Source organism: Sinorhizobium prairiense (assembly GCF_029201645.2).
In the GTDB taxonomy this organism is placed as follows: Bacteria; Pseudomonadota; Alphaproteobacteria; order Rhizobiales; family Rhizobiaceae; genus Sinorhizobium; species Sinorhizobium meliloti_A.
Window position 1 is genome coordinate 2,411,030 of the sequence record NZ_CP104131.1, and the last position, 227,125, is coordinate 2,638,154.

The 227,125-nt window shown below is 62.7% G+C and carries 199 protein-coding genes, 4 tRNA genes, 19 pseudogenes and 1 riboswitch (2 of these 223 cut by a window edge); of the genes and pseudogenes, 71 read left to right on the forward strand and 151 right to left on the reverse strand.

Features of this window, described 5'->3' with window-relative positions:
- From N0Q91_RS14315 to rirA, 6 genes are all read right to left on the reverse strand, one after another.
- Positions 1 to 223, reverse strand: partial view of a dipeptide ABC transporter ATP-binding protein gene (locus tag N0Q91_RS14315; RefSeq protein WP_018094285.1) — the beginning only. Its footprint begins 605 nt before the window's first position; 223 of the gene's 828 nt are visible here — the first part of the coding sequence; it begins with the start codon at positions 221 to 223; the stop codon falls past the left edge of the window.
- Positions 220 to 1,074 carry an ABC transporter ATP-binding protein gene (locus tag N0Q91_RS14320; protein WP_018094284.1) on the reverse strand — a complete coding sequence of 285 codons (855 nt, stop codon included), beginning with the start codon at positions 1,072 to 1,074 and terminating at the stop codon, positions 220 to 222. Before N0Q91_RS14320 ends, N0Q91_RS14315 begins: the two co-directional genes overlap by 4 nt.
- Position 1,075: 1 nt before the next feature.
- The gene (locus tag N0Q91_RS14325; RefSeq protein ID WP_018094283.1) at positions 1,076 to 1,984 is read right to left on the reverse strand and encodes an ABC transporter permease subunit; all 909 of its coding nucleotides are present in this window, start codon (positions 1,982 to 1,984) and stop codon (positions 1,076 to 1,078) included.
- A 10-nt stretch (positions 1,985 to 1,994) separates the two neighbouring features.
- Positions 1,995 to 2,999: an ABC transporter permease subunit gene (locus N0Q91_RS14330; RefSeq protein ID WP_018094282.1), complete on the reverse strand. Its 1,005-nt coding sequence runs from the start codon at positions 2,997 to 2,999 to the stop codon at positions 1,995 to 1,997.
- Positions 3,000 to 3,102: 103 nt separating this feature from the next.
- Positions 3,103 to 4,698, reverse strand: coding sequence for an ABC transporter substrate-binding protein (locus N0Q91_RS14335; RefSeq protein WP_018094281.1), 1,596 nt, complete (start codon positions 4,696 to 4,698; stop codon positions 3,103 to 3,105).
- Positions 4,699 to 5,166: 468 nt separating this feature from the next.
- The gene (gene rirA, locus N0Q91_RS14340; protein ID WP_018094280.1) at positions 5,167 to 5,631 is read right to left on the reverse strand and encodes an iron-responsive transcriptional regulator RirA; all 465 of its coding nucleotides are present in this window, start codon (positions 5,629 to 5,631) and stop codon (positions 5,167 to 5,169) included.
- Positions 5,632 to 5,820: 189 nt separating this feature from the next.
- On the opposite strand from rirA, the gene N0Q91_RS14345 reads away from it, so the two are divergent.
- Positions 5,821 to 6,861, forward strand: coding sequence for a Fe(3+) ABC transporter substrate-binding protein (locus N0Q91_RS14345; RefSeq protein ID WP_275596731.1), 1,041 nt, complete (start codon positions 5,821 to 5,823; stop codon positions 6,859 to 6,861).
- 154 nt (positions 6,862 to 7,015) lie between these two features.
- Here N0Q91_RS14345 and N0Q91_RS14350 read toward each other — a convergent pair whose 3' ends face one another.
- The gene (locus N0Q91_RS14350; RefSeq protein WP_100669491.1) at positions 7,016 to 8,512 is read right to left on the reverse strand and encodes a CoA-acylating methylmalonate-semialdehyde dehydrogenase; all 1,497 of its coding nucleotides are present in this window, start codon (positions 8,510 to 8,512) and stop codon (positions 7,016 to 7,018) included.
- Positions 8,513 to 8,627: 115 nt separating this feature from the next.
- Between N0Q91_RS14350 and N0Q91_RS14355 the strand changes: the two genes are divergently transcribed.
- Positions 8,628 to 9,509, forward strand: a complete 882-nt coding sequence (locus N0Q91_RS14355) for a LysR family transcriptional regulator (protein ID WP_100669493.1) — start codon at positions 8,628 to 8,630, stop codon at positions 9,507 to 9,509.
- Between the two features lie 71 nt (positions 9,510 to 9,580).
- Here the strand turns inward: N0Q91_RS14355 and N0Q91_RS14360 are convergent, their stop codons facing one another.
- Positions 9,581 to 10,819: an FAD-linked oxidoreductase, L-gulonolactone oxidase family gene (locus tag N0Q91_RS14360; RefSeq protein WP_275596732.1), complete on the reverse strand. Its 1,239-nt coding sequence runs from the start codon at positions 10,817 to 10,819 to the stop codon at positions 9,581 to 9,583.
- Between the two features lie 10 nt (positions 10,820 to 10,829).
- Positions 10,830 to 11,596 (reverse strand): annotated as a pseudogene (locus N0Q91_RS14365) (SDR family NAD(P)-dependent oxidoreductase).
- A 194-nt stretch (positions 11,597 to 11,790) separates the two neighbouring features.
- Here N0Q91_RS14365 and N0Q91_RS14370 point away from each other — a divergent pair.
- Positions 11,791 to 12,276, forward strand: coding sequence for a hypothetical protein (locus N0Q91_RS14370; RefSeq protein ID WP_275596733.1), 486 nt, complete (start codon positions 11,791 to 11,793; stop codon positions 12,274 to 12,276).
- A gap of 89 nt (positions 12,277 to 12,365) precedes the next feature.
- Entirely contained in the window at positions 12,366 to 12,608 is a 243-nt protein-coding gene (locus N0Q91_RS14375; protein ID WP_275596734.1) for a response regulator transcription factor, read from the forward strand.
- Between the two features lie 93 nt (positions 12,609 to 12,701).
- Here the strand turns inward: N0Q91_RS14375 and N0Q91_RS14380 are convergent.
- Positions 12,702 to 12,778: transfer RNA gene (locus N0Q91_RS14380), tRNA-His, on the reverse strand.
- 161 nt (positions 12,779 to 12,939) lie between these two features.
- Positions 12,940 to 13,386, reverse strand: coding sequence for a phasin PhaP1 (gene phaP1 / locus N0Q91_RS14385; protein ID WP_003527110.1), 447 nt, complete (start codon positions 13,384 to 13,386; stop codon positions 12,940 to 12,942).
- Positions 13,387 to 13,724: 338 nt separating this feature from the next.
- On the opposite strand from phaP1, the gene N0Q91_RS14390 reads away from it, so the two are divergent.
- Together N0Q91_RS14390 and N0Q91_RS14395 are read left to right on the forward strand one after the other, a co-directional pair.
- Positions 13,725 to 17,012, forward strand: a complete 3,288-nt coding sequence (locus N0Q91_RS14390; protein ID WP_375341880.1) for a PAS domain S-box protein — start codon at positions 13,725 to 13,727, stop codon at positions 17,010 to 17,012.
- A gap of 122 nt (positions 17,013 to 17,134) precedes the next feature.
- Entirely contained in the window at positions 17,135 to 18,817 is a 1,683-nt protein-coding gene (locus tag N0Q91_RS14395) for an ABC transporter permease (protein WP_275596735.1), read from the forward strand.
- Between the two features lie 6 nt (positions 18,818 to 18,823).
- Here the strand turns inward: N0Q91_RS14395 and N0Q91_RS14400 are convergent, their stop codons facing one another.
- Complete coding sequence (locus tag N0Q91_RS14400; RefSeq protein ID WP_275596736.1) at positions 18,824 to 20,776, reverse strand: acetoacetate--CoA ligase; 1,953 nt, start codon at positions 20,774 to 20,776, stop codon at positions 18,824 to 18,826.
- A gap of 172 nt (positions 20,777 to 20,948) precedes the next feature.
- On the opposite strand from N0Q91_RS14400, the gene N0Q91_RS14405 reads away from it, so the two are divergent.
- The gene (locus N0Q91_RS14405; RefSeq protein ID WP_275596737.1) at positions 20,949 to 22,775 is read left to right on the forward strand and encodes an AsmA family protein; all 1,827 of its coding nucleotides are present in this window, start codon (positions 20,949 to 20,951) and stop codon (positions 22,773 to 22,775) included.
- A gap of 203 nt (positions 22,776 to 22,978) precedes the next feature.
- Here N0Q91_RS14405 and N0Q91_RS14410 read toward each other — a convergent pair whose 3' ends face one another.
- From N0Q91_RS14410 to N0Q91_RS14430, 5 genes are all read right to left on the reverse strand, one after another.
- Positions 22,979 to 23,800 carry an ABC transporter permease subunit gene (locus N0Q91_RS14410; RefSeq protein WP_100669509.1) on the reverse strand — a complete coding sequence of 274 codons (822 nt, stop codon included), beginning with the start codon at positions 23,798 to 23,800 and terminating at the stop codon, positions 22,979 to 22,981.
- 3 nt (positions 23,801 to 23,803) lie between these two features.
- Positions 23,804 to 24,715, reverse strand: coding sequence for an ABC transporter permease subunit (locus N0Q91_RS14415; RefSeq protein ID WP_275596738.1), 912 nt, complete (start codon positions 24,713 to 24,715; stop codon positions 23,804 to 23,806).
- 4 nt (positions 24,716 to 24,719) lie between these two features.
- Complete coding sequence (locus N0Q91_RS14420; protein WP_275596739.1) at positions 24,720 to 25,862, reverse strand: ABC transporter ATP-binding protein; 1,143 nt, start codon at positions 25,860 to 25,862, stop codon at positions 24,720 to 24,722.
- 115 nt (positions 25,863 to 25,977) lie between these two features.
- Positions 25,978 to 27,072, reverse strand: coding sequence for a polyamine ABC transporter substrate-binding protein (locus N0Q91_RS14425; protein WP_018094267.1), 1,095 nt, complete (start codon positions 27,070 to 27,072; stop codon positions 25,978 to 25,980).
- 277 nt (positions 27,073 to 27,349) lie between these two features.
- Positions 27,350 to 28,762 (reverse strand): helix-turn-helix domain-containing protein, encoded by a 1,413-nt coding sequence (locus tag N0Q91_RS14430; RefSeq protein ID WP_275596740.1) that lies wholly within the window; start codon positions 28,760 to 28,762, stop codon positions 27,350 to 27,352.
- 227 nt (positions 28,763 to 28,989) lie between these two features.
- On the opposite strand from N0Q91_RS14430, the gene aceA reads away from it, so the two are divergent.
- A complete protein-coding gene (gene aceA / locus N0Q91_RS14435; protein WP_100669517.1) occupies positions 28,990 to 30,279 on the forward strand; it encodes an isocitrate lyase in 1,290 nt (429 codons plus the stop codon).
- 108 nt (positions 30,280 to 30,387) lie between these two features.
- The gene (locus tag N0Q91_RS14440) at positions 30,388 to 30,627 is read left to right on the forward strand and encodes an SMc00767 family acetate metabolism repressor (RefSeq protein ID WP_003527087.1); all 240 of its coding nucleotides are present in this window, start codon (positions 30,388 to 30,390) and stop codon (positions 30,625 to 30,627) included.
- A gap of 352 nt (positions 30,628 to 30,979) precedes the next feature.
- On the opposite strand, the gene N0Q91_RS14445 is transcribed toward N0Q91_RS14440, so the two are convergent.
- Together N0Q91_RS14445 and N0Q91_RS14450 are read right to left on the reverse strand one after the other, a co-directional pair.
- Positions 30,980 to 31,711, reverse strand: a complete 732-nt coding sequence (locus N0Q91_RS14445) for a hypothetical protein (RefSeq protein ID WP_275596741.1) — start codon at positions 31,709 to 31,711, stop codon at positions 30,980 to 30,982.
- A gap of 218 nt (positions 31,712 to 31,929) precedes the next feature.
- A pseudogene (locus tag N0Q91_RS14450) lies at positions 31,930 to 32,148 on the reverse strand (cytidine/deoxycytidylate deaminase family protein); the annotation flags it as partial.
- Between N0Q91_RS14450 and N0Q91_RS14455 the strand changes: the two are divergent.
- The 5 genes and pseudogenes from N0Q91_RS14455 (at position 32,074) to N0Q91_RS14475 (ending at position 35,497) form a co-directional block, all read left to right on the forward strand.
- Complete coding sequence (locus tag N0Q91_RS14455; protein ID WP_275596742.1) at positions 32,074 to 32,418, forward strand: hypothetical protein; 345 nt, start codon at positions 32,074 to 32,076, stop codon at positions 32,416 to 32,418. The pseudogene N0Q91_RS14450 and the gene N0Q91_RS14455 sit on opposite strands and share 75 nt — an antisense overlap.
- Positions 32,419 to 32,631: 213 nt before the next feature.
- Positions 32,632 to 32,904: pseudogene (locus N0Q91_RS14460) on the forward strand (BMP family ABC transporter substrate-binding protein); the annotation flags it as partial.
- A 17-nt stretch (positions 32,905 to 32,921) separates the two neighbouring features.
- Positions 32,922 to 33,236, forward strand: coding sequence for a phosphorylase family protein (locus N0Q91_RS14465; protein WP_410177257.1), 315 nt, complete (start codon positions 32,922 to 32,924; stop codon positions 33,234 to 33,236).
- 48 nt (positions 33,237 to 33,284) lie between these two features.
- Positions 33,285 to 34,256 (forward strand): sugar-binding transcriptional regulator, encoded by a 972-nt coding sequence (locus tag N0Q91_RS14470; protein ID WP_275596743.1) that lies wholly within the window; start codon positions 33,285 to 33,287, stop codon positions 34,254 to 34,256.
- A 5-nt stretch (positions 34,257 to 34,261) separates the two neighbouring features.
- Positions 34,262 to 35,497: a phosphopentomutase gene (locus N0Q91_RS14475; RefSeq protein WP_275596744.1), complete on the forward strand. Its 1,236-nt coding sequence runs from the start codon at positions 34,262 to 34,264 to the stop codon at positions 35,495 to 35,497.
- Between the two features lie 204 nt (positions 35,498 to 35,701).
- Here the strand turns inward: N0Q91_RS14475 and N0Q91_RS14480 are convergent, their stop codons facing one another.
- Entirely contained in the window at positions 35,702 to 36,577 is an 876-nt protein-coding gene (locus tag N0Q91_RS14480) for a LysR family transcriptional regulator (protein ID WP_018094264.1), read from the reverse strand.
- 89 nt (positions 36,578 to 36,666) lie between these two features.
- On the opposite strand from N0Q91_RS14480, the gene N0Q91_RS14485 reads away from it, so the two are divergent.
- Positions 36,667 to 36,873: a hypothetical protein gene (locus tag N0Q91_RS14485; RefSeq protein WP_100669521.1), complete on the forward strand. Its 207-nt coding sequence runs from the start codon at positions 36,667 to 36,669 to the stop codon at positions 36,871 to 36,873.
- A 51-nt stretch (positions 36,874 to 36,924) separates the two neighbouring features.
- On the opposite strand, the gene N0Q91_RS14490 is transcribed toward N0Q91_RS14485, so the two are convergent.
- Both N0Q91_RS14490 and N0Q91_RS14495 read right to left on the reverse strand, forming a co-directional pair.
- Positions 36,925 to 39,450: a methyl-accepting chemotaxis protein gene (locus tag N0Q91_RS14490; protein ID WP_275596745.1), complete on the reverse strand. Its 2,526-nt coding sequence runs from the start codon at positions 39,448 to 39,450 to the stop codon at positions 36,925 to 36,927.
- A gap of 747 nt (positions 39,451 to 40,197) precedes the next feature.
- Positions 40,198 to 41,382 (reverse strand): BaiN/RdsA family NAD(P)/FAD-dependent oxidoreductase, encoded by a 1,185-nt coding sequence (locus tag N0Q91_RS14495; RefSeq protein ID WP_275596746.1) that lies wholly within the window; start codon positions 41,380 to 41,382, stop codon positions 40,198 to 40,200.
- A gap of 124 nt (positions 41,383 to 41,506) precedes the next feature.
- On the opposite strand from N0Q91_RS14495, the pseudogene N0Q91_RS14500 reads away from it, so the two are divergent.
- The 5 genes and pseudogenes from N0Q91_RS14500 to edd all read left to right on the forward strand — a co-directional run bounded on the left by N0Q91_RS14500 (position 41,507) and on the right by edd (position 48,550).
- Positions 41,507 to 42,944 (forward strand): annotated as a pseudogene (locus N0Q91_RS14500) (glutamine synthetase family protein).
- A gap of 16 nt (positions 42,945 to 42,960) precedes the next feature.
- The gene (locus tag N0Q91_RS14505) at positions 42,961 to 44,247 is read left to right on the forward strand and encodes an NAD(P)/FAD-dependent oxidoreductase (protein ID WP_275596747.1); all 1,287 of its coding nucleotides are present in this window, start codon (positions 42,961 to 42,963) and stop codon (positions 44,245 to 44,247) included.
- Between the two features lie 197 nt (positions 44,248 to 44,444).
- Complete coding sequence (gene zwf, locus N0Q91_RS14510; protein WP_018094259.1) at positions 44,445 to 45,920, forward strand: glucose-6-phosphate dehydrogenase; 1,476 nt, start codon at positions 44,445 to 44,447, stop codon at positions 45,918 to 45,920.
- 8 nt (positions 45,921 to 45,928) lie between these two features.
- Positions 45,929 to 46,627 carry a 6-phosphogluconolactonase gene (gene pgl, locus N0Q91_RS14515; protein WP_275596748.1) on the forward strand — a complete coding sequence of 233 codons (699 nt, stop codon included), beginning with the start codon at positions 45,929 to 45,931 and terminating at the stop codon, positions 46,625 to 46,627.
- Positions 46,628 to 46,729: 102 nt separating this feature from the next.
- A complete protein-coding gene (gene edd, locus N0Q91_RS14520) occupies positions 46,730 to 48,550 on the forward strand; it encodes a phosphogluconate dehydratase (RefSeq protein ID WP_275596749.1) in 1,821 nt (606 codons plus the stop codon).
- A 764-nt stretch (positions 48,551 to 49,314) separates the two neighbouring features.
- On the opposite strand, the gene N0Q91_RS14525 is transcribed toward edd, so the two are convergent.
- The 6 genes and pseudogenes from N0Q91_RS14525 to N0Q91_RS14550 form a co-directional block, all read right to left on the reverse strand.
- Positions 49,315 to 49,725: a hypothetical protein gene (locus N0Q91_RS14525; RefSeq protein ID WP_275596750.1), complete on the reverse strand. Its 411-nt coding sequence runs from the start codon at positions 49,723 to 49,725 to the stop codon at positions 49,315 to 49,317.
- Between the two features lie 102 nt (positions 49,726 to 49,827).
- Complete coding sequence (locus N0Q91_RS14530) at positions 49,828 to 50,916, reverse strand: ABC transporter ATP-binding protein (protein WP_275596751.1); 1,089 nt, start codon at positions 50,914 to 50,916, stop codon at positions 49,828 to 49,830.
- A gap of 18 nt (positions 50,917 to 50,934) precedes the next feature.
- The gene (gene bglA, locus N0Q91_RS14535; protein ID WP_275598139.1) at positions 50,935 to 52,584 is read right to left on the reverse strand and encodes a beta-galactosidase BglA; all 1,650 of its coding nucleotides are present in this window, start codon (positions 52,582 to 52,584) and stop codon (positions 50,935 to 50,937) included.
- A gap of 35 nt (positions 52,585 to 52,619) precedes the next feature.
- On the reverse strand, positions 52,620 to 53,762 hold the full coding sequence (locus N0Q91_RS14540; RefSeq protein WP_275596752.1) for a carbohydrate ABC transporter permease: 1,143 nt from the start codon (positions 53,760 to 53,762) through the stop codon (positions 52,620 to 52,622).
- Between the two features lies 1 nt (position 53,763).
- Positions 53,764 to 54,774 (reverse strand): carbohydrate ABC transporter permease, encoded by a 1,011-nt coding sequence (locus N0Q91_RS14545; protein WP_003529835.1) that lies wholly within the window; start codon positions 54,772 to 54,774, stop codon positions 53,764 to 53,766.
- Positions 54,775 to 54,936: 162 nt separating this feature from the next.
- Positions 54,937 to 56,292, reverse strand: a pseudogene (locus tag N0Q91_RS14550) (ABC transporter substrate-binding protein); the annotation flags it as partial.
- 317 nt (positions 56,293 to 56,609) lie between these two features.
- Between N0Q91_RS14550 and N0Q91_RS14555 the strand changes: the two are divergent.
- Positions 56,610 to 57,641, forward strand: coding sequence for a substrate-binding domain-containing protein (locus N0Q91_RS14555; protein WP_100670009.1), 1,032 nt, complete (start codon positions 56,610 to 56,612; stop codon positions 57,639 to 57,641).
- A 95-nt stretch (positions 57,642 to 57,736) separates the two neighbouring features.
- Here the strand turns inward: N0Q91_RS14555 and folD are convergent, their stop codons facing one another.
- Entirely contained in the window at positions 57,737 to 58,636 is a 900-nt protein-coding gene (folD, locus tag N0Q91_RS14560) for a bifunctional methylenetetrahydrofolate dehydrogenase/methenyltetrahydrofolate cyclohydrolase FolD (RefSeq protein WP_275596753.1), read from the reverse strand.
- 318 nt (positions 58,637 to 58,954) lie between these two features.
- Between folD and N0Q91_RS14565 the strand changes: the two genes are divergently transcribed.
- A complete protein-coding gene (locus N0Q91_RS14565) occupies positions 58,955 to 59,944 on the forward strand; it encodes a glycosyltransferase family 2 protein (protein ID WP_275596754.1) in 990 nt (329 codons plus the stop codon).
- A gap of 34 nt (positions 59,945 to 59,978) precedes the next feature.
- On the opposite strand, the gene N0Q91_RS14570 is transcribed toward N0Q91_RS14565, so the two are convergent.
- From N0Q91_RS14570 to N0Q91_RS14750, 37 genes and pseudogenes are all read right to left on the reverse strand, one after another.
- Complete coding sequence (locus N0Q91_RS14570; RefSeq protein WP_275596755.1) at positions 59,979 to 60,545, reverse strand: hypothetical protein; 567 nt, start codon at positions 60,543 to 60,545, stop codon at positions 59,979 to 59,981.
- Positions 60,545 to 60,913, reverse strand: a complete 369-nt coding sequence (locus N0Q91_RS14575) for a hypothetical protein (protein WP_003529850.1) — start codon at positions 60,911 to 60,913, stop codon at positions 60,545 to 60,547. Before N0Q91_RS14575 ends, N0Q91_RS14570 begins: the two co-directional genes overlap by 1 nt.
- Before the next feature lie 124 nt (positions 60,914 to 61,037).
- Positions 61,038 to 61,592: a rod-binding protein gene (locus tag N0Q91_RS14580; RefSeq protein WP_018094248.1), complete on the reverse strand. Its 555-nt coding sequence runs from the start codon at positions 61,590 to 61,592 to the stop codon at positions 61,038 to 61,040.
- 101 nt (positions 61,593 to 61,693) lie between these two features.
- A pseudogene (locus N0Q91_RS14585) lies at positions 61,694 to 62,102 on the reverse strand (hypothetical protein).
- Between the two features lie 4 nt (positions 62,103 to 62,106).
- Positions 62,107 to 62,859, reverse strand: coding sequence for a flagellar biosynthetic protein FliR (gene fliR, locus N0Q91_RS14590; protein ID WP_275596756.1), 753 nt, complete (start codon positions 62,857 to 62,859; stop codon positions 62,107 to 62,109).
- Positions 62,856 to 64,943 (reverse strand): flagellar biosynthesis protein FlhA, encoded by a 2,088-nt coding sequence (gene flhA / locus N0Q91_RS14595; protein WP_275596757.1) that lies wholly within the window; start codon positions 64,941 to 64,943, stop codon positions 62,856 to 62,858. The genes fliR and flhA overlap by 4 nt, the downstream gene beginning before the upstream one ends.
- A gap of 149 nt (positions 64,944 to 65,092) precedes the next feature.
- Entirely contained in the window at positions 65,093 to 65,359 is a 267-nt protein-coding gene (fliQ, locus tag N0Q91_RS14600; protein WP_018094245.1) for a flagellar biosynthesis protein FliQ, read from the reverse strand.
- Between the two features lie 6 nt (positions 65,360 to 65,365).
- Positions 65,366 to 65,782, reverse strand: a complete 417-nt coding sequence (flgD, locus tag N0Q91_RS14605) for a flagellar hook assembly protein FlgD (protein ID WP_003529859.1) — start codon at positions 65,780 to 65,782, stop codon at positions 65,366 to 65,368.
- A complete protein-coding gene (flbT, locus tag N0Q91_RS14610; RefSeq protein WP_003529861.1) occupies positions 65,773 to 66,222 on the reverse strand; it encodes a flagellar biosynthesis repressor FlbT in 450 nt (149 codons plus the stop codon). The genes flgD and flbT overlap by 10 nt, the downstream gene beginning before the upstream one ends.
- Entirely contained in the window at positions 66,219 to 66,566 is a 348-nt protein-coding gene (gene flaF, locus N0Q91_RS14615) for a flagellar biosynthesis regulator FlaF (RefSeq protein ID WP_003529863.1), read from the reverse strand. The genes flbT and flaF overlap by 4 nt, the downstream gene beginning before the upstream one ends.
- Positions 66,567 to 66,603: 37 nt before the next feature.
- Positions 66,604 to 67,647 (reverse strand): flagellar hook-associated family protein, encoded by a 1,044-nt coding sequence (locus tag N0Q91_RS14620; protein WP_275596758.1) that lies wholly within the window; start codon positions 67,645 to 67,647, stop codon positions 66,604 to 66,606.
- A gap of 2 nt (positions 67,648 to 67,649) precedes the next feature.
- A complete protein-coding gene (flgK, locus tag N0Q91_RS14625; protein ID WP_275596759.1) occupies positions 67,650 to 69,068 on the reverse strand; it encodes a flagellar hook-associated protein FlgK in 1,419 nt (472 codons plus the stop codon).
- 84 nt (positions 69,069 to 69,152) lie between these two features.
- A complete protein-coding gene (locus N0Q91_RS14630) occupies positions 69,153 to 70,370 on the reverse strand; it encodes a flagellar hook protein FlgE (RefSeq protein WP_275596760.1) in 1,218 nt (405 codons plus the stop codon).
- A 90-nt stretch (positions 70,371 to 70,460) separates the two neighbouring features.
- Positions 70,461 to 71,132 (reverse strand): transcriptional activator Rem, encoded by a 672-nt coding sequence (rem, locus tag N0Q91_RS14635; RefSeq protein ID WP_018094240.1) that lies wholly within the window; start codon positions 71,130 to 71,132, stop codon positions 70,461 to 70,463.
- Between the two features lie 272 nt (positions 71,133 to 71,404).
- Positions 71,405 to 71,968 carry a transglycosylase SLT domain-containing protein gene (locus tag N0Q91_RS14640; RefSeq protein WP_033047239.1) on the reverse strand — a complete coding sequence of 188 codons (564 nt, stop codon included), beginning with the start codon at positions 71,966 to 71,968 and terminating at the stop codon, positions 71,405 to 71,407.
- Entirely contained in the window at positions 71,907 to 73,346 is a 1,440-nt protein-coding gene (locus tag N0Q91_RS14645; RefSeq protein WP_275596761.1) for a flagellar hook-length control protein FliK, read from the reverse strand. Before N0Q91_RS14645 ends, N0Q91_RS14640 begins: the two co-directional genes overlap by 62 nt.
- On the reverse strand, positions 73,343 to 74,662 hold the full coding sequence (gene motC, locus N0Q91_RS14650; protein WP_275596762.1) for a chemotaxis protein MotC: 1,320 nt from the start codon (positions 74,660 to 74,662) through the stop codon (positions 73,343 to 73,345). The genes N0Q91_RS14645 and motC overlap by 4 nt, the downstream gene beginning before the upstream one ends.
- Before the next feature lie 3 nt (positions 74,663 to 74,665).
- Complete coding sequence (locus tag N0Q91_RS14655) at positions 74,666 to 75,844, reverse strand: flagellar motor protein MotB (RefSeq protein ID WP_275596763.1); 1,179 nt, start codon at positions 75,842 to 75,844, stop codon at positions 74,666 to 74,668.
- Positions 75,841 to 76,488 (reverse strand): hypothetical protein, encoded by a 648-nt coding sequence (locus tag N0Q91_RS14660; RefSeq protein ID WP_275596764.1) that lies wholly within the window; start codon positions 76,486 to 76,488, stop codon positions 75,841 to 75,843. Before N0Q91_RS14660 ends, N0Q91_RS14655 begins: the two co-directional genes overlap by 4 nt.
- Positions 76,489 to 76,842: 354 nt before the next feature.
- On the reverse strand, positions 76,843 to 77,808 hold the full coding sequence (locus N0Q91_RS14665) for a flagellin N-terminal helical domain-containing protein (protein WP_275596765.1): 966 nt from the start codon (positions 77,806 to 77,808) through the stop codon (positions 76,843 to 76,845).
- 317 nt (positions 77,809 to 78,125) lie between these two features.
- Positions 78,126 to 79,313, reverse strand: a complete 1,188-nt coding sequence (locus N0Q91_RS14670) for a flagellin N-terminal helical domain-containing protein (RefSeq protein ID WP_100669577.1) — start codon at positions 79,311 to 79,313, stop codon at positions 78,126 to 78,128.
- A gap of 266 nt (positions 79,314 to 79,579) precedes the next feature.
- Complete coding sequence (locus tag N0Q91_RS14675; protein ID WP_100669579.1) at positions 79,580 to 80,794, reverse strand: flagellin N-terminal helical domain-containing protein; 1,215 nt, start codon at positions 80,792 to 80,794, stop codon at positions 79,580 to 79,582.
- A 337-nt stretch (positions 80,795 to 81,131) separates the two neighbouring features.
- Positions 81,132 to 82,346 carry a flagellin N-terminal helical domain-containing protein gene (locus N0Q91_RS14680; protein ID WP_275596766.1) on the reverse strand — a complete coding sequence of 405 codons (1,215 nt, stop codon included), beginning with the start codon at positions 82,344 to 82,346 and terminating at the stop codon, positions 81,132 to 81,134.
- 281 nt (positions 82,347 to 82,627) lie between these two features.
- A complete protein-coding gene (gene fliP, locus N0Q91_RS14685) occupies positions 82,628 to 83,365 on the reverse strand; it encodes a flagellar type III secretion system pore protein FliP (RefSeq protein WP_018094231.1) in 738 nt (245 codons plus the stop codon).
- 7 nt (positions 83,366 to 83,372) lie between these two features.
- Positions 83,373 to 83,864 carry a flagellar basal body-associated FliL family protein gene (locus tag N0Q91_RS14690; RefSeq protein WP_275596767.1) on the reverse strand — a complete coding sequence of 164 codons (492 nt, stop codon included), beginning with the start codon at positions 83,862 to 83,864 and terminating at the stop codon, positions 83,373 to 83,375.
- A 16-nt stretch (positions 83,865 to 83,880) separates the two neighbouring features.
- Positions 83,881 to 84,591 carry a flagellar basal body L-ring protein FlgH gene (gene flgH, locus N0Q91_RS14695; protein WP_003529888.1) on the reverse strand — a complete coding sequence of 237 codons (711 nt, stop codon included), beginning with the start codon at positions 84,589 to 84,591 and terminating at the stop codon, positions 83,881 to 83,883.
- A complete protein-coding gene (locus N0Q91_RS14700; protein WP_275596768.1) occupies positions 84,588 to 85,127 on the reverse strand; it encodes a MotE family protein in 540 nt (179 codons plus the stop codon). Before N0Q91_RS14700 ends, flgH begins: the two co-directional genes overlap by 4 nt.
- Positions 85,124 to 86,239 carry a flagellar basal body P-ring protein FlgI gene (locus tag N0Q91_RS14705; protein ID WP_100669587.1) on the reverse strand — a complete coding sequence of 372 codons (1,116 nt, stop codon included), beginning with the start codon at positions 86,237 to 86,239 and terminating at the stop codon, positions 85,124 to 85,126. The genes N0Q91_RS14700 and N0Q91_RS14705 overlap by 4 nt, the downstream gene beginning before the upstream one ends.
- Positions 86,236 to 86,745: a flagellar basal body P-ring formation chaperone FlgA gene (flgA, locus tag N0Q91_RS14710; protein ID WP_275596769.1), complete on the reverse strand. Its 510-nt coding sequence runs from the start codon at positions 86,743 to 86,745 to the stop codon at positions 86,236 to 86,238. Before flgA ends, N0Q91_RS14705 begins: the two co-directional genes overlap by 4 nt.
- 18 nt (positions 86,746 to 86,763) lie before the next feature.
- Positions 86,764 to 87,552, reverse strand: coding sequence for a flagellar basal-body rod protein FlgG (gene flgG, locus N0Q91_RS14715; RefSeq protein ID WP_018094226.1), 789 nt, complete (start codon positions 87,550 to 87,552; stop codon positions 86,764 to 86,766).
- Positions 87,553 to 87,563: 11 nt separating this feature from the next.
- Positions 87,564 to 87,899, reverse strand: coding sequence for a flagellar hook-basal body complex protein FliE (gene fliE, locus N0Q91_RS14720; protein ID WP_100669589.1), 336 nt, complete (start codon positions 87,897 to 87,899; stop codon positions 87,564 to 87,566).
- Complete coding sequence (flgC, locus tag N0Q91_RS14725) at positions 87,899 to 88,318, reverse strand: flagellar basal body rod protein FlgC (protein WP_003529902.1); 420 nt, start codon at positions 88,316 to 88,318, stop codon at positions 87,899 to 87,901. Before flgC ends, fliE begins: the two co-directional genes overlap by 1 nt.
- A 6-nt stretch (positions 88,319 to 88,324) precedes the next feature.
- On the reverse strand, positions 88,325 to 88,705 hold the full coding sequence (gene flgB, locus N0Q91_RS14730) for a flagellar basal body rod protein FlgB (protein ID WP_003529904.1): 381 nt from the start codon (positions 88,703 to 88,705) through the stop codon (positions 88,325 to 88,327).
- A 218-nt stretch (positions 88,706 to 88,923) separates the two neighbouring features.
- Complete coding sequence (locus N0Q91_RS14735; protein WP_275596770.1) at positions 88,924 to 89,475, reverse strand: flagellar protein; 552 nt, start codon at positions 89,473 to 89,475, stop codon at positions 88,924 to 88,926.
- Positions 89,472 to 90,875 carry a flagellar protein export ATPase FliI gene (gene fliI / locus N0Q91_RS14740; RefSeq protein WP_275596771.1) on the reverse strand — a complete coding sequence of 468 codons (1,404 nt, stop codon included), beginning with the start codon at positions 90,873 to 90,875 and terminating at the stop codon, positions 89,472 to 89,474. The genes N0Q91_RS14735 and fliI overlap by 4 nt, the downstream gene beginning before the upstream one ends.
- Before the next feature lie 45 nt (positions 90,876 to 90,920).
- Positions 90,921 to 91,646, reverse strand: coding sequence for a flagellar basal-body rod protein FlgF (flgF, locus tag N0Q91_RS14745; protein ID WP_275596772.1), 726 nt, complete (start codon positions 91,644 to 91,646; stop codon positions 90,921 to 90,923).
- Position 91,647: 1 nt separating this feature from the next.
- A complete protein-coding gene (locus tag N0Q91_RS14750) occupies positions 91,648 to 92,427 on the reverse strand; it encodes a DUF1217 domain-containing protein (RefSeq protein ID WP_275596773.1) in 780 nt (259 codons plus the stop codon).
- Between the two features lie 223 nt (positions 92,428 to 92,650).
- Between N0Q91_RS14750 and motA the strand changes: the two genes are divergently transcribed.
- The 6 genes from motA to N0Q91_RS14780 all read left to right on the forward strand — a co-directional run bounded on the left by motA (position 92,651) and on the right by N0Q91_RS14780 (position 97,967).
- On the forward strand, positions 92,651 to 93,529 hold the full coding sequence (motA, locus tag N0Q91_RS14755; protein ID WP_018094219.1) for a flagellar motor stator protein MotA: 879 nt from the start codon (positions 92,651 to 92,653) through the stop codon (positions 93,527 to 93,529).
- 1 nt (position 93,530) lies between these two features.
- Positions 93,531 to 94,478 (forward strand): FliM/FliN family flagellar motor switch protein, encoded by a 948-nt coding sequence (locus N0Q91_RS14760; protein WP_275596774.1) that lies wholly within the window; start codon positions 93,531 to 93,533, stop codon positions 94,476 to 94,478.
- A gap of 55 nt (positions 94,479 to 94,533) precedes the next feature.
- On the forward strand, positions 94,534 to 95,106 hold the full coding sequence (gene fliN, locus N0Q91_RS14765) for a flagellar motor switch protein FliN (RefSeq protein WP_275596775.1): 573 nt from the start codon (positions 94,534 to 94,536) through the stop codon (positions 95,104 to 95,106).
- An 87-nt stretch (positions 95,107 to 95,193) separates the two neighbouring features.
- Complete coding sequence (gene fliG / locus N0Q91_RS14770) at positions 95,194 to 96,231, forward strand: flagellar motor switch protein FliG (protein WP_275596776.1); 1,038 nt, start codon at positions 95,194 to 95,196, stop codon at positions 96,229 to 96,231.
- 210 nt (positions 96,232 to 96,441) lie between these two features.
- A complete protein-coding gene (gene flhB / locus N0Q91_RS14775; RefSeq protein ID WP_100669601.1) occupies positions 96,442 to 97,524 on the forward strand; it encodes a flagellar biosynthesis protein FlhB in 1,083 nt (360 codons plus the stop codon).
- A 2-nt stretch (positions 97,525 to 97,526) separates the two neighbouring features.
- A complete protein-coding gene (locus N0Q91_RS14780; protein WP_512557049.1) occupies positions 97,527 to 97,967 on the forward strand; it encodes a BspJ family T4SS effector nucleomodulin in 441 nt (146 codons plus the stop codon).
- 55 nt (positions 97,968 to 98,022) lie between these two features.
- Here the strand turns inward: N0Q91_RS14780 and visR are convergent, their stop codons facing one another.
- From visR to N0Q91_RS14880, 20 genes are all read right to left on the reverse strand, one after another.
- On the reverse strand, positions 98,023 to 98,763 hold the full coding sequence (visR, locus tag N0Q91_RS14785; protein WP_275596777.1) for a transcriptional regulator VisR: 741 nt from the start codon (positions 98,761 to 98,763) through the stop codon (positions 98,023 to 98,025).
- Positions 98,764 to 98,774: 11 nt separating this feature from the next.
- Complete coding sequence (visN, locus tag N0Q91_RS14790; RefSeq protein WP_100669607.1) at positions 98,775 to 99,512, reverse strand: transcriptional regulator VisN; 738 nt, start codon at positions 99,510 to 99,512, stop codon at positions 98,775 to 98,777.
- Positions 99,513 to 100,337: 825 nt separating this feature from the next.
- Entirely contained in the window at positions 100,338 to 102,011 is a 1,674-nt protein-coding gene (gene fliF, locus N0Q91_RS14795; protein WP_275596778.1) for a flagellar basal-body MS-ring/collar protein FliF, read from the reverse strand.
- 310 nt (positions 102,012 to 102,321) lie between these two features.
- On the reverse strand, positions 102,322 to 102,696 hold the full coding sequence (gene cheT / locus N0Q91_RS14800; protein ID WP_127598117.1) for a chemotaxis protein CheT: 375 nt from the start codon (positions 102,694 to 102,696) through the stop codon (positions 102,322 to 102,324).
- Positions 102,697 to 102,726: 30 nt separating this feature from the next.
- Positions 102,727 to 103,278, reverse strand: coding sequence for a chemoreceptor glutamine deamidase CheD (gene cheD, locus N0Q91_RS14805; RefSeq protein ID WP_018094208.1), 552 nt, complete (start codon positions 103,276 to 103,278; stop codon positions 102,727 to 102,729).
- Positions 103,275 to 103,664, reverse strand: coding sequence for a response regulator (locus N0Q91_RS14810; protein WP_003529938.1), 390 nt, complete (start codon positions 103,662 to 103,664; stop codon positions 103,275 to 103,277). Before N0Q91_RS14810 ends, cheD begins: the two co-directional genes overlap by 4 nt.
- Positions 103,664 to 104,713 carry a protein-glutamate methylesterase/protein-glutamine glutaminase gene (cheB, locus tag N0Q91_RS14815; protein ID WP_275596779.1) on the reverse strand — a complete coding sequence of 350 codons (1,050 nt, stop codon included), beginning with the start codon at positions 104,711 to 104,713 and terminating at the stop codon, positions 103,664 to 103,666. Before cheB ends, N0Q91_RS14810 begins: the two co-directional genes overlap by 1 nt.
- Positions 104,710 to 105,618: a protein-glutamate O-methyltransferase CheR gene (gene cheR, locus N0Q91_RS14820; protein ID WP_275596780.1), complete on the reverse strand. Its 909-nt coding sequence runs from the start codon at positions 105,616 to 105,618 to the stop codon at positions 104,710 to 104,712. The genes cheB and cheR overlap by 4 nt, the downstream gene beginning before the upstream one ends.
- The gene (locus N0Q91_RS14825) at positions 105,615 to 106,082 is read right to left on the reverse strand and encodes a chemotaxis protein CheW (RefSeq protein WP_275596781.1); all 468 of its coding nucleotides are present in this window, start codon (positions 106,080 to 106,082) and stop codon (positions 105,615 to 105,617) included. Before N0Q91_RS14825 ends, cheR begins: the two co-directional genes overlap by 4 nt.
- A 5-nt stretch (positions 106,083 to 106,087) precedes the next feature.
- Positions 106,088 to 108,361, reverse strand: coding sequence for a chemotaxis protein CheA (locus tag N0Q91_RS14830; RefSeq protein WP_275596782.1), 2,274 nt, complete (start codon positions 108,359 to 108,361; stop codon positions 106,088 to 106,090).
- Positions 108,362 to 108,381: 20 nt separating this feature from the next.
- Positions 108,382 to 108,747: a response regulator gene (locus N0Q91_RS14835; RefSeq protein WP_275596783.1), complete on the reverse strand. Its 366-nt coding sequence runs from the start codon at positions 108,745 to 108,747 to the stop codon at positions 108,382 to 108,384.
- A gap of 3 nt (positions 108,748 to 108,750) precedes the next feature.
- Entirely contained in the window at positions 108,751 to 109,044 is a 294-nt protein-coding gene (locus N0Q91_RS14840; RefSeq protein ID WP_100669617.1) for an STAS domain-containing protein, read from the reverse strand.
- A 24-nt stretch (positions 109,045 to 109,068) separates the two neighbouring features.
- The gene (locus N0Q91_RS14845) at positions 109,069 to 110,670 is read right to left on the reverse strand and encodes a globin-coupled sensor protein (protein WP_275596784.1); all 1,602 of its coding nucleotides are present in this window, start codon (positions 110,668 to 110,670) and stop codon (positions 109,069 to 109,071) included.
- A gap of 704 nt (positions 110,671 to 111,374) precedes the next feature.
- Complete coding sequence (locus N0Q91_RS14850; protein WP_275596785.1) at positions 111,375 to 112,763, reverse strand: FGGY-family carbohydrate kinase; 1,389 nt, start codon at positions 112,761 to 112,763, stop codon at positions 111,375 to 111,377.
- The gene (gene rhaM, locus N0Q91_RS14855; protein WP_018094198.1) at positions 112,760 to 113,074 is read right to left on the reverse strand and encodes an L-rhamnose mutarotase; all 315 of its coding nucleotides are present in this window, start codon (positions 113,072 to 113,074) and stop codon (positions 112,760 to 112,762) included. Before rhaM ends, N0Q91_RS14850 begins: the two co-directional genes overlap by 4 nt.
- A 10-nt stretch (positions 113,075 to 113,084) precedes the next feature.
- Entirely contained in the window at positions 113,085 to 114,089 is a 1,005-nt protein-coding gene (locus tag N0Q91_RS14860; RefSeq protein WP_018094197.1) for an ABC transporter permease, read from the reverse strand.
- Positions 114,089 to 115,069 (reverse strand): ABC transporter permease, encoded by a 981-nt coding sequence (locus N0Q91_RS14865; protein WP_100669621.1) that lies wholly within the window; start codon positions 115,067 to 115,069, stop codon positions 114,089 to 114,091. The genes N0Q91_RS14860 and N0Q91_RS14865 overlap by 1 nt, the downstream gene beginning before the upstream one ends.
- Positions 115,066 to 116,577 (reverse strand): sugar ABC transporter ATP-binding protein, encoded by a 1,512-nt coding sequence (locus N0Q91_RS14870; protein WP_275596786.1) that lies wholly within the window; start codon positions 116,575 to 116,577, stop codon positions 115,066 to 115,068. Before N0Q91_RS14870 ends, N0Q91_RS14865 begins: the two co-directional genes overlap by 4 nt.
- 229 nt (positions 116,578 to 116,806) lie before the next feature.
- Entirely contained in the window at positions 116,807 to 117,796 is a 990-nt protein-coding gene (gene rhaS, locus N0Q91_RS14875) for a rhamnose ABC transporter substrate-binding protein (protein ID WP_275596787.1), read from the reverse strand.
- Between the two features lie 114 nt (positions 117,797 to 117,910).
- Entirely contained in the window at positions 117,911 to 118,723 is an 813-nt protein-coding gene (locus N0Q91_RS14880) for a DeoR/GlpR family DNA-binding transcription regulator (RefSeq protein ID WP_018094194.1), read from the reverse strand.
- A gap of 201 nt (positions 118,724 to 118,924) precedes the next feature.
- Between N0Q91_RS14880 and N0Q91_RS14885 the strand changes: the two are divergent.
- The 6 genes and pseudogenes from N0Q91_RS14885 to N0Q91_RS14910 all read left to right on the forward strand — a co-directional run bounded on the left by N0Q91_RS14885 (position 118,925) and on the right by N0Q91_RS14910 (position 124,086).
- Positions 118,925 to 121,023, forward strand: a pseudogene (locus tag N0Q91_RS14885) (bifunctional rhamnulose-1-phosphate aldolase/short-chain dehydrogenase).
- A 13-nt stretch (positions 121,024 to 121,036) separates the two neighbouring features.
- Positions 121,037 to 122,329 (forward strand): L-rhamnose catabolism isomerase, encoded by a 1,293-nt coding sequence (gene rhaI, locus N0Q91_RS14890; RefSeq protein ID WP_275596788.1) that lies wholly within the window; start codon positions 121,037 to 121,039, stop codon positions 122,327 to 122,329.
- Positions 122,330 to 122,481: 152 nt separating this feature from the next.
- A complete protein-coding gene (locus N0Q91_RS14895; protein WP_004435988.1) occupies positions 122,482 to 122,736 on the forward strand; it encodes a GlsB/YeaQ/YmgE family stress response membrane protein in 255 nt (84 codons plus the stop codon).
- Between the two features lie 70 nt (positions 122,737 to 122,806).
- A complete protein-coding gene (locus tag N0Q91_RS14900; protein ID WP_018094191.1) occupies positions 122,807 to 122,995 on the forward strand; it encodes a hypothetical protein in 189 nt (62 codons plus the stop codon).
- 78 nt (positions 122,996 to 123,073) lie between these two features.
- Positions 123,074 to 123,535, forward strand: a complete 462-nt coding sequence (locus N0Q91_RS14905) for a YbaK/EbsC family protein (RefSeq protein WP_275596789.1) — start codon at positions 123,074 to 123,076, stop codon at positions 123,533 to 123,535.
- 161 nt (positions 123,536 to 123,696) lie between these two features.
- Positions 123,697 to 124,086 carry a DUF930 domain-containing protein gene (locus N0Q91_RS14910; protein WP_018094189.1) on the forward strand — a complete coding sequence of 130 codons (390 nt, stop codon included), beginning with the start codon at positions 123,697 to 123,699 and terminating at the stop codon, positions 124,084 to 124,086.
- A gap of 283 nt (positions 124,087 to 124,369) precedes the next feature.
- Here the strand turns inward: N0Q91_RS14910 and N0Q91_RS14915 are convergent, their stop codons facing one another.
- The 5 genes and pseudogenes from N0Q91_RS14915 to N0Q91_RS14935 form a co-directional block, all read right to left on the reverse strand.
- Positions 124,370 to 124,681: a hypothetical protein gene (locus N0Q91_RS14915; RefSeq protein WP_100669626.1), complete on the reverse strand. Its 312-nt coding sequence runs from the start codon at positions 124,679 to 124,681 to the stop codon at positions 124,370 to 124,372.
- A gap of 204 nt (positions 124,682 to 124,885) precedes the next feature.
- Positions 124,886 to 125,968 (reverse strand): nucleotidyltransferase family protein, encoded by a 1,083-nt coding sequence (locus N0Q91_RS14920; protein WP_275596790.1) that lies wholly within the window; start codon positions 125,966 to 125,968, stop codon positions 124,886 to 124,888.
- Positions 125,955 to 127,054, reverse strand: a pseudogene (locus tag N0Q91_RS14925) (serine kinase). Before N0Q91_RS14925 ends, N0Q91_RS14920 begins: the two are co-directional and overlap by 14 nt.
- A 583-nt stretch (positions 127,055 to 127,637) precedes the next feature.
- On the reverse strand, positions 127,638 to 127,955 hold the full coding sequence (locus tag N0Q91_RS14930) for a BrnA antitoxin family protein (protein ID WP_275596791.1): 318 nt from the start codon (positions 127,953 to 127,955) through the stop codon (positions 127,638 to 127,640).
- Positions 127,931 to 128,215 (reverse strand): BrnT family toxin, encoded by a 285-nt coding sequence (locus N0Q91_RS14935; RefSeq protein ID WP_275596792.1) that lies wholly within the window; start codon positions 128,213 to 128,215, stop codon positions 127,931 to 127,933. The genes N0Q91_RS14930 and N0Q91_RS14935 overlap by 25 nt, the downstream gene beginning before the upstream one ends.
- A 132-nt stretch (positions 128,216 to 128,347) precedes the next feature.
- Between N0Q91_RS14935 and N0Q91_RS14940 the strand changes: the two are divergent.
- Positions 128,348 to 128,512 (forward strand): annotated as a pseudogene (locus N0Q91_RS14940) (transposase); the annotation flags it as partial.
- Between the two features lie 64 nt (positions 128,513 to 128,576).
- Here the strand turns inward: N0Q91_RS14940 and N0Q91_RS14945 are convergent.
- The 10 genes and pseudogenes from N0Q91_RS14945 to N0Q91_RS14990 form a co-directional block, all read right to left on the reverse strand.
- A tRNA-Phe gene (locus tag N0Q91_RS14945) sits at positions 128,577 to 128,652 on the reverse strand.
- Between the two features lie 240 nt (positions 128,653 to 128,892).
- Complete coding sequence (yacG, locus tag N0Q91_RS14950) at positions 128,893 to 129,105, reverse strand: DNA gyrase inhibitor YacG (RefSeq protein ID WP_018094182.1); 213 nt, start codon at positions 129,103 to 129,105, stop codon at positions 128,893 to 128,895.
- A gap of 4 nt (positions 129,106 to 129,109) precedes the next feature.
- Positions 129,110 to 129,729: pseudogene (locus N0Q91_RS14955) on the reverse strand (Maf-like protein).
- Between the two features lie 97 nt (positions 129,730 to 129,826).
- Entirely contained in the window at positions 129,827 to 130,045 is a 219-nt protein-coding gene (gene infA, locus N0Q91_RS14960) for a translation initiation factor IF-1 (RefSeq protein WP_004435948.1), read from the reverse strand.
- A gap of 157 nt (positions 130,046 to 130,202) precedes the next feature.
- Positions 130,203 to 130,682 (reverse strand): arsenate-mycothiol transferase ArsC, encoded by a 480-nt coding sequence (locus tag N0Q91_RS14965; protein WP_275596793.1) that lies wholly within the window; start codon positions 130,680 to 130,682, stop codon positions 130,203 to 130,205.
- Positions 130,683 to 130,695: 13 nt separating this feature from the next.
- Complete coding sequence (locus tag N0Q91_RS14970) at positions 130,696 to 131,172, reverse strand: UPF0262 family protein (RefSeq protein ID WP_018094178.1); 477 nt, start codon at positions 131,170 to 131,172, stop codon at positions 130,696 to 130,698.
- Positions 131,169 to 132,473, reverse strand: coding sequence for a histidinol dehydrogenase (gene hisD, locus N0Q91_RS14975; protein WP_275596794.1), 1,305 nt, complete (start codon positions 132,471 to 132,473; stop codon positions 131,169 to 131,171). The genes N0Q91_RS14970 and hisD overlap by 4 nt, the downstream gene beginning before the upstream one ends.
- 64 nt (positions 132,474 to 132,537) lie before the next feature.
- Complete coding sequence (locus N0Q91_RS14980; protein ID WP_018094176.1) at positions 132,538 to 132,978, reverse strand: DUF2948 family protein; 441 nt, start codon at positions 132,976 to 132,978, stop codon at positions 132,538 to 132,540.
- A gap of 154 nt (positions 132,979 to 133,132) precedes the next feature.
- Positions 133,133 to 134,425 (reverse strand): UDP-N-acetylglucosamine 1-carboxyvinyltransferase, encoded by a 1,293-nt coding sequence (murA, locus tag N0Q91_RS14985; protein WP_275596795.1) that lies wholly within the window; start codon positions 134,423 to 134,425, stop codon positions 133,133 to 133,135.
- A 169-nt stretch (positions 134,426 to 134,594) separates the two neighbouring features.
- Positions 134,595 to 134,810, reverse strand: coding sequence for a hypothetical protein (locus N0Q91_RS14990; RefSeq protein WP_018094174.1), 216 nt, complete (start codon positions 134,808 to 134,810; stop codon positions 134,595 to 134,597).
- A 261-nt stretch (positions 134,811 to 135,071) separates the two neighbouring features.
- Here N0Q91_RS14990 and N0Q91_RS14995 point away from each other — a divergent pair.
- Positions 135,072 to 135,146 (forward strand) — tRNA-Thr (locus N0Q91_RS14995).
- 90 nt (positions 135,147 to 135,236) lie between these two features.
- On the opposite strand, the gene N0Q91_RS15000 is transcribed toward N0Q91_RS14995, so the two are convergent.
- Positions 135,237 to 135,662, reverse strand: a complete 426-nt coding sequence (locus N0Q91_RS15000; protein WP_275596796.1) for a hypothetical protein — start codon at positions 135,660 to 135,662, stop codon at positions 135,237 to 135,239.
- 59 nt (positions 135,663 to 135,721) lie between these two features.
- On the opposite strand from N0Q91_RS15000, the gene N0Q91_RS15005 reads away from it, so the two are divergent.
- Genes N0Q91_RS15005 through N0Q91_RS15015 form a run of 3 tightly spaced genes read left to right on the forward strand, consistent with a single transcriptional unit; the run spans position 135,722 to position 137,020 of the window.
- Positions 135,722 to 136,465, forward strand: coding sequence for a hypothetical protein (locus N0Q91_RS15005; protein ID WP_275596797.1), 744 nt, complete (start codon positions 135,722 to 135,724; stop codon positions 136,463 to 136,465).
- Positions 136,462 to 136,725, forward strand: coding sequence for a hypothetical protein (locus N0Q91_RS15010; RefSeq protein ID WP_275596798.1), 264 nt, complete (start codon positions 136,462 to 136,464; stop codon positions 136,723 to 136,725). Before N0Q91_RS15005 ends, N0Q91_RS15010 begins: the two co-directional genes overlap by 4 nt.
- Positions 136,726 to 136,753: 28 nt before the next feature.
- Positions 136,754 to 137,020 (forward strand): hypothetical protein, encoded by a 267-nt coding sequence (locus tag N0Q91_RS15015; RefSeq protein WP_275596799.1) that lies wholly within the window; start codon positions 136,754 to 136,756, stop codon positions 137,018 to 137,020.
- A gap of 268 nt (positions 137,021 to 137,288) precedes the next feature.
- Here the strand turns inward: N0Q91_RS15015 and N0Q91_RS15020 are convergent.
- The 7 genes and pseudogenes from N0Q91_RS15020 to N0Q91_RS15050 all read right to left on the reverse strand — a co-directional run.
- Positions 137,289 to 137,472: pseudogene (locus N0Q91_RS15020) on the reverse strand (adenylate/guanylate cyclase domain-containing protein); the annotation flags it as partial.
- 36 nt (positions 137,473 to 137,508) lie between these two features.
- On the reverse strand, positions 137,509 to 137,793 hold the full coding sequence (locus N0Q91_RS15025; protein ID WP_275596800.1) for a copper-binding protein: 285 nt from the start codon (positions 137,791 to 137,793) through the stop codon (positions 137,509 to 137,511).
- Positions 137,794 to 137,814: 21 nt separating this feature from the next.
- Positions 137,815 to 137,931, reverse strand: a pseudogene (locus N0Q91_RS15030) (cupredoxin domain-containing protein); the annotation flags it as partial.
- A 44-nt stretch (positions 137,932 to 137,975) separates the two neighbouring features.
- A complete protein-coding gene (locus N0Q91_RS15035) occupies positions 137,976 to 139,325 on the reverse strand; it encodes a multicopper oxidase family protein (RefSeq protein WP_275596801.1) in 1,350 nt (449 codons plus the stop codon).
- A 14-nt stretch (positions 139,326 to 139,339) separates the two neighbouring features.
- On the reverse strand, positions 139,340 to 140,788 hold the full coding sequence (locus N0Q91_RS15040; RefSeq protein ID WP_275596802.1) for a TolC family protein: 1,449 nt from the start codon (positions 140,786 to 140,788) through the stop codon (positions 139,340 to 139,342).
- Positions 140,785 to 141,012 (reverse strand): hypothetical protein, encoded by a 228-nt coding sequence (locus tag N0Q91_RS15045; RefSeq protein WP_198516582.1) that lies wholly within the window; start codon positions 141,010 to 141,012, stop codon positions 140,785 to 140,787. The genes N0Q91_RS15040 and N0Q91_RS15045 overlap by 4 nt, the downstream gene beginning before the upstream one ends.
- 94 nt (positions 141,013 to 141,106) lie before the next feature.
- Positions 141,107 to 141,484, reverse strand: a complete 378-nt coding sequence (locus N0Q91_RS15050; RefSeq protein WP_275596803.1) for a hypothetical protein — start codon at positions 141,482 to 141,484, stop codon at positions 141,107 to 141,109.
- 334 nt (positions 141,485 to 141,818) lie between these two features.
- On the opposite strand from N0Q91_RS15050, the gene N0Q91_RS15055 reads away from it, so the two are divergent.
- Entirely contained in the window at positions 141,819 to 141,965 is a 147-nt protein-coding gene (locus tag N0Q91_RS15055; RefSeq protein WP_013843957.1) for a hypothetical protein, read from the forward strand.
- Positions 141,966 to 142,011: 46 nt separating this feature from the next.
- Here N0Q91_RS15055 and N0Q91_RS15060 read toward each other — a convergent pair whose 3' ends face one another.
- The 4 genes and pseudogenes from N0Q91_RS15060 to N0Q91_RS15075 form a co-directional block, all read right to left on the reverse strand.
- Positions 142,012 to 142,224: a hypothetical protein gene (locus tag N0Q91_RS15060; protein WP_004435886.1), complete on the reverse strand. Its 213-nt coding sequence runs from the start codon at positions 142,222 to 142,224 to the stop codon at positions 142,012 to 142,014.
- A gap of 132 nt (positions 142,225 to 142,356) precedes the next feature.
- Positions 142,357 to 143,660: pseudogene (pncB, locus tag N0Q91_RS15065) on the reverse strand (nicotinate phosphoribosyltransferase).
- A 116-nt stretch (positions 143,661 to 143,776) separates the two neighbouring features.
- Entirely contained in the window at positions 143,777 to 144,376 is a 600-nt protein-coding gene (gene pncA / locus N0Q91_RS15070) for a bifunctional nicotinamidase/pyrazinamidase (RefSeq protein WP_100669637.1), read from the reverse strand.
- 399 nt (positions 144,377 to 144,775) lie between these two features.
- Positions 144,776 to 145,963 (reverse strand): polysaccharide biosynthesis/export family protein, encoded by a 1,188-nt coding sequence (locus tag N0Q91_RS15075; protein ID WP_018094165.1) that lies wholly within the window; start codon positions 145,961 to 145,963, stop codon positions 144,776 to 144,778.
- Positions 145,964 to 146,366: 403 nt separating this feature from the next.
- On the opposite strand from N0Q91_RS15075, the gene N0Q91_RS15080 reads away from it, so the two are divergent.
- From N0Q91_RS15080 to N0Q91_RS15100, 5 genes are all read left to right on the forward strand, one after another.
- Positions 146,367 to 153,875, forward strand: a complete 7,509-nt coding sequence (locus N0Q91_RS15080; RefSeq protein ID WP_275596804.1) for a type I polyketide synthase — start codon at positions 146,367 to 146,369, stop codon at positions 153,873 to 153,875.
- Complete coding sequence (locus N0Q91_RS15085) at positions 153,872 to 155,287, forward strand: aminotransferase class I/II-fold pyridoxal phosphate-dependent enzyme (RefSeq protein WP_275596805.1); 1,416 nt, start codon at positions 153,872 to 153,874, stop codon at positions 155,285 to 155,287. The genes N0Q91_RS15080 and N0Q91_RS15085 overlap by 4 nt, the downstream gene beginning before the upstream one ends.
- A gap of 39 nt (positions 155,288 to 155,326) precedes the next feature.
- The gene (locus N0Q91_RS15090) at positions 155,327 to 156,130 is read left to right on the forward strand and encodes an SDR family oxidoreductase (RefSeq protein WP_275596806.1); all 804 of its coding nucleotides are present in this window, start codon (positions 155,327 to 155,329) and stop codon (positions 156,128 to 156,130) included.
- An 81-nt stretch (positions 156,131 to 156,211) separates the two neighbouring features.
- A complete protein-coding gene (locus tag N0Q91_RS15095) occupies positions 156,212 to 157,828 on the forward strand; it encodes an LTA synthase family protein (protein ID WP_275596807.1) in 1,617 nt (538 codons plus the stop codon).
- A 24-nt stretch (positions 157,829 to 157,852) separates the two neighbouring features.
- Entirely contained in the window at positions 157,853 to 159,178 is a 1,326-nt protein-coding gene (locus N0Q91_RS15100) for a capsule polysaccharide biogenesis protein (RefSeq protein WP_275596808.1), read from the forward strand.
- On the opposite strand, the gene N0Q91_RS15105 is transcribed toward N0Q91_RS15100, so the two are convergent.
- The 8 genes and pseudogenes from N0Q91_RS15105 to N0Q91_RS15140 form a co-directional block, all read right to left on the reverse strand.
- Positions 159,148 to 160,161, reverse strand: coding sequence for a KpsF/GutQ family sugar-phosphate isomerase (locus N0Q91_RS15105; RefSeq protein WP_375341879.1), 1,014 nt, complete (start codon positions 160,159 to 160,161; stop codon positions 159,148 to 159,150). The genes N0Q91_RS15100 and N0Q91_RS15105 overlap by 31 nt on opposite strands.
- Before the next feature lie 246 nt (positions 160,162 to 160,407).
- Positions 160,408 to 160,800, reverse strand: a pseudogene (locus N0Q91_RS15110) (RrF2 family transcriptional regulator); the annotation flags it as partial.
- A 296-nt stretch (positions 160,801 to 161,096) separates the two neighbouring features.
- Positions 161,097 to 161,315, reverse strand: a complete 219-nt coding sequence (locus N0Q91_RS15115) for a hypothetical protein (RefSeq protein WP_018094157.1) — start codon at positions 161,313 to 161,315, stop codon at positions 161,097 to 161,099.
- Positions 161,316 to 161,862: 547 nt separating this feature from the next.
- Positions 161,863 to 164,397, reverse strand: a complete 2,535-nt coding sequence (secD, locus tag N0Q91_RS15120) for a protein translocase subunit SecD (RefSeq protein WP_100669645.1) — start codon at positions 164,395 to 164,397, stop codon at positions 161,863 to 161,865.
- 93 nt (positions 164,398 to 164,490) lie between these two features.
- Positions 164,491 to 164,913, reverse strand: a complete 423-nt coding sequence (locus tag N0Q91_RS15125; RefSeq protein ID WP_198516584.1) for a hypothetical protein — start codon at positions 164,911 to 164,913, stop codon at positions 164,491 to 164,493.
- Between the two features lie 158 nt (positions 164,914 to 165,071).
- Positions 165,072 to 166,685: a 5-guanidino-2-oxopentanoate decarboxylase gene (locus N0Q91_RS15130; protein ID WP_275596809.1), complete on the reverse strand. Its 1,614-nt coding sequence runs from the start codon at positions 166,683 to 166,685 to the stop codon at positions 165,072 to 165,074.
- Positions 166,682 to 167,872 carry a pyridoxal phosphate-dependent aminotransferase gene (locus N0Q91_RS15135; protein WP_275596810.1) on the reverse strand — a complete coding sequence of 397 codons (1,191 nt, stop codon included), beginning with the start codon at positions 167,870 to 167,872 and terminating at the stop codon, positions 166,682 to 166,684. The genes N0Q91_RS15130 and N0Q91_RS15135 overlap by 4 nt, the downstream gene beginning before the upstream one ends.
- Positions 167,873 to 167,895: 23 nt before the next feature.
- Positions 167,896 to 168,510: a TetR family transcriptional regulator C-terminal domain-containing protein gene (locus N0Q91_RS15140; RefSeq protein ID WP_027992654.1), complete on the reverse strand. Its 615-nt coding sequence runs from the start codon at positions 168,508 to 168,510 to the stop codon at positions 167,896 to 167,898.
- A gap of 269 nt (positions 168,511 to 168,779) precedes the next feature.
- Here N0Q91_RS15140 and N0Q91_RS15145 point away from each other — a divergent pair, with 269 nt between their 5' ends.
- The 8 genes and pseudogenes from N0Q91_RS15145 (at position 168,780) to N0Q91_RS15180 (ending at position 176,421) form a co-directional block, all read left to right on the forward strand.
- Complete coding sequence (locus N0Q91_RS15145; RefSeq protein ID WP_275596811.1) at positions 168,780 to 169,553, forward strand: ABC transporter ATP-binding protein; 774 nt, start codon at positions 168,780 to 168,782, stop codon at positions 169,551 to 169,553.
- A 35-nt stretch (positions 169,554 to 169,588) separates the two neighbouring features.
- Positions 169,589 to 170,371 carry a transporter substrate-binding domain-containing protein gene (locus N0Q91_RS15150; protein WP_100670015.1) on the forward strand — a complete coding sequence of 261 codons (783 nt, stop codon included), beginning with the start codon at positions 169,589 to 169,591 and terminating at the stop codon, positions 170,369 to 170,371.
- Between the two features lie 105 nt (positions 170,372 to 170,476).
- Positions 170,477 to 171,202, forward strand: coding sequence for an ABC transporter permease (locus N0Q91_RS15155; protein WP_018094149.1), 726 nt, complete (start codon positions 170,477 to 170,479; stop codon positions 171,200 to 171,202).
- Positions 171,199 to 172,023, forward strand: a complete 825-nt coding sequence (locus tag N0Q91_RS15160) for an ABC transporter permease (protein ID WP_013843943.1) — start codon at positions 171,199 to 171,201, stop codon at positions 172,021 to 172,023. The genes N0Q91_RS15155 and N0Q91_RS15160 overlap by 4 nt, the downstream gene beginning before the upstream one ends.
- Position 172,024: 1 nt before the next feature.
- Complete coding sequence (locus N0Q91_RS15165) at positions 172,025 to 173,194, forward strand: M20 aminoacylase family protein (protein ID WP_275596812.1); 1,170 nt, start codon at positions 172,025 to 172,027, stop codon at positions 173,192 to 173,194.
- A gap of 214 nt (positions 173,195 to 173,408) precedes the next feature.
- Positions 173,409 to 174,889 (forward strand): annotated as a pseudogene (locus tag N0Q91_RS15170) (cytochrome ubiquinol oxidase subunit I).
- Entirely contained in the window at positions 174,879 to 175,883 is a 1,005-nt protein-coding gene (gene cydB, locus N0Q91_RS15175) for a cytochrome d ubiquinol oxidase subunit II (RefSeq protein ID WP_018094145.1), read from the forward strand. The pseudogene N0Q91_RS15170 and the gene cydB overlap by 11 nt, the downstream one beginning before the upstream one ends.
- Positions 175,884 to 176,115: 232 nt before the next feature.
- On the forward strand, positions 176,116 to 176,421 hold the full coding sequence (locus N0Q91_RS15180) for a chorismate mutase family protein (RefSeq protein WP_275596813.1): 306 nt from the start codon (positions 176,116 to 176,118) through the stop codon (positions 176,419 to 176,421).
- A gap of 18 nt (positions 176,422 to 176,439) precedes the next feature.
- Here the strand turns inward: N0Q91_RS15180 and galE are convergent, their stop codons facing one another.
- The 3 genes from galE to mscL form a co-directional block, all read right to left on the reverse strand.
- Positions 176,440 to 177,468 carry a UDP-glucose 4-epimerase GalE gene (galE, locus tag N0Q91_RS15185; RefSeq protein ID WP_275596814.1) on the reverse strand — a complete coding sequence of 343 codons (1,029 nt, stop codon included), beginning with the start codon at positions 177,466 to 177,468 and terminating at the stop codon, positions 176,440 to 176,442.
- A 181-nt stretch (positions 177,469 to 177,649) separates the two neighbouring features.
- Positions 177,650 to 178,816: a pyridoxal phosphate-dependent aminotransferase gene (locus N0Q91_RS15190; protein ID WP_275596815.1), complete on the reverse strand. Its 1,167-nt coding sequence runs from the start codon at positions 178,814 to 178,816 to the stop codon at positions 177,650 to 177,652.
- A gap of 133 nt (positions 178,817 to 178,949) precedes the next feature.
- On the reverse strand, positions 178,950 to 179,378 hold the full coding sequence (mscL, locus tag N0Q91_RS15195; RefSeq protein ID WP_018094141.1) for a large conductance mechanosensitive channel protein MscL: 429 nt from the start codon (positions 179,376 to 179,378) through the stop codon (positions 178,950 to 178,952).
- A gap of 218 nt (positions 179,379 to 179,596) precedes the next feature.
- On the opposite strand from mscL, the pseudogene N0Q91_RS15200 reads away from it, so the two are divergent.
- A pseudogene (locus tag N0Q91_RS15200) lies at positions 179,597 to 183,104 on the forward strand (hybrid sensor histidine kinase/response regulator).
- A 179-nt stretch (positions 183,105 to 183,283) separates the two neighbouring features.
- Here the strand turns inward: N0Q91_RS15200 and N0Q91_RS15205 are convergent.
- Positions 183,284 to 183,931 (reverse strand): response regulator, encoded by a 648-nt coding sequence (locus N0Q91_RS15205; protein WP_029959395.1) that lies wholly within the window; start codon positions 183,929 to 183,931, stop codon positions 183,284 to 183,286.
- Positions 183,932 to 184,071: 140 nt separating this feature from the next.
- Positions 184,072 to 184,509, reverse strand: coding sequence for a hypothetical protein (locus N0Q91_RS15210; protein ID WP_100669655.1), 438 nt, complete (start codon positions 184,507 to 184,509; stop codon positions 184,072 to 184,074).
- 120 nt (positions 184,510 to 184,629) lie between these two features.
- Here N0Q91_RS15210 and N0Q91_RS15215 point away from each other — a divergent pair, with 120 nt between their 5' ends.
- Both N0Q91_RS15215 and N0Q91_RS15220 read left to right on the forward strand, forming a co-directional pair.
- Positions 184,630 to 184,977, forward strand: coding sequence for a DUF952 domain-containing protein (locus tag N0Q91_RS15215; protein WP_100670017.1), 348 nt, complete (start codon positions 184,630 to 184,632; stop codon positions 184,975 to 184,977).
- Positions 184,974 to 186,062: a quinone-dependent dihydroorotate dehydrogenase gene (locus tag N0Q91_RS15220; protein ID WP_100669656.1), complete on the forward strand. Its 1,089-nt coding sequence runs from the start codon at positions 184,974 to 184,976 to the stop codon at positions 186,060 to 186,062. Before N0Q91_RS15215 ends, N0Q91_RS15220 begins: the two co-directional genes overlap by 4 nt.
- Here the strand turns inward: N0Q91_RS15220 and N0Q91_RS15225 are convergent.
- From N0Q91_RS15225 to N0Q91_RS15235, 3 genes are read right to left on the reverse strand one after another with little or no spacing between them, the layout of a single operon-like run.
- On the reverse strand, positions 186,038 to 187,405 hold the full coding sequence (locus N0Q91_RS15225; protein ID WP_275596816.1) for an MATE family efflux transporter: 1,368 nt from the start codon (positions 187,403 to 187,405) through the stop codon (positions 186,038 to 186,040). The two genes, N0Q91_RS15220 and N0Q91_RS15225, sit on opposite strands and share 25 nt — an antisense overlap.
- A 46-nt stretch (positions 187,406 to 187,451) precedes the next feature.
- Positions 187,452 to 187,955: a CAP domain-containing protein gene (locus N0Q91_RS15230; protein WP_018094134.1), complete on the reverse strand. Its 504-nt coding sequence runs from the start codon at positions 187,953 to 187,955 to the stop codon at positions 187,452 to 187,454.
- A 2-nt stretch (positions 187,956 to 187,957) separates the two neighbouring features.
- Positions 187,958 to 188,224 (reverse strand): DUF6460 domain-containing protein, encoded by a 267-nt coding sequence (locus tag N0Q91_RS15235; protein WP_275596817.1) that lies wholly within the window; start codon positions 188,222 to 188,224, stop codon positions 187,958 to 187,960.
- Positions 188,225 to 188,371: 147 nt separating this feature from the next.
- On the opposite strand from N0Q91_RS15235, the gene N0Q91_RS15240 reads away from it, so the two are divergent.
- Together N0Q91_RS15240 and N0Q91_RS15245 are read left to right on the forward strand one after the other, a co-directional pair.
- A complete protein-coding gene (locus N0Q91_RS15240; protein ID WP_275596818.1) occupies positions 188,372 to 189,310 on the forward strand; it encodes a class I SAM-dependent methyltransferase in 939 nt (312 codons plus the stop codon).
- A gap of 112 nt (positions 189,311 to 189,422) precedes the next feature.
- Positions 189,423 to 190,058 (forward strand): YitT family protein, encoded by a 636-nt coding sequence (locus N0Q91_RS15245; protein WP_275596819.1) that lies wholly within the window; start codon positions 189,423 to 189,425, stop codon positions 190,056 to 190,058.
- Between the two features lie 91 nt (positions 190,059 to 190,149).
- Here N0Q91_RS15245 and N0Q91_RS15250 read toward each other — a convergent pair whose 3' ends face one another.
- Together N0Q91_RS15250 and N0Q91_RS15255 are read right to left on the reverse strand one after the other, a co-directional pair.
- Positions 190,150 to 190,611, reverse strand: a complete 462-nt coding sequence (locus tag N0Q91_RS15250; protein WP_100669660.1) for a carboxymuconolactone decarboxylase family protein — start codon at positions 190,609 to 190,611, stop codon at positions 190,150 to 190,152.
- Positions 190,612 to 190,649: 38 nt separating this feature from the next.
- On the reverse strand, positions 190,650 to 191,156 hold the full coding sequence (locus N0Q91_RS15255; RefSeq protein WP_100670018.1) for an Rrf2 family transcriptional regulator: 507 nt from the start codon (positions 191,154 to 191,156) through the stop codon (positions 190,650 to 190,652).
- Positions 191,157 to 191,263: 107 nt separating this feature from the next.
- On the opposite strand from N0Q91_RS15255, the pseudogene N0Q91_RS15260 reads away from it, so the two are divergent.
- Positions 191,264 to 193,812, forward strand: a pseudogene (locus tag N0Q91_RS15260) (ligase-associated DNA damage response DEXH box helicase).
- A 240-nt stretch (positions 193,813 to 194,052) separates the two neighbouring features.
- Positions 194,053 to 194,782 (forward strand): annotated as a pseudogene (pdeM, locus tag N0Q91_RS15265) (ligase-associated DNA damage response endonuclease PdeM).
- A 65-nt stretch (positions 194,783 to 194,847) separates the two neighbouring features.
- Here pdeM and N0Q91_RS15270 read toward each other — a convergent pair.
- The 4 genes and pseudogenes from N0Q91_RS15270 to N0Q91_RS15285 all read right to left on the reverse strand — a co-directional run bounded on the left by N0Q91_RS15270 (position 194,848) and on the right by N0Q91_RS15285 (position 200,911).
- On the reverse strand, positions 194,848 to 195,084 hold the full coding sequence (locus N0Q91_RS15270; RefSeq protein ID WP_018094127.1) for an Lrp/AsnC ligand binding domain-containing protein: 237 nt from the start codon (positions 195,082 to 195,084) through the stop codon (positions 194,848 to 194,850).
- A 98-nt stretch (positions 195,085 to 195,182) separates the two neighbouring features.
- A complete protein-coding gene (locus N0Q91_RS15275; protein ID WP_275596820.1) occupies positions 195,183 to 195,986 on the reverse strand; it encodes a TIGR02186 family protein in 804 nt (267 codons plus the stop codon).
- A complete protein-coding gene (locus N0Q91_RS15280; protein ID WP_018094125.1) occupies positions 195,986 to 196,912 on the reverse strand; it encodes a sulfite exporter TauE/SafE family protein in 927 nt (308 codons plus the stop codon). Before N0Q91_RS15280 ends, N0Q91_RS15275 begins: the two co-directional genes overlap by 1 nt.
- Positions 196,913 to 197,250: 338 nt before the next feature.
- A pseudogene (locus tag N0Q91_RS15285) lies at positions 197,251 to 200,911 on the reverse strand (peptidoglycan-binding protein).
- A gap of 446 nt (positions 200,912 to 201,357) precedes the next feature.
- Here N0Q91_RS15285 and N0Q91_RS15290 point away from each other — a divergent pair.
- The 3 genes from N0Q91_RS15290 (at position 201,358) to N0Q91_RS15300 (ending at position 206,704) form a co-directional block, all read left to right on the forward strand.
- Positions 201,358 to 203,154 (forward strand): acyl-CoA dehydrogenase C-terminal domain-containing protein, encoded by a 1,797-nt coding sequence (locus N0Q91_RS15290; RefSeq protein ID WP_275596823.1) that lies wholly within the window; start codon positions 201,358 to 201,360, stop codon positions 203,152 to 203,154.
- Between the two features lie 107 nt (positions 203,155 to 203,261).
- Entirely contained in the window at positions 203,262 to 204,470 is a 1,209-nt protein-coding gene (locus N0Q91_RS15295; protein WP_003530141.1) for an acetyl-CoA C-acetyltransferase, read from the forward strand.
- Positions 204,471 to 204,490: 20 nt separating this feature from the next.
- Positions 204,491 to 206,704, forward strand: coding sequence for a 3-hydroxyacyl-CoA dehydrogenase NAD-binding domain-containing protein (locus tag N0Q91_RS15300; protein ID WP_275596824.1), 2,214 nt, complete (start codon positions 204,491 to 204,493; stop codon positions 206,702 to 206,704).
- An 88-nt stretch (positions 206,705 to 206,792) separates the two neighbouring features.
- On the opposite strand, the gene N0Q91_RS15305 is transcribed toward N0Q91_RS15300, so the two are convergent.
- Entirely contained in the window at positions 206,793 to 207,266 is a 474-nt protein-coding gene (locus N0Q91_RS15305) for an SRPBCC family protein (protein ID WP_275596825.1), read from the reverse strand.
- 123 nt (positions 207,267 to 207,389) lie between these two features.
- On the opposite strand from N0Q91_RS15305, the gene N0Q91_RS15310 reads away from it, so the two are divergent.
- Positions 207,390 to 207,899 (forward strand): winged helix-turn-helix transcriptional regulator, encoded by a 510-nt coding sequence (locus N0Q91_RS15310; RefSeq protein WP_275596826.1) that lies wholly within the window; start codon positions 207,390 to 207,392, stop codon positions 207,897 to 207,899.
- A 235-nt stretch (positions 207,900 to 208,134) separates the two neighbouring features.
- Here the strand turns inward: N0Q91_RS15310 and N0Q91_RS15315 are convergent, their stop codons facing one another.
- Positions 208,135 to 209,220: a calcium:cation antiporter gene (locus N0Q91_RS15315; RefSeq protein ID WP_275596827.1), complete on the reverse strand. Its 1,086-nt coding sequence runs from the start codon at positions 209,218 to 209,220 to the stop codon at positions 208,135 to 208,137.
- Between the two features lie 225 nt (positions 209,221 to 209,445).
- Here N0Q91_RS15315 and N0Q91_RS15320 point away from each other — a divergent pair, with 225 nt between their 5' ends.
- The 4 genes from N0Q91_RS15320 to N0Q91_RS15335 all read left to right on the forward strand — a co-directional run bounded on the left by N0Q91_RS15320 (position 209,446) and on the right by N0Q91_RS15335 (position 212,325).
- Entirely contained in the window at positions 209,446 to 210,102 is a 657-nt protein-coding gene (locus tag N0Q91_RS15320; protein WP_275596828.1) for a S24 family peptidase, read from the forward strand.
- 9 nt (positions 210,103 to 210,111) lie between these two features.
- The gene (locus N0Q91_RS15325) at positions 210,112 to 210,918 is read left to right on the forward strand and encodes a thermonuclease family protein (protein WP_275596829.1); all 807 of its coding nucleotides are present in this window, start codon (positions 210,112 to 210,114) and stop codon (positions 210,916 to 210,918) included.
- Between the two features lie 112 nt (positions 210,919 to 211,030).
- Entirely contained in the window at positions 211,031 to 211,441 is a 411-nt protein-coding gene (locus N0Q91_RS15330) for a tellurite resistance TerB family protein (protein ID WP_100669672.1), read from the forward strand.
- A 71-nt stretch (positions 211,442 to 211,512) separates the two neighbouring features.
- The gene (locus N0Q91_RS15335; RefSeq protein ID WP_275596830.1) at positions 211,513 to 212,325 is read left to right on the forward strand and encodes a sterol desaturase family protein; all 813 of its coding nucleotides are present in this window, start codon (positions 211,513 to 211,515) and stop codon (positions 212,323 to 212,325) included.
- A gap of 24 nt (positions 212,326 to 212,349) precedes the next feature.
- Here N0Q91_RS15335 and N0Q91_RS15340 read toward each other — a convergent pair whose 3' ends face one another.
- The 3 genes from N0Q91_RS15340 to N0Q91_RS15350 form a co-directional block, all read right to left on the reverse strand.
- Entirely contained in the window at positions 212,350 to 213,135 is a 786-nt protein-coding gene (locus N0Q91_RS15340) for a transporter substrate-binding domain-containing protein (RefSeq protein WP_275598141.1), read from the reverse strand.
- Between the two features lie 77 nt (positions 213,136 to 213,212).
- Positions 213,213 to 213,287 (reverse strand) — tRNA-Gly (locus N0Q91_RS15345).
- 49 nt (positions 213,288 to 213,336) lie between these two features.
- Positions 213,337 to 214,434, reverse strand: a complete 1,098-nt coding sequence (locus N0Q91_RS15350; protein WP_018094113.1) for a 2'-deoxycytidine 5'-triphosphate deaminase — start codon at positions 214,432 to 214,434, stop codon at positions 213,337 to 213,339.
- Positions 214,435 to 214,509: 75 nt separating this feature from the next.
- A riboswitch (SAM riboswitch) is annotated at positions 214,510 to 214,588 on the forward strand.
- A gap of 43 nt (positions 214,589 to 214,631) precedes the next feature.
- On the opposite strand from N0Q91_RS15350, the gene N0Q91_RS15355 reads away from it, so the two are divergent.
- Positions 214,632 to 215,816 (forward strand): O-succinylhomoserine sulfhydrylase, encoded by a 1,185-nt coding sequence (locus tag N0Q91_RS15355; protein ID WP_100669676.1) that lies wholly within the window; start codon positions 214,632 to 214,634, stop codon positions 215,814 to 215,816.
- Positions 215,817 to 215,855: 39 nt separating this feature from the next.
- Here the strand turns inward: N0Q91_RS15355 and N0Q91_RS15360 are convergent, their stop codons facing one another.
- On the reverse strand, positions 215,856 to 216,467 hold the full coding sequence (locus N0Q91_RS15360; protein WP_100669677.1) for a CDP-alcohol phosphatidyltransferase family protein: 612 nt from the start codon (positions 216,465 to 216,467) through the stop codon (positions 215,856 to 215,858).
- 110 nt (positions 216,468 to 216,577) lie between these two features.
- Between N0Q91_RS15360 and apaG the strand changes: the two genes are divergently transcribed.
- On the forward strand, positions 216,578 to 216,970 hold the full coding sequence (gene apaG, locus N0Q91_RS15365) for a Co2+/Mg2+ efflux facilitator ApaG/CorD (protein WP_018094110.1): 393 nt from the start codon (positions 216,578 to 216,580) through the stop codon (positions 216,968 to 216,970).
- Positions 216,971 to 216,997: 27 nt separating this feature from the next.
- On the opposite strand, the gene N0Q91_RS15370 is transcribed toward apaG, so the two are convergent.
- The 4 genes from N0Q91_RS15370 to N0Q91_RS15385 form a co-directional block, all read right to left on the reverse strand.
- On the reverse strand, positions 216,998 to 217,990 hold the full coding sequence (locus tag N0Q91_RS15370; RefSeq protein WP_100669678.1) for an Hsp33 family molecular chaperone: 993 nt from the start codon (positions 217,988 to 217,990) through the stop codon (positions 216,998 to 217,000).
- A complete protein-coding gene (locus N0Q91_RS15375) occupies positions 217,987 to 218,202 on the reverse strand; it encodes a hypothetical protein (protein ID WP_100669680.1) in 216 nt (71 codons plus the stop codon). The genes N0Q91_RS15370 and N0Q91_RS15375 overlap by 4 nt, the downstream gene beginning before the upstream one ends.
- A gap of 144 nt (positions 218,203 to 218,346) precedes the next feature.
- Positions 218,347 to 219,258 (reverse strand): ornithine carbamoyltransferase, encoded by a 912-nt coding sequence (gene argF / locus N0Q91_RS15380; protein WP_018094107.1) that lies wholly within the window; start codon positions 219,256 to 219,258, stop codon positions 218,347 to 218,349.
- A gap of 74 nt (positions 219,259 to 219,332) precedes the next feature.
- Complete coding sequence (locus N0Q91_RS15385; protein ID WP_100669681.1) at positions 219,333 to 220,532, reverse strand: aspartate aminotransferase family protein; 1,200 nt, start codon at positions 220,530 to 220,532, stop codon at positions 219,333 to 219,335.
- A gap of 409 nt (positions 220,533 to 220,941) precedes the next feature.
- Here N0Q91_RS15385 and N0Q91_RS15390 point away from each other — a divergent pair, with 409 nt between their 5' ends.
- Positions 220,942 to 221,463: a GcrA family cell cycle regulator gene (locus N0Q91_RS15390; protein WP_275596831.1), complete on the forward strand. Its 522-nt coding sequence runs from the start codon at positions 220,942 to 220,944 to the stop codon at positions 221,461 to 221,463.
- 107 nt (positions 221,464 to 221,570) lie between these two features.
- Here the strand turns inward: N0Q91_RS15390 and phoB are convergent, their stop codons facing one another.
- From phoB to N0Q91_RS15420, 6 genes are all read right to left on the reverse strand, one after another.
- The gene (phoB, locus tag N0Q91_RS15395; RefSeq protein WP_003530178.1) at positions 221,571 to 222,254 is read right to left on the reverse strand and encodes a phosphate regulon transcriptional regulator PhoB; all 684 of its coding nucleotides are present in this window, start codon (positions 222,252 to 222,254) and stop codon (positions 221,571 to 221,573) included.
- 110 nt (positions 222,255 to 222,364) lie between these two features.
- Positions 222,365 to 223,078 (reverse strand): phosphate signaling complex protein PhoU, encoded by a 714-nt coding sequence (gene phoU, locus N0Q91_RS15400; protein ID WP_003530180.1) that lies wholly within the window; start codon positions 223,076 to 223,078, stop codon positions 222,365 to 222,367.
- A gap of 89 nt (positions 223,079 to 223,167) precedes the next feature.
- Entirely contained in the window at positions 223,168 to 223,983 is an 816-nt protein-coding gene (pstB, locus tag N0Q91_RS15405) for a phosphate ABC transporter ATP-binding protein PstB (RefSeq protein WP_100669683.1), read from the reverse strand.
- Between the two features lie 13 nt (positions 223,984 to 223,996).
- The gene (gene pstA / locus N0Q91_RS15410) at positions 223,997 to 225,319 is read right to left on the reverse strand and encodes a phosphate ABC transporter permease PstA (protein WP_275596832.1); all 1,323 of its coding nucleotides are present in this window, start codon (positions 225,317 to 225,319) and stop codon (positions 223,997 to 223,999) included.
- The gene (gene pstC / locus N0Q91_RS15415) at positions 225,316 to 226,800 is read right to left on the reverse strand and encodes a phosphate ABC transporter permease subunit PstC (protein WP_275596833.1); all 1,485 of its coding nucleotides are present in this window, start codon (positions 226,798 to 226,800) and stop codon (positions 225,316 to 225,318) included. Before pstC ends, pstA begins: the two co-directional genes overlap by 4 nt.
- 86 nt (positions 226,801 to 226,886) lie before the next feature.
- Positions 226,887 to 227,125, reverse strand: the end of a protein-coding gene (locus N0Q91_RS15420) for a substrate-binding domain-containing protein (RefSeq protein WP_275596834.1). 796 nt of this gene lie beyond the right edge of the window; only the last 239 of its 1,035 coding nucleotides appear in the window; the start codon falls outside the window, past its right edge; the stop codon is at positions 226,887 to 226,889.

The window sequence follows — 227,125 nt, forward strand, 5'->3', positions numbered from 1 at the left end:
CGTCGATCGACAGCTCGCCCGCCGTCGCCGGGTCGATGAGCGTGATGATGCGTCCGAGCGTAGACTTGCCGCAGCCGCTTTCGCCCACGATCGCGAGCGTCTTGCCCTCGTCGACCGTGAAGCTTACGCCCTTCAGCGCATGAACGGTGCGCGCCGCACGGAACAGGTTTCCGGGAATATGATAGTCGCGCACCAGGTTGCGGGCTTCGAGAACATGGGTCATCGAGCAGCTCCCTCGAGCATCTGTTGCTCATTGAAAAGTTCGGAAATCGTCGGCAACCGGTCTCCCGTCGCATTCTCCGGCAAGGCCGAGAGAAGCGCGCGGGTATAATTGCTCTTCGGCGACTCGAACAGCGAAAGGACATCCGCCTCTTCGATCTTCCGGCCCTTGTACTGCACGATGACGCGATCCGCCGTCTCCGCTACGACGCCCATGTTATGGGTGATCATGATAAGGCCCATGCGGTATTCCTGCTGCAGCTTCATCAGGAGATCGAGGATCTGCTTCTGAATCGTCACGTCCAGTGCGGTCGTCGGCTCGTCCGCGATGAGCAGTTTAGGGTTGCAGGCAAGCGCGATGGCGATCATCACGCGCTGGCACTGCCCGCCCGACATCTGGTGCGGAAAGTGCCCGAGGCGCTCGGCGGGGTCGGGAATGCCGACCGCATCGAACAGCTCGATCGCGCGCTTGCGCCGCGCTGCCCGGTCGAGACCCATATGTATGCGCAGCACTTCCTCGATCTGGAAACCGACCGTGAAGCACGGATTGAGGCTGGCGATGGGCTCCTGAAAGATCATCGCAATGTCCTTGCCGACGATCTTGCGCCGGTCGGAGGCCGGCATCTTCAATAGATCCCGTCCGTTGAAGGCGAGCTTGTCCGCGGTCACCTTGGCGGTCCAGGGCAGAAGCCCCATGGCGGCAAGCATGGACACGGATTTGCCGGAGCCCGATTCCCCGACGATCGCCAGGACCTCGCCCTCATGCACCTTGAGCGAGACGCCGTCGACGGCTCGGAACGGCCCGGACGCCGTCTGGAATTCGACGACGAGGTTTTCGATTTCGAGAAGCGCCATGTCAGGACCTCTTCAGCTTGGGGTCGAGTGCGTCGCGCAGGCCGTCGCCCATCAGATTGATTGCCAGAACGGTCACGAGGATAGCGAGGCCGGGAAGCGTCACGACCCACCAGGCACGGAGGATGAATTCGCGTGCTTCCGCCAGCATCGTTCCCCATTCCGGCGTCGGCGGCTGCGCACCCATACCCAGGAAGCCGAGTGCCGCCGCATCGAGGATCGCACTCGAAAACGAGAGCGTCGCCTGGACGATGAGCGGGGCCATGCAGTTCGGCAGGATGGTCTTGAACATCAGCCTCGCATGTCCGGCTCCGGCGACCTTCGCCGCCACGACGTAGTCGCGCGTTTTCTCCGTCATCACCGCCGCCCGCGTCAGGCGGACGAAATGCGGCTGGAAAACCAGCGCGATCGCGATCATCGCATTGGTGAGGCCCGGCCCCAGCACCGCCACCAGGACGAGCGCCAGCAGGAGCGACGGGAAGGCCAGGATGATGTCCATGATCCGCATGATGACCGTGTCGATCCACCCGCGGAAATAGCCGGCGATGACGCCGACGAGGATTCCGCCCGTCAGGGACAGAACCGTCACGATGACGCCCACGAAGAGCGAGAACCGTGTGCCGTAGATGAGACGGGAGAGCATATCGCGGCCCACGGCGTCGGTCCCGAGCAGGAAAGTCGCGCGGCCGCCTTCCTGCCAGACGGGCGGGAGCAGCACCGCCTCGCGGAACTGGATGGTCGGGTTATGGGGTGCCACCAGCGGAGCGAAGATGGCGAGCAGCACCAGGAACAGGAAGAAGAACAGGCCGATAACGGCGCCGCGGTTCTCCGAGAAATAGTACCAGAATTCGGCGAGACGCGCCCGGCGCGTCGGATCGGTCGATATGGCGGTTGTCGCGGTAACTTCGGTCATATCGCTCTCCTCAGTGCCGGATGCGGGGGTTGATCAGGCCGTAGAGCAGATCCACGGCGAGGTTCACCAGCATGATGACCGCGGCGATGATCAAAAGCCCGCCCTGTATGACGGCATAGTCGCGCCGGAAGACCGAATCGACCATCCATTTGCCTATCCCCGGCCAGGAGAAGATCGTCTCCGTCAGGATCGCGCCCGCCAGCATCACACCGACCTGCAGGCCGATGGTGGTGACGACAGGGATCATCGCATTGCGCAGCGCATGAATGCCGACCACACGGAAGGTGGAGAGCCCCTTGGCACGTGCCGTGCGCACATAGTCCTCGGAAAGCACTTCGAGCATTGCAGAGCGGGTCTGGCGCGCAATGACGGCGAGCGGAATGGTGCCGAGAACGATCGTCGGCAGGATGAGGTGATTGAAGGCCGACTGGAACGCCCCTTCCTGGCCGGACAATAGCGAGTCGATCAGCATGAAGCCGGTGACCGACGGGAAGAAGAACATCAACGAGATACGCCCGGACACCGGCGTCCACTGCAGAATGCCGGAGACGACGATGATCAGCAGCAGGCCCCACCAGAAGATCGGCATCGAGAAGCCGATGAGCGCGGTGCCCATGATGATCTGGTCGAAGATGGACCCGCGCTTGACTGCCGCGACGACACCAGCGGGGATGCCGACGACCACCGCGAAGATGATGGCGCAGAGCGACAGCTCGACGGTCGCCGGGAAGAGCTCCATGAACTGATCGATCACCGGCTTCTTGGTGACGATCGACGTTCCGAAGTCGCCCTGCAGAACGCCCCAGAGATAATCCAGGTACTGCATCACGATCGGGCGGTCGAAGCCCAGTTGGTGGGAGATCTCGGCGTGCCGCTCCGGCGACATCACCCGTTCGCCGGAAAGCAGCGCCACGGGATCGCCGGGAAGCAGGCGGATGAAGGAAAAGGCGATGATGGAAACCCCGATGAAAGTCGGGATCAGCACTGCCAAACGCCCCAGAAGGAATCGGAACATAGTCAAACCTCATGCCAACCGTGCCCGCATGAGTGGCGGCACTGGCAAAAGGAAGAGGGGCGCTCGCCAGCGGCAAACGCCCCCTTCGGATCTGTCGATAAGATTACTCTACAATATCAACGCCGTCGAAAGCAAAGTCGCCGAGCGGGCTCTGCACGAAGCCTTCGACATTCTTGCGCATCGGGACGATGGAGAGCGAGTGGTCGAGCGTTGCCCAGGGAGCTTCGCGCTTGAAGATGACCTGCGCTTCCTCGTAGAGCTTGGTGCGCTCTGCGACGTCGGATGCTTCCTTCGCCTTCGTGACGAGGTCGTCGAACTCCTTGTTGCACCACTGCGCGCGGTTGTTGCCGCCGACGGCATCGCAACCGAGCAGAGTGTCGAGGAAGTTGTCCGGGTCGCCATTGTCGCCCGTCCAGCCGAGGATGACCGCACCGTCGCGGTCCTTCGCCTTGGACTTCTCGAGATATTCCGCCCATTCGTAGGAAACGATTTCGACCTTGACGCCGACCTTTGCAAAGTCCGCCTGCATCAGTTCGGCGGCGCGACGGGCGTTCAGCATGTAGGGACGCGCGACAGGCATTGCCCAGACCTTCATCGAAAGGTCCTTGACGCCGGCATCCTCGAGCATCTTCTTGGCCGCTTCCGGATCGTAGGTGTCGTCTTCGATCTGTTCGTTATAGGACCACATCGTCGGCGGAATCGGGTTGACCGCCGGCTGCGCCTGTCCCTGGAAGACGGCATCGACGATCGCCTGCTTGTTGATCGCCTTGTTCAGGGCCTTGCGCACTTCGACCTTGTCGAAAGGCGCCTGCGTCGTGTTGTAGGCGAGATAGGCGACGTTGAGGCCGGCCTGCTCCATCACCTTGAGGTTCGGATCGGCCTTCATGGCTTCCACATCGGCCGCGTTCGGATAGGGCATCAGGTGGCATTCGCCGGCCTGCAGCTTCTGAAAGCGAACGGCCGCATCCGTGGTGATCGCGAAGACCAGATCATCGATCTTCTGTTTTCCGCCCCAGAAGTCCGGATGAGCCTTGTAGCGGATGACCGCGTCCTGCTGGTAGCCGACAAAGGCGAAAGGACCGGTGCCGAGCGGCATCTGGTTGAGCTGGTTCATCTTGCCTTCGGCCTGCAGCTTGTCGGCATATTCCTTCGACATGATCGAAGCGAAGGGCATGGCAAGATTGGCGAGGAACGGCGCTTCCTTGCGCTTCAGCTTGATCTTGACCGTCATGTCGTCGACTTTCTCGACCGACTCGAGCAGTTCCGGCAGGCCCATGCCGGCGAAATATTCCCAGGAACCGCCGGTTACGTAGCCGTGCCACGGATGGTCGGACTTCCACTGGCGCTCGATCGAGAAGATCACATCGTCGGCGTTCAGTTCGCGAGTGGGGGTGAAGAACTCGGTCGTCTGGAACTTGACGCCGGGACGCAGCTTGAAAGTATATTCAAGGCCGTCGTCGGAAATCGTCCAGCTTTCGGCGAGCCCGGGCTCGGTCTCCGTCGTGCCCTTCTTGAACTCGAGAAGACGGCTGTAGACGGTATGCGCGGCAGCGTCGAAGGTCGTGCCGGCCGTATAGAGGCCGGGATCAAAGCCCTCCGGCGACCCTTCCGAGCAGAAGACGAACGTTTTCGACCAGGCGGTGCCGGCCATCAGCGTGGCAATCGCCGTCGCTGCCAAGAGAGTAGTGAGCTTTTTCATGAGCTTGCTTCCCAGATTTGTTTTTGTTCTCGCAATTTATCTGACACGGCATGACGTTTACACCCGGTCAAGGGCGGATGGAACGACATTTGGCGTCGCAATGCAATAAGTCGCTTTGGAATTTTGTCTATGCGAAAAATTCTTCCGCAAACAGAGCATGCGGAACTATCCCCGACTTTCGCCGGCAGCCGCGGTTCCGGGGCAAGCAATGCGAGTCGCGAACTCTCAAGGGGAATGCAGATAAACTCTAAGCTGCGCTGTCGAAGGGAAACATTCGACCTCGAAAATGCTCGCTACCTTCAAGGTGCCGAGATCGCCCGCCGGAAGCGAGACCTGTCGACCGGACGAGCATTTCGCGGGTGAGTTGCCGCCAGCATACGTGCCGCGGCATGCGTGGGTTTTCCGTCCCGCTCTCACGCTGCTTCAGGGCAGAGCCTCTCGGCCGCAAGCTCGCAGACGCGAGTGAACTCAGGCGGCCGAGGTCTGCGGGCGCACCGGTTCTTCCAGGCCCAGGAGGAAGTTGATCTGCGGCCTGGCCTTGACCAGGTCGTCGATCGTGTACCCCTGAAGCACTTCGAAAAAGGCGTTCAGCGCCTTGCGCAGCGCGGCGTTGAGGCCGCAGCTGTCCACCAGCGGGCAGTCGATCTCGCCCGCCTCGAAGCATTCCGCCATGGCGAAACTGTCTTCCGTGACTTTGACGACGTCGAAAAGGGTGATCTCCGACGCCGGCTTCGGCAGGCGGACGCCGCCGTTGCGGCCGCGCACCGTCTCGACCAGGCCGGCTCTCGTGAGCGGCTGCAGAATCTTGAAGAGGAACAGCTCGGATACGCCGTAAGCCCTGGCAATCTCGGGAATGCGGCTGAGCTTCTCGCCGTTCGCAGCACAGTACATCAACATGCGTACCGCGTAGTTGGTTTGCTTCGTCAGACGCATTTTTTGCTCCGGATTCGATAAATTCGTGCCTCATCATATAGGACGGATCGCAGTTTGGAACAATTCCAAAAAGTGGAAATATTCACGAAGGTTATCTCTTTACCTTTTCGCTGTTGACTGACGCGCCGGCGGACGGCAGAAATATGATTGAGTTAGTTAAGTTTAAAACACGAAAAAGGAGAGAGCACCATGCAAATTTCAAAAGCGCTGATCGGAGCGCTGTCCGTAGCGGCGACGTTTCTTGCCTCTACGGCGGTCCGAGCCGACGGAGAGGTCAACATCTACTCTTACCGGCAGCCGGACCTCATTAAGCCGCTTTTGGACGCCTTCACCGAGAAGACGGGCATTGCGACCAACGTCCTCTTCCTCGACAAGGGTCTTGTCGAGCGCATCCAGGCGGAAGGCGCAAACTCTCCAGCCGACGTGATTCTGACCGTGGACATCAGCCGCCTGACCGAAGCGAAGGACGCGGGCGTGACGCAGCCGGTCGTCAACGAGACCATCAACAAGGACATTCCCGACCATTTCCGGGATCCGGACGGCAACTGGTTCGGCCTGACGACACGCGGCCGCGTCGTCTATGCCTCGAAGGAGCGCGTCGCGCAGGACGACATCACTTATGAGGAACTCGCCGACCCGAAGTGGAAGGGCAAGATCTGCACCCGCGACGGCCAGCACTCCTATAATGTCGGCCTGTTCGCCTCCATGATCGCGCACCACGGCGAAGCCGAAGCGGAAAAATGGCTGACCGGCCTCAGGAACAATCTCGCCAAGAAGCCGGACGGCGGCGATCGGGACCAGGCCAAGGCGATCTTCGCCGGCGAATGCGACATTGCGCTCGGCAACAGCTACTATGTCGGCCTTATGATCACCAACGAGAAGGAGCCCGAGCAGAAGGAATGGGCTTCGGCGATCAAGGTGCTGTTCCCGAACACCAAGGACCGGGGCACGCATGTGAACATCTCCGGCATGGCGCTCGCCAAGAACGCGCCGAACAAGGAAAATGCCCTCAAACTCATGGAATTCCTGTCGGAAGGCGAAGCGCAGAAAATCTATGCCGAACAGGTCTTCGAGTATCCGGTTCTGCCGGGCGCCGAACCATCGGAAGTCGTGAAGTCCTTCGGTGAGATCAAGCCGGACACGCTGCCGCTTGCGGAAATCGCGGCAAACCGCAAGAAGGCCTCGGAAATCGTCGACAAGATCGGCTACAACGACGGCCCGCAGGACTGAGACCGACGATCTAAGCAATACGAGGACGGCGGGCGCATGCCCGCCGTTTTCGTGACGGCTCCAGTGGGACGAACGGTTATTCGCGCCGCCTCCTCGATCCAATCGGAGGGCCTCCCGAAGGAGGCCCCGGTCGAAGCAGGCGTTCGCTGCCGCGTTATCGCATCGTCGGTATCGAGAACTCGGCTCCATCCTTGATGCCGGACGGCCAGCGGGATGTGATCGTCTTCGTCCGCGTCCAGAATTTGATCGAGTCCGGCCCATGCTGGTTGAGGTCGCCGAAGGACGAGGATTTCCAGCCGCCGAAGGAATGGTAGGCGAGCGGAACCGGGATCGGAACATTGACGCCGACCATGCCGATATTGATGCGGGAGGCGAAGTCGCGCGCCGCATCGCCGTCGCGGGTGTAGATGGCGACACCGTTGCCGTATTCGTGCTTCATCGGCAGCGACAGGGCCTCTTCGTAATTCCTGGCGCGGACGACCGACAGGACGGGTCCGAAGATTTCGGTCTTGTAGATGTCCATGTCGGGTGTGACGTCGTCGAAGAGGCAGCCGCCGATGAAGTGGCCGTTCTCATAGCCCTGCAGCTTGAAGTCGCGGCCGTCGACCACGAGCTTCGCACCCTGCTCGATGCCGCTGTCGATCAGGCTGCGGATGCGCTGCTCCGCCTCCTTGGTGACGACGGGGCCCATATCGGCCTTTTCGTCGGTATAGGGACCGATGCGCAGGCTTTCGACCATCGGAACAAGCTTGTCGATCAGCCGGTTTGCGGTTTCCTCGCCGACCGGAACGGCGACCGAGATCGCCATGCAGCGCTCGCCCGCGGAACCGTAGCCGGCGCCGATGAGGGCGTTGGCCGCCTGGTCAAGGTCGGCGTCCGGCATGATGATCATGTGGTTCTTTGCGCCGCCGAAGCATTGCGCACGCTTGCCGTTCATCGCCGCCGTGCCATAGACGTAGCGGGCGATCGGGGTCGAGCCGACGAAGGAAACGGCGGCGATATCGGGATGCGTCAGGATCGCATCCACCGCGCCCTTGTCACCGTTGACGACGTTGAGGATGCCCGCCGGCAGACCGGCTTCGATCATCAGTTCGGCAAGGCGGATCGGCACGGAGGGATCGCGTTCGGAAGGCTTGAGGATGAATGCATTGCCGCAGGCGATCGCCGGGGCGAACATCCACATCGGGATCATGCCGGGGAAGTTGAACGGGGTGATGCCGGCGCCGACGCCGACCGGCTGGCGGATCGAGTACATGTCGATGCCGGGACCGGCGCCTTCGGTGAATTCGCTCTTCTGCAGGTGTGGAATGCCGATGACGAATTCGCAGACTTCGAGGCCGCGCACGATGTCGCCCTTGGCGTCGTCGATGGTCTTGCCGTGCTCGCGGGAAAGCATCTCGGCCAGCTCGTTCATGTTGTCGTTCAGGAGCTGGACGAACTTCATGAAGACGCGGGCGCGGCGCTGCGGGTTGGTTGCGGCCCATTTGGGCTGGGCAGCCTTGGCGCTCTCGACGGCGGCGGCCAGGTCCGCGTCGCTCGCCAGCGCCACGGTGCCTTGAACTTCGCCCGTTGCCGGGTTGAAGATGTTGCTGACGCGACCGCTCGTGCCGGCAACGCGCTTGCCGTCGATGAAATGACCGAGTTCATACATGAGTGTTTCTCCTGACCCTTGATTGTGCCCTCATGATCGCACTACGATTTCAACAATTCAATTTCCGAATTTCAGGAACCGTTGTGCGCAAATTAAAGTCCATGAAAGCGCTCGCATGAACTGGGACGACGTCCGGGTATTTCTGGCCGTCGCGCGGACGGGCCAGATCCTCGCCGCCTCGAAAAGGCTCGGCATTAATCACGCGACGCTCAGCCGGCGGGTTACCGCACTCGAGGAAAAGCTGAAAGCGAAGCTCCTCATCCGGCGTCCCAACGGCTGCGAACTAACGGCCGAAGGCGAGGTCTTCTTTGCCGCGGCCGAGCGCATGGAAACCGAGATGCTCGCCGCCCAATCGCAGGTCGGGCGGATCGATACGGCGATCGCGGGCACGGTGCGCATCGGCGCCCCTGATGGTTTCGGCGTCTCGTTCCTGGCGCCGCGTCTCGGGCGGCTCACGGCACGTTACCCGGAATTGAAGCTCCAGCTCGTTCCTGTTCCGCGCTCCTTCTCGCTGTCGCAGCGCGAGGCCGATATCGCGATTACCATCGAACGGCCGGAACAGGGGCGGCTCGTCTCGTCCAAGCTTACCGATTATACACTGGGCCTCTACGCATCGGCAGAATATCTTGGCCGCTACGGCACACCCGGGACTGTCGACGATCTCAAGAACCATCGGCGGATCGGCTATGTGGAGGATCTGATCTTCACACCGTCGCTCAATTTCTCCAGCGAGGTCATGCGCAGCTGGAACGCCTCCTTCGAAATCTCAAGCGCCACCGGCCAGACCGAAGCCGCCCGCTCCAGCGCTGGCATCGGCATCCTGCATAACTACATCGCCCGGCAATATCCGGAGCTTGTACGCCTGCTCCCCCAAACGACGATCCGCCGCGCCTATTGGACGACCTATCACGAGAGCGCCCGCGACCTGGTGCGCGTGCGTACGGTCGCAGCGTTTCTGCAGGAACTGGTGACGGCGGAGCATCAGATATTCGTTTAGAGCGGGGTGAGGAAAACTGTATGCGGTTTCGCCCGCATCCCGCGTCTGAACTCGACCTGACATCATGAACGTCAGCCGAGCAGCATCTTCAGATGGTCGTTCAGGAAGCGCCCCTTCGGGTCCAGTTCCCTTCGTAGCGAACGGAAGTCCCCGGCGCGCGGATAGAGATGCGTCACATCGTCGGTGTCGAGGAAATGCATCTTCCCCCAATGCGGCCGCGAGTCGTATCCGCGCAGGATCTGGTCGACGTCCTTCAGAAACGCCCAGTAATCGATCCCCGGGCCCCCCGAGACGGAAAGCGTGATGCTGTCCTGGTGATGGAAGGGGCTCATCCACGCCGGATCGCCGGCGGTGAAGCGATATTCGATCGGATAGATGCAGTTCGTATGCTTGTTGAGCATGAGATCGCGCACGGCTCTGACCGCTGCCTTGCCGTGTTCGAGGGGCACCGCATATTCGAGTTCGACGAAGTTGGGGACGTATTCGATGGGATAGACTTCCGAACTGTAGGCGATCTTTTCGAACTCGCTCTCCATGGGCGCCGCGTCGGTGATATCCATCACCTTCATTTCGCAGACATCGGCCAATTTGTTCGTGGACGAGACGGCCGAGGTATCCGGCAGGCAGTAGAGGTGACGGCTTTCCGGCGTCGGGCACCAGAAAAATCCGAAATGCCGGTGATTTGCGGCCAGTTCGTCATGGCGCTCCATGCAGGTCTCGAAGTCGTCACGCCACAGCCGCTCGTGCAGGTTATAGGCGTCCATGACGTTGAGCGTCATGGAGGAGATGACGCCGAGCGTGCCGACCGAGACCTGGGCCGCGTGGAGCAGTTCTTCGTTGCTCCCATCGATGTCGAGAATTTCCCCGTTCGCCTTGACGATCCTCATCCCGGCGATCGAAGACGCCATGTTTCCGAGCTTGATCCCGGTCCCGTGGGTTCCGGTGGTAAAGGCGCCGGCCACCGCCTGGCTGTCGATATCGCCCTGATTGATCAGCGACAGTCCGTGCTGCTTCAGCGTCTTGCCCACCTCGTTGATGCGCGTTCCGCCTGCTACGGTAATTTGCTTGCGCGCCTTGTCGACGTTCTGAACGCCCCTGAGATTTGCCAGCGACAAAAGGAGACCGCTGGTCCCGACGACCGGCGTGAAGGAGTGGCCCGAACCCGAAACGCGCACTCCGAGATCCCGCCTGTCCGCCTCTGCGACCAGCTCGGCCAGTTCGGATTCGGTTTCGGGCGAGGCCTTGTATTGCGATACGCAGTACTGATTGCCTACCCAGTTCCGCCAGACTCCACCTTTCTCGAAAGCCATGTTTCTCCCCTCACACCGCTGTAAAACAATTGTCGACGAACAGATGGGCGCCGCTGACGAAGCTTGCGTCGTCGCTCGCAAGATAAAGTGCGGCCTTGGCGACCTCGTCCGGCCGGCACATCCGCCCCTGCTGGGCGGCGATCGCCGCCTCGGAGACATCGACCCCGTAGCGGGTCAACTCCTCGACTTCCCTTTGGCCGTGCGCCGTCTGGATGAAACCGGGGCAAACCGCATTGCACCGGATGTTCCGATCCCTGAACTCCACGGCGACGGATCGGGCGAACATGTGGCACGCCCCCTTGGTCGTATTGTAAAGGACCTCCATCGGCGTTGCGGCCACCGCCGATATGGAAGAGGTGCAGACGATCGATCCGCCTCCGGCGTCGATCATCTGGGGAAGGACGGCGCGGGTCATAAGGAACATGCTGCGCACGTTGACGGCCATCAGCCGGTCCCACTCGTCGACCGTGGTCTCCAGAAACGGCCGAATGACGATGGTGCCCGCGTGATTGAACAGGACCGTGATCGGTCCGAGTTCTCCCGAAACCCTCTCCACCGCTTGCGTTACCTGACGTTCGTCCGACACGTCGGCCGAGGCGAATGCCGCTCTGAAGCCCTCGCTGCGGAGGCGGGCGGCGATGGCCTCGCCATCGCTCTGCGGGAGATCCACGATCCCGACCGCTGCGCCCTCCCGAGCGAAAAGTTCGGTGGCGGCGAGACCACACCCCCTGCCCCGCCGCTGATAAGCGCAATTTTTCCGTCCAGTCGACCAGCCACGTGCTCCTCCAGCCGTCGTCGTGCTGCCTGCCGGCGCGGACTGGAGGACGGCTCTCTCGGCGTCTTGATGTCCCGGTCGGCTAAGGCAGCTATGATGCTTGTTCCACTTGGTCAGATTGCCGCAGCGTGACGAAGCAGTCTATATTCCAAAGGTGATAAGGTCGGGGCCACATCCCCGACGCAACGAGGATCGAGTGCAGAAGACCGAAGTGCCAGACCTATCGGCCATTGCCACTGTCGTGGGACAGATCGGCAGGCCGACATTGCCGGACGCGCTGGACGACATGCTCGCGAGAGTGGCACCGTTCGACCTGTCGGCGATCTTCGGCTTCCCCTTTGATTCAAGGCCGCTGCTCTTGCACGACGGCTATCGGCAGCATGCCGAGGCCTCGGCGCTCAAAGCCTATCTCGACGGCGCATATCTGTTCGACCCTTTCTACACTGCCTGCACAGAGAACCTTCAGCCGGGGATCTGGCGAATGCGGGAGCTCGCCCCGGACGAATTCTTCGATTCCGAATTCTACAGTTCCAGAGAGGTTCACCCCTGCATCTCCATGCAGGCCGGCTCACTCGTGGAGGAAATCGGCTTTCTCATCCCGCTGGAGGGAGGCTTCAATGCCGTGTATTCGCTCATGCGTTCGCAAGGCCTTCCCTTTTCAGCCGACGAGGGGAAAGACTGAAGCAGATCGAGCCCTTCGTTCGCGAAACGGTGCGCTCGCACTGGCGCGATGCGCGCGCGAATGACCGTCAGCTCCGTCTGGACGACCTCATGGAGACGGCCTTCGCTTCGTTTTGCGAGGATCGCCTTACTTACCAGCAGCGGCGAATCGTGCAGCTTATTCTGAGGGGGAACAGCAATTATGCGATTGGACAGATACTCTCCGTGACGGAAGGAACCGTCAAACTGCATAGGCAGAACATCTACAAGAGACTGAACATCTCGAGCCAGCGGGAACTTTTTGCGATGTTCGTGGAGCAGCTACTGCCCCCACTTCCTCCGGAAGCACGGTAATAACCTATCGGCTCTTTCGCCGCCTGGGCGTTCGACCACAAACACGAGCCTTGCGGATCGTGGACCGGCTGGAAGGGTATGTCTTGAAAGAAATGGTACGGTTGGGTGGTCTCGAACCACCGACCTCAGGTGCCACAAACCTGCGCTCTAACCAACTGAGCTACAACCGCACTCGACAGGCGACTCCAATGTTATTCGGGTCGTCGCTTGGCGGCTCACATACGGTCACTCACACCGATTTGCAAGCCTTAAGTTCAGATTATCCAGCAAAAAGACCGGATGGCAAGCCACCCGGTCTTTGCTTCGAATCCGATTGATACGGCGCGGCCGATCAGCCCTTCTTGAGGCTGGACATCGCCTTTTCCGCGGCATCCTTGCCGGGCTTGGCAACGTTCTCGGCGACCTTGCGCGTTGCTTCCTGCATCGTCTTCGCCTGCTCGACGGCAAGCTCTGCCTGCTTGCGGATGAAGGCGGTCTGCAGTTCGACGAGTTCGGAGAGCGACCTTACGCCGAGCAGAGCTTCCATGTGCGAGAGCGAGCTTTCGGCATTGGTGCGCAGCGCGTCGATGGCCTTGAGGCCGAGTTCGACGGTGCCCGATTGAGCGCTCTCGACCGTCGCTTCGACAGTCTTCGCTGCTTCCTCGGTCGCGGTCTTCATCTTGGCGTAGGCTTCCTTCGACTGCGCGGCGCCCTTTTCGGCGAACTCGCGGAAGCTGTCGGCAAACTTGGTCGGGTCGAAAGAGAGGGAAAATGCGTCTTCGGTCTTCCTGGTAGCCATTTCATGCGCTCCTTGGTGTGGCCCTCTTCAGAGGCGCCGTTTTGATTGATGACGGTTCTATAGCCGATTTTGTTGTGCGTTGCAATAAATTTGTGCATCGCACAATAAACCGTGCACATTAACCTTCCGCGCCGAAAGACGTGGCCGAGGCCGCACCGTTGCTGGACCCTCGCCGATGGGCTGGGTATTAATAGAGCGTTAACGCGCAAGCGATCCGTCAGTAGGTCTGCCGATGCCCGAAAGACAGTACCCCTTCATCGACATTGCCGTGCATGCACGGGTGCGGGAGCATTTTGCCCGGGGGATGCGTCCGTCCTTTTTCGAAGAGTGTCGCGCGGGTGCTATGGGCCAACGACCAGGGCGCAAAGCTGTTCGGGACGGCCTCGGTCTACGATTTCATCGATACCGACCTCGATCCGAGCGATCTTTCGCTTCGCCAGCTGCGCGCCGCCGCGGCGCAGCTCGCGGCCGTCGGGGACCGCCGGCAGCTTCTGATCCGTATGGCATCGGGCTTTCGCCGGCTTCCGCTCAACGCCGCCGTGGAGATGATCCGCATCGCGCCCGGGGAAGAGGCAATTTTGTTCACCGCGCCGAACAACGGCAAGGCGCTTTCGGCCGAGGCCCGCGCAGAGGCTATGATTGCCGGGCTCGACGGCCCGGACACGCACATGGCCGTGCTCGATAGCGACGGGTCCATCATTGCCGGCTCGCCCGGCTTCGAGAGTCTTGGCCTTTCGGCGGATATTCGCCGAACGCTCGTTGCAGCCGCTGCGAACGACAAGGATCGCCTGATCAAGCGTCCGGTCGCGACGGAAAAAGGGCGCCTGCCGGCTGCAGTCGGCAAGATTTCGGACCACCCGGCCCTCCACCTGCTCTTCGCGGTGGAGGCAATCCTCGAAAAACCGGAGACCGGAGAGGCCGTCGGCGAAACAGCGCAGGAGCAGGCGATCCCCGCCGCACCTGCGCCGTCGAGCGAAACACGAGAGGCGGTTCCTCCGTCCGCGACACCGGCGGAGACGGACCAGGCGGAGGCGCCCGTTGAGGAAGCCGAGGCCCCGGAGGCGGCTGCAGCGAGAGAACACGAAGTGCCTGTCGAGAACGGCACCGCGGAGGATGCGCAAGGGGAGCTCGCTCCGAAGGACGAGGCCGAGGCGGCCGATCTCGCCGAGCCTGAAACGCCGCTTGAAGCCGAACCGGCTTCCGGCGAACCGGCTGGCGATGCGAATCGTGGCGGCGAAACCGCCGACTTTGCGTTTGCGGCCGGCGGACGGGCGGTTCGGTTCGTCTGGAAGATCGACGCGGAGGGACGTTTCAGCGAAATCTCCGAAGAGTTCGCGTCAGCCGTCGGCCCGAAGGCCGCCGACGTGATCGGCGTGACCTTCACCGATCTCGCCGACCGCTACGATCTCGACCCCGACGACAAGATCAACGAGCTTCTGCACCGCCGCGATACCTGGTCCGGCAAAACGATCTTCTGGCCGGTCCAGGGAACCAATCTCAAGGTGCCGGTCGATCTCGCCGCCCTTCCCACCTATTCCCGTTCGCGCGAGTTCGACGGCTTCCGCGGCTTCGGCATTGTCAGGGTCGCCGACGCCGTGCCGGACGCGAAGGCGGCCGGGCTTTCGCTCGACCGGCCGGCACCGGCGCAGATCGCGCAGGCTTCAAGCGACATGTCGGCTGAGGGCGCCGATGCGCCGCAGGCTGAAGCTGGCTCCAGGACCGGCCCTGCCGCCGAGAGCGGGAAAGATGCGGCCGAGGTTGCACAGGACGTATCGGAAGACCCTTTCCGCGGCGAACAGCCCGCGCTGCGGGTCGTCGAAACGGCCGGACGGCAGGCCTCCGACAAGGTCATCGACCTCGACGAGCGCCGACCGGCGGGAGCCGGCGCGCTGACCCGCGGCGAGCAGGCGGCCTTCCGCGAGATTGCAAGGCAGCTCGGCGAGCATTTCGCCCCTCAACCGCTGCCGCAGGAGGGCAAATCCGAAGGCCGGCACGCAACGGACACCTCCCTGAGCACGCCGGCTGCCATGGAAGAAAGCCGACAGACGGAGGAAGCCGAGGCGCCAGGCGGACGGCACGATGCGACGCCGGCGGGCGAGACCCCTGCTGCGGCAACGGAGCCCGGCCTCGCCGCACGCAACGGCGCAGCCATGAGCAGCGAGATCCTCGACAGGCTGCCGGTCGCGTTGCTGGTTCACCATGGCGACGCCTTGCTGCATGCCAATGCGGAATTCCTGCGGCTGACCGGATATGAGGATCTCGAAGCCTTCGAGCAGGAGGGTGGCCTAGAGGCCCTGTTCGCTCTCGGAAACGAGGCAGGCGCGGCAAAGCCGAACGGAACCATGACGCTGGTCCGCAAGGATGGCAGGCTCGTTCCCGTCGGCGCCCACCTGCATTCGATCCGCTGGGAAGGAAAGAGCGCGCTGATGCTTGCGCTGACCCCGGCCGGCGCAAGCGAAGCCGAGAAGCAGGCGCTCGAAGACGAAGGAGCGGCAGAAGCAAGCCGGCTCCGGATGGAGATCGACGAGCTCCGATCGATTCTGGAAACCGCGACCGATGGGGTCGTGGTCCTCGGACGGGACGGCGACATCCGGACGATGAACCGCTCCGCAAGCGCGCTTTTCGACTATGACGAGGCCGATATGCGCGGAAAGCCGTTCGCCGCGCTCTTCGCCCATGAGAGCCAGAAGGCGGTGATCGACTATCTCCAGGGCCTTTCCGGCCACGGCGTCGCAAGCGTGCTCAACGATGGCCGGGAAGTGATCGGCCGCGAGGCCGCCGGCGGCTTCATTCCGCTGTTCATGACCATCGGCCGGCTCTCCTCCTCCAATGGTTATTGCGCCGTCATCCGCGACATCACCCAGTGGAAGCGGACCGAAGAGGAACTTCGCAACGCCAAGCGCGCCGCCGAGACGGCAAATGCTCACAAGACGGAATTCCTGGCCCGGGTCAGCCACGAGATCCGCACGCCGCTCAACGCCATTATCGGGTTTTCCGACATGATGGCCAGCGAGCATTTCGGCCCCATCGGCCATCCGCGCTATATCGAATATGCCGGCGACATCGGCCGGTCGGGACGGCATGTCCTCGACATCGTCAACGATCTGCTCGACATCTCGAAGATCGAGGCCGGCGAGATGGATCTCGACTTCGGCGCCGTTGATCTCAATGAGGCCGTTTCCGAGGCCGTGTCGCTGGTGCAGCCGCAGGCCAATAGCCAGCGCGTGATCATCCGCACCTCGCTGTCGGGCTCCGTGCCGGAAGTCGTCGCCGACGACCGTTCGATCAAGCAGATCGCCCTGAACATCCTCGCGAATGCCATCCGCTTTACGCCGTCGGGCGGCCAGATCGTCGTGTCGACGTCCTACGAGGCCAATGGCAGCGTCATGCTGAGAATCCGCGACACCGGCATCGGCATGACCCGCAACGAGCTCGACCAGGCGATGAAGCCCTTCCGTCAGGTCACGACCGGCGGCCGCAAGCGTGGCGATGGCACCGGCCTCGGCCTGCCGCTGACGAAGGCGATGGCGGAAGCGAACCGAGCGCAGTTTGCCATCACTTCGGCCCCGAACGAGGGCACACTGGTGGAAATATCCTTTCCCTCACAACGCGTCTTGGCCAATTGAAACCGAATGCTGTAAGGAAATGTTGACCTGAAGGAACCAGTTTGTCGGTTCTCGAAGGTTGAGGAAACTGCGGGCCGTTTCCTCACTCGTCATTTCGATCGGCATTGCTTCGGACGGATCGTTTGCACTTCACCGCCAAAAGCCTCAAGCGGCGCTACGCCAGCTCCGGCACCGGCCTTCACCATCCGCTGCTCACCGGCTGGGCCGGACTCGCCTCCGCCGTCGTGCTCATGCCGATTCTTGCCATTGCGTGGCTCGCCATTTCCGGCGGCACCGCAGACTGGCCGCATCTCATCGAAAACGTGATCCCGCGCGCAACCGGTCGCACGCTTCTCCTGGTCCTGTTCACCGGCACCGCCACCGCCGTGATCGGCATCGTCACCGCCTGGCTGGTGGCAACCTATGAATTTCCGTTACGCCGCTTCCTTTCCGCGGCCCTGGTGCTGCCGCTTGCCATACCGGCCTATCTTTCGGCCTATGCCTTCGGGGAGCTGCTCACCTTCACCGGCCCTGTGCAGGGTCTGATCCGAGCCCTCTTCGGATTTCAGACGAGCCGCGATTACTGGTTTCCCGACGTGCGCTCCCTCGGCGGGGCCGTGCTCGTGCTGAGCTCGGTGCTCTATCCCTATATCTATCTCGCCTGCCGCTCCATGTTCCTCATGCAGGGCCGCGCTGCCGCGGACGTAGCCCGGACGCTCGGCGCCGGACCGCTGAAGGTCTTCTTTCGCGTCCAGCTTCCGATGGCGCGGCCGGCGATCATGATCGGCCTCACGCTCGTTGCCATGGAAACGCTGAACGATATCGGGGCGGTCGAATTTCTTGGCGTGCAGACCCTGACCTTCTCCATCTTCGACACCTGGCTCAACCGCGGCAGCCTCGCCGGCGCGGCGCAGATCGCCTGCATCATGCTGGTTTTCGTCATCGCGCTGATGATGGTCGAGAGGGCGGCGCGCCGCAGACAGCGCTTTGCGAGCCAGAAGACCACGGCCGCAGTTCACGATGCCGCGCGGCTGAAACTTTCCGGCTGGAAGAAATGGGCAGCGACGGCCGCCTGCCTTCTGCCGACACTGTCGGGCTTTGCCGTTCCCTTCCTCGTTCTGGGCGACTATGCCCTGAAACGCCTCGACCAGTTCCTGGCGCCGCGCCTCCTGAGTGCGCTGCTGCACAGCATCCTCGTCTCCGGCCTGACGGCGTTTGCGACCGTGCTCCTGGGTTTCGTGCTCGCCTATGCCGCGCGCACCGGGCGTTCGCGCATCAGCGATATCGCCGGGCGGCTCGCCTCCTTCGGCTATGGCGTGCCCGGGACGGTCCTGGCAATCGGGGTGCTCTTTCCGCTCGCGGCCCTGGACAACGCCATCGACGCCGAGATGCGGGGGCTTTTCGGGATTTCCACCGGCCTGCTCATGAGCGGCACCGGCTTTGCCATCATCTATGCCTGCACGGTCCGGTTCCTGACCATGGCGGAAGGGACGCTCGAGGCCGGCTTCCAGAAACTGTCGCCGCATCTGGACATGGCCGCACGCGCGCTCGGACGCACGAGCGGCCAGACGCTGCGGGCGGTCCTCCTGCCCATGATGCGGCCCGCAGTGCTGACGGCCGCGCTCCTCGTCTTCATAGAGACGATGAAAGAGCTTTCCGCGACCATCATGCTGCGTCCGTTCAATTTCAATACGCTCGCGACGCTGGTCTACGAGGATGCCTCGCGGGCGAAGGTGGAAGACGCCTCCGTTGCGGCGATGATCATCGTCCTGGCCGGGATGGTCCCCGTCATCCTCGTGTCCCGGTCGCTCGAACGCAGGTCATAGACGAATTCAGCTCTTGAGTTCCTCCAGCCCCGCGAAGAGGTCGAGAGCGTCCGGGTTCGCCAGCGCTTCCTTGTTCTTGACCGGTCGGCCGTGCACCACGTCGCGCACAGCCAGTTCGACGATCTTGCCGGACTTGGTGCGAGGGATGTCGGCGACGGCGATGATCTTCGCCGGCACGTGCCGCGGCGAGGCGCCGGACCGGATGCGGTTCCTGATCTCCCTTGTCAGTCCTTCGGTCAGCTCGACTCCGGAGGCCAGCCGCACGAACAGGACGACGCGGACATCGTCCTCCCAGTCCTGGCCGATGCAGAGTGCTTCGGCGACTTCATCCATCTGTTCGACCTGGTTGTAGATTTCCGCCGTGCCGATGCGCACGCCGCCGGGATTCAATGTCGCGTCGGAGCGGCCGTGGATGACGATGCCGCCATGCGGCGTCCATTCGGCAAAATCGCCGTGGCACCAGACGTTGTCGAAGCGGTCGAAATAGGCGGCTCGATACTTCGCACCGTCCGGATCGTTCCAGAACATGACTGGCATCGACGGAAACGCCCTGGTGCAGACGAGTTCGCCCTTTTCGCCGCGCACCGGCTTGCCTTCGTCGTTCCAGACATCGACGGCGAGGCCGAGGCCGGGGCCCTGGATCTCTCCGCGCCACACGGGCTTCAGGGGATTGCCGAGCACGAAGCAGGAGACGATGTCGGTGCCGCCGGAAATCGAGGCGAGCTGGACATCGGCCTTGATGCCGTCATAGACGAAGGAGAAGCCCTCCGGCGAAAGCGGCGAGCCGGTGGACGTGATGAGCCGCAAGGACGACAAGTCGTGCGTCTTTGCCGGGGTGAATCCACCCTTGCGCACGGCGTCGATATATTTCGCCGACGTGCCGAACACGGCGAAGCGTTCGGCGGCGGCATAATCGAAGAGCACGTTGCCGTCGGGGCAAAAAGGTGAGCCGTCATAGAGGCACAGCGTGGCGCCTACGGCGAGGCCCGAGGCCAGCCAGTTCCACATCATCCAGCCGCAGGTGGTGAAATAGAACAGCCGCTCGCCGTCCCTCAGCCCGCAATGGAAGCGATGTTCCTTGAGGTGCTGCAGCAGCGTTCCGCCGGCAGAATGGACGATGCATTTGGGTACGCCGGTCGTGCCCGAGGAGAACAGTATATAGAGCGGGTGGCTGAACGGCAGGCGCTCGAAGGCAAGCGGTCCGGCCTGGAATTCGGCGATGAAATCGGCAAGCGTCACCCCGCCATCGACGGTCGGCGCAAGCGCGGCACTGTCTCCCGCATAGGGAACGATGACGGTCGGCGCCCCGAGCGCCTTGGCCACCGCACGCACCTTCGCGTCCACGTCCTGCCGCTTGCCGTTATACCAGTAGCCGTCGCAAACGACGAAGAGCTTGGGGGCGATCTGGCCGAAGCGATCGAGAACGCCCTGCTCGCCGAAATCGGGCGAACAGGACGACCAGATGGCGCCGACCGAAGCGGTCGCAAGCATGAGGGCGATCGTCTCCGGCATATTCGGCATCATAGCGGCGACGCGGTCGCCGACGCCGATCCCCTGCGCCTTCAGCGCCTGTTGCAGACGCGACACCAGGGCGCGCAGTTCGTCCCAGGTCAGCCGATAGCTCACCTGGTCCTCGCCGCGGAAGATCAGGGCATCGCCGGTCCCCGACTTGCGCAGCAGGTTTTCGGCGAAATTGAGCTTCGCTTCCGGAAAGAAGCGGGCGTCGAGCATCCGGTCGCCGTCGACGAGCGCCCTTTCTCCGCCTTCGCCGATCACCTTGCAATGCTCCCATACGGCGGTCCAGAAATCGCCGCGCTCGGTCACCGACCAGTCGTGAAAGGCATCATAGTCGGGGAAGCTGCGCCCGAAGCGCTCCCCGCACCAGGCGATGAACTCAGCCATCGGGCTGCGCTCGAGAATTTCCCTGTCCGGAATCCATAAAGGCCGTTCTGCTTGCATGCTTTCCTCCGCTCTTCGGACTTTTCTATATCATGCTGCAGCGCGGAACAAACAGTGCGGATGCGGCTCCGCATGATCGCGACGGCGACATTTCCATGTCAGTGGCATTTGCATTATGCAGGCCGAAGTCCTATCCAAGCGGCTTACCCGAGGCGATGGCAGTCCGACCGAAATGACGAGGAAGATGTTCCAGATATTGGGCGGTTCGCGCCTGTGGGCGCGGCTTCGCCGGCGCCACCTCGTTTGGTCGGCCGCCATAGGCATCGCCCTCGCCGCCGCATACAATGCTGCGCTGCCGCTCGTGGTTTCGACGACCGAGGCCCGCGCGGCGATGGAGCGGATGCTCGACGACTGGTCGGGCGGGAAAAGCAAGATCAGCGGCGAGCCGGAAGTCCGGTTCTGGCCGGAACCCGTGGTGACGCTCCCCGCAACGACGATCGTCTCCACCGGACCCGAACCGCGCCCGCTTGCAGAGATCGGCCGCATCACCGCTTCGTTCAGCCTGCTTTCCGCACTTCGTGGCGAACAGGCTCTTGACGAGATCACGCTCGTCGATCCGGTCCTCACGCTCGAGCGCGGGGCCGACGGCGCGTTCAACTGGCAAAAACCGGACTGGCTGGTGCCGCCGGGCAATACCGTGCCGCGTGACGAGGCTCCCTTCGGAGACATCACCATCGAGAATGGCCGCTTCCGCGTTGTCGACCACATGGCGCCAACCGGTGAGGGCATAGACGTCGCGGGGATTTCCGGTACCCTCAAATGGCCTTCCTTCGGAGGGCGGCTGAGCGCACAATTCTCCGCGCTCATCGGCGGCGAAGCGGTGGGCTGGGCCTTCGTATGCGAGGAGCCGCTCGCCCTCTTTGCCAGGCGCAACGCCGCTCTCAAGACATCGCTCACCTCGGCTCCGTTGACCTTTTCGTTCGAGGGTACCGGCAATTTCTCGACCCAGCCTTTCGCCTTCGGCCATCTGCAGATGTCCGCACCTTCACTGGCAGCCATTGCCGCCTGGTACCGCGGGGCTCCGGATGCGGGATTGCCTCCGGGCGGGTTCAGTATCGATACGAGGGTGACCACCGGTGAGACGGCGTTGAAGCTCGAGGACCTGCAGCTGGCGGTCGGCGAAGCCACGGCGACGGGCGTTCTGGATGTGCAATTGCCCTCCGGCAAGGAGCCGCGCGTGGAAGGCACGCTCGCCTTCGACCGGATCGACCTCAACGGCTTGCCCCTGACAACGCTGAAGCCGGCACAGGAGGACGGCCGCGGATGGCGGATGGCCCAGGCTCTTGTCGGGGGCTGGCGTCTGGATGTCCGGCTGTCGTCCCAGGAAGTCCTGGCCGGTCCGTTGCACCTGACCGATGTCGCTGCCGGAGTGATGATCGACGGAAGCCGGGTTTCGCTCGACATCGGCGACAGCACCTATGCGAATGGCAGGCTGAGCGGCCGCGCCGTGCTCTCGGAAAAAGGGGTGGGGCAAGGCGGCAAGCTGCAGATGAACCTGAAAGACGCCGACTTCGCTGCCGTCCTCGACAGCTTCGGCCTCAAGGGTCCCGTTCCGACCGGCCGGGGCGTTCTCAGCGTCGAACTTGCCACCGGCCGCCCCCTCTGGGAGACGGGGCTCGCCGATGTCTTCGGCCGTCTCGATTATTCGCTCACCAACGGCAGGCTCGCCGATTTCGACGTTCACGCCTTCACCGATCTCGTGCGCAAGGGGGAATTCTTCTCCCTGTCGCAGGCAAGCGACGGCACGCTCGAGTTCCAGACGGCGGACATCGAGGCGAGCTTCGGCAACGGCACCGCACGGCTGGACCGGGCCGCTTTCGTCGGCCCCGCCGGCAATATTTCGGTGACCGGCGTCGTCCCCTATCGAAGCGGCAGTCTGGCCCTGGCGGGAACGCTCGCGGGCCCCGATGCCGGCAAGGAACCGCTGCAATTCTTCATCGGCGGCTCCTGGCCGAACGCAGTAATCTCACCGCTGTCGGTTCTCCTCAGTCCACAGTAACATCTTTGAGACAATGCACTTCCGGACGGAAAACCGTTACACACTTTTCGTGGAAGTGCTTTGAAGCCTGTTGAGATTGGCGGTTTTCGCAGCGGCTTGTTTGATCTCCTCACCCCTGTGCTCGTGAGAGATGAGGAGGAAAAGAGATGGCACTCCTCCGAGCAGCCGTCACAAACGCGAGATGAACCTCAACATGCCCTCGCTCAACCAATCGCCGCGAAGGCTGCTCGCTCGTCCTTTTCGCGCTGGACTTCACGACGCTTCGTGACGATCGATGCGACGATCACACCCAAAGCGACGATACCGATCAGGATCGTGCAGATGGCATTGATTTCCGGCGTCACGCCCAGGCGGACCTGGCTGTAGATCTTCATCGGCAGCGTCGTGGCGCCCGGCCCGGTCGTGAAGCTTGCAATCACGAGATCGTCGAGCGAGAGCGTGAAAGCGAGAATCCAGCCGGAAAAGACGGCCGGCGCGATCACCGGCAGCGTGATCGCGAAGAAGGTCCTGACCGGGGTCGCGCCGAGATCGAGCGCCGCCTCCTCGATCGACTGGTCGAAGCTCAGAAGACGCGACTGGACCACGACCGCGACGAAGCACATGGTGAAGGTGATATGGGCGAGCGTGATCGTCCAGAAACCGCGGTCGAACCCGATCGCCACGAAGAGCAGCAGCAGCGACAGGCCGGTGATCACCTCCGGCATCACCAGAGGCGCATAGACCATGCCGGAAAAGAGAACACGGCCGCGAAATCGGGTGTAGCGCACCAGCGCGAGTGCCGCCAGAGTTCCGAGGACGGTCGCACAGGTCGCCGAAAGGAGCGCCACCCGAATCGTTACCCAGGCCGCGTCCAGAAGGCCCTGGTTATGCCAGAGCTGACTGTACCACTTGGTCGAGAAGCCCGCCCAGACGGTGACCAGTTTCGACTCGTTGAAGGAGAAGATCACCAGGAGCACGATCGGCAGATAGAGAAAGCCGAAGCCTAGAACGACCGAGGCGATGTTGAAACGGGACCACTTCTCCATAGCTCACCTCCCCTCGCCGTCGGTTCTGGCCTGAATGTTCTGGAAATAGACGATGGGTATCACCAGGATCATGAGCAGGATGATCGCCACGGCAGACGAAACCGGCCAGTCGCGATTGGAATTGAACTCGCTCCACAAGGTCTTGCCGATCATCAGCGTTTCCGAGCCGCCGAGGAGGTCGGGAATCACGAACTCGCCGACAGCCGGAATGAAAACGAGCAGGCAGCCGGCCACGACGCCGGGGAGCGACAGGGGAAAGGTCACGCGCCAGAAGGCGGCGGCAGGCGTGCAGCCGAGGTCCTGGGCGGCTTCGGTCAGCGAATGGTCCATCTTCTCAAGCGCCGAGTAGATCGGCAGCACCATGAAGGGCAGATAGGAATAGACGATGCCGATATAGATCGCCCAATTGGTGTTGAGGATGATGAGCGGCTGATCGATCAGGCCGACCGCCGACAGAAACTGGTTGAGCAGGCCCTCCGGCTTCAGGATGGCGATCCAGGCATAGACGCGGATCAGAAAGCTCGTCCAGAAGGGCAGGATCACCATCATCAGCAGCGTGGGTCGCAGCGAACGCGGCGCCTTCGCCATGCCATAGGCGATCGGATAGCCGATCAGGAGCGTCAGCAGGGTCGAGATGGCGGCGATGACGACGCTCGATATATAGGCGTTGAAATAGAGGACGTCCTCCGTCAGCCATATGTAATTGTCGAGCGAGAATTCGCCGAGCTTCTCCACGATGCCGGAAAGGCCGCCCGCCAGGTCGAAGACAGGCATATAGGGCGGCATAGCGACGGCCGTCTGCGACAGCGAGATGCGGAAGACGATGAAGAAGGGAATGAGGAAGAAGAACAGGAGCCAGGCATAGGGAATGATGATGACCAGGCGGCTGACGATGGCTGAGGCGAGTTTCGCCATGGCTTCAATCCTTCAAAACGACGCCCGCATCTTCACCGAAGGAGATCCAGACCTGCTGGTCGTAACCGAGCGGGTCCTCGACCGCCCGCGCCGCGTTCAGCGATGACGCCTTGACGACCTTGCCGTCCTTCAGCCGGATGTGAAAAACCGTCATGTCGCCGAGATAGCCGATGTCCCATATCTCGCCCTCGGCGGCGTTCACCGGCGCATGCGCCGGCGGCTGTCGGCCAATTCTGATCTTCTCGGGCCGGATGGCGACGGCCGCCTTTGCGCCGTTTCCCGGCGTTTCCGGCGACGCCATCCGGACCGGTATACCGCCCGTCGTCTCGACACGTATATAGCCGTCTTCGGCCGAGGTGACCTTGCCGTCGAATATGTTCACGTCGCCGATGAAATCGGCGACGAAGCGCGAATTCGGCGCTTCGTAGATCTCCGCCGGCGTCGCCACCTGGACGACCTTGCCGTGGCTCATGACGGCGATGCGATCCGCCATGGTCATCGCCTCTTCCTGATCGTGGGTGACGACGACGAAGGTGAGGCCGAGTTCCTGCTGGAGGTCCATGAGCTCGAATTGCGTTTCCTCGCGCAGCTTCTTGTCGAGCGCGCCGAGCGGTTCGTCGAGCAGCAGCACCTTCGGCCGCTTTGCCAGGGACCGAGCAAGGGCGACGCGCTGGCGCTGGCCGCCGGAAAGCTGATGCGGCTTGCGCCTGGCGAACTTCTCGAGCTTGACGAGCTTCAGCATCTGCGCGACGCGTTCGGAGATGTCCGCTTTCGGCATTCCGTCCTGCTTCAGGCCGAAGGCGACGTTGTTTTCGACCGTCATGTGCGGAAACAGCGCATAGGACTGGAACATCATATTGACGGGGCGGCGGTAGGGCGGGATGCCCGCCAGGCTCTGGCCGTCGAGGATGATTTCGCCCGATGTCGGCTGCTCGAAACCGGCCAGCATCCGCAGGAGGGTGGATTTGCCGCAGCCCGAAGCGCCGAGCAGGGCGAAGAATTCGCGCGTGTAGATGTTCAGCGAAAGATCGTCCACGGCGGTGAAGTCACCGAACTTCTTGGTGACGTTCTTGACGGAAATGAAAGGCTTGGAGGCGGGGTCCGCCCATGGCGCGAAAGAACGCCGGATACTTCCGAGAGACTTCATCATCTATCCTCGAATGGCGCAGCCCATACGCAATGGCCGGCGCCGACACGTCGAGAGTTGAGCGCAGAAACATGCAGAAAATTGCCCGGATTTGAGGTCCGGGCAATTCGTTTTCCTACTGACCAGTGACGATCTTGGTCCAGAGCCGGGTCAATACCCTCTGCTCCTTGGCCTCGAAGGGCGTCGTGGTGAAGAGTTTCTGCATCACGGCATCGGATGGATAGATGGCGGTGTCTTCGAGCACTTCCTTGTCGAGGAACTCCTGCGAGGCCTTGTTGCCGTTGGCGTAGAACACGTAGTTCGAGGCCTTGGCGATGACTTCCGGCTTCATCATGTAGTTGATGAACTCATGCGCCTCGGCGACATGCGGCGCATCGGCGGGGATAGCCAGCATGTCGAACCACATCTGCGCGCCCTGCTCCGGGATCGAGTAGTCGACGGTCACGCCGGCCTTGGCCTCGGCCGCCCGGTCGCGCGCCTGGAAGACGTCGCCGGAGAAGCCGACGGCGAGGCAGATGTCGCCGTTCGCGAGCGCGTTGATATATTCGGACGAATGGAACTTGCGGATATTGGGCCGGACCTTCATCAGCAGGTCGGCTGCCTTTTCGAGGTCCGCCTGGTCGTGGCTGTCGGGATTGAGCCCCAGATAGGCGAGCGCCGAAGGCATGATGTCGGTGGGGGAATCGAGGAGATGGATGCCGCAGTCCTTGAACTTCGCCGCAATCTCCGGGTCGAAAATGACATCCCAGTTCGGCTTCTCGTCCGTGCCGAGAATCTCCTTCATCTTCTCGACATTGTAGCCGATGCCGGTCGTGCCCCACATGTAGTCGACGGCGTATTCGTTGCCGGGATCGTACTGCGCGGTACGCTCCATGACCATGTCCCACATGTTGGAAATGTTCGGCAGTTTCGACTTGTCGAGCTTCTGAAACACCCCGGCAGCAATCTGGCGCTGCAGGAAATAGGCCGTCGGAACGACGACGTCGTAACCGGAACCGCCGGCGAGCAGCTTCGTTTCCAGAATCTCGTTCGAGTCGAACACGTCATAGACGACCTTGATGCCGGTCTCCTTGGTGAAATCCTCGAGGATACTGTCATCGATATAGTCCGACCAGTTATAGACGTTGACGACCCGCTCCTGGGCCGAAGCCAGCATGGTCGATCCCGCAAGCACCGCGGTGGTCAAGGTTGCGACGATGAGTTTGGACATGCAACTCCCCTCTTGATTATCGGCTCGGGACAGTAATTTCTTCTCCAGTGCCGTTACGCCCCGTCTTTTGATCGTGCCGATGCGGAGGTTAGGCATCTTTCTCGATAAGCTCAAGGAGTTAGAGCGGTTCCAGGAAAAAAGTGGTTCGCGGTTTTCCACCCGAAAATTCCCTCCTCTTACCGCACCCTGTCCTTGTCGCAGGGATGGGGAGCGCTTCGGGGAGTTGCTGGCGTCATGACGACATCAGCCTGCGGATTGCGTGCCATTTCGCGCGGCCTTACTGAAAGTCGAAGACGCTCAGCCCGGTGGCCATCTCGTCGAGACCGAGCGGTCGGGTGATCGGCGGTTCGGCGCGCGCCAGGCACCCCTGCCGCTCGCAAAGCCGGCAGGCCGGACCGATTGCGATCGCCGGCACGACCGCGGCGGCGCCATAGACCATCTCGCTCGCGAAGGCGGCCTCGCAACCGACGAGGATCGCCGTGCGCCGAACCCGTTCGTGGAAGGCGGCCTGCGGACCGTCAACGGTGCGTGCGACAGTGATGAATTCGGTGCCGTCAGGCATTCCGACGCGATCGACGAGAACCTGGCCGGGCACGGCAAAGGCAGCCTGGACGTTGAGCTTGGGACAGCCGCCGCCGAAGCGGGCATGGGGAAATCCCTGCGCTCCGGCGCGACGCAGCCTGTTGCCGGCGCTGTCGATCTCGATGAGAAAAAACGGAACCCCCGCCGCACCGGGCCGCTGCAGCATCGTCAGACGGTTGGCGACCTGCTCGTAGGAAACCTGGAAACGCGCCGCCAGGACAGCCACATCGTATTTCATCCGCTGCGCGGCGGCGAGAAATGCCGCATAGGGCATCATCAGCGCATGGGCAGCATAGCGCGCGAGTTCGAAGCGGCCGATGCGCCGCGCTTCCGCCGTGGTAAAGCGGAACTGCTCGAGCTCGGCGGCAATCGCCTCATGGCAGGCGATCGAAGCCACCTCGATCGCGATCTCGCGCAGCTGATCGAAGGGCGACAGGCGTTCGGAGACGAAGAGGCGCATCGAGTGGCGGTCGAAGCGGCGGCGCAGGGTGGGCATCACGTGCACCGGCAGCGTCCGCACCGCCAGGCCGTGCTCCCTTCTGAGCCAAGCCTTCATTGCGCCTGAAAGATCGTCTCCGGGCGAGAGGCTTGCATGCAGGGCCTCCGCCGCCTCCTCTATGCGGGCGAAGTGATTGGGCCGTGCCTCGAACGCCTCGCGGACTTCGTCCATCGGCAGGCGCGTATCGGCAAGTGCCGCCATGTGTCCCTCGCCCGCCAGCAGGGCGGCGAGATCCCTCAGTCGCGACGCCTGTTCGCGGTAGGCGCGATGAAGTTTGACGATGCCGCCGGAGACGTTCGGCGCCGCTTCGGCGACCTCCACCAGCTCCTGGTCCCCCGGCAGTTCGCCGGCAAGCAGCGGATCGGCAAAGACCTCGCGCAGCTGCGCAAGACCGCTGCCCGCCTCGCCCTGGAGCTCTTCGAGGTCGACCTTGTAGACGGAGGCCAGTTTCAAGAGCAGTTGCACCGTCAGCGGCCGCTGGTTGCGCTCGATGAGGTTCAGATAGGAAGGAGAGATGCCAAGCGCCTCGGCCATGGCCGTCTGCGTCAGCTGAAGACCGTTTCGGATTCGCCTGACCCGCGGCCCGGCAAAGATCTTGTTCTCGGCCATTTGTAATTCCCTTTACAAGTTCCGCAACGATCCGCTTTGACATCTTTTACAACTTTACTTCCGTATACTGTCAAAGACAAGACAAGCTAACCCGTTTCTGGCCGCTATCTGCGGGAATTCGGTAGCGGGTTTATGCAGCGCAATGTAAAAACTGTCACATGATCTTTCGGCTTAGAGGCGCCGAAATACGAAAGCCGAAGACGAAGCTATTTCACGAGGAGGCAAGTATGACTGATTTTTACAAGCTCGTTCCAAATGCGCCGGAGGGGCGCTTCGACGGAATCGAGCGGCCCTATTCCGCCGAGGACGTGAAGCGGCTCAGGGGCTCGGTGGAGATCCGTTATTCGCTTGCCGAAATGGGTGCGAACCGCCTCTGGAAGCTCATCCATGAGGAGGACTTCGTCAATGCACTCGGCGCGCTTTCCGGCAATCAGGCGATGCAGATGGTGCGCGCGGGCTTGAAGGCGATCTATCTCTCCGGCTGGCAGGTCGCAGCCGACGCCAACACCGCTTCCGCCATGTATCCGGACCAGTCGCTCTATCCGGCCAACGCGGCTCCGGAACTTGCCAAGCGCATCAACCGCACGCTTCAGCGCGCCGATCAGATCGAGACGGCGGAAGGCAAGGGTCTCTCCGTCGATACCTGGTTCGCTCCGATCGTCGCCGATGCGGAAGCCGGCTTCGGCGGACCGCTCAACGCCTTCGAGATCATGAAGGCCTTCATCGAAGCGGGTGCGGCGGGCGTCCACTACGAGGACCAGCTCGCGTCGGAAAAGAAGTGCGGCCATCTCGGCGGCAAGGTGCTGATCCCGACCGCGGCGCATATCCGCAATCTGAACGCGGCACGGCTTGCCGCCGACGTAATGGGTACGCCGACGCTGGTCATTGCCCGCACCGACGCGGAAGCGGCGAAGCTGCTCACCTCCGATATCGACGAGCGCGACCGCCCCTTCGTCGACTACGATGCCGGCCGCACCGTCGAGGGTTTTTACCAGGTGAAGAACGGCATCGAGCCCTGCATCGCCCGCGCGATCGCCTATGCGCCGCATTGCGACCTCATCTGGTGCGAGACCTCCAAGCCCGACCTGGAGCAGGCGCGCAAGTTCGCCGAAGGCGTGCACAGGGCGCATCCGGGCAAGCTGCTCGCCTATAATTGCTCGCCGTCCTTCAACTGGAAGAAGAACCTCGACGATGCGACGATCGCCAAGTTCCAGCGCGAATTGGGCGCCATGGGCTACAAGTTCCAGTTCATCACGCTCGCCGGTTTCCACCAGCTGAACTACGGCATGTTCGAACTGGCGCGAGGCTACAGGGACCGGCAGATGGCGGCCTATTCGGAACTGCAGGAAGCGGAATTCGCAGCCGAAGCCAACGGCTATACGGCGACCAAGCACCAGCGCGAAGTGGGGACCGGCTATTTCGATGCCGTGTCGGTCGCGATCACCGGCGGCCAGTCGTCGACCACTGCCATGAAGGAATCCACCGAGCACGATCAGTTCCGCCCGGCAGCAGAATGAACGAGCGGGACGCGCGGCCCCCCTGCCCCGCCGCGCGTCCCCAACCAGACCTCGAAACTGAAGCGGGTCGAAGAAGTCCCCGCACCCATCGCCCAAAGGAGCACTCCGATGACTGTACAGACACGCGTCAAGGAACGGGCCGAGGAACAATCGTCGGCCATGACACCGGAACAGCAGGCGGCGATCCGCATGGTCGCCAACGACCTGCACCGCCTCAACCAGGCCGTCATGAAGGCCGTGGACGCCGGCGTTTCCGTCGAACTGGTCCGTTCGGCCCGCCATCACGGCGGCGACGGCAACTGGGGCGATCTGCTGATCCCCGTCATCGTCACCCAGGGACGGCACTGATGGCTGTGCTGCAATGCCGCGCGTTCTGTCGGCCGCGCAACGGCCGCTGCAACGCTTTCGGCTTTTGCCGTCTTCTTCCTTCGATCGATTACGTTTGAAGGACACATGCAGCAGCCCGGCATCGCCGAGGCTGGGCGATCGAAAGATCGTCCTTCTGCCTGCGAGATCGCGACGACCGCTGAAGAACCATCGTGCCTCATGTTGATGATCTGAGCCAGCCGGGCGCAGAACGGTGAGAATGGCCTCCTTTTCATAAGGAGGCCATTCTGGGCGTCGACGGCCGGCCATCGACTCATTCAGCAACCGACCGTCGGCCTTGGACTTGTCGAAAACGCTCGTCTGCCGGATGCGTTCAGCCGGCAGGCGGGGGCACGATCGGGAACGCATCCCACAGGCTTGTATCGGTAACCTGTGTCAGAGAGACCTTTACAAGAGTGCTATAGAACGGCGGCAATCCGTCCAAGTAGGACTGAACGTCAGCAATGGTAGATGGCTGAATGAACTGGAAGTTGGGCCATCCCATGTCGGGAATTTCAGCCTCCATGGTGGAGCCATAGGCGCCAAGGTCGACGAGATCACGGAAGCTGTCATTCGGGCATCGAAGAAACAGGATTACCCCATATTTTGGGTGAAGCAGGTATTTTCGAGCATCCGCAACACCTGTCGTTATCATCGTGTGCTTCAGTTGCTGATATTCGCGCGTGACGCGCATCCACGGCGTCAGGATAGGGGAGAACGCCAGCTGGCCCGGCAGGCACAGTATCAGGTTTCCAAAGGCGTCGATCAGTGCCGCTACGTCACCATTTCCGCCATTTGCGATGTCTTCCTGTTGGGCAGCCTCTATAAATGGGATCAACCCCGAATCTGGTGTGCCTGGCACCGCCAGCGTGTAATCGAGTGCTTGCGGATAGATCGATTTGAGGCCGAGGACGATCGGGTTGTCCGGCGATAGCGTCGCAATGTTGAAGTCCGGGTCTGGAGGTTCGTCGCCGGAAATCGTTTCCTGAACCGAGGTAAGTGTCGCATCGAACAGGGCACGATTGATCGCCTGAGTATGTTCGTCGATGGACTGACCATCGAACAATGCCGGAAGCGGCGCCCCCGACTCTTCACGAGCGAAGCAGGTTGCGCCGGAGACGGCCGGATATGAGAACGTGTTTTGAAGTGTCTCTCAGGGTCCGTCACAGATGGAAAGGTTGCCGAAAGATCATAGTTGATCCCAGCGAACTCATCGTTGGCGGATATGACGGCCTTGAATCCCGCGCTCGCTAGTGAACCGGTGCACATGCAGCAAGGGTCGAGAGAGGTCACCACCATCAGATCCTCGGGCGATGGGAGCGTTGCCCCTCCATCTACCTGTTCGAAATACCAATCCACGAGTTGTCGTTCTCCGTGGGCGGTGGGGTCCTGCGTGACGCCGTCGACTACAACGTTGTTGTGGAGGGCATGAATGACTTCGCCGGTGCCGCATTGGATAAGGACGCCTCCCACGCTGAAGGTGCCCTGGCAGTAAGCGAGCATGGTCTGATCGGACGCCAGCAAGGCTGCTTCATCAAGCGTCGCAACAGAACTATAATTGTTTTTCATAGCATTGCTCCTTCCTTGAATCACATTCAGCAAGGAGCGCCCCTAGACGAACACGCAGTATCTACCAAATTATTCCATATACAAATTAAAATTCATCATAAGAGTCCCCTTACTTTCTACCGAGTTATTCATAATCCGCTTGCGGTCAATATGACTCTTGCATCCTTATATAATCAAATTGGTGTGAAGGCGCGCTTTCCCTGAAATAAACTTCCTGCTGACTGTAACTTCGGCATATTTGAGAAAACTTCACGTAATCTATCCATGGCGTTTCGAACGCATTGCATGCCATTCTCGTCACGTATCCTCGATCAAAATTTTTTAATCTTGAGGAATCGCTTGCATTTTCATTCTAGTGATGCATAGATATGCGAGAAGGGTGGGGACCCTGGGCTGGAGGACATCATGAAGCTTACGATTGCACTGATAGTAACGGGCACCATTCTCGGCACTGCGCCCGTGGCGTTGGCCGACGCCAGACCCGCCGTCATTTTTGATCTTGGCGGGAAGTACGACAAATCGTTCAACGAGGCTTCTTATGTAGGGGCCGAACGGTTTCGCGAGGAAACCGGGATTTCCTACCGGGAGTTCGAGCTGCAATCGGACGCGCAGCGGGAGCAATCTTTGCGCCGCTTCGCGCAGCAGGGACAAAACCCGATCGTCGTCACCGGTTTCTCATGGGGGCAGGCGCAGCCCGCGCGATATTGATGGAAGTCGCGACGAAGGAAGGCATCACTCTGAAGGAAGGAGTCTATGCCTGGTATTCCGGCCCGAACTTCGAGACGCCTGCGGAGATCCGCGCTCTGAAGATTCTGGGTGCAGACGCCGTCGGCATGTCGACGGTCCCTGAGGTCATTCTGGCCCGCTTCCTCGGAATGAAGGCCTGTGGAGTATCGGTCGTCACCAACATGGCTGCGGGTCTCGGCTATGAACAAATCAGCCACGAGCACACGAAAGCCATGGCACCGATCGGCGCAACGAAGCTCGAGAAGCTGATCCGTGGCTTTCTGCGTCGTTTGTAGTCCGGAGCTTCCTCGGCCGATATTGGCCTGGTCAGGGAGGCCGATAAGATGAAAGATGCATCTGGAGATTGGCACCATTACATCGTGGTAAAGGCGGCTTGGCTGTATTTCATCAGGGGGAGAAGCCAGTCGGAAATCGCCAAAACGCTGAAGATATCCCAACCCAGCGTAGCTCGATTGATCGCCGAGGCTCAGCGGGATCGCATCGTTCACGTCTCGATCAATAAGCGGCCAAGCGAGTGTATCGAACTTGAAGTGGAGCTAAGCGATGTGTTCGGGCTTGGCAACTGCATCGTCGTACCTGTCGATGCTTCCGCATCGCATCGCTTCGAGGACGTTCTTCCGCCAGTCAGCAAGATTGCGGCGGCTTACCTCGCATCGGTGTTGTCAGACGAGGCGATCAAACGGGTGGGAATCGGATTGGGCCGGACTCTGGCTGCCAGCTTTGCCGAGATGGCTAGTGTCGAGCGCCCGAATTTGGAAGCGGTGTCGATTACCGGATCTCTGACGCGTTCGCTGGCGGCGAATAGAATGGATCCAATCCAGTTGCTCACCAGGAAGATACGTGGCGACGTATACTTCCTCCCGGTGCCTTACCTGGCCAGCAGCGTCGAAGAAAAATCCGTTTTCCTGTCCCAGCCGAGCGTTCAGCAACTGATGGAAAAGGCACGGGCATCGGATCTGTTCGTCGTCGGCATAGGCTCGCTTGGGAGAGAGGACCATTTGTTCGCGAATCAAGTCATCACCGAGGCCGAGTACGACGAACTCGTGCGCACGGATGCGGTCGGCGATCTGATGGGCCGCTTCTTCAACATAGATGGACAATTGTCCGAACTTGAACTCGGCGACAAGGCCGTCGGGATCTCTCCGATCGAGGTTTCGGGCCGCCGGGTCATTGCCGTCGTGTGCGGGGAGACAAAGACCGAAGCGACACTCGGCGTACTGCGGAGCGGACACGTCAATGAGCTTATCATCGACGAGCATCTCGCGCGGCAGGTTCTCGTCGGCAATCGAGGCTGAGCTCAATGGGACAGCAAAGAGCAGTTCTGATCGTCCTGGATTCGCTGGGTATTGGTGGCGCAACTGACGCGGACCGTTACGGCGACGAAGGCTCCAACACGCTCGGCCACATCGTCGAGGAGGCGAGCCATGGCAGAGCCGATCTCGCCGGCATTCGTCAGGGCCCGCTTATGCTGCCCAATCTGGCCGGGTTAGGGCTGTTCAAAGCAATGCAACTTGCCACTTGCGGCGAAGTCTCGAGCGAGCCGGCTTGCGGAGCATGGGGCGTGGGCGTCGAGAGCTCGAAAGGCAAGGACACGACATCAGGTCATTGGGAGATTGCGGGAACTCCGGTCAACGGGGAGTTTCACTATTTTCCCGATCGGGTGCCTACGTTCCCCCCGGAGTTGATCGATGAGATTGCCAGGCGCTTCGGCCTGTCCGGCGTGATCGGAAACAGGCACGCATCAGGCACGCAGATCATCCAGGAGCTAGGAGCAGAGCATGTCGAGAGCGGTAAGCCAATATTCTACACTTCGGCCGACTCGGTGATTCAGATTGCTGCCCACGAAGCGACTTTCGGGCTGGACCGGCTGTACGATCTCTGCCGATTGACGCGGCGCTTGGTCGATCCGCTGATGGTGGGCCGGGTCATTGCCCGACCGTTCGTCGGGACGGAAGGTGCCTACATACGAAGCCCGAACCGTCGAGACTTTTCCATGCCGCCATTCGATGAAACGCTGCTCGACCGGCTTGTTCATGCGCGCCGGGCGGTGGTCGGTGTCGGAAAGATCAGCGACATTTTTGCAGGCCGTGGGATTTCGGAATCCCGAAAGGCGAATGGGATCGAAGGCACGGTGCTTGCAACGATACAGGCCTTCCGAGGGCTGCCGCCGGGAGGCCTGGTCTTCTCGAATATCGTCGAGTTCGACAGTGAATATGGGCATCGCCGGGACGTGGCGGGCTATGCACATGCTCTCGAAACGTTCGATGCCCTTGTCCCCGACCTCCTGAACGAACTCGGCGAAGGCGACCTGCTCATCTTGACCGCCGATCACGGCAACGATCCGACGTGGCGAGGGACGGACCATACCAGGGAACGAACGCCGATCCTCGTGGCCGGTCCGGCCCTGCGTCCCGGTTGCATCGGCATCAGGCGCTTCTCGGATATCGCGGCGACGATCGGGACCCACCTTGGAGTAACAGCGACCGCCCACGGCACGAGTTTTGATTGGAAAGGGGAAAGCGACCTCCGTGCGTGACACGAGACCTACTGCACGACCGGCTTCAACTTGAGCTTGTCGAGCACGTCCTTCGTGGTGAGCTCGGGAGGTGCAGCGTGACATTCCGGAGGTTGCCGGAGATCGAGCCAAATCAAAGGAATCAGAGCACAGTTATCCGGTTATATGCAGATAGGGGCTGCGTTTTTCGCATTGGCTCCATCGGCCAGGACGAGGAGCGGCATCTCATGCCGAATTGCGCGGCGGGCGCTTGCCGGCAAAAAGGTCCGTATGGCTGCGCAGGAAACGTGTCATCCGGTCTACGACGGTTCGGATGTCGCGCCTGTAGCGATCCTCGTTGTTCATGACGATCCACTGCCGGTGTCTGAGCGGCTCGATCTCGTCTCCCACCCGCTCGAGCAAGGGATCGAGATCGCCGACGAAACAGGGCAGCACCGCCCGTCCCGCCCCAGCTCGCGCGAGGTCCAGCAATGAGCGAGGCCGTGTGACGGTTGCAACGATCCGGCCCGGCGCATGCTCGTGCGGCCATCTCAGATAGGCCGATATTGCATCCTCTTCGGCGACTGCGACCCAGCGTTCCACTCCGCCCGGCGCGTTCTTCTGCCGGTAGGCGGCATAGGCGACTTCCCCCACCGGCCGCGCCGCAAGATAGCTTTCCTCCGGTTCGAAGGCGCGGATGCCGATATCGCTTTCGCGATAGGCCAGATTCGCTCGCGCCTCGCCGATCGTCAGAGAAAGGCCGAAAGCGTCCCTTTCCGTGCAGATGGCGGGAAAATTCTCGGCAATCAGCCAGGAGACCCATGTGCCGGCCGCGATGCGGACAACGGTCGCCCCCTCGCCCTCCTTCTGCCAGCTTTCGACCTTGCGGGCCGCCGCCTCCATTTCCTGCAGCTGTTCGAAGAGAAAGCGGCCGTCTCCCGTCAGCGTGTAGCCGGTCTGGCTGCGGATGAAGAGCGAGCGGCCGGTGCGCTCCTCGAGCTCCAGCATCCGGCGGCCGACCGTCGCGGGGCTGAGCCCCGTCGCCTGCGCCGCCCCGGTCAACCCGCCGGTACGCGCCACCGTGACGAAGCAGCGGTATATGTCCCAGTCGGTGTTTTTCATAGCTGAAAAACATATGGGGAAATCGGCTGTATGTAAAACAATTCCGGATGCATAAAAAAGGGGATGCCCAAGAATGAAGGAGCATCACCATGGATATGATGGCAATGGCACTGCTGTTCGATATGGCTTCGAGGAACCGTCCCTGGGACGAGAGGTTCGAACCCCCACCGCAGAGCCGTCGGCGGCCCTTCGCGAAACGCCTGCTTGCGGCAGTGTTCCGCAAGCGGCAACCGGCGGAGACAAGCGATGGTTGCGGCGGCAGCTTTACTGTTTCCTGCGCCGGCGGCGCCAAATGAAAGCGCCGCGCATGCGGGATGCGCGGCGCCATTCGATGCGTTTGAATCCGGCTATGCCGCCCGGTAGCTGTGGTCGGCTGCGGCCGCCGGCTCGAGCCGGAACTGCTCGACGAGCATCATCAGCGTATCCGCCTGATTGGCGAGCGCCCGGCTGGTGCCGGTCGCCTCCTCGACCATCGAGGCGTTCTGCTGCGTCATCTGGTCCATCTGGTTGACGGAACCGTTTACCTCGTTCAGGGCCGCAGCCTGATCGCGGCTGGCGGTGGCGATCATCTCGACATGCTGGCTGATCGTCACGATCTCGGCGCTGATCGAGGCGAGCACCGCGCCCGTTTCCTTGACGAGACGTGAGCCGGAACTCACCTCTTCGGTCGATTTGTCGATCAGCCCCTTGATCTCTCGCGCCGCCTCGGCCGAGCGCTGCGCCAGTTCGCGTACTTCCTGCGCGACGACGGCAAAGCCCTTGCCCGCCTCGCCGGCACGCGCCGCTTCGATACCGGCATTGAGCGCCAGAAGGTTGGTCTGGAAGGCGATATCGTCGATCACTTCGATGATCTGCTCGATCTGGCGGGAGGCCGCCTCGATGCGTCCCATGGCGGCGACGGCGCTGGTGACGACCGTTGCCGAACTGTCGGCGCTCCGCTTCGTATGAGACACGGCCTGGTTCGCCTCGTGCGCCCGCTCCGCCGAGGAGCGCACCGTCACGGTGATCTGGTCGACGGCCGCGGCCGTCTCCTCGAGCGAAGCGGCCTGAGCCTCCGTCCGTTTCGACAGCGCGTCGGCGGACCGATGCATGTCGGCGCCACCCTGCTGGATCGCCAGAGCATTGGCGCGAATCTGCGCCAGCGTGTCCTGAAGGCGGACGAGCGATCCGTTGAAGTCCAGCCGCAACTGTTCGAGGCGGCCGGCGAAGGGCACCTCGATCTGACGCGACAGGTCTCCCTGGGCCAGGCGTCCGAGTCCGGCTGCGAGCTCGCTCACCGCAAGATCGATCTGCCTGTCGAGCTCGCGCTTCTCCGCATCGTTGCGGCTGCGCTCGGCTTCCGCGCGGGCACGCTCTTCGGCGCTTTCCGCCTCGATGCGCACCTTGGAGAGCGCATTTTCCTTGAAGACGCCGAGAGCACGCGCCATGTCGCCGATCTCGTCGCGGCGCGTGCCGCCGTCGATCGACGTATCGAGCGCGCCGTCCGCCAACCGCCGCATGGCGGCCGTGATCTGGCCGATCGGCTTTTTCAGCGTGAGCGTGAGCGCGATGCCTGCCAGAAGCGCGATCACGACGCCGGTGATCGTCGCCGCAACGGAGATCTGATTGGCTTCCGCGCGTTCGCTGCCGGCGGCGACCTTCTGCTGCTCGGCAAAACCGGTGAGATCGCTCCAGATCTCGTTGATCGCGGCGCCCGCGGCCTCGAATTCCACAGTGCGCTTATCCGAGATCTCGACCAGCGCAAGGCCATCCTTCTTCATCCCCTCGATGATCGGCAGAAGTGCGCCGGCGGCCTGATCGAAGAAGGTCATGCCGCTCGCGATGCCGCGCAGAGTGGTGAGGTTGGACTGGACTGCAAGGAACTTGTCGAGGAGTTTTTTGCGGCTTTCCTCGCTCGTCGTTCCGAGAAATGCCGCGGCGGCGATCTGGATGTCCGTAAGCGATGTGGAGAGCCTGCGTGTCGCGGTCAGCACCGACTCGGTGCCCGCGATCTTGCCGTCGAGCTCGCTGAATATCTGCGTCGCCTCGCGCATCTTGCCGACCGAAGCTGCCTCCAATCGGAAACTGGCGGTGCGGAAACGGTCGACATATTTGGAGAGGCCGGCGAGCGTTTCGGGGCCGGGCGGCGTTTTGATAAGGGCGCCGATCGCCCCGGAAGCAGAATTGACGGTTTCGGCAAGAGATTTCTCGCCCTTCGGCAAAAGCACGAAGATATCCCGTTGCGTGCGGCCTATGGCCGGGTAGTGGCCCTCTGCGACCTTGAGCTTCTCCTCGACCGTTATCGCCCCGCTCACCTCGGTCGCGAATTCGGCATAGAAGCGGCTGGCGCGCATGAGTTTTTCGGCGTTGCGCAGCATCGTCTTCGCCGCATTCTCGTCCTTGCGCACCGCGTATTGCAGCCGGTTCGCCTCGTCGTTGATCTTCGCCTGTTCGGCCGCCAGACGCTCCAGACCGGATCTCGTGTCGGCCCGGAGCTTCTGCTCGCCTTCATGCAATGTCCAGAGCCCGTCGATGCGGGTCTCGATGTCGCTGGTCGCGGCAATGGCGGCAGCCAGCTCGTCTTGGCCGTTTCCGCCCGCAACCTGCGCCGCAGTTTCGGCCAGGACTTCCTTCTGCGTGACGATTGCATCCTTGAGCATCCGGCGACTTTCGTCGGTCGTCCCCTGCAGGAAGCTGTTCATCTGGGCATAGACGTCCTTGAAGCCGCTCAGCGTCTTGAGGACGCTGTTCGAAATCTCCATGCGGCCCTGCAGCAGTCCGGAGGCATAGAGTCCGGTTATCCCGACGGCCGAGATGCTGACGACGAAGGGCAGGATGAAGAACAGAACCTTCGTCTGAATCTTGAAGCGGGCAAGTATCCTGTCGATGAGCATGGAAAACACCTTGGCTACAGCGCGCGTTCGCCTCCCCGATGGCTCGAAGCGCTCCGGGGCGCGTCAGGTGAACGCACCAAAGGCGCTCGGGCGCCACCCGATGCGCAAACAGGCTGATGTTTTTCGGAAAGTCATGCGGCGCACGCCGCCAGCCCGCCAGCAGTCATTGCGGGACCGCGCAGCCGGCTTGGCGGCGAGGACCTGGCGGTGCTCATTTGCTCGCCATAATCGTTTCAAACGATTAAGAATTCCATAAGCGGAATTGGCCCCGTGCGGACGGAATACCGGTCCCCCGGCGTATCGACGGGGCTCGTCGGAAGCGACGCTTCAAAGCCAGGAAAAGAGAGCAACGGCCGTGACGGCAAACAGAGCGAGCGTCGCGAGGTAAGCCGTCAATTCGTTCTGCCCGCGGCTTTTCTCTGCGCGGGCTATGGCTATTGCACGGGGACGGCGGCGTTGCTGGTTCATGGCCTCTTGTCCTTGTCGCTGCAGCACCGAGCGTCTCGGGCGCGCAAAGGTCGCTGCAGCACTACGAGTTGCCGGCAAAGACGGTCTGCCTTTGCCATTAGATCATGGTGCATCCATCCTGCGGCTGAAGAAAGTCCCCGAAATGGAAACAATGTGGTTTCCGCTTGTTGACTTCCGCTGCCTTCGCGGCTGTCGCGCCATGATAAACAGGTTCAGTAATTTCCGTTATATTTCCCTTAAGAATGGCTGAAGAAGCAAATCACCAATTTTGCCGCACGGTTACACGTCTTGACCGGCGACGAAGCCCGACGCCCAGGCCCATTGGAAATTGTAGCCTCCGAGCCAGCCGGTCACGTCGACACACTCGCCGACGAAGTAGAGGCCGGGGATCTCGTTTGCCTGCATGGTCCGGGAGTCGAGCGCACGCGTATCGACGCCGCCGAGCGTGACCTCGGCCGTCCGGTAGCCTTCCGATCCCGCCGGCTTCACCGCCCAGGCCTGGATGGAGCTGGAAAGCGCGTCGATCGCCTTGTCGGAAAGGTCGGCAAGCATGCGCCCCGTCAGCTTCGCTTCGTCCGCGAAGAACTGCGCGAGCCGGCGCGGCAGGATGTCGGCAAGTGCCGTCTGGACTGCCTGGCGGCCGTTCGTCCGGCGCATTCCCTTGAGGATCGAGGCGATATCGATGTCCGGCATCAGCCGGAGGACGATCTCCTCACCCTCACGCCAATAGGATGAAATCTGCAGGATAGCCGGCCCGCTCAAGCCGCGATGGGTGATGAGGACAGCTTCGCGGAAGGCGGCCTTCCCGAACCGCGCCTCGGCATCGGCCGCGACGCCGGCAAGCACGCCGAGCTTGGTGAGCTGCGCCTGGTCGAGTGTCAGGGGAACCAGTGCCGGGCGGGTTTCGACAACTGGCAAGCCGAACTGCTCCGCGATGCGATAGGCAAGACCCGTCGCTCCCATTTTCGGGATGGACTTGCCGCCGCTTGCCACGACCATCGAGGCGGCGTCGACCGCGCCGGCGCTGGTCGTCACACGGAATCCGGAGGCGGTCCTCTCAACCTCCCCGATGCTGGTTTCGAGCCTCAGTTGCACTCCCGCCGCCCTCATCTCCGCCATCAGCATGCGGATGATGTCCTTGGCCGAATGATCGCAGAAGAGCTGGCCGAGCGTTTTCTCGTGCCAGTCGATGCCATGGCGCTCGACCAAAGCGACGAAATCCTGCGGCCGGTACCGGGCAAGCGCCGACTTGCAGAAATGCGGGTTGCCGGACAGGAAGTTCCTGGGGGACGCATGGATATTGGTGAAATTGCAGCGGCCCCCGCCGGAGATGCGGATCTTCTCGCCGGGCGCCCGGGCGTGGTCGATGACGAGCACCCGGCGCCCGCGCTTGCCCGCCTCGATGGCGCACATCATGCCGGCGGCGCCCGCCCCGATGATCACCACGTCCTGCATTTGCGCCACGGAAGCTCCCTTCTGTTTCCGTACCCTCCTTTCCGGTGAGCAGGGCGAAAGTCAATCGCGTGCATCTAGCTAATTGCCGAACTGCGGCTATGATTGCGCTATCCGAAGCCAAACCCGGTGATTTATGTCTTCCAAGAGAAGTGTTGCCCAAGAGACAGCAAAGGTCAGCAAGAGTTCGAAAATACCCCTCGCCCTGCATGCCGCCCGTGGCGTGAAGACCTGGACCGAAGCGGTCGACTGGCTCAAGATCCGCGGCATCGAAGATATCGAGTGCATCACGCCCGACCTTGCGGGCGTTGCGCGCGGCAAGATGATGCCGACGTCCAAGTTCACGTCCAATACCTCCCTCGCCTTGCCCTCGGCGATCTACCGGCACACGATTTCCGGCGAATATCCGGAAGAGACCGGGCAATTCCGCTATGATTCCCGCGACAGCGACATCAAGCTCGTTCCGGACCTGTCCACCCTTTCCATCGTTCCATGGGAAAGCGACCCGACAGCCCAGGTCATCTGCGACATCGTCGGCTCCCAGGGAGAGCAGATCAGCTATACGCCGCGCAACGTGCTGAAGCGCGTCATCGAGCTCTACCGGCAGAAGGGCTGGAAACCGGTGGTCGCACCGGAGATCGAATTCTATCTCGTCGCCCAGAACGACGATCCGGACTATCCGCTGCGGCCGCCGAAGGGCCGGTCCGGCCGCTCGATCCTCGGCGGCCAGGGCTATTCGATTGCCGGCATCAACGAGTTCGACGAGCTCATCGACGACATCTACCATTTCTCCGAAAAGCAAGGCCTCGAGATCGATACGCTGATCCACGAAGAGGGGCCGGCCCAGCTTGAGATCAACCTCAGGCACGGCGATCCGATCGAGCTTGCCGACCAGGTCTTCCTTTTCAAGCGGACCATCCGCGAAGCTGCGCTGAAGCACGGAATCTATGCGACGTTCATGGCGAAGCCGATGCAGGGCCAGCCCGGCTCCGCCATGCATATCCACCAATCGGTGATCGATATCGAGACCGGCCGCAATATCTTCTCCAATCCCGACGGCTCACCCTCCCAGGCGTTCTTTTCCTTCATAGGCGGCATGCAGCTTTACGTGCCTCGGACGTTGTCGATGATGGCGCCCTATGTGAATTCCTGATCGGCGCCTCACGCCGGACATGTCCGCGCCGGTCAACACCGCCTGGGGCTATGACAACCGGACCACGGCGTTCCGCATCCCTGTCTCGGATCCGGTCGCCCGGCGCATCGAGAACCGCCTGCCGAGCTCGGATGCCAACCCCTATCTGGCGCTCGCGGCCTCGCTCGGCTGCGGCTATCTCGGCATCATCGAGGGCCTGCAGGCGACACCGCCCACTGAACACACCGCCAATGAGGGCGAAATCGAACTGCCGCGAGGGCTGCTCGAGGCGGTTTCGCTGCTCGAATCGGCTCCCGCGCTGGCGGAGGTCTTCAGCGCCGAGTTCATCGCCATCTATGCCGGCGTGAAGCGCGGCGAGTTCGAAACCTTCATGCAGGTCATCAGCCCGTGGGAACGCGAGTTCCTGCTCCTGAATGTCTGATCCGGAATAGGTTTCCATGACCTGGCAAAGCCCGATTTCGCCCGGATATTCCTGGTACGAGGCGACGACTCCCGAGCGGCCCGCCTTCCCGGTCATGCCGGGCTCCCGCAAGGCCGACGTCGCCATTATCGGCGGCGGCTATACCGGCCTGCAGGCCGCCTGCAATCTCGCCCGGAGCGGGACGGACGTCACCCTGATCGACGCCTGCCGCTTCGGCGACGGCGCCTCGGGCCGCAATGGCGGGCAGTTCGGCACCGGGCAACGTGTCTGGGCCGACGAAACGGAGGAGGTGCTCGGCCGCGAATGGGCGCAGCGGCTCTTCGATATGGCCGAGAACGCCAAGCGCTATGTCCTGGGATTTGCCGAAGAGCACGCGATCGACATCGAATTCATGCCGGGCCAGCTCTCGGTCGGCCACAAGGCAAGCCTCGAAAGGGACTATCGCAACCACGTCGAGGCGATGACCGAGCGCTACGGCTATCCGCACCTTTCCTTCATGGATCGCGAGGAAACCGTGAGCCGGCTCGGCTCCAGCCATTACCACTTCGGTATCCGCGACACCGGGACCGGCCACATCCACCCGATGAAGCTGGTTGTGGGGCTCGTCAGACAGGCGGCGCTCGCCGGCGCCCATCTCTACGAGGGAACGAAGGCGCTCAAGATCGAGAAGAAGGGCGGCGCGGTCGTCATCGAGACGACGAGCGGCACGATCACGGCCGACCGGGCGCTGATCGCCTGCAACGGCTATATCGGCAATCTCGAGCCCGTGACCGCGAGCCACGTCATGCCGATCCGCTCCTTCATCGGCGCGACGACGGTGCTGCACGGCCATACTGGGATTCTGCCGGGGGGCGAATCGGTCGACGATTCGCGCTTCGTCGTACGCTATTTCCGAAAATCGAAAGACGGGCGGCTGCTCTTCGGCGGGCGCGAGGCCTACACTGCCGACAATCCGCGCGACATTTCGGCGCACATACGCCGGCAGATCTGCGAAATCTACCCGGATCTCGCCGATGTGGAGATCACTCACGCCTGGGGCGGCTCGGTCGGCATCACCATGCCGCGCCAACCCTTCTGCCGCGAGGTCATGCCGGGCGTCACCACGATCGGCGGTTACTCCGGCCATGGCGTCATGCTCGCCAATTATTGCGGCAAACTCTATGCCGAGCTCGCGCTCGGCAAATCTACCGAACTCGATCTGCTGAAGCAGCTCAAAATACCGGCCTTCCCCGGCGGAACGCGGTTCCGCTCGGCACTCCTGTTTCTGGCGCTCAGCTGGTACGCACTGCGCGACCGGTTCTAAAGGGAAGGCCCTCCGAGATTCCAGACGGTGGGCGCAAAGTCCTTGAAATGCTGCATATTTCTGTTCCCCGGGCGGTGATGATATAAGGAACGGCGTGTCGGCAGCCGTGCGGCCAGCCATTTTGTTGCGGTGCACCCTAGCCATTTTAAATCGATTAGATTATACCAGCCCAGACCTCAACGAGATCGAGACATCCCATGAGCAGCCAGATCATTCCCGTCGAACCGTTTGACTATGTGGTGTTCGGGGGCACCGGCGATCTTGCCGAGCGCAAGCTGCTGCCGGCACTCTACCACCGTCAGATGGAAGGCCAGTTCACGGAGCCGACGCGGATCATCGGCGCCTCGCGCGCGAGCCTTTCCCATGACGAATACCGCAAGTTCGCGAGCGACGCCCTGAAAGAACACCTGAAGGCCGGGGAGTTCAACGAGGCGGAAGTCGAGAAATTCACCTCGCGTCTCTACTACGTCTCCGTCGACGCCAAGTCCGAGCAGGGCTGGGACGATCTGAAGAAGCTCCTGGAAGAAGGCAAGGACCGTACCCGTGCCTTCTATCTCGCCGTCGGACCGGCGATCTTCAGCGACATTTCCGAAAAGATCCGCGATCACAAGCTCATCACCAGGAACACCCGCATCGTCGTCGAGAAGCCGATCGGCCGCGACCTCGCTTCCGCGACGGAACTCAACGACACGATCGGCAAGGTCTTCCGCGAAGAGCAGATTTTCCGCATCGACCACTATCTCGGCAAGGAGACGGTGCAGAATCTGATGGCGTTGCGCTTTGCAAACGCCCTGTACGAGCCATTGTGGAATTCCGCCCACATCGACCACGTGCAGATCACCGTTTCCGAAGCCGTCGGGCTCGAGAATCGCGCAGGTTACTACGACAAGGCGGGCGCGCTGCGCGACATGGTGCAGAACCACATCCTCCAGCTCCTCTGTTTCGTCGCCATGGAGGCGCCGACGTCGATGGACGCGGAGGCCGTGCGCGACGAGAAGCTCAAGGTGCTTCGCGCGCTGAAGCCGATCACCGCCTCCAATGTCGAGCAGGTGACGGTCCGGGGCCAGTACCGCGCGGGCGCATCGTCCGGAGGCCCGGTCAAGGGCTATCTCGAAGAGCTCGAAGGAGGCGTTTCCAATACGGAAACCTTCGTCGCGATCAAGGCCGAGATAAGCAATTGGCGCTGGGCAGGCGTGCCCTTCTATCTGCGTACCGGAAAGCGCATGGCGGGCCGCATGTCGGAGATCGTCATCACCTTCAAGCAGATTCCGCACTCGATCTTCGATCAGAGCGCCGGCCGCATTTCGGCCAACCAGCTGATGATCCGCCTGCAGCCGAATGAAGGCGTCAAGCAGTCGCTGATGATCAAGGATCCCGGACCGGGCGGCATGCGGCTGAGGAACGTGCCCCTGGACATGAGCTTCGCCGAGGCCTTTGCGGTTCGCAATGCGGACGCCTATGAACGCCTGCTGCTGGACGTCATCCGCAACAACCAGACCCTGTTCGTGCGCCGCGACGAAGTGGAAGCGGCCTGGCAATGGATCGACCCGATCCTCAAGGCCTGGGAAGCAACCGGACAGCAGGTGCAAGGCTATACCGCCGGAACCTGGGGTCCGAGCCAATCGATCGCGCTGATCGAGCGCGACGGCCGTACTTGGAACGATGCGATCTAGGGCCGATCATGAGCGCAAACATGCACATATTCGAAAATCCGTCCGCATTGGCCGAGGCCCTCGCGGACGACGTCGGTGCAAGGCTCGCCGCCGCGATCGCTACGAGAGGCACGGCGAGCTTCGCGGTATCGGGCGGCTCGACCCCGAAGGCCTTTTTCCGGTCGCTGTCGCGTCGCGAGCTCGATTGGTCGAAAGTGACGGTCACCCTCGTCGACGAGCGTTTCGTGCCACCCGAAAACGAGCGCTCCAACCATCGCTTGGTTGCCGATAACCTGCTCAAGGACGGGGCTGCGCAGGCGCGTTTCGTTCCGCTCTATCACGCGGCCGAGACTGCGGAAGCGGCCGCGGCGATCGCGAGCGACAGGACGGCAAGTCTCGGCGCACCCTTCGATGTCGTGGTGCTCGGCATGGGAACGGACGGGCATACGGCCTCGTTCTTTCCCGGGGGGACGCGCCTTGAAGAGGCGCTCGACCCCACGACGCCGCGCGGCGTGATCACCATGGAAGCGGAAGGCGCCGGCGAACCCCGCCTCACCTTCACCTTCTCCAGCCTGCAGGATGCCGGCTATCTGGTGCTGCATATCGAAGGCAGCGGCAAGAAAGAGGTGCTTGCCCAGGCCCAGGCGCCCGGCGACGAGGCAGAGATGCCCATCCGGGCCGTGCTTCGGCGGGCCACATCGCCGCTGCAGATATACTGGGCGCCCTGAGGCGACCCGGAAAGCGCCGCAACGCTCCCCGCACGCTGTGGCGCTCAAAGCCGATGATCGATGAAGAAAGGAGTCGCAAGACTCCGGAAGAGGGATGTGTCCATGTCCGCCGATTCCCGCATAGCCGCCATTACCGCCCGCATCGTCGAACGCTCGAAGCCGTACCGCGAGCCCTACCTCGATCGCGTCCGCAGCGCTGCGACGAACGGACCGCACCGGACCGTTCTCGGCTGCGGCAATCTTGCGCACGGATTTGCCGTCTGTTCCCCCGCCGAGAAGGTGGCGCTTGCGGGCGACCGCGTCCCCAACCTCGGCATCATCACCTCTTACAACGACATGCTTTCGGCGCATCAGCCGTTCGAAACCTATCCGGCACTGATCCGGGAGGCCGCGCACGAGGCGGGCGGCGTCGCTCAGGTCGCCGGCGGCGTTCCGGCAATGTGCGACGGCGTCACCCAAGGGCAGCCCGGCATGGAGCTGTCGCTCTTCTCGCGCGATGTCATCGCCATGGCGGCCGGCATCGGCCTGTCGCACAACATGTTCGACGCGGCCGTCTATCTCGGCGTCTGCGACAAGATCGTGCCCGGGCTCGCGATCGCGGCGCTCACCTTCGGCCATCTGCCCGCGGTCTTCATCCCCGCCGGACCGATGACCACGGGCCTGCCGAACGACGAGAAGGCCAGGGTTCGGCAACTCTTCGCCGAAGGCAAGGTCGGCCGCGACGAGCTCCTGGAGGCGGAGTCCAAATCCTATCACGGCCCCGGCACCTGCACCTTCTACGGCACCGCCAACTCCAACCAGATGCTGATGGAGATCATGGGCTTCCATCTGCCCGGCGCCTCCTTCATCAATCCCGGCACGCCGCTTCGCGACGCGCTGACCAGGGAAGCAACGAAGCGGGCGCTTGCGATCACCGCGCTCGGCAACGAATTCACGCCCGCCGGCGAGATGATCGACGAGCGGTCGATCGTCAACGGCGTCGTCGGCCTGCATGCGACCGGCGGCTCGACGAACCACACGATGCATCTCGTCGCGATGGCCCGCGCCGCGGGGATCGTGCTTACCTGGCAGGACATTTCGGAGCTTTCCGATCTCGTGCCGCTGCTCGCGCGCGTCTATCCGAACGGGCTGGCCGACGTGAACCATTTCCACGCCGCAGGCGGCATGGGCTTCCTGATCGCCCAGCTCCTCAGGAAAGGCTTGCTGCACGACGACGTCCGTACCGTCTACGGGCAGGGGCTCAGCGCCTATGCGATCGACGTGAAGCTCGGCGAAAACGGCAGCGTCAAGCGCGAGCCTGCGCCGGAGACGAGCGCCGACCCGAAGGTGCTCGCGACCGTCGAGCGCCCGTTCCAGCACACCGGCGGCCTCAAGATGCTGAGCGGAAATATCGGCAAGGCGGTCATCAAGATCTCCGCCGTCAAGCCGGAGAGCCACGTCATCGAAGCTCCGGCCAAGATCTTCAACGATCAGGCGGAACTGAACGCCGCCTTCAAGGCGGGAAGGCTCGAAGGCGATTTCGTAGCCGTCGTGCGCTTCCAGGGGCCGAAAGCCAACGGCATGCCGGAACTGCATAAGCTGACGACGGTGCTCGGCATCCTGCAGGATCGGGGCCAGAAAGTCGCGATCCTTACAGACGGGCGCATGTCAGGCGCCTCCGGGAAGGTTCCGGCAGCGATCCATGTGACCCCGGAAGCGAAGGAAGGCGGCCCGATCGCACGCATCCAGGAGGGCGACATCGTCCGCATCGACGCGATCAACGGCAAGGTCGAGGTGCTCGTCGAGGACATCGCGCTGAAAACGCGCGTGCCGGCGCATATCGACCTCTCCGACAACGAATTCGGAATGGGCCGCGAGCTCTTCGCTCCGTTCAGGCAGATCGCCGGCGCGGCCGACCGCGGCGGAAGCGTGCTGTTTCATTAGGGCCTGTTGCGATTCATTTCGAGTTTATGACGGCTGCTGCGAGATGGATAATGGCGTTGAAGCTCTGGTTGGTTTTGTCGGCACGCAGGGCGATGCGCGTCTTATAAGACGCGCGGCGCTGTAGGAAACTTTTTGGAGGACTGCGACGTCTCCTCCCCTCATCCCTGTGCTCGTCACAGGGATCCAGCAGCGCCGCGTCTGCGGCGCGGAAGAGCCTTTCCAGCCCAAGGACTTGGTCTGGCTGGATTCCTGTGACAAGCACAGGAATGAGGGACCGGGATGAGCGGTTGCTACAACCCTCACTTGCGAATATGCGAGGGAATGGTCAACCCGTCACGCAACGAAAAGTTACGTCTTTTCGAGACGCGCCGAGGGACCGCACCTCTCGACCCTCATCCCTGTGCTCGTCACAGGGATCCAGCAGCGCCGCGTCTGCGGCGCAGGAAGCGTTCTTTCAGCCCAAGGACTTGGTCTGACTGGATTCCTGACAAGCACAGGAATGAGGAGCCGGGGGATGTACGGCTCCTACAACATTCGCTTGCGAATATGCGAGGGGATGGTCAATCTGTGACGCAATGAAACGCGCCGAGGGCGGTGGCTACTCTGAACTGTCTGCGCCGGCGACAGCGCTCCTTGCATTCGCGATCTACGCCGTTGGCCTGATGTTTGCGCGACGCGAGTGGCTTTTTGCAGCCGAGTAACCTGCCGAGACCATCCGCGCAGCGGTTCCCCCGGTCCCTTGCGACCGGAGGGCCGCATCATTTTCAGCGATAGATGTCGAGCGTGCGGTTCCGATGGTTCGGATGGGTGCTGTAGACGAAGATCCGGTTGAGGTCCCGCTCGCTCAGGAGCCGCAGGAACCGCGCCTCGATGATGTTGTTGGCATGCACCCGCCTCAGGAGGCAGCCGATCAGGGGGATGCGGGCGCTCGGTATGTCCAGATAGAAATTCTGCGGCAGCTGGAACTGGGTCAGAATGCCGATCAGGGCGCTGCTCCTGGAGAGCTTGATGATCTCGCAGCGGCGCGACGAGAGATTCTGCATACCCTTTTCGGTGAATTCGATCCGCGCCTCGTTCCGCGTGTCCTCCATCGGGAAATTCGCCTCCCGATCGTACATGAATGACTCTTCCTTGTTGAGAAAGTGCCGGTTGATCACGGGGGCTGCACTGCTCATCGAACTCGCCTTTTCGCATTTCACTGCGACGACGCTAACCCATGAAATTTAACAGAGAGTTCAGGGCTGCAGGCCGAAAATGCCCCCGGCCCTGCAGCCGAACTACGCCCGATAGCTCTGTCCCTTGGTGTCGAAAAGATGCAGCTTCGCCTTGTCGGCCGTGAACCGCACCTTGTCGCCGCGGCCGACGCGGGCGATACCGGGCATCTTGGCGATGATCGGCTCGTTTTCGACCAGTCCTTCGATGTAGAGCAAGGTCACCTCGCCCAGCGCCTCGACGATCGAGACCGTGCCCTCGAACAGGAAATCGTCGGTCTCGGTCACCTGCAGGTCTTCCGGGCGCACGCCGAAGCTTGCCGTCTTACCGTTTTCGGAGGCATTCGTCGGAATGTCGAGCGTCACCGATTTTCCGCCCGCGAGCGTGACGGCGGTCTGTTGGCCGGTCGCGGTGATCGTCGCCGGGATGACGTTCATGGCCGGGGAGCCGATGAAGCGCGCAACGAAGAGATTTGCCGGCCGCTCGTAAAGTTCGAGGGGCGCCCCGACCTGCTCGATGTGACCGGCGGAGAGGACCACGATCCGGTCGGCCAGCGTCATCGCCTCCACCTGGTCATGGGTGACGTAGATCATGGTGGTGTCCGATAGCCGCTCGCTGAGCTTGGCGATCTCGATGCGGGTCGCCACCCGCAGCGCGGCGTCGAGGTTTGAGAGCGGCTCGTCGAAAAGGAAGACCTTGGGATTTCGGCAGATCGCCCGGCCGATCGCCACGCGCTGCCGCTGGCCGCCGGAAAGCGCCTTCGGAAGCCGGTCGAGATATGGGGTGAGCTGAAGCATGTCCGCGGCTCCACGCACACGGCGGTCGATCTCCTCCTTCGGTTCCCTGGCGATCCGCATGCCGAAGGCCATGTTGTCGTAAACGGTCATATGCGGATAGAGCGCATAGGACTGGAACACCATGGCGATGCCGCGCTTGGAAGGCGGCACGTCGTTGACCCGCTCGCCGTCGATGAACATGTCGCCGCCGGTTATTTCCTCGAGCCCGGCGATCATGCGCAGAAGCGTGGACTTTCCGCATCCGGACGGTCCGACGAAGACGACGAACTCACCTTCCTTGATGTCGAGATCGATGCCGTGAATTACGTCGACGGCCCCGTAGGACTTGCGGATATCTTTCAGCAGCAGGCCTGTCATGGCACCCTCCCTCGGTTCTCAGGCCAGGCGCGCGAAAAACGCGCCCCAGGCCGGCAGCTTGACCTCGTGATCCAGTATCCCCGTGACGAAGCCGTGGCCCTCGAGCGGCTCCAGCCGCTTCATCGGCAGTTCCTTCGTCGCAGCTTCGTCGCTCATGTTGAACAGGCAAAAGATTCTCTCATTGCCATGGCTGCGCAGGAAGCCGAGCAAGGAGCCCCTGGTCTCGACGAATTCGATCTCGCCCTTGGCCAAGGCCGGATGCGCCTTTCTGAAGGCGAGAAAGCGGCGGTAGTGATGCAGCACCGAGGCCGGGTCGCCCTCCTGCACGGCAACCGCCCGCGGAATGTGGCTCTCGGAAATCGGCAGCCACGGCCTCGCGCTGCTGAAGCCGCCATCGGGCAGGCTCTCCCATACCATCGGCGTGCGGCAGCCGTCCCGGCCCTTGAAGTCGGGCCAGAACTGAATCCCATAGGGATCCCGGAGATCCTCATAGGCGAGCTCCGCCTCGGCGAGCGCAAGTTCCTCGCCCTGATAGATGCAGACGGTACCGCGCAGCGACATCAACAGGCTGGCGAGCAACTTCGCATGCGCGTGATGATCGGTAACGCCATCGGCCCAGCGGCTGACGTGGCGGACCACATCATGGTTCGAGAAGGCCCAGCAGGCCCAGCCTTCGGGGGCGGCCCTCTGGAAGTCGCGCAGAACCTCGGCCACGCGCTGCGGCGTCAGCCGATCGGGCGCCAAAAACTCGAAGGCGTAGCACATGTGCACCTTGTCGCCGCCCGACGTGTATTCGCCTGCGATTTCGAGGCCGCGCTGGCTGTCGCCGACCTCGCCGACGGCGGCGATCGCCGGGAACTCGTCCATCACCGCCCGGAAGCGCTTCAGGAACTCCAGGTTCTCCGGCCGGTTCTTGTCGTAGATATGCTCCTGATAGTTATAGGGATTGACCGCCGGCGCAGTCGAGGCGTTCCGGCGCTCGGGAACGAGCGCGGGGTTGTCGCGCAGTTCGCGGTCATGGAAATAGAAGTTGATGGTGTCCAGCCGGAAACCGTCGACGCCCCGCTCCAGCCAGAAGCGCTCGACGGCAAGCAGGGCCTCCTGAACCTCGGCGTTATGCAGATTGAGGTCGGGCTGCGAGGTGAGAAAGTTGTGCAGATAATATTGCAGGCGGGTGGGATCCCACTGCCAGGCGGAACCGCCGAAAATCGACAGCCAATTGTTGGGCGGCGTGCCGTCCGGCTTCGAATCCGCCCAGACATACCAGTCCGCTTTCGCATTGCTGCGGCTGGAGCGGCTTTCGACGAACCAGGGATGCTGGTCGGAGGTATGTGACAGCACGAGGTCGATCATCACCCGGAGGCCGAGCCGGTGGGCCTCGGCGATCAGCGCATCGAAGTCTTCGAGCGCCCCGAAGATAGGATCGACATCGACATAGTTCGAGACGTCGTAACCGAAGTCCCGCATCGGCGACGTGAAGAAGGGCGAAATCCAGATCGCGTCCGCGCCGAGCCCCGCAATGTGGGGCAGACGGGCAGTGATCCCCTGCAGATCTCCGATGCCGTCGCCATTGCTGTCCTGAAAGGAGCGGGGATAGATCTGATAGATCACCGCGCCGCGCCACCAATCCCTGTCGGGCTCGAGGATTGAGCTCGTCGTTTCGTTCATTGTCATGCTGTTCAGGATTCCTTGTCTGAAGTCGATCAGCCGCCCTTGACCGACCCAGCCAGCAGGCCGCGCACCAGGTAGCGTTGCAGGGCGAAGAAGACGATCAGCGGAACGACGATGGTGATGAAGGCGGAGGCGGTGAGAATTTCCCAATTGCCGCCGCGCGAGCCGAGGAGATTGACCAGACGCCCGGTCAGCACCAGCTTGTCGTCCCCCGCGCCGAGGAAGACGATGGCGACGAGAAGGTCGTTCCAGGTCCAGAGAAACTGGAAGATGGCAAAGGAGGCAAGCGCCGGAAACGACAGGGGCAGAATGATCTTGACGAAGATATCGAAATCGCTGGCGCCGTCGACGCGCGCCGATTCCATGATCTCGCGCGGCAGGCCGGCCATGTAGTTGCGCAGGAGATAGATGGCGAGCGGCAGGCCGAAGCCGGTATGGGCGAGCCAGATGCCCATATAGGTCTTGGCGGACACGCCGAAGAAGGCGCCGACGCCGTTATAAAGCTGCAGCAGCGGAATGAGCGACATCTGCAGCGGCACGACGAGAAGACCGACGACCACTGCGAGCAGGATCGCGCGGCCGGGAAAGGGCATCCAGGCGAGCGCGTAGGCGGCGAAGGCCGCGATCAGAATGGGAATGACGGTCGACGGTACGGCGACGGTCAGCGAATTCAGGAAGGATCTGCCGATGCCCGCAGCACTCAGGACCTCGGCATAATTGTCGAGCGTGAAGCGCGGTGGCGTGGTGGCCGTAAAGAATATGCGCTGGCCGCGCGAGCCCTCCATCCGCTGGTCCGAAACGATCTCGAAACTGCCGTCTGCCTGCACCGTCAGCTTTTCGCCGTCGTTGAGCTCGGCCGTTTCGCCGGGTTTGAATTTGGTGGGTTCGCGGCTGGAAAATCCGAAGGCGGAAACCTCTCCCCGGCTCTCCAGCAGGTTCCCGGAAATCACGAACTTGCCGTCGCGCTCGACCTGGTTCTCGGCCGAGGGCGCGCGGGCGACGGCGTTGCGCGACGAGCTGGAAAGAGCCGTCCACCAGCCGGAAACGGCGAGCTGGTCCTTGTCGCGCAAGGAGGAAATCAAAAGGCCGGCCGTCGGCAGGGTCCAGAGCAGGACCAGAAGCAGGACGGAAAGATGCACGGCCCAGGTGAGTGGAGAACGCCTCGACGGATTCATTTCAGTGCCCCCCGGATTCCCTGGTCGCGTTGCGAATGTTCCAGATCATGATCGGGACGACCAAGATCATGATGACCACCGCGATTGCCGCGCCCCGGCCGAAGTCGCCGCCGCCGCGGAACATCCAGTCGAACATGAGGTTGGCAAGCACCTGGCTCTGCCATTGCCCGTTCGTCATCGCGAGCACGATATCGAAAACCTTGAGGACCAGGATGGTGATGGTCGTCCACACGACGGCGATCGTGCCCCAGATCTGCGGCACCATGATTTTGAAGAAGATCTGCCAGCCATTGGCGCCGTCGATGACGGCCGCCTCGATCGTCTCCTCCGGAATGCCGCGCAGCGCAGCCGAAAGGATGACCATGGCAAAGCCGGTCTGGATCCAGATGAGGATGACCATGAGGAAGAAGTTGTTCCAGAAGGGCAGCGTGATCCAGGCCTGCGGCTCGCCGCCAAGCGCGACGACGATGGCGTTCAGGAGACCGATCTGTTCGGAGCCTGCGGCGCGGTAGTCATAGATGAATTTCCAGATGACGGCTGCGCCGACGAAGGAAATCGCCATCGGCATGAAGATCAGCGTCTTGGCGATATTGCCCCACCAGATGCGGTCGGTCAGTGCCGCAATGATCAGGCCGAAGAAGGTCGAAAGCGCCGGCACGACGAGAAGCCAGAGGAAATTGTTGAAGATCGACTGGCGGAATTCGCCGTCATTGATCATCCAGGAATAGTTGCTCAGGCCGACGAAGTTCTGGCCTCCCCGCCCATGAAGGCTCAGCCAGACCGATTGGACGACGGGGTAGACGAGGTAGAGCGTCAGCGCCAGCAGTGCCGGGGCGAGAAACAGCCAGGGACGAATGCTGTTGGCGATACGCAGGTTGCGCGAGGCGACGGCACCGAACTTGCCCTTGGATGGGAAGATCCAGTCGAGAACGAGATTCGTGCTCCAGAAATAGGCTGCGCAAACCAGAACGCCGGCCACCATCGTCAGAATGGCAGCAATCAACTGCTCCATGACACATTCCTCCCCTCTCACGCCTTCGCGGGCGTCTGCAGGCGCTTTGCATAACGGCCGCTGCCGTTGTTATCAGGCGGCCCTCCAGCCGGAGGACCGCCGAATGAGGAACAGGCAGACGATGCCCCCACCGTCCGGCTGACCGGATCCTACTTGATGGAGTTCCCATGCCTTCTGTACGCCGGCCGCGACGTCGGCCGAGGACTTGCCTCCGACGAAATCGACCATGCCGGTCCAGAAGGCGCCGGCCCCGATCTTCCCGGGCATCAGGTCGGAGCCGTCGAAGCGGAACGTCGTGGCGTTCAGCAGGATTTCACCCTGTTTCTTCAGCGGCGGATTTCCGTAGACGTCGACATTGACGCTCTTGTAAGGCGTGAGGAAGCTCGTCTGCGCCATCCAGACCTCGTGCGCGATCGGGGTCTTCAGGAACTCGATGAAGGCGCGTGCCGCCGGCGTGTCCTTGGTGATCATCGCAAGGGTGCCTGCGCCGAGCACCGGATTGCCGAGCTCCTTTTTGCTTTCATAGGGCGGCATGTAGAAGAAGTCGGCATCCTCTCCGACAACCTTGCCTTCCGGGAAGAAGGACGGAATGAACGAGGCCTGATGGTGCAGGTAGCACTTCGGCGGAGAACTGAAGAGCCCTTTCGGGCTGTCCCGGAAGTCGGTCGACGCCACCGCCGCTGCACCGCCGTCGACGAAGGCGTCATTGCGCGCGAACCAGCCGAACTCCTCCAACGCACCCGTGACCGACGCATCCGTGAACGGTATCTCGTTCTTCACCCATTTGTCGTAGGTCTCGGCGGGCTGGGTCCGCAGCATCAGGTCCTCGACCCAGTCGGTCGCCGGCCAGCCCGTCGCGCCGCCCGAACCGAGACCTATGCACCACGGCTTTTCGCCGTCTTCCGCGATCTTCTCCGTCAGCGCTTTCAATTCTTCCATGGTCTTCGGAACTTCGTAGCCGGCATCCTCGAAATTCTCCGGCACGTACCAGACCAGAGACTTGACGTCGATCTTGTACGGGAAGGCGTAAAGCGCCGGCGTTCCGTCCTTGCCGTTATAGGTGGAGAGGTCGACCCAGGACTGACCTGCAGCATAGTTGTCGAGGAGCCATTGCTTGGTTTCGTCGCCGAGCGGCGTGAGAAGGCCCTTGGCGGCCAGATCGGCGATGAGACCCGGCTGCGGCAGGATTGCGACATCGGGCGGGCTTCCCGCCTGGGTATCGATGACGATCTGCTGCTCGTAGTTTTCCGAGGAGGAATATTTGAGCTCCACGCCGGTCGCCTCGACGAAATAGGCATAGACGCTCTTGAACAGAGCCTCGTCCTCGCCGCGCCAGGGGCCGAAGATCGTGAGCGTCTGACCCTTGAGGTCGTGACCTTTCTTGAACTCCTCCAGGCTCGCCCAGTTGAACCTGGAATCCTCTCCCGGCTTGAACTTCAGGTCGGCGGCGCCCGCAGTCCCTGCAAGCCCTGCAAGCAATGCGAATGCGGCCACGCCGATCAGCAACGATCTCTTCACCTCTTGTCCTCCCCAAAAAGAAGCCCGGGCGGACGCCTCGGGCGAATGTCAAAGCGCGTATTAATGGCTCCGTCTAGGAGGAGCATTCAAAGCGCTTTGAGCTCGCTAACACTCCATCGCTGCAGAGAAAGAGTCAAGAGCTTTCCTTCTCGTCCGGAATTGAGCGGGATTTTTGCTCTGCGGCAACGTTTTGCGGCGCAAGATGCTGGTTTTTCGCTTTTTTGAACCCGATCCCGATGATACAGGACATCAGAGGTGCTTGCCGAAGCAAGAAAAATGAAAAAGATATTCAAAGCGCTTTGGAAGGAATTCTCGCCATGCCGGTCAATCTCAAGCAATTGGCGGAACTGCTCGGTCTGTCCCAGACCACGGTCAGCCGGGCGCTGAACGGCTATCCGGAGGTCAATGCGGAAACGCGGGCGCGGGTGCTGGAGGCGGTGCGCGAAACGGGTTACAGGCCCAACCGCGCCGCACAGCGCCTCGCGACCGGAAAAGCCTATTCGATCGGGCTCGTCATGCCGATCGCATCGGGAATCGATTCGGACATCCATTTCGGTGAATTCCTGGCGGGGCTGGCGGAGGAAGCGGTCGAGCACGATTTCCACTTCGTGCTGAACCCCAGTGCGCCCGAAGACGAGGAGGCGACATTCCGCCGGCTTGCGGCGAGCGGCAATGTCGACGCTGTCTTCACCGCCTATATGCGCGCAAACGATCCCCGCATCGAGATGCTGAAGGCTCTTTCCATTCCCTTCGTGGTGCATGGCCGCTCCATCGGCGGTCCCCGGGACTATCCGTTCCTCGACGTGGACAATACCGGCGCCTTCTACGACGCCGCCAGGCTTCTCATCCAACTCGGCCACAGCCGCATCGCCCTGATCAACGGGCCGGAACACCTCACCTTCTCCATCCGCCGGAAGAAGGGGCTGGTGCGCGCGCTTGCGGAAAAGGGCCTCAACCTCGACGATGCGCTCGTCCATCACTCTGCGATGACCGACGAGCATGGCTATCGGAGCATGCAGCGTTTCCTCAAACGGCCGAACCCGCCGACCGCCGTCCTTTGTTCCAGTACCGTGCTGGCGCTCGGCGCGGTGCGCGCGATCAACCAGGCCGGACTCACTATCGGCACCGACATCTCGCTCATCGCCCATGACGACGTCCTGCCGATGCTGAAGCCCGAGAACTTCAGCATACCACTGACGACGACGCGCTCCTCGCTTCGCGCAGCCGGTGCACGCATCGCCAAACGGCTGATCGGCGGCATACTCAATCAGGCAGACTATCCCGAGCAGGAGCTTTGGCGCGCCGAACTGATCGTGCGCGCCTCGACGGGGCCTGCACCGAACAGGTAGAGCCGCGATCGTTACGCAAGCCGCTTCACCCCATCCCCAACCCCTCCCCACAGGTGGGAGGGGTTGGGGATGGACTGTCTAGTCCCAAGCGGCAGTCAGAATTTCGGAGGCTTGCGGCCGGCCATGCGGCAGGCGGCGATGATCGTGTTCGCCATCAGCATCGCGATCGTCATCGGCCCGACGCCTCCCGGGACCGGCGTGATTACGCCTGCGACCTTCGCACACTCCTCGAAGGCGACATCGCCGACGAGCTTCGTCCTGCCCTCGCCGCGTTCGGGCGCCGGGACGCGGTTGATGCCGACGTCGACCACCATGGCACCGGGCTTCACCCAGTCCGCCTTGACCATCTCGGGGCGCCCGACCGCGGCCACCAGGATGTCCGCCTTGCGGCAAACGGCCGCGAGATCCTTGGTGCGCGAATGCGCCGTCGTGACCGTTGCATTGGCCGCAAGAAGCAGGGCGGACATGGGCTTGCCGAAGAGGTTGGAGCGGCCGATGACGACGGCGTCGAGACCGGAAAGATCATCGCCGTAAGTCCGGCGCACGAAGACCATGGCGCCGGCCGGCGTGCAGGAGACGAGCCCGCCTTCGAGATCGCCGGTCGCCAGCTTGCCGGCATTGACGACATGCAGTCCGTCTACGTCCTTTTCCGGAAGGATCGACTGGATGATCGGTTCCGAGCGGAGGTGTTTCGGCAAAGGCAACTGCACGAGAATGCCGTGGATGGACGGATCCGCATTGAGCTCGGCGACCAGCGCCGCGAGTTCCTCCTGCGACGTCTCCTCCGGGAGCGTATGCTGAACCGACAGGAAGCCGCATTCCTTCGCCATCCTGCTCTTCGCCGACACGTAAGTGTGGCTCGCGGGATCGTCCCCGACGATGACGACCGCGAGACCCGCGCGCACGCCGGTTTCCCTTTCCAGTGCGCTCGTGGCGGATTTCACGGTTTCGATGACCGAAGCAGCAACGTCCTTGCCATCAATCACAGTCGTCACGGCGTATCTCCCGATTAGTCCCGAACGCGGCACACTCTAGATCAAGCCGCATCCGGCGATTGCCTGCATGCGCCCTATGCTGTTCCAAACGCATAATTGCAAGTGCCCTGCGCGTATGGAAGCGCCATCCGCTTCGGTGCGGCAATTTCCTTGCACGATGAGAGACAGCCCCGGATCCTGGGTGGCGCATCCACGATTCCGGCTTTTGCATTGCCGAGACCGGGCGTAAAATCCTCATTCGAAAGGCCGTTTTGGATTCAACCTCTGTTTAGGAAGATTTGCTGTACTCATTGCATCGAATCGGCGCGGGCTTTGACGATGACGTCGGACGGCCAGGACAGTTTCATTCATTTTCAGACGAAGCTGGAAGACGCGTCGGATATCGAGCTCGTCGTGATCGTGCCGACGTTCCGGCGTCCGGATCATCTCGTCAAGACGCTGAAGACCATCGTCTCACAAAGGCCCGATGTCCCCCTCGCGACCATTGTCGTCGAAAACGACGCGGACGGATTTGCCGGCGCGCGGTCGGCCAAAGACTTCCTAAGCGGCCATTCTTTCGATTCCGCCGTCGTCGTGGCACGCCGCCGCGGATATGCCCATGCCTGCAATGCCGGATTGACAGCTGCTCTCGAACTCTTTCCGAGCCTCGGCTTCGCGGCTCTCATCTATGATGACGAGATAGCCGCTCCCGAATGGCTCGATGGCCTGATGGCGGTGCAGGAAGCCCATGATGCGGACATCGTCGGTGGTCCGCAGCTTCCCGTCCTGGGGCATCCTCAGGAGCAGACGTGGAAGCGGCACCCCGTCTTCGCACCTCCCTACCACGGGAGCGGGCCCGTACCCGTCCTCTACTCCGCAGGCAACGTCCTGATCACGCGACGGGTGCTCGACGGCATGCCGCAGCCGTTCCTGGATCCGGCGCTCAATATCGTCGGCATCGGCGACGCGGATTTCTTCGACCGGTGCAGGGCAAAAGGCTTCTCCTTCGCCTGGGCTGCGGATGCCTGGGTGGCGGAGTCGGTTCCGGCGCATCACACGACGGCTTCCTGGACGCGTGCCCGCAGTCTCGAGAAAGGCGCGATCTCGACGCTGATGGAGCACCAGCGCGATGCGACCTTCTCCGGGCGACTGAAAACCCTCTGCACGTCCCTATGGCTGCTGGCCTCATCGCTGCCGGTAGGCCTCAGGCTCTGGAGAGAGACTGGCCTTGCCGCGGCCAGCCTCTATCCTCTCCACGTCGCGATCGGCCGGCTCACGGCCCGGATCGACGCGGCCGATACGCGGGATGGCAATCGCGACAGGGACTGACGCTGTCTCCGGCAAGGCGCGCTGCCTATCGGCGTCAGTGCGCGCTGGTCGCCTGCACCGCGCTCTCCGGAAGCCGGTCGGAAGCCGCCTGGCCGTTCCTGTCGAGGATCGGCACAGGCTTCTGATAAGGGCGGTTCTGGCTGTTGGCGACGCGTTCCACGTCCTCTTTGGTCAGATATTCAAGCTGCTCGACCAGAACTTCCGAAATGACCTCGCTCCCGAGCTTCCTGTTGAGGCCATCCTTGACCGCAACCTTGAAGCCGGGCAGATCGAACGTAGCGGTATCGGCGACATCGATGAACTTCGAGCCCACAAGCATGTCGTAGAGCTCGTCGGTGACGAGCTGACGCAGAGGCGCATGCAGCTTGGCGATACCTTCCCGCGATGCCGAGAAGGAGAGCTTCGCAAGGAAATAACCCTGCACCGCACCGTCCTTGATGGACGGGATCGTTATCATCTCACCGGGGACATATTCCTGCGACGCGCGCCGGTCCGCCTCCGCATCCGAAACCACCGGCGCCGAGGCATGCTGCATCGAAAAATAAACCGACCCGAGCGTGACGGCGCAGACCCAGACCCCGGTGAGGACAAGCTTCAACATCAGAAATCGCTGTAGCGGAATTGTGCTTCGGTATAGATGCCGTCCGCATCCGCGTCCTGGGCGGCGGTCTTGAGGAGATCGACGACGGAGCGGACCGCTTCCAGATGCGCCGCCACCTTTTGCGCATTGACCTGCAGCTTGCTCCTGAGATGGCGCGTCTGCGCGGCGAAGGCCGGCGAGATCTCACCGGGTCCGGCGTCGCGATGAAGCATGGTCAACTCGTAGAGGCACCGGCTCTTGTGGGCGTTCGAGGTCTTGAGGTCGAATTCGGGGTCCGCACCGATACGGCTGTTCTCATTGTCGATGATCATCTCCAGTCGGCCGAGAACATTTTGGATCCGCAGGTCGTTGGATGCCACAGCTTCCATAATCAACTCCCATATGCACTATCGCAGGGCGCGGGCGGAACGATGCCCAGGCATTCTTTCGCCCGCTTGTTTCCATTGGTATGAATGTATTTCGCCAGGCCGCTTCGCGGTCCGGGCGACGGCATCAGGCCTGTTTCTTCTTTTCGTCGTTGGGCAGGAAGGACGAGAGCGCCTTGCGCTCATATTCCTGGACCATGCCAGCGGCGAGGTTCCGGCTGTCGCCGTCGAGCGAGGCGTTCACCCGATCGGTCGCACCGTCGCCTACCATCTGATCGGCGATGCCGATCCCGCCGCCCTTGGCGAGCACGTCGCCGATCTGCTCGGCCATCATGCTCTTCCAGATGTCGCCGGAGGTGCCCTTGCCGAAGACGTTCTCGCTTTCGCTCGGAAGCATGGACTTCACGAAATTCTGCAGGACCATCGCCTCGAATTTCCGATAGGTCTCCGGGATCTTCTTCGCTTCGGCGCGATTGCTGATGTCTCCAAGCCCGCTCGATCCTTCGGAAGAATTGAGCACCGAAGAAACGTGCGCCGCGAAGCCATCGCCGTTTTCTGCGAGGCTGGTCGCCTGGAAAGCGGCGCGATTCGCCTTGAGCCGCGCCTGCGCCTCCTGGACCTCAGCCGGATCGGCCGCGCGGACGACGTCCATCACCAGATCGCTGGGCGGAGAAATAGCCATGTCAGATCCTCTCAAAGCCGAAGCCGGCATCTCGTTTGCCGGGCAGCGCGATGTTCGTGAAGCGGAAAGCCACCCTTGCTGGCTCCCCGGTTGAAGCATTATCACCCGTCAACCTTACCGGAGGCTGGCGCCGCCCGAGACGTGCTGGTCGATCAGGTCGAGGATCGAATTGTCGGCGGCCTCGCGGTCCTCCGACAGCCGGGCGTCCTTCATGTGTTCCTCGAGCCGGTCGCCCTTGGCGCGTTCCTTCATCATGCGGGCTTCATGGACCTGCTGGATTCCGAGCAGCATCTGGTCCTTCTGCACGAGGCGTCCGAGTTGGGAGGCATAGTGACCTGAAAACACGCGATGCATCGGATGGGCCGACCCCATGGCGTCGACCACGACGTCGATCGTTCCGGCAAGTTCGGTCCGCTGCCGGGCGGTCTCGGCCACTTCGCTTTCGGCCATCCGCTCCAGATGCCGCTGGACGGCGACCAGGCGTTTCAGCTTTTCCGACCGCGCTTTCATCGAGCTAGCCACCCTGCATGACGGGCGCGAAGCCGTCGGCGAACAGACGGAGCATCGCGGCGATGCCGAGATAGAGAAGGAACAGGCCGCCCATGATGAGGTAGGGCTGGGAAATGAAGTAGACCGGGATCTGCGGCGCCAGCTTGTTCACCATGCCGATCGCCACGTTGAACAGCAGGCCGTAGATCACGAAGGGGCTGGCGAGCCGGAGCATGATCATGAAGGTCTGACCGAGCGAATTGGTGAGCGTGATCAGCGTGCCCTGCGGATCGAAGCCGGCGCCGATCGGCATCACCCGGTAGGACTGCGCGATCGCCTCGAAAATCACGTGGTGGAAATCCAGCATGAAGAGAATCATCAGCCCGGCAAAACCGATCATGCTGGTGAGCTGGTTTTCCGCCGTATCCTCCAGCACATCCGCCGTCGGCGGCGGGCTGAACCCCATCAGCATGGTCATTGCGGTGCCGGCAAACTGCAGCCCGAGCACATAGTAGCGCGCGACGAGCCCGATCACGGCGCCGATGGCGGTCTCGGTCGCGACGAGATAGAGATAGTTGTGACCTTTGCCCGTCACCTGCGGATAGATATCCGTCCAAATGATCGGCAGGATGGCCATGGAGAGCGCCACCGCAATGAACAGCCTGATCTGCATGGGGACGCGCGCCGTCGAGAATCCCGGCATGATCATGACGCAGCCCCCGATCCGGCAGAAGGCCGCAAACAGCGCCAGGACCGTGCCCTCGGGGTCGGTGATCATGAAATCGAGCCGATGATCTTGATCTCGAGTCCCTTGGCGAGCTCGACATGCGAGAGCACGGGCAATGTGGCGAAGAGGCGTTCGATGATCATGCGCACATAAGACCGGGATTCGGGCGAACTTACCAGTACGAAGGGCATGCCGCGATCGAGATGTTCACGGATTACCTTCGTCGCCTGCTCGCTGAATTCCTCGAGATGGCGCGGGTCGATATCGAACTCGACGATCTCACCCTTGGCGTCGCGCTTCAGCGCCTGGTGGAAGACCATGTCCCACTTGTTGCCGAGCCTCAGCACGCGCAGCACGCCGTTGTCGGCGAGGTCGCCGCAGAGCTGCTGCGACATGCGCACCCGCACGTGTTCGACGATCTGCTCGGTCTTGCGCACGTGCGGGGCCAGCTCCGCCACGGCTTCGAGAATCAGATGCAGATTGCGGATCGAGACGCGTTCGGCGAGCAGCAGTTTCAACACCGCCTGCAGACCGGAATAGGACATGTGCGAGGTACAGATCTCGTCCGCGAGCTTGCGGTATTCCGGGTCGAGCCGTTCGATCAGCACCTTCACGTCCTTGTAGGAGAGAAGCTGCGGCAGGTTGTTGCGGATCACTTCGCTCAAATGCGTCAGCACCACCGACACGTTGTCGATCGGGTGGAAGCCCTCGCGCTTCAGGTCTTCCGTGAACGTCTCGAGGATCGATACCGCCGGCATGCCGAAAGCCGGTTCCCGGATGTCGTCGCCGGGCACGCTCGGCCGCCGTCCGCCGCCGGTAACCACCAGCACTTCGCCCACGCGGACCGTGTTGGAAGCGATCGTGGTGCCGTGGATGCGGACATGATAGGCCTTGTCGGGAATGGTGATGTCGTCGGAAACCTTGATCTCCGGAACGACGAGGCCGTATTGGAGGGCGAACTTCCGGCGCATCTTGCCGACGCGGAAGGCAAGCTCCTGATGGGCGCCCAGCAGCCTGGTGGAGACCTGCTTGCCGAGCAGCAGCTCGATCTCCGCGGTCTTCAGCACCGATTTGACCGAATCCTTGTCGCTTTCCTTGCTCTGCTGCGCCTTCGCCGCCTCCTCGTCCCGCTTTGCCGCCTTCTCGGCCTCGATCTGCTTCGGAATGAACCAGCTGAGGAAAGCCATGCCGCCGCCAAGCGCCGCAAAGGGGAGGAAAGGCAGGCCGGGCGTGACGGAGAGCAGGACGATCAGCCCGGAGGCGACCATCAGCGCCCGGGGATAACCGCTGAGCTGGCCGACGACCGCCTGGTCGGTGGAACCGGCGGTGCCGCCGCGCGAGACGAGCAGGCCGGCGGCGAGCGAGACGATCAGTGCCGGGATCTGGGAGACGAGACCGTCGCCGACGGAAAGCTTGACGAACACGTCGGCAGCTTCGCCGATCTCCATGTCGTGGCGCAGGTAGCCGATGATGATGCCGCCGAAGACGTTGATCGCGGTAATAATCAGGCCGGCGATCGCATCGCCGCGCACGAATTTGGATGCACCGTCCATGGCGCCGAAGAAGGAGCTCTCCTCCTCCAGCTCGCGGCGGCGGCGCTGCGCTTCCTTCTCGTCGATCAGGCCGGCTGAGAGGTCGGCATCGATCGACATCTGCTTGCCGGGGATCGCATCGAGGGTGAAGCGGGCGCCGACTTCGGCGATACGCGTGGCACCCTTGGTGATGACGATGAAGTTCACCGTGATCAGGATGAGGAAGACGATGAGACCGATCACGAAGTCCCCGGACATGACGAGGTTGGCGAAACCGGAGATGACCCCGCCGGCGGCGCCATGGCCCTCATGCCCGTGGGAAAGGATGACGCGCGTGGTGGCGATGTTCAGCGCCAGACGGATCATGGTCGAGATCAGCAGAATCGTCGGGAAAGACGAGAAATCGAGCGGCCGCTGGATCCAGAGTGCGACCATCAGGATCAGCACCGAGAACGAAATGGAGAAGGCAAGCCCGAGATCGATCAGGAAGGGGGGAATGGGCAGGAACAGGATCGACAGGATCATCACGATCCCGAGCGCAAAGCCGATGTCCCGGCTCTTGGGTGCAAGTTTCGGGATGGTCAGCGTCGCCTGTTGTGCCATGTCTCTTCCGTCTCTTCATGAGAGGCGGGCAGCGATCGTAAGATCTGCCCAAGGGTATGGCAGAGTCCTAGAGGGCCAAGCTTGCGCGAAGGTGGTATCCGGGGGAGATGCCCGGCAGGGCAGAGGGGGGTACTTCGCCGCTCCCCGAGCTAAAACCCGCTCTGTATTCGCGAGAACACGATATCTGTGAAGATCGAAATCTGCGCGCCGACGAAGGGCGCCGAGATGGCGGCGGTGACCATCACCGCCAGGATCTTCGGCACGAATGTCAGCGTCATCTCCTGAACCTGGGTCAGGGCCTGGAGGAAGGCGATGCCGACCCCGACCACCATTGCGGCGAGAACGGCAGGGCCCGAGGCCACGATCACTGTCCAGATCGCCGCCTGTACGATGTCGAGGGCATCTGCCTCATTCATGGGAACTCACTTCATTATGACGCCCGGACCGATAACGAGCTCCTTGCCCGTATCGAGCACCGCGATGATTCCATCGGAGTATAGTTTCACCTCCTTGACGACGCCAGTGGTCTTGCCGTCCGCGCTGGTGACCGTCCTGCCGATCACGGCGTCCGCCTCGCTGAGCGCGGTGCGCTGCAGCAGGCTTTCGAGGTTCTTGTTGGTCTTGATCGTCTGCTCCACCTGCGAGAAGGTCGCAAGCTGCGCGATCTGCTGCGTCGCGTCCATCGGCTGCGTCGGATCCTGGTTCTTCATCTGCGCCACGAGCAGCTTGAGGAAGCTCTCGTAGTTGAGCGTCGCCGCGCTGGCGTCGCCCGCCGAATCCGTGGCCGAAACCGTTGGCGTGTAGCTGTTGGACGTGTTGTTGACGCCGCTCACCGCCATGGCGCAATCTCCTTGCGTATCTGTTCCACCGTCGCAGGCGTCAGTTCCTGCGCGTTGAGGATCTGGTCCTCGATCGGATAAAGCCCTCGGATCGCCTTCAGCGCCTCGAAGGCCCGACCCTGCGTGACCAGCCCGTCGATTCGCTTCAGCTCGGCCAGCACCTCGTCGTGCTTGAAGCAGTTGAGCAGCATGACGATCGACTTGCGGAACATCGCGGTCGACTGGTCCGCGCCTTCCGGATTGATCAGGATCATCTGGGCGATGAAATAGAGCTGCCGCAGCGGTGTCGTCGCGTCTTCGGGCTGCAGGACGTGGTTTTCCAGCAGGAAGGTCACGTCGTTCAGGAATTCGATCGCGACCTTGCGGTCGACGCGCAGCACTGCGCCGTTAACAAAGATCCTTTCGCCCGATTTCAGCGAAATACGCAGTGTGCTCTTCATTTCAGTCCATCCCTGATGATGGTGGTTATGTCGATTATGCCCTGGAAATTGGAAGACTCGCGTTTGCGGATCTTCTCCGTCTCGTTCAGAATCCAGATTCCGATCGAAATGAGGTTGGCGCGCAGCTCTTCGTTGAGCTGGTTGTCCGGCGCGCGCAGATCTTCGATGAAACGGATCCAGAGACGCCGGGTGAAGTAGACCGCTTCGATCGCCTCCCGGGTGTATCCGTCCTTTTCCTTCGCCGCCTGCAAGAGCGCGATGGAACGATCGAGAACCTGCTTCTCCCGATCCTTGGAAACGGCTACGCCTTCCTCCATGATCTCGGCGTATGCAAACTGATACATTCAGACATCCCTCATGCTTGTCCGCATCCTCTAGTCATTAGAGGAAGTCTATCAAACTCAACCGCTGGATCCGCGCCGTCAGTGTGTAGGAGGTCTCTACCTGCGTCAGCAGCGTGTTCATCCGTGTCGAAGCCTCGTAGGTGTCGACGCCTTCGAGATCGGTAATATGTGTGTTGATCAGCTTGATCTGGGCTTGGAGGGAGGTATTCGCCTTTTTCACGCGCGCTTCGGAAATACCGAGAGTGCTGCGCTCCGCCGTGACCTGCGTATTGGCCTGCTCGACATAGCCGAGCGCCGTCTCACCCATAGAGGCCCGGACTTCGGAGCTGACATTTTCGTCCATCAGTTCCAGGGCGATCACGCTGGCGAGAGCGAATTTCCGGAAGCCTTCCGTCGTCGCATTCGTGGAGCTCTGCACCACTTCCGTCGTGCTGATGCGGCTCGTCATGTTCTGGCTCGAGGCCTTGGACCAATCCGTGGCCCATTGCGCATCGCTTGCATAAAGCGGCTCGAGCGTGTTGGTGATGAAGTCCTCCATCTCGGCCTTCGTGAAATCGCTCATGGAGGCAATGCCGTTCGCCGACATGTACGTGGCGAGCGCGGTGTCGAAGGTCGACTTCGCCGCAGCGCCATAATCCTCGAAAGGCCTCACGTCGGTGTTGATGCCGGCAAAGAGAAATTCGCCGTTGAAGGACAGGTTCGCCGCCGAAGAGAAGGCCGACATGGCACTCTGTATTTCGGTCTTCTGGATCGCGAGCTGATCGGCGGCATCATTGCCCTTGAAGGTGACGAGGGTGTTGCGCACCTGCTGCGCCGCTTCGGCCATCGTGGCGAGAGCGGATTGCGAGGCGGCAAGCCGCTGGGTGACGACGGAATTGGTATCGACGAGCGTATCGAGCCGTGCCAGCTCGCGCTGCAGGCTTACCGAGCGCGCCGCCGAGGAACCGAGCGCCAGCCCCACATCCGCATGGCGCCCGGTCGTCACCTCGGTCTGCAGCTTCAGAAGTTCCGCCTGCCCCTGTTGGATGGTCAGCCGCATGGCGTTCTGAACGGCCAGGTTCGAAACGAAGGACGTCTTCATGATTACCTCACGGCTTCGAGAAGCGACGCCATCATGGCGTCGACGGTGCTGATCAACTTGGCCGAGGCCTTGTAGGACTGTTCCAGATCGAGAAGCAGCGACAGTTCCTCGTCGATGCTCACCCCGGTCACGCTGCCGAGCGCCTCCTGCGTGCGCGCCAGCAGCGCCGCCTTGTTGTCATCGGCCGTGGAGGCGCCGCTGCGTATCTGCTCGAACCAGCCGACGGAAGACGCGGCGAATTCCATGATCGAGCTCGTGGCGTCGAGCCCGGTCGCGCCGTCGAACGCCATGTCGCCGTCCAAAGCGGTGATGAATCCGTCGAGCAGGTCCGTAAAACCAGCATTGCCGTCGGGGTTCGAAACGACGCCGTTGAAGCCGCCGTCGCGCAGAAGGAAGGGGTTGGCCTTCGCTGCGGGATTGACCGAAAGGCTCGCGGCGATCCCCGGCTGGACGGCGCCCGCAACCGGTACGCTTCCGCCCGACCAGGTGAAGAGCCCCGGCAAGCCGCCTTCCCGGAAGAGGGTGACGAGGCCGCGCGCCATCTCGTCGAGCTGCGACTGAAACTTCGGAGCGATGTCGTCGCGCAGCTGAAGCAGGCCCGCGAGCTTGCCCTGGGCACTGGTATCAGCGCCGCTGCCGGCAGCGAGCGGCACGCCGTCGATGAATATGCCGTTGCCGGTGACAGTGGCATCGTAAGCACTCTTCGGCGCAAACGTGACCTCCCTCGGAAGCGTCTCGAAGAGAACGGTGCCGCCCGAGGTGTAGATGACGGTATCGTTGTTCGCCCGCGTGACGGTGGAAATGCCGACAAGCTCCGATATCTGCTTCAGGGTCCTGTCGCGATCGTCGAGCGCAGCGGTCGCGTCCGTGCCTGCAGCGGTCGCCTGCTTGACGGCGTTGTTCGCCGTCTCGAACTGCGCGAGAAGGCGGTTCAGATTGGCGACCTCCTCGGCGATTTTCTTGTCCGAGTCGAGACGAAGGTCCTGAACGGCGGCCGACGTCTTGCTGATCGAGTTGGCAAGGTCCGATGCATCCGACACCACGGTGGCGGCGATCGTCGCATTGCCTGGCGTCGACGCGAAAGTCTGCAGGCTGTTGCGGAAGGCCGAGAGATAGGTGGAGGGCGACGACTCGTAGTCGTTACCGCCGAGCGCCGATTTCATGATCTCCAGCCCGGACAGGAGACTGCTCTGCGCGGAGGACTGCGAGATGCCGATCAGGTTCTGCTTGAGGAGCGCCTCGTTCTGCGCCCGATAAATCGAAACGATCTGGGCGCCGCCCGGGGTAGTCCCGAGCATCGCCATGCGGCGCGAGTAGTCCGCATTGCCGGAATTGGCAATGTTCTTCGAGACCGTGGCGGTTTGTTGCGCCGTGGTGCTGAACGCGGATTGCGCGATGGCGATTGCAGAAGACAGCGACATGCCGGGGACCGTTTTCTCAGTGCACTCCCGGGAAGAGCCCGTAATGGGCCTTACGTCCGGAAGTGCGTAGTTTCGAAGTTGGAATTAGCGCTTCAGATTGACGAGAACTTCGAGCAGTTCCGAACCGGTCTGGAAGACCTTGGAGTTTGCCGTGTAGTTGCGCTGCGACTCGATCATCGCCGTCAGTTCCTCGGCGATATCGACATTCGAGCTTTCGAGCGCGCCGGAGAGGATCTCGCCGAAATCGCCCGAGCCGGCGAAGCCGGTGATGATGACGCCGGAGTCGACGCCCTGCGAATAGACGTTACCGGATTCCGGCTTCAGCTTGTCCGGGCTCTGGACATTGGCGAGCGCGATGCGATAGCGCGGATCGAGCTCGCCGTTCTCGTATTTTACGTAGACGATGCCGTCGGAGTCGATCTGGTAACCGGCAACCTTGCTCGGCGCGTTGCCGTCGATGTCGCCCCCGTCGGCACTGAAGGCGTAGCCGAGCTGGGTGGTTTTGGAGAAATCGATTGTTATGTCATTGAGCACTGCACCGGTGCCGTCGATCGGGCTGATAAGCGAGCCATCGAGAGTAACCGTCGCCGCGGTTGTCAGAGCGCCTGCTGCGTCGAAAACAAGTGTTGCCGGTGGCACCGTAAGCGGTTCATTGCTTACGCGATCGACTATATTCAACGTCCACTCATTATCGTCGGTTTTCGTGTAGTTGAAATCCAGAATTCGCGTGTTGCCCTGGCTGTCATAGACGACGAGCGAGGTGGTGGAGACATCCCCGTTTGCCGCCCCCGACGGCAGGTTCGCGCCCATCGAGCCCTTGGTCGACCCCGCCGCGATGAGCCCATCCGAAGCGAGATTGACCCTGGTCAGGCCATCGAATCCGTTGACGACGACGGTCGGATCGACGCCGGCCTCGTATTCGTAGCCCATCAGCGTGAAGCCGGCGGCATTGACCAGATTGCCTTGGCTGTCCGGAACGAAGGAGCCGGCGCGAGTCAGATATTCCTGGCCGTTGGCGCCTTCGACGATGAAGAAGCCGCCGCCGTCGATCGCCAGGTCGCTGGCCGAGGTGGTGAAGGTCGTCGCGCCCTGCTGCGAGATGCTGTAGCGCACCTCCGTCTGTACGCCGCCTGAATTATAGGAGCCGTTGCCCGACGGCAGGATCATCGATGAGAATTCCGTCGATGCGCGCTTGTAGCCGGTGGTGTTGGCATTCGCGATGTTCTCGGCGACTGTGCTGAGCCGGTTGGACTGGGCGTTCATGCCGGACACGCCCGTTCTCATGGTACCGTAGAGACTCATATCGGATCCTCATTTCCTTGTTGCGGCGACACTAGGGACCGGGCCTTGCGTGAACCTGTCTTGAGCTGTCTCGCCCTGCCGTTTCTGCGCTCAATTCCAGTCGATGCAGTAGCCAAGGAAACGCTTCGAATCGATCGGGTCGAAGCCGAGCTTCTTGCGCAGTTTCTTGCGCAGCTTGCTGATGTGGCTTTCGACGACATTCTCTTCGACGTCCTCGTCGAAGATGCCGTAAATCGCGTTGAATATCTGCGACTTGGATACCCGGCGCCCGCGGTTGGCGACGAGATATTCGAGAATGCGCCGTTCGCGACGGGGAAGCGCGAAGACTTCGCCATTGATCTCCGGATCGCGCCCGTCGGCGAAAACGCGGATGGGACCGATATCCGTGAAGTTGGCGATGGCCGTCAAACGCCGGCGGATCGCCGCGACGCGTGCGAGGATTTCCCTCGGATGCACCGGCTTGCGGACCACGTCGTCGACGCCGCAGTCGAAGAGCGCAAGCGTGTTTTCCAGCGACGGCGTGTCGCTCATGGCGATGACCGGCGCACGGGAGCGATCCCGGATCACGCGCGGCAGGGTCAATGTGCTCTCCCCCTGCCCGATCAGGAAGGCTTCGACAGCGTCGATATCGGAATCGGCGGCGGAGCTTACCCACTCGCCGAACTCCCTCGGATCGAAGCCCGTCGAGGGAATGCCCTCGCGGCCGAACAGGGACGCGTAGCCGTCCTTCACAAGAGCTCTATCATCAACCACCACGATCATTCGCCCGCCTCCGAATCAGTATGGATGCCACATTGAGACAGAGGTACGAATCCCGGAAGTTCGCGAACAACTAGAGGAAGTTAATGGGGGATTTTAATAGTTGATTAAGAATTCCGTGCCGATTTGGCCTATATCTAGTAGGTGATCGTTAACCTTACCACTAACATGATGTTGAAAAGTTAACGCGATATGCTGAAATCGCTTGCGATCACAATCTGTCCGCATTGTCGCCACAATGAGGCAGCGGCTGCGACAATGCAACCGTAAGTCGGTTATCGGCAAAACTGCTGCGCGTTCGGCGTCCACTTGCCATACCCGGTCGCGACCAGGTTTGCGATGACGCGGCAGACGTATTTTTTCTGCGCCGGGTCGTTGTTGGGGCCGGCGTGATAGCGAGCGACCGCCATCGTCCAACTCTCGTGCCGGGCGCGCAGATTGGACAGGAAGCGGGCGGCATATTCGACATTCCTGCGCGGATCGAGCATCTCCTCGGGAGAGCTGAAATGCTCGCCGTGAAAGTGATAGTTGATCTGCATGCAGCCGAGATCGATGAGCTTGGCGCCCTCGGCACGCGCCGCGCCGAAACGTGTGAGAACATCCTGGACGCTTGCCCCGAAATAGGCCTTGCCTTCGATGTTCATCGCATAGGGCTGCAGGGACCCTTTGCGGCCCGTCTCGGTCAATCCGACGGAATATAAGATCCCGGTCGGCACGCCGTATTTGGAGGCCGCGGACGCGATCTCGCGTTCGCACACGCCTGCGCTCGCAAGGGCGCTACATGTAGACGTGGCCAGAGCGAGAACGCTCGGCACCGTCAACCATATCGTCCGTAGCATCATTGCCCGCCCACCTTTCCGCCGCCGCCCGGCCGCCATCCCGCGGCTGACGCCCCTGTCCATCATCACCTGCCCGCTCACGGCCCTCGTAGCCGAGCTGTGACTGAGCCTGGGCCTGAGACTGGGACTGGCCACCGCCGCCATTTGCGGAATCTCCGCCGCCGTTGAAGACGATGTTCACCTGGTCGACCGCAAATCCTTGCGCCCGCAGGGCCTTCACCAATTCGCTCTGGTCGTCGCTGAGCTGGCGGAAGGCCTCACCGGTTTCGACCTTCAGATCGACCTGAAGCTCGTCGTCCTTCAGTCTCAGCGTCGCCGTCACCATGCCGAGGTCGACCGGGTGCATCTGGATCTTCAGCGTATTGAGCGTCTTGCCGGCCTGGCTCCAGGCTTCGGGCTTCGTCGTCGCGGCGCTCGATTGCAATGCCTCGGCCCATCCGCTATCGCCGGCGATCGCGCTCGTCACCGACGTAGCGTTCTCGTTGAGCGCAAGGCCGAGATAGCGGCGCGCCTCCAGAACGGTCACGGTTTCCACTCCGGATTTGACCGACGATCGGCTGTTCTCCACGACTGCCCGCTCGCCATCCCGCGAAATGCTCATGGAAACGGCTTGCCCCTTGCCGTCGGCACGGGCGAAGCGGAAAAGCCGGTCCGGCTCGCCGTCGCCGTTCACCTCCCCGATCTGCGGATGCTCGCCGTCCGCCACTTCCGGCGATATGCCGCCTACCGTCTTTGCCAGACCGTCCAAGCCTTCGCGAACCGCCGGGGCGGGCTTTGGCCTGCCTTCCGGCTGCGAAGCCGCGGCCGCCGCCGGTGCGGCGCCGGCGAGCATCGACAGGAGATCGGAGACGGTTCCGCTGGCAGGGTCGCCGTTCTCCCCGCCTTCCCTCGCCATTACGACCGACGCTTCATCAACGGTCTCGCGCGAGGTCTGCACCGATCCACGCGAGCGGATCACCGCCCGCTCCGCCGGCTGGTCGATTTCCTCTTGGGCACCTTCACGTTCCCGCGACAGATGCGGCGTGCCGGCAGGGTGGCCGTGCTGCGATGATTTCGTCGCCTGACCCGGTGTCACGATCGCGCGCCCGGAGGCGGGCCGAGCGTCGGGCGCCGCAGCATCCGCCATGAATGCCGGATCATCCGCGCCAAAGCCGTCCATCTTCGTCACAGCCGAGGCGTTGCCGCCGTTCGCGACGGGATCCCGTCGCGCGTCATCGGCAGATGCCTGGCCGGCTTGCCCCTGCGTCCTGCGGCGGCCTGCATCGGCGATCGCCTCGCCAAAGGCCCCCGGTTCGGCCTCCGGCTGACCCCGAACACTCAGCGACTGTGCCGGCCTGTTGGCGGCGGGCGCGCGCAAACTCTCGTCAAGAGGCCTCATTGTCCTTCCCTCTTCAGCAGCGCATCGATCTCGTCGATCTTCGAACGACCGCTGGCCAGAAAGCCTTCGAGCACCGGATCGCCTGGAGCGGCGATATCGGCTTCGGCCGTCCCGGCCTCGGCCGGCATCTCGGTTGGCCTGTCGGACGACCCCTCGAAAGGCTGCCCGAAGGGACTCATGCCGCTTCCGCTTTCCTCCGCAACCAGCTCGCTTTGCTCCCCGGCCGGTCTTTCCGCTATAGGCCCGGGTGCTTGCGCCGGGCTTTCTCCCAATGGTGGCCGGACCACCGCATCGGCAACGGCCTTGGCCGCCTCGCGCAGGGCGCGGTCGCGCGGGGACAGCTTTTCGTCGGGGATCGCTTCAAGGGCTTCGGCGGCCGAAAAGACATCGGCGGACGGCACGGCGGCCAGCCCCTCGTAGAAACTCGCAAGCACCTGCGATCGGGAACTGTCATCCCCTGCCAGTTCCTCGGCGCGCCTGGAGGCCAGCCGCGCCAGGGCCTGGTTGCCGGCAATCGCGGCGCGGCGCGCCACCCGCAGATAGACCTCGCGCTGGCGCGCACTGTCCATGAAGGAGAGTACCTCCGAGACGCGCCCATCGGCCGCCTCGTCGAAATGGGCGACCGCCAGCTCGACGAAGACATCGGCAAACTGGCTCGCATAGGGTGAGGTCAGATAGCGCCGCGCGTAGTTCAGCGCATAGCGAAAGCCCTTCTCCGGAAGGCCGGCCCGCGCCGCCAGCGAGACCGAACGGCGAAGGGCAGCCTCCTCGATGATGGTGCCCGGTGCCGTCAGGCGCGCCCAATCGTAATGTTTCATCGCCTCGACCGGATCCTGCTGCGACATGGCGTTGCCAAGGATCAGGAACAGATACGGACCGATGCGTGAATTCTTGTATTCCGGGGCGGCCTTGGTGAGATTCTCGACGATCAGAGGGCCCTTGCCGTTCAGATAGTGCCTGAGCGCATCGGTCACCCGCGAGTCGAAATTGCCCTCGATGTCGCGGTCTGCCAGAAGGTCGAGCGTCGCCGGATTGCCGCCGCTCATGACATAGACGAGAGCCGCGTCGACATTGCGCGGATTGCGAAACGCCGAAGGATCGGCGGCCCTCAGCCGCTCGTCGATCGCGCCGAGCATGAAGCGCTGCATCTCGATCGCCGAATGGTCGCCGAGCACCACCGAATCCTGCACATATTGCAGCGACCTTATCATCTTGTAAGGCGTGAGCTCCTCATTCCCGCTCGCGCGGGCAGGGCCAAGCGCGAGGGGAGCGGCAAGGGCCGATGCCGCAAGAACGATGCAGAGCCGCTTCAGCATTTCTCAGCCCTGGCCCGACTGCAGCAGGATTTCGATCCGCCGGTTCGCAGGCGCATAGGGATCGTTCGGCACCTGGAGCCGGCGGTCGGCAAAGCCGCTGATCTGCTTCACGCGCTCTTCCTTCAGGCCGCCGCGCACCAGCATGTAATAGGCGCTCTGGGCACGTGCCGCCGAAAGGCGCCAATTATCGTAGGTGCCATCCTTGAACGGCCGCCCGTCGGTATGGCCGCGAACGGCCACAGCGCCCGGTCGCTCGGCAAGCAGCCTGCCGATCTTTTCCATCGCGAGCACCAGTTCCTTTTGCGGCACGGCGGACCCGACCGCGAACATCGGCGTATCCGTCTGCTCGCTGATCGTCACCAGCAGGCCGCCCTCGGCCGGGGTTACGGCGAGGCTTTCGAGAAGCCGCCCGGCATCGCCCCCGAGTTCCTTTTCGATTTCAGCCTTCAGGGCTTCGGCTTCCTTCTGCGGATTTTCAGCCGGGGCTTGGTTCTCGGGTGCATCCGCGGCCTTTGCGCCCTCCGCGCTGTCCGGCGCTTTCGGCCCGGAGGCGGCTTCGGGGGTGCTGAGTGCCGCTGACGCCATGTCGCTTTCGGCCGTGTTGCCGGCGTCCTTCACTTCCACCTGCTTGGTCCAGAAGTCCGGGTCGAAGGGATCGCGATAGGCTTCGCCCCCGGCGGCTCCGGTTGACGGCCCGGACTGGGCCGCCCCGCCGTCGCCCTTGACGCTGATATTCGCCTCGTGGCCCACTTCGCGGGCGATCTCGGACAGGACCGAGTAAGGATTTTCGAAGAAATCGGCATCCGAATATTTGGTCTCTTCGCCCGAGGTCGCCGTCAGCTGATCGCCGGTCTTGGCCGAACCGCCCGACTTGGCCTGTTCGCCGTCGACCTTGGAGCGCTGCTGCGTCTGTTCGCCCTGCGCATCCTTGGCAGGATCCTTGAGGCCCTTCTCCGCCGGCTTCTGATCGGTCAACTGCACCGGATTGAAATAGGCGGCGATCGCCGCCTTGGTCTCCTCGTTCGCGGCGTTGATCAGCCACATGACGAGGAAGAAGGCCATCATCGCGGTCATGAAGTCGGCATAGGCGATCTTCCACCCGCCGCCGTGATGGCCGTCGTGGCTCTCTGCCGAACGCCGGACGATGATGATTTCGTTCTTGCCGTTGCTCTCGTCGTTCATGCCAGAACCTTGCGAACAGTATCGGACCACGCGGCCATTCGCGTCACCAGTATCGCCTCGCCCATTTCGACGGTCAGGTCGACATCATCGCTTTCGACGTGACGGAACGCGGTCGCTTCGGGCAGCAGGGCCTTCAACGTCTCGAAAAGCGCAAGCGGGCCCCGCACCGTGATCGCGATCCCTTCACCGGCAGCGAGGCCGTGCCGGACCATGCCGGCCAGGTTCTCGACCGCGCGCTTGGCGAGCGCCTCGTCCATGACCGGAGCGAGGACGCGCGCCGCCTGGTCGCCGAGCGCGAGCGCCAGCCGATCCGCCATTTCGCCGAAACCAGCGGCGATCCTGGCGGCTGCCTGTTCCTCGAGGCGCTGCTTCAGGGCGTCGATCTCTTCTGCGTGGCGCGCCTTGAGATCGGCGATCTCTTTCTGATGTTCGAGAGCGAGTTCGGCGCTGGCCTCGGCACGTCCCTGTGCAAATGCTTCGCTGCGCTCGGCGTCGATATCGATCTCGGGCATGACCGGCTCCGCCCATGCACGGTTCTGCGAAAGGTCGGTGTCGAGATCCGGAAAATATCTCGGCGTTACCCGCGTCAGCTCGATCTTCGGCGGGCTGAAATCCTTGAGATAGCGGGACAGCGACGCGCTCATCGGCACGCCTCCCGGCTCACCTCGGCGAAGGCCGATATTGCCAGCCGCATCTGCGAAGGCTCGCTTGCGGCCCGGAAATCCATAGAGCCCGACACGTCTTGACCGTCTCCTTAGGCCCGTTCGCCCGAATAGCGACGGACCGGCATTCTTGATTCTGCAGCGGTTCGCGGAAGGCGAAGCGCGATGCAAGCGGCAGCCGGAGTGGTTTCCGGCCGGCAATTTCCAACATGACTGCGAAGGAAGGCTATCCGGTCAAACTTGTGCGAAGGTGTTGGACCGCGCCAGGGCAATAGCGCGGTCCAACCTTTCTCCGACCGATGCCGATGACCGGCGGCACGGCGGAAAGCGATGTCGTTACTCCTGGAACAGGCGGAGAATGTTCTCGGAGGTGGTGTTCGCGATCGAGAGCGACTGGATGCCGAGCTGCTGCTGCGTCTGCAGCGCCTTCAGCCGTGTCGATTCCTCGTTCATGTCGGCATCGACGAGACGCCCGACGCCCTTGTCGATCACATCCATCAGATTGGCGACGAAGCTTTCCTGCATCTCGATGCGGCTGGTGATGGCGCCAAGCGTGGCGGCGGAGTCGGTCAGCTGGCTGATGAGCTCGTCGACGACGCTGATCATGTCGCCCAATTGCGCACCGGTCGTTGCGTTGTCGATCTCGATCTCGGTCGCGCCCGCGGGAGCTGCACCTGCATCGATGAGATAGTAGTTGCGCGCCGTGCCGGTCGGAGTGGATTGAAGCGCGTCCGCATTCACCGCCTTGGTGAGCATGCCGCGCGCAGGATCGGTGACGTCGATCAGGACGGATTTGGCGGTGTCGTAATTGAGCGTCGAGACCGTAACGCTGCCGTCGGCGCTGCGGTTGAAGGAGGCGACGATGGATTTGGTGCCCAGTGCTGCTGAAGCACCGTTATAGAGCCAGTTCTCGCCGGAAAAGGAGGCGGACTGCGCGGCCGAGTTCAACTGGCTCTTGAGCTCGGCCACTTCCTTGTTGATCTTATCCCTGTCGACGCCCGGCTCGCTTGCCGCGACGAGCTTGGCTTTGATCTCGGTCATCACGTCGATGACCGTATCCATCGCCGAGTAGAAGGTATCGACCTTGGCGGCGCCGAGGCCCAAGGCGTCGTGGACCGTCGACAACGCGGCATTGTCCGATCGCATCGTGGTCGCGATGGACCAGTAGGCGGCGTTGTCCGCCGCGGTTTCGACTCGGTAGCCGGAGGAGATGCGGCCCTGAGTCGTCTCGAGATTATGGTTGATCGCGCGCAATGTCTGCAACGCCGCCATGGCGGCGGGGTTGGTCATGATGCTGGTCATTGGTGGTCACCCTGGGGCTGTGCTGCCCTGGTTGGGGAAATCGGACCATTCCGGAAAGCCGGCAACGACGGTGAGGCGTCATGCGCGCTGACACCTTTTTGCCCTGGGTGACAGACCGCCGTTCTTAACGAACCATTAACGAGGATGGTTAAGAAAAGGTTAACGGCGTTAACGAACCAATAACAAACATGAAGGATTCATTAATCCGGCAAGTCTGGCGCAAGGTCGCCGCCAAAATGCAAAAACCGCGGCCCTTTGCGAGCCGCGGTTTTTCTCCTTCAGAGCGGGACGAAGCCGCCCCCTAGCCGGGGCGCCGCTTACTGACGGAAGAGTTGGAGGATGTTTTCCGAATTGGTGTTGGCGATGGAGAGCGACTGGATCGCGAGCTGCTGCTGTGTCTGCAGCGCTTTCAGCCTGGTCGACTCCTCGTTCATGTCGGCATCGACAAGGCGGCCGATGCCCGAATCGATCGAGTCGGTGAGCTTCGATACGAACTCTTCCTGCATGCCGATGCGCATGGAAATCGAGCCCAGCGCCGATGTGGCGCTGATCAGATCCTCGAGCGCTTCATCGACGCCCCTGATCAGCGCATCGAGGTTTGCTGCCTGCGCGGCGTTGGTGATGTCGATATTCTCGATCGAGGCAGGTGCAGGTGCGCTGGTAACCGGCCCCGCCAACGTGTCTACGACCCAGGAATCGGCGGTAATGGGAGCTGCAGCGGTCGTCACGGCAGCGACTTCCTGACCCGGCGCGGCGGACGATGCAACTGCTTCGACCCAAACGCCCTCTACCTTGACATAGTTCACACCTCCGGCAAGGGCGTAGTTGCCCTGGAATACCGCGCCGCCGGCGATGAGGTCGTCGACCGTGTAGGCCGCAACCGTATGTTCGGCGACGACGCCGCCTATGTTGATCGAAAGCGTTACGCTGGACTCGGAGACATCGTAAACCTTGTCCAGAATCCCGTTGTTGCCAACGGTATCGAAGAGAACGGAGCTGCCGTCGAGAACATAGTCGATCGTCTTTACGGACACGACGCCCGAGGAATCGCGGACGAAGGACCCGACTACGCTCTTCGTCACAGGCGTGGTGATATCCGCCTGGAGCCAGTTTTCGCCGCTGAAGGAAGCGGCCGTCGCAATGCTCGTCAGCTGTTGCTTGAGCTGTTCGATCTCTTCCTGGATCTTGGCCTTGTCGACGCCGTCTTCGGTCGCAGCGACGAGCTTGGCGCGAATTTCCTTCACCACCTCGACGGCATTCTCCATCCCGGCATAGGCCGTGTCGACCTTGGCCGCACCGAGACCCAGGGCATCCTGAACGGCGGAAAGCGCCATGTTGTCCGATCGCATCGTGGTCGCGATCGACCAATAGGCGGCGTTATCGGACGCCGTGCCGACGCGGAGACCGGAGGAAACGCGAGCCTGCGTTTCCTCCATATTGGAGTCGATACCGCGGAGCGTCTGGAGTGCAGCCATCGCTGCAACATTGGTGAGAATGCTGGTCATTACGGGCCCCTTTGAATGGCTAGTTGGAAAGGGACATCCCGGCCACCCGGGGGAACGAACGCGAGGCATCATGCCGTTAACCGCTTCTTCGTCTTGGTTAACCGTTCGTTGCGTTGAGCCCACTTAGCGCGGTTATGGTTAACAAAGGTTAAACGCGCTTATTCGCCGAGGAAACGAAGAAAGGGGCCACGCTCGATGAGCGTGGCCCCTTTGAAGTTTCGGTCAGGGTGCGGTCGCTCAGTTCGCGACCGCCTTTCCGTGTCGGATTAGCGGAAGAGCGTAAGGACGTTTTCCGAAGCCGAGTTGGCGATCGACAACGACTGGATGGCGAGCTGCTGCTGAGTCTGCAGAGCCTTCAGGCGGGTCGATTCTTCGTTCATGTCCGCGTCGACGAGACGGCCGACGCCCGAGTCGATCGAGTCCGAGAGCTTGTTGACGAAATCGCTCTGCAGGTCGATGCGCATGGCGATCGAGCCAAGATCGGCGGCCGCGCTGGTCATATCCGACAGCGCCTCATCGACGGCGGAGATCATGGCGGCGAGCTGGGCATCGTCCAGACCTGTGATATCAAGATCCTTGATAGACTGCGGCGCATCGACATCGGTAGCCGGGTCATTGGTCGTATCGACACCGTAGTAGACTGCGGTACCATCGTAATGCAAGGCTTCCTGGCCGGTGCCGGTGACATCCGCTGCGAGAACCCAGGTATCATCATTGACCTGGACGAAAAACTCGCCCGTGTTAACCTGACCAGCCGTAGCGGTTGCTTCTGCAAGCTGTGTCGTTTCACCGCTGGCGGTAGTGTTGGTCGTGAACGTTGCCCCGGCGGCGATCAGCTCGTCGATCGTGTAAGCTGCAACAGTAACTTCTTCCTTCACGCCGTCGGTGTTGACGGTGACAGTCACGCTCTTCTGCGAAACGTCATAGACCTTGTCGAGAATGCCGGTGTTGTTGCCGGCCGCATCGAACAGAACGGAGTTGGTGTCAAGGTTGTAGCCAACCTTTTTGACCGAGACGGCGCCGGTATCGTCGCGGACGAACGAAGCGACCACGTTCACGGTCGTACCAACTTCAGCCTTCAACCAGTTTTCGCCCGAGAAGGACGCTGCGTCGGCGATGCTCGTCAGCTGATCCTTGAGCTGATCGAGTTCTTCCTGGATCTTGGCCTTGTCGACGCCCTCTTCGGTGGCGGCTACGAGCTTCGCCTTGATTTCCTTGACGACTTCGATGGCCGATTCCATACCGGAGTAAGCGGTATCGACCTTGGCAGCACCGAGGCCGAGCGCGTCCTGAACGGCCGAAAGGGCCATGTTGTCGGAGCGCATGGTGGTCGCGATCGACCAGTAGGCGGCGTTGTCAGCGGCTTGTCCGACGCGCAGACCGGAGGAGACATGCGCCTGCGTCTCTTCCATGTTGGAGCCGATGGTACGCAGAGTCTGGAGAGCGGCCATGGCCGCAATGTTGGTGAGAATGCTCGTCATGGTTTAGTGCCCCTTGATGGCTGATGAGAAGGGACATTCCGGTTCCACCGGCGAAAGACGGTCAACGTCATGCTTGCTAACCAGCTGTTATCGCTGGGGTTAGCCCGTCCTTTCGATGAGGTTAGATAATACCGGCTTGGTTAATGAAGCACTAAGGAGCAACAATTCCAAAAACTTTTTCAACCTCTGCGCGCACGCGCGTGCCATAGGATGTTTAAGAAAAAGTGAAATGCCGATGGCCATGGAAGAAAGCAAAAAACCGCGCCCGGTTTCCGTGGCGCGGTTCGAATGAGCCGGACGCAGGCACAAGTAGCCTGCATCCAGCTATTGATGTCCCTTAGCGGAAGAGCGACAGGACGTTCTGCGAGTCCGAGTTGGCGATCGACAGGGCCTGGATGGCGAGTTGCTGCTGAGTCTGCAGAGCCTTCAGGCGGGTCGATTCTTCGTTCATGTCCGCGTCGACGAGACGGCCGACGCCCGAGTCGATCGAGTCCGAGAGCTTGTTGACGAAATCGCTCTGCATGTCGATACGCGAGGAGATCGAACCAAGCGAGGCGGCCGCGCTGGTCATATCCGACAGCGCCTCATCGACGGCGGAGATCATGTTGTCAAGCTGAGTGGCGTCCAGACCTGTGATATCAAGATCCTTGATAGACTGCGGCGCATCGACATCGGTAGCCGGGTCATTGGTCGTATCGACACCGTAGTAGACTGCGGTACCATCGTAATGCAAGGCTTCCTGGCCGGTGCCGGTGACATCCGCTGCGAGAACCCAGGTATCATCATTGACCTGGACGAAAAACTCGCCCGTGTTAACCTGACCAGCCGTAGCGGTTGCTTCTGCAAGCTGTGTCGTTTCACCGCTGGCGGTAGTGTTGGTCGTGAACGTTGCCCCGGCGGCGATCAGCTCGTCGATCGTGTAAGCTGCAACAGTAACTTCTTCCTTCACGCCGTCGGTGTTGACGGTGACAGTCACGCTCTTCTGCGAAACGTCATAGACCTTGTCGAGAATGCCGGTGTTGTTGCCGGCCGCATCGAACAGAACGGAGTTGGTGTCAAGGTTGTAGCCAACCTTTTTGACCGAGACGGCGCCGGTATCGTCGCGGACGAACGAAGCGACCACGTTCACGGTCGTACCAACTTCAGCCTTCAACCAGTTTTCGCCCGAGAAGGACGCTGCGTCGGCGATGCTCGTCAGCTGATCCTTGAGCTGATCGAGTTCTTCCTGGATCTTGGCCTTGTCGACGCCCTCTTCGGTGGCAGCTACGAGCTTCGCCTTGATTTCCTTGACGACTTCGATGGCCGATTCCATACCGGAGTAAGCGGTATCGACCTTGGCAGCACCGAGGCCGAGCGCGTCCTGAACGGCCGAAAGGGCCATGTTGTCGGAGCGCATGGTGGTCGCGATCGACCAGTAGGCGGCGTTGTCGGAGGCCGAGCCGACGCGGAGGCCGGAGGAGATGCGGCTCTGCGTGTCTTCCATGCTGGAGGAGATCGAGCGCAGCGTCGAAAGCGCGGCCATTGCGGAGTTGTTGGTGAGAATGCTGGTCATATTCGTTGTCCCTACGAAATACTGATTGGGGGACATACCGGACTTAAAAACGCTACCGGTCCCGACGGTCCGGCATCATGCCACTCGGCTCCGCTCAACTCGTGATGGATACCAAACCCGTCGTGTGAGGACGAAATTCGCAGCCATTCATTGCCAACTGTTTAACCGGAGAAGACTTCATCCGGCCTCGGCGAAAGCGTGGTTAATCGCCTGTAAAATCCTATGCTTAACGGAGTCTTGTAGAGGCAAGCTACCCGAGGGCGCGCGCCGTCTGCGCCACATCAGATAAACGAGCGCACCAGGCTGCCGACGAGCAGGTTCCAGCCGTCGATCAGCACGAAGAACAGGATCTTGAAGGGCAGCGAAATCGCCGTCGGGGGAAGCATCATCATGCCCATCGCCATGGTGATGGTCGCGACGATCAGGTCGATCACGAGGAAGGGCAGCATGATCAGGAAGCCGATCTCGAAACCGCGGCGGATCTCCGAGATCATGAAGGCCGGCACGACGGCGCGCAGGTCCACCTTCTCGTCGACGACGACGGTCTGGCCCTTCTCCCGAGCGATGTCGATGAAGAGCTGCAGATCCTTGTCGCGGGTGTTGGCCAGCATGAATTCGCGGAAGGGCTCCGACATCCGCTGCATCGCCTCCGTCTCGGAGATCTCGTTCTTCAGGAGCGGATCGATGCCGTCGCTCCAGGCGCGGTCGAAGGTGGGCGCCATGACATAGAAGGTCATGAACAGGGCGAGCGACACCATGATCATGTTGGAGGGCGTCGTGGCGAGCCCCATCCCTGAGCGCAGGATCGCGAAGGCGATGACGAAGCGCGGGAAGCTCGTCACCATGATCAGGATACCCGGGGCCACCGAAAGGACGGTCAGGAGGCCGAAGGTGCGGATGATCCACGAGGCGACGGAGCCATCGACCGGCGTGTTCAGGATATCGGCGGGGAAGCTCTGAGCCCCGGCAATTCCCGACATCGCCATCATGGCGATTATGAAGGTGGCAAACCGGAGCATCAGCGAATCATTGGATGACGAAGGTGCGGAACATCACATTCGTTACGCGGCCCTCGGAGCGCAGGTCAACCCGCTCCTGGATGTCATCCCGGAGATATTGAAAGCCGCGCGGCCCCTGGATCTGCTGCAGCGACACGGTCTTCAGATAGGCTGCAATGTCCTGGTGTATCGTCTCCGCCAGCGCAACGTCGGGAGCGCCATCGAACTGGAGCGCGACCTCCAGGCGAACCCAGTTTTCTGCCGGATAGGCAAGGTTCGTCGTAATGGGATCGAGCTGCACGATGCCGTGTGCCACCGCGGCGATTTTCGGTATGTCCTCCTCGCCGGTCGCGTTGGCGGGAAGCTCGGCCGGGATTTCCGTCTTCTCGGACGGCGGCGGCGCGAGCAGCATGCCTGCAAGCCAGCCGCCGCCGCTGGCGACGAGCGTCAGCACCGCCACCGCCGCGATGGTCGTCAGCCGCGAGGGGACCTTCGTTTCTTTGCTCTCGATTTCTTCCATTTGTACTTCCGGCCGATCAGAGGGGCGAGACGAGATCGACGAGCTGCTGACCCCACGGCGGCTGCTGGACCTCCGTCAGGCGGCCGCGGCCGCCATAGGAGATGCGCGCCTCGGCGATGCGGTCGTAGGAAATGACGTTGTCGGCGTCCACGTCGCGCGGTCGGACGATGCCTGCGACATTGAGGATGCGCAGCTCGTGGTTGACGCGCACTTCCTGGGAGCCGCTGATCAGCAGGTTGCCGTTTTCGAGGACGCCGGTCACGACCGCGGCGACCAGCAACCTGAGCTTCTCCGAACGCTCGGTCTTGCCGTCGCCTTCGGTCTTGGTGTTGGAGCCGTATTCGAGATCGCCCGACCAGGCGAAGTCGCTCGTCTGGGACTGCCCGCTGGCGCCGAGATTGAAGCCGCTCGAATTCTTGCGGCTGCGGTCCGTCTCGTTTTCGAAGGAGGCCTTGTCGTCGATACGGATGTCGACCGTCAGAATGTCGCCGATATTGATCGCGCGCGCATCCTTGAAGAGGGCCGCCTGCTGGTCGTTCCACAGGGAGTAGCCGTTGGTGACGTGGCGCGGCTGCTTCGGATACATGGCTAGCTGCGGCGTCTGCGTATATTGCAGGCCGCTGCCGATCGGGCTCATGGCCGGCGCCCGCCCTATCTCGTTGAAGGCCTGATTCTGGCAACCCGCCAGGAGCCCTGCGGCCAGTACGGCCGTGATGCGCGTTCTCATGATGGCTCCTTGGAGGTATTGGGGTCGCTCGCGCTCGAAATGATGTTGGTCAGCACCGCTGCCCTTTCGTCGCTCATCTCGCTCAGGATCAGCGACGACTGGCGTGGCGGCAGCCGCATGACGATCGCCGCCGCGATCTCGGCACGCACCATTTCGAGCTTGCCGGCGGCGGCATCCGGCTTCATCGTCTTGTAGATGTCGACGAGGCCGAGCTCCGCCTGTTTGAGGAAATCGTTGCGGCGCTTAAGCCAGTCCTCGTATTCCGCCCGGCGCGCCTCCAGCGTCGCAATCCGTTCGTCGACATTCGCCTTCAGCTTCTCCAGATCCTGGCGCTGCAAAACGTAGCGCTGGTCGCGCGCGGCGTCGGCGATATTGGTGCAGAACTTTTCGATTTCGCTCGCGGTCGCGCTGTCGGCCGGCGGCGACGTGACGTCCTGCGCGAAAGCACCGGGCATCGAAAGCATGAGCGCGGCGGCGACCGAGCCCAGGAGAACGCGGCGTGCCTGGCCGAAAAGACGATCGAAGTTTCCGGTCATTGCAGAACAAGCTCCGCCTGTAGGGCTCCCGCCGATTTGATGCTCTGGAGGATCGCGATGATCCCATCCGGCTTGACGCCGATGCTGTTCAGGCCCGCGACGAGCGAACGCAGGCTGGAGCCGTTGAGGATGGCGACCGTGCCGCCGTCGGCCTGCGCTTCGATCGTGGTGTTGGGCTCGTAGGCCGTCTGACCGCGCGAGAACGGCTCCGGCTGGACGATCGTCGGCGTCTCGCTGACCTGCACCGTCAGCGTACCGTAGCTGACGGCCACTTCGGCGACGCGGACGTCCTGGCCGATGACGATCGTGCCGGTGCGCTCGTTGATGACCACCCGGGCCGGCGCGTCGGTCTCGATCACCAGGTTTTCCACGTCGGCCATCAGGCGCGCGAGATCTGCCATCTTCGGCTTCTGGACCAGGACGGACTGCGAGTCCAAGGCCTCGGCGATGCGGCCGCCAAATTGGGCCGCGGCATATTTGTTGATCGCCGCGGCCATCCCGACGGCGGTGGAAAAGTCCGGGTTGCGCAGCTGCAGCACCAGATTGAAGCCGTCCTTGAATTTCGACGGCAGTTCCCGCTCGATGATGGCGCCGTTCGGGACACGTCCCGCCGTGGTCACGCCCTGGCTCAATTGGGCGGCTTCACCTTGCGCGTTGAAACCGCTGACGACCACCGAGCCCTGCGCCACGGCGTAGATCTGGCCGTCGGCGCCCGAAAGCGAGGTCATGACCAGCGTCCCGCCGCGCAGCGAAGTCGCATCGCCCAGGGAACCGACGGTCACGTCGAGCCGACTGCCGGGGCTCGCGAAGGGCGGGAGCGTGGCGGTGACGAGCACCGCGGCGACGTTGCGCGTGCGCGAGTCCCCGCCCTGCGTGGAAATGCCGAGGTTCTGCAGCATGGCGCGGATCGACTGATCCGTGAATGGAGACGAGCGCAGGCTGTCACCGGTGCCCTGCAGGCCCACCACCAGGCCGTAGCCAATGAGCTGGTTGTCCCTGCCCGACTGCAGGGACGCGACGTCCTTGATCCGCGAGGCCGCATAGGCAGAGGTCAAGCTCGTGGCGAAGACCACCGCGAGCGTCAGCAGCCACTTGCATGCATTGATGTTCATTTCGCCACCACATGGATCGTGCTGTCCGCCATCACCGTCCCGGAGACGATCACGCCCGTATCGACGTTGCGCACGCGGATCAGATCGCCGACCGCGGCATCCTGCAGCGGCGAGCCGGCGGCCGTTATTGTCAGACCGCCATTGTTGAAGACGAGACGAACGGTGGAGCCGCGCTCGACCGCATATTGCTCGCGCAACGCCGAGGCCAGGATGACCCGCCCGGGAAGAAGGGTCCGCTTGGTCACCATGCCGTCGACCTCGTCGATCGAGCGCACATAGCCGTCGCGCAGGTCCGGGTTGGTCACGTCGACCACCTCCAGCATGCTCGCATCGAGCTTTTCGCCGGGATAGATCGTCTGCTTCGGAATGACGGCCGTCGGCGGCTCGGCAAGAGCTGCGGCCGGCGAAAGCAGGCAACCCGCCATTGCGGCAAACAGAACGGCACGCGCCGGCTGCGCGAGGCCGCCTGAAATTGCTTTTCCTCCGGGGGATCGGCGAAACATCATGTTTGCCTCCTCTTCCTGTTACCTCAGGTTCTTGCTCACCGTGGCGGCCATTTCGTCCGCGGCCTGGATGATCTTCGAATTCATCTCATAGGCACGCTGGGCCGAGATGAGGTCGGTAATTTCCTTGACCGGGTCGACGTTCGAAGATTCCAGGTAGTTCTGCTTGATCTGTGCAAAGCCCGGATCGGCCGGCGTGCCGACGATCGGATCCCCGGACGCCGGCGTCTGCCGGAACAGGTTCTCGCCCATCGGCTCGAGGCCCGCCTCGTTGACGAAGTTCGCGATCGTCAGCTGTCCGACTTCCTGCAGTTCCGTGTCGTTGCCGATCCGCACCATCACCTGGCCCGACGAGGTGAAGACGATCTCGGTCGCGTCCTGCGGCACGGTGACGCCCGGAACCACGGTATAGCCATCGATGGTGACGAGCTGGCCCGTAGCATTGGTGTTGAAAGCCCCCGAGCGGGTGTAGACCGTCTCGCCATCCGGCGTCTCGATCTGAAACCAGCCGCGGCCGACGAGCGCGAGGTCGTAGTCGTTGCCGGTATTGACGAGGCTGCCCTGGATATGAAGGTTGCGCACGGCGGAGGTCTGGACGCCCAGGCCGATGATCGCGCCTTCCGGCACGATCGCCTGGTTCGAGCGGTTAGGGACGCCCTGCGCCCGCTCGGTCTGGTAGAGCAGGTCCGAAAATTCTGCGCGCGCCCGCTTGTAGCCGGTCGTGTTGATGTTCGCGATGTTGTTCGCGATGACTTCGAGATTCAATTGCTGGGCGTTCATGCCCGTGGCGGCGATGGAAAGGGCCTTCATGTGTCTTTTCCTCAGATCTGCATGCGCGCGATTTCGAGATAGGCGGTGACCACCTTGTCGCGGATGGCGATTGCGGTCTGGAGAGACTGCTCGGCGCTCATGACGGCATCGACGACTTCGCGGGTATTCGCTTCTCCGCGGATCGCCTGAAGCGAGACCCCCTCGGCAGACTTCATCGAGCGGATGGCGTCCGTGGTCATGTTGCCGAGGACTTCGGCGAAGCTCCCCGCCTGAGGCGCGGCCGCGCCGGCACCCGGCATAACGAGCGAGGCGGAAGAGGTCGGGCCGGCGCCTTCGGTCTCCCTGATGGTCGAAAACGCCCCTAAGGACTGAATTGCGTCGATCATTATTGCGAAGCCCTCAACAGGTCGATTGTCTGGGAGATGAGATCGCGAGACTGCTTGATGGTCTGCAGATTGGCCTCGTAAGCGCGGTTGGCCTCGCGCATGTCGGCCATCTCGATCAGGATGTTGACGTTCGGCAATTTCACCATGCCCTTTTCGTCGGCGGCCGGATTGCCCGGGTCGAACTCGATGTTGAAATCGGAATCGTCCGTGCCGAGGCGTTCGACCTCGACGAGGGACGCGCCGCTTGCCCGGTCGACCTCCGCGGCGAAGCTGATCGTCTTGCGGCGGAAAGGATCGGCGCCGGGGGCGTCACCGGTGGAGCGGGCATTGGCAATGTTTTCCGAGACGATGCGCAGGCGCGTCGATTCCGCCTGCAGACCGGAGGCGGAAACCTTAAGGGCGGAGGTCAATGGATCCATGGTCGCTTACTTCCGTACCGTCATGAGAATCATCCGGTGAAAGGACTTCACCAGCCCGGCATTGAGCTCGTAGTCGCGCTTGATCGCGCCGGTCTTCATCAATTCCTCTTCGAGCGCGACCGTATTGCCGGATTGCTGCACCGCCACATCGTCGAGAGCGCTGACTTCGGTCACATGGGCGGCTTCCGGGCTCTCGGTGAAATGGGCGCGATGCGTCGCGGCCATTTGGATGCCGGTGTTCTGGAGCACGCTTTCGAAGGGCTGGACGTCTTTCGCCCTGTAGTGCGGCGTATTGGCATTGGCGATGTTGCCCGCCACCACGTTCTGGCGGACGGTGAGCCACTGGGCCTGCCGCGACGCGAGTTCGAAAAGCTGAATCGGTTCCATCAAGAGCTCCTGCTGATGATGGCGAACCTAGGCCGGTAATCTTGCGTGGGACTTGTCGAGGATGCGGAAGGAACCGTTTCGGGCGTCTCATAAGGCCCGTCCCCGACCCCTCCCCACAAGGGGCGGGGCTATTTCTGCCGCACCCTCGCGGCCCGAAAAGCCCCTCCGGAGGGGTTGGGAAGGGTCTGGACGTCCTTCGCCACGCCTCGGCAAAGGCGCTACTTCGCCGCGAAAATCTCGCCCTTGGACGTGATCATCACCCAGCGGCCGTCGCGCTCCTCGAAGGTCGCAAGCCGGCTGTTGTCCGGCAATACCGAACCGATACGGACGATATACATGCCGCTGGCATCCTCGATGAGCGCGCGGCCATTGGCGACGTGCATGAGTTTGAAGCTCTCTTTTGCGGGGAACGGCTGATCGGGAGCCCCCATGTCCGTGCCTTCGGCGGGATCCTGGTCGAGTCCCGGCACCGTCGCGGTCGTCAGGCGATCGACCGCGGCGGCGGTCTCCTCGTCCATGTCCGTCATCGCCAGCGGCGACACCGAGAGGATCTGCCGTTCCGGGCGCTCCGGCAGATCGCGCGTCGTTCCCTGCCAGAGCGAAGGCATCGAGAATTTCTCCGGATGCAGATAGACGTACCAGGGCAGCAACGTCGCGCAGGCAGCCATGGCCAGGCCGATCGCGCCGAGTATCTTGTCGATCAGCGGCATCCCGGTTTCGCGGCGGCGTTGGCGCACGATCTCGTCTGCATCGAAGTCCGTCAAATTCATCCCCTTCCGCGCAGGCCGGCGGCGCCCGGCTGATTGCCCATCGCGGCTGCCTTCAGCACGTTGGCGAGGTCCGTGAAGGCGTCGAAGGCGGGCCGTTCGCCGGGCATCTGCTTCAATACGTCGTAGATGACCGGCACCTGCTTGATCGCCATGTCGAGATCGGCGTCGCCGCCCGGCCGATAGCCGCCGATGAGCCGGAGGTCCCGGGTTTCCTCGAAGCGGTGGATCAAGGATTTCAACCGGGCGACCAGCTTCTCCTGGTCCGGCGTCCAGGCCTTTCTGGCGAGGCGCGAGATGGAGGCGAGCGGATTGACCGGCGGGTAGCGCCCCTCTTCGGCAAGGCTTCGGTCGAGGACGATGTGCCCGTCGAGAATGCCGCGCGCCGAGTCGGCGACCGGGTCGTTGTGATTGTCGCCGTCGACCAGGATCGAAATGATCGCCGTGATCGTGCCCGTTCCCTCGGCGCCGGGCCCGGCGCGCTCAAGCAGCCGCGGCAATTCGGTGAAGACCGAAGCCGGATAGCCGCGGGCGATCGGCGGCTCCCCCGCTGCCGTCGCCACCTCGCGGATCGCATGAGCGAAACGGGTGACGCTGTCGACGATGAGCAGCACGTTGTCGCCCCTGTCGCGATAATGTTCGGCAATCGTGACGGCGGTCAGCGGAGCCATTTTTCTCAGCATCGGGCTCTCGTCGCTGGTGGCGACGACGGCGACCGATTTCGAAAGATTGTCGCCCAGCGTGTCCTCGATGAACTCGCGCACTTCGCGGCCGCGCTCGCCGACCAGCGCGATCACCACCTTGTCGAAGGCGTCGGCGCGGGCCAGCATGGAAAGCAGCGTCGATTTGCCGACGCCGGAACCCGCGAAGATGCCGAGGCGCTGCCCGAGGCAGAGCGGGGAGAAGATGTCTATCGCCCGCACGCCCGTCTTGAAGCCCTGCTCCACCCGCTTTCGCGTCATGGAGGGCGGCGCGGTGTTCGCGATCGAGCGGCGGATGTCGCCCTGCAGCAGCGGACCCAGACCGTCGATCGGCTCGGCCAGCGCATTGATGGTGCGGCCGCACCAGTTGTCGGTCGGCGCTATGCGGAAGGCGCCCTTGCGGATGACGACGTCATGGATGCCGATCGGGTCCCCCGGTTCGATCGGGCAGACGACCACCCGCTCGGGCTCCACGCGGACGACTTCGCCGAGATGGGTGCCGGTCGTGCTCTTGTGCGCGACGAAGTCCCCCAGCCGGACATGCCGCGACAGGCCGCTGACCGTGTAGTGCCCCGGCGAAATCGTCTGGACATGGCCGCCCGGTGCGATGGCAAAGTCGGGATTTGCATAGCGCTCGACCAGCCCGGCGAGCGCCGCGAGCGACGTCGACGTTGCAGTTTTTTCAGCAGCTTCGCGTGCCATCCGGCTTTCCGTTCCGTCCCGCCCTAAATTCCGTCGACAGAATCATCAACGGCTGCCGCCGAGCGTCTCGATGGCTTTGTCGAGCGATCCCTCACTGTCGCGCATCAGCGCGGTGACGTTGTCGAAGGCGCGGGTGATCATGATCAGCTGCGACATTTCCTGTACGGCGTTCACGTTCGACTCCTCCAGGAAGCCTTGCATCACGCCGACATCGAACCGGTCAACGACCGGCTCCGGCTGGACAGCCGGCATAACGGAACTGTTGTCGTAACGCATGAAGCCTTTGCTGAAATCCGTCTCGTAAAGCCCGAGCAGGGCGATCTGCACGCCGTTCTGGTGAATGGCTCCATCGGCACCGACGGTAATTTCACCGGCACCGCCGTTCAGCTGGATCGGCGCGCCGCCGGCATCGAGCACCGGATATCCCTTGATGGTCACGAGCTCGCCGGTCTCCGTCAGCGTGAACCGGCCGTCGCGCGTCAGCGCCGGGCCGCCGGGCGTCTCGATCGAGAACCAGGCGTTGCCCTTGATGGCGAAATCGAGCGCGGAGCCGGTGCGCGCGAGCGCGCCGGTTTTGCTGCTCAGGAATTCCTCGCCTTCCGACACATAGGAAACCTTGGTCGGCCTGGTGTCGCCAAGCACCTGGTTGAACTTCACTTCCGTGGCGCGGAAGCCGACCGTGTTGGAGTTGGCGACATTGTCGGCCAGCGTATTCAGGCGCTTTTCAAGCGCCATCTGCGACGAAAGCGCGACATAGAGACCGGTCTGCAAATTAGCGTCCCCCGAGTTTGAGATTGTTGATGGTCAGAAGCAGGTCGGGAGAAATTCCGTAGCCGCTCGACGCGCCGAAAACCGCAAGCGGGTCATAGCCGCCGGAAGGATTGTCGATTTCCCAAAGGGCGGTGAAGCGGTCCAGGAACTCGGCTGTTTTCTGAGGGTCCTGGAAAGCCTTGAAATCGATCGCCGCCTCGTAGGCCTCCGCCTGACGATCCACATCGGCGGCCGCGAATTCGGCCGGCAGCTGCAGGACGGTACGGACCACACTCGAGAGGGCCTCGTCGGCCATGATTTCGTAGCCATTGGCAATCGTCGGCGCCATGCGCTGGAAATAGAGCGCCAGCCGCACGCCGGTGTTTTCCTCGCCGGCTTTCTGCTCCAGCGTCTGCCGCGTGTATTTTTCGGCTACGCCCTTCTGCGCCCTCTCGAAGGCAGTAGCGGCTTCGCCGTGCCGGGCGAAATTCAACGACTCCACCAGCGCCTTGTAGCGCCCGTCGGCCAGCTTGTTGGCAAAGGCGTCGTCACTGTCGATGCCTTCGGCGAGCACCTTGCGCATGAAGGCCTTGGCATAGGCCATGTCCTCGAGGCCGTGCGCCTTCATGGCGTAGTTGTAGAGCCGGCTGTCGGCGAAGAAATCGTCGAGCGTTTTGATGCTGCCGATCTTCGACAGATAGTATTCCGTCTCGCGGGCGACGTCCGGCTGCGCCGAAACGCGTTCCAGCGATTTCGTCAGATCCGCAGTGATCAGCCTGTAGCTCGTATAGGTCGTCGTCACGATCGGCTCGCCCTGTCGCATGAAGCGTGAGGAAATGTGTGCGGTCTTCAGCCCGCACCGACTGTCGGGGTTCGGACGCGATGCGATCCTACCCTGGCCAACAACCCTGACGCCGTTGGCTTGCGCGAACCTGTCCCGGACGCCGGGTCTCCGCGGCCAGCCTCACGCAAGGATCGGATCCTATTTCAACGGAGGAAAATCACGATCGCGACAGGTATCGGCAATGAACATCATCATCGGGCTTCTTGTGACTTTCGGCTGTATCCTCGGCGGTTACATGGCGATGGGCGGCCACCTGGAAGTCCTCAACCAGCCCTTCGAGCTGATGATCATCGGCGGGGCCGGCATCGGCGGCTTCATCATGGCCAACTCGATGAAGGTGGTCAAAGACACCGGCAAGGCGCTCGGCGAGGCCTTCAGGCACAAGGTGCCGAAGGAACGTCAATACCTCGACACGCTCGGCGTCCTCTACAGCCTGATGCGCGACCTGCGGACGAAGTCTCGCAACGAGATCGAGAGCCACATCGACAATCCGGAAGAATCCTCGATCTTCCAGTCCGCACCCACCGTTCTGCAGAACAAGGAGCTGACCGCCTTCATCTGCGACTATGTGCGGCTGATCATCATCGGCAACGCCCGCTCGCATGAGATCGAGGCGCTGATGGACGAGGAAATCCAGACGATCACCCACGACAAGATGAAGTGCTACCACGCGCTGACGAGCATGGGCGATGCGCTGCCGGCGATCGGCATCGTCGCGGCGGTTCTCGGCGTCATCAAGGCGATGGGCGCGATCAGCGAAGCACCGGAAGTGCTGGGCGCCAAGATCGCCGCCGCACTCGTCGGAACGCTGCTCGGCGTGTTCCTTTCCTATTCGATCGTCGGCCCCCTCGTCGCAAACATCAAGTCCGTACGGGAAAAGCAGAACCGGCTCTATGTCATCGTCAAGCAGACGCTGCTTGCCTACATGAACGGTTCGGTTCCGCAGGTCGCACTCGAATACGGCCGCAAGACCATCTCCGCCTATGAACGGCCGTCCATCGATGCGGTCGAACAGGAAATGATGAATCCCGGCGGCGGCAGCGAAAGCAAGGCGGCCTGACATGAGCACGAGCACCGCATCGAACGTCCATGCATTCGACAGAAGGCTGATCGCGCGCATGACCGGCGCGCTCGGCGACGACAAGGCCATCGGCCGAACCGCACTCGAGCTTGCCCAGGTCTTCGCCGAACTCCTGCCCGGTGTCCTGCAATCGGAGACCGGATGCGACTTCACGATCGCCTATGCGGGCTTCCGGACGGGGCTCCGCAACGAGCTCATCGCTGCTCTCGGAGACGGGGTCCTGCTCGGCGATCTCTCCCTGAGAAACTGGTGCGCGGACTTCCAGGTCGGCTGCGACAGTCCGGTCCTGATCGCACTTGTCGAGGCTCTGCTCGGGGCCGAACCGACGAGCATCGAGGAGCCGGCCCCACGCTCTCTGTCGAAGATCGAGATCGATGTCGCCTTGCCGGTGTTTCATGGCATCGCCGAGGTCCTGCGCACTGCAGTGAACGCGCCCGGCGGGTTCGAGCCCGTTGTCGGCCGTCCTTACAACAGCGCGGAACGGCCAAAGCCCGATCCAGTGCTTGAAGACGTCTTCGCAGCCTCGATCGACATGACCATAGGCCTCGGGCCGGTGCTCTCCACTTTCTCGGTCATCGTCCCGCAAAGCACGCTCCTCAAGACTCGCATCATCTCTCGCAAAGGTGCCGCCGAGGACCGGAACGCGAAGACCGAATGGACGGAACAGCTGGAGGAGCAGGTCCGCCGATCGGCCGTCGCGCTCGAGGCACGCATCCGGTTAGAAAGCCTGACGCTCGACACTCTCAGCCGCCTGCAGCCCGGGGATGTCATCCCATTTCACGACGGGCAGGATGTCCGCGTGGAGGTGAGCGCCAACGGGCGCGACCTCTATGTCTGCGAGTTCGGCCGTTCGGGTTCGCGATATACGGTCCGGGTCAAGGATACCCACGGCTCCGAGCAGGACATCCTTCGCCACATTATGAGTTAATCCTCCCTCGCCTGGCAGAATGCCTGAGGCAAGCTTCAACTGGAATATTCGGCACATGGCACCCAAGAAAGCAGCACCCATCGCAGAACCGGCCGCATTCGCGGCAGACGCCGAGCTCGACCAGGCGATCGACGACCTGCGCGGCGTTCTCAAGAAGGACGGCGAGGCTGACTTCGGCGCCGATTTCGCCGCCGCCGGGCCGCTCGAACAGCCCGTGGATTTCGGCAGCGACTTCGGTTCCGCCGACAGCGCTGGATTCGGCGGGGATTTCGGCGGCGACTTCGCGGAATCCGGCTTCAGCGCGGACTCCGCGGTTCCCGGCGCGGATTTCGATGCGGCACCGGCCGCCGGTGAAACAGCGCCCGGCAGCGGAATGACCGCCAATATGGACCTAATCATGGACATCCCGATCGATGTTCAGATCGTACTCGGGACAAGCCGCATGCAGGTCTCCGGCCTCATGGCGCTCACCGAGGGCGCAACGATCGCGCTCGACCGCAAGATCGGCGAACCCGTGGAGATCATGGTCAACGGCCGGGTGATCGGCCGCGGAGAAATCACCGTTCTCGAGGGCGATGTGACCCGCTTCGGCGTCAAGCTCCTGGAGATCAAAGGCAGCAGGAAATAGAGCGGGATGCGGAAAGGTGTAAGCGGTTTTCCGCCCGCATCCCGTTTCAACTCACTAGGAGCCCGATGATCGGGCGGGGATGAATCCATGACGGATTTCGGAAGTTTCGAGGCACAGGCTCAGGCGCTCGCACAACCGCTGAGCCAGACGGAAAAGGCGGCGGCGGTGCTGCTCGCAATGGGCAAGTCGATTGCCGGGAATCTGTTGAAATTCTTCACCCAGAGCGAGCTGCAGGCCATCATCGCCGCGGCACAGTCGCTCAGAGCCGTGCCGCCGCACGAACTGGAAGCGCTCGTCAACGAGTTCGAGGATCTCTTCACCGAAGGTGCAGGCCTCATGGACAATGCCAAGGCCATTGAGAGCATTCTGGAAGAGGGCCTGACGCCTGACGAGGTGGACGGCCTCCTCGGCCGCCGCGCCACCTTCCAGTCCTACGAGGCGAGCATCTGGGACAGGCTGATGGATTGCGATTCGGCGATCATCGCGCAATTGCTCGCCCGGGAACATCCGCAGACGATCGCCTATGTTCTGTCGATGATGCCGTCGAGCTTCGGCGCCAAGGTGCTGCTGCAGCTGTCCGACAAGCAGCGGCCCGAGATTCTCAACCGTGCCGTCAACATCAAGAACGTCAACCCGAAGGCGGCGGCAATCATCGAGGCGCGGGTGATCGAAATCATCGAAGAGATGGAGGCCGAGCGCAACTCGCCCGGCCCGGCTAAGATCGCCGAAGTGATGAACGAGCTCGATAAGCCGCAGGTGGACACGCTGCTCGCCTCGCTCGAAACGATCAGCACCGATTCGGTCAAGAAGGTCCGGCCGAAGATATTCCTCTTCGACGACATCCTATTCATGCCGCAGCGCAGCCGCGTGCAGCTCTTCAACGACGTCTCCACCGACGTCATCACCATGGCGCTCAGAGGTTCTGCTGCGGAGTTGCGCGAGTCTATTCTCGCCTCCATCGGCGCCCGCCAGCGGCGCATGATCGAATCGGACCTCGCCGCCGGCGATGCCGGCATCAATCCCCGCGATATCGCGATCGCGAGGCGCTCGATCACGCAGGAGGCGATTCGCCTCTCCGCAAGCGGGCAGCTCGAGCTCAAGGAAAAGGAAGCGGAGGCCGCCTGACGCCTCCGGCCTGCCGATCAATCGCGTTTCGTTTCCGGTTTCTGTTGACCCGCGCGGGCGGCCGCACACCCGCACTTGCGCAGGGGCCTGTCCGGGTTCACCACAACAGCGAGCGCTTGCGTCAGCTGCCACGATTCCCTCGCGAATTCGGGTCGAGGGGTAACCGGAAGCGTCGTTCACATTGTCGCCTGCTGAGGAGCTTGCTGTTTCATGGCGGAAGAGCAGGACAAGGACAGTAAAACAGAAGCGCCGTCGGAAAAGAAGATCTCCGACGCGACCGAGAAAGGCAACGTCCCTTTCTCGCGTGAGGTGACCGCTTTCGCCTCGACGCTGGCGATCTACATTTTCGTCGTCTTTTTCCTTTCGGACGGCGCGGCAAACATGGCCGAGGCGCTGAAGGACATTTTCGAGCAGCCGGAAGCCTGGCGCCTCGACACCGCAACCGACGCCGTCGCCCTGATTTCGCATGTCGTTCTGAAATGCGCCGCGCTGGTTCTGCCGGTTTTCATCCTACTTATCGTCTTCGGCGTCGGGTCGTCGATCTTCCAGAACCTGCCGCGGCCGGTCCTCGACCGCATCCAGCCGAAATGGAACCGGGTATCGCCCGTGGCCGGTTTCAAACGGATCTACGGCGTTCAGGGGCTGGTGGAATTCGGCAAGTCGCTGTTCAAGATCATCGTCGTTTCGATCGTCGTCGTCCTCGTGCTCTGGAACGATTATTTCGCCACGCTCGACATGATGTTCTCCGATCCGGTGACGATCTTCACGACGATGATCTCCGACCTCAAGCAGATCATCATCGTCGTTCTCTTCGCCACCGCGACGCTCGCCATCGTCGATCTCTTCTGGACGCGCCATCACTGGTACACGGAGCTCAGGATGACGAAGCAGGAGGTCAAGGACGAGCTGAAGCAATCGCAGGGCGACCCGATCGTCAAATCGCGGCTCAGATCGATGCAGCGCGACCGCGCCCGCAAGCGGATGATCTCCTCGGTTCCGCGAGCAACCCTGATCATCGCCAACCCGACCCACTATGCCGTAGCACTGCGCTATGTGCGCGAGGAGAGTGACGCGCCGGTCGTCGTGGCCATGGGAAAGGACCTGGTGGCCCTGAAGATTCGCGAGATTGCGGAGAAGAACGGCATCCCCGTCTTCGAGGATCCGCCGCTTGCACGCTCCATGTTTGCACAAGTCTCGGTGGATAGTGTCATTCCACCGGTGTTTTACAAGGCAGTCGCCGAACTGATTCACCGGGTTTATGCAGCTCAGCCGCAACAAAGACGGGTGACATGATCTTGAAAAAGTGCCAATTCTCCGAAGAACGAGAACAGATAGTTGCGGAGGCGATCCGTCCGGTTGCGACCGAATTGCGCCTCATCGATGCTGCGGATTTCATCGCGCTCCTGCGCTTCGAGTCCTATGCGAGCATCGCCGATTTGGTGGAATCGGCGGCAGAGCTCTATTTCCTGCCCGGCACCGTGAACTTCGGCCTCGGCGGCAACTATAACCTCGACTGGGACAGTCGCCCGGAGGTTATCCTCGACCTCGAACTGAAGCCCCGCGGCGTGACTGTCTATGCGCGCCTCGTGCTCGCGGGCGATACGGCCGGCATCGAGATCAGCCACATCAACTTTCAACAGCCTTCCGGCAATCCGGACGAGAACACGGCCTTTCTCGCCAAGAGCCTGGCAGAAGCGAAGTTCGTCAAAACCTATCCGCTGCCGCTGGCGAGTTGAGGAAATCGAACAGGCCGCGGCGGGAATTCCGAATCTCGACGGACCTTAGCTATGGCTAGCTGATATAGCCAAGGCGGATCGCCTTGGCTATCGCCTGAATCCGGTTGACGGAGTCGAGCTTCGTCGTCGCGGCCCCGAGATAGGCATTCACCGTATGTATCGAGAGGCCCATCTTGTCGGCGATCTCCTCGCTGATATGTCCATCGCCGGCCATTTGCAGGCAGGCGATCTCGCGATCGCTCAAGGCTTCGGTCTTGAACAGGCGCTTCTCGTCGGCGGCCAGGAGGTCTATCATGATCTGCGCGCTGCGGCCGTGCAGCTCGACGATCTGTTCGCCCGAAACATCGATGTAGCTGCCGGCGAAAATCACGTAGCCGTTGCCCTGCGCGCCGAGCCTTATCGGAAAGGCGATGCCCGAATAGGAAAGCTTGCGCTCTCTCAGCCGGCGCGTGAACGGGCCGAAATCCGAGGCTTCGGCGGTCTGATGCTCGCCCTGACCGTTCCAGAGCACCGGCAGCAGGGAAAGATCGAGATGCTGGAGCAACTCGTCGCCGTAGAGAATGATCAGATCACGCGCGTTTTCCTCGCAAGCGGCTCCCCAGTTGTGGAGGACGCAGGTGAGCTTACGCGTTCCGGGGACGCCCCTGCCATTCGTTCGCAGAACGGCGAAATTCTTGGCGTTGATCTGCCGTTGCATGGCCTGCAAGCGCGTCACCAGCGTCGCCGCCCGCGCCGCGCGGACGTTGCGACCCGACCGGCCGGCGTCGTCGCGATCCTGCGCCACGAGATAAGCCATCGTCACCGCTCCTAAACCAGATTGTTGCGCACCGCGTGGGCGATCGCTTCCGACCGCGTTCGCGTCGCCGTCTTGCGCATTACGCTGGTGATGTAGTTGTTGATCGTGTTGCGGGAGATCCCGAGTATCACGGCGATCTCATCGCTCGTCTTGCCTTCGGCAATCCAGAAAAGACATTCGAGCTCGCGCTCGGTCAGTTCGCATTCCCGGTCGTGGCGCACATCGGCCTTGATCTTGTGACTGGCGACATAGCCGGCAAGCACCGCGATGTCGCGCAGCGCCTCCTGGGAGAGGATCACGTCCTCGGGGAAGAGCAGCATCAACGAGAACCGCGTGCGCCCTACGCTGAAGGTCACGGCGCAATAGCTCCGGCTGACCCCCCGCGGCAAACCGATATCGTCGGGCAGCGTATGGAAGGCCGGCTGCAGTTGGGCGAGGCACTTTTCCAGTTCGGTGATCTTCGTATGGAGCCCGGCGATGATGCCCGAAAGACGCCGAACGATGTCGAACGGCCAGTCGGAACAGACGACAAAATCCAGTCCGCCGTCCTGCGAAACATCGTGCCGGGCGAGAAGGTAATGGGTTGCGCCGACATATTCCGTCAGCGCTGCCAATCCGTTGCCGAGTCCCGTACCCGAGGCCACTTCTCCAAGCCTTCGGATCAGTTGCTCCCTTGATATTTTGCGTCCACAAACCCGCGGCGCAGCGGTCTCCGAAGACCAGACTGCGTCCGACCGCGACATTTCCATAACTCTCAGCCCCCGTGCCGGATTCGGCGCCCTGGAATGTCACGCTTGCCCTGTCGTCCCCGACAGCCGGCTTCGCCGGTATTCTTGCCACCAAGCGAGTATCAGGACGCGAATCAATTGCTAAACTGTACATCGCCGCCCCCAAAAAGACAGGGCGTCCTGTTGCGCGATTACTTGCCAACCTTGCCTTGAGCCATTCACGTATGCGTGAGCCGGTCGGCCGCCGGGCACGCTTTCACCCCGACCAATTCTCTAATCAAGATGTTGATAATAAACGGTATCCTGCAATCGTCGTTTGTGGCCGCGCGGTTGAGAATCCGTCACACCGGACGGGAGTTCGCCCTTTCGTTGCAGATAGGATGCTTTCAGGACGCCTCAACTCTTCATCCAAGACTTACTTTAAGCCGGGGAATGTTGCCGAAATGCATCAAATCCTGGAAGGCTCATTGACAGCAACGCCAGGAATGCGGAAAGTCTGTGCTTGAAATTATATTCCGCCCTTTCGAAGATATATTTTAATACAGCTCCGGATCCCGCAAACAACGCGGAGTAACTGACTGCGCGAGCCGCAGCACGGAGAGCGGCGTGCGAATCTAAATTAATTAAAAATTGGTTTAAATTTTCCGACAGCCATCGGACGGGATCCATGACGAGGGGCGGATTCTTTGACCGGACTCCGCCGTGTCGTCGCCAGCCGGAGCTAGACTCGCCAATACTCTCGGAAGGCCCTTGCGCCGGCGCGGGCCGGATTGAGGCGCGCCCAATAGACAAAGTCCCGCCTGTTGGGCGGGACCTCGTTCCAGTTCAGGTTTCCGCCGGCGTTTTCTACGCTGCCCGATCGACCGCCCATTTTCGCAGGATCTTCGCCGCCCGCTCTTCGCTGATCTCGACCATCCGGGCGAGACGCCGCTCCGGCCCTTCCTTGACGCGGCGGTTGAAGCCCGCCTCGTCGCCGAGATTGAGCAGATCGTCGCCGCCGTCGAAGCCGAAATCGGAGCCGAACCCCTCCATGAGGGCACCCCCTGCGCCGGCGCCTGCCGGCGAGAAATCCGGCAGTTCGAGCCCGGCGGCTTCGCCTTCGAGCTTGCCCGCCTGTCCGCCGAAGCCCAGCTGGCGGGCAAGCGGTCGCATCCCGAACCATACGACCAGGAAAGCGACTGCGACGAAGGCGAGCGCGTTGATGATGCCGCCGAGGTTGCGCGTGAGCATTTCCATGATCCCCGGACCCGGCACCGCCTGGTCGAGGAGCTGTGTCTCCACGAAATCCATGGCGTTCAACGTCACGACGTCGCCGCGGCCCGGATCTATCCCGGCGGCAGAGGAAACGATCTTCTGTATCTCCTGGAGATAGGCATCGATCTTCGCCTGATCCGCCGGTTCGCCAGCCATGGCCGCGAGGCGCCCGCGATTGACGACGACCGCGATCGACAGCCGCTCGATCGAATAGCTGTTCTTGACGGTGGCGATCGTCTTGCTGTTGATCTCGTAATTCGTCTGCTCTTCCTTCTTCTCCGCCTCGTCGCTCGACTGCTGACCGGCTCCGCCGCGCGGCGCGGCCTGGGGGACGTTCTGCTGTACCGTCGCGGCATTGTCCGGCTGCTGCTGGCTGGACTTCTGCTCTTCCTTGATCACGCGCGTCGAGCGCTCGACGCGCGATTCCGGATCGAAGACCGTCTCCTGAATCTGCTGCGCATCGGTGTTGAGCCTGGCGGTGACGCTGGTGCGGAAATTGTCCATCCCGAGGAATGGCGCCAGCGCATTGTCGATCTTCTTTTCGAGATCGGACTGAACGTTCTGGACGACGCCGAGTGACTGATTGAGCGCGCTGTTCGACGGGTCGTCGCCGGATGCGAGCAGTTGGCCGGTCGAATCGAGGACGGTGACGTCGTCGACATCGAGGCCCGGCACGGACGACGCGACCAGATGCCGGATCGAGGACGCGGCGCTGCGGCCGACCGTGGCGCTTGCCCGTATCATGACCGAGGCCGTCGGCGTCTGCTCGGCCTTGCGGAAGCTGCCGCGCTCCGGCATGACGATGTGGACGCGTGCGGCGGCGATGCCGGAGATCTGCTGGATCGTGCGGGCGATTTCGCCCTCGAGCGCCCGAACGCGGGTCACTTCCTGCATGAAAGACGTGAGCCCGAGCGAACCGACATTGTCGAAGAGCTCGTAACCGGCATTGGCGCTGCTCGGCAGGCCGCGCTCGGCAAGCAGCAGACGGGCCTTGCCGGTCATGCCCACGGGCACCTGGATGCTGCCGCCGTCGGTGCCGACTTCGAAGTCGACGTTGGCTTCTGCAAGCGCAATGCTGATCTGGGTGACGTCGCTGCGTTCGAGACCGACATAGAGCGTCTCGAAGGACGGCCGGTTCACATAGATACCGGCACCGAGGACGAAGCCGATCGCCACGACGCCGGCCACGGCAAGCGCAATGAGCTTTCCTTGTCCGAGATTGCTCAGATTTTTCGTGAACATCGAGAATTGATCGAACAGATTCATTCTGTTTCCGCACCCAGTATCGCAAGGCACCCGCTCCGATTATCCGGTCGGTACCCTGCGCAGATCCAACATTCGGGTTTGCTGGAAAACGGCTTGCGCTCAGCCGTTCTGCATTAGCCGCGAATCTACCAGCCCCGGAAGCGAAGCTAGGACACGAAACTTGCGCGAACTTGGCGAAAGGTCAGGTATCGGCGAACTGTCGCGCAGCGCATCGCGCGACCGCCCTCGTCCGCCTGCCGGGAGAGGGTTAGCCCTCGGGTTTAACCCGGGCGCGACCCGAAGGAAGGGCACTCCTCTGCGACGGCGCCGCTCAGAAGGCCTCGAAGTCACCGGCCGCCTTGGTCAGCGGCTGCGAATGCCCATGCCGGAGAATGCCGCTGCCGAGCGCTTTCTTCATGTCGGCAAGCTTGACGAGGCTGACTGCGGTGGTGACGTCGACCAGGCAGGTGTCGGGAATGGAGGCGGTGATGGTATCGATGAACTCGGCGAGCCCGCGCGTCTTCTGCACCGCAAGGTCGATGCCCTGCAGCACCATGATCCTGTCCGCGCCGGCGCCGTCGTCGCTCATGAGTTGAGGCTCTATGCGCTCGATCAGATAAGCGACATCGTGGAGCTCCGTGACGACGCGCATCAGCACGTCCGGCAGAGATTCTTCCGCGTGAGGCTGGTTGTGGTCTTTCTGCATTGTTTCCTCACGTGGCCTCGGCCGGTATGATCAGAAGAATTCGATGGAGCTTTCGGCCGGCTTCGGCACGGCGGGCCGCTGGTCCATCTGAAGCGCCCGCTGTGCCTCCACGCCCGTCAGCGCATATTGGCGCGCGCGCCCGGACGACGGCCAGTATTCGAGCTTGCGTCCGTGGTCGCCGCCGGTGCTTTCGCCGACGATGCGGATACCCTCGTCCATCAGGAACTGACGCGCGAAGGCGGCATTCTGCTCGCCGACGTTCGAGAAACGCGCAATCGTCCTGGCGCCGCCGAAGATCTTCGCCTCCAGCCGGTCGCGCCGCGCCCCCTGCTTCAGGAGGCCGTTGATGAGAAGCTCCATCAGGTGCACGCCGTAGCGCGTGGCGTCCGCGCCGGAGCTCGGCGAGGTCGCCGATCCCGGCAGCAGGAAGTGATTCATGCCGCCGACGCCGGCCACCGGATCGCGCATGCAGGCGGCCACGCAGGAGCCGAGAATGGTCGAAAGCACGATATCCGGATCGTTGACGACCTTGAACTCGCCCTGAATGACATGAACGCGCCTGCCGGCAGCCTCGGTGTTCATTTCAGCGCCCCGAACACGGCCTCGATCGCGGCTTTCATCTTTTCGATCGTGAACGGCTTGGCCAGCACGTTGTTGGCGCCGAGCGCAGCCGCCTTCTGCACCAGGGCGCGGTCGCCCTGTGCCGTGAGGATGATGAAGGCCGCCTTCTTCGTGGCCGGGTTCGCACGCACCGCCTGGAGCAGGCCGAGCCCATCCATTTTCGGCATGTTGAAATCGGAGATGACCAGATGATGGGGATTCTGAGCCATGATCTTCATGCCCTGTTCCCCGTCACCGGCTGCGGTGATCTGCTTGAAGCCGAGCTGCTGCAGTGCGTCGCCCAAGAGCAGACGACTCGTGACCTGATCGTCGACGATCAGAACTTTTATCTTTTCGGCGAGAGACATTATTCGATTCCTTCTTTTCGGGCTGCCGCCGTCTTCAAAATCTCCTCCCCGATCGATCCGAGGGGGAGCTGCGTTTCGACCGCGCCCAATTCATAGGCGACGCGCGGCATGCCGTAGACAACACAGGTCTTTTCGTTCTGACCGAAGGTGCGTGCCCCGGCATGCCGCAATTTCAGAAGACCGGCGGCGCCATCGCGGCCCATTCCGGTAAGAATCACCCCGATGGCGTTGCGGCCCGCCAGTTCGGCGACGGAACCGAACAGCACGTCGACCGAGGGTCGATGTCCGTTGACCGCCGGCTGATCCACCAGTCGGCAGCAGGGCGCGGCGGCATTATGCACCTCAAGATGTCGTTCGCCGCCGGGCGCCAGGTAGACCTTTCCGACCTCGAGCCGCGCGCCATCCGTCGCCTCCTGGACCGTGGGGGCGCAAAGCCGGTTCAGCCGCTCGGCGAAGCTCTTCGTGAAGGTGTGCGGCATGTGCTGCGTGATCACCGTCGGCGGGCAATTCGCCGGGAATTTCTGCAGGACCGTGATCAGAGCCTCGACCCCGCCGGTCGAAGCTCCCATCGCGACGATCTTGCGCCCTGCCCGGTAGTCGGAAACGGCTGTCACCGCCGGCGCGGCCGCCCTGTTGCTGGTGATCATGGACTTGCGCTGCGAACGCGCGGCCGCCTTGACCTTGTCGGCGAGATCGCGGAACGGATGCGGATCCCCTTGCTGCGGCTTGCCGACGCAGTCGAAGGCGCCGATCTCGAGCGCGGCGATCGTCGCTTCCGCGCCCCTATGCGTCAGCGTCGAGACCATGATCACCGGCATGGGCCTCAGCCGCATGATCTTGTCGAGGAATTCGAGGCCGTTCATATTCGGCATCTCGATGTCGAGGGTCACGACATCGGGGTCGAGCTGCTTGATCGCCTGGCGCGCCTCGAGCGCGTCGGCAGCCTGACCGACGACCGTAATGTCCGGATCGGCATTGAGCACGGCGGAGATGAGGCCGCGCATGGTGGCCGAGTCGTCGACGACGAGAACACGTGCGGGAGTGCTCATGCCCGACCTCCGTGGAACTTGCCCGTGTGGCGATAGGTCGTGATGCCGATATTGTCGAAGAGCGCCTTTGCATCCCCCGACACACGTTCCGAGTGGCCGATATAGAGGTGCCCGCCATTGTCCAGCACGCCGGCGAAGCGCGACCAGATCTTCATCTGCGTCGGCTCGTCGAAATAGATCACGACGTTGCGGCAGAAGATCACGTCGAACGGCCCCTTGAGCGGCCACTGCGCCATCAGGTTGAGCTCGTTGAAGGTGATCAGCCGCTTGACGCGATCGTCGACCTGCCACTTGCGGCGGCCGCCGACTTCGACCTCGCTGAACCATTGCTTGCGCATGGCAGGGTTCACCGTCTCGATCGCCGTCGCGTCGTAGGCGCCGGCCCGCGCCAGCGACAGGATCTTCGGGTCGATATCGGTCGCGAGGATGCGAAAGTCGTAGTCCGCGGCATTGGGCAGCAGCGACAGCACCGTCAGCGCCATCGAATAGGGCTCCTGGCCATCCGAACACGCCGCAGACCAGATGCGAACGCGACCGCCGTTCTTCGCGCGGGCGATGAGACCCGGCAAAACGTCAGTTTTCAGGTGCTCGAAATGATGGTTCTCGCGGAAAAAGCGGGTGAAATTCGTCGTGAGATGCGAAAGCATGTCGCGGCGCGCCGCCGCCCCGGCAGGCGAAGCGACGAGCTGGCAGTATTCGCGGAACCCCTTCAGTCCGAGATTGCGGATATGCTTCGAAAGCCGCGAATAGACGAGCGATGCCTTCGATTCGTTGAGATAGATGCCGGCATCCGCGTAGATCATCGCGGCGATCTCGGTAAGATCGCGGCGGGTCAGCGGATATTCTCCGCTCGCGAGACATTCCTCCGGATACGGACTCTGATCGATGTTGGCCCGGACGCTCATGCCGCCTCCCTTTCCTCGCTCGGGAAGACCGAGTCGAGCTCTACGAGGCAGATCATGCGCCCCTCTATCGCCAACACGCCACGTGCGAAACTCCGCTCGAAATCGGACGCGATGTCCGGTGTCGCCTGAATATCGCGGTCGGAGACGGTGAGAATGTCGGAAACGGCGTCGACCAGCAGGCCGACCACCCTGCTGTTGACCTGTGCGACGATGATCACGTGCCGAACCGTCGGCTCGGCCGCCTTCATGCCTAGCCGGGCAGAGAAATCGACGATCGGCAGCACGGCGCCGCGCAGATTGATGACCCCGAGCACGCAGGCGGGCGCATGCGGCATGGGGGTCGCCGGCGTCCATCCGCGAATTTCACGCACCGACATGATGTTGACGCAGAATTCCTGGTCGCCGACGCGGAAAGCGATCAGCTCCCGTCCCCCACTCGTCAGATGTTTTGCGGCATTGGTCATGGGGATTATCCGGCGGCAGCAAGAGACATTTCGGGTTTCAGGGATTGCCCGCGCGACGCAGCAACGATGGCGTCGACATCGAGGATGAGTGCCACGCGCCCGTCGCCGAGAATGGTGGCCGCGGCGATGCCGGGCACATGCGTGTAGTTGGCTTCGAGGCTCTTGATCACCACCTGGCGCTGGCCCTGGATGGCATCGACCATCAACGCGCGCTGGCCACCGCCTTCGGATTCGACGAGAAGCGCCACACCTTCGACCGGGTTGGCCTGTGCCCCGCGAAAGTTAAGGATGCGGCCCACATCCACCAGCGGGCAGAAGGAGTCGCGGATCGAGATCAGCCGCTGGCTGGACCCGAAGCTGTGGATCGCGGAGGCCTCCGGCTGCAGCGTCTCGACGATTGCCGTCAGCGGCACGACGAGCGTCTGGTTGGCGACAGTCACCACCATGCCGTCGAGGACGGCGAGCGTTAGCGGCAGGCTCATGGTGAAGATCGAGCCCTGGCCCGGCTTCGAAGAGATGTTGATGCGGCCGCCGAGTGCCTGGATGGAGCGCTTGACGACATCCATGCCGACACCGCGGCCGGAAATGTCGGAGATCTTGTCGGCCGTGGAGAAACCCGCGTGGAAGATCAGGTTGTCGACCTCCTCGTCCGAAAGGTTTGCGTCCGCGGCAATGAGATCGTTGTCGATCGCCTTCTGGCGCACCTTCTCGCGATTGATGCCGGCGCCGTCGTCTGCAAGCTCGATGACGATGCGGCCGGAACGGTGCTTGGCCGTGAGCCGCACCGTTCCTTCCGGGTTCTTGCCCGCGGCAACCCGTTTTTCGGGCGTCTCGAGACCGTGATCGACCGCGTTGCGGATCATGTGCGTAAGCGGCTCGGCGAGCTTGTCGATGACCGTCTTGTCGACTTCCGTATTTTCACCCTCGGTGATGAGACGGACGGACTTGCCGGTCATGTCGGCGATTTCGCGGACGATGCGGGACATGCGCTGGAAGACCGGCTTGACCGGCTGCGCGCGGATCGCCATGACGCTGTCCTGGATTTCGCGCGTAAGCTGCTGCAGTTCCTCCAGGCCCATATTGATCGACGACGTGCCGTTGGTGTCGTTTTCGATCACGCTCTGCGACAGCATCGCCTGGTTGATGACGAGTTCCCCGACGAGATTGATCAGGCGGTCGACCCGATCGAGATCGACGCGAATGGTCGGGGTCGCGGCGGAAGCGGCCTGCTGGGCGGCAGCCTGTGCCGCCGATGCCGACTGGGAATTGCGGGCATTCTCCGGGGAGACGCGCGCCGTGGACTGCGCCATTTGCAGGACGTTGCTCGCCGTCTGCGCCGCCGCGACGGCCGCATTCCGGGGGTCGCCCTCGCTGGTGGCGGCCCGGTTCTCTTGCCCGGCAGGCGCCCGGGCTTCCTCATCGAGGATCGAAAGGTCGAAGGGGACGGGCTGCATCGGCAGGTCCTCGTCCATCCCGACCATACCGCCGGCAAGCGCGACGTCGAGGTCGCAATCCCACTCGGCGAATTCGAATACGGAGCGGATCGCCTCTTCGCCCTGGTCGGTCTTGAGCGAAACCTTCCAGGAGAAATAGGCCTCCTCCGGATTCATCCGGTCCAGCGGCGGCAGAGTGTCCATCTCGCAATGGATGCTCATTTCGCCGAGGCGCGAGAGATCGCGCAGGAGCAGCGTGGCGTCGTTGCCCTTGGAATAAAGATCCGACTTGGGCTTGAAGACGATCTCATAGGTGGACGGTTCGATCGTCGGCTCGTCGCCTGTCTCGAAATCGTCGAAGGAGAAGGCAACCGGCTGGAAGCCTTCCTCGTTGACGGCCGGAGCAGCCGGGGCAATGCCGGCCGGCGCCGTCTTCGGCGCGGATTCGGCGGCTTGCGGCAATTCGCCGTTGGCGAGTGCTTCGAGTTCCTTGATCAGTTGCCGGCTGCGCGCCTCGTCGACGCCGCCGCCGTCACGGGCGGCGTTGGTGAGATCGGCAAGCACGTCCGCCGATCTCAGCATGACTTTCAGAACGTCCTGATTGGGTTCCAGCCTGTTGGATCGAACGCAATCGAGCGTCGTCTCGAACACATGCGCGAAGGAGACGAGATCGTCGAGCCCGAAGGCGCCGGCGCCGCCCTTGATGGAATGGACCGCACGGAAAACGGCATTCACCGTTTCCGGATCGCGATCGCCGTCATTGAGCTTGAGGAGACCCGATTCCAGTTCCGCGAGTTGCTCCTCGCATTCCTGGAAGAAAATCTCTTTGATTTCGTTCATGTCCATTGGATGGCTGTCCCCGGAATTCAGGCCGTTACGCGCTTGATGGCATCGATCAGCTTGGTCGGGTCGAACGGTTTGACGATCCAGCCGGTGGCGCCCGCCTGCCGCGCACGGTTCTTCTTGTCCGCATCGCTCTCGGTGGTCAGCACGAGGATCGGCACCGCACGGTAGCGATCGTTCTTGCGCACACCCTCGATGAAGCCGAAGCCGTCGAGGCGCGGCATGTTGATGTCCGTTACGATGACGTCGGGGTTGGCCGTGTCGAGCTTCTCGAGGCCCTCGACGCCATCCTCCGCCTGGATCGTTTCGAATCCGGCATTGTTGAGGGTGACGAGAAGCATGTTCCGGATCGTCCGGGAATCGTCGACAGTCAGAACTCTCTTCTTCATTGCTCAAATCTCCTTTGCCATCAGGGGACCGATGTCCGCCCCGATGAGCTGTGTCGTCTTGATGAAAGCGTCGGACACCTCGGCAAAGGTGAAAGACAGGCGATCCGCTTCCCAGCTTCTCGCGGCGGCCATGAGCACCTGGACACAAAGCGCCCCGACGCGCTCGACGGCGGACGCGTCGATCGCCACGGCGCCGCCTTTCAGTGCCAGGAGGCTTTCATGCAGCACCGTTGCCTCGTTCAGGTCCAATACCGGAGCGAGCTTCAGCGTGTTTCGTGCGGAGTTTCTGCTGGCCATTTTTCCCTCGCTTGACATGCCCTGCTAGCGCCGCCATCCAGCCAGATGACGTTCGGAAGTGACTTCGACGAACGGTCCCGTGGTCTCGTCTTCCGGCGCGTCTATCCTCATCCGCGGGGCGAAGCTCGCGGCCGATCTCGCCTGACGGTCGAGATGAAAGCGACGGACGGTCTCGCCCAGCTCCACGATGACACCGTGAAGATCGTCGGCCGATGCGAGTGCCGCGCCCCCGAGTGCGGCGCTTCGGTTCATCGCCCGTGCGATCCCGCCGATCTCCGAGGTTGCGGAGGCAAGATCGCTCACCTGACATTCCGCCTCGCGGGCAATGCCGGTGACGGCCTCGTTTATGGAGATTACCTGTTCTGCGATGCTGCTGATCGCGTGCTGTGTCCGGCCGACGATCTCGACCCCGGCCACGACCTGGCCCTTGGTTCCGGTCACGAGTTGCTTGATCTCGCGCGCCGCTTCGCCGGAGCGTTGCGCGAGCGCACGCACCTCCTGTGCGACGACCGCGAAACCGCGGCCGCTTTCGCCCGCCCGTGCGGCCTCGATTCCTGCGTTGAGGGCAAGGAGATTGGTCTGGAAGGCGATCTCGTCGATCACGCCGATGATCTGACCAATCTTCTCGGCGGAAGCCTCGATGTCCGCCATGGCAGAGATCGCCTGACCGGCGATCTCGCCGCTGCGTTCCACGGCGATCCGCGTCTCACCTGCCTTGGTCTCGGTCTCGGCGATCCGGATCGATCCGGTGCGAATCCGCTCGGTTACGGTGCCGAGGCTCACGAGATGCTGGTCGATGGCTTTCGCTTCTGCGCCGGCATTGCCCGAGAATTCTGCGGCACTGCCGCGCAGCTCCGAGACGATGGCCTCGGCCGCCGTGGCGCGTTTGTCGGCCGCAAGCAGCGCATCCCTGATCTGGCCCAATGCCGTGTTGAGGCCTGCCACGATCGGCTGGTAGGCATCCGGCGCATCTTCCGGAAGACGCGCGGTCAGGTCGCCCTCCCCGATAGCCCGAAGAAAATCCGAGAAGAGTGTCTTCAACTCGCTTTCGTCGTCCCGGCGCTGCTCCGAAAGCTGCCGCTGGTGCTGCTGGCGCAGCGCGTTGAAACGCAGCGAGACTGCAATCTCCGTATCGACGAAGGCAGTGCGCACGAGAGCGGCGACGAGATCGCGGAGTTCTTTCCTGCGTGCCTTGCCGAGGGAGAGGATGGATTTCGGCCAGGCATCCTCGATCGCACCGAGGATAAGGTGCTCGAGCACGATCGAATGACTTGCGATCTGCCAGCGCGGGTCGAGACCCATGCGGCTTTCGGTATCGGCGAGGACCTTTACGCGCTCTGCATAAAGTCCGTCGAAACGCGCATCTGTGAGCACGTTCCAGTGTGACGATTGAAGATCGTGCAGGCGGTCGATCTGGCGGTCGCTGTCGAAGTGCCGCGCCGCGTCGGGGCTCGCCTGCAGGCGGTGCGAGAGGGCGCGCAACGCCAGGTCGATGCGTGGCGAAAGAGCCTGGCGGTGATCGCGCAGCAGCGCGCAGGCATCCTCGTCGAGACCGGCAAAGCGCAGGCGTTCCAGCAGGCTGCCCGCCTGGCCCTTTCTCGCCTGTTCTGACGCTTCCTGTTTCACCCTGGTCCCCGGCTGCTGATACGTCCCGCATTCGAAATCTGCTGGGGAGGGTCGCCGCCGGCGGCCGGTCACGCCCACCCGATAGAGCAGCGCGCCCGGAAGCGCCCGCCATCGTCCGTCCCACAGTGATTTCAATGAAAGTGGATACCGGACCGAAACCGGTACGGCGGTGCGGCATCATGCCTTGAGGAGAAGTAGAGACTTCCTATTCCGACGTGTTGGACCATGTTTATGGTTAATTCCTTGCTTGAAAGTTAATGCCTCATGCCTCCTAACCGGAATCGCTAAAATTCAACCGGAGCTTTGCCGTCCGCTAGCGATGCAACGTTTTCTTTGAACGCAGCCACAGGTTTTCAATGATGAGAGTTTAGAATTGCGGATCTGCCTGCCGTTCAGTATCGAAGCATACAGCGTCATGCGTCTCCCATCGGACGGGCAGAGGTCGCTATAGCATTTGAAGTGCTGCATGTTCCTGGTGTCGGCTGCGATTCAGAACATGCAGGTGTGATAGCGCGAACTACGCGTTGAGTAGCATCTTCAGGCAATGGGCGGCATCATGACGGTGCGCCACGGGACGTGAACAATGATTGTTCTTGGAATAGGCGCCATCATCACCGCAACGCTCGCAATGGCAGCGATATCGATCGTCGTCAACCTTGAGTATGGCCGCGCAGCGAGCAGAACGTCCGTCTTCTGAAATTCCTTTAAGGATCACTCCGGACATGCGCAGCAGTGCGCCGGCGCCATGTCTCGGCATAAGCCGCACAGGCGTCCGGATTTGCGGCCGGTATCGGCGCGGTCCCCGTCCTGACGCGGGCGCCCGCAACGAGGCAGGCGGCGCCGAGGCTCGTTCCCGTGCTGTTCAGCCTGTTGGCAAGCACCGGCCGGCCGGTGGCGGCGGCAAGCATCCTCAGATAGGCGTCGTTCGAGGCAAACGGCCCCTCGACCAGGATCTCGCCCCTTGCCCCGATCAGATCGAGGCAGGTCGCTGTCATCAGTGCAAGATGAAAAGAGACGACGGCGAGCCGTTCGGCGGCAGCGAGCTTGCCTTCGTCCGTCGTCCAGCAGGGGCGCGCAGCCGGAAACGGCCCCGAACCACCCGGCAGCGACGGCAGCAGCATATGCCCTTGTTCCAGGACACTGGCTTCGGCCTCGGGCGAGGCCGGCGGCGGATCGTCGCCGATCAGCAGGGAATAGGCGCGCCCGCCCATGAAGCGGGCCGAAGGCACCGGATCACCGAGTGCGTTGACGTTGATGAGCGTGTCGCGCCGCTCGTCGAGTTTCACGGGCTCGGCGCCGACGGCGAGCATCACCACCCAGGTTCCGGTCGAGACTACGGAGAACGGCGCCTGGCGCGTAATGAGATGCGGCAGCAGCGAGGCGTTCGAATCGTGAATGCCGCAGTGGACCGGCGTTTCCGGCGGCAGGCCCGTCTCGTCGGCAACCTGCCGAAGCAGGGGACCAAGCACGTCGCCCGCCCTTCGCACCGGCGCGAAGAGAGAGCGCCAACCCTGCTCGTCGACCATCGACGAGAAGGTTGCCGCCTTCGGATTCCAGAGATCGGTGTGGCAGCCGAGCGAGGTCAACTCGCTCGTCCTGACCCCCGTCAGCCGGTAGGACCAATATTGCGCATAGGTGAGGATCGTCGCGACGCGGGCGAAATGCTCCGGAAACATGCGCTGCTGCCAGAAGAGCTGAGCGCCGACATTGAGCCCCATCGGCAGGCGCGCCGAACCGGTCTCCGTGAAGAGAGGGCGCGCCTCCTCGTATTCCTCCGCGAGCGCATCCGGACCGGCGAATTCATAGTCCAGAACCGGCAAGGCGAGCTCGCCCGCTTCATCGAGCAGCACGGCGGTCGCGCCATGCGTGGTCACCGAAATCGCATCCACCGGGTGCTCGCCGTGAAGCGCGGCCAGACTGTCGAGAATGAAACGCCAGAGGCGCTCGGTGTCGAAATGCGGGTAAAGCCCGTCAGCGCTGACAGCATTGCCGGCTTTGCGCACGGCGATTTCCTCGAAGCGCTCGAGATCGACGAGTGCGACCTTGGCGTTTGTCTTGCCGATATCGATGACGGCGACGGTTTTCATCATCATTTGAGGTGGAAGACGGTTTTGAGCGGCACGGCGACCGGCTCGTTGTCAGCGCGGGTCTCCATGATATCGGCCATATGGGCCCACCATTTCCGCATCACCGGGTGCGACGGCAGATCGGCCATCCTGTGATCGTCCGAACGCCAGAGGACGCCGAAGAGCAGGCCGTTCTCCTCATCGAGGTGGATCGAATAATCGGAGACACCGGCGTCCTTCAGGAGTGTGACCAATTCCGGCCAGATCGCGTCGTGACGCGCCTGGTATTCGGCGGCCTTGCCGGGATGGAGTCGCATGCGGAAGGCGTATTTTTCCATGACTTGCATCTCAACGAACGGAACGGCGGCGGGCGCGCTGCCAGAGAATCGGCAGCGCGATCACCGAAATCAGGAGCAGGCCGATGAAGATCGACATGACGATGCCGGGCACGTTCAGGAGGCCGAAGCCGAAAGTGACCATGCCCATGATCAGCGCCGCCAGCACGACCCCGGGTATCGTGCCGGAGCCGCCAAGAATGTTGACGCCGCCGAGCACCACCATGGTCACGACCTCGAGCTCCCAGCCCAGCGCGATCGAGGGCCGTGTGGAGCCGAGCCGCGAGGTGAGGCAGACGGAGGCGAGCCCGGCCATAAGGCCGGTCAGCAGGAAGAGCGTGAACTTGACCCGCCCGACTCGCACGCCGGAAAAGAGTGCCGCCGTCTGGTTGTTGCCGATGGCATAGACGGCACGGCCGAAATTCGTCCTGTGCAGCAGGACTGCGTAAATGACGGCGAGTACGACGAAGAGCGTGAACTCGAAGGAGAAAACCCACCAGACATAACCTTGGCCGAACCAGGCGAAGCTCTCGGGATAGCCGGTAAAGGCCTGGTCTCCGAGCACGATGAAGGACAGGCCGCGAAACAGGCTCATGGTGCCGATCGTCACCACGATCGACGGCAGACCCAGGCCTGTGATCAGGAGCCCGTTGACGAGACCGCAGAGGAGACCGACGCCAAGGCCGGTCGCGACGAGCGCGGGTGTGCCGAACCCGAGTTGCACCGCATAGCCCATGGCTGTCGAGGCAAGGGCGATTATGGAAGCGACCGAGAGGTCGATCTCGCCGGAGATGATCACCAGCGCCATGGCGAAGGCGATCATCGCCTTTTCGGTGAAGTTGAACGTGGCGTCGGAGAGGTTCCACGGATCGAGGAAGTAGGGCGACGCCAGCGAATTGCCGAGGAAGATCACGGCGGCGACCACGAAGAGCAGCGCTTCCCAGCTTTTCAGAAGGCGAGCGCCGCCTCCTTGCAGCCGATCGGGAATGTGGCGGGAAGAAATTTGCGCATCCGCCATCAGACCGCCTCCGCTTTCTTGAGAATGACCCTGCCCTTGCGCCGCTCGGCGCGGGCGTTGACGGCAACCGCGATGATGATGACCGTTCCGGATATCGCCAACTGTGCGAAGGGCGAGATATTGATGACCGGCAGGGCGTTCTTGATCACGCCGAGGAAGAGCGCTCCGAGGACGGCGCCCGCCACAGAGCCGATGCCGCCGGCGATCGAAATGCCGCCGATGACACAGGCCGCGATGATGTCGAGCTCGAAGCCGGCGGCGATGTCCACATAGGCGACCGCATAGCGCGATACCCAGAGGTAGCCCGACAGGCCCGCAAGCGCGCCCGAGAGGCAATAGGCGAAGAAACGCGTGCGCCCGACATCGATGCCCGTATAGACGGCTGCGTGCGGATTGCCGCCGACGGCATAGAAGGCGCGTCCGAGCGGCGTGCGACCCATGACCAGGAACATCAGCGCGACCATGACGAGCGAGAGCCAGGAAAGCACCGGCATGCCGGCCAAATCCAGCCGCGGCAGCGCCTTGAAGGCGTCGCTCATCTCATGGGCATTGATCCACTTGCCGTTCGTCAGCACGAAGATCAGGCCGCGATAGATCGTCAGCGTTCCGAGCGTGACCACGATCGGGGGAATATCGAGCTTCCAGACCAACGTGCCGTTGATCGCCCCGAGGAAGCCGCCCAGCACCATGACGGCAACAAGGATGAGCGGTATCGGCAGGTCGGGAAAGGCGTTGTTCAACATGGCCGCGACCATGCCGCAGAGCGCGAGGTTGGCCGCCATCGACAAATCGATGCAGCGCGTGAGAATGACGGCCATCTGCCCCAGCGCCAGAATGACGAGGATAGAGGTGTCGCCATAGACGCGCGCAAGATTGGAAGGAGCCACGAAAGCCGGAAAGCGCAAGGCGATCAGGGCAAGCAGTACGGCAATCGCGACGACGAGCAGGATTTCTCGGTTCTTGAGAAGCCTGGCCATCATGCGGCCCTCCCATCGACTTGCGTTTCTATGCCGGCTGCGGCGCGCACTAGCTTCTCGGCGGTCAGTTCCGACCGCTCGTATCTTCCGACGACGCGCCCCTCGCGCATGACGATGACGCGGTCCGACATCCCCATGATCTCGGGAATTTCCGAGGACACCATGATGACGCTCAAGCCTTGCGCCGCAAGCTCGCTCATGAAGGCATGAACGGCGGCCTTGGAGCCGATGTCGATGCCCTTGGTCGGCTCGTCGAGGACGATGACCTTCGGCCGGGTGGCGAGCCACTTGGCGATGACCACCTTCTGCTGGTTGCCGCCAGAAAGCGTGCCGACGTCCTGATCCAGCGCGGCGGCCCGCAGATCGAGGCGGGAGGTGTATTCGCGCGCCAGCGCGAATTCCTCGGCAAGCCGCAGGAAGCCCGAGCGCGAGGTCTGTGAAAGCGAGGGCAGCGTGACGTTCTGGAAGATCGGCATGCCGATGATCGCCCCCTGCCGTCCGCGCTCTTCCGGCACATAGACGATGCCGGCGCGGATCGCCTCCGCCGGGCTGCGGATGACCAGCACCTCGCCATCGAGTTTCACGGCACCGGCGGACGGGCGGGTGATGCCGATCAGCGACTGCATGAATTCCGAACGCCCGGCGCCGACAAGGCCATAGAAACCGAGGATCTCGCCGCGCCTGAGTTCGAAGTTGATGTCCTCGAATTCGGTCGGGTGGCGATAACCGGAAACGGTAAGCACCGGCTGACCGATCGTCACCTCCTTCTTCGGATAGACGGAGCCGACGGCGCGGCCGACCATCATGCGGACGAGATCATCCTGGCTGACGTCGGCGATCAGCCCTTCGCCGATCATCGCTCCGTCGCGAAAGACGGTGTAGCGGTCGGCGATGCGGAATATCTCATCGAATTTGTGGCTGATGAACAGGATGGCCTTGCCGTCTGCCTTGAGCCGCTCGATCAGTTCGTAGAGCTCGTGAATTTCCTTGTGCGACAGAGCGGCCGTCGGCTCGTCCATGATGACGACGCGCGCATCGACCGAGAGCGCCCGGGCGATCGCGACCAGATGCTTCTTGGCGATGCCGAGATCGCGCAGGCGGATGGTCGGGTCGAAATCGGCACCCGCGCGGCGCAACAGGGCCTGAGCGTCGGCGTTGAGCTTCTTCCAGTCGATGAGGCCGAACCGGTTGCGCGGAGCGTGGCCGAGAAAGATGTTTTCCGCGACGGAGAGCTCGTCGAAGAGCACCGTCTCCTGATGAATTGCCGTGACCCCGGCGCGGGACGCAGCAAGGGCGGTCGGAAAGATGGTCTCCGTGTCGCCGAGCCGGATGTTGCCCGCATCGGGCTGATAGATGCCGGTCAGTATCTTGACCAGCGTCGACTTGCCGGCGCCGTTCTCGCCGACGAGCGCCGTCACCGAACCGGGATAGAGGGCGAGCGAGACATCGGAAAGAGCGCGCACGCCCGGAAAGGACTTCGATATGCCCTCAAGCGCAATGGCGGGCTTCATCCGCGATGTGGTTGTGTCCTGCAACAAGAGTGGATCCACCAGTTCGGTCGTTTCAATTGGATGGCGGCCAAGTCCTTGATCGCATGAGGCTGCCCTCTATCCCTATCCCTCTTTCCGCTCGCGGGGAGAGGGATAGGAGAAGATTGCCGCACGTCGCTTCTCCCCGTCAGAACGGGGAGAAGGTGGCCGGCAGGCAGAATGAGGGGCGGACGCCGCCTCCTCGTGACGCTCAGAAGATCTTCGCGAATTCCTCGACGTTCGAGGCATCATAGACGAACGGGTCGGCCATGGCGCCTTCGTTGTTCTCGTCGAGCTTGACCGTGCCCATGCGGCCCATCTTGAGTTCCGCGCCGGGCTTGGCTTCGGCACCGTTGATGAGGTCGTAGGCGATCATCGTTGCCGAATAGCCGAGGTCGATCGGATTCCAGATGGCGAAGGACTTCGAGGCGCCGGACTTCACGTGTCCGGCCATTTCGGAGGGAAGGCCCAGACCGGTGACGTTGATCTGGCCGATCTTGCCGGCGTCGGTCACGGCCTGCGCCGCGGCGACGATGCCGACGGAGGTCGGCGCTATGATGGCCTTCAGGTTCGGATGGGACTGGATGAGCCCTTGCGTCTCGCGATAGGACTTGTCGGCCAGGTCGTCGCCATAGACGGTGGCGACCACATTGATGCCCTTGTAGTTGCCCTGGACCTTCTTCATTTCGGCGATCCACGTATTCTGATTGGTCGCCGTTGCGGAGGCCGAGAGCACTGCGACGTCGCCGCCTTCGGGCAGATTGTCGGCGGCGAGCTTGATGATCATGTTGCCGATCAGCGGGCTCGAGGACGGGTTGAGATGCATCTGACGGCCTTCCTTGGCCACACCCGAATCCCAGGAGATGACTTTGATGCCGCGATCCATCGCCTTCTTCAGCGCGGGGACGAGCGCGTCCGTGTCGTTGGCAGAAACCGCGATCGCATCGACTTTCTGGGCGATCAGCGAGTTGATCACTTCGATCTGGCCTTCGGCCGTCGTCGAGGTCGGGCCGGTATAGATGATCTCGACGTCGCCGAGTTCCTTGGCCGCTTCCTGAGCGCCCTTGTTGGCCGCTTCGAAGAAGCCGATGCCCAACGCCTTGACGACAAGGGCGATCTTCTTGTTCTCCGCATGAGCGGCATTTGCCATCAGCGCCACGGCGACGGCGGCCGTCACCATCAATGATTTCAGGACTTTCATCGTTTTTCTCTCCTCCCATGGGCCCGCATCCGGAGTGGCTGCGTCTTCCTGCCCGAACAATCGTTTCCCGATCTTCACCCGGAAGCTCGGGACATCAGCTCCTCTCCCCATGCTTCATGCGGGTGTCGAAGCCTTTTCGGCGTCGGCCTTGGCGCTCTGAGCGGCGACGATCAGGCTGACGCCGGCATTTTCAAGCATCGAGGCATGTCTGTCCTCGATACCCGAATCGGTAATGACGGTGGCGATGCGCTTGAGACCGCACAGAATGAGACTCGATCGCCTGTGAAATTTCGAGGAATCGACGAGCACGACGAGGTCGTCGGCCTGGTCGATCAGCTTCTGCTCAGCCTGGATCAGCAGCGGATCGGCCTCCATCAGCCCGAGAGGCCCCAGCCCCTGCGCCCCCATGAACATGCGCCGCGCATAGAAGTTGCGCGTCACGTCGTTCTCGAAGGGGCTCAATATGATGTTCTGCTCGCGATAGATCGTCCCGCCCGACAGCATGACGGTGTTCTTGGAATGCTTGAGCAGGTGCTCGGCGATCGGGAAGGAATTGGTGAAGACCTGCATCCGGCGATTGGCGAGGAAATGCACCATCTGAAAGGTCGTGGTGCCGCCGTTGATGATGATCGGTTCGCCGTCCTGACAGAGCGCCACCGCTTCCCGGGCGATCGCCTGCTTCTCCCGCGCATGCAGGCCTTCGTTCACCCGGAAGGGGCGGCCGGCAAGGCCTACGAACTGCGGAGGGTTGATCGCTTCGGCTCCGCCCCTGACACGGCGCAGCCGCTTTTGCACATGCAGTGCCGCGATGTCGCGGCGGATCGTCGCCTCCGAACTGCCGGTGAGATCGACCAGTTCAGGCACGGTTGCGACCGGCTTTTCCTGCACCGCCGACAGGATGATCCTGTGTCTCTCTTTCTCGTGCATGCGCTCCTCCGATGCTCCGCATGCTTCCATCCCTTCCGAGCATTGTCAATCACAACCAATCATGTTTTTTCATTGTGCGGCGCATCATGAAAGTTTTTGATCGTTTTTGATTGACATCGGCGTAATCACCGTGTGATCTGGTGCCAATCATAGGGCCGCGGTTCCAAGTTGCGGCAGCCAGATCAGCGGGAGGAGTTCGACATGCTCGACAAGCACCAGGGCGCGCGCCTTGCCAATCTTTGGGACGAGGGCAAGGCGGCAGGAATGACCGAGCCGGAAAAGCTCCTCTACCGCTCGAACCTCCTCGGATCGGACAAGCGGATCACCAATTACGGCGGCGGCAATACCTCCGCCAAGGTCATGGAAAAAGACCCGCTGACCGGCGAAATGGTCGAGGTCCTCTGGGTCAAGGGCTCCGGCGGCGACGTCGGCACGATCAAGATGGACGGCTTCTCCACCCTCTATATGGACAAGCTCCGCGCGCTGAAGGGCATTTATCGCGGCGTCGAATTCGAAGACGAGATGGTCGGCTACCTGCCGCATTGCACTTTCAACCTCAACCCCCGCGCCGCCTCGATCGACACGCCGCTACACGCCTATGTTCCGAAGCCGCATGTCGATCACATGCATCCGGATGCGATCATCGCCATCGCCGCCTCGAAGAACAGCAGGGAACTGACGAGCAGGATCTTCGGCGACGAGATCGGCTGGCTGCCGTGGAAACGGCCCGGCTACGAGCTCGGGCTCTGGCTTGAAAAGTTCTGCCAGGAAAACCCGGATGCGCGCGGCGTCGTACTCGAAAGCCACGGCCTCTTCACCTGGGGCGACACGGCGAAGGAGGCCTACGAGACCACGATCGAGATCATCAACCGCGCCATCGCCTGGTTCGAGACCGAGAACACGGGTCCCGCCTTCGGCGGTCGGTCCAAACCGGTGCTCGCCGCCGCCGATCGCGCCGCGATCGCCAAGAAGCTGATGCCGGTGATCCGCGGTCTCATCAGCGCGGGGAAAGCAAGGTCGGTCATTTCGACGACAGTCAGGCGGTGCTCGATTTCGTGACCTCGACCAGTCTCGAGCCGCTGGCGGCGCTCGGCACGAGCTGCCCCGATCACTTTCTTCGCACCAAGATCCGACCGCTGGTCGTCGATTTCGACCCGACGCAGCCGGATGTCGGAAGAACCCTTGCGGGCCTGCCCGAGGCGATCGCCACCTATCGCGCCGACTACGCCGCCTATTACGAGCGCTGCAAGCGCGCCGACAGCCCGGCCATGCGCGATCCGAACGCGGTCGTCTATCTGGTGCCCGGCGTCGGCATGATCACCTTCGCCAAGGACAAGGCGACGGCGCGCATCTCGGCCGAGTTTTACGTCAATGCGATCAATGTGATGCGCGGCGCGTCCGGCGTGTCGACCTATGTCGGGCTGCCGGAGCAGGAAGCTTTCGATATCGAATACTGGCTGCTCGAAGAAGCCAAGCTGCAGCGCATGCCGAAGCCGAAGAGCCTGGCCGGGCGCATCGCGCTCGTCACCGGCGGCGCCGGCGGCATCGGCAAGGCGACGGCCAACCGGCTGATGCAGGAGGGCGCCTGCGTGGTACTTGCCGATATCGACGAGACGGCGCTCGAAGCGGCTCAGACCGAGCTTTCCACCCGCTACGGCAAGGACTTCGTCCGCTCCGTCAACATGAACGTCACGAGCGAGGCGGCCGTCGAATCGGGCTTCGGCGACGCGCTCCTCGCCTTCGGCGGCCTCGATATTCTCGTTTCCAATGCCGGCCTCGCCACTTCGGCGGCGGTGGAGGACACGACGCTGGCGCTCTGGAACAAGAACATGGACATTCTCGCGACCGGCTACTTCCTGGTCTCGCGCGAGGCTTTCCGCATCTTCCGCAACCAGAAGGCCGGCGGCAATGTCGTTTTCGTCGCCTCCAAGAACGGGCTTGCGGCATCGCCCGGGGCGTCGGCCTATTGCACGGCCAAGGCGGCCGAGATCCATCTCGCCCGCTGCCTGGCGCTCGAGGGAGCGTCGGCGCAGATCCGCGTGAACGTGGTCAATCCCGACGCGGTTCTGCGCGGCTCCAAGATCTGGACGGGCGAATGGAAGGAGCAGCGCGCAGCTGCCTACAAGATGGACGTCGACGAGCTGGAGGCGCATTATCGCGAACGCTCGATGCTGAAGCTCAGCGTCTTCCCGGAAGATATCGCCGAGGCGATCTACTTCCTGGCTTCCGACATGTCGGCGAAATCCACCGGCAATATCGTCAATGTCGACGCGGGCAATGCCCAGTCCTTCACCCGCTGACCGGGAGGCACCGATGACCCTGATGATCAGCACATCCGTCCTCGATTTAGAGAATGCAAGCCGCCGGGACGGTCTCACGCGCGACTACGAAAGCCTGGGCGAGCGGCTCGCCCGCCGCGGCATCGATATCGATGCGGTAAAGGCCAAGGTCGCGGCCTACGGCGTTGCCGTCCCCTCCTGGGGCGTCGGCACCGGCGGCACGCGCTTTGCCCGCTTCCCGGGCGCCGGCGAGCCGCGCAATATCTTCGACAAGCTTGAAGACTGCGCCGTCATCCAGCAATTGACGCGGGCGACGCCGGCCGTGTCGCTCCATATCCCCTGGGACAAGGTCTCCGATCTTGGGGCCCTGAAGGAGAAGGGCACGGCGCTCGGCTTGAGCTTCGACGCGATGAACTCGAACACCTTCTCGGACGCGCCCGCTCAGGCGCATTCCTACAAGTTCGGCTCCCTCTCCCACACCGATCCCGCGACCCGACGCCAGGCGATCGAGCATAATCTCGAATGCGTCGAGATCGGCAAGGCGCTCGGCTCCAAGGCACTGACCGTCTGGATCGGCGACGGCTCCAACTTCCCCGGCCAGAGCAATTTCACCCGGGCGTTCGAACGCTATCTCGACTCGATGAAGGCGGTTTACGCGGCGCTTCCGGATGATTGGCGCATCTTCACCGAGCACAAGATGTTCGAACCGGCCTTCTATTCGACCGTCGTGCAGGATTGGGGCACGAACTACCTGATCGCACAGGAACTCGGGCCCAAAGCCTTCTGCCTCGTCGACCTCGGGCACCACGCACCGAACGTCAACATCGAGATGATCGTCGCCCGGCTGATCCAGTTCAAGAAGCTCGGGGGCTTCCATTTCAACGATTCGAAATACGGCGACGACGATCTCGACACCGGATCGATCGACCCCTACCGCCTGTTCCTCGTTTTCAACGAGCTCGTCGATGCGGAGACACGCGCCGCGCACGGTTTCGATCCGGCCCATATGCTCGACCAGAGCCATAACGTGACGGATCCGATCGAAAGCCTGATGACGAGCGCCATGGAGGTCGGCCGTGCCTATGCCCAGGCGCTGATCGTCGACCGTAACGCACTTGCAGGCTATCAGGAGGAGAACGATGCGCTGATGGCATCAGAAACACTGAAGACTGCCTTCCGGACCGACGTCGAGCCCATCCTCGCCATGGCCCGTCTGGAAAATGGCGGCGCCATTGCGCCGGTTTCCGCCTACCGGGCAAGCGGCTACCGCGCCAGGGTGGCAGCCGAGCGTCCTGCAGTCGCCGGCGGCGGCGGCGGCATCGTCTGAACCGGCCGCAGCAACTTCTCCCTGCCAGAACGGGAGAAAGTCGCGGCGGCGGCGAAGAAGGCATTCCCCGCCGTCAAAAATACGACGCGCGACTTCTATCGCATTCGAAAACATGGTTTATCCTCTCCTCAGATACAATGAGAGGGTGATTCATGGGCATTGAAAGCATTCTGGTATTCCTGATCGTCGGCGCGGTTGCAGGCTGGCTTGCCGGTTTGATCGTCAGCGGAGGCGGCTTCGGTCTGCTCGGGAATATCGTGATCGGCATCGTCGGCGCCTTCATCGCCGGCCTTCTCTTCCCGGCCATCGGGATCAGCATCGGCACCGGCATCTTTTCTGCCATTATTCACTCGACGATCGGGGCCGTGATCCTTTTGGTGCTGATTCGCGTCGTCAAACAAGCCTGATCCGCGTTACCCCCATACGGTCCGCGCCAAACGCGGACCGGCGATCGCAAGCCAACGAGCGGAGGCGAAAATGACCGAACTCTACGCGGAAAAGATCGAGGACGCACTCAAGTCCTACATCGCGGACCACCCCGGCACCCTGACGCGCGAACAGGCGATCTCCACCATCCTCGAAACCTGGTTCGCAAGCAACGGCTACCTGCCGTCGCAGCAGGAAGGGATGCGTCCCGAAGATCTCGATGCTTCGAACGACGACTGAAATGTCCCGCGCCTGAACGGCGGTTTTTAGCCCTGTGCGGCGCCGACGCTAATTTGATCCAAACTACAGATTGCCGAAATGAGCCTCGCTTCCGTCAAACAGTTCTTTTCCCGGAACGCACCGGACATCGACGTCATCGAGCTGGAGCAGAGCACCGCCACCGTGGCGCTCGCGGCAGAAGGCCATGGCGTCGAACCGGCGCAGATAGCCAAGACGCTCGCGCTCCGGGTGGGCGACGAAATCATCCTGATCGTCACGCGCGGCGATGCGCGCCTCGACAACAAGAAATACAAGGCGCGGTTTGGAACCAAGGCGCGCATGCTCGGCTTCGACGAGGTCGAGACGGAAACGGGCCATCCGGTCGGCGGGGTCTGCCCTTTCGGGCTCGCCAAGCCCCACAGCGTCTATTGTGACGAGTCTCTCAAGGCTTTCGACGTGGTCGTGCCCGCAGCTGGTGCGACCAACGCCGCCGTCCATATCAGCCCGGAGCGGATGGCCGAGCTGACCGGTGCAAAATGGATCGACGTCTCGGCGGTGTAGCGTCTACATGCCGCGGCACGCAGTGGTCTTGGGCAGTGGTCTTGGGCAGCGGCCTTGGAATGGCCACATAGTTTAACTGAATGCTGACAACTCCCCCACCCCGCGAAGCAGGCCGATGAGTCGGAATGCCACCGCGTTGTAGATCTGGAGCGGTACGGAGAATGAAATCACGCGCATGCGCCCTCGCCCTCGCCACATTGGCGGCATGCCCAACGCAAGCGATGGACCGGTCCCTCGTCCGGCAATTCGAGAAGCTCGATCCCCAGACGCGGCTGGAGCAGCGTTGCGACACGGAAGCGATGGAGCGGATCGGCGCCGACAAGAACCGGTTCAAACCGGACAAGGTCATCGCCTATACCTTCGCCGATCCCGTCATGAAAGGCGACAGGATGAAGGCGACGGGCGCGGTATTCCGAAGCAAGGGCGACTGGTACAAACTGGCATTCAGGTGCAAAACGGATTCCGAGCACCTTGAGGTGCTGTCCTTCGAATACAAGATCGGAGAACGTGTGCCGCGGGAGAACTGGGACCAGCTCTATCTTTATCCCTAGGAGAGCCGCACAGTCATCGCGATCTAGACGATCGCCATCAGGAACACCAGGGACCCGAGCGACAGTGCGGCGATGATGCTCATCAGCACCTTCATCATGTGTTCCGTCATTTCGTACATCCTACCCAGCTCCTCAGGAAGACGAATGCCGCACCTGCGCCGGATCGACGGGCCAGCCGGCCCGTGATCATCGGCGTCAAGAATTTTGTAAGAAATTGGTTAACAAATCACCTTCATTGGCGTGATCCGGCTTGCTCCGGCCCACGACCCGCATTGGCGAGCGATTAACGCAAGACCCCGCCTGACTTCGAACCGCCCTGCGACTGCCCGGCTCCCGGGCCGCCCTGCGACACGCCGCCGCCATGCGAGCTACCGGGATTTGTTCCGTCCGGTCCGTTGCCGTAGCCATTGTTGCCCTTCGGGCCGCCACCGCCGCCGCCACCCGACTTGGCAATTGCATTCGATGTAAGGCTGGTCGAAAGCAGCATGGTGACGGCGGGTGGCGTCACCACCGCGAAGCGCCCACAATTCTTCAGAAATTCACGTCGGTCTTCGTCGCTGCGCGACGGCAGTCCGTTTGGCATTTCGGAACTCATGGACGCCTCCCCCTGTTCGTTGACTATTTCGCCGAATTTACAGTAAAATTTTGCTGGACAATAGTGTTACATTTGGGTGCTTCCCGCAATATAGAATACTATATAATCAATTATAATTAGCCATATATAGCTACAAAGATTTATTCTGGTGTACACTCAAGACCGTTACAGGAAATCGGCACCCTTCAGCCATCAATATCCACTCTAGATCTTTCCGGACGGTCTCGACCGAAAGATGCGTCGGAGCTCGCGGAGTTTCCGCTTGGCCTCCTGGCGCCGCGACGGGTATGACTCACCGCCGTACCGGTCCCAGGACGGGTAGTGGGCGATCTCGGTCAGGAGCGTGAAAACGGTGAAGGGGACGAAGAGATAATCCCTTCCAAGCTGGACGCGTCTGCGTTGCAATTGAAGCCGCGGCAGCTTCCCGGCGGACAAAGCGGACGCCACACCCATCCCGAACAGCATGTCGGCTGTCAGAATCTGCGTCTCGACCGCATGTCTTTCGTACCCTCTGGCGAAAAGCGACATCAGCTGCGCCCAGTCGACGCTGTCCGAAGCTGCGAGCTTCGACAGATCGAGAAGGTGTCGTAGATCGATCAGGCCGCGCCAGTAGTCGCCATCCTGGAACTGATCATGCAAGATCAGGAAGACGATCTGGGCAAAGGGCGACGGAATGCGAACGTCTCCGCCATCGAGAACGATCCTGCGGCTGTGCCCATACAGCCATTCGATGTCGCTGAAGGAGGCCGGCCCTTTAGGCCGGCATTGAAGATCGATGCTCCCTGCATCCGTCGGCCGCTCCAGGACTGCGGGCAGATGGAATTTGGGGTTTCCCGGCCATGAGCCGCTGCCGGCGGCAAGGCGGATCTCGTAACCGATGTCCTGCAGTGCTCCAATCGATGAAGCCATGTCGGCGGGGCGGACGAGAATATCGAGGTCGGTCAGCATCCGCGCCCCGATCTCGTCCGGCTTCTGTGCAACCAGGATTGCCGCACCCTTCATGAGGACCGGCTCCACGCCGATGCGGTCGAGGCATTGAACCGCCTCGGTCAGTTGCGCCAACAGTCTCCTGTTGCGCTCCGCGTTCCTGTCGTAAATCAGAGAGAGGTAGCGATGGACATCCTCGGGCACGTCCACCGCATATTTCCTCGCCGCGAGAGCGAGCGAGGATATCGTCAGGCTATCATTCGCAAGCGCGATGACGTGCTCCCAGTCCACGTCAGCCGGAGGCTTGCCGTTGAGGCAGGATGTGAGCGCGAGAAGGTTTCGATAGCTACGTCCCGTCATGGTGCCTGCTCAGCATCTCTACGGCCTCGTCCAGCCGCATATAGGAAAGCTCGACGGCACTGGCGCCGCGAATGGCGTTCAGCAGGGCGTCGAACTGCGACAGGTCGAGGCGCCGTGTCGGCGTAAAGGCGCCGAGAAGAGCTCCGACAGAACCCGCGCCGGTTCGACCGCGGCAAGCTCCGTCCGGCCTTTGCGCCGGCGCAGCAGCACGATGGTGCCAAGCGGCACTGCATCGTCAGACGCAAAGGGGATCGACGCCAGGTAGCGGACATATCGATTGTCGAGGCGGCGATGAACCGGCGCCGCTTCGATCGTGCCGCGCAGGCCTTCGAGGAGACCCCATGAGCCGCGCTTCAGAGCAGGGGCGAAGGGAACGCCCCGCAGCAGGCCGTCCGGCCTCATCAGCGCGATATCGTCGCCGCCGCAGGCAAAGCCTGCTTCGAGGAGCGCGAGCGCGAGCGTCGACTTGCCCGCGCCCGGCGCGCCGCAAATCAGAAGCCCCTTCCCGCTCTTCACCAGGAGCGCGGCATGAAGCGCGACCGTCGTGCCGAGGCTTGCAAGCACATCCTCCGTCAGCAACGCTTTCAGCGCCGGCACCGCTTCGTTGGCCGCGACGATCATGCCGGGGGAACGGTTGCGGCTGACGCACACGCGGTTGCCGAACTTCGCCACCGCATAGGAGACCGAAGGCTTCAGGCCCTCTGACGCCTGATGATCGAATACGGGCAGGATGAGATCGAGGAGGCCCCTATCGTGATATGCTATCGAGACGGCGGCTCCATGCATGTCCAGCACATGCGTGTGTATCGGCGCCCCGTCCTCGGCGTCGAAGGCAATCTCCAGCAGACCCTCGCGGGACATATAAAGGAGATAATCCCGCACCGATTTTCGCGCTTCGGCCCGGCCGGCGCCGCGTGCCACGAGATCGGCCTCCAGCCGGCGCTGCGACATGGGTTCGGCGAGAAGGCAGGTGAGATACGCGGTAAGGTCGTCAACCTCAAAAATCTGCTGCGACGCTTCGACGAAAATCGTCTTGCGCTGTCCGAGCAGAAAAAATCGTGCCCCGTCGGAGACGCGGAATTTCATTCCAACCCCCTCGCGCTGCCGCGTGCCTCGGCATGTCTTCGTATTTGTGGTCGAAAATTCGCGATCCCGCCAGCCCCGACGCGGCGTCCACGGCAGAGGATTCAATGGGATACTGCTAAAGATACATCGTTCGGCAGCGAAAATAAGCAGCTCGAGTTAAGGCCGCGGATGGAGTGCCGTGGCCCCGCTTGGAGGTGATGCTGGCACAATATCGGCGGCGACGAACACGATGGGGCTTACGGTGTCGCCTTCCTGCTGCACCCGGCGCGACTGCGATGGGCCAGACTGTGATGAGGTATTGCGCGCTGATGCGGCCGCGGAACGATGACGGCGAGGTCCCGGAGCCGCGAGACATTGACGAACTGCGTCAGTATCCGAGGTCGCCGAACAGCTCGCGGATGGAGCGGCCTTCGTTGTCGTTCCCGCCATCGTCGAGTCGTCGCCCGGTAAAGGCCAATATCTCGATGGAAGCCGGACACCTGGCGACACGCGGATTTTCAACTGGCCGAAAGATCCGCGAAGCTGGCGGTTTATAGGCCGCCTCTATGCGCATGTGCTGGAAAAGCGTGAATTTTCGCGCCGGCTATATGCCTGCAGCTTTTCGTAACGCCTCATTCATCCGGCCCTGCCAGCCTTTGCCGCTTGCTCGAAACTTAGCAATCACATCTTCGTCCAACCGGAGGGTGATTTGCTTTTTCGGATGCTCCAGCGGTGGGCGCCCACGCGATCTGCGACGCTCTTCGATAGCTCTGAAAAACTCAGGCGGTAGCACCTCTTTTGCCGGGCGCATGTTGGCAAGCTCTTCGTCGGTCAACTCGGGAAAATCGACAGCGTCCCAGTCTTCTTTCGTGTAACCGTGACCTGGCTCAAACGTTTTCAGCTTTTGGGTCTTGGTGGCCATGGAAGCCTCCTTCTTTCTCTGTCGCTAGCAGGACGAAAACTGATGATCGATATAGCTTCCGTTCCGAGTGTCGCGAAAATGACCGCTGCTGTCCCATCACGAAAATAACCGATAGCCTTCAAGCGCTTTCCGCCCGAAGCATCTGTCCTGCTGTCCTCAATGATGGCACTCGCCCAATCGATGTCGCTTACATCGGCAAAATCGAAACCATGCTTTTCAAGGTTGGCTTGCCGTTTGGGCTCGTCCCATACAATTCTCATGAATTAATGTAACTACATTTATGATTGATATCAAGCCGCAATGTGCGCGGAAATACGGCAGCCGAGGCTGCTGAATAGCTTCACGTAACACTCGGATTAGTCCCTGTGACGAAGCATCAGATTGAGGTGATTATGTCGGTCGAGCGGCGTCGGCGCTGGTCTCGGGAGGAGGAGCGGCTGGTCGCGGCGACGCTTGAGTCAGGCGCAAGCGTTTCGGAGATCGCGCACTCGGCGGGCGTTCATGTGAGCCAGCTCTTCCGCCGGCGCAAAGAGCGCTGCCAGAATCTCCGCGCTGTCCGTCCCGCTACCGACGGCGCAAGAAGGCTCAAAGAGCTTTTAAACAATGATTTTAAGAGTAAAATGGTGCCCGGAGGCGGATTTGAACCACCGACACGCGGATTTTCAATCCGCTGCTCTACCAACTGAGCTATCCGGGCATCCTGCCTTGACGGCGGCAGTCTCCTTCGGGAAACCGCTGGGGCGTGTCGTTCGCCCCGGAAGCGAGCGGGGTTATAACATCTTGTTCGGCCGTGTCCAGCACCAAATGACTCTTTTTCGAAGTAATTTAGCTGGCTGCGTAAAGGTGGAGAAAGTCGAAGGAATTCAGAGAGATCGCCGGCGTCCGCGAATTCCCCGGGGCCGCTTCGAAATTACCGATGTTCGGTTGGAGCGAAGAATTACCGTTCGTCGCCGTCGTCGGCCTTCGACTCGTCGTCAGCGACCGGGATCGCATAGGAACCGGACAGCCAGCGATTGAGATCGACGTTACGGCACCGCTCGGAGCAGAAGGGATAATGCTCGCGCACGGACGGACGTCCACACTCCGCGCAGGGACGCGTTGCGCGCAGGGGTTCTACGTTCGACCCGTTTTTCTTGCCTTCGCCGCGCATCCTCTCAGCCTTCCAGCCAACGATCGTGCACGTCGTACCCTTCGCCGACGAGTAGATTGACGGTCTCATAGAGCGGCAAGCCTACCACATTGGTGTAGGAGCCGACCAGCTTCACGACGAAACCTCCGGCAATTCCCTGGATACCATATCCCCCGGCCTTGCCGCGCCACTGGCCGGAAGCGAGATAGCTCTCGATGTCGAGCGTGGAAAGGCGTTTGAAGCGCACCTTGGTATCGATCACCTTCTGGCGAAGCGTGCGGTCGGGCGTGACGAGGCAGATGCCCGTATAGACGCGGTGGCTGCGGCCCGACAGAAGATGCAATGCGCTCGACGCCTCGCTCACCAGTTCCGGCTTCGGCAGGATACGGCGGCCGACGCAAACGACGGTGTCGGCTGCGAGAATGTAGCTGCCGTCCCAGGCCGGGTCGCCGGTAATCGCGGAAAGCGCCGCCTTCGCCTTTTCAGCCGAGAGCCGCCGCGCAAGCGAGCGGGGTGTTCCGAACGCTTCGGCGTTTCGTCCAGGTCCATAGGCATGAGGCGCGCGGGCTCGATTCCCGCCTGCGCCAGGAGCTCGACACGACGCGGCGATCCGGACGCCAGTATCAGTTTCTTGGTCACTGCCATCGATGCGAGCCGTTATTCCCGGAGTTTGTGCCATGCTCGTGCATATCGCTGCCCAAAATCGCTCAGCACTTTTGGGCGACGTGCATTCGGCCGGGGCCTACTTGAAGCGGTAGGTGATGCGGCCCTTCGTCAGGTCATAGGGCGTCATCTCGACGAGGACCTTGTCGCCGGCCAGAACGCGGATACGGTTCTTGCGCATGCGGCCCGCCGTGTGGGCGATGATCTCGTGCTCGTTTTCAAGCTTCACGCGAAAAGTCGCGTTGGGAAGCAATTCGGTGACCACGCCCGGAAATTCTAGGACTTCTTCTTTCGCCATGCAGGACTGTTCTTTCTCGTGCTCAATAGCGGATGCAACAGGCATCCTCGAAAAGTTGCCGGAAACTACACAATCGCCGCGGCTTTGTGAACCGCTTTGATCAGGCTTTTTCGGGTACCCGATCATCACGCATCGAATCGCGGCGCGAGGATCGGAATCATGCCTCCGGAGGACTGCCTTTCTGGGGGCTTTCCACGGCGAGACGGCTTGCGATCAGCGTCGCGAGATGATCGCGCACCGCCCGGTAGGCGGCCACGATCTGCTCCCGTGTGCCGGTCGCAACAGTCGGGTCGGGTGTCGGCCAGTATACCACATCCACGGCCATGGATCGGGTCAATTCAAGGGCCATGTGGTGGGCTTCGGGCGCCAGCGTCACGATGAGGTCGAAGTAATCGTCTTCGAGCTCTTCGAGCGTGCGCGGCTGATGCCGGCCGATCGTCAGCCCGACCTCTTCGAGAACCACGTCTACGAAGGGATCCCGCTCGCCCTGCCGGACGCCGGCGGAGGCGACGTAGGTCCCCTTCGGAAGCGCCACGCGGGCGAGCGCCTCGGCCATCGGCGAACGGATGGCGTTCATGCCGCACATGAAAAGAACCGAGCGGGGCGCTTTCGATTGCGGCGTGGCGGTCGCGATCATCTCCGCCTCCCCGTCAGCCGCGCCAGTAGAGCACGCAGACGAGCGTGAAGAGCCGGCGCGCCGTATCGAAATCCAGCCTGATCTTGCCCGAGAGCCGGTCCATCAGGGTCTGAGAACCCTCGTTGTGGATGCCGCGCCGCCCCATGTCGATCGCCTCGATCTGGCTCGGCGTCGCCGACCGGATCGCCTGGTAATAGCTTTCGCAGATCATGAAGTAGTCCTTCACGATACGGCGAAAGGGCGTGAGCGAGAGGATGTGGGTGGCGACCTCGGTACCGCCATCCGTCGAAATCCGGAAGACCAGCTTCGCGTCGACCAGCGACAGATTGAGCCGATAGGGGCCGCCGGAATGCCCGACGGGTTCGAACAGGTTATCTTCGAGCAGGTCGAAAATCGCAACCGCGCGCTCATGCTCCACATCCGGCGTCGAGCGGCCGATCGTCTCGTCCAGCACGACATCGCAGAGCCGCAGGTTGCGATCGGCCTTCATCCCTCTTCCCCGAGGTTGAGGCGGATGGCAACCGATCGGGCATGGGCCTCGAGGCCTTCCGATCTTGCCAGCGCGATCGCGGCGGGCCCGAGAATGCGTAACTGATCCGGGCCGAGCCGCAGGATCGAGGTTCGCTTCACATAGTCGAGCACGCCGAGGCCCGAGGAGAACCGCGCCGAACGCGCCGTCGGCAGTACGTGGTTGGAACCGCCCACATAGTCGCCGATGACTTCGGGCGTGTGCCTGCCGATGAAGATCGCACCGGCATTGCGGATCGCGGGAACCATCGAGTCCGGATCGGCCGTCGCCAGTTCGAGATGTTCCGGGGCGATGCGGTTGGCGAGCGGCACGGCCTTGTCGAAATCCGGAACCAGGATCACGGCGCCGAAATCGCGCCAGCTGGCTGCCGCCGTGTCGGCGCGCGGCAGCGTCTTCAACTGACGCTCCACCGCCTTTTCGACCGCATCGCCGAAGGCCGCATCGTCGGTGATCAGGATCGCCTGCGCGCCGGCGTCGTGCTCGGCCTGGGCGAGCAGGTCCGCGGCGATCCAATCCGGATCGTTGTCGCGGTCCGCGATCACCAGCACTTCCGACGGCCCGGCGATCATGTCGATGCCGACCGTGCCGAAAACCTGCCGCTTGGCGGCCGCAACATAGGCATTCCCAGGGCCGACGATCTTCGCAACCGGTTCGATCGTCTCGGTGCCGTAGGCGAGCGCGGCCACGGCCTGCGCGCCGCCAATGCGGTAGATCTCCTCCACACCGGCAAGGCGGGCGGCTGCGAGCACCGCCGGATTGATCGCCCCGCCGCTGGCCGGCACGACCATGACGATGCGCGGCACGCCTGCGACCTTGGCCGGCAGAGCGTTCATCAGAACCGAGCTCGGATAACTCGCCGTGCCGCCGGGCACATAGAGACCGACTGCGTCGATCGGCGTCCAGCGCGAGCCGAGGCCGACGCCCATCTGGTCTTCGTAAATGTCGTCCTTCGGCAATTGCCGCCGGTGATGCGCCTCGATGCGGGTCGCCGCGACTTTCAAAGCACCGAGCACTTCCGGAGCAACCGCGTGGATCGCCGCATCTATTTCCGCCGACGTCACCGCCATGCCCGTGACCGTGAAGTCGATCCCGTCAAAACGCGTGGAATAATCGGCGAGCGCCGCATCTCCGCGGGCGCGGACATCGTCGATGATGGTGCGCACGACGGCGTTGACGTCTTCGGAAACTTCCCGTTTCGTCGTCAGGAACGCGGCGAAATCGCGCTCGAAGCTCGTATCGAGATAGTTCAGCCTGATTGCCAATGCGATGATCCTTTTGGTGGTTGCCGGCGGGGACGCTCAAGCGGGAGTTCTCAAACCGGCGTCCTCAGGCGCCCTCGGGGTGGCGCGGCTTGAACGCCGTCTCCCAGGCGCCGCCGGTATCGGCAAGCTGCACCTCGATGCACTCCACATCGAGCGCGATCGACGCCTCGCCCGCGAGCACGAGTTCGATCGTGCCTTCCGGCCCCTCCCCCTTGACGTCGAAGCGCAGGGCGAGAAGGTCGAGCACCGCTTCCATGTCGGTGCGATCGAAGCCGAGCGACCGCACGGCACTGACGCATTTGAACAGAAGGACGGCACGGCGCCGCTCGAAGCCGCGGCGCTTGCCCTCCGCCTTTTCCCAGGCGAAGCGGTTGACCACCAGGGTGAACTGCCGGCGCCGGGCGTCGTAGGCGATGCCCGCTACCTTGAAGACTGCGTCCTGCACATGGGCGGAGACGACGCCAAGGTCTTCCTCGTCGAGTGCCAGCAGTTTCAAAGCATCCATGCGATTCATCCCGTCCGTTTTCATGCCCCGCATTTTAGCGGGTGATCGCCAAGGACATAGGACGTTGCGCCCGAAACCGCAACGGCTCGAGCGCGGGAAGTGACCGAAAGCGCCACAGCGGCTTTGCGCACCTGATCGGACGCGCCGAGCCGGATCAGTCGCTGACGCGCTCGACATGGGCGCCGCAGCGCGTGAGCTTCTCTTCGAGGCGCTCGAAGCCGCGGTCGAGATGGTAAACGCGCGAGACCATGGTCTCGCCCTCGGCCGCCAGGCCCGCGATGACGAGCGAAACGGAGGCCCTGAGGTCCGTCGCCATGACCGGTGCGCCCTTCAGCCGCGACACGCCCTCGACCTTGGCCGTCTGGCCGGAGAGCGAGATCTTGGCGCCGAGCCGCGCCAGCTCCTGCACATGCATGAAACGGTTTTCGAAGATCGTCTCGGTAATGTGGGAAATGCCGCTCGACCGGGTCATCAGTCCCATGAACTGCGCCTGGAGGTCGGTGGGGAAGCCGGGAAACGGATCGGTAACGATGTCGACCGGCTTGATGCCGGCGCCGTTGCGGACGATGCGGATGCCGTTGTTCGTCTCGCTGATCTCGGCGCCGGCGCGACGGATCGCCTCGAGCGCCGTGTCCAGGAGGCTCGCCTCGGTGTCCTCGAGAATGACGTCGCCGCCCGCCATGGCGACGGCCATGGCATAGGTTCCCGTCTCGATGCGATCGGGCAGCACGCGATGACGGGCTCCCGAGAGCGAGCGCACGCCCTCGATGGTGACGGTGCTCGTCCCCTGCCCGCTGATCTTCGCGCCCATGGCGTTCAGGCATTTGGCAAGGTCGACGACTTCGGGCTCGCGTGCGGCATTGCCGAGCACGGTCGTGCCGTTGGCCAGCGTTGCCGCCATCATCAGCACATGCGTCGCGCCGACGGAAACTTTCGGGAACACGTAGCGCGCACCGATGAGCCCGCCTGCCGGTGCGGTGGCGTTGACGTAGCCGCCATCGATCTCGATATTGGCACCAAGTGCTGCCAGCCCCTCGATGAAGAGATCGACCGGACGCGTTCCGATGGCGCAGCCGCCCGGCAGAGACACCCGCGCCTTGCCTTCGCGGGCGAGCAGCGGCCCGATGACCCAGAAGCTCGCGCGCATCTTCGAGACGAGTTCATAAGGCGCCGTCGTCGAAACGATGTTGCGGCTGGTGAAATGAACCGTGCGGGCATAGCTCTCGCCCTGGCGCTCGCGCCGGCCATTGACGGAAATGTCGGCACCATGATTGCCCAGGATACGGATCAATTGCTCGACATCGGCCAGATGCGGGACGTTTTCGAGCGTCAGCGTGTCGTCAGTCAGGAGCGACGCGATCATCAGCGGCAAGGCGGCGTTCTTCGCGCCGGAGATGGGGATCACCCCGTGGAGTTCGTTTCCGCCTACAATCCTGATGCGATCCATGAGACCTCTCGAACGGGCGCTGCCCGCCTTTCTGGAAAATCGATGCCGATCCGGCATTGTTGAAGGGCGTCTCTTTAGTGGAGATGCGGTGAAATTAGAAGTGCCTTGAAATGCGGGGGTGCAGGGAAGCGAAGACCCGGACGGCCCCGCCTGCCGCCGGTTGCAGGACCTAATCTTCCGATTCGTCCGTTTTTGCGGCAGGCAGTCCGGATGTCTCGTCCGCAGCACCCGCCCGGCGCGCACGCATCTGCTGCTTGCGCCGCTGGAGATTGTCGCGAAGGTTCTTCGCCAGACGCAGCCGCCTCGCCTCGGCCTCGCTCGAATGCCCTGCGCCCTTTGCCCGCCCCGGCACATGCTTATTGTTGTCGTCGCTCTGCATGGCCATCCATTACCGCAAAACCAGGAGCTTCGGAAGCGGCAAGCCGGCCGGGTGAGAGCGAAATCGGGGAAAACCGCGAAGCTGCTTCCGAGCCGGTCCGTGCCGCAACAGGCCGCAACGGAAGAGCTTGAGCGCCCCGGACCGTGTGAGCCCGCCACCTTCCCGGCGCGGCCCGCCCAAAAACTTCGAAATGCGGCTTGCGCTCTCCCTCAAGCTATGGCAATAGGCCCCTCGCCTGATGCGGCTTGTCACGAAGCGCCGCCGGATGCTGCTATAGCTCAGGGGTAGAGCACTCCCTTGGTAAGGGAGAGGCCGAGAGTTCAAATCTCTCTAGCAGCACCATTAATCTCCTAAAGAAATTAAGTACTTCCGGCCTTCCTACAAAACGCCCAACTCACCAACATACAGCAGTTTGGGCGCTATTTGGGGCACTCAAGGAAAAGTGGACGTCGCACCCGATCTCGCGCACCCTCGCCGAAACGACGGTTTTGCCATGCCCCAGTTCTTCGCCCGCGCCACGACGGCGGCGATCGCCGTCGCGAGATAGGTGCCGCTGACCTGGCCGCGCATCCACTCGTAGGTCCGGGTCTGCAGCGTTTCCGGCGTCTGGATATTGGCGCGCTCGACGGCTTCGGTATTGGCCGAACGCCGCTGCGTGTAGGCGCCGGACGACGGCCCTGCCGCGCGCGCGTTTTCGAGCGCTGCAATACCCGGGTTGCGCGTGCGATCCGCAAGTGTGTCCTGATAGCCGGGGATGACTACGGAGGCGACCGGCTGACCCGGGCGCATGATGTCGTCGACCAGCGCCGCTATTTCTTGCCACGAGAAACAGTACCGTTTGGTTTCAGGGGCGATCAATGGTAGTCGTGTGGTAAGATGGTCGGAATTTGCGCCGATCAGCGTGAGGCATGATTGGAATGAGCGAATATAGGTTTCAAATAGAAAACAGCTACACGCCGGAAACGCTGCCTATGGACCGGCTTGCGGAGTACATGGCGGCGTATGCCCGTTTGCTTGGCGAAACCGCCAATGTTCATTTTCAGAGTGTCGAGACGGGTTCTGCTATTCTTGTCGCCGCAGTGGATGAACCAGCGCAGCCGAAGGTGCAGGACAGGGTGCTGAGTCTTCAGCGGGGGAGCGCGCCCAAGGATGCCCTCAAGGCGTTTGACGAACTTGATGAGATGCTGCGCAAGGACAATGCAACCGGCGAACTGAGCGGGAACGATGGCGCTGTCATTTTGCCGTTTCCTGGTCGTACCCGACCGGAGCCCCTTGTCTTTGGGCCGATCCGGCAGGAAGGCAGTCTAGAGGGGCAGGTCATTCGTGTCGGTGGTAAGGATGACACCATCCCGGTTCACCTGCGCGATGGTGCCACCATCCATAGCGGTCTCAATGCTACAGCCGACCTCGCCCGGAAGATTGCACAGCATCTTCTCGGCCCGACCTTGCGGGTTTACGGCAGTGGGACATGGTATCGGGAAGCCGATGGCAGTTGGGTTTTGAAGAGCTTCAAGATCACCGATTTTGAAGTTCTGGGCGACGAGCCTCTGGAAGAGGTGGTTGCTTCCCTGCGAAAGATCAAAGGAAGCACCTGGAACGAGGTTCCCGATCCTGTTCGTGCACTCCTTGAAGATCGTCATGGTGGCGGAGACGCGAATTGATTGTTGCCTTCGACGCCAACATACTTGTCTACCTCTTCGATGAAAGTGCCAACGCGCCGACCTGCAAAACCACTGGCCTGCCAGTCGAGCGTTGCCGCGAGCGTGTCGAGTATCTGATCGCAACCCTCCAGCGGGAAAAGACGAAGATCATCATCCCCACGCCCTCGCTCGCCGAAAGCCTTGTTCAGGGCGCAGGACGGAGCACCGGAACGTCTCTCGATCATCAAGAGAAGCAAGCATTTCCGCATCTCGCCTTTTGATGAGCGTGCGGCGGTAGAATACGCAGCAATGCAGGTTGAGCGCCGCCAGAGCGGGACGAAATCTGCAACGGTGTCAAAGGCGAAAGCCAAGTTCGATGACCAGATCGTCGCCATAGCCGCTATCGAGGGCGCGACGGTCATCTATTCTGATGACGGGGACATCAAGAAACTGGCTGGCTCGAAATTCGAGGTCTTGGGCATCGAAGACTTGCAACTTCCGCCCGAAGATGACCAGACATCATTCAGTTTTGAGCCGCCCACAATCGATGAAAATGGCACGGAAGACAGCGAGTAATCGCCGGGTCATCCGTAATTCCTCAGTTGCTGGGATGCCTTCGGACAAACTCTGTCGATCCGAAGGCCAAGGGCTCTCCCGCCTTGCTGCCGACCTGGGCGGAGTTGGGAGCAGGACAACTAACCCTGTGCTATTAATTGCAAGTGCGTCCCGTATGAACGTCCCGACCCGGATAAGGATGCAGACACGTCGGCAGGAAGTCGTATCAGCAACGCCTTCAAGACCGCCTGCAAACGTGCAGGGCTTGGCTGGACTTGTCCAGGCAAGGACGCTCGATCAGCGAAAACGAGATCACAAGCGGAGCGTCGAGCGACTTGGCCGGGGTTTTCGAGCCTTTGCGCCACGTTCACCGCATCGCCTATTACAGTGAACTCGCTGTGGACGCCGCTGTCCAGAACGCCTCCGACGACCGTGCCGTAATGCGGGCCGATGACGGCATCGAAGCCGGGATGGGGACGCAGCGGCATCCCGCCGCGTCCCTATCGGAGCTACTGCACCTCGGTGACGGTCAGCTTGCCGTCGACGCGTTCGGCAACGAATTCGATCTGATCGCCTTCCTTCAGCTTCGACAGCAGGGCTTCGTCCTTGACCCTGAAGACCATCGTCATGGCAGGCATCTCGAGAGCCTTCAGCTCCTCATGCTTCAGCGTGACCTTCTTCGCCTTGGCATCGACCTTCTTGACGGTGGCTTTGGTGAAGTCGCCGGCGATGGCGCCGTAGGCAGTGCCGAGAGCGAGGGCGAAGACCAGCGTGAACTTGACAGTCGTTTTCATGTGAGACCCTTTCCTGAGGATTTATTTCCGTGCGGCAGTCACGTCGCCGTGCATGCCCGCGTCGTAGTGACCCGGCACCAGGCACCCGATCTTGAAAGCGCCGGCATTGGTGAATTTCCAGACCATCTCGCCCGACCTCCGGGGGCGAGACGGATCGGTTGGTTGAAGATCGTCATGCGCCATCATCCGTGTTTGGAGTGCTTCGGCGTGATCCGCGTCTTTGCGTCATCGGCCCTGGTCCAGTCCGGAAGCTCGCCCGTCCATTCCCAGGCCTGCGTTCCGGGCGGGTTTTCGTACCAGCCGGGATCGGAGTAATCGTCCGCCGAGATGCCCTCGCGCACCTTGACGACGGAGAACATGCCGCCCATTTCGATCGGCCCGTGCGGACCCCAGCCGGTCATCATGGGTATGGTGTTTTCGGGAAGCTCCATCTCCATTTTGCCCATGTCGGACATGCCGGCCGTACCCATCGGCATGTATTCCGGGTGGACCTTCCGGATCTTTTCCGCGACCTCCTTCTTGTCGACGCCGATAAAGGTCGGGATGTCGTGTCCCATGGCGTTCATCGTGTGGTGCGACTTGTGGCAGTGGATCGCCCAGTCGCCCGCGTATTTGGCGTCGAATTCGTAGGCCCGCATGGCGCCGACCGGAATGTCGATGCTGACCTCCGGCCAGCGCGCCTCCGGTCGGACCCAGCCGCCGTCGGTACATGTGACCTCGAAGTCGTAGCCGTGCATGTGGATCGGGTGGTTGGTCATGGTGAGATTGCCGACCCGCACGCGCACGCGGTCGTTCCTGGAAACGACCAGCGGGCTGATGCCCGGGAAGATGCGGCTGTTCCAGCACCACATATTGAAGTCGGTCATTTCCATGACACGCGGCACGTAGGAGCCCGGCTCGATGTCGTAGGCGTTGAGCAGGAACACGAAATCCCGGTCGACCGGCATGAATTTCGGGTCCTTGGGGTGGATCACGAAGAAGCCCATCATCCCCATGGCCATCTGCACCATCTCGTCGGAATGCGGGTGGTACATGAAGGTGCCCGACTTCACGAGATCGAACTCGTAGACGAAAGTCTTGCCGGGCGGGATGTGCGGCTGCGACAGCCCGCCGACGCCGTCCATGCCGGATGGCAGGATCATGCCGTGCCAGTGGATCGTCGTCGGCTCCGGCAGCTTGTTGGTGACGAAGATGCGGACCCGATCGCCTTCGACCGCCTCGATCGTCGGACCTGGCGACTGGCCGTTATAGCCCCAGAGATAGGCGGTCATGCCCTCCGCCATCTCGCGCTCGACCGGCTCGGCGACGAGATGGAACTCCTTGACGCCGCTGTTCATCCGGTGGGGTGCGGTCCAGCCGTTGATGGTCACCACCGGGTTGTAGTCAGGCCCGGAGGAAGGCCGGACGGGGGCTTGCGTATCCGCCGTCTCCATGAATGCCGCCTCGGGCAGGCCCATATTCGACGTTTTCGCCCAGGCGGCGGTGGAAACCAGTGCGGCGCTCGCGCCGAGTAACTGTCGTCTGTTGAACATTTTGCGTGCCTTTCTCATTCGCCGTTTTCGGCGGCCGCCGCGACCTCGGTTTCGCGGGAGGCCGCGCCCCCGCCGTAGATCGCCGGAGCCAGATCCGCCTCGGCCAGCCAGAAGTCGCGCTTGGCATTGATCGCGAGCAGGATCGCATTGACCTTTTCGCGGCTGTCGGCGAGCAGTTCGAAGGTGCTGGTGATCATCCCGTTGTAGGTGAGGAGTGACTGTTCCTCGATTTCGGTGCGCAGCGGCACGACGCTGCTGCGGTAGTGCCGGGCGATGTCGTAGTTGGCGCGGTAGGCCTGATAGGCCGAGCGTGCTTCCGAGCGGACATTGACGGCCTTTTCGGCGAGAAGGTTCGCCGCCCGCATATAGGCGAGCTCGGCCTTGCGCATGCGCGCTTTGCCGCTGTCGAAGATGGGAATGACGAATTCGAGATCGGCCCGGCCCGTCGTCTCCGACGAGATGTCGCCGTCCTCCTTTGCCCGCTCGGTCTCGAAGCCGGCGAGGAGGTTGAGGTCGGTGACGTAGCGGGTGGCCTCGGTCAGATTGTAGGATCTGGCCGTCGCCTCCAGATCGAGCTTCGCAATCTGGAGATCGACCCGCCGCCGCAGAGCTTCCGCCTCGATCTGGTCGCGCTTCATCAGACCCTTCGGCAGGGGAGCCAGCCGGTTCGGCACCTGGAATTTGACGTCCGAACCCCAGAGGCCCATCAACCGCGTCAGTTCCTCCTTGGCCAGACGCGCCTGGAGCCGCGCCTTGGCCCCCTCTCCCGCCAGTTCGGCGTAGAAGACATGCTCGCGGGCCTGCGCCCCCTTTGTCATGGCCCCGCTCTCGCCGAGCTTTTCGGCAAGCGCGGACGCTGCGTCGGCCGCCGCCTGCGCCCGGTTGAGCTGGCCCACCGTTTCCCAAGCCGCTACGGCATTGATCCAGGCGCGCCGCGTCTCGGAAGCAAGCTGCAAGGTGCGCGAAGCGGCATCCAACTGCGCCTTCCGGAACTCGGTGTCGGCGAGCGCGATATTCCTGTCGCGCGTGACGAGCGCAAGAATATTGGAGACGATCGCGCTCTCGACCGTCCGGAATGCCGTAAGCCCCGGCGTGCCGATGCCCGTCAGCCCGACACCCACGGTCGGGTTGACGAGCATTGTCGCCTGCCAGGCGTCGGACGCGGAATCGCCGAGATCGGCATAGGCCGCCTGCAGCCCCTTGTTGTTGAGCAGCGCGACCTGGACTGCCGTCTCGACGTCGATCGACTTCTTCGCCGTCAGCGCCTTCACCCGCTTGGAGACGGATCGGGCCTGTTCCTGGTTCTGCACCCACACGGTCTGCTTGCCGGCGGCTTCGGCCGTTGTCGCCGCGACCAGGGAAAATCCGGCATTCTTAACTGCGTACTCGCCAGCCGTAACGCAGCCGCCGAGCACCAGCGGCAGTGCGAGCGTCGCCGCCAGTCTCATCTTGGCTTTCATCATGATCCGCCTCCTTTCGGAGCCTGCGCATCATTCTGGTCGCGCCATGGTTTGGGATCGACGGCCCTGCGGTCCGTATAGCCCGCGACAGGACTCGTATAGGCAACGGGGCGCACCCCGGCATCGCTGGCCGGGAGTTCGCCCGAGGCGATCACATCGGGAGGCAAGGTGGCGGCGCAACCGCTCGCAAAAAGCGGCAGGACGGCCACGAAAAGCAGATGTTTCATGGATTTATCCGAATAGGAGATTGCGGCAGCGCTCGAGAGCAAGGCTTGCTCGCGAACACGCGTTCGACCCGTCAAGCGGACGGGCGCATCCTATTCAGGCGCTTGGGGGGCGGTGCAGCAGCGGCAATTCGCCCGTGGTCCCGGCCTCGTCGACGAATTCCCGGACGGGGGATAGGCGGGGTCTGCCAATAGCGTCGGTCCCCGCCAGAATCGCCATGCCGGCACAAACGTCTTTACAGCATTGCTGCTTCGCGGGCTTCTGGTCGCCTTTGGCAGAGGAGTCCTGATCGCCGTGCGAATGCGCGCCGCTCGCCATATCGGAATGATCGCGCGACTGCGCAATTTCAGACTGGGACCAGTCGCCGTGCATGGCTGCGGAGGAACTCGGCAATGCATATGCCGCCAGTGACACGAAAATCACCAGGCGGAACAGAATCAACAGCTTCTGCGTCGTGATTCGAAGCATGCCCATGTTCAATGCCTATTATCGGGCCCAAAATTTTCAATCTTCAGCTCACGTTGACGCGCAAGGCGCATCGAGTGTGGCGCGGCCACAACGGGCGAACTTCGCCGCTGCAACCCGATTTTCAAGTTCTAGGGCTTACAACGATGGCAAGGTCAATCGGAAAAATTTCAGGGAAGAGAAGCAATTGAAAGCCTCAGGTGGCGTGGCATGCCCGCCACGGTCAGGAGATTGTTAACCATATTCTCCGTTCCTCGGGGAACAGTCCGACCGGCGCCACAGGAATAACTCTATTCCGCGGTCTTTCACACGTGCAACCAAGCAACGGTCGGAGAAGATGGACATGATCAAATCGGGTCTCGGCGTCACTGTCGCGGTTCTCGCCCTGTCCATCACAGTCAGCGGCATCCTGCATTTTGCGCTGTCCAGCTATCGCCCGGAGGCGAATGCCGCCGTGTCGCACGAAATCACCTCATCGATACCACGATGAAAGCGGCCGCCTTGTCAGGCGCGCAAAGATCGCCCGGGGACATGCGTCATGAAACGCGGCGACGCTGCTCCGGGCCGAAATCTCCCAGCTGAGCCAGAAGTTCGTCGCAGGAACACTTCTTCGTGTCCATCAAGTCGAGAATGCGCTTGGCGGCCCTGTTGGCCTCCACGCCATCCCTGCCGACATTGTGCAGAGCGCACCAGATATCGAGCGCTCCGCGCATGACGTCCACGTCATCCGGAGAATAGGCCTGACGCACGAACCCCTCCCAAGGTGTACCTCAACGACCTCATCATGGGGCAATCGGGGGAAATTCAAGGAAATAGTGAGGTACCGCAATAAGTCATATGATTGAGGGATTGGAAGCCGCAGACGCCGGCTTCTTCCCGCGTCACACCCGTACGGATTGCTCCACGAAATCCTCGCTGCCGAAGAATTTCAGATAGCGCGAGACTTCGGCCGGATCCCCGTCGCCTTGCGCGGGTTGTCCGAGAGCTTGACCGCCGGGCGGCCATTGGCCTCACTGACCTTGCATACGATGGAGATCGGGTTGAGGCCCTTGATTTCGGTCGGAGCGCAGCCGGCGAAATCATTGGTGAGGTTGGTTCCCCAGCCGAAGCTCATGCGCACGCGCCCTTCGAAGTGGCAGTAGGTCTTGATGATCGTGTCGACGTCGAGGCCGTCGGAGAAGATCAGGAGCTTCTCCCGTGGGTCTCGGCCCATCTTCTTCCACCAGGCGATGATCTTCTCGCCTCCCTCGATGGGCGGGGCGCTGTCCGGCCGGAAGCCGGTCCAGTCCGCCACCCAGTCGGGCGCATCCCTGAGAAACGCGGCCGTCCCGAACGCGTCCGGGAGCACGATCAGGAGGTTGCCGCCATAGAGCTGGTTCCAGTCCTGCAGAACCTTGTAGGGCGCGGCCGCAAGCTCGCGGTCGTTGCGGGCAAGCGCCGCGGCCACCATCGGCAGCTCGTGCGCATTGGTGCCGACCGCCTCCAGGTCGTTGTCCATTGCCAGCAGCACGTTACTGGACCCCGTGAAGGACGGGCCGATGCCTTCCTTGAGCGCCTCGACGCACCAGCGCTGCCATAGGAAGCTGTGCCGCCGGCGCGTGCCGAAGTCGGAGATGCGCAGGTTCGGATGCTCGCGCAGCTGCTCGACCTTCGACCACATCTTGGCCTTGGCGCGGGCATAGAGCACGTCCAGCGTGAACGGGCCGAGCCCTTTCATCGCCGCGCGCGAGCGCAACTCGTTGATGATCGCGAGCGCGGGGATTTCCCACATCGTCGTCTCGGCCCAGCGGCCACGGAACGTCAGCTCGAACTGGCCGTCACGACGCGACAACTCGTATTCCGGAAGGCGGAATTTTGCGAGCCAGGCCAGAAATTCCGGCGAAAAGATCTGCGTGCGGCCATAGAAGCTGTTACCCGCGAGCCATATCATTTCTTTCTTGGTGAAGCGCAGGCCGCGCGCGTGGTCGAGCTGGTCGCGCAGTTCCTGCTCGTCGATCTCGTCGGCAAGGCGTACCGTCTTCGTGCGATTGATCAGCGAAAAGGTCGCGTCCACGCCCGGATAGAGCTGCCAGATCATCTGCAGCATCAAAAGCTTGTAGAAATCCGTATCCAGCAGGCTGCGGACGATCGGATCGAGCTTCCAGGTATGGTTATAGACCCGTCGCGCGATATCGGTCTTTGGCATCTGCAATACGCTCCTCTTGGACCGTCATGACCCGCTCTGTGGCGAGGCGATCGTGGTCGATATCCTAAGTCCGGGCGGGGATGCGGCCGATGCCGCGCTTCCCCGTCCCGGGGCGACTAGATCAGCCGGACGCCGGCATCGCGCATGCGCAGGGTCATGGCCGCGAGAGAGCCGTTCAGATCGATGCCGCGGCAGGCACCGAGCACCACCGACGTCGAAAAGCCCTGAGCGACCGCATCGAGTGCCGAGAAGCCAACGCAGAAATCGGTAGCCAAGCCGCAAAGCGTCACGCTCTTTATGCCGCGCTCGCGCAGGTAACCGGCAAGTCCGGTCGGGGTCCGGTGGTCGTTCTCGAAAAAAGCGGAATAACTGTCGATCTCGCGGCGGAAGCCCTTGCGTATGACCAGTTCCGCCGAGGTCCATCGCAGGGACGGATGAAAATCGGCACCGGGGCTCCCCTGGACGCAATGCTCGGGCCAGAGCGTCTGCTCTCCATAAGGCATCGCCACGGTCTGAAACGGAGCCTTGCCCGGATGCGTCGAGGCGAAACTCGAATGGCCGGCCGGGTGCCAGTCCTGGGTCAGGACGACATGCGGCGACGCGTCGATGAGGCGATTGACGGCAGGCACGATCTCATCGCCGCCCTCGACCGCGAGAGCGCCGCCGGGGCAGAAGTCGTTCTGCAAGTCGATAACGATCAGGGCGTCGTCAGGCATTGCCTCTCGCAATCCGGCCGAGCCGCATCGGCCATCAACAATCGATCTCGATCACGATGGTTCAGGTCGGATCGACCTAGGTCACGAACGTGATCGATTCTAATTAGTTAGAGCGGGATGCGGGCGGAAAACCGCATACACTTTTCCTCATCCCGCTCCAAGTTAGAGCGGGATGCGGGCGGAAAATCGCATACACCTTTCCTCATCCCGCTCTAACCAGATCAACCATAGAACGCGCACCGCGGCAAGCACGTTCGGCGCTCGTGACGTGATTCTCGCGGCGAACGGGCGAACCTTATAAAGGTGATTGATTATAAGATCTTAATTCATGCCGGCCGAAAGCGTTCAGCGGCAACCGCGTCGACACCGGACCGACGCCCGGTGTCGCGCGCCCCAAGATCAGTTGTTCAAATCGCTGAGATTGTCGGCGACGTTCACGCCGGAATTGACGATACCGATCGGCCTTGCGACGAAATCGAGGAATTTCGTGATGTCGACAGAAGGATGGCGCGAGGCATAGATGACGTCGCGATTTTTGACCGGGAAGGTCTGACCGACAATGAGGCTGTCCGGTTTCGTCATGTCGAACCGGTAGACGACCGGGTAGCGCCCGACGCGGTCGGCCTTCATGCCCTTGCTCAGCAGCTTGTGAAACCGCTCCTGCCCAAGCAGGCTCATGACGATGTCCGGCTCCTCGTAGCGGAAGACAAAGTAACCCTTGGCATCCACCGTCCGATCCGAGCCGCCGCCCGCGAGCGCCACGGCCTCGAGCAGGTTGAGATCGTTGGCGCCGAATTCGACGCGCTGATTTGCGCGGACCTGGCCGAGCACGGTGAAGGTCCGCGGATCGCGCGTCACGAAGATCTGGTCGCCCGGCTTTACGTGAATGTTTTCCGACGGGCTCTCGATGATCGATTTCAGCAGGACCGTGCCGGTCTTCTTGCCGCGCACGAGGGTCACATATGTCTCGTAGGGCTGCGCCGATGGGCCGCCCGCCTTCGCGATGACCTCGTTGATCGTCTCGCTGACGAGATTGAGAGGGACGACCGAAGGACGGCCGACGGCGCCGGAGACCGTGACGATGCGCGACGCCGTCGACGTCGACGTCACGATCACATCCGGCTCGACGGCCTTCTGTTTCAATGCATCGAGGATCGCCTGGCGCGCCTGCTCGAGCGTCAGGCCGGCAAAGCGGACCGATCCGACATAAGGAATTGCAGCCTTGCCATCGGGCTGGACGACGAGATCGATGCTCGTCTGCTTCGATTCAGTTGTGGAAAACAGTCCGTCGCTGCCCGCCTCGAAGATCGTGACCTTCAACTGGTCGCCAATGCCGATGACCACCTGACCGACGCCGCCGCCAATGCCGAAGCGGCGGCTGAGGGTTGTGGAAACATATTCGGAAACGAGCCGCGCCGACTGGCCATCGACATCTACAATATCAAATACCGTCGCGTTCCTTCTGCCGATCTCCGAGCCGGACTGGCCGGCATCCGAAACGATATCGGTTGTCAGAGGGCCCTCGCCCGGCACGGCCTGGCATCCCGCAAGCGCGGTACAAAGCAGAAGGGCAGTCACTCGTTTCACTACGACACTCCGTGTTCGGCGCAGCAATGATTCCATACAGATATCTGCGCCGCATTTTCCCGGCAGGGAATCCGCCGGTCTCTGAAAAGCACAAAGGCCGTCCCACAACAAGCCACCTCGCCGCGACAGCCGGCAAAATAATCGAGACTGCGCTCTTCCGGCCATACCGCCTCGATCTTGGTTACGAACCGTCGCGGTAATTGTATTGGACGGAACGCAGGAGACGTATATCTAGCCCTTCGGGGTTGAAAGCTAGGCACTATGAGTTAAAAGCTCACTAATACAGCGCAGGGGATAAACCCGGGGATACCTACAGAGCAGGAATGTCGCCGATTGCAATTTACGTTTGACCTTGCAATGGGCTAAGACAATTTTAACGGCAGTTCAGAGCGTTCGATCTTACATGACGGTTGAAATCATAGGGCGTGCATGCCTTGCCCCGGGAGCGAAATCTCCGCAGGCGCTGTTCAAAATCCTTCGTCAGGGCAAGTGCACCGTGACCCGCGTCCCTTCGGACCGCTGGGACCTTGCGCGATTCTGGCATCCGGTCATGGGCACGCCCGGCAAGACCTATTCCTTTGCCGCCGGCGTCCTCGACCATATCTACGATTTCGATCCCGCCGTTTTCGGGATGTCGCAGCGCGAGGCCATGTATATGGACCCTCAGCAGCGGGTTCTGTTGCAGCTCGCCTGGCGTGCGCTCGAGGACGCCAATATTTCCGTCGCCTCGCTGCACGGTGAAAACGTCGGCGTCTATGTCGGGGCCTCCAGCCTCGATCACGCCAATCTCACGGTCGACGACCCGGCTGCCGCCGGCCCCTACTTCATGACGGGCAACACGCTGTCGATCGTCTCCAACCGTATTTCCCACGTCTTCGGCCTGAGCGGTCCGAGCATGACCGTCGACACGGCCTGTTCCTCTTCGCTCGTAGCCCTAGATCAGGCAATGCGGGCGCTGAACGCCGGAGAGATCGACACGGCCATCGTCGGCGGCGTCAATATCCTCGCCCACCCGCTTCCCTTCGTCGGCTTCGCACAGGCGCGCATGCTCTCGCCCGAAGGGCTCTGCCGCGCCTACGACAACGACGGCGCCGGCTATGTGCGCGCCGAGGGCGGCGTCGTCTTCGTCCTGCGCCGCACGGACCGGGCGCAACGCGAGCGCGACCGGAGCTATGCGCGGATCGTCGCCACCGGCGTCAATTCGGCCGGCCGCACCAACGGCATCTCGCTGCCCTCGCGCGAGGCGCAGGCCAATCTGTTGAGGATGATCTACGAAGGCAACGGCATCGACGCCAACCAGGTCGCTTTCGTAGAAGGCCACGGTACCGGCACGAAGGTCGGCGACCCGGCTGAGGTATGGTCCATCGGCACGGTCATCGGCGCGAAGCGCCGGGCTCCGGTGCCGATCGGCTCGATAAAGTCCAATATCGGCCATACCGAGCCGGCCTCCGGCCTGTTCGGGATGCTGAAAGCGGTTCTGGCTCTGGAGAACAATTATCTGCCGGCCTCGCTGCATTTCGAGACGCCGAACGAACAGATCGACTTCGACGGACTCAATGTCCGTGTGACGGCCAATCCGATCGAGCTGCTGAAGGGCAAGCGGGCGCGGCTCGCCGGCATCAATTCCTTCGGCTTCGGCGGCGCCAACGCCCATGTCGTCATCAGCGATCCGGATCCGGCACAGGCGGAAAAGGCTGCGACCTCTCCGGCGGGCCACGTGTTTCTGGCAAGCGCCCATACCGCGTCGAGCCTCGAAAACCTGCTCAGAGACTATAAGGCCGCCTTTGCGGGCGCGACGAAGGAAGAGACGCGCGCGATCGTCGCCGCTTCCGGCGCCAACCGGACGCATATGCGCCATCGGTTCGCGGCACGCAGCGATCATCCCGAAGATATCGTCCGGGCGATTGCCAACCACCTGGAAAAGCCCGGCTCCGATATCGGAGAGACGGGCGAAGCGTCAGCGAAGGAAGCAAAGGTCGCCTTCGTCTTCTCCGGCAACGGCTCGCAATGGGCCGGCATGGGTGTCGAGGCGTTCCGCGAGAATCTGCACTTCCGTCAGTCGTTCACCTCGGTCAGCGCCCTTTTCAGGTTCCATTCGGATATCGTTCTCACCGATCTCCTGACCGACCCTGGACTCGACAGGAAGCTCGCGGACACGAAGGTGGCCCAGCCGCTGCTTTTCGCGATACAGGCCGCGCTCTCCGACTCGCTCGTGGCCATGGGCATCAAGCCGACCGCCGTCTTCGGTCATTCGGTCGGCGAAATCGCTGCCGCTTATGCGGCAGGGGCGCTGTCGCTCGTCGACGCCGTGTCGATCGTCGCCAAACGATCGCTGCACCAGGACCTTCTGGCCGGCCAGGGCACGATGGCTGCCGTTATGCTGGGCGAGCAGGCAGCCAAGGCCTTCGCGGCGGAGCGCGGGCTCGACGATGTCTGCGTCGCAGCCATCAACGCTCACAATTCGGTGACGATTTCCGGTCCGGCGAACGAGATTTCGGCGTTCCGCGACGCTGCGCGCAAGGCTAAAATCCCGGTTCAGATCCTCGACATCAATTATCCGTTCCATCATCCGATCATCGATCGGGCGAAAGAGGCGTTTCTCGCCGACATCCCTGATATTGCCCCCCGCCGGACGGAGCTGGCCTATCTGTCGACCGTCACGGGTGCCGCGCTCGACGGGACTGCGCTCGATCCCGACTACTGGTGGAAGAACGTTCGCGAGCCGGTGCGTTTCCAGGCCGCTGCCGAGGCCGCGCTCGATCTCGGCTGCACGCTGTTCATCGAGATCTCGCCGCGTCCCATCCTCGGATCTTACGTAAAGGAGACGATCAAGCAGGCGGCGGTGCCGGCTTCGGTGGTGGCGACATTGCTGCGCGATGCCGGCGAGAACGGCCACGATCCGATCTCGGCATCGATGGCGCGCGCAGTCGCCCACGGTGCCGCCGTCGACCGGTCGCGTGTCTATGGCAAGCGGGATGCATTCATCGAACTGCCCGCGCTGCCCTTCGAGCCGGTAGAGCTGCGGCCGGCAGTCACGACCGATGCGACGGATCTTTTCGGACGCTCCGCAAAGCCCTATCGTCTCAACGGCTGGCGCGGCGACCCCAATGCGGGAAGCTGGAAAAACCACGTCGACGCGAATCTCTTTCCTGACCTCGCCGAACACGTGGTCGACGGCAAGGCGATCCTCCCGGGCAGCGGTTTCATCGAAATCGCCGTTTCCGCCGCACAGCAATATCACGGCAGCGACGAGGTCGAGATCACCAATCTGGAGATCGTCCGCCCGCTCGAACTGAGCGACAGCCGTATCATGGAACTCTCGACCATCCTGTCGCCGGAGACCGGCGACATCGAGATCCGGTCGCGCGAACGTCTCTCGGAGGACGATTGGACGGTGCATGCCGTCGCGCGAAGCCGCAAGCCCTTGCCGACGACGAGCAACGGCTGTCCGTCCACCAAAGGCCTGGCGAAGACGGCGACCGTGACGGCGGCCAAGGCCTATGAAACGGCGAAGCAGTTCGGGCTGGACTACGGCCCGCAATTCCAGCTTCTCTCCAAAGCCGTGGCCTATGGCGACCGGCTCATCGACGTCGAGTTGAAGCATCCTCAGGCGACGGGGCACCCACACGTCACCTACGCCCTTCATCCGATCTCGGTCGACGCGACCTTCCACGGCCTGGTCGCACTCTTCGACCGCTTCACCGGCGACAGGGGCGGCGCCCCCTATATTCCTGTCCGTTTCGGCTCCGTACGCGTGGTCAATGCCGGCCGGGCGATCGCCCGCGCGACGATCGAGATCGAGCGGGTCAGCGCCAACTCGATCAAGGCACGGTTCCATTTCTTCGACGAGACCGGCGTCGCGATCGCACATTTCGAGGATTGCCGCTTCCGCCGTACCTATCTGCGCAAGCACAAGACGCTTGAAGGCCTGTCCTTCCATTATGAGGCAGTTCTGTCCAACGCGACCGTGCCCGGCATGAAAGTTGCGACGGCCATGCCTGCGACGCTGGCCGAGCCGATAGATGGCGATGGCGTCGACAACGCGACCCTGCTCTTCAACGCGGCCATCTATCGCGCCTGCCAGGAAATTGCCCTGAAGCTCGGCAAGGGGACCGCCACAGTGCGAGCCGACGCGCTGCCCGGGGACTTCGCTTTCCAGTGCTTCCTGACGAGCTGCCTCCTGACGCTGGAGGATGCCGGTCTTTGCGAACATCAGAACGGCAACTGGAAGGTCGCACGGGAATTCACGCTTCCGACCGTGCCGGAGATCCTTGGGGAGCTCTATGGCGACCGCCCCGACCGTGCGGTCGAAGCGGTGCTCGTCAACAACGCCTATGCGGAAGCGCTCAGCCGTCTCGACGCGCTGCTTGCTCCCGTACCTGCAGGTGACGACGCGGCTTCGTTCAATGCCGGTTTCGTCAGCGAAGCGACGCTCGACCATCAGGCCGTGCATTCCGTGGCGAGCCGGTCGCGCATGGACCAGGTGCTTCACACGGTCGAACGCGTTCTCGCGGCGCAACCGGCAGGCGCCCGTCTGCGGCTCGTCGAACTCGGCAGCGTCTCTGCCGGCTTCAGCCGCCGGCTGGCCGATCTCGCGGCGCGCAACGGTGCGGTACTTTCCATTTTCGAGCCGCGCGACAATGCACAACGGAGTCTGGAAATCGCCTTCGAGGAGGATGCGCATGTGCGCGTTCTGAAGAAGAGCGAATTCGCAGATATCGGGCCGTTCGACCTCGCGGTCAGCGCTTCGGACAATCTCTACCAGCTGATCGAAGAGGAGAGCGGGGTGCGCACCGCCCTTCGCTCGATGCTCACCGGAAGCGGGCTCGTCGCGGCCGTCAGCGCGCCGTCGATCTTCGCCGATTTCGCCTTGGGTCTCTCGGGCGGATGGTTCGAGCGCAGCCAGACGGCAGAATTCCCGATCGGCAGGATCGCTGCCGTACCCCATTGGCAGAAGTGTCTCGCAGATCTCGACCTCGGCGACGTGGTCGTGACGGATCGCGAATGCCCGCATGGGAACACCATCCTGATCGAGGCCCGGGGCACGGCGGCGGCAGGCTCAGGCGCCGAGCCGGGCGAAGCCGCGGCACCCTATCTGCTGATCGAGACTGCCACTGCCCCGAAACCGGTTGCGGCCGGTGGAAGAAGTGCCACTCCCGTCCGGGTGACAGGCGACCTTGCCGCAGACATGGCGACGCTCCGTGCAGCCCTCGAAGCCATGGGCGACAGACCGTTGCGCGCAGTTTTCGCGTCTGAGGCGGAGCGCGCCGGCGGCGACGGTTCGGACCTGCTGCAGACGCGCGTATTGGCGCTCAGCGCCTTTGCCGAGGCATTGAAACAGCATCTCGCCGGCGTCGAGCCGGAAGGCGACGACCGGCCGCGCCTCGTGCTCGTGGCCCCGGGCGGCGCTCCCCTGTCAGCCTCGGCGAGCTCCGGGCTGAATTCCGGATTGTGGGCCTTCGCCCGCGTCCTTCAGAACGAATATGAGTTCATCGACATTCATGCGCTCGATGTTGCCGGCGCTGCCGACGTCGCCCGCAAGGATATGCTTGCCGCAGCGCTTTCCCTGCTGACGGTTTCGGGACAGAACCGGGAATGGCTGCTGGACCAGAAGACGGGCCTGCTTTCGGAGCTTCGGGCCGTACCCGGCGCAACGAACAAGGCCGACGGGAAAACCAGCGCGTTTGCGGCCGCGACCATTCGCCAGCGCGTCAGTTCGCAGGTTGCAAGCATCGCCTGGGAAGAGGCGAGCGTACCGGAGCCGGGGCCCGGCGAGGTCGTCGTCGCCGTCGCGGCAACCGGCTTGAATTTCCGCGACGTGATGTGGGCCATGGGCCTGTTGCCTGAAGAGGCGTTGGAAGACGGTTTTGCCGGGGCGACGATCGGCATGGAACTATCCGGCCACGTGGTCGCGGTCGGCGAAGAGGTCGACGATCTCGCGGTCGGCGATGCGGTGATGGCGATCGCCTCCGCCGCCTTCTCGACCCATGCGGTCGTCGCGCGCGCCGGAATTGCCAAGCTGCCCCGAGCGATGAGCCCGGTGGCCGCGGCCACCTTGCCGGTCGCCTTCCTTACCGCCTATTACGCCATTGTCGAACTCGGCCGCATTCAGGCTGGAGAGACGATTTTGATCCACGGTGCTGCCGGCGGCGTCGGCCTCGCCGCGCTCCAGGTCGCAAAGCTCAAGGGCGCCAAGGTCATCGCCACGGCGGGAACGCGCGAAAAGCGGCGCTTCCTGACGATGCTCGGCGCCGATCATGTGTTCGATTCGCGTTCGCTCGGCTTCGTCGACGATGTCCGTTCGGTCACCCGCGGGGAAGGCGTCGACCTCGTGCTCAACTCGCTTTTCGCCGAGGCGATGGAGCAGAGCCTTTCGCTGGTGAAACCCTTCGGCCGGTTCCTGGAGCTCGGCAAACGCGACTATTACGCCGACAGCAAGATCGGGCTCAGGCCGTTTCGCCGCAATGTCAGCTATTTCGGCATCGACGCCGATCAGCTGCTGGTGAATGCGCCGGATCTGACCAGGCGCATCTTCATGGAGATCGGAGCGCTCTTCGAGGAAGGCAAGCTCACGCCGCTTCCCTATCGCGCCTTCGATTACGATGAAATCGGCAATGCCTTCCGGCTGATGCAGAATGCCGGGCATATCGGCAAGATTGTGGTGCTGCCGCCCGTTGCCGGCAGGCACGAGGTGACCGCGAAGGCTGTAAGGGGTATGAAGGTCGACCCGGACGGCGTCCATCTCGTCGTCGGCGGCATCGGCGGCTTCGGCCTCGTCGCCGCCAACTGGCTCGTCGAGAAAGGCGCCCGCCGGATTGCGCTTTGCTCCCGCCGAGGCCAGCCGGATGCGGAAACGCACGCGATGATCGAGCGCTGGCAAAATGGCGGCGTTGCGGCTTCGGTCCATGCTTGCGACATCACGGATGCCGCGGCCGTGGAGACGCTTCTGGCGACGCTTCGTTCGGAAGCACCGCTTCGCTCCGTCGTTCACGCGGCGATGGTGCTCGACGATGCGCTGATCAGCAATCTGAGCCGCGAACGCAACCGGCCTGTCATCGACACGAAAGCCAAGGGCGCGGCAATCCTCGATCGCCTTACCCGTGGTGACAGGCTCGACAACTTCATTCTGTTCTCCTCGGCGACGACGCTGGTCGGCAATCCCGGCCAGGCGAACTATGTCGCCGCCAACGGCTATCTCGAAGGCCTTGCCCGTGCACGGCGCCAGGAGGGCCTGTCAGGGCTCGCCGTCGGCTTCGGCGCGATTGCCGATGCCGGCTACCTGACGCAGAACGCCGACGTCAACGACCTGCTCGCCAAGCGCATAGGCAAAACGGCGTTGAAGGCCCAGGTGGCGCTCGACATGGTGGAGAACCACATCGCCGCGGATCCGGGCACGGTCGACGCGGCCGTCGTGATGATTTCCGAGATCGACTGGACAGCTGCGCGGAATCTGCCGGTCGCCCGCAACGCGCTCTTCGAGGTGATCCTGCGCAGCGCCGATCAGCATGCCACAGGCGCCGAAGGCACGAAGATGGACCTCGTCGCGATGATCGAGGGCAAATCCCCTCAAGAGGCCGAGGACATCCTCTTCGATCTGGTTGCGAGCGAGATCGCCGCCATCCTCCGCGTGTCGAAGGATACGGTCACTCGCGGAAAAATATTGAAGGAGATCGGCCTCGACAGCCTCATGGCGGTTGAACTCGGCATGAGTTTCCAGCAAAACACCGGCTTCGACATGCCTTTGAGCGGCGTCGCGGATAATACCACTGTCGGTGACATTGCACGCAAGCTCCATGAAAAGGTAAGCAAGCGCGATCAGGGCAACGAGAACGAGGCCGGGGACGACAAGCTCGTGACTGAACTTACGCAGCGCCATGTCGGAGCGGACAAGGAAAAAGCACTGAGCCAATGAGCAGCGACGGAAACGGCCAGACTTTCCCGAAGATGAACAGCACGCTCAAGGAGAGTCTGCTGGACAGGATGCGGAACACGCATCAATCGTCCGAGCGCAACCGGATGGCGCGCTCGGAGCGGGAGCTGCCGCCGGCTCCGCGTCGCCAGCAGGCGCGTTTCGAGGACCTGCCCGAATATAAGCAGGTCCTTACCCAGAAGATCGCCAGCGAGCAGCTCGGCATCGCCAACCCGTTCTACCGGCCGCATCAGACGGCAGCCGGTGCGACGACGATGATCGATGGCCGCAAGCTGATCAACTTCGCCTCCTACGACTATCTCGGGCTCAACCGGCATGCTCACGTCCTCGAGCGTGCGCGCGAGACGATCGCCGACTTCGGGATTTCCGCGTCGGCAAGCCGCCTCGTCGCCGGCGAACGGCCGCAGCATGTGGAGCTCGAAGAGAAGATCGCGCAATTCTACGGCGTCGATGCCGCCGTCTGTTTCGTTAGCGGCTACCTGACCAATGTCGCCGCGATCAGCTGCCTGATGGGACCGAAGGACCTCGTCATCCACGACGAGTTCATCCACAACAGCGCGCTCGCCGGGATCAAGCTTTCAGGCGCGACACGCCGCTTCTTCAAGCACAACGACACGGCGGATCTCGAGCATGTCCTGCGCACCGTCGCCGGTGACTACCGGCGCATCCTGGTGATCGTCGAGGGCATCTACTCGATGGACGGCGACGTCGCCAATCTGCCGGCGCTTCTTAAGCTCAGGGCCGAATACGGCTTCTGGCTGATGGTCGACGAGGCGCATTCGCTCGGAGTCCTCGGCCGGCACGGCAGGGGCCTCGCCGAACATTTCGGGGCCGATCCGCACGAAGTCGACATCTGGATGGGAACATTGTCGAAGACCACGTCGAGCTGCGGCGGCTACATAGCAGGAAGCGCCGCTTTGGCGGCCGTCCTGAAGGCATCTGCCGGCGGCTTCGTCTATAGCGTCGGCCTCGCGCCCGTGCTTGCCGCATCCGCGGTCGCCAGCCTCGACGTGCTGGCAAGCGAACCGGAACGCACGGCGGCGGTGAGACGCAACGGCAGCCTTTTCCTGAAGCTGGCCAAGGAGGCCGGCCTCGATACGGGGCTGAGCGGCGGCTTTTCGGTCGTGCCCGTGATCGTCGGCGATTCGCTGCGCGCCGTCCAGCTTTCGAACGACCTGCTCGCCGCCGGCGTCAACGTGCTGCCGATCATCCACCCGGCGGTGCCGGAAGGACAGGCGCGCTTGCGCTTCTTCATCACCTGCGACCACACGGAGGAACAGATCCGCCGCACCGTCACATTGACGGCCGAACGCCTGAAGGATCTTACCGACCGCAATTTCGGGCTCGGCGGCGTCGATATCGAGAAGATGCTGAGTGCGCTCTCGGCGCGCTGACCACGAGCCGCCGCAAGCGGGCCGCCAACGGGTGCGTCCATGACACATGTGATCATCACCGGCGGCTCGAGCGGAATAGGCCTCGCGGTCGCCTCGATCTACGCAGCCCGGGGAGCGAGGCTCTCTCTTGTCGCCCGCTCCCGCGATCTTCTGGAGCAGGCAGCGCAGAAGCTGGTGGCCGAACACGGCCTCGAGGCTGGAGCGGTCCGCATAGAGGCCGCCGACGTCACCAAAGGAGAGGAGATCGAGGCCGCGATCTTGCGCTGTGTGGAGACGTTCGGGCCTTGCGACGTTCTCGTGACCTCGGCAGGCGTCGTCGAACCGGCGCCCTTCGAGGCGATGCAGGGCGCGGCCTTCCAGCGACAGATGGAAACGAACTTTTCGGGCACGGTACATGCCGTGCGCGCCGTTTATCCGGACATGAAGGAGCGGCGCAGCGGCCATATTCTGATGGTCTCTTCGGGCGCCGGGCTGATCGGCATCTACGGCTATACCGCCTACTGCGCCTCGAAGTTCGCCCTCGGCGGCTTCGCCCAGGCATTGCGCAGCGAAGCACGCGTCCACAACGTCGGCATATCGATCTGCTTTCCACCCGATACCGTGACGCCGCAATTTACGAGGGAGCTTGCCGCCCGGCCGCAGGAGGCCAGCCTGATCATGGGAACCGTCCGCCCATGGACGGCCGAGGCGGTTGCGCGAAAGATCGTCGACGGGATCGACCGGCGGCGATTCGAGATTTATTTCGGCGCGATCTTATATCTTCTCGGCCGCTTCGGGCCGGCGGTCAGGCCTTTCCTCAATTGGTGGTTCGATCGGGCGATCGCGCGCAACAGTGGACGGTGACGGCGGCGCCCCCGGCCATGCTTGTGCCAGCCAATATTAGGCTTTAAGTGTCGGGAGAAGCCTTCTGCCGAGGCGGCGACGGTGAAATGGCTCAAAGGTATCGGCTTGGCGCTCATTCCCTTCCACCTGCACGACTACCCGATAGCCTTGACCCTCGGGTGCTACCTGCTGTCCTGCGCGGTGATCTTCTATACCGACCGGTTCGCCCTTCCGGCGCGCGAACGCAGGAAGAACGCACCGAAATACGGGCGCTATCAGGACAGGATCGACCGTCTCGCCCGGCTACCGGTCATCGCGCTCGTCTTTGCCGGCTTCTTCGCGATCTCGTGGCGGCCCCTCTATGCCGCCGCCGGCACGATGAGTTTCTTCATTATTTTCACCGGCATTTCCCGCGCGAAGTTCAAGTTCATCCGCGAGCCGCTGGTCTTTTCCGATATTGCCCTGGTCGCGGATGTCTTCAAGTACAAGACGATCTTCTATGCGAGCTCGCTGAACGTCGTCTTCTGGATCGTCGCCTTCCTTTACGTGTTCGGCGTATCGGCGCTTTACATGTATTTCGAGCCGACGATCCTGCCCGAAAGAAGCAGGCTCTTCTGGGTTCTGATGATGGTGGGGATCGCCGCCGGACCCTGGGGCCTGTTGTTTTACGGGCCGGTGAACCGCCCGACGGCCGCTCTCGTGCAGAAACTGGTGAAGGCGATCAACGTCAAGAAGAACACGGTGCGTTTCGGTACCTTCGCTTCCGTCGTCTTCCATTTCATCATCTGGCTCGGCGTCAAGCGCGACAAGATCGTCGCCGAATTGTCGGAAATACTGCGCGCCGCGGTACACGACCTCATCGGCCACGAGGAGGCCCCGCTGATCGTCGTATGGCAGTCGGAGTCCTTCATCGACATGCGGCATTTCGGTGTCGATTCGATCAAGCTTCCGACGGTCGACCGGTTACGCAAGCAGGCGGTGCAATGGGGGCGGTTGAGCAATGTCTTCGAGGGCGGCTACACGCTGCGCACCGAATTTGCCGTCCTGAGCGGCCTTGTGCCCGACGACATCCACGTCGATGCCAGCTATCCCTATCTTCGTGCCGCGCACTATGCCGATGTCGTCTGGCCCGGAAAGCTCAAGCGCGCCGGCTGGCGCACGCATTTCATTCATCCCTATGACCGGACGTTCTTCCTGCGGCACAAGGCGATGCCGCTCCTCGGATTCGAGAAGCTTACCATGCTCGATGCCTTCGACCATAAACCGGAGCGCGACGGGCTTTATGTCTCGGACGCCACGCTGGCAGCCCGCGTGCTCGCCGAAGTCGAGAAGCTGCCGGAAGAGGAGAGCGGCTTTTTCTTCGTCGCCTCGATGGCCAATCACGGCCCCTGGGAACCGGGGCGCGTCGGTACGCTCACCCATCCCGTCGATATCTACCTGGCGATCCTCGAGCAGTCTGACGCTGCGTTGAAGCAGCTGATCGACGGCCTCAACAAGCTCGACCGGCCGGTCTGGTTCGTCTTTTACGGCGACCACGCGCCCCTTCTGAAATCCTTCGCGGATCCCTTCCCGGATCCCCGCACGGATTATTTCATCGTGCCGCTCGCCAAGGCGCGCGCTGCGGCCCACAGCCCGAAGCGAGCGAAGGACGAGGATCCCTGGAACCTGCTCGGCTCCATGCTGAAGCACGCCAATCTGCACAAGGACGCGCTGCAATAGCAGCGTCTTCCGGAAATCCGCCCGATGACAGCAGATACGACCTTCGATCCCGCGCCGCCAAGAACCTTCCTGTTCCTGCAGGGGCCGGCGTCGCCGGTCTTCGCCAAGGTCGCCGGGCATCTCGAAGCCCTGGGCCATTGCTGTCTACGCATCAACCTCAACCTCGGCGACCAGATATTCTGGCGACGCCGGGGCGCCCATAACTACCGCGGCTCGTCGGCGCGGTGGCCGGCCTATGTCGAGGCCTTCATCCGCCGCCACGCCGTAACCGACCTCGTCCTGCTCGGCGAAGAGCGCCCCTATCACCGGAGCGCCACAGCTGCCGCGCGAAAAGCCGGCATCCGAGTCTTCGTGGTCGAAATGGGTTATCTCAGGCCGGACTGGCTGACTCTCGAGCGTGGCGGCATGTCGTCCAACTCGCACTTTCCGGTCGATCCCGCGCAAATCCTGCGAGCGGCAACGGGCTTGCCCGAGCCCGACTGGCAGCGGCGCTACCGGCAGAGCTTTCTTGCAGAGGCGGCATACGACCTCCTTTACAACCTGCCGAACGTGTTTTTCTGTTTCCTTTTTCCCGGCTACCGCCGGCACGGAATCTTTCATCCGCTCGCCGAATATGCCGGGTGGATCCGGCGGATGGCGGCCGGCAAAGGCGAGCAGCGGCGCGCGCATGCGTTGATCCGCTCGCTTTCGGCGAAAAATGCGCCGTATTTCGTCTATCCGCTTCAACTTGAAACGGACTATCAATTGCGCGCGCATTCACCCTTCAGCAGCCAGCGGGAAGCGATCGACGGCATTCTTGCCTCTTTCGCGCGACATGCGCCGGCAGGAACCAGTCTCGCCATCAAGGTGCACCCGCTCGACAACAGCCTGATCCCCTGGCGCAGGATCGCCTCGGACAGGGCCGCCTCGCTCGGTGTCGGCGACAGGGTCCTCTATCTCGACGGCGGCAATCTCGATTCGCTTACGCAGCACAGCTGCGGAATGGTAACGGTCAACTCCACCGCCGGATTGCATGCTCTGAAGCAGGGCAAGCCCGTGAAGGTCCTGGGGACGGCCGTCTTCGACATTGCCGGTCTCACCGACCAGAAGCCGCTCGACGCGTTCTGGACGGCGCCCGAAGCCCCGGATCCGGTGCTGAGCGGGGCAATGTTCAGGCTGATGGCCGCTTCGATCCAGGTGCGCGGGAACTTCTATTCCCGTGCGGGTACGGATGCCGGCGCCAAGGCGATCGCGGAGCGGCTGCACCGCAACGACGTCAATGAACCGGACGCCTTCGTCGACCCGCCGCCCCGGCAGAAGCCGGCGAAAATCAGCGAGGATCAGGCGACGCCGGCGCGCAGCAGATCGTGAATGTGCAGGATGCCGGCCGGTGCGCCCGCTTCGTCGACGAGGAACAGCACGGTGACCTTGTGGTCCTGCATGAATTCCATGGCGGCGCTGGCAAGGACGTCACCCTTGATCACCCGCGGATTGCGCGACATCACCTCTTCGACCGGTTGCGCCAGGAGGTCGCCCGTCATGTGACGGCGCAGGTCGCCGTCGGTGATGACGCCGACCAGCTTGCCGCTTTCATCTTTTATGCCGACGACGCCGAAGCCCTTGGCCGACATTTCGATGACCGCCTCGCTCATCGGGCGACCTACGGAGAGCAGCGGCATCTGTCCGGTGCCATGCGCCAGCTCCTGAACCAGGCGCAGCTGCGCGCCCAGCTTGCCGCCGGGGTGGAAGGTCTTGAAATCCTCGGCCGAGAAGCCGCGCCGTTCCAGGAGCGCGATCGCCAGAGCGTCGCCGACGGCAAGCTGCAGCATGGCCGAGGTCGTCGGCGCCAGGCCGTGCGGACAGGCCTCCGGCACCTTCGGCAGCACGAGGGCGATCTCGGAATTGCGTGCAAGCGTGCTCTCGCGGTTCGAGGAGATCGAGACGATCGGCACTTTGAAGCGCTTGGCGTAGGTCAGCATGTTGGCGAGTTCCGCCGTTTCGCCCGACCAGGAGAGCAGCACCAGCGCATCCCGGGCGGTGATCATGCCGAGGTCGCCGTGGCTTGCCTCGGTCGGATGGACGAAATAGGCCGAGGTGCCGGTGGATGCGAGCGTGGCTGCAATCTTGCGGCCGATATGCCCGCTCTTGCCGACCCCGGAAACGACGACCCGGCCATCGCCGTCGCCCATCAGTTCGACCGCATCGACGAGGGCGGCCGCGAAGGCTTGGTCACCGGTCAGATGGTCTGCAAGGGCCTTGATGCCGTTCGAGGCAGTCGCCAGCGTCCTCCCGATCGACTCCAGCACGGTGCCACCGGCATGCGCATCCGCCGTCGCGTGTCTCACACCCATCATCGCCCCCCTGTAGGGCACCTCCGGGAAAAGTGTGTCACGGTTTTCCGCCGGAAGTGCGTAGCCAAAAAACGGCCTCGTCAGCGGGCCGCAGCAAGATAGACGCCAGATAGGCTTTTTTCCGGGACAAACCAAGTCTTTCGCCGGCCATTTGTACCAAACCGGCGACTTTTCGGGACGGTCAGGCTCAGCCGATGCGCTTTTCGGCCGAGGTCTCGGGGGGAGGACTCCGCCGGCGGCAAACTCGGCGAGCGTCATCGAATCGAGGATGGACGACATCGCGTCACGCACCGATGTCATCGAGATGCGCACCCGGCAGGTCTCCGGATCGTTGCAGTCATCGCACATTTCGTAGGCCGTGCGACTGGCGCAGCGTATCGGCGCCAGCGGGCCGTCGAGCGTCCTTATGACATGGCCGATGCGAATCTCGGAGGCCGGTCGCGACAGGGAATAACCGCCGCCCGGTCCTTTCTTCGAGCGCAGCACGCCGGCGTTGCGCAGTTCCAGGAGTATGGTGTCTAAAAACTTCTTCGGAATGTTGTTGCGCTGCGCGATTTCGGTGATGAAGGCCGTCTGCCCGGGTGGAAGCCGTGCCAGGTCGACCAATGCTTTCAGTCCGTATTTTCCCTTCTTCGTCAGCATTCGAGCCAATTCTCCCCGATCCCGCAGAATTGCCGGATCCGCCCTCGGATACAATCTTGTCCTGGCATAGCACAAGAATGCGCTGCCAACACACAGCTATAGTCGACAACCGGGAGATGACGGGCATCCATGGACGCAAGGAGCGGGAGCGTGCGTATATTAGGCTCGCATCCCGTCCGCGGTCCTGAAACGATAATGGGGACTAAAGCACTTCCAGCGAAACTGTGCAGCGGCGTTCCGTCGGGAAATGCGTACTCTTGAGAGTATTCGGTTCTGAAGCAGTTCGACTTCTGCCCTCACGCGGCGGCAATGCCGGGTGGCCGGCTGGTAAGATTCCGCCCGCCCTGGGCGGAAAGGAGCCGGCCAATGGCCGCGCGTGCTTCATCGACCGAACGGAAGCGCTGAGCGTCCAAGTCCCAGACGTGATACTTGACCGCCAGGAACTTCAGACGGTCTTGGTCAGGAACGACGACTCCGACGGCTTCGCCACCATATTCGATAACTTGCTTGCTCATGTAAATAACGCTCCTCCGCACCCACGGGCGCGGATAATTCAATTCTCGGCAAAGGATGAACTCGGTAAGTTTGAACGGTCACATTCGGCGAAGTTGGCGAATGAGACCTTTAACCGTTGCACGACAATGGGAACGTGAGCCGCAGAAAGCGGCGGTCGAAAATTCGAACATGTCACTCTCCTTTGGCTGGCCCGGCACAGGACGCCAGGCGCTCATGAACAAATCGAAGCGGAATCCTTCCGCCTCCCACGATGGCAAACTAAAATAATCTACCAATTTCGTCAACTGAAGAAACGAGAACGCGAAAAATAATTCCCCATCTCGTTTCCGTAGCTGCCGCCTCGGCAAATCCGTTCGCCTGTCCGGGCTATCTCGCTATCTAGGTAACGCCGAATCGCCGTGCAAGGGACGGGTCGAATATAGGCAGTTATTTCCGACAAAAAAGGGGCAGCCCCCGGAGAGGCTGCCCCTTTGCCGCGATCGACACGGCGGCATCAGCAAAAGCGCGGACGGTTTTCCGCCCGCACCCCTCAACGGCGCGAGGCCGTCAGGCCGTCGGCGTTTCCGCCTGCTGCCCGGTGGAACGAGCGGCTTCCCGCTCCTTCCACCAGCGGCTCAGGAACAGCAGGATCGGGCCGCCGATATAGATGGACGAGGTCGTCGCGACGATGACGCCGAAGATCATCGGCCATGCAAAGCTCTGCACCGCCTCGCCGCCCCAGATCGCCATCGGCACAAGGGAAAGCGCCGTTGCAGCCGAGGTGAAGATGCATCGCGCGATCACCTGGTTGATGCTCATGTCGATGAGATCGGAGAACGGCATCGACTTGTACTTGCGCAGGTTCTCGCGCATGCGGTCGTAGACCACGACCTTGTCGTTCACCGAATAGCCGATCATCGTGAGCAGCGCTGCGATCGCGGTCAGGTTGAAGTCGATGCCCGTAAGGGCAAAGAACCCGACGGTCTTGGTGATGTCGAGCAAGAGCACGGCGATGGCGCCGACGGCGAAGTGCCATTCGAAGCGGAACCAGATGTAGAGCAGGATCGCCAACATGGCGAGAGCGACGGCGAGGAAGCCGGAGCGCGCCAATTCGCCGCTGACCGTCGGACCGACGACCTCGGTCCGCTCCATGCTGGCACCGGGGATGGCGGTCGTCACCGCATCCTTGATCTTGTTCAATGCCACCGTCTGCGCCTGCTCGCCGCCCGGCTGCCGCTGCACGCGGATCAGCACCGATTGGCCGCCGCCGAAGTCCTGGAGCGCCACCTCGCCGAGATTGAGCTCCTCGAGGCTTTGACGCAGCGTCGGCAGATTGATCTTCTCTTTCGAAACCGCCTCGACCTGAATGCCGCCGATGAAATCGATGCCGTAGTTGAGACCCGGCGTGAAGAACAGGATGACGGAGCTGATCGACAGGAATGCCGAGAAGCCGATCGCGACGAAGCGGCCCTTCATGAAGGAGAAGTTGGGGAGCTGCGGCACCTTGCCAAAAAGCGAAGGGATTTCCAGCTTCTTCATCTTGCGGCGCACGACGACCTCGCGCATCAGCAGGCGCACGACCGTAACGGATGTGAACATCGAAATGCCTATGCCCAGCATCATGGTGACGGCAAAGCCCTTCACCGGCCCGCTGCCGAACCAGAAGAGAAGCACCGTGCCCGCAAGCGTGGTGACGTTGGAGTCGATGATCGTCGCATAAGCCTTGTTGAAGCCGAGATCCAGCGCCTTCATCGCTCCGGCGCCCGCCTCGGTCTCTTCGCGGATGCGCGCATTGATCAGGATGTTAGCGTCCACGGCCATGCCGATGCCGAGAATGATACCGGCGATACCTGGCAAGGTCAGCGTCGATCCGATCAGGCCGAGAACGCCGATCGTCATGATCGTGTGCAGGACCAGACCGACATTGGCGATCATACCCCAGGCGCCGTAGAGCACGACCATGAGGACCACGACGAGGCCGAAACCGGCGAGACCGGTATAGAGGCCCATGCGAATCGAGTCGCTGCCCAGATTCGGACCGACCGAGCGCTCTTCGATGATCGTCAGCGGTGCCGGCAGCGCACCGGAGCGCAGGAGCGCGGAAAGAACTGTCGCCTCCTCGACCGTGAAGCTGCCGCTGATCTGGCCGCGGCCACCGAGAATGGGCTCGTTGATGACCGGTGCCGTCAGAACCTTGCCGTCGAGCACGATCGCAAACGGCCGGCCGACGTTTTCGCGGGTGATGTCGGCGAACTGGCGGGCACCGAGCGAGTCGAAGCTGAAATCGACGACCGGCTGATTGGTTCGCTGATCGAAGCCGACCTTGGCGTCGTCCAGGCGCTCGCCGGAAATGGCGACGCGGCTTTCGACCGGATAGCGGTTGCCGTCATTGGCGCCCGGCAGAATGTCGACCCCGCGTGGCGCCGGCTGCGTGACGTCGACGGCCTGGTCGAGCATGTGGAAGCTCATCTGTGCCGTCGAACCCAGAAGCTCGCGCAGGTGAGTCGGATCCTGGAGACCGGGCAGCTGGACGAGAATGCGGTTGGAACCGATGCGCTGGATCAGCGGCTCGGCGACGCCGACCTGGTCGACGCGGTTGCGGATGATTTCCAGGCTCTGCTCGACCGCCTTGGTCATGCGGTCGGCAAGACCCGCCTCGGTCATGGCCAGGGTGATGACTTCGCCCGCCGTCGTTACCTCGACCTCGGGAGCGGGGGCGGCAAAACCCACAGTGCTCACGGGCGTCGCCAGTTCCTGCAGCTTCGGCAGAACCTTTTCCCGGTCCTGAGCATCGGGGATGCTTACGGTCACGCTGTTGCCGCTGATACGCGCAGAGGAGGCGGAGACGCGCTCACCGCGCAGGACGCGACGGGTATCGTCGAGAAGCGAGTTGAGGCGAGCCTTCTGCAGCCCCGCCCCGTCCACTTCGAGAACGAGGTGCGAACCGCCCCTAAGATCGAGGCCGAGCGTGACCGGCTTGAACGGAAGAACGGAAGCGACCTGCTCCCTCATGGCCGGCGTCAAAACGCTCGGCAGCGCCGCAAGGCATCCGAAAATGATGATCGCGACATAGGCGAGGACCGCCCATCTGGATGTACGCATGTGGGAATTCCATAAATGCCTGAACGCGCTTCGAGCAGCGTCCGGGCTGGGTTTTCATCAATGGCTGAGGCGGGATCGAAAGCCCTGCCGAACTCAAACGATGGCGGCCGGCGGTGGCGGCGCGCGGATGCACTCGTTCTGACACGGTGCGCCGCCTGCGATTTCGGCTCGCGGCAGAGTTGGAGCAGGAGAATCCTCGGGCGCAGCGAGCGCAACGCGTTGGAGCTGGATGAACGGCGCCGGATCGCCGCCGACCATCGACTTGCCGTCCGCCCGCTCGCCGCTGAAACGGAGGTCGGGCAGTGCAACCGCCCTGCATATCTGGCGGGCGACCGGCCGGTCGGAGGAACCTGTATCGGGTTGAGCGACATTGCCGGCCGGCGCTCCGGCCGCACGGCTTGCTGCACTCTGGCCGACCGCAATGACCTGCATGGATAGAGAGGCGCAGAACAGCCACAGCACGGCGAGAAGCCGGCCGGCGTGCATGCTCCTGCTGCCACCACCCATGAGGTCCATCTAGGACGCGGTCCCTTTCTCTTTGCGTCCGGTCTATCCGCGATCGAACGCAAGCGAGACAATTCAGCCCGAGCACCAAGCTACACGAAGAACGTGGCCGGATTCGAGCATGTGCGCTCTTAACATCACTCCGGGCCGTAAAAGTCAAATCCGGGCCGTCACGCTGTAGCGCCGGCGGTTCTCTCCTGGTGGATTTCGATGAGCGAAGGCCCCGGGCGCGACGCCGCATCGGCGAGAGCGCGCGGCAAATCCTTCACGGTCGCCAGCCGCTCTGCAGGCAGTCCGTAGGCTTTGGCGGTCAGCAGGAAATCGGGCGCGGAAGGTTTTACACCCTCCGGCGTGATCCCCGATTCGACCATGTAGGACTCGATTTCCCGGTATCCGTCATTGTTCCAGACGAGGAAGACGACCCTGGCATGCGCATCCACCGCCGAACCGATCTCGGCCAGAGAAAACTGGAACCCGCCATCGCCGACGAGGCATATGACCGGCCGCCCCCGATCGGCGACCGCAGCGCCTACGGCGGCGGGAGGCGCATAGCCGAGCGAGCCGTAGCCCGTCGCCGAATTGAACCACGCCCTTTGCCGCGGTGCGTCGCAATAGAGGTTGCCGGCATAGACGGCCTGAGTCGAGTCCCCGACGATGGTGCAGTCGGGGAGCGTCCGGTAGATCGCCTCGACGACGCCGATTTCCGCAAGCATTTTCGGTGTCAGCTCCTTCAGCGCCTGCTTGCGCGCGGCCTCCGCCCGCGAGGCTCCATTCTTGGCTGACGCATGGTCCGGCAGGAAGCCCAGAATGCCCGCAGACGCAGCCTTCGCGCCGGAAAGTATCGAAAGTGCTGCCTGAGGTCCGCGCGCCAGCTGCGCCGCATCGATATCGGTGCGAATGAGGTTCTTCAGCAGCGGAAAGCCGCCATCCGCATAGAGATCGTAATCGGTCTGGCCCATTTCGGTGCCGAGCGCCAGCACGAGGTCCGCCTCCCGCAACAGCTCGCGTATCGCCTTGAGGCTCGGGCTTGCCGGTACCCGGAGCGGATGGCCGGCAAGCATGCCGCGGGCGTTGACCGTCGTGACCACCGGCGCACCGATCCGCTCGGCGAGTTCCCGCACTTCGGCTTCCGCCGTCAGGGCGCCGCCGCCGCACAGAATGACGGGCCGGACGGCTTCGGCGCAGAGGATCGCCGCCCTTTGCAGCGTTTCGCTGTCGGAGCGCGGGCGGGTCGCCGCCGCCGGCTTTGCCGGACGACCCTCGATCTTCAGGGCCATCACGTCGGTCGGGATTTCGATATGGACCGGGCCCGGCCGGCCGGAAAGCAGCACGGCAAAGGCGCGGTCGACGACGAGCGGCAGATCGGCGGGGTTGAGAAGCGTGTGCGAATAGAGCGCCAGCGTCTTCGTCATTCCGCTCTGATCGGGCAGCTCGTGCAGCAGCCCCCGGCCATGTCCGAGAGAATCCCGGCGGTTGACGCCGGAGATCACGAGCATCGGGATCGAGTCCTGCCGGGCTTGCGCCATGGCGGTGATCGTATTGGTAACGCCCGGACCGGTGATCACGAGGGCCACGCCAGGCTTGCCGCTGACGCGTGCATAACCGTCGGCCATGAAGCCCGCACCCTGTTCGTGGCGCGGCGTGACGTGGCGAATATTCGATGCGGCAAGGCCCCGGTAAAGTTCGACCGTATGCACGCCCGGAATGCCGAATACGACCTCCACTCCGTTTGCCTCCAGGAGATCGACAAGGGTCTCGCCGACGGTTTTCGATTCGACGGTCATGCGCGGCGCTCCTTGCGGGTGGTGCAGCGTTCGGCGAGTGCGGCGATGCGGCGGCATGCCTCCTCGATGGCGGCATCCGGAACGGTGAGGCTCACGCGCAGAAAGTTGCGTGCCTTGTCGCCGAAGGACGACCCCGGCATGACCGCAACTCCCTCCTCTTCCAGGAGCGCCCAGGCGAAGGCTTCGCCGGAGAGGCCCGTGCCGGAGACGTCGATCAGCGCAAACATACCCGCTTCCGGCGGCAGCACCGAAACCCCGGACGCCCCCGCAAGACCGTCGATGATCCGCCGGGCACGCCGGCTGTAGGATTTCCGCATCTGCCTCGCCGTATCGATGTCATGCGTCAGCGCGTAAGCGGTCATATCGGCGATGAACGGCTGCTGGCCGAAAAGCATGGTCTCGGAGATCGGCAGCAGGCGCTCGGTGAACTCGGCCGGGCCGACGGCCCAGCCGCTGCGAAAGCCGGGTGCTGCATGCGACTTCGAAATGGACGAGACGACCACGGTGCGTTCGGCAAGATCGGGATTGTCGAACGGCGAAGCGAAGAGCGCATCGAAGACGAGCTCCTCATAGACCTCGTCGCAGACGATCCAGAGATCGTGACGGCGCGCGACTTCACCGATCGCCGCAATCTCTTCCGCCGTCAAAACGGCGCCGGTGGGGTTGTGCGGCGTATTGAGGAGCAGCACGCGGCATTCGGGCGTGACCGCATTTTCCAGATCCTCCGCCCGCATGTGGAAGCCGTTTTCCGGGTCAAGCGGTACGAATACCGGATGGGCCCCCGTGGACCGGATGACGCCTTCATAGGTCGCGTATAGGGGGTCTCCGACGAGCACGCCGTCGCCCGTCTCGGCAAGCGCGAACATCACGGCAAAGAGCGCCGTCTGCGTTCCCGGGAAGCAAAGAATGTTCTCCGCGGTCACGGCGGCACGGCGGCGACGGTATTTTTCGGTAAGCGCCGCCACGACCGCCGGCTCTCCGCGGCCGTTTGAATAGCGGTAGCGCCCCGCATTCATCGCCCGCTGGCACTCTTCCAGAAGCGCGCGGTCAGGCGGCAGATCCGGTTCGCCGATTGTGAGCTCGATGAGCTCGGCGCCACTCGCCTTCAGCTGACGTGCGCGGGTGTGCAGCGTCCATTTGCCGGAACCGAGCTCGGCAAGACGTGATGTGATCGACGCGTAGCGCAAGTATTCACTCCCTCATTCGTTTTCTATTTTTCGATCCGAAGACCGAGCAGGGCTTCGACCGAGGCCATGGCGATGCCGACCAGTTCGCCCTCGCGAAAGAGATCGCCGGCTAGGCAGCCTTCGACCCATAGCCCGTCCACGAGGCCGTTGATCGCGATTGCGTAGCGGCGGCACTCCTCGGGACCGGCGGGCCGGCCCTTGGCCGCAAGAAAATCGCTGAGCAACTCCTGCAACGCGTTGCGAAAGGCGAGGTAGCCGTCGCGATGGATTTCCGCGAGCACCGGATCGACCCGCACCTGGCTGATGAAAGCGGCCCAGAGCGAGATGCTGCGGCTGTCGGCGACCGGCTCGGTCAGATTGATGGCGATGAAATCCTTGAGACGCGTCGCCGGATCGCCCTCGACGTTCTTCGCCTTCTCCGTGAGAGAGGCGATGACGGCGCGGTATGCCTCCGCAACCATCTGGTCTTTGGATTCGAAATAATGACGGACGAGCCCTGCGGTAACGCCGGCGCGAACGGCGATCTGGCGCACAGTCGCACCCTTGAGGCCGAATTCCGAGATGCAGTCCAGCGTCGCCTCGATCAGTTCCTGGCGCCGCTCGCCCTCGGGGGCGCGATAGAAGCTGCGCCGGTTCACCGCATGCCCCGCGCCGTGCCGTTCAGCCAGATCGTCATTGCCTGCCAACCGGTTGGGCTCATGCGTTGCTCCCGGGAATGACCGTTGTTGCGAGGAGCGTCAGAAAATCGACGCGGGTGTTATTATACGCTTGAATAATAGCGACACAAGTGCAACGATGCCTTCCAGAAACAGCGTGACAAGCCGAAGATGCTGCACGAGAGAACGACCAGGGGAACTGTTTTTATGGCTTCAACGAGCGTTCCGCGAACGAGAGGAGCCGCGCGCCGATGACGGATGCGGCCCAGGCAATCGCGGTTACCGACCTCCACAAGCGTTTCGGGCCATTGGAAGTGCTGAAGGGCGTATCGCTGAGCGCGCAGCAGGGCGACGTCATCGCGATCATCGGCGGCAGCGGTTCCGGCAAATCCACGCTTCTCCGTTGCATCAACATGTTGGAACTGCCCTCGGCCGGCCAGATCAGCGTGCACGGAGAAGAGATCCGCATGACGCCGGACGGACACGGCGGATTGATGCCGGCCGACCGCAAGCAGGTCCAGCGGATCCGCACCCAGCTCGGCATGGTTTTCCAAAGCTTCAATCTCTGGCAGCACATGACGATTCTCCAGAATGTCATCGAGGCGCCGGTGCACGTACTCGGCAAAACGAAGGCCGAAGCGGTTGAGACGGCCGAGGCGCTGCTCCGCCGGGTCGGCCTTTACGAGAAACGGGATGCCTATCCGGCTTTCCTGTCCGGCGGCCAGCAGCAACGCGCCGCCATTGCCCGGGCGCTTGCGATCCAGCCGCTGGTCATGCTCTTCGACGAGCCGACCTCTGCGCTCGATCCGGAACTCGTCGGCGAAGTGCTTTCGGTCATCGGCGATCTGGCGCGGGAAAAGCGGACGATGGTGCTCGTGACCCATGAGATGAAATTCGCGCGTGACGTCGCCACTCACATCGTTTTCCTGCACAACGGCGTGATCGAGGAACAGGGTCCGCCAGAGGCGATCTTCGGCGCTCCGAAATCCGAAAGGCTCAAGAAGTTCATCAGCTCCATTCACTGAATTCCGCAATGCTCAACAACCAAAAAGGGAACGGCATGAAGAAGACATTGAAACTCGTGGCGCTCGCCGCCGCCCTGGCCATCACGGGTGCGGCCGCCGCCTCGGCCCAACAGGTCAAGGTGGGAATTGCGGCGGAGCCTTATCCGCCCTTCACTTCGCCTGACGCCAGCGGCAACTGGCAAGGCTGGGAGATCGAGTTCATGAAGGCCATGTGCGCCGAGGCCAAGCTCGACTGCGTCGTCACCCCGGTTGCCTGGGACGGCATCATTCCGGCCCTGACCTCCAAGAAGATCGACATGATCATCGGCTCGATGTCGATCACCGCGGAGCGGCTGAAGACCATCGACTTCTCCGACAAGTACTACAATACGCCGACCGGCATCATCGGCGCCAAGGGCGACGACATCAAGCCGACGCCGGAGGGTCTCGCCGGCAAGACGATCGGGGTGCAGGTGTCGACCGTGCACCAGGCCTATGCCGTGAAACACTTTGCGCCGGCCGGCGTCGAAGTGAAGGAATATCAGACGCAGGACGAGGCGAACCAGGACCTCGCCGCCGGCCGCGTCGATGCCGTCCAGGCTGACGCGATCGCCCTCGATGCCTTCCTGAAAAGCGATCAGGGCAAGCAGTGTTGCGATTACAAGGGCGAGGTCGCCGAGGACGTCGACGTCATCGGACCCGGCGTCGGCGTAGGGTTGCGCAAGGGAGAGACGGAACTGAAGGAAAAGATCAACGCGGCGATCAAGGCGATCCGCGAGAACGGCACCTACGACGCCTTCTCGAAGAAATACTTCGACTTCGACATCTACGGCGGATAACCGCAACCGGCCGGCGGTCCGGGCGATCGCCGGCCTGAATTCGTGTTCGAGCGGGATGCGGATTGCGGACATCGTCCGTGATCCCGCTCTGTTTAAGAGGCTGCCGTGCTCGGTGATTCCTTTATCAACTGGAGCCTGCTTTCGCTCTCGGCGCCCGGCTGGGGCGGTGTCCTGCTGCAGGGTTTCCTCAGCTCGATCGAGATCGCAGTCGGCGGCTATGCGCTCGGGCTCGCACTCGGTATCGGCGGGGCCTTCGGCAAGCTCTATGGCGGGCCGGTGCTTCGCGATCTTCTGGAGTGTTACACGACGGTGGTTCGCGCGGTGCCCGAACTGGTACTCATCCTGCTTCTCTACTATGCCGGCACCGATCTTCTGAACCAGTTCCTGGGCGCCATCGGGGTCGGAGCCGTCGATATCAGCGGGCTCGTGGCCGGCATCTTCGTGATCGGGGTCGTGCAGGGCGCCTATTCGACGGAGGTGCTTCGCGGAGCGATCAAGGCGGTTCCCGCCGGTCAGATCGAGGCGGCGCGCGCTTACGGCATGTCGCCGCTCCTGGTGCTGCGGCGCATCACGCTTCCGGCGATGCTGCCCTATGCCATCCCCGGGCTTGCCAATCTGTGGCTGATCGCCACCAAGGACACGGCTTTGCTCGCTGTCGTCGGTTTCAGCGAGCTGACGCTGGTCACCCGGCAGGCGGCAGGCGCCACCAAGGCCTATCTCCTCTTCTTCTGCGCCGCCGGCGCGCTCTATCTGACGCTGACGCTCGTTTCCAATGTCTTCATCGGCATGGTCGAACGCCGTGCGCGACGCGGCTTCGCGGAGCAACGATGACCGACGAAACCACCCACGCGCTCGCATACACGCCGGAAGACCTCCCGAGAAAGGAGAGTTTCCTCAAGCCCCATCGCATCGTGCTGATGCTTCTCTTCGCGGCGCTCGTGGTGGCGGTCGCGGTCTTCATGCGCTGGGACTGGCTGCCGCGTTACCTGCCGAGGCTCGGCTCCGGCATTCTCGTAAGCTTGGCGATGCTCTTCAGCACCGCGATCCTCGGCTTCCTCCTGGCCGTGCCGCTCGGCCTCGCCCAGGTGACCGGCCCCTGGTTCTTCAAGGCTCCGGCCCGCATCTTCTGTACCGTCATCCGCGGTACGCCGCTGCTGCTGCAGCTATGGCTTCTCTATTACGGGCTCGGCTCGCTCTTTCCACAGTTCCCCGCGATCCGGCAATCCTTTCTCTGGCCTTATCTGCGCGAGGCCTGGCCCTATGGGGTGGCGGCGCTCACGGTATCCTTCGCCGCATATGAGGGCGAGGTCATGCGCGGCGCGTTCGCCGGCGTGCCGTCCGGGGAGCTGGAGGCCGCCCGTGCCTACGGCATGGGCCGCTGGACGATGTTCCGGCGCATCTGGCTGCCGCGGGCGATCCACCGCGCGCTGCCCACCCTCAACGGCGAGACCGTGCTGCAATTGAAATCCACGCCGCTCGTCGCGACAATCACCGTCGTCGACGTCTATGCGGTGATCTCGAAGGTGCGGCAGGAAACCTACCTGACCTATGAGCCGCTCCTGCTGCTCGCGGCGATCTACATGTGCTTGACGGCCATCCTGGTCGTGGCCTTCCGTTACTTCGAAAACCGCATACCCACCCGTGGTGCCTGACATGAAGCTTTCCGCCTCCATCGACAATGCCATGCCGGAACTCGTCGCTATCCGACGCGATCTGCACGCCCATCCCGAACTTGGGCTCGAAGAAACGCGGACGTCCGCCTTCATCGCCCGCCATCTTGAAGCACTCGGCTATGAGGTGACGACGGGCCTGGCGAAGACAGGCGTGGTCGGCACGCTGAGATCCGGCACCGGGTCGCGCTCGATCGGCATCCGCGCCGATATCGATGCGCTGCCGATCCAGGAGGAAACCGGGGCCGCCTATGCAAGCACGAAGCCGGGCTTGATGCATGCCTGCGGTCATGACGGCCATACGACGATGCTGCTCGGCGCGGCCCGTGCGCTTGCCGAGCGAAAGAATTTCGACGGCACGATCCACCTCATCTTCCAGCCTGCGGAGGAGAATGCGGGCGGTGCGAAAATCTTGGTCGACGAGGGTCTCTTCGACAGATTTCCCTGCGATGCCGTGTTCGCGCTCCACAACGAACCGAACCTGCCCTTCGGCCAGTTCGCTCTGCGCGAGGGCCCGATCATGGCGGCGGTCGACGAGGCGCGAATCACCGTTCACGGCTGCGGCGGCCACGGCGCCGAACCGCAGGAGACCGCCGATCCTATCGTTTGCGGCGCCAGCATGGTCATGGCGCTGCAAACCATCGTCGCACGCAACATCCATCCGATGGACCCCTCCGTCGTGACCGTCGGCGCGTTTCACGCCGGCTCCGCCAGCAACATCATTCCGGAGCGCGCAGAGATCGTCGTCGGCATACGCTCCTTCGATCCGGGTGTCCGCGACGAGCTCGAACGCCGCATCCGGATGATCGCCGAGGCTCAAGCGGCAAGCTTCGGCATGCGCGCAACCGTCGATTACGAGCGAAGCTACGATGCGACGATCAACCACAAGGCGGAGACTGATTTCCTCCGCGAGGCCGCCATCCGCTTCGCAGGCGCCGACAAGGTCGTCGATCTCGCCCGGCCGTTCATGGGAAGCGAGGACTTCGCCTATATGCTCAAGGAAAGGCCCGGCAGCTATTTCTTCCTGGGCTCGCGGGTGACGGGCGAGGAAAAATCGCTCCACCACCCCGGCTATGATTTCAACGACGATCTGCTGCCTATCGGCGCTGCCTTCTGGACCGAGCTCGCCGAGGCCTACCTCGCGCGCCGGTGATTTCTCGGAGTGCTTTCCTCAACCCTGTTCACGTCACAGAGATGAGGCCAGAGAGCGTGACACGGCAGGCTGCGTAGAGGACGCTGTCGCACGCGGGGCTGCCCTGATGGGCACCGCTTCAAAGTGCCGCGGGCGAACGATTGCCGCAGTGTGACAACGTGACGGTCCGCCCGTCATTGACCTTTGGCAATATTGCGTCAGATTCAATCACACGATGCAGATCGCAAATGCCGGACGCCGTTCGCGTCTGAGCTTGCGGTTTCCGCCCGAAAGGATCAGCGCCGTGTTCGAAGCCTTTGACGCAACTGTCCTTGCACGCATACAGTTCGCCTTCACCGTCTCCTTCCACATCATCTTCCCGGCCTTCTCCATCGGGCTTGCCAGCTATCTGGCCGTTCTCGAAGCGCTCTGGCTCTGGAAGAAGGACGAGGTCTATCTGGAGCTCTTCAACTTCTGGAAGACGATCTTCGCCGTCGCTTTCGGCATGGGCGTCGTCTCCGGCATCGTCATGTCCTACCAGTTCGGCACCAACTGGAGCGTGTTTTCCGACAAGGCCGGGCCGGTAATCGGGCCGTTGATGGGCTACGAGGTGCTGACCGCCTTCTTCCTGGAAGCGGGCTTTCTCGGCGTCATGCTTTTCGGCCTCAACCGGGTCGGCCCGAAGTTGCATTTTTCGCAACCGCCATGGTCGCGCTTGGCACCCTGATCTCGGCCACCTGGATCCTCGCGGTGAACTCCTGGATGCAGACGCCCGCCGGCTTCTCCGTCAACGAGGCCGGGCAGTTCATTCCCGACGATTGGTGGGCGGTCATCTTCAATCCATCGTTCCCGTATCGGCTGACGCACATGGTGCTCGCCGCCTATCTGACGACGGCCTTCGTCGTCGGCGCCTGCGGGGCTTGGCACCTCCTGCGCAAGACCGCGCCGCGGCGCGCCCGCACGATGTTCTCAATGGCCATGTGGATGGCGGCGATCGTCGCGCCGATCCAGATCTTCGCCGGCGACCAGCACGGACTCAACACGCTCGAACATCAGCCGGCAAAGGTAATGGCGATGGAAGGGCATTATCAAAGCCATCCGGAAGGCGCGCCGCTGATCCTCTTCGGCATGCCGAACTCCGCCGAGAAGCGCGTCGACTACGCGCTCGAGATCCCGAAGCTTTCGAGCCTGATCCTCAAGCACTCGCTCGACGCGCCCCTTGCCGGTCTCGACACCATACCAGAGGACCGGCACCCGCCGGTCGCCATCGTCTTCTGGTCGTTTCGCGTGATGGTGGCGATCGGCTTCGCCATGCTCGGTCTCGGCCTCTGGAGCCTCTGGTGTCGGCTGCGCGGCACGCTCGACACGAGTGCCGCGCTCCACCGCGCGGCGGTGCTCATGGGCCCGGCGGGCTTCGTGGCAGTGCTTGCCGGCTGGATCACCACGGAGGTCGGGCGGCAGCCCTACACGATCTATGGGCACCTTTTGACGGCGGACTCGATTTCCCCGATCGCAGCGCCGGCTGTGGGCGCCTCGCTCGTCGCCTTCATCATCGTCTATTTTCTCGTTTTCGGCGCCGGCACCTTCTACATCCTGCGGCTGATGGCACGCCTGCCGCGCGATGCGAGGCCGGATCTCGACGAAGGACCCTTGCGCACGGCCGGAGTGACGCCCGGGCCGGCAACAGCCAACCAGGGAGGCCATCATGGCCATTGATCTGCCACTGATCTGGGCCGCGATCATCGCTTTTGCGGTGCTTGCCTATGTCGTTCTCGACGGTTTCGACCTCGGCGTCGGGATATTGTTTCCGTTTTTCCCCGAAAAGCATGACCGCGACGTCATGATGAACTCGGTGGCCCCGGTATGGGACGGCAATGAAACCTGGCTCGTGCTCGGCGGCGGAGGGTTGCTCGCCGTGTTTCCGCTCGCCTATGCGACGATCCTGCCCGCACTTTACGCGCCCATCATCGCCATGCTGATCGGCCTCATCTTCCGCGGCGTGGCGTTCGAGTATCGCTGGCGCACGCAGCGCGGCGAATTCCTGTGGAACTGGGCCTTTGCGGGCGGCTCGATGCTCGCTGCCTTCGCGCAAGGCCTGGCGCTCGGCGCCCTCGTGCAGGGCATCCCGGTCGAGAACCGGGCCTATGTCGGCGGCTGGTGGGACTGGCTGACGCCGTTTTCAATCGCCACCGGGGTGGCGATCGTGATCGGCTATGCGCTTCTCGGAGCGACCTGGCTGGTCATGAAGACCCGTGGCGAGCTCGCCGAACGGGCTCGCGGCGTCGCGCTTCGAACCGCTCTCGCCACGGTTGCCGCAATGGGCGTCGTCAGCCTCTGGACGCCGTTTCTCGAGCCGGTCTATCTGGAGCGCTGGTTCGGATGGCCGACGGCGATCTTCAGCGTCATCGTGCCGCTGCTCGTCCTCGGCTGCCTTTACCTTCTTCTCAAGGGCATCCGCGACCGGCACGATGTCCAGCCCTTCATCGCCGCGCTCGGCCTGTTCGTGCTCGGCTATATCGGCATCGGCATCAGCTTCTATCCCTTCATGGTGCCGCCTTCGCTGACGATCTGGGATGCCGCCGCGCCGGACGAGAGCCTCGCCTTCCTGCTCGTCGGCGCGCTTGTGCTGGTGCCGATGATTCTCGCCTATACCGCCTATGCCTACTGGGTCTTCCGCGGCAAGGTCGATCCGGAGGAGGGCTATCATTGACGCGCTCGAGCGGCACTGCCCGCAAGCTTCTCTGGTTCGTGGGCCTATGGGCCGCCGGCGTCGCGGCAGTCAGCATTGTCGGTCTTGCGATCAAGCTTGCTCTCGGTGCGTGACCCCCCGCTGCAGCGGAGCCGTCACGCTGCGTCGGTTTAACCCCTTCTCAGCCGGCGTCCCCTTTGCTAGCAGTTCGGCGCTATCAAATGGGGCGGCCTCCGCTCCGCGAGGATCCGACATGCAGAAAACACCGGCAGAATGCACGACGATGGACGATATACGTGCGGAGATCGACCGCCTCGACCGCGCTTTGATGACGCTCTTCGCCGAACGCTGGGGCTATATCGAGCGCGCCGCGGAGATCAAACGCCCGCTCAACCTCAAGGCGGACATCCCGGCACGGGTGGCGGAGGTGAAGGAAAACGCACGCCGGAACGCGCTCGAACTCGGCCTCGATCCGGACTTCTACGAACGATTCTGGGCACAACTCGTCGAACGTGCCATTGCGCACGAGCGGAAACTGCTCGGAGAGGACCACCCCTGAAGGCTTCACGCAACGGGCTCAGCCGTTCGCGATCAACCGCTCGTCCTGTTCCTCGTCGAAGCTGTTCTTGCGGCCGAGATGGCTTTCCCAGTCGAAGGCGCTCCGGACGATATGCTCGAGGCTCGCATGCGTCGGGACCCAGTCGAGCTTCAGCCGGGCTACGGAAGAGTCGGCGACGATTTGCGCCGGATCGCCCGGCCGCCGGGGCGCGTAGTCCACCATAAAATCGCGGCCGGAAACCTGGCGCACAGTATCGAGCACCTGCAGCACCGAGAAGCCGTGGCCGTAACCGCAATTGGCAACCAACGGTTCACCGTCAGCCCGCAGATAGGCGAGCGCGCTCCTGTGTGCCGCCACGAGATCACTCACATGGATATAGTCTCTGACGCCGGTACCGTCCGCCGTCGGATAGTCCGTCCCCAGGACATCGACCTTCCGACGCCTCCCGAGCGCCGCCTCGCAGGCGACCTTGATCAGATGCGTCGCGCCGAAGGTGGACTGGCCGGCGCGGCCGAGCGGGTCGGCCCCGGCCACGTTGAAATAGCGCAACGCGACAAAACGGAAATCATGCGCGGCCGCGGCGTCCTGCAGCATCATCTCCGACATCAGCTTGGAGCGGCCGTAGGGACTCTGGGGCCGCAGGGCGGCCGTCTCGCCGACCGGATCGGACGTATCCTGGGTTCCATAGACGGCGGCGGTCGAAGAAAAGACGAAATGGCGAACGCCGGCCTCGATGGTTGCGGCAATGAGCGTGCGGGTATTGGCCGTATTGTTCTCATAATAGGCAAGCGGGTTGGCGACGGATTCCGGTACGACGGCCGAGCCCGCAAAATGGACGACCGAGTCGATGTCGTTCTCGGCAAAGACCCGCTGGAGCAGCGCCCGGTCACCGACATCGCCGAAGTAGAAGCGCGCCTCCGGTGCGACCGCCCAGCGAAATCCAGTCGACAGACAGTCGAGCACCACCACCGCTTCGCAGCCGTCGAGCAGCGACCATACCATGTGGCTACCGATATAACCTGCTCCGCCTGTTACCAATACGGCCATTTCCCGTCCCCTGCCCTCTGCATATGCGGGATCAGAAAAGACGCGTTCGCGTTTCAGAAATTCTAAATCGGGGCGCTGTTCGCCGGCACGCAGCGGCTATTCTCGGTGGGGTGGTTAAGGGTCCGCCGCACCGATCGCTCGGATTTTACCGATTGGCCGTACCGTCGCCGAAAATGCCCCGTCAGCGGCTGAGGATGTAGCGCTGCAAGCGCTCCGCGGCCTCGGCGATCTGGAGCGGATCACGCAGGAAGCAGGCGCGCATGAAAAGCGCTCCGCCCTCGCCGAAGGCCGTCCCCGGGGCCAGACCGACGCCGGTCCGGTCGACGAGGTCGAGCGCCGCGGCCCGCGAGTCGGTGACGCCGTCGATCTTCAGGAAGGCGTAGAGCGCGCCATCGGGTTTCAGCGTTTCGACGCGGTTGGTCGCGATCAGCGCGTCGCAGAACGTATCGCGGTTGCGCTTCGCCTTGGCAATGTTCTCGTCGACGAAGCCGTCGCCTTCATCGAGCGCGGCGACTGCCCCGCGCTGCATGAACTGCGCGACACCGGAGGTCGAATACTGGATGAGATTTTCGAGCACCTGCCCCATCGCCGGCGGCGCGACGATCCACCCGACACGCCAGCCGGTCATGGACCAGTTCTTGGAAAAGGAATTGACGAAGAGGATGCGGTCATCCTCCTCCATCACGTCGAGGAAGGACGGCGCCCGGCCCCCGAGATAATAGTAGAGCGCGTAGATCTCGTCGGCGATGATCCAGAGTCCATGTTTACGCGCGAGCGCCAGAATGGCCCTGAGATCCTCGTAAGTGGCGGTCCAACCGGTGGGGTTGGACGGCGTGTTGATGAACAGCGCCCGCGTCCTCTCCCCGATCGCCGCCTGAAGACGTTCGGGATCGAGCTGCCATTTGCCACCTTCGAATTGCAATGGAACGGCGACCGGGCGAACGCCGGAGAGGTCCGCAGCAGCCGCGAAATTCGGCCAGGCGGGCGTCAGCAGGACCACCTCGTCGCCGGGAGAGCCTACCGCTTCGATCGCAAGCTTGATCGCCTGCATTCCCGAACCGGTAACATAGAAATTCTCGGGCGAAAGCGCCTTGTGGAACCGGCGCTGGTAATAGCGGACCAGCGCCTCGCGCAGCGGCGGGATGCCGCGCTGCCAGGTGTAGAAGGTCTCGCCGGCCATCAACGCGTCGGCCGCCGCGCGACTGACGAAATCCGGCGTCGGCAGATCACCTTCGCCGACCCAGAGCGGGATCAGTCCTTCGCGCCCGCGCGCATAGTTGACCACTTCGACGATGCCGCTTTCGGGCGCTGCCGTCGCGCGGGGGCTGAGACTGGTCATGATCGTCATCGGCGGGCTCCTGATTGCCCGCCGTTTCTAGACGCTTTGGCGTCGGCGATCACGCGAATTTCTCTGACCTGTTTATCGAATTTTGTGATGTTTCCATCACTCGGCGGCACCGAGCCGCCGCGTGATCCGCGTCTCAGGCGCGCTGCTTCAGGAGATCGCGAATTTCCGAGAGAAGCAGGATGTCCTGCGGCGGAGGTGCGGACGGGGGCGGCGCCTTATCCCTTTCCACCGACGCACGCGCGCGATTCACGAGCTTGATCAGCAGGAAGATGATCCAGGCGAGGATCAGGAAGTTGATGAGCACCGTGATGAAATTGCCATAGGCAAAGACCGCGCCCTGTTCGCGTGCGGCTGCGAGCGTCGGCGCGGTAACACTGGCGGAGAGCGGCAGGAAATAGTTGGAGAAGTCGAAGCCGCCGCCGGTGATCGCTCCCACGACCGGCATGACGAGGTCGTTGACGACCGAATCGACGATCTTGCTAAAGGCCGCACCGATGATCACGCCGACCGCAAGGTCCATGACGTTGCCGCGGGCGATAAACTCCTTGAATTCGTTCAGCATGCCTCTCTCCTCGAAATACCCCCGAACGTCCACCCGCACCTGTCTTGCGCGGCAACCGCCGGTAGGAATCTAGACCAAAGCCCCGCGTGAGGAAATCGCACTCCTTGCATTTGGTCAAGCGCTGCGGATATCGGCGCGTTATCTTGAACTTAAGACTGATGCACCGCCGATTTCCAACCAAATGGACTTGCCCTATGCTGGCAGCGGAGGAGTGAGGCATGCTTTCGGGTTCGGTCATTTTTGCCTCGGCCTTCGCCTATCTGTTGCTGCTCTTCGCAGTTGCAAGCTATGGCGACCGGCGAGCCAGACGAAACAAGATTGCCGAGAAGGGCAGGCCGCTCGTCTATGCGCTGAGCCTGGCGATCTACTGCACCTCCTGGACCTATTTCGGCGGCGTCGGCCTTGCGGCGGAGCGCGGACTCGAATTCACCGGCATCTACATCGGTCCGATCCTGATGTTCACGTTCGGCATGCCGCTGATCCGCCGCATCGTTCGGCTCGCCAAGACCGAAAAGCTAACCTCCGTCGCCGATTTCGTGGCTGCGCGCTACGGCAAGAACCCGGCCGTTGCGGCAATCGTCGCGCTGATCTCGCTCGTCGGGGCCATTCCCTGATATCGCATTGCAGCTCAAGGCGGTGTCGAGTTCGGTCGCCACGATGATCGACACCAGCGACTACGGCATAGGTTCGGGCGAGAACTTCGTCGACCTGCCGCTTCTGGTCACGCTCTTTCTCGCCTGTTTCGCGATCGTCTTCGGTACACGCCACACGGATGCGACGGAACACCAAGACGGCCTGATCCTCGCGATCGCGATGGAATCGGTCGTCAAGCTCGTGGCGATGCTCACGGTGGGCATCTATATCGTCTTCTTCCTGTTCGGCGGGCCTGCAAATCTATGGGCAGAAGCGCAGCAGAGTCCCACGGTGCTCGCCGCGCTCGAATACCAGACGCCGGTCGCGCGCTGGATTCTGATGATCGCGCTTTCCGCCTTCGGCATCATCATGCTTCCCCGGCAATTCCACGTGACGGTCGTGGAAAACCGCACCGATAACGAACTGCGCACGGCGGGCATCCTCTTCCCGCTCTATCTAATCGCAATCAACGCCTTCGTCCTGCCGATCGCGATCGCCGGCATCCTGACCTTCTCCGGCTCCGGCAATGCGGATCTCTATCTTCTGGCACTGCCGCTTGCCGGCGACGTGCCGCTCGTCACGCTTTTCACCTTCATCGGCGGCTTCTCCGCGGCGACCGCCATGGTCATCGTCGCTTCGGTCGCGCTCTCGATCATGGTTTCGAACGACATCGTCATGCCGGTATTCCTGCGCCGCAGGCTCGGCACGCGCGGCTCTCTCCAGGAGGACATGGCCGGTACGCTCCTCAATATCCGCCGAACGGCGATCTTCGTCGTCCTCTTCCTCGGCTACGGCTATTATCGCGCCGCCGATATCAGCGCCGGGCTTGCCTCGCTCGGACTGCTCTCCTTCGCCGCCATCGCGCAGATGGCGCCGGCGCTCCTCGGCGGTCTCGTCTGGCGGCAGGCCAATGCCCGCGGCGCGATCGCCGGGATGGTCAGCGGCTTCCTCGTCTGGGCCTATGTCCTTTTCCTGCCGAGCCTCGGCGGGCCGGACAATTCCCACATCGCCTCCACGGTGCTCAGCTTCCTGCTGCCCTTCGCCGATCTCTTCTCCGGCGCCCATTCAGACCCGCTGGTAAATGCGACGGCTCTCAGCATGCTCGTCAATGTCGCGGCCTATATCGTGGGTTCGCTGACGCGCGCGCCCAAACCCTTGGAGCGTTTCCAGGCGGGCGTCTTCATCACCCGCCGCTCACGCACCGAGCGGACCTTCCGCGGGCGCAAGACCAAGGTGACGGTGCGCGACCTCAAGACGACGATCGGCCGTTACATGGGCGAGGAGCGCATGCAGCGCTCCTTCCATACCTATGAACAGCAATCCGGCCGCTGGCTCGACGACAACGCCTCCGCCGACATGGCGCTTGTCCACTTCTCGGAACAATTGCTCGGCAGCGCGATCGGCTCGTCTTCCGCCCGGCTCGTCCTTTCACTTGTCCTGCAGCGCATGGACGACACCTCCTCCGACACCGCCTGGCTGCTCGACCAGGCAAGCGAGGCGCTCCAATACAACCAGGACATGCTGCATACGGCACTCTCGCAGATGGACCAGGGCATTGCCGTCTTCGACAACGCCAACAATCTCATCATCTGGAACCGCCGTTTCCGGGAACTCCTGGATCTCCCCGAGGCCGCCGGACAGGTGGGCTTTCCGCTGGCCGACATCGTCGCGATCCTTGCCCGCCGCGGGGATGTCCGCCAGGATGAGGAGAAGGCGTTGATCGCCAACTTCCTGACGCTCGACAAGCCGTTCCTGCTCGAACTCGAAGGCGGCGCCCGCATCCTCGAAGTCAGAAGCAATGCCATGCCCGACAAGGGCATCGTCACGACCTACACCGACATAACCCAGCGCGTCGCGGCCGACATGGCGCTCAAACAGGCGAACGAAACGCTGGAACTGCGCGTCGCCGAGCGGACGGGAGAACTCACACGCGTCAACCGCGAACTGGGCGAGGCAAGGGCCGCCGCCGAGGAGGCGAATATCGGCAAGACCCGCTTCTTTGCCGCTGCCGGTCACGACATCCTGCAGCCCTTGAACGCGGCACGGCTCTACTCCTCGTCGCTGGTCGAGCGACTCGGAGATTCCGACAACCGGGCGCTGGTGCAGAACATCGATTCATCGCTCGAATCGGTGGAAGCCATCCTCGGCGCCGTGCTCGACATTTCGCGGCTCGACACCGGTGCGATGAAGCCGCGCCTGCAATCCGTGCCGCTCGACGAATTGCTCAGGCGGATCGAGACGGACTTTGCGCCGATGGCGAGGGCGAAGGATATCGAACTCGTCATCATGCCGACATCGCTCGCGGCGCGCAGCGATCCGAACCTGCTCCGGCGCCTCGTCCAGAACCTCGTATCGAATGCCATAAAATACACACTTCGGGGCAAGGTGCTGGTGGGCGTGCGCCGGCACGGACAGACGGCCACGATCGAAGTTCTCGATTCGGGCATCGGAATTCCAACATCGAAATTCCGCACCGTCTTCAAGGAATTCGCGCGCCTCGAAGAAGGCGCGCGAACCGCGTCGGGGCTCGGCCTCGGTCTCTCCATCGTCGACCGCATCTCGCGGGTTCTCAATCACCCGGTCGGCCTGCAATCGAAGCCCGGGAAAGGCACCGGCTTCAAGGTCAGCGTGCCGCTCGACAAGAGCGCCGGCGGCAGGGTCAGACCGCAACCCGTCGCAGCGGCGAAAACGAGCGAAGCACTGGCTGGGCTGAACGTCATCTGCATCGACAACGAGCCGAAGATTCTCGAAGGCATGGCCCTGCTGCTCGGCGGCTGGGGCTGCAGCGTGACGACCGCCGAGTCGCTCGCAGCCTGCACTGAAATGGCGCCCGGCAGACTGAGCATGCGTCCCGACGCGATCGTCGCCGACTATCACCTCGGCGACGGCACCGGTGTCGAGGCGATCGCCGCGATCCGCGGCCTCTGGCAGGAGAGTATCCCCGCACTCATGGTAACGGCCGACCGGTCACCGGAAGTGCGCGGCGCCGCCGAACGGGACGGCGTCTCGCTGCAGCACAAGCCCGTCCGCCCGGCCGCTCTGCGCGCCTGGCTCACGCAGCTTGCCGCGGCGGGACGCGCCGCGGCGGAATAGCGGCGGAATAATTGGCTTAGCTCGGGATCGCCCCTCATCCGGCCTGCCGGCCACCTTCTCCCCAGGCGGGGCGAAGGGACAAGCCGCCGACTCCTGACGCACCCTCACCGCTCAAAAACGGGGAGAGGGTCGCGGCAGCGGGATGAGGGGCAAAAATCTCCAGCGTCGGGAGCGGCCGCTCAGGCCGCCGCGACCGTCCCCAGCTTCGATAGCTGGATCACCGCCTGTGTACGGCTGTCGACGTTGAGCTTCAGGAGGATCGCCGAGACATGCGCCTTGATCGTCGCCTCGGAGACGCCGAGTTCATAGGCGATCTGCTTGTTGAGCAGCCCCTCGGCGAGCATCGAGAGGACGCGTGACTGCTGCGGCGTCAGTGTCTGCAGCCGGTGCAGCAGGTCGGCAACTTCCGGCTCGTATTCCTGGTTCTGGTCGTAACCGGCCGGGACGAACACCTCGCCGGCCATCACCTTTGCGATGCCTTCACGGATTTCCTCGATACCGGCCGATTTGGACAGGAACCCTGCCGCGCCCAGGTCGAGCGCACGATGGATGGTCGCCGGATCGTCATGGGCCGAGACTATCATCACGGGCAGGCTCGGAAACTCGGCACGCAGCGCGATCAGCCCCGAAAGCCCGCTCACGCCCGGCATCGTCAGGTCGAGCAGCATCAGATCGGCGTCCGGGTTGTCGGCCGCAGCCCTGCGCGCAGCGGCGAAATCTCCGGCCTCGACGATGGCCGGTGCGCCCGCCATGCCGCTCAGCGCCTGGCGCATTGCGCCACGAAAGAGCGGGTGGTCGTCGGCGATGATGATGGTCATTTCCGGCATGATGACGCTCCCTCCCAAGAGCCTCGGCTGCCATCCTGCAGCTTTGCGCTGTGGATCTGCCGTATCATCTTATTCCCAAATGATCCCTGTTTCAGGGAAACATGCGCGGCGCGTGCCCTCCAGCACGTCACCGCTCGTTTTCAGGTCTTCTGCGGCAGATTCTCACCCTCGTCGGCGGAATCGCTGCCCTTGTCCTCGAATTCCTTCACGATTCCCATGAACTTGCGCACCATTCTTTCCATGATGCTCATTGCCCGGTCAATCTCTTCATCGTCGGGTAGCGCCGGTTCGGCCGCGGTTTCACCGCTTTCCACGGCCTTTTCCAGCGCTTCGATGCGACTTGTGAGGAGGTCGAGTTCGCGCTCGAATGCGGCTCTCTCGTCGGCCGCCATCCTGCAGATGAGCTCCCCGCCCTTTTCCTGGCACAAGGTGACCTCGCCGGTCTCGGTGTCGAGCCGGGCTAATCCCGTTTCCGACTTCTGCATGCTGTAGCGGCCGGGCGAGGCTTCCTGCGCAGCCGCCGGGGCAATGAGACCGAACCCCAACCCGACTGCGAGTATTGCGACTGCCTGTCTCATGACGTTCTCTCCGTTGAATGCTTACGGAAAATCCGCCTCGATCTCATGCTGTGCGGTGGACAGGCGCCGATATTTGCGGCAAGGCCATCACTCATGCTCACGACGGATAAGCGAACAAAGATGAACGCTACCATATACAAGATCGTTCCGGCACTTCTATGGCAGGAGGCGCGGCGGACCGGCGCGTTTGCAGGCGCGCCCGTCGATCTCGCCGACGGGTTCATTCATTTTTCGACCCGGGACCAGGTCGTCGAAACCGCCTCCCGGCATTTCGAGGGTCAGGGCGACCTGCTGCTCGTTGCGGTCGACGCGCCGGCGCTGGGCGACAAACTCGTCTATGAGCCCTCTCGCGGCGGCGCGCTGTTTCCGCATCTTTACGCTCCGCTCCCGCTTGACGCCGTATTGTGGGAGAAGCCCCTGCCGCTGCGGCCGGACGGTCAGCACAGCTTCCCGGAACTCGCCCCATGATCCGCCGGTTGGAGCACCTCGCACGGCGCGGCCTCTTCCTCTTCGATCCGGAAGCGGCACACGGCCTTTCGATCAAGGCGCTGAAAGGCGGCCTGGTGCCGAGCTGCGCCGCGCCGGCGGACCCCCGGCTCGGGCAAACCGTGGCGGGCCTCGTTTTTCCCAACCCAGTCGGCATGGCCGCCGGCTATGACAAGAATGCCGAAGTCCCGGAAGCGCTGCTGAAGATCGGCTTCGGCTTTACCGAGATCGGCACGGTAACGCCGAGGCCGCAGCCGGGCAACGACAAGCCGCGGCTCTTCCGGCTCGTCGAGGACGAGGCGGTGATCAACCGGCTCGGCTTCAACAACGAGGGGCACGGGGCGGCGCTGGCGCGGCTCAAGGCCTGCTCGCGCGAGGCGCTGATCGGCGTCAATATCGGCGCCAATAAGGACAGCGCCGACCGGATCGCCGACTACGTGACAGGCATCCATACCTTCCATTCGGTGGCACGCTATTTCACCGCCAACATCTCCTCGCCCAACACGCCGGGCCTGCGCGATCTGCAGGCGCGCGAGAGTCTCTCGGCGCTGCTTTCGGCCGTGCTTTCCGCCCGGGACGATGAGGCGCGAAAAAGCGGCCGACAGGTTCCGGTCTTCCTCAAGATCGCTCCGGACCTGACCGAAGAAGGCATGGACGACATCGCAGCCGAGGTGCTGGCGCATCGTCTGGACGGGTTGATCGTTTCCAACACGACGCTTTCGCGCGAGGGTCTGAAGGACCGGCGCCAGGCCAACGAAGCCGGCGGCCTTTCCGGAAAGCCGCTCTTCGAGAAATCGACGGCAGTGCTCGCCCGGATGCGCAAGCGGGTAGGACCGCACTTGCCGATCATCGGGGTCGGCGGCGTGTGCTCGGCGGAAACCGCAGCGGAAAAGATCCGCGCCGGAGCCGATCTCGTCCAGCTTTATTCCTGCATGGTCTATGAGGGACCGGGATTGCCCGGCCGGATCGTGCGCGGCCTCTCGGCCCTTTGCGAGCGCGAGAAACTTGCCTCGATCCGCGACATCCGCGACAGCCGGCTCGACTACTGGAGCGGCCGGAACGTCTGAGCCGCCCGGCGCGGCACCATCAGCAGCAGGAAAGCGCCGCGCAGCAGCAGGAAAAGGTTGAGCGCGGCCCATAGACCGTGATTGCCGAAGGCAGGGACGAGCACGGCAAGCGCCGCCACGTAGCCGATGAAGGCGGCCAGCATCATATTGCGCATGTCGCGCGACCAGCCGGCACCGATGAAGACGCCGTCCATCAGGAAGGCGAGTGCGCCGGTCAGCGCCGTCACGGCCGCCCATGGCATATATTCATAGGCGAGCGCGCGCACGTCCGGCGCAGTCGTCAGCATGTTCACCACGGTGTTGCCGAAAGCGAGCAGGACGAGCGTGGTCGATGCGGCGAGGCCCAGCGACCACAGGGCAGTCATCCGCAGAACCCGGTCGAAAGCGGGGCGATAACCGGCACCGATCGACCGGCCCGTCAGTTGCTCGGCCGCGGTGGCAAGCCCGTCGAGATAATAACCGGCCACAAGGAAGATCGTCATCAGCACGGCGTTTGCCGCAAGCGTCACCGGCCCGAAGGACGTCCCGATCCGGGTCACGAGCGTGAAGGCGGCCAGAAGGGCGAACGAGCGGATCATGATATCGCGGTTGAGGCCGAATAGTTTCTTCAGGCGGTCGCCGGCAAAGATCATCGCCCAACCGGGCGCGTCCTTCCTGTCGAAGCGGCCGTAGACGACGGCAAAACCCGCAAGCGCGCCGATCACCTCACCCGCCACGGTGCCGATCGCGACGCCGGCCACGCCCCAGCCCAGAACGAGGCCGAGCAGGATCGAGAGTACGATATTGGTGCCGTTGATCAGCGTCTGCAGCATCAGGCCGAGCGTGCCCTCGCCGCGCCCGAGCACGAATCCGAGGATGGCGTAGTTGGCGAGGGCGGCCGGGCCGGAAAGGATGCGATAGAGGAAGTAGGTTCGCGTCACCTCCGCAACCTCCGGACCGGGCCCCATAAGCCAGAGGCCGGCGGAAAGCAGGATGGGCGATATAAGCACGATGGTGCCGCCGGTGACGAGCGCGATCATGAGCGAACGCCAGAAGATCGCCTGCTGTTCGCGCCGGTCTCCCCGTCCATAGGCTTGCGCGACGAGACCCGTGGTTGCGGCACGCAGGAAATTGAAAGTGGTGAAGATGAGGTCGAACATCACCGCGCCGACCGCGAGACCTGCGAGCAGCTCCGCCTTGCCGAGCCGGCCGACGACGGCCGTGTCGACGAGGCCGAGCAGCGGCGTCGTCAGAAAGCCGAGCGTCATCGGCAGGGCGATCGAGAAGATAAGCCGGTTGGTGACCAGGAAAGGTCCGGCTTCGGGGTTGTCCGTGTCGCGTTCGAGGCTTTGCGTAGCCGTCATGATCCTGTCCCTACGGTCCGATTCCGTAGGTCACCCGGGAATCAGCTCAGCTGCAGAGCACCATGGCCCAATAGGGGCGGTTTCCGGAAGCGGAATTCTGCGCCACGGCGACGCCGAGCCCCCGGTAATTGCCGAGCATGTTTTCAAGATGCTTCGGAGAATTGAACCAGGCATCGTAGGCGCGCCCGGCGTCCTTCTGACCGACGGCGATGTTTTCGGCGGCCGGCAGCGTGACGCCCTGCCCCTTCATCCGATCGTAGAAACTGTCCCGCCAGCCGATATTGTGCCGCATCTTGCCCGCGCTCGCCATGCGTGCCGCCTGATGCATGGCCGCAACGGAAGCGACCGGGTCGCCGGAAAGCGCAGGAAGACCCCTGCCCTTGCGCAGCGTGTTGACGTAACCGAGCGTCGCTTCGGTCTGATCGCTGCCCGTACCACTGTCCGGAGAAAGGAGATTCGAGGTGGTGCAGCCGGTGATAAGACCGAGGGAGACCACGGCACCGGCACGCAGAAGCAGCCGTCTGCGGGCGACAAAGATCTGGTCGTGCATGCTTACCGTCGATAGCTGAAGAGACGCAGAATGATGAAGAGCGGAATGACGACGACCGCGCCGAGAAGCAGGTAGTCGCCCACCCGTCCGAGAGCCGCGAATCCGGTCCGCCAGAGATCGAGGAGGAAGTTTCGGATACCGTAATAGATATCTGCCGGATACCAGTCGAAGACCGTCATCACGAAGCCGACCAGGATCGACACCACCAGCAGCTTGACGAGCACGCGTAGCGGCGAGTTCCCCAAGAATTTATTTATTCCGTCCGACATCAGCGAGAACTTCTCCTGTTTCCCTTCACATAAGCCGCCATTCCCAAGCGTGCAAGGCATGACGGCCCGAGGTGCCGCTTTCAGAATCCGCTTGTATTTTACCTTTTGCGGCGTCAGAAGCGTCCATCGCAACCAAGCCGCATCTCCATGACCTTCAACCAGCTCTCCTCCGGCGACCTGATCGCCGACCGCCGCGCCGACTACGCGAAGATGCTTGCGGAAGCGGGCGATGCGCCAGGTGCGGCGGAACTCATGGCCCAGGCGCTGGAGCTTGCCCCGGAATGGGCGGCCGGTTGGTTCCGGCTGGCGGACTATGAAGAGAAATCGGGCCGAATAGAGGCAGCCGTCGACGCGCTGCGCAATACGCTTCGGCTCAATCCGGAAGACATCTTCGGCGCCAGCCTCAAGCTCGCTTTGCTCGGCGCTACCGAGACGCCCGAACAGCCGCCGAGTGTTTACGTCGAGCGCCTTTTCGACGACTATGCCGAGCGCTTCGACCACGCGCTCGTCGAAAAGCTCGGCTACAGCGTCCCGGAGAAACTTGCGGCCCTGATCGACCGGGTGAACGGCGTCGGGCGTTTTCGCCACGTCACCGATCTCGGCTGCGGCACCGGGCTCTTCGGCGAGCGTATCCGCGATCGCGCCGATTTCCTCGAGGGTTTCGATCTTTCCGCCAATATGCTCGCCAAGGCCGAAGCGAAGGGTGTCTATGACCGCCTCGCCCAGGCGGACCTTTCATTGGCTCCGGAGGATTCGGGCGTGTTCGGCGGGCTGGAACAGCGGCGTGCCGACCTCGTCAGCGCGGCGGACGTTCTGATGTATCTCGGCAATCTCGAAGGTGTCTTCGTCATCGCCGACCGCCTGCTCGCACCGGGCGGGCTCTTCGCGTTTTCCGCCGAGGATGCAGGCGGGGCCGACGGCTTCGTGCTGCGTCCGTCGCTGCGCTACGCGCATCCGGAAAGCTATATCGCCTCCCTCTGCAAAGAGAGCGGTCTATCCATGATCGCGACCGAGCGCACGACCATCCGCAGGGATGCCGGCGAGCCCGTCGCCGGGATATTATTCCTCGCGCGCAAGCCGTCTTGATGCAGCTCCCCGACGCGTGCGGCGAAAATAGGTCAGCATTGCTTACATATTTTGCTTGAATTTTTTTGTGCGCTGCAGCAATGGTGATGTCGTCGCGATCTGAGGGTCAGCCATGGCACAGGCAAGCAGCGTTTTCGGTCTCTGGAATACAAGTCCCACACGGCACACGCCCGTGGAGGACGTTCAAGGCGTCTTTTCCGGCAGCCTCGTCGCCGCCCTCGGTCTCTACTTCCTGGCGAGCGCCGGACTTCTGACCGGCAGCACCGCCGGCGTCGCCTTTCTTTTGCATTACGCCACGGGCGTGAACTTCGGTCTCACCTTCTTCCTGCTCAATCTGCCGTTCTTCTACCTGTCGCTGAAGCGGCTCGGTCCGGCCTTCACGCTCAAGACCTTCATTGCCATCGCGCTCACCTCGTTCCTGACCGACATGCAATCGCGTCTTTTCGAGATCGGGCAGATTCACCCGGGCTGGGCCGCTCTCATCGGCGGCCTACTCCTCGGATACGGTCTCCTGGCGCTCTACCGCCACCGCGCGAGCCTCGGCGGCGTGGGCATATTGGGCATCTACCTGCAGGAGCGCTTCGGCATTCGCGCCGGTCTCGTGCAACTCGCGATCGACATGATCGTTCTGGCGGCAGCATTCTTCGTGACGACGCCGACGGTCGTCATCTGGTCGGTACTCGGCGCGGTCGTCCTCAACGTTTTCGTGGCGATCAACCACCGCGCCGACCGCTACATCGCTCTGTAACAGCCCTATCGCTTCCGGGAATTGTGTAGTCTCAAGTGGTTAGAGAGCGTGGTGCGGACCGAAACCCGCACACACTTTTCCTCATCCCGCTCTAAGCCGCCACGGCCGGCTCGTCGATCGGGGGCAAGGCGCGGAAGCCGACGCACAGCCGGTTCCACACGTTGATGGCGCCGATCGCGACGGTGATCTTGGTCATTTCCTCCTCGTTGAAATGCGCCTTGAGCGCCTCATAGGCGTCGTCGGGCGCACGTGTCTCGGCCACATTGGTCAGCGCCTCGGTCCAGCCGAGGACCGCCCGTTCGCGCTCGTCGAAATGCGGCGATTCGCGCCAGACACAGACGAGGTTGATCCATTGCTGGCTGAGGCCGCTGTGGCGCGCCTCCTTGGTGTGCATGTCCACGCAATAGGCGCAGCCATTGATCTGCGATGCGCGCAGCTTGATCAGGTGGATAAGGCGAGGCTCGATTCCGGAGCCTTTGACATAGCTGTCGAGCGCGGCGACCGCCTTGTAGGCGTCCGGAGCGGCTTTCGCAAAATTCAGACGTGACTGCATAATCTTCTCCTGTTTGGCTGATTGGATGGTGGTTCACATCAGGCGGCGCTGCCCGATTTCCGTTCATGAAGGGCGAGAAAGCCGTTCGTTCGCGCCGCGATCGCCCCGTCGCGGTCGATAGCTTTCAGGTCGGCCATGATACCGGCGATGGTCACGCGCCGGAGTTCGGCGCGGTAGGCCTGCTCGGCCCTGAGCATCGCGACATTGATCGTGCACGGCGCGGCCGGCTTGCAGGAATAGGGATTGGGGCCGCGAAGGCGGATTTCGTTGCAGCGAAAGGCGGGCTCCGCCCCCTCCACTGCGAGGACGATATCGAGCAGGGTGATCTTCTCGGGCGCGCGCGCAAGCCGGTAGCCGCCCTTCGGCCCCGGCACGGCTTCGAGCAGTCCGGCCCCCGACATCGCCTGCAGATGCTTCAGCAGGTAACTGGTCGAGACGCCGTGGAACTCGGCAAGCGCTGCGGCCGACAGGGTACTGCCGGGCTGAAGACAGCTCAGCATCGTCACGCTGTGAATGGCCTGTTCGACGCCGTCGCCGAGTTTCATCTGCATCTCCTATCGTAGATAAAATTTATCCATGATTCTCGTTCCGAGTCAATCCTTGCAGCAGCACGAAGAATGCCGGCTTCTCTTTTGCCGCGTTTGATCTACCTTTGTTCTGCGTGGACAGGATCGATTCTCCGTCGCCGGAAGGCGACGCCCTGACGTTGCCTTCACCCTTTCTCCGGTGGTTCGCCGAAAAGGGTTGGCGTCCGCGCGCCCATCAGCTCGAACTTCTCTCACGCGCCGAGGCGGGCGAGAGCACGCTTCTGATCGCGCCGACCGGAGCCGGCAAAACGCTTGCCGGCTTTCTGCCCTCCCTCGTCGACATCACCAGGCGCGGCAGGATCCCGCCCGGCGCGGCCTTCACCGGCATTCACACGCTCTACATCTCGCCGCTCAAGGCGCTTGCCGTCGATATCGAGCGCAACCTCATGAAACCGGTTGGCGAGATGGGGCTGCCGGTGAGCATCGAAAACCGCACCGGCGACACGCCGCAGGGCAAGCGGCAGAGGCAGAAGCTCAACCCGCCCGACATACTGCTCACAACGCCGGAGCAGCTCGCGCTGCTTCTGGCCAATGGCGAGGCGGAGCGCTTCTTCAAGGACCTGCGCTATGTGGTGCTGGACGAGTTGCATTCGCTGGTGATGTCGAAGCGCGGCCATCTCCTCTCGCTCGGCCTCGCGCGGCTGCGCCGCCTGGCGCCCCGTCTCCAGACGACGGGTCTTTCGGCTACGGTCGCCGATCCGATGGATCTGCAGCGCTGGCTGGTCGCTCAATCTCTCGCCAAGGAGAACCATGCAGGACTGATCACCGTTTCCGGGGCGCAAAGCCCGAGATCTCCATCCTGCGGACCGAGAACCAGGTGCCTTGGGCCGGGCATTCGGCGCGCTATGCAATCCCGGATGTCTACGCTGCCATCAAGGAACACCGAACGACGCTGCTCTTCGTCAATACCCGCAGCCAGGCCGAGATGCTGTTCCAGGAACTCTGGAAAATCAACGACGACAATCTGCCGATCGCTCTGCACCACGGCTCTCTCGATGTCGCCCAGCGCCGCAGGGTCGAGGCGGCAATGGCCGAAAACCGCCTGCGCGCCGTCGTCGCCACGTCGACCCTCGATCTCGGCATCGACTGGGGCGACGTCGATCTGGTCGTCCATGTGGGGGCGCCGAAGGGAGCAAGCCGGCTGGCGCAGCGCATCGGCCGCGCCAACCACCGCATGGACGAACCGAGCCGCGCGATTCTGGTTCCGGCCAACCGTTTCGAAGTTATGGAGTGCCAGGCGGCGCTCGACGCCAATTACGTCGGCGCTCAGGACACGCCGTCGATCGGCAGGGGTGCTCTCGACGTGCTGGCGCAGCATATCCTGGGCATGGCCTGCGCGCAGCCTTTCGATGCGCTTGAACTCTATGAAGAGGTGATCAGCGCTGCGCCGTATGCCCGGCTTCCCTGGGAAACCTTCGAGCGCGCCGTCGATCTTGTCGCGACCGGCGGCTACGCGCTTCGCACCTATGAGCGCTATGCCCGCATCCGCAAGACGAAGGACGGGCTCTGGCGGGTCTCCAACCCGATGGTTGCTCAGCAATACCGCCTCAATGTCGGGACGATCGTCGAGTCGCCGATGCTGAACATCCGCATGGTCAAGCGCAACCAGCGCGGTTCGCTTGGCCGCGGCGGCATGTCGCTCGGCAAAGTCGAGGAATCGTTCCTCGAAATGCTTTCCCCGGGCGACACCTTCGTCTTTTCCGGCAAGGTGCTGCGCTTCGAAGGCATCCGCGAGAACGAGTGCCTGGCCTCGCAGGCCTTTTCCTTCGATCCCAAGGTGCCGAGCTATGCCGGCGGCAAGTTTCCGCTCTCCACCTATCTCGCAACACAGGTGCGAAAGATGGTCGCCGATCCGGCCCGCCGCGCAGGTCTGCCCGACCAGGTCAGGGATTGGCTGGCGCTGCAGGGCGACGTGTCGATGCTTCCGCGCGACGACGAACTCCTGATCGAGACCTTCCCGCGGGGCAGCCGGCACTACATGGTCATCTACGCCTTCGAGGGCAGGCTCGCCCACCAGACGCTCGGCATGCTCCTTACCCGTCGTCTCGACCGCGCCGGCCTGAAGCCGCTCGGCTTCGTGGCGACCGACTATTCGCTCGCCATCTGGGCGCTCGACGACATGGGCGCGGCGTTCCGGGCGCGGGCGCCGTCACTCGGGCAGCTCTTCGACGAGGATATGCTGGGCGACGATCTGGAGGCGTGGCTGAACGAATCCTTCCTCCTGAAACGTACCTTCCGCAATTGCGCGGTCATTGCCGGGCTCATCGAGCAGCGCCACCCCGGCAAGGAGAAGACCGGGCGGCAGATCACCGTTTCCGCCGATCTCATTTATGACGTATTGCGCGCGCACGAGCCGGATCACATTCTCCTCGAGGCGACGCGCAACGATGCGGCCACGGGACTTTTGGACATCGGCCGCCTCGGCTCCATGCTCAAGCGGATCAAGGGCCATATCACCCATCGCAGGCTCGATCAGATCTCGCCGCTTGCCATCCCGGTAATGCTGGAGATCGGACGGGAATCGGTGCATGGAGAAGCCCAGGACTTCCTGCTCACGGAAGCGGCCGACGACCTGATCAACGAGGCGATGAGCGGCCACGGTACGGATGGATGAGAGAATTATGAGAGAGCGAAAATCCTCCCCAAGCCCCCAACCCCTCCGCGGCGCCCCTCATCCGCCTGCCGGCACCTTCTCGCCGCAGGCGGGGAGAAGGGACCCGCGGCAAGCGCCGCCGCTACCGTTTTCACCGGTATCGTGGGGCACGTCCCCTCTCCCCGCGTGCGGGGAGAGGGTTAGGGTGAGGGACAAGCCGGAGGAAAGGAGCCATTTTCGCCCGCACACAAGAACACTGCAATGACCATGCATCGGCTCATCTACGCGACATCACCTGCCGTCAGCCCATCCCTGCACGCGCGCACGTCCATCAATGGAATCGCCGCGATCTGCGATCCGCTCGGCGGCCTCTACTTTCCCGAAAGCCGCACGCTCGTCGTATCCGACCTGCATCTCGAAAAAGGCTCCGCCTTTGCGCGGCGCGGCATGATGCTGCCTCCCTACGATACGCTTGCGACGCTCAGGATATTGGAGGCGGTCATCGCCCGCCACGACCCCGCGACCGTCATCAGTCTTGGCGATAATTTCCACGACCGGAAGGGATCGGCTGCAATGCCGGAAACCTTCCGCCAGATGATCGCGGCCATGGCCTGCGGCCGCGAATGGATCTGGATCAACGGCAATCATGATCCGGACGGCGCACAGGGGCTTCCCGGCGCCTCCATGGACGAGCTCCGCCACGCGGGCCTGGTCTTCCGGCACGAGCCTTCGAGACGCGACGGCATCGGCGAGATCGCCGGCCACCTGCATCCTTCGGCGACCGTGAGGCGACGGGAAAGATCGGTGAGGCGCGCCTGCTTCGCGACCGACGGCAAGCGCCTCGTCATGCCGGCTTTCGGGGTCACGACGGGAGGTCTCGACCTCAGGCACCGTGAGATGAGCGGCCTTTTCGAGCGGCAGCAGCTCGTCGCCCATATGCTTGGCCGCGACCGAATCTCATTCGGTGCGCTTCGCCAACCTTCTCGGGTGAGGTTAGAGCACTTCCAGGAAAAGTGTGTAACGGTTTTCCGTCCGGAAGTGCGTAGTTTCACGGCCCTAGAACGCGTTGAACGTCAGCGTCGTCAGCGAGCGGGATATGCCCGGAACGCTGGCGATATTGTCGTTGATGAACTTTCCGATATCCTGGCCTTCCTCGACATAGACCTTCAGTAGCAGATCATAGTCGCCGCTGGTCGAATACATCTCCGAGACGATCTCCCTGCGATAGATCTCGTCGGCCACCTCATAGGTCTTGCCGGGGGCGCATTGCAGTTGCACGAAAATCGGTTTCATGGGGTTTCCTCAAGTTTCGCATCGCTTGCCGCCGATGCCCGTGCTTCCTTAAACCGCCATAACGCAAAATGGAACGCCAACTCGGTTTGCCGGCTCCCTCACTCCTTGCGGAAGAGCAGGCTGGCACCCCAGCCGGTGACGACGGCGAGGGTTACGGCCAGAAGGCCGTAGATCAGCGGCTGATCGTGCGCGGCGCGGGTAATCGCCTGTTCGAGGCCGGTCTTCACCACCCTGAGCGGAAGAGCCTTGGCGGCGACGAAGACGCCGTCGCGGAAGAGATAGGCGCGTACGACATGGATGCCGTTCGGGACATTGGTCGGCAGCCGCACCGAAGCCTTGAACAGGCTCGAACTGATGAACTGCACCCCGCCCGGATCGCGCTGATAGACGCCGCTCGTCTCGCGAATCGTCCGGAAGGCGTTGCGGAACTCGCCGAGCGTGCTGCCGTCGCCGACGAAGCCGAGCGGCACCAGCCGCATATGGTCGACGCCGATGCCCATATTGGCGATGTCGCGCCGCGGCGCGATCGTCTCGATGGCGCGGGTACTCGATAGTGAGTAGGCCTCCGGCACGAGCTCGAAGGTCATCGACTGAGTATTGACCCAGATACCGAAGACCCGCTCCTTCTTTCGCACCGTCGCATTGTCCTTCGGCCCTTCCAGCGCGACGATGATATTGTACTTGCCCTGCGCCAGGAGGCTGGCGTCGAAGCCATCGATGGCGCCGAAGATCGTCAGGTCGGCGCCGCGGAAATCGGAAGTGATGGCAATCTCTTCCGTCGAAATGCCGATCTCGAGCTTCTCGGTGAAATTGGTAACCTGGCGCTCCAGAACCTGCGCTGCGGCCGGGGTGGCGACGGCGAGGACCAGGGCGACGATCGGGTGAAGGAGAAGCGAGCGCATCAGAAGCCGGCCCCCGCGGATACGACCGAGTAAATGTCCTTCGGCGGGATGACGAGCTCGACCGCCAGGCGGATGCCGACGGCGAGAACGAGCAGCGCCAGCAGTGCCCTGAGCTGCTCGCCGCGCAGCCGCTGGCCGACGCGCACGCCGTATTGCGCCCCGATGACGCCGGCGATCATCAGCACGAAGGCCAGCACGATGTCGACGGTGTAGTTGGTCGAGGCCTGGACGATCACCGTATAGGCGGAGACGAAGACGATCTGGAAGAGCGATGTGCCCACGACGACGCTGGTCGGAATGCGCAACAGATAGATCATGGCCGGCACCATGATGAAGCCGCCGCCGACGCCCATCACCGAGGTCAGCACGCCGATGGAAAAGCCGAGCGTCGCCACAGGGATGACACTCAGATAGATCTTCGACTTCTTGAAGCGCATCTTCAGCGGCAGGCCGTGGATCCAATTGTGCTGCCCGGGCCGTCTGAGCTGCGCCGGCTGGTTTTTCGCTGCTTTGCGCATTGCGCCGATGCTCTCCCACAGCATCAGCGCGCCGACCGAGCCGAGAAGCACCACATAAAGCAGCGAGATCACCAGATCGAGCTGGCCGACGCTCCTGAGCAGCGAGAACAGCCAGACGCCGACGGTCGCGCCCACAAGGCCGCCGCACAAGAGCACCGTGCCGAGCTTGATATCGATGGTGCCGCGGCGGAAATGGGCGATCGCCCCTGATATCGACGAGGCAACCACCTGGTTGGCGCCGGTCGCCACCGCCACGACGGGCGGAATATTGTAGAAGATCAGAAGCGGCGTGATCAGAAATCCGCCGCCGACGCCGAACATGCCGGACAGAAAACCGACGGCCGCGCCCATGCCGAGAATGACGAAGATGTTCACCGACAACTCAGCAATGGGCAGATAGACCGTCACGGCCGAACCTCGATATGCCAGCGGCCCGCATTGCGGGCGGAAATTGCTCCTCCACAATTCCTAACCGCAAACAATTGAGGAATTGTGCAATGTTTCACTATTCTCAAGCCTCACGCGCTCGAAGAGGCGCACGGCGCTGTCCTTCGAAGTGGTACATGATTAACCACGGACGGGGGGTATATGGGTGGACCGTTCGCGCCCCCGAGGGAGAAACGGGCGACACTTTCTCTCATGCGCTCCCGGACCAGAGCTGTCAACCTTTTCAGGCACATGCGCGGCCCCGCAGGCACGCCTGCGACCTTGTGGCGCCACATCATGCGCGGTACGGCCGAAACGGTTCAGCTGTTCCGCTTCAGAAGCTCCCGGACCAGCCCATCGGTGATCTCACCCGTCGGCTCCTGGCCGACCGAATTCTGAAAGGCCTTGATGGCGGCAATCGTCTTCTGGCCTACCTGGCCGTCCGGCTTGCCGGCATCGAAGCCGTTATTGTTGAGGATCGCCTGGATGTTGCGAACGGCTCTGGTCATATCGACGGTGGCCGTCTTGGTCGGCGGACCGACCCAGGCATCCGGGATCTCCACCGTGTTTGCTTCGGCGTCGAGAGGCTGAGCCTTCCAGGCGTCGACTTTTGCCTTGGCACTGGAAAGCTCCTCGGGCTTCAGCGCCTTGGCGATCTCGTCGCGCTTTTCTGCCGCGTCCTTGTCGCCGTCGCGGGCCGCGATAGCAAACCATTTATAGGATTCTTCCAGATTGCGGGCCACACCGTCGCCCCGCGCATAGAGGACGGCGAGGTTGAACTGACTGTCGCGAACGCCGAGACTGGCGGCTTTCTCGAACCATTTGGCCGCTTCGGCGAGATCCGGCCCGCCGTCCCGGCCGCCGGCGAGCATGACGGCGAGATTGTGGATCGCACTGGCGTTGCCGGCTGCAGCCGCCTTGAGATAGAGCGCCTTGGCCTTTGCAGCGTCGCGCTCAACGCCCGCGCCCTTCTCATAAAGGTTGGCAAGCCGGTACGCGGCCGGTACCACGCCGGCATCGGCGGCGCGCTGATACCACTTGACGGCTTCCGCCCGATCTTCCTCGACCCCCCGCCCTTCCGTGAAGCGGGCGCCTGATTTCATAGAAGGCGAGAGGATCGCCGCCCTTGGCCGCGGTTACGAGCGCGGGCGGTCCGAAGCCCTCCGGCAGAACGATCTCGCTCATCCTGGCCGGCTCAGCGGCTAAACTTCCTGAAGGCGGCTGCAAGGTCGAGACGGGTCCAGGCGTTCGCGCCTCCGCCGGCCGCATCAAGGCCGCCTGGCCGTCGCCAGCGCCACCAATGGCATTGTCAACCTTGCGGGCTTCGGCAGCGGTTGGCTGCTTTGGCGGCTGCTTTGCCGCTATCGGCGGCGCATCCGTCTTCTCCATGCCAGCGGGAGCCCTCGGCTCTTCTCCAGCCTTCGCGGTAGCTGCCGTTTGGACGAGGCGCTCGAGGGCGGCCTTCGGCTCCGCAACCTCTGCCTTGCGCTCGATCGCTGCAACCGGCGGAGCGCTCGGGGCCTCCTTGCCTTTCAGCACCGTGCTGACGAGCGGATAGGACATGATCGCGAGCAGCACGGCACCGACTGCGATCAGGATCGGACGGCGGTGGCGGGCGAGCGCGCCGCCGACGGATGGTGCCTTGCTTTCCTTGACGCGATTGAGCGTATCGGATTCCTCGACGGCCAGCTGCGCCGCGCGCCGCGCGGCGGCGATGAAGTCCGCCTTTTCGCCGTCGTTCGCCTCCTGCGCGCCACGGGCCATCTGACCGGCACGGACACGTTCGAGTATCTTCTTGACGTCCGGCACGCCGGAGCCCGGCTCGAGGAGCTGATTGGCGTCCTCGGGAGCGAGCATTTCGGAGGGGTCGATCGAGGGGGTGGGCTCGACCATCTGCCGCGCCTGCATCGCCATTCCCTCGTTCTGCCTCGGCGCGAAGCGCCGAGTCAGACCGGCAAGCAGGCTCGTCTTCGCCGCACGGGCCTCCACCTTGATCTCGCCGTCTTCGACCATTGCGACTTCGGCGGCATCATTCGCCTCGGCTGCGGCCGGCATCGGTGCGTGGATGGAGGTTTCGCTTGCGGCCGCGAACGCCTGTGGCGCGCGTTCCACGTCCTTGTCGCTTTCCGCCATCGTCGAAGTGCCCGCGGCTTCGACGGGCGCAGCCTTGGGCATCGGACCATGAGAAGCCAGGGGCTCCCGCTCTTCAAGCCGCTCCAGTTTCTCGGCGATATGGACGAGCGTTTCATGTAGCGCCTCGAAGGTGCGTGCCGTCCGTTCGTCGCTCGAACGGCTGAGCTCCTCCAATGTACGCAGATCCTCGGCGAGCGCCGAGATCGCCGCCATGTCGGTACTCGCCGCCATCTGCGGTGCGGTGTTTCTGGAATATGCCTCCATCACGGCTTCCGCAGCCTGCCGAGCAGCTTCGATGATGTATTCGTCGCTGGTGGCGAGATAGTCTTCCAGCGTGTTCATCCGGCTCTCGAATTCCGCAGGCACGCCTGCCGTCTCACCGTGGGACTGGCTGATCAGAGTCGAGAGATTTCCGATCTGAGCTTCGAGATTGCGCAGCGCCTGCCGGTCGTCGAACGGCGCGGCATGCGTCTCCTCCAGGCGCTGGGCGATACCTGCCAAGCGATCCTCGAGGCGATCGAAGCGCGGGTCCGCCGTAGGCTCGACATTTCGCGCGAGCCCATCGATACGGCGGGCGAGATCGTCGAGCCGTTCGGCCAGCGCATCGGTGACGCTGTCGCCCGAGAGGGCTTCGATCTTCCGGGAAATGTCGGCAAGCCGATCCGTAAGATCCGGCTCCGCACCTTGCCGATTGTGCTCCAGCACCGCGGAAAGCTGGTCCAGGCGCTCTTCCAATCTGGCCGCCGCCTTCTCGCCGGCAAGGTCCTCCACGCGAGCTGCCAGCGCCTCGATCCGCGCGCCGAGACCGGAATCGGCGGGATTGGAGAGGGTGCCGATCTGCCGGGACAGATCGCCGAGCCTGTTCTCGAGACGATCGACGAACGAACCGTCGGTGCCGGCCACATTACCGCTGCCTGCGGCGATCGCCCGGCTGATCTCATCGAGCCGCTTGCCGAGGTCGGCGAATTGCGGCGCCAGGCGCCTCTCGTCCGGCTGGATCTGGCGCCCGAGCATCTCGATCGCCTGGGCGACCGCGACGAGCTTGCTTTCCAGCACCTCGATCCCGGTGCCCCTGTCCAGGGAATTGATCTGCGCCTTGATCTCGTCGAGCCGGTAGGCGAGCGCCACCAGCTCATCGTCGCGGTTCTGGTCGAAGGCGTTCAGCCGATCCTCGACGCCGGTCCATCGGTTTTCCATGCGGCGCATGCTGTCTTCGCGCGCGAGGCCTTCGAGCATGGACCTCAGGTCATCGAATTCGATCCTGAGCGCATCGGCCTCGGCGGGCGAAGCCTGCCGGCCAAGTTCCTTGATGCCGGCCGAAAGCCGCTCGATATCGTGCCGCACGTCCTCGGCGAAACGGCGGTCCTGTGCGGCTTCGGCCTTGATGCCGCGGATTTCCGAGCGCAGCGCATGCATCTCGCGGGACAGGCCGTCATCGAGATCGCGCTTCAGCTCATGCCGCAGACCGACCAGCGCCTCTGCAATATCCGCTGCAGCCGAAGAGCGTCCCGATGGCGCGGCTGCTGCCTGAGAGGGCTGGTAGCGTGGCTCTGCCGCGAGGCGGGTGGGAGCGAGGCGATCGAGGTCGCTCGGCGCAGCGCGTTCGCGCAGCGGCGACCGCTCGCGCGCCGCATTGAGCGCCCGCTGGCGGTCGATGATTTCGGAGACCGCTTCGCTTGGGGCCGGACGCGGCCGCTCGGGTTGCCGCGTCTCGCGGCTGACGCTGCTCATGAGCCCCTCGATGCGCGCTTCGAGCCCTTCGATGGTGCGGTTCAGGGCATCGAGCGACGGCCGGTCGCCATAGGACGGGCTGCCCATGCGCTGAGAAGTGGATCGCGATCCGTTCATTGCCTCTTCGCCCCTGTGTCGCTTTGGCCCTATTAATTCGACCGTCATCGAAGCCGCCGAAGGAGCCCGGGCTTCCCCGGCTTTCGCTCCGATTTCGGCGGCACCGCCGATGTGGGCAAAACCGCAACAATGCAAAGACGGGACCGGTTGCAGCTTTGACCATCTCAAAGCGCACAATTCATTAAACGTGGTAAATAAGCCGTTAACCGATCCGATTTTTAACGATTATTGTCGCCCGCTACGCCGCCGTCCCCCGCCATATGGCATGTGGAGCGGCACCGCAGGAGCGAAACTTTCGCCTTGCGGGAACTTTTGACGTTTACGCAAACGTCAAAATTCGATAGCATCCGTCCAAGTCGCACACCGCCACCGGTGCGCGCTCGACACAGTGGGAAGCGGGTCTGCCGTGCGGCGCGGCCCGAAAGGACATCAAGGCGAGGAAAAGCATGCCCATCTACAAGGCTCCGGTCGACGATACCCTGTTCATCCTCAACGACGTGCTCGGCATCGAGCGCTACCACAATCTCCCGGGCTTTGCGGATGCGACGCCGGACATGACGGCCGCGGTCCTCGGCGAGGCCGCAAAGCTCGCGGAAGAGGTCCTCTTCCCGATCAATCTTTCCGGCGACCGGGAGGGCTGCAAGCGGCACGAGGACGGCTCCGTCACCGTGCCCAAGGGCTTCAAGGAAGCCTATGACCTTTATCGCGAAGGCGGCTGGCTTGGTCTTGCCGCCCCGGAGGAATTCGGCGGCCAGGGCCTGCCCTACACGCTCCACACCGCCGTCGGCGAATTCATGTCCGCGGCCAACATGTCGCTTATGATGTATCCGGGCCTGACGCAGGGGGCGATCGCGGCGATCCTGGTGCACGGTTCCGAAGACCAGAAGCGGACCTATCTGCCCAAAATGGTCGACGGCACCTGGACCGGCACGATGAACCTGACGGAGCCCCATTGCGGCACCGACCTCGGCCTGCTGCGCACCAAGGCCGTGCCGAACGACGACGGCTCCTACAGGATCTCCGGCCAGAAGATCTTCATCTCCGCCGGCGAGCACGACATGGCGGAAAATGTCGTCCACCTGGTGCTGGCGCGCATCGAGGGCGCGCCTGACGGTGTAAAGGGCATCTCGCTCTTTATCGTGCCGAAATTCAAGCTCGACGCCAGCGGCGAGCCGGGCGAACGCAACGGCGTTTCCTGCGGCGCGATCGAACACAAGATGGGCATACACGGCAACGCGACCTGCGTCATGAATTATGACGGGGCGACCGGCTATCTGATCGGCACGGAGAACAAGGGCCTCAGCGCCATGTTCGTGATGATGAACGAGGCCAGGCTTGCCGTCGGCATGCAGGGGCTTTCGATTGCCGAAGTCGCTTATCAGAATGCTGCGAGCTACGCGCGCGAGCGCATTCAGGGCCGCTCCCTGTCCGGCCCCAAGGCGCCGGACAAGAAGGCCGATCCGATCATCGTCCATCCGGACATCCGCCGCACGCTGATGACGATCAAGGCCTTCAACGAAGGCGGCCGCGCCTTCACGCTCTGGACGGCGCTGAAGTCGGACATCGCCCATCGTTCGGACAGCGAAGAGGAGCGCCAGGCGGCGGACGACATCCTCAGCTTGATGACGCCGATCCTCAAGGGCGTGCTGACGGACAAGGGCTTCGATCACGCGGTGATGGCGCAGCAGGTATTCGGCGGCCACGGCTATATCGAAGAGCACGGCATGAGCCAGTATGTGCGCGATGCCCGCATCGCCATGATCTACGAGGGTGCCAACGGCATCCAGGCGCTCGACCTGGTCGGCCGCAAGCTCGCGATGAACGGCGGCCGCGCCGTCATGGCTCTGTTCAAGGAGATCGGCGACTTCTGCGAGGAGAACCGCGGCGACGAAAAGCTCTCCGGCTACACCAAGGCCCTTAAGAAAGGGCTGAACGACCTGCAGGCCGCGACCATGTGGTTCATGCAGAACGCCATGGCCAAACCCGACAATGCCGGAGCCGGCTCCACCGACTATATGCATCTCTTCGGCCTCGTCGTCCTCGGCTATATGTGGGCGAAGATGGCCAAGACGGCGGAGGAGAAGCTTGCCGCTGGCGAAACGCAGCGCGCGGACTATCTCAAGAACAAGCTGATCACGGCGAGGTTCTTCATGGAGCGCATCCTGCCTGAAACGGCGCTGCGCAAGATCCGCATCGAAACGGGCGCCGACACGATGATGGCGCTGGACGCGGCCGCGTTCTGATTTCAGACTGGAGCCGGATCGAAAGCGAGAAGCGGTCTTCCGCCCGAATCCCGCTCCGATTGATAATGCGCGGCCCGAGGAAACGCCGCCGAAAGGGAGATCAAGAGATGACGAAAGTCTTCGTTTACGACCACGTGCGCACGCCGCGCGGCCGTGGCAAGAAGGACGGTGCGCTGCACGAGGTGCCCTCCGTCCGGCTCGCCGCCAAGGTGCTCGAGGCCGTGCGCGATCGCAACGGGCTCGACACTTCGACGGTCGACGACGTCATCATGGGTTGCGTCGACCCGGTCATGGATGCGGGTGCGGTCATCCCGAAAGCCGCAGCCTTCGAGGCGGGTTATTCGACGCGTGCGCCCGGCATGCAGATCTCCCGCTTCTGCGCCTCCGGCCTCGACGCCGTCAATTTCGGCGCCGCGAAGATCGCCCAAGGAGCGGACGATATCGTGATCGCCGGCGGCGTGGAGTCGATGTCCCGCGTCGGCCTCGGCATGTCGGGCGGCGCCTGGTTCATGGACCCCTCGGTCAACCTGCCCGCCTATTTCATGCCGCAGGGCGTTTCCGCCGACCTGATCGCCACGAAATACGGTTTCTCGCGCGACGACGTCGACGCCTATGCGGTGGAAAGCCAGAAGCGCGCCGCCAATGCATGGGAGAAGGGCTATTTCAAGAACTCGGTCGTCCCGGTCAAGGACCAGAACGGGCTCGTCATCCTCGACCGCGACGAGCATATGCGCCCCGGCACGGACATGCAGGCACTTGCCTCGCTAAACCCCTCCTTCCAGATGCCCGGCGAGATGGGCGGCTTCGAGGCCGTCGGCATCCAGGCGCATCCGGAGATCGAGCGCATCAACTACGTCCACCACGCCGGCAATTCCTCCGGCATCGTCGATGGCGCCGCGGCCGTGCTCATCGGCTCCAAGGCCGGCGGCGAAGCCATGGGGCTCAAACCCCGCGCCCGCATCCGCGCCTTCGCCAATATCGGCTCCGACCCGGCCCTGATGCTGACCGGGCCGGTCGACGTCACCGAGAAGCTCCTCAAGCGGGCGGACATGAAGCTCTCCGACATCGATCTTTTCGAGCTCAATGAGGCCTTCGCGGCCGTCGTGCTGCGCTACTGCCAGGCTTTCGACATCCCGCACGACAAGATCAACGTCAATGGCGGCGCGATCGCCATGGGCCATCCGCTCGGCGCGACCGGGGCGATGATCCTCGGCACCGTGCTCGACGAGCTGGAGCGCCGCGACCTCAACACGGCGCTGGTGACGCTCTGCATCGGCGCCGGCATGGGCACCGCCACGATCATCGAACGCGTCTGATCCGATCCCGGAGAGAGAATATGTCTTACACGAACTTCAAGATCGAAACCGACGCCGACGGCATTGCGCTGGTCACCTGGGACATGCCGGACAAGTCGATGAACGTCTTCACCGAAGAGGTGATGAAGGAACTCGACGCCATCATCGATCAGACGACGGCGGATCCTGCCGTCAAGGGCGTGGTCGTCACCTCCGGCAAATCCTCCTTCTCCGGCGGCGCCGACCTTTCGATGATCAAGTCGATGTTCACTTTCCAGGCGGAGGAGAAGAAGAAGGACCCGGACAACGCGGCCCGGAGACTCTTCGACCTCGTCGGCCGGATGACGGGTCTCTTCCGCAAGCTCGAAACCTCGGGCAAGCCCTGGGTCTCGGCCATCAACGGCACCTGCATGGGCGGCGCCTTCGAGATGTCGCTCGCCTGCCACGGCCGTGTCGCCTCCAATGCGAAATCGGTGAAGATCGCGCTTCCCGAGGTCAAGGTCGGCATTTTCCCGGGTGCCGGCGGCACCCAGCGCGTTCCACGGCTGACCAATACGCAGGACGCGTTGCAGATGATGACGACCGGCTCCTCGCTTACGCCGGCGCGAGCAAAGGCCATGGGGCTCGTTCACGAGGTGGTCGACCCGGACAAACTGATCGAGGCCGCCAAGGCGATGATCAAGAACGGCCTGAAGCCGGTGCAGCCCTGGGACGAGAAGGGCTTCAAGCTCCCGGGCGGCGGCATCTGGACGCCCGCCTCCGCGCAGCTCTGGCCGGCTGCCTCCGGCATCCTGCGCCGCGAGACCTATGGCAATTACCCCGGCGCGATAGCGATCCTGAAATGCGTCTACGAGGGGCTGCAGGTTCCCTTCGATACGGCCTTGAAGATCGAGCAGCGCTATTTCACCGAAATCCTGCAGACGACCGAAGCCTTTTCGATGATCCGGTCGCTGTTTGTTTCGATGCAGGAACTCGGCAAGGGCGCACGCCGGCCGGCCGGCGTACCGAAGACCGAGCTCAAGAAAGTCGGCGTCGTCGGCGCCGGTTTCATGGGCGCCTCGATCGCCTATGTAACCGCGGCAGGCGGCATCCCCGTCACCCTCATCGACCGCGACATGGAAGCTGCCGAAAAGGGCAGGACGCATTCGGAAGGCCTCGTCAAGGACGCGATCGGCAAGGGGCGCTTGACCAAAGAGGAAGGCGAAGCGCTGCTTTCGCGCATCACACCTTCGGCGGACTACGGCGATCTCAAGGATGCCGGCCTCGTCATCGAGGCGGTCTTCGAGGACCGGCAGGTCAAGAAGGACGTGATCGAGAAGGTCGAAGCGGTGATCGCCGAGGACGCGATCTTCGCCTCCAACACTTCCACGCTGCCGATCACCGGCCTCGCCAGGAATTCCAAACGGCCGGACCGGTTCATCGGCATCCATTTCTTCTCGCCGGTCGAGAAAATGATGCTGACGGAGGTGATCCTCGGCAAGGAGACCGGAGACCGTGCACTCGCGGCCGCGCTCGACTATGTCTCGGCGATCAGGAAGACGCCGATCGTCGTCAACGACACGCGCGGCTTTTATGTCAATCGCTGCGTCTTCCGCTATATCCACGAAGCCTATGACATGCTGATCGAGGGCGTACCGCCGGCGATGATCGAGAACGCCGCCAAGATGGCCGGCATGCCGGTCGGACCGCTGTCGCTCAACGACGAGGTGGCGATCGACCTCAGCCAGAAGATCCTGAAGGCGGCCGTCGCGGATCTCGGCGAGAAGGCCGTCGATCCCAGACACATGGCGCTGATCGACAAGATGGTGGACGAGCTTGGCCGGCGCGGCCGCAAGAACGGCAAGGGCTTCTACGAGTATCCGGCAAAGCCGGCCAGGAAATATCTCTGGCCGGGTCTGAAGGAGCTCTACCCGCAGAAGGATGCCGGCGAGATCGAGGTCGGCGTGCTCAAGCAGCGCCTGCTGGTGACGATCGCACTCGAAGCCGCGCGCACGATCGAGGAGGGCATCGTCACCGATCCGCGCGAAGCCGATGTCGGCTCGATCCTCGGCTTCGGCTTTGCCCCCTACACCGGCGGCACGATCTCCTACATCGACGGCATGGGCGCAAAAGCCTTCGTCGAGCTCTGCGAAAAGCTCGCCGCCGACCATGGCGACCACTTCCGGCCGACGCCGCTTCTGAAGGAGATGGCCGAAAAGGGCGAGACCTTCTACGGGCGCTTCGATCCTTATGGCGCGGGGCAGAAGGCGGCATAAGCCGCCAGGTTAGCCGCACGGCGCAAAGATTGTCTCTCCGGTCGTTCTCGGTAACCGCGAATGACCGGAGAGAAACGTATTCAAGGCTTCAGGCCACTTCAGCCTTCTCACCGAGCTCGGCCGCCAGAAATCCGATCAGCTGCTCCCAGCCTTCGCGGCGATATTCCACCTTGTCGAGCCCATCCAGGAATGCCCCCTGCTCCGTGAAGACGACGCGTGTGCCGGTGCCTTCCGGTATGAGGTCGACGGTGGCGATCGACGCGGAAAGCCGCTGCTCGTCCTTCGCCATGGTATAGGCCGAGACGATCCGCCGGTTCTCGACGATGTCGAGATAGATCGTTTCATTGAAATAGAAAACCTTCCCGTCCTGGCTGAACCGGCCGCTTTCCCGGCCGCCGATGCGGAAGTCGTGGCTATATTCGGCGACCGGCCAGTTGTCGGCCTTGACGAACCAGCGGTCGTGCGCAGCAGGATCGGCGAAGGCCTCGAAGACCTGTTCCGGGGGTGAATTGAAAACGCGTTCGATGGTGAAATCCGCATGGGCGACAGAAGCTTTGGTCATGATCTTTTCCTCCTCGCTGGGAAACTGGTTGCGAAATGAAAGCGGTTGCAGGCTAACTTCACTGGTGCAATAATGCAAGCAGTTTTAGAGCGGATGCTCCGCTCGCGTTTTGCAGAGACCAAAATGACCGATGACCATCGCTCGGGTTGCCCGATCAATCTCTCGCTCGAAGTATTCGGCGACAAATGGAGCCTCCTGATCATTCGCGACATGATTTTCGGCGGCAAACGCCACTTCCGCGAGCTCCTGCGCTCGCAGGAGGGGATTTCCACCAACATCCTCGCCGACCGGCTGAAAACGCTTGTCGAGATCGGCATGCTGACGAAAGCGGACGATCCGAGCCACAAGCAGAAGGCGATCTACAGCCTGACGGAAATGGCGATCGCGCTTGTGCCGATCATGGCCCATCTCGGCGCCTGGGGCCGGCGCTACCTGCCGGTCACCGAGGAACTCAGTATCCGCGCCCAACTGATGGAGGAGGGCGGCCCCGAGCTCTGGGAGCGTTTCATGCGGGAATTGCGCGCCGAACACCTCGGCGAGGCCAGACCGGAGGGACCCTCCGTGCGGCAAACGCTTCAAGCCGCCTATGACCGCGTTGTGGCGCGCAAGGCGATGGAAGAGCAGCCGGCCTGAGCACTAATCTTTGATCCAACGCACTTCCGGACGGAAAACCGTTACACACTTTTCCTGGAAGTGCTCTTGATCCAACGCACTTCCGGACGGAAAACCGTTACACACTTTTCCTGGAAGTGCTCTTCGGTCCAATGCACTTCCGGACGGAAAACCGTTACACACTTTTCCTGGAAGTGCTCTTCGGTCCACCGCACTTCCGGACGGAAAACCGTTACACACTTTTCCTGGAAGTGCTCTAAAGCCCGAGGGCTGACAGCATGATGAAGGTGGCGAACAGCACGAAATGCGTCATGCCTTCGATGGCATTGGTCTGACCGTCATTGAGATTGATAGCGGCGGCGATGAGCGTTACCGCAACCATTACCGTCTGCACCGGCGACATGGCCATGATGAAGGGCTGGCCCGTATAAAGGGCAATCGCCTCCATGACGGGCACGGTCAGGATCACGGTCGAAAGCGAAGCGCCGAGCGCGATGTTCACCACTGCCTGCATGCGGTTGGCGAGCGCGGCGCGCATTGCCGTCAGGACCTCGGGCGAAGCGGAGATCGCCGCGACGACGATCGCGGCCAGGGCCGGCGGCGCCGCCGTGCCCTTGATCCCGGCCGACAGCAGACCGGACATGATTTCGGCGAGAAAGCCGATCACCACCACGCCCAGGATGAGCACGACGACGGAAGGAAGCACCGGCTCGTCCTCGAGCCGGCTTGCCGCGGTTCCCGCTTTGGCACGCGGATAGCTGTAACTGAAGAAGTAGCTGTGCACGCCAACCTGCATGCGCAGGAACAACGTATAGAGCACGATCATCGCGCCGATGGTGAAGGCGGAATAGTAATGCCATTTCGACTGGGGCACGAATTCGGGAACGAGCATGGAAATGCCCATGGCCGTGAGGATCATGACGCTGTAAGTGCGCGCGGAATCGTCGTTATAGGGCTGCTCGCCGTGTTTGAGGCCGCCGAGCAGCGCCGCAAGTCCGAGGATCCCGTTGATATCGAGCATCACTGCCGAATAGATCGTATCGCGCACCAGCGTCGGCGAGGTCTCGCCGGTCATCATGATGGCGAGGATGACGACCTCGACCAGGACCGCCGAAAGCGTCAGGATCATCGTGCCGTAGGGATCACCCACTTTGGCGGCAAGCACCTCGGCATGATGGGCGACCCGCATGGAAGCAAGCACGATCGCCGCCACCATCAGGGCCGCACCGATGAGCGATGCGGCGCGACCGGCCTCGAGCAGATGATGCTCGACCGCGACGCCGGCAAGAGCAGCGAGAAAAGCGGCGACGAGATGCCGTTCCGATCTCAGGTTTGCAAGCAAGCACGCCTCTTGGCCCGGAGTGAAGCTGTTTTATTTAGCACAGCTGCTGAAGAGTTCACCCCCGAAGTCCGCTGCATCTGCTGTATGCCGTCCTTTGATCGGATAGGAAGGACTATTTTCCTCGCTGTGCTTTACGGTCGCGGGGCGCTTGGCTAATGTATTCGCAGACCGCGGAACGGCTTGCTGTGCCGCCCGCATCGTCTCTCCTTCCGAAGATGGGTCGACATGCTCTCACATGACAGCATCTGGCGCGCGATCGACGCCTTGGCAGAGCGCCACCGGCTTTCGCCGTCGGGCCTTGCACGGCGGGCCGGCCTGGACCCCACCTCCTTCAACAAGTCGAAGCGCCAGTCCACCGACGGGCGCGACCGATGGCCCTCCACCGAGTCGATCGCGAAGGTATTGCATGCCACGGGGGCGAGCGTCGATCAGTTCCTGGCGCTGATGGAGCCCAATGCCGCCGGCCGCGAAAGGGAGGAAGCGTCGGCAGCGCCGGGCATTCCGCTGATCGGTTTCGCGCAGGCCGGCGCCGGCGGTTTTTTCGACGACGGCGGCTTTCCGGTCGGCCAGGGCTGGGACACGATAGAATTCCCCACGCCCGAGCGGCGGCAGGGCGGTGCCTACGCTCTGGAGGTTCAGGGCGACAGCATGCTGCCGCTTTATCGCGACGGCGATGTCCTGATCGTCGACCCGAGCGCGCAGGTGCGCCGCAACGACCGCGTCGTGGTCAAGACGCGCGAGGGCGAGGTGATGGCGAAGGTGCTGGCCCGGCAGACGCCCCGCGGCATCGAACTCGTCTCGCTCAACCCCGACCATCCCAACCGCAATTTCGAGATGAACGACGTGGAATGGATTGCCCGGATCATCTGGGCCAGCCAATAGGATTCTTCGATGCGGCCGAGGCTCTTCACCATCGCCGGCGGGCTTGCCGCCCTCGCCCTTTATGCCGGCATTCTGATGGCCGGGGCCGCGATCATCCGCAACCGCGACAGCGTCGCAACGCCTGAGTTCGTGCTCGAAACGCCGGAAGCAGCGGTCGACGAGCCGATTTCGGTGGAGCCTCCCGCCGAGACCGAAGCCGCTCCCCCTCCCCCCGAACCGGATGCCGCCCCAGGCAAGGGCTCGCGCGTGGCGGCCAGGCCGGTCGAGCCGGGTCTCTTCGCCCAGCCGGAAGACGGAATTGCCAAACCGCTGGAACGGATCGCACCGAGACCGCCGCTTTCAAAGCCTGAGGAAAAGGAAAAGCCCGCTTCCGCCGTCTTCCCGCGCCCGGTTGCGCTTGCCGCCGGGCTTGTCCGGTCCGGCGAGACGACTCTGCAGCTCAAGGATATCGAACCCGAAACGCCCGAGAAGGTCTGCGAAGCGAATGGCAGGAGCTGGCCTTGCGGCATGGTCGCGCGTACGGCGTTCCGCAACTTTTTGCGGGGCCGCGCACTCGTCTGCGAAGCGGCGGATGGCTCCTCGGAGACCTTGAACGCGCGGTGCAGCGTCGGCGGCCAGGACGTGGCCGAATGGCTCGTCGGCAACGGCTGGGCGACGCCGCTGCCGGGCACGGCGCTCGAGGCGAAGGCCGAGGCCGCCCGGGGCGCCAGGCTCGGTTTCTTCGGGGACGACCCGCGCGATCTTGCCCGAGCGCCTCTCGCGCTCGACGATCCGGCTGCGAGCATCGCCCCGGAAGACGCCGCGCCGGACTTGTAAGGCTTGGAGCAAGTCCTTAACTGTCACCCACCACTGCAGGTCCGCCCAAACCGCTATGCACCCGTCGTGTATCGCGGCCCCAATGAGAACGATGAAAGGATCGCGAGGCAGGATGTCCGCAAGTCTCAGCCAGCACGAAGCCCTTGTCCACGTCATGGTCATGATGTCCGCCGTCGACCGGAACATGACCGACGACGAGATTGCACGCATCGGCGTGCTCGTGCGGTTCCTCCCGGCCTTCGACGGTTTCGACGAAGACCATCTGATCCATATCGGCCGCGAATGCGCCGCCCAGCTTGCGGCCCCCGAGGGCCTCGACGTGGCGCTCGAAATGGTTCGCGAAGCGTTGCCGCAGCGGCTCTATGAAACGGCCTATGCCCTTGCGGTCGAGATCGCTGCCGCCGATCAGCGTATCCGCAACGAGGAAATCCGCTTGTTGCAGCTGCTGCGGGACCGTTTGGGCCTCGACAAGCTCGCCTGCGCAGCAATCGAGCGCGGAGCCATCGCGCGCTTCCGCAAGTAGGCTTCTGAAAAAAGGTCCTTGCCCGTTTCCGGCACGGAACGGGCCGGGGTCGATGCAACGGGGATCGATGCATGCTCTATTTCGGTCTCGCCGAACCGGTCTGGCGGCTCGCCGCCTTTGCCGCCGCCTTCGCCGCGCTGGCAGTGCTCGAGCTTATTCATCCGCGGCTGGAGAGGCCGGAGCTGATGCGGGCACTGAAGGCACGCCGCTGGGTCACCAACCTGTCTATTCTCGTCCTATCCTCCCTCCTGCTTCGCGTCGCCTTTCCCGCTGCCGCTACCGGCGTTGCCATCTGGGCTCAGGGGCGCGGCTACGGCGTGCTCCCGGCTCTTGGCGTGACCCCGCCGCTTGCCGGCCTGATCGCCTTCATCGCGCTGGACTTCGCCATCTGGTTTGAGCACGTCGTGTTTCACAAGATACCTGTCCTGTGGCGCATCCACCGCGTCCACCATGCCGATCCCGGTGTGGACGTCACCACGGCCCTTCGCTTTCATCCCCTCGAAATTCTGCTGTCGATGATCTGGAAGAGCGCGGTTATCATCCTGCTCGGCGCGCCCGCACTCGCCGTTCTCCTGTTCGAAATCGTGCTCAATGCCGGGGCGATGTTCAACCACGCCAATTTGCGGCTGCCGAAAGGCGCCGACAGGCTGTTGCGCCAGGTCATCGTCACGCCCGACATGCACCGCATCCACCATTCCGTGGAGAAGCGGGAGACCGATTCAAACTACGGCTTCAATCTTTCGGTCTGGGATCGGTTGTTCTCGACCTACGTCGCCCATCCATCGCGCGGCGACGATGCGATCGAGACCGGGCTGAAGGCCTACGGGCGCGTTGCACCCGTGAAGCTCCTATGGTCGCTGATACTCCCCTTCAGGCGTCGCTAGGGGATAGCCGCGAGTGGAGCCGCCTCAATAAATCCCGTTCGGGAAATAGCGAAGATAGATCTCCTCAAGCCTGCCGCTGCGTGAGAGTGCCAGCAAAGCGTGGTCGATCGCCTGGGTCAGCGCCGGCTCGGCCTTGCGGTTCATGATCGTCAGTCCCTCGCCCAGGAAGCGTTGGGAAAAATAGGAGCCCTCCAGCATGGCGCAGCATCCCCCGGCGAGGTTGCCGGAGACCCAGAAGGACAATTGCATGCCGTCGGAGAACGCGGCCGCGACGGTGCCTCCGCGAAGCGCGGAGAGCAGTGCGTCCCGGTCCGGAAAGCCCTTGGCTTCGAGCTTCGGGAAAAACGCCTTCAGCATTGCCTCATGCGTGGTGTCGGAGACGACGCCGACGGGCTTCCCGGCGAGATCGGCAGGACCGGTGATCGCGCCGGCGGCCTTGGTGTTGACGACGACGCGGGCGGGAAGTTGCATGAAGGCGCGGGAAAAGGCGAAACTCTGCCTCAGCTCCGAAGTCACGGCAATGCCGGCGGCAATCGCTTCCCCTTGCCCCTGTTCGAGGGCCGGCATGAGCTCCGGATAGGTCACTGCCTGGATCTGGCACTTGGCTTCGATCTCCAGCTCACGGCATATCTCGCGGGCGAGGTCGACATGGAAGCCCGACAGCTTGCCCGACTGGTCGATGAAGTTGAAGGGCGGGAAGTCGACGGTGGTCAGGAAACGAAGCCTGGCAAGGCCGCTGAGGTCCGGCTTGGCAATCCGTTCGCGGGCATCGAACAGCCGGGGCAGTTCCTTCGGCTGTGCCAAAGCCAAACCCGGGGCGAAAACGGCCGACAGTATCAATACCCAGAGAATCCGCAGCGCTATGGCGCCTCTATGAAAGGAGGAATTGGAGCGGGTGATCGGGATCGAACCGACGACATCAAGCTTGGGAAGCTGGCGTTCTACCACTGAACTACACCCGCGACAGAACCGGAAATTTCCTCAACAGCCGCGATCTGTCAAGCACAATGCTCACTCGGCGCGAAAATGCTTGGAGAGCTTGAGCCCCTGCGCTTGATAATTGGAGCCGAGATCGAGGCCGTAAAGTCCCTCCGGACGTTCCAGCATGTGCTCGTAGACGAGACGGCCGACGATCTGCCCGTGCTCCAGAATGAACGGTACCTCGTGGCTGCGCACCTCGAGCACCGCCCGGCTGCCGCTGCCGCCGGCCGACGCATGGCCGAAGCCGGGATCGAAAAAGCCGGCATAATGGACGCGGAACTCGCCCACGAGCGGGTCGAAGGGTGTCATTTCGGCGGCATAGCGCGGCGGCACATGGACGGCTTCGCGGGACACGAGGATGTAGAACTCGTCCGGGTCGAGCACGAGATCGTCGCGGCCGCGGCTGTAGAGCGGCTCCCAGAAGTCGAAAACGGCATGCTGGGCTTTCTTGTCGACATCGACCACCGATGTATGATGCTTGCCGCGGTAGCCGATCAGGCCGTCCGGTCCGGTGCCCTTGAGATCGATGGAAAGGGCAATGCCGCCGCCGGAAACGTTCGGCCGGTCACTGGCGACGAGCACGTCGCTTTCGTGCAGAGCCAGCAGTTCCTGCTCGGAAAGAACCGAGTGGCCTATGCGGAAGCGTATCTGCGAAAGCCGCGAACCGCGCCTGACGACGATCGGAAAGGTTCGCGGGCTGATTTCGAGATAGAGCGGTCCGCTATAGCCCGCCGGGATCTTGTCGAACTCCTGCGCCCTGTCGGTAATCACGCGTGTGAAGATATCCAGGCGGCCGGTCGAGCTCTTCGGATTGGCGGAGGCCGACATGTCTGCCGGCAACGACAGGCTTTCCATCAGCGGCACGATGTAGACGCAGCCGGTCTCAAGCACCGCGCCTTCGCTCAGATCGACGACATGCAGCTTGAGCCGGTCGAGCTTGTCGGCGACCAGATGAGAAGGGCCGGGCATGAAGCTCGCCCGGACGCGGAACGCCTTGGATCCAAGGCGAAGATCGAGGCTGGCCGGCTGGATCTGGTCATCATCCAGCGCCTTCTCGCTCTTCAGTCGTCCCGAGGCATACAGCGCAGCAATTGCGCGGTCGGCCAAAATCCCTGTGTCGCGCCCCATTCCGATCCTCATTTACAGTTGCCAGACAAAACCAAACTCCGGGAATTGACGCAAGCGCGGCCAGGCAGTATTGGAGCTTTATCCCGTGGTGATTTGGCCGGTCGGCTTGCAGCCACGTTAAACAAGTAGCTAAAAAGGCCGGGTGTCAAACCGGTCGTTTCGCGGCCGGTTTTTTTGTTTTTGAAAGTGACGTTCTCATGAGCAAGAATTGGCGCCCGGCAACCCAACTCGTCCACGGCGGAACGCTCCGCTCCCAGTACGGCGAGACTTCCGAAGCGATCTTTCTGACGCAAGGCTTCGTCTACGACAGCTCCGAAGCGGCGGAGGCCCGGTTCAAGGGCGAGACCGACGGTTTCATCTATGCGCGCTACGGCAGTCCGACCAACGACATGTTCGAGAAGCGCATGTGCATGCTCGAAGGCGCGGAAGACGCGCGCGCCACCGCCTCCGGCATGGCGGCGGTTTCCGCGGCAATCCTGTGCCAGGTGAAGGCGGGCGACCACATCGTCGCGGCCCGGGCGCTCTTCGGCTCCTGCCGCTGGGTCGTGGAAACGCTGGCGCCGAAATACGGCGTCGAGTGCACCCTGGTCGACGGTCGCGATCTCAAGAACTGGGAAGACGCGGTGCGTCCGAACACCAAGGTCTTCTTCCTCGAAAGCCCGACCAACCCGACGCTCGAAGTGATCGACATCGCCGGCGTCGCCAAGCTCGCCGATCAGATCGGCGCCAAGGTGGTGGTCGACAACGTCTTCGCGACGCCGCTGTTCCAGAAACCGCTGGAGCTTGGCGCCCATGTCGTCGTCTATTCCGCGACGAAACACATCGACGGCCAGGGGCGCTGCCTCGGCGGCGTGGTGCTCTCCGACAAGCAGTGGATCGACGAGAACCTGCACGACTATTTCCGTCACACCGGCCCGGCCATGTCGCCCTTCAACGCCTGGACGCTGCTGAAGGGGATCGAGACCCTGCCGCTGCGCGTCAAGCAGCAGACCGAAAGCGCCCGCCGCATCGCCGATTTCCTCGCGGAGCAGCCGCAGGTAGCCCGCGTCATCTATCCGGGCCGCAAGGATCACCCGCAGGCCGACATCATTGCGAAGCAGATGAGCGGCGGCTCGACGCTGGTCGCCTTCGAGCTCAAGGGCGGCAAGGAAGCAGCCTTCGCCCTGCAGAACGCGCTTGAAATCATCCGGATCTCCAACAATCTCGGCGATTCCAAGAGCCTGATCACCCATCCGGCGACGACCACCCACAAGAACCTCACCGACGAAGCCCGCGCCGAACTCGGCATCTCCGCCGGAACGGTGCGCTTCTCGGCCGGGATCGAGGACAGCGAAGACCTCATCGAGGATTTCGCAAGGGCGCTGAAGGGCGTAAACGCCTGACCGACACCATGACGAAGCCCGCGTCAGCGGGCTTTGTCGTCAGTCTTGCCGAAATGTCAGTCTTGCGAGAACGATCCGCGACAGCGCCGTATAGAGGCAGACGAGCGCGAAGACCGTTGCGAACAAGGGGAACCACCCGGGCAACAGGCACGACAGCAGAAAAAAGACGATCGTCTCCGTGGCCTCTGCGAGCCCCGTCGTGAAGTAGAGCGACTTCGCACCGCGCACCTCGGTCGTCAGGCCGCGCTTCTCGGCCATCACGGCATAGGCGAGGAAGCTCGCGCCGTTGACATAGAAGGCGAAGAGCAGAAATCCGCCGGCAAGACCGTTCGCGGCCGGATCTGCGATGATGAAACCGAGTGGGACGGCCCCGTAAAAGGTGAAATCGAGAACGATGTCGAGAAAGCCGCCGAAATCCGTTTTCCGGCTCGCGCGGGCGACGGCTCCGTCGAGGCCGTCGCAGAGCCGGCTCACAAGGATCAGAGCGGCGGCGGGCAGGTAAGCGCCGAGACCGATGAGCAGGGCTGCCGCAAGGCCAAGGCAAAGGCCGAGGATGGTGACGGCATCGGCACTGACCCCGCGGCCGGCCAGTGCGGCGCCGAACCTGTCCAGAACCGGATCGAGCCGCCTGCGAAGCACGCCGTCAAGCATTGCCGCTGCCTCCTGGGAAATTTGATACCACTCGCACAATCTCGCCGTTATTCTTGACGAAACCATATTGCTGTAGAATACGCGTACGGATTTGAAATAGGGTGTTGCACATGTACCGCGCGCTGACACGCGACATCGAAGTGACGGTCGAGCCGTACTACCTGGAAGAACAGTCGGATCCCGACGACAGCCGCTATGTCTGGGGCTATCGCATCATCATAGCGAACCATTCCGGGCGCGCGGTCCGGCTGATGACCCGCTACTGGCACATCACCGACGAGAACGGTCAGGTGGACGAGGTGAGCGGCCCCGGCGTGATCGGCGAGCAGCCGCTGCTCAACCCCGGCGATACCTACGAATACTCCTCCGGCTGCCCGCTGGATACGCCCTCCGGCGTGATGTTCGGCCATTACAGCATGGAGGCGGAAGGCGGGGAGACTTTCGATGTCGCCATTCCCGCCTTCTCGCTCGATTCACCGGGCCTCGTCCGCACGCTTAATTGATTCAGCGCGCAATTCAGCGCGGCTGCGCTATTGCGGGCGGACTTCGCTCGCCTCGAAGCGGTAGGTCGTCGAGCAGAACTCGCAGGTCACCTTGACCAGGCCGTCCTCGACGCTGGCTTCGATATCCTCGTTACCGAGCCCCACCAGAACGTCCTTGATCTTCTCGCGCGAGCAGCTGCAGCGATCGTAGACCGCCTGCGGCTCATAGACGCGCACGCCGCGCTCATGGAACAGACGGTACAGCAATCGCTCGGTACCGACCGTCGGATCGGTGAGTTCATCGGTGTCGATCGTCTCGACCATCACCTTGGCTTCCGCCCAGAGGTCGTCCTCGTCGAAGAAATCCTCGTGGCCTTCGTCACCGTCGCCGCCCGGCAGATCCGCCTGGCGCATCCTGTCCGGCGCGTCGGGCAGGAACTGCGCGACCATGCCGCCGGCGCGCCAGCGGTGCCGCGGCTTGCCGTTCTCGTCCTTGTCGAGAAGCTCGGCAACGGCGAGGCGCACCCTGGTCGGTATCTGCTCCGACTGGCGGAAATAGGCACCGGCGATGTCCTCGAGCGTCGCCCCGTCAAGCGCGACGATGCCCTGGTAGCGCTGCGTGTGCGCACCCTGGTCGATCGTGAAGGCGAGGACGCCGTTGCCCAACAATTCATGAGGCTGGACGCGCCCGCTCTTTTCGGCGTCGGCAAGCGCCTCCTCATCATAGCGCGCATAGGCGCGGACGCGGTCCGGCGTCGAGAAATCCGCAACCACAAGATCGACCGGTCCATCGCCCTGTGTCTGAACGATCAGCTTGCCTTCGAATTTCAGAGACGTGCCGAGCAGGACCGTCAACACCACTGTTTCGGCGACAAGCCGCGCGACAGGAAGCGGGTAACCGTGCCGCTCGAGAATGGCATCGAGCATCGGACCAAGCTGGACGGCGCGGCCGCGCACGTCGAGTCCCTCGACCTGAAAGGGCACGACGTGATCGTCACCGGCAAAATCGAACTCGCCAAGTCCCGGCGCTGTTTCTGTCATCGCTTGCTCCTTGCCTCGACCATGGTCACGCGGATCGATTCAATCCGGGATGTGGCCATGACCCATTCCAAAAACTGCATGCGGGATGCGGATGGAAACCGCTCGTTTCTTTTGATTTCCGACACGGCTTGCATCGAGTGCACCGGCGCGCACCGGTACAACCGCCCGCCATTCCATTTGATCCCGTCATGGACGAATTTCTCCGCCGGCATTTGCTCTGCCTTAAAGCACCCCGCAGGGCGCCAAGCGCAGGATAGCCGGCGTGGGGCGACTGGCCGATTTGATGATCGGAAGGCCCCGCTCACCGCTCTAAATCGTGTTGCACCGTCCAGATTTCAAGAGAACGCCTTCAGCCGTCACACCGCGCCCATGCACCAGGCGAGGATCGATTTCTGCGCGTGCAGCCGGTTCTCGGCTTCGTCGAAGACCACCGACTGCGGGCCGTCGATGACCTCATCGGTCACTTCCTCGCCGCGGTGCGCCGGCAGGCAATGCATGAACAGCGCGTCGGGCGCTGCATGCTTCATCAGTGCGCCGTTGACCTGGTAGGGCTGGAAGACGTTGTGACCGCGGGCGCGATGTTCCTGGTTCATCGAGATCCAGGTGTCGGTGACGACGCAGTGTGCGCCGGCAACCGCCTGCTCCGCCTCGTGGCTGAGCAGGATCTCGGCCCCGTTGTTGCGCGCCCAGTTCAGGAACTTGTCATGCGGTTCGGAGCCGAGCGGCACGGCCATGTTCATGCGGTAGCCGAAGCGCGCCGAGCCTTCGATCAGCGAGTGAAGCACGTTGTTGCCGTCGCCGGTCCAGGCGATCGTCTTGCCCTTGACCGGTCCCCGGTGCTCCTCGAAAGTCATGATATCGGCCATGATCTGGCACGGGTGCGTATCGTCGGTGAGCCCGTTGATGACCGGCACGGTCGCATGCTCCGCCATTTCCAGAAGCCGGCGGTGATCGGTCGTGCGGATCATGATCGCGTCGACATAGCGCGACAGGACCTTCGCCGTATCGCCGATCGTCTCCGCCCGGCCGAGCTGCATTTCCGTACCCGACAGAAACAGCGTCTCGCCGCCGAGCTGGCGCATGCCGACATCGAAGGAAACACGCGTGCGGGTGGACGGCTTCTCGAAGATCATCGCGAGCATCTTGCCGGCAAGCGGCTTCTCGGCAGTCCCTGCCTTGGTCGCCGACTTGCGGACGCGGGCATCGTCGATGATGGTCCTGAGGTCGGTGGCCGTCATGGCCGAGAGATCGAGGAAGTGTCTGGTCATACTGCCTTGTTTCCTGTCGTAGAATCCGTTTGTCGGCCCCGCCCGGGCCGGATCGATCCGAAACGTCGGGGCATTCAAGCCGCGGCGTTGCCGCTCTTGCCACTCACCGCCTCCGCGGCGCGTTCGAGCCGTGCCAGTCCTTCGCGCGCCTCCGCGGGGGTGGTGATCAGCGGCGGCAACAGGCGCAGCACGTTTTCGCCGGCCGGGACGACGAGCAGCTTCTCGGCGCGGATCGCCTTCAAAAGGTCCGCGGAGGGCACCTTGGCCTTGATGCCGAGCATCAGCCCGTCGCCGCGGATTTCCTCGATCACGTCCGGAAAACGATCCTTCAGCGAAGCGAGCCCCTGACGGAAGACGAGAGCAACCTCGCGCACCTGATCGAGGAAGCCTTCGGCGAGAACGACGTCGAGCACGGCATTTCCGACCGCCATTGCGAGCGGGTTGCCGCCATAGGTCGACCCGTGCGTGCCCGCCACCATGCCGGCGGCCGCCGCTTCCGTCGCAAGGCAAGCGCCGAGCGGGAAGCCGCCGCCGATGCCCTTGGCTACGGCCATGATATCCGGTTTGATGCCAGCCCATTCATGGGCGAAGAGCTTGCCGGTCCGGCCGACACCGGACTGGACCTCGTCGAGGATCAGAAGCAGGCCGAACTCGTCGCAAAGTTCGCGCAGCCCCTGCATGAATTCCTTCGATGCCGGCCGAATGCCGCCCTCGCCCTGGATCGGCTCGACGAGGATCGCCGCGGTTTCTTCATTGATCGCGTTCTTGACCGCCGCGATATCGCCGAAGGGGACCTGATAGAAGCCCGGCGCCTTCGGCCCGAAGCCCTCGATGTATTTCTGCTGTCCGCCGGCGGCGATCGTTGCGAGCGTGCGGCCGTGGAAAGCACCTTCGAAGGTGATGACGTGGAACTTCTCGACGTGCCCCTTGGCGAAGTGATAGCGCCGCGCCGTCTTGATCGCACATTCGAGCGCTTCCGCACCGGAATTGGTGAAGAACACCCGATCGGCGAAGGTCACCTGGGTCAGCCTCCGGGCAAGGCTTTCCTGCCCCGAAATCTCGTAGAGATTGGACAGATGCCAGACCTTGTCGGCCTGCGCCTTCAGCGCCTCGACGAGATGAGGATGGGCATGGCCGAGCGAGTTTACGGCGACACCGGCAGCGAAATCGAGATAGCGCGTGCCGTCTTCGGCGATCAGCCAAACGCCTTCACCTCGTTCGAAACGCAACGGCGCGCGCAGATAGGTGTCGTAAAGCGGCGTGGTTGCGGCCATGTCGAGCTCTCCTTCATTCCGGCGGCACGGACCATTCGGCCCGATAAAAATCAAAAATGCCGCCTTGCGGCGGCGACAGGCACTATTCCCATTTCGCACCGCGATGTCAACAAAACCAAGGTTTGCAGGCGCTTTGCGGATGCCGATTCCGAAGCACGAAAAAATCGCACTCTGGGACTTGCAAAAATGCAACGCTCCGACAGCAAGTTGGGGAAAACCGCGAAATCGATTCGGCGCGATTCCGGCGACTCTTGCCACGGAGTCACCCTGCCGGTAGGTTAACATTCAATTACTAGACGCATGCGGCGGACCTAGTCACCAAAAGTATTATCGCGTTGAATCTTCGGGTTTTTCCCGGAGAGCGGTGACGGATTCCGCCATCCCAACGCCGAGAACGGGGAGTGCAGAGATGAACTGGACTGACGAGCGGGTCGAGAAACTGAAGAAGCTGTGGTCGGAGGGCCTGAGCGCCAGCCAGATCGCGGCGCAGTTGGGCGGCGTCAGCCGCAACGCGGTCATCGGAAAGGTTCATCGGCTGAGCCTGCCCGGGCGCGCCAAGGCCGGCGGAAGCACGACCGCTGCAGCCCGGCCCAAACGGGCGACGTCTGCCCCGCGCGCACCGAACTATGCTGCGCGTTCCGTAACACGCACCGTGACCCGCACGGCCGGTGCGACCGCGCTCAAGGAAGAGCTCGCAGTCGACCTGGAAATGGACCAGGAGCTGCAGATCGACAGGAACATCGTCCTGCCGATGTCGCGGCGGCTGGAGCTCACGGAGCTTACCGAACGCACCTGCAAGTGGCCGATCGGCGACCCGCTCAAGGAAGAGTTCCACTTCTGCGGCAACGACTTCCCGGAAGCCTCTCCCTATTGCACCTTCCATGCCCGGCTGGCCTACCAGCCCTCTGCCGAGCGCCGGCGCATGCGCTGAGGCGCCTTGCTCATCCCGCTCTGGATGCACGACGAAAATCGGGGCCGGAAAGGCCCCTTTTTCTTTGCCGTGCCGCAAGCCGGCACGGGCGGCAGCGACCTTCAGCCTCAGCTCTCCAGCGAATAGCCAGCGCCGCGCACCGTCCGGATGACGTCCGGCATGTTGGAAAAGTTCAGCGCCTTGCGCAGCCGCCCGACATGAACGTCCACGGTCCGTTCGTCGACATAGATGTCGTGTCCCCAGACACCGTCCAGGAGCTGTGAACGGGAGAAGACGCGCCCCGGTGAGGACATTAGAAATTCCAGCAGCCGGAACTCCGTTGGGCCAAGGCGCACTTCGCGACTGCGTCGGTGGACGCGGTGCGTCTCCCGGTCGAGCTCGATATCGCCGCAGCGCAGGAGCGTCGACAGAACCTCGGGCTTGGCGCGCCTGAGCATCGCCTTGACCCTCGCCATCAGTTCCGGCGTCGAGAAGGGCTTGACGACGTAATCGTCGGCGCCGGTGGCAAGGCCCCGCACGCGCTCGCTTTCCTCGCCGCGCGCGGTCAGCATGATGATCGGCAGACGCTCCGTTTCCGGCCGCTGGCGCAGCCTGCGGCAGAGCTCGATACCGGAAACCCCGGGCAACATCCAATCGAGGATGAGAAGGTCGGGCAGGCGCTCCTGCAGGCGGATCTCCGCCTCGTCGCCGCGAAGGATCGTATCGACCTCGAAGCCTTCCGCCTCGAGATTGTAGCGCAGGAGAACGCTCAGGGCTTCCTCGTCTTCGACTACGGCAATCTTCGGCAACATTCAGTAGGACTCCTTCCTACGCACGACAGCCGTCATGCCGCCGCGCACGGTGGTAGGCCGCGCCGAGGCGGCCAGAACAATTCTGCATAGGCACCGGATGCCGGGCGATCTCAGTCCGTCACGGAACCCAATGTCGACGTCATGTCGTCCTTCGGCCGTTCGCCCTGCGGCTGGGCGCCTGTCGCCATATAGTAGATCGTTTCGGCGATATTGGTCGCGTGATCGCCGATACGCTCGATGTTCTTGGCGCAGAAAAGAAGATGCGTGCACGGCGTGATGTTGCGCGGATCTTCCATCATATAGGTCAGCAGTTCCCGGAACAGGGACGTGTAGATCGCATCGATCTCTTCATCGCGTTCGCGAATGCTGTTCGCCTTTTCCGGCGAACGGGACGCGTAGACGTCCAGGACTTCCTTCAACTGAACGAGCGCGAGCTCAGCCAGGTGTTCGAGGCCGCGCGCAAGCTTGCGCGGTATGCCTGAACCGGCCACGGCAATCACCCGCTTTGCGGTGTTCTTGCCGAGGTCGCCCACGCGCTCCAGGTCCGCGGCGATGCGGATCGAACCCATGATCTCCCGAAGATCCGAGGCCATGGGCTGGCGTTTGGCAATAGTGACGATCGCCTTTTCGCCGATCTGCCGTTCCGCGTCGTCCAGAATGGTGTCGTCGGAAATCACCTTCTGGGCCAGGGCGAGATCGGAATTGACGAGCGCACGGACGGAGTCCGCGACCATCTGCTCGGCGAGACCGCCCATCTCGGAGATGCGGCGCGTGAGATACTTCAACTCTTCGTCGAAGGCGGACATGATGTGTGCGTGAGACATATTCGTTTCCTCGGGGGACGCGCTGTTCTGAATGGGCCTCGTTCGGTCTTAACCGGGAGGGACGGAAAAGCGCCGCCCCTCTCCGGCCATCAGCCGAAGCGGCCCATGATGTAGTCCTGGGTGCGCTGATCGTCCGGGTTGGTGAACATTTTATCGGTATCGTTCTCCTCGACGAGATTGCCGAGATGGAACATGGCCGTGCGCTGCGACACGCGCGCCGCCTGCTGCATCGAGTGGGTGACGATCACGATCGTGAAATTCGCACGCAATTCGTGGATGAGTTCCTCGACTTTCGCGGTCGCGATGGGATCGAGCGCCGAGCAGGGCTCGTCCATCAGAATGACTTCCGGGCTGACGGCAACGGCGCGGGCGATGCAGAGGCGCTGCTGCTGGCCGCCGGAAAGCCCGGTGCCCGGCTCCTGCAGCCGATCCTTCACCTCGTTCCAGAGCCCGGCCTTCTGAAGGCTCGTTTCCACGACCTCGTCGAGCTCGGTCTTGGTGCGTGCCAGGCCATGGATGCGCGGGCCGTAGGAGACATTGTCGTAGATCGACTTCGGGAACGGATTGGGTTTCTGGAACACCATGCCCACGCGGGCACGCAATTCCACCACGTCGATCGACGGATCGTAGATATCGTCCTCGTCGAGCGTGATCTTGCCCGTGACGCGGCAGTTCTCGATCGTGTCGTTCATGCGGTTCAAAGTGCGCAGAAACGTCGATTTGCCGCAACCGGACGGACCGATCAGCGCCGTGACCGTGTTCTCGCGGATATTGAGGTTGACGTCGAAGAGCGCACGCTTTTCGCCGTAATAGACCGACACATCGTTGCCGATCATCTTGTAAGGCACCGTATTCATTTTCTGCTCAAGAGCCTTTTCGACTGCAGCTTCCGACATGATGTTCATAGTCCTTACCCCACTACCAGCGACGCTCAAAGCGACGCCGCAAGAGAATTGCGCCGAGATTCATGAAGATGAGAAAGATCAGGAGAATGATGATCGCTCCGGACGTACGCTCGACGAAGGCACGTTCTGCCTCGTTCGCCCACATGTAGATCTGCACCGGCAGCGCCGTGGATGGCTCCAGCGGCGACCCCGGAAAGTCGACCACGAAGGCGACCATGCCGATCAGAAGCAGCGGCGCCGTTTCGCCCAGCGCATGGGCGAGGCCAATGATCGTGCCGGTCAGGATGCCGGGCATGGCAAGCGGCAGCACGTGATGGAAGATGGTCTGCATCTTCGATGCGCCCAGGCCGAGTGCGGCGGAGCGGATCGACGGCGGCACTGCCTTCAGGGCCGCCCGGGTAGCGATGATGATGGTCGGTAGCGTCATCAGCGTCAGCACGAAGGCGCCGACGAGTGCTGCCGAGCGCGGCATGCCCGCGAAGTTGATGAAGACGGCAAGCCCGAGGAGGCCGTAGACAATGGACGGTACGGCCGCCAGGTTGTTGATGTTCACCTCGATCAGGTCCGTCAGCCGGTTTTTCGGCGCGAACTCCTCGAGATAGATGGAGGCGGCGACGCCGATCGGCAGCGACAGCACGAGCACGATCAGCATCATGTAGAGCGAGCCGAGAAGGGCCACGCCGACACCCGCCGCTTCAGGCCGGCTCGATGCGCCGAAGGTGAAGATGCCGGTGTTGAAGCTCTTCTTGAGCACGCCGGCCTCGGCAAGCTGGTTCATCCACGCGACCTGCGCATCCTTCACCTTGCGTTTGGCTTCGTCGACCGACAGGTCGATCTGGCCCTTGAAGGCGGAGTCGATGTTCGCCTCGGCAAGCAGCGTGACGGGAACCGTCCTGCCGATCACCGACGGATCGGCGACGACGATGTCACGCAGTTGCGTCCGGGCGCTGGCGGAGACCATATCGGTCGCCTGCTTCACCAGCGGCCGCTTCGACGGATCGAGGCCGAGCTGCTTGACCAGAGCCTCCCGCACGAGCAGCGGATAGTTGGCGGTATAGAGCCGCTTCGGATCGGACGCCCGTTCGTTCTTCGGATCGATCACCTTCTCGGAAAACTCGATCGGCAACGTGATCGTCGTCTGCTGGAAGGCGGTATAGCCCTTCGAAACGACGCTCCAGAGGAGAACCGCGAGGAAGAACAGACCGATGGCGATGGCGCTGATTCCGAAGGCACGGAAGCGGCGCTCCGCGGCATAGCGGCGCTTGATGCCGATATCGCGTCGGCTTGCGGCAGGTCGGGTGGAGACCCTTACCGTCGGGGAGGCAAATTCGGTCATTCGTACTGTTCCCGATATTTGCGCACGATGTAGAGCGCGTAGATGTTGAGGCCGAGCGTGATGACGAAGAGCGTGATGCCGAGCGCAAAGGCGACCAGCGTCTGCGGCGAGGTGAACTCGAGGTCGCCCGTCAGCTGATTCACGATCTTGACCGTCACCGTGGTCATCGGCTCGAGGGGGTTCAATTGCATGCGCGCCGCGACGCCGGCAGCGAGCACGACGATCATCGTCTCGCCCACCGCGCGCGAGGCCGTCAAAAGCAGCGCCCCGACGATGCCGGGAAGTGCTGCAGGCAGGATCACCTTCTTCACCGTTTCCGAGCGCGTCGCACCGAGACCGAGAGAACCGTCACGCAGCGCCCGCGGCACCTGGGTGATGATGTCGTCGGACAACGACGAAACGAACGGGATGAGCATGATGCCCATGACGATGCCGGCGGTGATGACGCTCTGGGCCTGAATGAAGTTCTGGTAGTTGCCGGTGACGAGACCGTTCAGTTGCGCGGAGATGTCGCGCAGGAAAGGCCCGACGGTGACCAGCGCGAAGAAGCCGTAGACGATCGTCGGGATGCCGGCGAGCACCTCCAGAAGAGGCTTGGCTGTGGAACGCAGCCGCGGGCTCGCATACTCGGCCATGTAGATGGCGGCGAAAAGCCCGATCGGCACCGCGAAAAGCATCGCCACGAAGGCGATATACAGGGTGCCGGCAAGGAGCGGCAGCAGGCCGAACTGGCCGGAGGCGCCGCCGCTTCCGGCCGCAGCGAAGCGCGGATCCCAGACCGTGCCGAAGAAGAACTCGAAGGGCGAGACCATGGTGAAGAAGCGGCCCGCCTCCGAGAGCATCGAGGCGACGATGCCGACCGTCGTCAGAATGGCTATGGAAGAGGCGAAGATGAGCGAGCCGAGCATGACGCGCTCCACCCGATTGCGGGCACGGAAACGGACGTCGATATTGCGGATGGCGTAGAGCCCGCCGGCAACGGAAACGAGCAGCACGACGGCGCTCATCAGCCAGCGGCTATATTGCCGCATCGCATTGAACTGCTGGGCGGACTGGATCATGTAAGGCTCGCCCTCGCCGGCAAGCGCCACGCCCTTGGCGGCCAGGGCTTCCCGCATGTTGGTCGAACCGTTCTCGATTGCAGCGACCTCGCCCGCATTCAGGCGTTCGAAGCCCGCGGCCACGGACTTGACCTGACCGAGCGCGAGCTGAACGGTGGCTGCCCCCTGGTTCTGGACCGGTTCCGGAAGAGACGAGCGAACGGAGTAATCGACATAGATCGGAGCTGCGACGAGCCATACCGCAAGCAGAAGAAGAGCCGGCAGCATCGCCCAGATGGCGACGTAGCTGCCGTGATATCCGGGCAGGGAATGCAGGCTGGCGAGCTTGCCTCCGGACCGGGCGAACGAGCGCGCACGGCCGGCAAGAAACGCAATGAAACCGATCAAAGCTATGATCAGGAGAAGGAGCGAAGTACTCATCGGCACGTCTCCGCGACAGGCTTGTCGTAAGCCCCGACAAATTCGAATGCGGCTCCGGCGCTGCGAAGCGCCGGAGCCTGTCATGATCAGAGCAGGTTGCCTGCCTCGAAGGACGTGCGGATTTCCTCGCGCTCGGCGTCCGGAGCGGCAACGAGGCCGTATTCGGCAAGCGGGCTGTCGGGGCCGATCATCTGATCGTCGACGAAGAATTCGACATATTCCTTGAGGCCCGGGATCACGCCGATGTGAGCCTTCTTGACATAGAAGAACAGCGGGCGGGAAACCGGATACTTGCCGGAAGCGATCGTCTCGGTCGAGGGAACGA

Excerpts from the sequence above, each read along its gene's own strand:
- N0Q91_RS14565 (WP_275596754.1), top strand. The coding sequence starts at position 58,955 with ATGACGTCGGACGGCCAGGACAGTTTCATTCATTTTCAGACGAAGCTG.
- N0Q91_RS14680 (WP_275596766.1), bottom strand. The coding sequence starts at position 82,346 with ATGACCAGCATTCTCACCAACAACTCCGCAATGGCCGCGCTTTCGACG.
- N0Q91_RS15150 (WP_100670015.1), top strand. The coding sequence starts at position 169,589 with ATGAAGAAGACATTGAAACTCGTGGCGCTCGCCGCCGCCCTGGCCATC.
- N0Q91_RS14865 (WP_100669621.1), bottom strand. The coding sequence starts at position 115,069 with ATGATGGCCAGGCTTCTCAAGAACCGAGAAATCCTGCTCGTCGTCGCG.
- N0Q91_RS15225 (WP_275596816.1), bottom strand. The coding sequence starts at position 187,405 with ATGACGGCTACGCAAAGCCTCGAACGCGACACGGACAACCCCGAAGCC.
- pstB (WP_100669683.1), bottom strand. The coding sequence starts at position 223,983 with ATGAACATCATGTCGGAAGCTGCAGTCGAAAAGGCTCTTGAGCAGAAA.
- N0Q91_RS14690 (WP_275596767.1), bottom strand. The coding sequence starts at position 83,864 with ATGGAAGAAATCGAGAGCAAAGAAACGAAGGTCCCCTCGCGGCTGACG.
- pstC (WP_275596833.1), bottom strand. The coding sequence starts at position 226,800 with ATGAGTACTTCGCTCCTTCTCCTGATCATAGCTTTGATCGGTTTCATT.
- N0Q91_RS14415 (WP_275596738.1), bottom strand. The coding sequence starts at position 24,715 with ATGGCGAAACTCGCCTCAGCCATCGTCAGCCGCCTGGTCATCATCATT.
- flgD (WP_003529859.1), bottom strand. The coding sequence starts at position 65,782 with ATGGCGGTGAGCGGCGTCAACAACACGTCCAACAGCTACACGCCAACG.
- N0Q91_RS14555 (WP_100670009.1), top strand. The coding sequence starts at position 56,610 with ATGCCGGTCAATCTCAAGCAATTGGCGGAACTGCTCGGTCTGTCCCAG.
- N0Q91_RS14655 (WP_275596763.1), bottom strand. The coding sequence starts at position 75,844 with ATGAACGACGAGAGCAACGGCAAGAACGAAATCATCATCGTCCGGCGT.
- bglA (WP_275598139.1), bottom strand. The coding sequence starts at position 52,584 with ATGAACGAAACGACGAGCTCAATCCTCGAGCCCGACAGGGATTGGTGG.
- N0Q91_RS15205 (WP_029959395.1), bottom strand. The coding sequence starts at position 183,931 with ATGCCGGAAATGACCATCATCATCGCCGACGACCACCCGCTCTTTCGT.
- N0Q91_RS14485 (WP_100669521.1), top strand. The coding sequence starts at position 36,667 with ATGGATATGATGGCAATGGCACTGCTGTTCGATATGGCTTCGAGGAAC.
- N0Q91_RS14465 (WP_410177257.1), top strand. The coding sequence starts at position 32,922 with ATGGAAGTCGCGACGAAGGAAGGCATCACTCTGAAGGAAGGAGTCTAT.
- N0Q91_RS14640 (WP_033047239.1), bottom strand. The coding sequence starts at position 71,968 with ATGCTACGGACGATATGGTTGACGGTGCCGAGCGTTCTCGCTCTGGCC.
- N0Q91_RS15360 (WP_100669677.1), bottom strand. The coding sequence starts at position 216,467 with ATGCTTGACGGCGTGCTTCGCAGGCGGCTCGATCCGGTTCTGGACAGG.
- N0Q91_RS15080 (WP_275596804.1), top strand. The coding sequence starts at position 146,367 with ATGACGGTTGAAATCATAGGGCGTGCATGCCTTGCCCCGGGAGCGAAA.
- N0Q91_RS15005 (WP_275596797.1), top strand. The coding sequence starts at position 135,722 with ATGAGCGAATATAGGTTTCAAATAGAAAACAGCTACACGCCGGAAACG.
- N0Q91_RS15385 (WP_100669681.1), bottom strand. The coding sequence starts at position 220,532 with ATGGCCGCAACCACGCCGCTTTACGACACCTATCTGCGCGCGCCGTTG.
- N0Q91_RS15370 (WP_100669678.1), bottom strand. The coding sequence starts at position 217,990 with ATGACAGAAACAGCGCCGGGACTTGGCGAGTTCGATTTTGCCGGTGAC.
- fliG (WP_275596776.1), top strand. The coding sequence starts at position 95,194 with ATGACGGATTTCGGAAGTTTCGAGGCACAGGCTCAGGCGCTCGCACAA.
- N0Q91_RS15320 (WP_275596828.1), top strand. The coding sequence starts at position 209,446 with ATGCTCTCACATGACAGCATCTGGCGCGCGATCGACGCCTTGGCAGAG.
- N0Q91_RS15145 (WP_275596811.1), top strand. The coding sequence starts at position 168,780 with ATGACGGATGCGGCCCAGGCAATCGCGGTTACCGACCTCCACAAGCGT.
- flgB (WP_003529904.1), bottom strand. The coding sequence starts at position 88,705 with ATGGAACCGATTCAGCTTTTCGAACTCGCGTCGCGGCAGGCCCAGTGG.
- cheT (WP_127598117.1), bottom strand. The coding sequence starts at position 102,696 with ATGCAGAAAGACCACAACCAGCCTCACGCGGAAGAATCTCTGCCGGAC.
- N0Q91_RS14675 (WP_100669579.1), bottom strand. The coding sequence starts at position 80,794 with ATGACGAGCATTCTCACCAACATTGCGGCCATGGCCGCTCTCCAGACT.
- N0Q91_RS15055 (WP_013843957.1), top strand. The coding sequence starts at position 141,819 with ATGATCAAATCGGGTCTCGGCGTCACTGTCGCGGTTCTCGCCCTGTCC.
- N0Q91_RS14505 (WP_275596747.1), top strand. The coding sequence starts at position 42,961 with ATGACCTGGCAAAGCCCGATTTCGCCCGGATATTCCTGGTACGAGGCG.
- flhA (WP_275596757.1), bottom strand. The coding sequence starts at position 64,943 with ATGGCACAACAGGCGACGCTGACCATCCCGAAACTTGCACCCAAGAGC.
- N0Q91_RS15305 (WP_275596825.1), bottom strand. The coding sequence starts at position 207,266 with ATGACCAAAGCTTCTGTCGCCCATGCGGATTTCACCATCGAACGCGTT.
- fliQ (WP_018094245.1), bottom strand. The coding sequence starts at position 65,359 with ATGAATGAGGCAGATGCCCTCGACATCGTACAGGCGGCGATCTGGACA.
- N0Q91_RS14850 (WP_275596785.1), bottom strand. The coding sequence starts at position 112,763 with ATGATGATGAAAACCGTCGCCGTCATCGATATCGGCAAGACAAACGCC.
- flgK (WP_275596759.1), bottom strand. The coding sequence starts at position 69,068 with ATGTCGCTGTCTTCTGCAATCGCCATCGCGCAATCCGCGTTCAGCACC.
- N0Q91_RS14420 (WP_275596739.1), bottom strand. The coding sequence starts at position 25,862 with ATGAAGTCTCTCGGAAGTATCCGGCGTTCTTTCGCGCCATGGGCGGAC.
- N0Q91_RS15295 (WP_003530141.1), top strand. The coding sequence starts at position 203,262 with ATGACGAAAGTCTTCGTTTACGACCACGTGCGCACGCCGCGCGGCCGT.
- N0Q91_RS14930 (WP_275596791.1), bottom strand. The coding sequence starts at position 127,955 with ATGGCCACCAAGACCCAAAAGCTGAAAACGTTTGAGCCAGGTCACGGT.
- N0Q91_RS14575 (WP_003529850.1), bottom strand. The coding sequence starts at position 60,913 with ATGGAAGCTGTGGCATCCAACGACCTGCGGATCCAAAATGTTCTCGGC.
- N0Q91_RS14405 (WP_275596737.1), top strand. The coding sequence starts at position 20,949 with ATGACGAGGAAGATGTTCCAGATATTGGGCGGTTCGCGCCTGTGGGCG.
- N0Q91_RS15330 (WP_100669672.1), top strand. The coding sequence starts at position 211,031 with ATGTCCGCAAGTCTCAGCCAGCACGAAGCCCTTGTCCACGTCATGGTC.
- N0Q91_RS14430 (WP_275596740.1), bottom strand. The coding sequence starts at position 28,762 with ATGGCCGAGAACAAGATCTTTGCCGGGCCGCGGGTCAGGCGAATCCGA.
- N0Q91_RS14735 (WP_275596770.1), bottom strand. The coding sequence starts at position 89,475 with ATGAATTTGACGGACTTCGATGCAGACGAGATCGTGCGCCAACGCCGC.
- galE (WP_275596814.1), bottom strand. The coding sequence starts at position 177,468 with ATGGCCGTATTGGTAACAGGCGGAGCAGGTTATATCGGTAGCCACATG.
- N0Q91_RS14490 (WP_275596745.1), bottom strand. The coding sequence starts at position 39,450 with ATGCTCATCGACAGGATACTTGCCCGCTTCAAGATTCAGACGAAGGTT.
- N0Q91_RS14840 (WP_100669617.1), bottom strand. The coding sequence starts at position 109,044 with ATGGCCAGCAGAAACTCCGCACGAAACACGCTGAAGCTCGCTCCGGTA.
- N0Q91_RS15390 (WP_275596831.1), top strand. The coding sequence starts at position 220,942 with ATGAACTGGACTGACGAGCGGGTCGAGAAACTGAAGAAGCTGTGGTCG.
- N0Q91_RS14480 (WP_018094264.1), bottom strand. The coding sequence starts at position 36,577 with ATGAAAAACACCGACTGGGACATATACCGCTGCTTCGTCACGGTGGCG.
- pgl (WP_275596748.1), top strand. The coding sequence starts at position 45,929 with ATGAGCGCAAACATGCACATATTCGAAAATCCGTCCGCATTGGCCGAG.
- N0Q91_RS14895 (WP_004435988.1), top strand. The coding sequence starts at position 122,482 with ATGGGCATTGAAAGCATTCTGGTATTCCTGATCGTCGGCGCGGTTGCA.
- N0Q91_RS14335 (WP_018094281.1), bottom strand. The coding sequence starts at position 4,698 with ATGAAAAAGCTCACTACTCTCTTGGCAGCGACGGCGATTGCCACGCTG.
- N0Q91_RS15180 (WP_275596813.1), top strand. The coding sequence starts at position 176,116 with ATGCAGAAAACACCGGCAGAATGCACGACGATGGACGATATACGTGCG.
- N0Q91_RS15235 (WP_275596817.1), bottom strand. The coding sequence starts at position 188,224 with ATGTCGGACGGAATAAATAAATTCTTGGGGAACTCGCCGCTACGCGTG.
- flhB (WP_100669601.1), top strand. The coding sequence starts at position 96,442 with ATGGCGGAAGAGCAGGACAAGGACAGTAAAACAGAAGCGCCGTCGGAA.
- N0Q91_RS14880 (WP_018094194.1), bottom strand. The coding sequence starts at position 118,723 with ATGCACGAGAAAGAGAGACACAGGATCATCCTGTCGGCGGTGCAGGAA.
- N0Q91_RS15240 (WP_275596818.1), top strand. The coding sequence starts at position 188,372 with ATGACCTTCAACCAGCTCTCCTCCGGCGACCTGATCGCCGACCGCCGC.
- flaF (WP_003529863.1), bottom strand. The coding sequence starts at position 66,566 with ATGTATCAGTTTGCATACGCCGAGATCATGGAGGAAGGCGTAGCCGTT.
- N0Q91_RS15300 (WP_275596824.1), top strand. The coding sequence starts at position 204,491 with ATGTCTTACACGAACTTCAAGATCGAAACCGACGCCGACGGCATTGCG.
- visN (WP_100669607.1), bottom strand. The coding sequence starts at position 99,512 with ATGGAAATGTCGCGGTCGGACGCAGTCTGGTCTTCGGAGACCGCTGCG.
- infA (WP_004435948.1), bottom strand. The coding sequence starts at position 130,045 with ATGGCGAAAGAAGAAGTCCTAGAATTTCCGGGCGTGGTCACCGAATTG.
- N0Q91_RS15275 (WP_275596820.1), bottom strand. The coding sequence starts at position 195,986 with ATGCGCTCGCTTCTCCTTCACCCGATCGTCGCCCTGGTCCTCGCCGTC.
- fliR (WP_275596756.1), bottom strand. The coding sequence starts at position 62,859 with ATGATCACCGACCCCGAGGGCACGGTCCTGGCGCTGTTTGCGGCCTTC.
- N0Q91_RS15190 (WP_275596815.1), bottom strand. The coding sequence starts at position 178,816 with ATGACGATCATGACCAGTCTCAGCCCCCGCGCGACGGCAGCGCCCGAA.
- N0Q91_RS14645 (WP_275596761.1), bottom strand. The coding sequence starts at position 73,346 with ATGAGGCCTCTTGACGAGAGTTTGCGCGCGCCCGCCGCCAACAGGCCG.
- cheB (WP_275596779.1), bottom strand. The coding sequence starts at position 104,713 with ATGAGCACTCCCGCACGTGTTCTCGTCGTCGACGACTCGGCCACCATG.
- N0Q91_RS15250 (WP_100669660.1), bottom strand. The coding sequence starts at position 190,611 with ATGCAGTCACGTCTGAATTTTGCGAAAGCCGCTCCGGACGCCTACAAG.
- flgG (WP_018094226.1), bottom strand. The coding sequence starts at position 87,552 with ATGAAGGCCCTTTCCATCGCCGCCACGGGCATGAACGCCCAGCAATTG.
- fliP (WP_018094231.1), bottom strand. The coding sequence starts at position 83,365 with ATGCTCCGGTTTGCCACCTTCATAATCGCCATGATGGCGATGTCGGGA.
- N0Q91_RS15245 (WP_275596819.1), top strand. The coding sequence starts at position 189,423 with ATGGCACAGGCAAGCAGCGTTTTCGGTCTCTGGAATACAAGTCCCACA.
- pstA (WP_275596832.1), bottom strand. The coding sequence starts at position 225,319 with ATGACCGAATTTGCCTCCCCGACGGTAAGGGTCTCCACCCGACCTGCC.
- N0Q91_RS14400 (WP_275596736.1), bottom strand. The coding sequence starts at position 20,776 with ATGCAAGCAGAACGGCCTTTATGGATTCCGGACAGGGAAATTCTCGAG.
- N0Q91_RS14620 (WP_275596758.1), bottom strand. The coding sequence starts at position 67,647 with ATGAAGACGTCCTTCGTTTCGAACCTGGCCGTTCAGAACGCCATGCGG.
- N0Q91_RS14905 (WP_275596789.1), top strand. The coding sequence starts at position 123,074 with ATGAGCCTCGCTTCCGTCAAACAGTTCTTTTCCCGGAACGCACCGGAC.
- flbT (WP_003529861.1), bottom strand. The coding sequence starts at position 66,222 with ATGAAGAGCACACTGCGTATTTCGCTGAAATCGGGCGAAAGGATCTTT.
- fliI (WP_275596771.1), bottom strand. The coding sequence starts at position 90,875 with ATGGCACGCGAAGCTGCTGAAAAAACTGCAACGTCGACGTCGCTCGCG.
- rhaI (WP_275596788.1), top strand. The coding sequence starts at position 121,037 with ATGACCCTGATGATCAGCACATCCGTCCTCGATTTAGAGAATGCAAGC.
- N0Q91_RS15230 (WP_018094134.1), bottom strand. The coding sequence starts at position 187,955 with ATGCACGACCAGATCTTTGTCGCCCGCAGACGGCTGCTTCTGCGTGCC.
- N0Q91_RS14660 (WP_275596764.1), bottom strand. The coding sequence starts at position 76,488 with ATGAGCGCGTCGCTGTCCCGCTATCTCAAGGATTTCAGCCCGCCGAAG.
- N0Q91_RS15045 (WP_198516582.1), bottom strand. The coding sequence starts at position 141,012 with ATGAAACATCTGCTTTTCGTGGCCGTCCTGCCGCTTTTTGCGAGCGGT.
- rhaM (WP_018094198.1), bottom strand. The coding sequence starts at position 113,074 with ATGGAAAAATACGCCTTCCGCATGCGACTCCATCCCGGCAAGGCCGCC.
- N0Q91_RS14830 (WP_275596782.1), bottom strand. The coding sequence starts at position 108,361 with ATGGACATGAACGAAATCAAAGAGATTTTCTTCCAGGAATGCGAGGAG.
- visR (WP_275596777.1), bottom strand. The coding sequence starts at position 98,763 with ATGGCTTATCTCGTGGCGCAGGATCGCGACGACGCCGGCCGGTCGGGT.
- N0Q91_RS14375 (WP_275596734.1), top strand. The coding sequence starts at position 12,366 with ATGGAGACGGCCTTCGCTTCGTTTTGCGAGGATCGCCTTACTTACCAG.
- N0Q91_RS14345 (WP_275596731.1), top strand. The coding sequence starts at position 5,821 with ATGCAAATTTCAAAAGCGCTGATCGGAGCGCTGTCCGTAGCGGCGACG.
- N0Q91_RS14440 (WP_003527087.1), top strand. The coding sequence starts at position 30,388 with ATGACTGTACAGACACGCGTCAAGGAACGGGCCGAGGAACAATCGTCG.
- N0Q91_RS14360 (WP_275596732.1), bottom strand. The coding sequence starts at position 10,819 with ATGGCTTTCGAGAAAGGTGGAGTCTGGCGGAACTGGGTAGGCAATCAG.
- flgC (WP_003529902.1), bottom strand. The coding sequence starts at position 88,318 with ATGGATCCATTGACCTCCGCCCTTAAGGTTTCCGCCTCCGGTCTGCAG.
- N0Q91_RS15255 (WP_100670018.1), bottom strand. The coding sequence starts at position 191,156 with ATGAAACTCGGCGACGGCGTCGAACAGGCCATTCACAGCGTGACGATG.
- cheR (WP_275596780.1), bottom strand. The coding sequence starts at position 105,618 with ATGAGCGTCCGGGCCAACATCGATCAGAGTCCGTATCCGGAGGAATGT.
- flgH (WP_003529888.1), bottom strand. The coding sequence starts at position 84,591 with ATGAGAACGCGCATCACGGCCGTACTGGCCGCAGGGCTCCTGGCGGGT.
- N0Q91_RS14860 (WP_018094197.1), bottom strand. The coding sequence starts at position 114,089 with ATGGCGGATGCGCAAATTTCTTCCCGCCACATTCCCGATCGGCTGCAA.
- N0Q91_RS14525 (WP_275596750.1), bottom strand. The coding sequence starts at position 49,725 with ATGAGCAGTGCAGCCCCCGTGATCAACCGGCACTTTCTCAACAAGGAA.
- murA (WP_275596795.1), bottom strand. The coding sequence starts at position 134,425 with ATGGATCGCATCAGGATTGTAGGCGGAAACGAACTCCACGGGGTGATC.
- N0Q91_RS14835 (WP_275596783.1), bottom strand. The coding sequence starts at position 108,747 with ATGAAGAAGAGAGTTCTGACTGTCGACGATTCCCGGACGATCCGGAAC.
- N0Q91_RS14330 (WP_018094282.1), bottom strand. The coding sequence starts at position 2,999 with ATGTTCCGATTCCTTCTGGGGCGTTTGGCAGTGCTGATCCCGACTTTC.
- N0Q91_RS14665 (WP_275596765.1), bottom strand. The coding sequence starts at position 77,808 with ATGACCAGCATCATGACCAACCCCGCCGCCATGGCGGCGTTGCAGACA.
- N0Q91_RS14320 (WP_018094284.1), bottom strand. The coding sequence starts at position 1,074 with ATGGCGCTTCTCGAAATCGAAAACCTCGTCGTCGAATTCCAGACGGCG.
- fliN (WP_275596775.1), top strand. The coding sequence starts at position 94,534 with ATGGCACCCAAGAAAGCAGCACCCATCGCAGAACCGGCCGCATTCGCG.
- motC (WP_275596762.1), bottom strand. The coding sequence starts at position 74,662 with ATGCTGAAGCGGCTCTGCATCGTTCTTGCGGCATCGGCCCTTGCCGCT.
- N0Q91_RS14540 (WP_275596752.1), bottom strand. The coding sequence starts at position 53,762 with ATGAATCCGTCGAGGCGTTCTCCACTCACCTGGGCCGTGCATCTTTCC.
- N0Q91_RS15270 (WP_018094127.1), bottom strand. The coding sequence starts at position 195,084 with ATGAAACCGATTTTCGTGCAACTGCAATGCGCCCCCGGCAAGACCTAT.
- N0Q91_RS15310 (WP_275596826.1), top strand. The coding sequence starts at position 207,390 with ATGACCGATGACCATCGCTCGGGTTGCCCGATCAATCTCTCGCTCGAA.
- phoB (WP_003530178.1), bottom strand. The coding sequence starts at position 222,254 with ATGTTGCCGAAGATTGCCGTAGTCGAAGACGAGGAAGCCCTGAGCGTT.
- N0Q91_RS15050 (WP_275596803.1), bottom strand. The coding sequence starts at position 141,484 with ATGGGCATGCTTCGAATCACGACGCAGAAGCTGTTGATTCTGTTCCGC.
- N0Q91_RS14580 (WP_018094248.1), bottom strand. The coding sequence starts at position 61,592 with ATGGCTATTTCTCCGCCCAGCGATCTGGTGATGGACGTCGTCCGCGCG.
- N0Q91_RS14475 (WP_275596744.1), top strand. The coding sequence starts at position 34,262 with ATGGGACAGCAAAGAGCAGTTCTGATCGTCCTGGATTCGCTGGGTATT.
- N0Q91_RS15085 (WP_275596805.1), top strand. The coding sequence starts at position 153,872 with ATGAGCAGCGACGGAAACGGCCAGACTTTCCCGAAGATGAACAGCACG.
- N0Q91_RS14900 (WP_018094191.1), top strand. The coding sequence starts at position 122,807 with ATGACCGAACTCTACGCGGAAAAGATCGAGGACGCACTCAAGTCCTAC.
- N0Q91_RS14970 (WP_018094178.1), bottom strand. The coding sequence starts at position 131,172 with ATGAAGGCCGATCGCAACCTGCGGCTCTGCGATGTCGTGCTGGACGAG.
- N0Q91_RS15325 (WP_275596829.1), top strand. The coding sequence starts at position 210,112 with ATGCGGCCGAGGCTCTTCACCATCGCCGGCGGGCTTGCCGCCCTCGCC.
- flgA (WP_275596769.1), bottom strand. The coding sequence starts at position 86,745 with ATGATGTTTCGCCGATCCCCCGGAGGAAAAGCAATTTCAGGCGGCCTC.
- fliF (WP_275596778.1), bottom strand. The coding sequence starts at position 102,011 with ATGAATCTGTTCGATCAATTCTCGATGTTCACGAAAAATCTGAGCAAT.
- N0Q91_RS14425 (WP_018094267.1), bottom strand. The coding sequence starts at position 27,072 with ATGTCCAAACTCATCGTCGCAACCTTGACCACCGCGGTGCTTGCGGGA.
- N0Q91_RS14700 (WP_275596768.1), bottom strand. The coding sequence starts at position 85,127 with ATGACCGGAAACTTCGATCGTCTTTTCGGCCAGGCACGCCGCGTTCTC.
- N0Q91_RS14705 (WP_100669587.1), bottom strand. The coding sequence starts at position 86,239 with ATGAACATCAATGCATGCAAGTGGCTGCTGACGCTCGCGGTGGTCTTC.
- rem (WP_018094240.1), bottom strand. The coding sequence starts at position 71,132 with ATGATCGTGGTGGTTGATGATAGAGCTCTTGTGAAGGACGGCTACGCG.
- N0Q91_RS15115 (WP_018094157.1), bottom strand. The coding sequence starts at position 161,315 with ATGAGCAAGCAAGTTATCGAATATGGTGGCGAAGCCGTCGGAGTCGTC.
- apaG (WP_018094110.1), top strand. The coding sequence starts at position 216,578 with ATGTACCGCGCGCTGACACGCGACATCGAAGTGACGGTCGAGCCGTAC.
- N0Q91_RS15035 (WP_275596801.1), bottom strand. The coding sequence starts at position 139,325 with ATGTTCAACAGACGACAGTTACTCGGCGCGAGCGCCGCACTGGTTTCC.
- N0Q91_RS15040 (WP_275596802.1), bottom strand. The coding sequence starts at position 140,788 with ATGATGAAAGCCAAGATGAGACTGGCGGCGACGCTCGCACTGCCGCTG.
- phaP1 (WP_003527110.1), bottom strand. The coding sequence starts at position 13,386 with ATGGCTACCAGGAAGACCGAAGACGCATTTTCCCTCTCTTTCGACCCG.
- cydB (WP_018094145.1), top strand. The coding sequence starts at position 174,879 with ATGGCCATTGATCTGCCACTGATCTGGGCCGCGATCATCGCTTTTGCG.
- aceA (WP_100669517.1), top strand. The coding sequence starts at position 28,990 with ATGACTGATTTTTACAAGCTCGTTCCAAATGCGCCGGAGGGGCGCTTC.
- N0Q91_RS14470 (WP_275596743.1), top strand. The coding sequence starts at position 33,285 with ATGAAAGATGCATCTGGAGATTGGCACCATTACATCGTGGTAAAGGCG.
- N0Q91_RS14990 (WP_018094174.1), bottom strand. The coding sequence starts at position 134,810 with ATGGCCATGCAGAGCGACGACAACAATAAGCATGTGCCGGGGCGGGCA.
- N0Q91_RS15105 (WP_375341879.1), bottom strand. The coding sequence starts at position 160,161 with ATGATGGGTGTGAGACACGCGACGGCGGATGCGCATGCCGGTGGCACC.
- N0Q91_RS14980 (WP_018094176.1), bottom strand. The coding sequence starts at position 132,978 with ATGGATGCTTTGAAACTGCTGGCACTCGACGAGGAAGACCTTGGCGTC.
- N0Q91_RS15350 (WP_018094113.1), bottom strand. The coding sequence starts at position 214,434 with ATGGGGCGCGACACAGGGATTTTGGCCGACCGCGCAATTGCTGCGCTG.
- N0Q91_RS15125 (WP_198516584.1), bottom strand. The coding sequence starts at position 164,913 with ATGGACCTCATGGGTGGTGGCAGCAGGAGCATGCACGCCGGCCGGCTT.
- N0Q91_RS14350 (WP_100669491.1), bottom strand. The coding sequence starts at position 8,512 with ATGTATGAACTCGGTCATTTCATCGACGGCAAGCGCGTTGCCGGCACG.
- N0Q91_RS15100 (WP_275596808.1), top strand. The coding sequence starts at position 157,853 with ATGACAGCAGATACGACCTTCGATCCCGCGCCGCCAAGAACCTTCCTG.
- N0Q91_RS15210 (WP_100669655.1), bottom strand. The coding sequence starts at position 184,509 with ATGAGACAGGCAGTCGCAATACTCGCAGTCGGGTTGGGGTTCGGTCTC.
- N0Q91_RS15220 (WP_100669656.1), top strand. The coding sequence starts at position 184,974 with ATGATCCGCCGGTTGGAGCACCTCGCACGGCGCGGCCTCTTCCTCTTC.
- secD (WP_100669645.1), bottom strand. The coding sequence starts at position 164,397 with ATGCGTACATCCAGATGGGCGGTCCTCGCCTATGTCGCGATCATCATT.
- phoU (WP_003530180.1), bottom strand. The coding sequence starts at position 223,078 with ATGTCTCACGCACACATCATGTCCGCCTTCGACGAAGAGTTGAAGTAT.
- N0Q91_RS14870 (WP_275596786.1), bottom strand. The coding sequence starts at position 116,577 with ATGAAGCCCGCCATTGCGCTTGAGGGCATATCGAAGTCCTTTCCGGGC.
- N0Q91_RS14530 (WP_275596751.1), bottom strand. The coding sequence starts at position 50,916 with ATGACAGGCCTGCTGCTGAAAGATATCCGCAAGTCCTACGGGGCCGTC.
- N0Q91_RS15165 (WP_275596812.1), top strand. The coding sequence starts at position 172,025 with ATGAAGCTTTCCGCCTCCATCGACAATGCCATGCCGGAACTCGTCGCT.
- N0Q91_RS14935 (WP_275596792.1), bottom strand. The coding sequence starts at position 128,215 with ATGAGAATTGTATGGGACGAGCCCAAACGGCAAGCCAACCTTGAAAAG.
- N0Q91_RS15160 (WP_013843943.1), top strand. The coding sequence starts at position 171,199 with ATGACCGACGAAACCACCCACGCGCTCGCATACACGCCGGAAGACCTC.
- mscL (WP_018094141.1), bottom strand. The coding sequence starts at position 179,378 with ATGCTGAACGAATTCAAGGAGTTTATCGCCCGCGGCAACGTCATGGAC.
- N0Q91_RS15290 (WP_275596823.1), top strand. The coding sequence starts at position 201,358 with ATGCCCATCTACAAGGCTCCGGTCGACGATACCCTGTTCATCCTCAAC.
- N0Q91_RS15025 (WP_275596800.1), bottom strand. The coding sequence starts at position 137,793 with ATGAAAACGACTGTCAAGTTCACGCTGGTCTTCGCCCTCGCTCTCGGC.
- N0Q91_RS14965 (WP_275596793.1), bottom strand. The coding sequence starts at position 130,682 with ATGATCGCGACCGCCACGCCGCAATCGAAAGCGCCCCGCTCGGTTCTT.
- N0Q91_RS14915 (WP_100669626.1), bottom strand. The coding sequence starts at position 124,681 with ATGAGTTCCGAAATGCCAAACGGACTGCCGTCGCGCAGCGACGAAGAC.
- N0Q91_RS14825 (WP_275596781.1), bottom strand. The coding sequence starts at position 106,082 with ATGACCAATGCCGCAAAACATCTGACGAGTGGGGGACGGGAGCTGATC.
- N0Q91_RS15130 (WP_275596809.1), bottom strand. The coding sequence starts at position 166,685 with ATGACCGTCGAATCGAAAACCGTCGGCGAGACCCTTGTCGATCTCCTG.
- N0Q91_RS14670 (WP_100669577.1), bottom strand. The coding sequence starts at position 79,313 with ATGACCAGCATTCTCACCAATGTTGCAGCGATGGCTGCACTCCAGACG.
- N0Q91_RS14545 (WP_003529835.1), bottom strand. The coding sequence starts at position 54,774 with ATGGAGCAGTTGATTGCTGCCATTCTGACGATGGTGGCCGGCGTTCTG.
- yacG (WP_018094182.1), bottom strand. The coding sequence starts at position 129,105 with ATGCGCGGCGAAGGCAAGAAAAACGGGTCGAACGTAGAACCCCTGCGC.
- N0Q91_RS15335 (WP_275596830.1), top strand. The coding sequence starts at position 211,513 with ATGCTCTATTTCGGTCTCGCCGAACCGGTCTGGCGGCTCGCCGCCTTT.
- motA (WP_018094219.1), top strand. The coding sequence starts at position 92,651 with ATGAACATCATCATCGGGCTTCTTGTGACTTTCGGCTGTATCCTCGGC.
- N0Q91_RS14410 (WP_100669509.1), bottom strand. The coding sequence starts at position 23,800 with ATGGAGAAGTGGTCCCGTTTCAACATCGCCTCGGTCGTTCTAGGCTTC.
- argF (WP_018094107.1), bottom strand. The coding sequence starts at position 219,258 with ATGACCAGACACTTCCTCGATCTCTCGGCCATGACGGCCACCGACCTC.
- N0Q91_RS14760 (WP_275596774.1), top strand. The coding sequence starts at position 93,531 with ATGAGCACGAGCACCGCATCGAACGTCCATGCATTCGACAGAAGGCTG.
- N0Q91_RS15015 (WP_275596799.1), top strand. The coding sequence starts at position 136,754 with ATGCAGGTTGAGCGCCGCCAGAGCGGGACGAAATCTGCAACGGTGTCA.
- N0Q91_RS14810 (WP_003529938.1), bottom strand. The coding sequence starts at position 103,664 with ATGTCTCTCGCCGAAAAGATAAAAGTTCTGATCGTCGACGATCAGGTC.
- edd (WP_275596749.1), top strand. The coding sequence starts at position 46,730 with ATGTCCGCCGATTCCCGCATAGCCGCCATTACCGCCCGCATCGTCGAA.
- N0Q91_RS14910 (WP_018094189.1), top strand. The coding sequence starts at position 123,697 with ATGAAATCACGCGCATGCGCCCTCGCCCTCGCCACATTGGCGGCATGC.
- N0Q91_RS15090 (WP_275596806.1), top strand. The coding sequence starts at position 155,327 with ATGACACATGTGATCATCACCGGCGGCTCGAGCGGAATAGGCCTCGCG.
- rhaS (WP_275596787.1), bottom strand. The coding sequence starts at position 117,796 with ATGAAAGTCCTGAAATCATTGATGGTGACGGCCGCCGTCGCCGTGGCG.
- rirA (WP_018094280.1), bottom strand. The coding sequence starts at position 5,631 with ATGCGTCTGACGAAGCAAACCAACTACGCGGTACGCATGTTGATGTAC.
- zwf (WP_018094259.1), top strand. The coding sequence starts at position 44,445 with ATGAGCAGCCAGATCATTCCCGTCGAACCGTTTGACTATGTGGTGTTC.
- N0Q91_RS15375 (WP_100669680.1), bottom strand. The coding sequence starts at position 218,202 with ATGCCGGCGGAGAAATTCGTCCATGACGGGATCAAATGGAATGGCGGG.
- N0Q91_RS14355 (WP_100669493.1), top strand. The coding sequence starts at position 8,628 with ATGAACTGGGACGACGTCCGGGTATTTCTGGCCGTCGCGCGGACGGGC.
- pncA (WP_100669637.1), bottom strand. The coding sequence starts at position 144,376 with ATGCCTGACGACGCCCTGATCGTTATCGACTTGCAGAACGACTTCTGC.
- N0Q91_RS14630 (WP_275596760.1), bottom strand. The coding sequence starts at position 70,370 with ATGAGTCTCTACGGTACCATGAGAACGGGCGTGTCCGGCATGAACGCC.
- N0Q91_RS14920 (WP_275596790.1), bottom strand. The coding sequence starts at position 125,968 with ATGACGGGACGTAGCTATCGAAACCTTCTCGCGCTCACATCCTGCCTC.
- N0Q91_RS14570 (WP_275596755.1), bottom strand. The coding sequence starts at position 60,545 with ATGTTGAAGCTTGTCCTCACCGGGGTCTGGGTCTGCGCCGTCACGCTC.
- N0Q91_RS15215 (WP_100670017.1), top strand. The coding sequence starts at position 184,630 with ATGAACGCTACCATATACAAGATCGTTCCGGCACTTCTATGGCAGGAG.
- fliE (WP_100669589.1), bottom strand. The coding sequence starts at position 87,899 with ATGATCGACGCAATTCAGTCCTTAGGGGCGTTTTCGACCATCAGGGAG.
- cheD (WP_018094208.1), bottom strand. The coding sequence starts at position 103,278 with ATGAACACCGAGGCTGCCGGCAGGCGCGTTCATGTCATTCAGGGCGAG.
- N0Q91_RS14325 (WP_018094283.1), bottom strand. The coding sequence starts at position 1,984 with ATGACCGAAGTTACCGCGACAACCGCCATATCGACCGATCCGACGCGC.
- N0Q91_RS15355 (WP_100669676.1), top strand. The coding sequence starts at position 214,632 with ATGAGCAAGAATTGGCGCCCGGCAACCCAACTCGTCCACGGCGGAACG.
- N0Q91_RS14455 (WP_275596742.1), top strand. The coding sequence starts at position 32,074 with ATGAATGACTTCGCCGGTGCCGCATTGGATAAGGACGCCTCCCACGCT.